At 64.3% G+C, this 230,686-nt stretch carries 175 protein-coding genes, 1 tRNA gene and 4 pseudogenes (1 of these 180 only partly in view); 102 read left to right on the top strand and 78 right to left on the bottom strand.

Annotation, left to right across the window (positions count from 1 at the left end):
- Positions 1 to 52 precede the first annotated feature (52 nt).
- The 3 genes from SPHPHY_RS0104215 to SPHPHY_RS21785 all read left to right on the top strand — a co-directional run bounded on the left by SPHPHY_RS0104215 (position 53) and on the right by SPHPHY_RS21785 (position 3,159).
- Positions 53 to 772, top strand: a complete 720-nt coding sequence (locus SPHPHY_RS0104215) for a PD-(D/E)XK nuclease family protein (RefSeq protein ID WP_022685454.1) — start codon at positions 53 to 55, stop codon at positions 770 to 772.
- Entirely contained in the window at positions 769 to 1,383 is a 615-nt protein-coding gene (locus tag SPHPHY_RS0104220; RefSeq protein WP_156025000.1) for a hypothetical protein, read from the top strand. The genes SPHPHY_RS0104215 and SPHPHY_RS0104220 overlap by 4 nt, the downstream gene beginning before the upstream one ends.
- 1,086 nt (positions 1,384 to 2,469) lie before the next feature.
- Positions 2,470 to 3,159 (top strand): hypothetical protein, encoded by a 690-nt coding sequence (locus SPHPHY_RS21785; protein ID WP_156025001.1) that lies wholly within the window; start codon positions 2,470 to 2,472, stop codon positions 3,157 to 3,159.
- A gap of 648 nt (positions 3,160 to 3,807) precedes the next feature.
- Here SPHPHY_RS21785 and SPHPHY_RS0104230 read toward each other — a convergent pair.
- The 3 genes from SPHPHY_RS0104230 to SPHPHY_RS20855 form a co-directional block, all read right to left on the bottom strand.
- Positions 3,808 to 4,167 (bottom strand): hypothetical protein, encoded by a 360-nt coding sequence (locus SPHPHY_RS0104230; RefSeq protein WP_022685457.1) that lies wholly within the window; start codon positions 4,165 to 4,167, stop codon positions 3,808 to 3,810.
- A gap of 29 nt (positions 4,168 to 4,196) precedes the next feature.
- Complete coding sequence (locus tag SPHPHY_RS0104235; protein WP_022685458.1) at positions 4,197 to 5,213, bottom strand: hypothetical protein; 1,017 nt, start codon at positions 5,211 to 5,213, stop codon at positions 4,197 to 4,199.
- A 1,897-nt stretch (positions 5,214 to 7,110) separates the two neighbouring features.
- Positions 7,111 to 7,905, bottom strand: coding sequence for an integrase core domain-containing protein (locus SPHPHY_RS20855; RefSeq protein ID WP_419554969.1), 795 nt, complete (start codon positions 7,903 to 7,905; stop codon positions 7,111 to 7,113).
- A 45-nt stretch (positions 7,906 to 7,950) separates the two neighbouring features.
- Between SPHPHY_RS20855 and SPHPHY_RS22445 the strand changes: the two are divergent.
- Positions 7,951 to 8,049, top strand: a pseudogene (locus SPHPHY_RS22445) (integrase core domain-containing protein); the annotation flags it as partial.
- 226 nt (positions 8,050 to 8,275) lie between these two features.
- On the opposite strand, the gene SPHPHY_RS21795 reads toward SPHPHY_RS22445, so the two are convergent.
- The 5 genes from SPHPHY_RS21795 to SPHPHY_RS21240 all read right to left on the bottom strand — a co-directional run bounded on the left by SPHPHY_RS21795 (position 8,276) and on the right by SPHPHY_RS21240 (position 15,303).
- The gene (locus tag SPHPHY_RS21795) at positions 8,276 to 8,767 is read right to left on the bottom strand and encodes a hypothetical protein (protein WP_156025002.1); all 492 of its coding nucleotides are present in this window, start codon (positions 8,765 to 8,767) and stop codon (positions 8,276 to 8,278) included.
- A 7-nt stretch (positions 8,768 to 8,774) separates the two neighbouring features.
- Positions 8,775 to 11,108, bottom strand: a complete 2,334-nt coding sequence (locus SPHPHY_RS21235) for an RHS repeat domain-containing protein (RefSeq protein ID WP_196802112.1) — start codon at positions 11,106 to 11,108, stop codon at positions 8,775 to 8,777.
- Between the two features lie 2,232 nt (positions 11,109 to 13,340).
- Positions 13,341 to 13,709, bottom strand: coding sequence for a hypothetical protein (locus tag SPHPHY_RS21805; protein WP_156025004.1), 369 nt, complete (start codon positions 13,707 to 13,709; stop codon positions 13,341 to 13,343).
- A 277-nt stretch (positions 13,710 to 13,986) separates the two neighbouring features.
- Entirely contained in the window at positions 13,987 to 14,322 is a 336-nt protein-coding gene (locus SPHPHY_RS21810; protein ID WP_156025005.1) for a hypothetical protein, read from the bottom strand.
- 223 nt (positions 14,323 to 14,545) lie between these two features.
- Positions 14,546 to 15,303 (bottom strand): IS5 family transposase gene (locus SPHPHY_RS21240; protein WP_156024961.1). Its coding sequence is split into 2 segments (ribosomal slippage): positions 14,546 to 14,970 and positions 14,970 to 15,303, totalling 759 coding nucleotides; the frame shifts between segments, so codons are not numbered across the junction.
- A gap of 514 nt (positions 15,304 to 15,817) precedes the next feature.
- On the opposite strand from SPHPHY_RS21240, the gene SPHPHY_RS21815 reads away from it, so the two are divergent.
- From SPHPHY_RS21815 to SPHPHY_RS21260, 15 genes are all read left to right on the top strand, one after another.
- On the top strand, positions 15,818 to 16,111 hold the full coding sequence (locus SPHPHY_RS21815) for a hypothetical protein (RefSeq protein ID WP_156025006.1): 294 nt from the start codon (positions 15,818 to 15,820) through the stop codon (positions 16,109 to 16,111).
- Between the two features lie 1,436 nt (positions 16,112 to 17,547).
- Complete coding sequence (locus SPHPHY_RS21820; RefSeq protein WP_156025007.1) at positions 17,548 to 17,877, top strand: hypothetical protein; 330 nt, start codon at positions 17,548 to 17,550, stop codon at positions 17,875 to 17,877.
- A gap of 680 nt (positions 17,878 to 18,557) precedes the next feature.
- Complete coding sequence (locus tag SPHPHY_RS0104280) at positions 18,558 to 18,875, top strand: TrbC/VirB2 family protein (protein ID WP_051148373.1); 318 nt, start codon at positions 18,558 to 18,560, stop codon at positions 18,873 to 18,875.
- Between the two features lie 3 nt (positions 18,876 to 18,878).
- Positions 18,879 to 19,163, top strand: coding sequence for a type IV secretion system protein VirB3 (locus SPHPHY_RS0104285; protein WP_022685466.1), 285 nt, complete (start codon positions 18,879 to 18,881; stop codon positions 19,161 to 19,163).
- Positions 19,142 to 21,505 carry a VirB4 family type IV secretion system protein gene (locus SPHPHY_RS0104290; protein WP_022685467.1) on the top strand — a complete coding sequence of 788 codons (2,364 nt, stop codon included), beginning with the start codon at positions 19,142 to 19,144 and terminating at the stop codon, positions 21,503 to 21,505. Before SPHPHY_RS0104285 ends, SPHPHY_RS0104290 begins: the two co-directional genes overlap by 22 nt.
- Positions 21,502 to 22,731 (top strand): type IV secretion system protein, encoded by a 1,230-nt coding sequence (locus SPHPHY_RS19230; protein WP_022685468.1) that lies wholly within the window; start codon positions 21,502 to 21,504, stop codon positions 22,729 to 22,731. The genes SPHPHY_RS0104290 and SPHPHY_RS19230 overlap by 4 nt, the downstream gene beginning before the upstream one ends.
- Positions 22,728 to 23,081 (top strand): hypothetical protein, encoded by a 354-nt coding sequence (locus SPHPHY_RS21245; RefSeq protein ID WP_022685469.1) that lies wholly within the window; start codon positions 22,728 to 22,730, stop codon positions 23,079 to 23,081. Before SPHPHY_RS19230 ends, SPHPHY_RS21245 begins: the two co-directional genes overlap by 4 nt.
- Positions 23,078 to 23,875, top strand: a complete 798-nt coding sequence (locus SPHPHY_RS19235) for a virB8 family protein (protein WP_022685470.1) — start codon at positions 23,078 to 23,080, stop codon at positions 23,873 to 23,875. The genes SPHPHY_RS21245 and SPHPHY_RS19235 overlap by 4 nt, the downstream gene beginning before the upstream one ends.
- A complete protein-coding gene (locus tag SPHPHY_RS20860; protein WP_022685471.1) occupies positions 23,872 to 24,582 on the top strand; it encodes a TrbG/VirB9 family P-type conjugative transfer protein in 711 nt (236 codons plus the stop codon). The genes SPHPHY_RS19235 and SPHPHY_RS20860 overlap by 4 nt, the downstream gene beginning before the upstream one ends.
- 560 nt (positions 24,583 to 25,142) lie before the next feature.
- A complete protein-coding gene (locus tag SPHPHY_RS21250) occupies positions 25,143 to 25,739 on the top strand; it encodes a TrbI/VirB10 family protein (RefSeq protein ID WP_231370349.1) in 597 nt (198 codons plus the stop codon).
- Positions 25,736 to 26,716: a P-type DNA transfer ATPase VirB11 gene (virB11, locus tag SPHPHY_RS0104320; RefSeq protein WP_022685473.1), complete on the top strand. Its 981-nt coding sequence runs from the start codon at positions 25,736 to 25,738 to the stop codon at positions 26,714 to 26,716. The genes SPHPHY_RS21250 and virB11 overlap by 4 nt, the downstream gene beginning before the upstream one ends.
- A complete protein-coding gene (locus SPHPHY_RS21255) occupies positions 26,713 to 27,081 on the top strand; it encodes a TrbC/VirB2 family protein (protein ID WP_196802113.1) in 369 nt (122 codons plus the stop codon). The genes virB11 and SPHPHY_RS21255 overlap by 4 nt, the downstream gene beginning before the upstream one ends.
- Before the next feature lie 32 nt (positions 27,082 to 27,113).
- Positions 27,114 to 27,437, top strand: a complete 324-nt coding sequence (locus tag SPHPHY_RS19250; RefSeq protein ID WP_022685474.1) for a hypothetical protein — start codon at positions 27,114 to 27,116, stop codon at positions 27,435 to 27,437.
- Between the two features lie 37 nt (positions 27,438 to 27,474).
- Entirely contained in the window at positions 27,475 to 27,804 is a 330-nt protein-coding gene (locus SPHPHY_RS21825; RefSeq protein WP_156025008.1) for a hypothetical protein, read from the top strand.
- 673 nt (positions 27,805 to 28,477) lie between these two features.
- Positions 28,478 to 32,281: an RHS repeat domain-containing protein gene (locus SPHPHY_RS21260; protein WP_196802114.1), complete on the top strand. Its 3,804-nt coding sequence runs from the start codon at positions 28,478 to 28,480 to the stop codon at positions 32,279 to 32,281.
- A 224-nt stretch (positions 32,282 to 32,505) separates the two neighbouring features.
- Here SPHPHY_RS21260 and SPHPHY_RS0104330 read toward each other — a convergent pair whose 3' ends face one another.
- Positions 32,506 to 32,742 (bottom strand): hypothetical protein, encoded by a 237-nt coding sequence (locus SPHPHY_RS0104330; RefSeq protein WP_022685475.1) that lies wholly within the window; start codon positions 32,740 to 32,742, stop codon positions 32,506 to 32,508.
- A gap of 68 nt (positions 32,743 to 32,810) precedes the next feature.
- On the opposite strand from SPHPHY_RS0104330, the gene SPHPHY_RS0104335 reads away from it, so the two are divergent.
- From SPHPHY_RS0104335 to SPHPHY_RS0104345, 3 genes are all read left to right on the top strand, one after another.
- Positions 32,811 to 33,527 carry an IS6 family transposase gene (locus tag SPHPHY_RS0104335; RefSeq protein ID WP_022685476.1) on the top strand — a complete coding sequence of 239 codons (717 nt, stop codon included), beginning with the start codon at positions 32,811 to 32,813 and terminating at the stop codon, positions 33,525 to 33,527.
- Positions 33,528 to 33,659: 132 nt separating this feature from the next.
- Positions 33,660 to 35,042 carry a hypothetical protein gene (locus tag SPHPHY_RS19255; protein WP_022685477.1) on the top strand — a complete coding sequence of 461 codons (1,383 nt, stop codon included), beginning with the start codon at positions 33,660 to 33,662 and terminating at the stop codon, positions 35,040 to 35,042.
- Complete coding sequence (locus tag SPHPHY_RS0104345) at positions 35,039 to 35,653, top strand: hypothetical protein (RefSeq protein ID WP_022685478.1); 615 nt, start codon at positions 35,039 to 35,041, stop codon at positions 35,651 to 35,653. The genes SPHPHY_RS19255 and SPHPHY_RS0104345 overlap by 4 nt, the downstream gene beginning before the upstream one ends.
- Positions 35,654 to 36,226: 573 nt before the next feature.
- Here SPHPHY_RS0104345 and SPHPHY_RS22700 read toward each other — a convergent pair.
- Positions 36,227 to 36,640 (bottom strand): hypothetical protein, encoded by a 414-nt coding sequence (locus SPHPHY_RS22700; protein WP_331271012.1) that lies wholly within the window; start codon positions 36,638 to 36,640, stop codon positions 36,227 to 36,229.
- Positions 36,641 to 36,651: 11 nt separating this feature from the next.
- Between SPHPHY_RS22700 and SPHPHY_RS0104360 the strand changes: the two genes are divergently transcribed.
- The 4 genes from SPHPHY_RS0104360 (at position 36,652) to SPHPHY_RS0104375 (ending at position 43,827) form a co-directional block, all read left to right on the top strand.
- Positions 36,652 to 39,789 (top strand): autotransporter outer membrane beta-barrel domain-containing protein, encoded by a 3,138-nt coding sequence (locus tag SPHPHY_RS0104360; RefSeq protein WP_022685481.1) that lies wholly within the window; start codon positions 36,652 to 36,654, stop codon positions 39,787 to 39,789.
- 140 nt (positions 39,790 to 39,929) lie between these two features.
- Positions 39,930 to 40,418, top strand: a complete 489-nt coding sequence (locus SPHPHY_RS0104365) for an RNA polymerase sigma factor (protein ID WP_028056474.1) — start codon at positions 39,930 to 39,932, stop codon at positions 40,416 to 40,418.
- Positions 40,415 to 41,344 (top strand): FecR family protein, encoded by a 930-nt coding sequence (locus tag SPHPHY_RS19260; protein WP_022685483.1) that lies wholly within the window; start codon positions 40,415 to 40,417, stop codon positions 41,342 to 41,344. Before SPHPHY_RS0104365 ends, SPHPHY_RS19260 begins: the two co-directional genes overlap by 4 nt.
- A 122-nt stretch (positions 41,345 to 41,466) precedes the next feature.
- Positions 41,467 to 43,827, top strand: coding sequence for a TonB-dependent receptor (locus tag SPHPHY_RS0104375; RefSeq protein WP_022685484.1), 2,361 nt, complete (start codon positions 41,467 to 41,469; stop codon positions 43,825 to 43,827).
- Between the two features lie 263 nt (positions 43,828 to 44,090).
- On the opposite strand, the gene SPHPHY_RS0104380 is transcribed toward SPHPHY_RS0104375, so the two are convergent.
- Together SPHPHY_RS0104380 and SPHPHY_RS0104385 are read right to left on the bottom strand one after the other, a co-directional pair.
- Positions 44,091 to 44,657, bottom strand: a complete 567-nt coding sequence (locus SPHPHY_RS0104380; protein ID WP_051148264.1) for an MAPEG family protein — start codon at positions 44,655 to 44,657, stop codon at positions 44,091 to 44,093.
- Positions 44,658 to 44,662: 5 nt separating this feature from the next.
- A complete protein-coding gene (locus SPHPHY_RS0104385; protein WP_022685486.1) occupies positions 44,663 to 45,313 on the bottom strand; it encodes a glutathione S-transferase family protein in 651 nt (216 codons plus the stop codon).
- A 95-nt stretch (positions 45,314 to 45,408) separates the two neighbouring features.
- Between SPHPHY_RS0104385 and SPHPHY_RS0104390 the strand changes: the two genes are divergently transcribed.
- Positions 45,409 to 46,374, top strand: a complete 966-nt coding sequence (locus tag SPHPHY_RS0104390) for a helix-turn-helix transcriptional regulator (protein WP_022685487.1) — start codon at positions 45,409 to 45,411, stop codon at positions 46,372 to 46,374.
- Between the two features lie 107 nt (positions 46,375 to 46,481).
- Here SPHPHY_RS0104390 and SPHPHY_RS0104395 read toward each other — a convergent pair whose 3' ends face one another.
- The gene (locus tag SPHPHY_RS0104395; RefSeq protein WP_022685488.1) at positions 46,482 to 47,378 is read right to left on the bottom strand and encodes an AraC family transcriptional regulator; all 897 of its coding nucleotides are present in this window, start codon (positions 47,376 to 47,378) and stop codon (positions 46,482 to 46,484) included.
- A gap of 152 nt (positions 47,379 to 47,530) precedes the next feature.
- Here SPHPHY_RS0104395 and SPHPHY_RS0104400 point away from each other — a divergent pair, with 152 nt between their 5' ends.
- Positions 47,531 to 48,256, top strand: coding sequence for an SDR family oxidoreductase (locus SPHPHY_RS0104400; protein WP_022685489.1), 726 nt, complete (start codon positions 47,531 to 47,533; stop codon positions 48,254 to 48,256).
- A gap of 106 nt (positions 48,257 to 48,362) precedes the next feature.
- Here SPHPHY_RS0104400 and SPHPHY_RS0104405 read toward each other — a convergent pair whose 3' ends face one another.
- The 3 genes from SPHPHY_RS0104405 to SPHPHY_RS22450 form a co-directional block, all read right to left on the bottom strand.
- Complete coding sequence (locus SPHPHY_RS0104405) at positions 48,363 to 49,253, bottom strand: NAD-dependent epimerase/dehydratase family protein (protein WP_028056476.1); 891 nt, start codon at positions 49,251 to 49,253, stop codon at positions 48,363 to 48,365.
- A gap of 99 nt (positions 49,254 to 49,352) precedes the next feature.
- The gene (locus SPHPHY_RS0104410; protein ID WP_022685491.1) at positions 49,353 to 50,261 is read right to left on the bottom strand and encodes a LysR family transcriptional regulator; all 909 of its coding nucleotides are present in this window, start codon (positions 50,259 to 50,261) and stop codon (positions 49,353 to 49,355) included.
- Between the two features lie 186 nt (positions 50,262 to 50,447).
- A complete protein-coding gene (locus tag SPHPHY_RS22450) occupies positions 50,448 to 51,023 on the bottom strand; it encodes a YdeI/OmpD-associated family protein (RefSeq protein WP_022685492.1) in 576 nt (191 codons plus the stop codon).
- A 210-nt stretch (positions 51,024 to 51,233) separates the two neighbouring features.
- Between SPHPHY_RS22450 and SPHPHY_RS0104420 the strand changes: the two genes are divergently transcribed.
- The 3 genes from SPHPHY_RS0104420 to SPHPHY_RS0104430 all read left to right on the top strand — a co-directional run bounded on the left by SPHPHY_RS0104420 (position 51,234) and on the right by SPHPHY_RS0104430 (position 52,635).
- Complete coding sequence (locus tag SPHPHY_RS0104420) at positions 51,234 to 51,707, top strand: SRPBCC domain-containing protein (RefSeq protein WP_022685493.1); 474 nt, start codon at positions 51,234 to 51,236, stop codon at positions 51,705 to 51,707.
- 1 nt (position 51,708) lies between these two features.
- A complete protein-coding gene (locus tag SPHPHY_RS0104425) occupies positions 51,709 to 52,062 on the top strand; it encodes an ArsR/SmtB family transcription factor (RefSeq protein WP_022685494.1) in 354 nt (117 codons plus the stop codon).
- 363 nt (positions 52,063 to 52,425) lie between these two features.
- Complete coding sequence (locus SPHPHY_RS0104430) at positions 52,426 to 52,635, top strand: DUF4287 domain-containing protein (protein ID WP_028056478.1); 210 nt, start codon at positions 52,426 to 52,428, stop codon at positions 52,633 to 52,635.
- 437 nt (positions 52,636 to 53,072) lie between these two features.
- Here the strand turns inward: SPHPHY_RS0104430 and SPHPHY_RS0104435 are convergent, their stop codons facing one another.
- A complete protein-coding gene (locus SPHPHY_RS0104435) occupies positions 53,073 to 54,224 on the bottom strand; it encodes an acyltransferase family protein (RefSeq protein WP_022685496.1) in 1,152 nt (383 codons plus the stop codon).
- A gap of 173 nt (positions 54,225 to 54,397) precedes the next feature.
- Between SPHPHY_RS0104435 and SPHPHY_RS0104440 the strand changes: the two genes are divergently transcribed.
- The 3 genes from SPHPHY_RS0104440 to SPHPHY_RS0104450 are packed head-to-tail and all read left to right on the top strand — an operon-like array spanning position 54,398 to position 57,154.
- Complete coding sequence (locus tag SPHPHY_RS0104440; protein WP_022685497.1) at positions 54,398 to 55,186, top strand: DeoR/GlpR family DNA-binding transcription regulator; 789 nt, start codon at positions 54,398 to 54,400, stop codon at positions 55,184 to 55,186.
- A 16-nt stretch (positions 55,187 to 55,202) separates the two neighbouring features.
- A complete protein-coding gene (locus tag SPHPHY_RS19265) occupies positions 55,203 to 56,354 on the top strand; it encodes an MFS transporter (RefSeq protein WP_022685498.1) in 1,152 nt (383 codons plus the stop codon).
- Between the two features lie 17 nt (positions 56,355 to 56,371).
- A complete protein-coding gene (locus tag SPHPHY_RS0104450) occupies positions 56,372 to 57,154 on the top strand; it encodes an inositol monophosphatase family protein (RefSeq protein ID WP_022685499.1) in 783 nt (260 codons plus the stop codon).
- 673 nt (positions 57,155 to 57,827) lie between these two features.
- On the opposite strand, the gene SPHPHY_RS0104455 is transcribed toward SPHPHY_RS0104450, so the two are convergent.
- Together SPHPHY_RS0104455 and SPHPHY_RS22230 are read right to left on the bottom strand one after the other, a co-directional pair.
- Positions 57,828 to 58,853, bottom strand: coding sequence for a c-type cytochrome (locus SPHPHY_RS0104455; protein WP_022685500.1), 1,026 nt, complete (start codon positions 58,851 to 58,853; stop codon positions 57,828 to 57,830).
- Between the two features lie 410 nt (positions 58,854 to 59,263).
- A complete protein-coding gene (locus SPHPHY_RS22230; protein WP_022685501.1) occupies positions 59,264 to 59,563 on the bottom strand; it encodes a putative quinol monooxygenase in 300 nt (99 codons plus the stop codon).
- A gap of 487 nt (positions 59,564 to 60,050) precedes the next feature.
- Between SPHPHY_RS22230 and SPHPHY_RS0104465 the strand changes: the two genes are divergently transcribed.
- Positions 60,051 to 62,993, top strand: a complete 2,943-nt coding sequence (locus SPHPHY_RS0104465; protein ID WP_231370350.1) for a TonB-dependent receptor domain-containing protein — start codon at positions 60,051 to 60,053, stop codon at positions 62,991 to 62,993.
- Positions 62,994 to 63,031: 38 nt separating this feature from the next.
- Here the strand turns inward: SPHPHY_RS0104465 and SPHPHY_RS0104470 are convergent, their stop codons facing one another.
- The 6 genes from SPHPHY_RS0104470 to SPHPHY_RS0104500 form a co-directional block, all read right to left on the bottom strand.
- Positions 63,032 to 64,123 carry a membrane dipeptidase gene (locus SPHPHY_RS0104470; RefSeq protein WP_196802115.1) on the bottom strand — a complete coding sequence of 364 codons (1,092 nt, stop codon included), beginning with the start codon at positions 64,121 to 64,123 and terminating at the stop codon, positions 63,032 to 63,034.
- A 123-nt stretch (positions 64,124 to 64,246) separates the two neighbouring features.
- A complete protein-coding gene (locus SPHPHY_RS0104475; protein ID WP_022685504.1) occupies positions 64,247 to 64,696 on the bottom strand; it encodes a divalent metal cation transporter in 450 nt (149 codons plus the stop codon).
- A 470-nt stretch (positions 64,697 to 65,166) separates the two neighbouring features.
- Positions 65,167 to 66,360 carry an IS91 family transposase gene (locus SPHPHY_RS0104480; protein ID WP_022685505.1) on the bottom strand — a complete coding sequence of 398 codons (1,194 nt, stop codon included), beginning with the start codon at positions 66,358 to 66,360 and terminating at the stop codon, positions 65,167 to 65,169.
- Between the two features lie 7 nt (positions 66,361 to 66,367).
- Positions 66,368 to 67,273 carry a tyrosine-type recombinase/integrase gene (locus tag SPHPHY_RS0104485; protein WP_022685506.1) on the bottom strand — a complete coding sequence of 302 codons (906 nt, stop codon included), beginning with the start codon at positions 67,271 to 67,273 and terminating at the stop codon, positions 66,368 to 66,370.
- 522 nt (positions 67,274 to 67,795) lie between these two features.
- Positions 67,796 to 68,980 (bottom strand): hypothetical protein, encoded by a 1,185-nt coding sequence (locus SPHPHY_RS0104495; protein WP_022685508.1) that lies wholly within the window; start codon positions 68,978 to 68,980, stop codon positions 67,796 to 67,798.
- A 615-nt stretch (positions 68,981 to 69,595) separates the two neighbouring features.
- Positions 69,596 to 69,994 carry a winged helix-turn-helix transcriptional regulator gene (locus SPHPHY_RS0104500; RefSeq protein WP_022685509.1) on the bottom strand — a complete coding sequence of 133 codons (399 nt, stop codon included), beginning with the start codon at positions 69,992 to 69,994 and terminating at the stop codon, positions 69,596 to 69,598.
- A 90-nt stretch (positions 69,995 to 70,084) separates the two neighbouring features.
- Here SPHPHY_RS0104500 and SPHPHY_RS0104505 point away from each other — a divergent pair, with 90 nt between their 5' ends.
- The 3 genes from SPHPHY_RS0104505 (at position 70,085) to SPHPHY_RS0104520 (ending at position 74,229) form a co-directional block, all read left to right on the top strand.
- Positions 70,085 to 70,807 (top strand): SDR family NAD(P)-dependent oxidoreductase, encoded by a 723-nt coding sequence (locus SPHPHY_RS0104505; RefSeq protein WP_231370351.1) that lies wholly within the window; start codon positions 70,085 to 70,087, stop codon positions 70,805 to 70,807.
- Positions 70,808 to 71,023: 216 nt separating this feature from the next.
- Positions 71,024 to 71,167, top strand: coding sequence for a hypothetical protein (locus tag SPHPHY_RS0104510; protein ID WP_156025011.1), 144 nt, complete (start codon positions 71,024 to 71,026; stop codon positions 71,165 to 71,167).
- A gap of 380 nt (positions 71,168 to 71,547) precedes the next feature.
- Positions 71,548 to 74,229, top strand: a complete 2,682-nt coding sequence (locus tag SPHPHY_RS0104520) for a hypothetical protein (protein WP_156025012.1) — start codon at positions 71,548 to 71,550, stop codon at positions 74,227 to 74,229.
- A gap of 204 nt (positions 74,230 to 74,433) precedes the next feature.
- Here the strand turns inward: SPHPHY_RS0104520 and SPHPHY_RS0104525 are convergent, their stop codons facing one another.
- Both SPHPHY_RS0104525 and SPHPHY_RS0104530 read right to left on the bottom strand, forming a co-directional pair.
- Positions 74,434 to 76,209, bottom strand: a complete 1,776-nt coding sequence (locus tag SPHPHY_RS0104525) for a methyl-accepting chemotaxis protein (protein ID WP_022685514.1) — start codon at positions 76,207 to 76,209, stop codon at positions 74,434 to 74,436.
- Position 76,210: 1 nt separating this feature from the next.
- Complete coding sequence (locus SPHPHY_RS0104530) at positions 76,211 to 76,537, bottom strand: hypothetical protein (RefSeq protein WP_022685515.1); 327 nt, start codon at positions 76,535 to 76,537, stop codon at positions 76,211 to 76,213.
- A 307-nt stretch (positions 76,538 to 76,844) separates the two neighbouring features.
- On the opposite strand from SPHPHY_RS0104530, the gene SPHPHY_RS0104535 reads away from it, so the two are divergent.
- Together SPHPHY_RS0104535 and SPHPHY_RS0104540 are read left to right on the top strand one after the other, a co-directional pair.
- The gene (locus tag SPHPHY_RS0104535; RefSeq protein WP_196802116.1) at positions 76,845 to 77,363 is read left to right on the top strand and encodes a YfiR family protein; all 519 of its coding nucleotides are present in this window, start codon (positions 76,845 to 76,847) and stop codon (positions 77,361 to 77,363) included.
- Between the two features lie 3 nt (positions 77,364 to 77,366).
- Positions 77,367 to 79,418 (top strand): TonB-dependent receptor plug domain-containing protein, encoded by a 2,052-nt coding sequence (locus SPHPHY_RS0104540; protein ID WP_081645237.1) that lies wholly within the window; start codon positions 77,367 to 77,369, stop codon positions 79,416 to 79,418.
- A 58-nt stretch (positions 79,419 to 79,476) separates the two neighbouring features.
- Here the strand turns inward: SPHPHY_RS0104540 and SPHPHY_RS22455 are convergent.
- Positions 79,477 to 79,671: pseudogene (locus tag SPHPHY_RS22455) on the bottom strand (IS481 family transposase); the annotation flags it as partial.
- Positions 79,672 to 80,076: 405 nt separating this feature from the next.
- Here SPHPHY_RS22455 and SPHPHY_RS0104545 point away from each other — a divergent pair.
- The 7 genes and pseudogenes from SPHPHY_RS0104545 (at position 80,077) to SPHPHY_RS0104585 (ending at position 88,006) form a co-directional block, all read left to right on the top strand.
- Positions 80,077 to 80,793, top strand: coding sequence for an IS6 family transposase (locus tag SPHPHY_RS0104545; protein WP_022685518.1), 717 nt, complete (start codon positions 80,077 to 80,079; stop codon positions 80,791 to 80,793).
- A 74-nt stretch (positions 80,794 to 80,867) separates the two neighbouring features.
- Positions 80,868 to 81,488: a Gfo/Idh/MocA family protein gene (locus SPHPHY_RS19280; RefSeq protein WP_081645239.1), complete on the top strand. Its 621-nt coding sequence runs from the start codon at positions 80,868 to 80,870 to the stop codon at positions 81,486 to 81,488.
- A 675-nt stretch (positions 81,489 to 82,163) separates the two neighbouring features.
- Positions 82,164 to 84,047: a glycosyl hydrolase gene (locus tag SPHPHY_RS20870; protein WP_051148267.1), complete on the top strand. Its 1,884-nt coding sequence runs from the start codon at positions 82,164 to 82,166 to the stop codon at positions 84,045 to 84,047.
- A gap of 140 nt (positions 84,048 to 84,187) precedes the next feature.
- On the top strand, positions 84,188 to 84,904 hold the full coding sequence (locus SPHPHY_RS0104565) for an IS6 family transposase (RefSeq protein ID WP_022685520.1): 717 nt from the start codon (positions 84,188 to 84,190) through the stop codon (positions 84,902 to 84,904).
- Between the two features lie 170 nt (positions 84,905 to 85,074).
- Positions 85,075 to 86,319, top strand: a pseudogene (locus SPHPHY_RS19295) (methyl-accepting chemotaxis protein); the annotation flags it as partial.
- A gap of 66 nt (positions 86,320 to 86,385) precedes the next feature.
- Positions 86,386 to 87,143 (top strand): IS5 family transposase gene (locus SPHPHY_RS21280; RefSeq protein WP_156024961.1). Its coding sequence is split into 2 segments (ribosomal slippage): positions 86,386 to 86,719 and positions 86,719 to 87,143, totalling 759 coding nucleotides; the frame shifts between segments, so codons are not numbered across the junction.
- 152 nt (positions 87,144 to 87,295) lie between these two features.
- A complete protein-coding gene (locus SPHPHY_RS0104585) occupies positions 87,296 to 88,006 on the top strand; it encodes an IS6 family transposase (protein ID WP_022685522.1) in 711 nt (236 codons plus the stop codon).
- Between the two features lie 114 nt (positions 88,007 to 88,120).
- Here the strand turns inward: SPHPHY_RS0104585 and SPHPHY_RS0104590 are convergent, their stop codons facing one another.
- Positions 88,121 to 91,039, bottom strand: a complete 2,919-nt coding sequence (locus SPHPHY_RS0104590) for a TonB-dependent receptor (RefSeq protein WP_022685523.1) — start codon at positions 91,037 to 91,039, stop codon at positions 88,121 to 88,123.
- Between the two features lie 154 nt (positions 91,040 to 91,193).
- Between SPHPHY_RS0104590 and agaR the strand changes: the two genes are divergently transcribed.
- The gene (agaR, locus tag SPHPHY_RS0104595) at positions 91,194 to 91,973 is read left to right on the top strand and encodes a transcriptional repressor AgaR (RefSeq protein WP_022685524.1); all 780 of its coding nucleotides are present in this window, start codon (positions 91,194 to 91,196) and stop codon (positions 91,971 to 91,973) included.
- A 226-nt stretch (positions 91,974 to 92,199) separates the two neighbouring features.
- Here agaR and SPHPHY_RS19300 read toward each other — a convergent pair whose 3' ends face one another.
- Complete coding sequence (locus tag SPHPHY_RS19300; RefSeq protein WP_022685525.1) at positions 92,200 to 93,333, bottom strand: amidohydrolase family protein; 1,134 nt, start codon at positions 93,331 to 93,333, stop codon at positions 92,200 to 92,202.
- 129 nt (positions 93,334 to 93,462) lie between these two features.
- Between SPHPHY_RS19300 and SPHPHY_RS0104605 the strand changes: the two genes are divergently transcribed.
- The 8 genes and pseudogenes from SPHPHY_RS0104605 to SPHPHY_RS22460 all read left to right on the top strand — a co-directional run.
- A complete protein-coding gene (locus tag SPHPHY_RS0104605; protein ID WP_022685526.1) occupies positions 93,463 to 95,556 on the top strand; it encodes a glycoside hydrolase family 36 protein in 2,094 nt (697 codons plus the stop codon).
- Positions 95,553 to 96,485 carry a DMT family transporter gene (locus SPHPHY_RS0104610; RefSeq protein WP_022685527.1) on the top strand — a complete coding sequence of 311 codons (933 nt, stop codon included), beginning with the start codon at positions 95,553 to 95,555 and terminating at the stop codon, positions 96,483 to 96,485. Before SPHPHY_RS0104605 ends, SPHPHY_RS0104610 begins: the two co-directional genes overlap by 4 nt.
- Before the next feature lie 71 nt (positions 96,486 to 96,556).
- Positions 96,557 to 97,840 carry a D-tagatose-bisphosphate aldolase, class II, non-catalytic subunit gene (locus SPHPHY_RS0104615; protein WP_022685528.1) on the top strand — a complete coding sequence of 428 codons (1,284 nt, stop codon included), beginning with the start codon at positions 96,557 to 96,559 and terminating at the stop codon, positions 97,838 to 97,840.
- Positions 97,833 to 98,972, top strand: a complete 1,140-nt coding sequence (locus tag SPHPHY_RS0104620) for an SIS domain-containing protein (protein WP_022685529.1) — start codon at positions 97,833 to 97,835, stop codon at positions 98,970 to 98,972. Before SPHPHY_RS0104615 ends, SPHPHY_RS0104620 begins: the two co-directional genes overlap by 8 nt.
- Positions 98,969 to 99,913, top strand: coding sequence for an N-acetylglucosamine kinase (locus tag SPHPHY_RS0104625; protein WP_022685530.1), 945 nt, complete (start codon positions 98,969 to 98,971; stop codon positions 99,911 to 99,913). Before SPHPHY_RS0104620 ends, SPHPHY_RS0104625 begins: the two co-directional genes overlap by 4 nt.
- Before the next feature lie 54 nt (positions 99,914 to 99,967).
- Positions 99,968 to 101,899, top strand: coding sequence for an NPCBM/NEW2 domain-containing protein (locus SPHPHY_RS19305; RefSeq protein ID WP_022685531.1), 1,932 nt, complete (start codon positions 99,968 to 99,970; stop codon positions 101,897 to 101,899).
- Between the two features lie 585 nt (positions 101,900 to 102,484).
- Positions 102,485 to 105,187: a TonB-dependent receptor gene (locus SPHPHY_RS0104635; RefSeq protein ID WP_081645241.1), complete on the top strand. Its 2,703-nt coding sequence runs from the start codon at positions 102,485 to 102,487 to the stop codon at positions 105,185 to 105,187.
- Between the two features lie 127 nt (positions 105,188 to 105,314).
- Positions 105,315 to 105,359, top strand: a pseudogene (locus SPHPHY_RS22460) (hypothetical protein); the annotation flags it as partial.
- Positions 105,360 to 105,364: 5 nt separating this feature from the next.
- Here SPHPHY_RS22460 and SPHPHY_RS22465 read toward each other — a convergent pair.
- On the bottom strand, positions 105,365 to 105,547 hold the full coding sequence (locus SPHPHY_RS22465) for a hypothetical protein (RefSeq protein WP_231370494.1): 183 nt from the start codon (positions 105,545 to 105,547) through the stop codon (positions 105,365 to 105,367).
- A 615-nt stretch (positions 105,548 to 106,162) separates the two neighbouring features.
- Here SPHPHY_RS22465 and SPHPHY_RS0104650 point away from each other — a divergent pair.
- From SPHPHY_RS0104650 to SPHPHY_RS0104660, 3 genes are all read left to right on the top strand, one after another.
- Positions 106,163 to 109,027, top strand: coding sequence for a TonB-dependent receptor (locus tag SPHPHY_RS0104650; RefSeq protein WP_022685535.1), 2,865 nt, complete (start codon positions 106,163 to 106,165; stop codon positions 109,025 to 109,027).
- A 110-nt stretch (positions 109,028 to 109,137) separates the two neighbouring features.
- Entirely contained in the window at positions 109,138 to 110,997 is a 1,860-nt protein-coding gene (locus tag SPHPHY_RS19310; protein WP_022685536.1) for a glycoside hydrolase family 36 protein, read from the top strand.
- Positions 110,994 to 111,266, top strand: coding sequence for a tetratricopeptide repeat protein (locus SPHPHY_RS0104660; protein ID WP_022685537.1), 273 nt, complete (start codon positions 110,994 to 110,996; stop codon positions 111,264 to 111,266). Before SPHPHY_RS19310 ends, SPHPHY_RS0104660 begins: the two co-directional genes overlap by 4 nt.
- Before the next feature lie 154 nt (positions 111,267 to 111,420).
- Here the strand turns inward: SPHPHY_RS0104660 and asd are convergent, their stop codons facing one another.
- Positions 111,421 to 112,293 (bottom strand): archaetidylserine decarboxylase, encoded by an 873-nt coding sequence (gene asd / locus SPHPHY_RS0104665; protein ID WP_022685538.1) that lies wholly within the window; start codon positions 112,291 to 112,293, stop codon positions 111,421 to 111,423.
- 479 nt (positions 112,294 to 112,772) lie between these two features.
- A complete protein-coding gene (locus SPHPHY_RS0104675) occupies positions 112,773 to 113,615 on the bottom strand; it encodes a TrmB family transcriptional regulator (RefSeq protein WP_022685540.1) in 843 nt (280 codons plus the stop codon).
- A gap of 155 nt (positions 113,616 to 113,770) precedes the next feature.
- Between SPHPHY_RS0104675 and SPHPHY_RS0104680 the strand changes: the two genes are divergently transcribed.
- The 3 genes from SPHPHY_RS0104680 (at position 113,771) to SPHPHY_RS0104690 (ending at position 121,878) form a co-directional block, all read left to right on the top strand.
- A complete protein-coding gene (locus SPHPHY_RS0104680) occupies positions 113,771 to 119,920 on the top strand; it encodes a M10 family metallopeptidase C-terminal domain-containing protein (RefSeq protein ID WP_022685541.1) in 6,150 nt (2,049 codons plus the stop codon).
- A 73-nt stretch (positions 119,921 to 119,993) separates the two neighbouring features.
- Positions 119,994 to 120,365, top strand: a complete 372-nt coding sequence (locus SPHPHY_RS0104685; protein WP_156025014.1) for a hypothetical protein — start codon at positions 119,994 to 119,996, stop codon at positions 120,363 to 120,365.
- 229 nt (positions 120,366 to 120,594) lie between these two features.
- Positions 120,595 to 121,878 carry a M48 family metallopeptidase gene (locus SPHPHY_RS0104690; RefSeq protein ID WP_022685543.1) on the top strand — a complete coding sequence of 428 codons (1,284 nt, stop codon included), beginning with the start codon at positions 120,595 to 120,597 and terminating at the stop codon, positions 121,876 to 121,878.
- 210 nt (positions 121,879 to 122,088) lie between these two features.
- Here the strand turns inward: SPHPHY_RS0104690 and SPHPHY_RS0104695 are convergent, their stop codons facing one another.
- The 4 genes from SPHPHY_RS0104695 to SPHPHY_RS0104710 form a co-directional block, all read right to left on the bottom strand.
- Positions 122,089 to 123,495: a M20/M25/M40 family metallo-hydrolase gene (locus SPHPHY_RS0104695; protein ID WP_022685544.1), complete on the bottom strand. Its 1,407-nt coding sequence runs from the start codon at positions 123,493 to 123,495 to the stop codon at positions 122,089 to 122,091.
- A 61-nt stretch (positions 123,496 to 123,556) separates the two neighbouring features.
- Positions 123,557 to 126,631, bottom strand: a complete 3,075-nt coding sequence (locus tag SPHPHY_RS19320) for a TonB-dependent receptor domain-containing protein (protein WP_022685545.1) — start codon at positions 126,629 to 126,631, stop codon at positions 123,557 to 123,559.
- 135 nt (positions 126,632 to 126,766) lie between these two features.
- Positions 126,767 to 128,479, bottom strand: coding sequence for a hypothetical protein (locus tag SPHPHY_RS0104705; RefSeq protein ID WP_028056486.1), 1,713 nt, complete (start codon positions 128,477 to 128,479; stop codon positions 126,767 to 126,769).
- A 40-nt stretch (positions 128,480 to 128,519) separates the two neighbouring features.
- Positions 128,520 to 129,950: a M24 family metallopeptidase gene (locus SPHPHY_RS0104710; RefSeq protein WP_022685547.1), complete on the bottom strand. Its 1,431-nt coding sequence runs from the start codon at positions 129,948 to 129,950 to the stop codon at positions 128,520 to 128,522.
- Positions 129,951 to 130,158: 208 nt separating this feature from the next.
- Between SPHPHY_RS0104710 and SPHPHY_RS22235 the strand changes: the two genes are divergently transcribed.
- The 3 genes from SPHPHY_RS22235 (at position 130,159) to SPHPHY_RS0104725 (ending at position 132,934) form a co-directional block, all read left to right on the top strand.
- Positions 130,159 to 130,632 carry a MarR family winged helix-turn-helix transcriptional regulator gene (locus tag SPHPHY_RS22235; RefSeq protein ID WP_196802118.1) on the top strand — a complete coding sequence of 158 codons (474 nt, stop codon included), beginning with the start codon at positions 130,159 to 130,161 and terminating at the stop codon, positions 130,630 to 130,632.
- 81 nt (positions 130,633 to 130,713) lie between these two features.
- Positions 130,714 to 132,027, top strand: a complete 1,314-nt coding sequence (locus SPHPHY_RS0104720; RefSeq protein WP_196802119.1) for an NAD(P)/FAD-dependent oxidoreductase — start codon at positions 130,714 to 130,716, stop codon at positions 132,025 to 132,027.
- 34 nt (positions 132,028 to 132,061) lie between these two features.
- A complete protein-coding gene (locus SPHPHY_RS0104725) occupies positions 132,062 to 132,934 on the top strand; it encodes a hypothetical protein (protein WP_196802120.1) in 873 nt (290 codons plus the stop codon).
- 578 nt (positions 132,935 to 133,512) lie between these two features.
- Here the strand turns inward: SPHPHY_RS0104725 and SPHPHY_RS21835 are convergent.
- Complete coding sequence (locus tag SPHPHY_RS21835) at positions 133,513 to 133,680, bottom strand: hypothetical protein (protein ID WP_156025015.1); 168 nt, start codon at positions 133,678 to 133,680, stop codon at positions 133,513 to 133,515.
- A gap of 125 nt (positions 133,681 to 133,805) precedes the next feature.
- A complete protein-coding gene (locus SPHPHY_RS0104735) occupies positions 133,806 to 135,116 on the bottom strand; it encodes an NADH-quinone oxidoreductase subunit D (protein ID WP_022685552.1) in 1,311 nt (436 codons plus the stop codon).
- Positions 135,117 to 135,569: 453 nt separating this feature from the next.
- Between SPHPHY_RS0104735 and SPHPHY_RS0104740 the strand changes: the two genes are divergently transcribed.
- From SPHPHY_RS0104740 to SPHPHY_RS0104755, 4 genes are all read left to right on the top strand, one after another.
- The gene (locus SPHPHY_RS0104740) at positions 135,570 to 135,809 is read left to right on the top strand and encodes a hypothetical protein (protein ID WP_022685553.1); all 240 of its coding nucleotides are present in this window, start codon (positions 135,570 to 135,572) and stop codon (positions 135,807 to 135,809) included.
- A 323-nt stretch (positions 135,810 to 136,132) separates the two neighbouring features.
- Positions 136,133 to 138,154 carry a hypothetical protein gene (locus SPHPHY_RS0104745; RefSeq protein WP_231370352.1) on the top strand — a complete coding sequence of 674 codons (2,022 nt, stop codon included), beginning with the start codon at positions 136,133 to 136,135 and terminating at the stop codon, positions 138,152 to 138,154.
- A 2-nt stretch (positions 138,155 to 138,156) separates the two neighbouring features.
- Positions 138,157 to 138,897: an SDR family oxidoreductase gene (locus SPHPHY_RS0104750; protein ID WP_022685555.1), complete on the top strand. Its 741-nt coding sequence runs from the start codon at positions 138,157 to 138,159 to the stop codon at positions 138,895 to 138,897.
- A 49-nt stretch (positions 138,898 to 138,946) separates the two neighbouring features.
- The gene (locus SPHPHY_RS0104755; protein ID WP_231370353.1) at positions 138,947 to 139,963 is read left to right on the top strand and encodes a zinc-dependent alcohol dehydrogenase; all 1,017 of its coding nucleotides are present in this window, start codon (positions 138,947 to 138,949) and stop codon (positions 139,961 to 139,963) included.
- 14 nt (positions 139,964 to 139,977) lie between these two features.
- On the opposite strand, the gene SPHPHY_RS0104760 is transcribed toward SPHPHY_RS0104755, so the two are convergent.
- The 3 genes from SPHPHY_RS0104760 to SPHPHY_RS21290 form a co-directional block, all read right to left on the bottom strand.
- The gene (locus SPHPHY_RS0104760; RefSeq protein ID WP_196802122.1) at positions 139,978 to 140,970 is read right to left on the bottom strand and encodes a lactonase family protein; all 993 of its coding nucleotides are present in this window, start codon (positions 140,968 to 140,970) and stop codon (positions 139,978 to 139,980) included.
- Positions 140,971 to 140,983: 13 nt separating this feature from the next.
- Positions 140,984 to 142,432, bottom strand: a complete 1,449-nt coding sequence (locus SPHPHY_RS19325; RefSeq protein ID WP_196802123.1) for an MFS transporter — start codon at positions 142,430 to 142,432, stop codon at positions 140,984 to 140,986.
- A 251-nt stretch (positions 142,433 to 142,683) separates the two neighbouring features.
- Positions 142,684 to 142,977 (bottom strand): hypothetical protein, encoded by a 294-nt coding sequence (locus SPHPHY_RS21290; protein ID WP_081645244.1) that lies wholly within the window; start codon positions 142,975 to 142,977, stop codon positions 142,684 to 142,686.
- Positions 142,978 to 143,086: 109 nt separating this feature from the next.
- Here SPHPHY_RS21290 and SPHPHY_RS0104770 point away from each other — a divergent pair, with 109 nt between their 5' ends.
- Complete coding sequence (locus SPHPHY_RS0104770; protein WP_022685559.1) at positions 143,087 to 145,417, top strand: FdhF/YdeP family oxidoreductase; 2,331 nt, start codon at positions 143,087 to 143,089, stop codon at positions 145,415 to 145,417.
- Positions 145,418 to 145,543: 126 nt separating this feature from the next.
- Here the strand turns inward: SPHPHY_RS0104770 and SPHPHY_RS19330 are convergent, their stop codons facing one another.
- Positions 145,544 to 146,830, bottom strand: a complete 1,287-nt coding sequence (locus SPHPHY_RS19330; RefSeq protein WP_022685560.1) for a cytochrome P450 — start codon at positions 146,828 to 146,830, stop codon at positions 145,544 to 145,546.
- Between the two features lie 124 nt (positions 146,831 to 146,954).
- Between SPHPHY_RS19330 and SPHPHY_RS19335 the strand changes: the two genes are divergently transcribed.
- Together SPHPHY_RS19335 and SPHPHY_RS0104785 are read left to right on the top strand one after the other, a co-directional pair.
- Positions 146,955 to 148,121: an SDR family oxidoreductase gene (locus SPHPHY_RS19335; protein WP_022685561.1), complete on the top strand. Its 1,167-nt coding sequence runs from the start codon at positions 146,955 to 146,957 to the stop codon at positions 148,119 to 148,121.
- A gap of 3 nt (positions 148,122 to 148,124) precedes the next feature.
- Positions 148,125 to 149,144: an SDR family NAD(P)-dependent oxidoreductase gene (locus tag SPHPHY_RS0104785; protein ID WP_022685562.1), complete on the top strand. Its 1,020-nt coding sequence runs from the start codon at positions 148,125 to 148,127 to the stop codon at positions 149,142 to 149,144.
- A 484-nt stretch (positions 149,145 to 149,628) separates the two neighbouring features.
- On the opposite strand, the gene SPHPHY_RS0104795 is transcribed toward SPHPHY_RS0104785, so the two are convergent.
- Positions 149,629 to 150,198 (bottom strand): hemerythrin domain-containing protein, encoded by a 570-nt coding sequence (locus tag SPHPHY_RS0104795; RefSeq protein ID WP_022685564.1) that lies wholly within the window; start codon positions 150,196 to 150,198, stop codon positions 149,629 to 149,631.
- Positions 150,199 to 150,566: 368 nt separating this feature from the next.
- A complete protein-coding gene (locus SPHPHY_RS0104800; RefSeq protein WP_022685565.1) occupies positions 150,567 to 151,289 on the bottom strand; it encodes a FadR/GntR family transcriptional regulator in 723 nt (240 codons plus the stop codon).
- A 180-nt stretch (positions 151,290 to 151,469) separates the two neighbouring features.
- Between SPHPHY_RS0104800 and SPHPHY_RS0104805 the strand changes: the two genes are divergently transcribed.
- The 7 genes from SPHPHY_RS0104805 to SPHPHY_RS0104835 are packed head-to-tail and all read left to right on the top strand — an operon-like array spanning position 151,470 to position 162,770.
- Positions 151,470 to 154,226: a TonB-dependent receptor gene (locus SPHPHY_RS0104805; RefSeq protein WP_081645245.1), complete on the top strand. Its 2,757-nt coding sequence runs from the start codon at positions 151,470 to 151,472 to the stop codon at positions 154,224 to 154,226.
- A 22-nt stretch (positions 154,227 to 154,248) separates the two neighbouring features.
- Positions 154,249 to 155,943, top strand: coding sequence for a GH39 family glycosyl hydrolase (locus SPHPHY_RS0104810; RefSeq protein ID WP_022685567.1), 1,695 nt, complete (start codon positions 154,249 to 154,251; stop codon positions 155,941 to 155,943).
- Positions 155,944 to 155,947: 4 nt separating this feature from the next.
- The gene (locus SPHPHY_RS0104815) at positions 155,948 to 157,207 is read left to right on the top strand and encodes an MFS transporter (protein ID WP_022685568.1); all 1,260 of its coding nucleotides are present in this window, start codon (positions 155,948 to 155,950) and stop codon (positions 157,205 to 157,207) included.
- Positions 157,204 to 158,382, top strand: a complete 1,179-nt coding sequence (locus tag SPHPHY_RS0104820) for an L-rhamnonate dehydratase (protein ID WP_022685569.1) — start codon at positions 157,204 to 157,206, stop codon at positions 158,380 to 158,382. The genes SPHPHY_RS0104815 and SPHPHY_RS0104820 overlap by 4 nt, the downstream gene beginning before the upstream one ends.
- Positions 158,379 to 159,248, top strand: a complete 870-nt coding sequence (locus SPHPHY_RS0104825) for an NAD(P)-dependent oxidoreductase (protein WP_022685570.1) — start codon at positions 158,379 to 158,381, stop codon at positions 159,246 to 159,248. The genes SPHPHY_RS0104820 and SPHPHY_RS0104825 overlap by 4 nt, the downstream gene beginning before the upstream one ends.
- Positions 159,245 to 161,494, top strand: a complete 2,250-nt coding sequence (locus SPHPHY_RS0104830) for a hypothetical protein (RefSeq protein ID WP_022685571.1) — start codon at positions 159,245 to 159,247, stop codon at positions 161,492 to 161,494. Before SPHPHY_RS0104825 ends, SPHPHY_RS0104830 begins: the two co-directional genes overlap by 4 nt.
- Positions 161,487 to 162,770: an MFS transporter gene (locus tag SPHPHY_RS0104835; RefSeq protein WP_028056493.1), complete on the top strand. Its 1,284-nt coding sequence runs from the start codon at positions 161,487 to 161,489 to the stop codon at positions 162,768 to 162,770. The genes SPHPHY_RS0104830 and SPHPHY_RS0104835 overlap by 8 nt, the downstream gene beginning before the upstream one ends.
- A gap of 589 nt (positions 162,771 to 163,359) precedes the next feature.
- Here SPHPHY_RS0104835 and SPHPHY_RS19340 read toward each other — a convergent pair.
- Entirely contained in the window at positions 163,360 to 164,415 is a 1,056-nt protein-coding gene (locus tag SPHPHY_RS19340) for a glycosyl hydrolase (RefSeq protein WP_156025016.1), read from the bottom strand.
- Positions 164,416 to 165,430: 1,015 nt separating this feature from the next.
- Here SPHPHY_RS19340 and SPHPHY_RS19350 point away from each other — a divergent pair.
- On the top strand, positions 165,431 to 168,157 hold the full coding sequence (locus tag SPHPHY_RS19350; protein WP_022685575.1) for a TonB-dependent receptor: 2,727 nt from the start codon (positions 165,431 to 165,433) through the stop codon (positions 168,155 to 168,157).
- A gap of 55 nt (positions 168,158 to 168,212) precedes the next feature.
- Here SPHPHY_RS19350 and SPHPHY_RS19355 read toward each other — a convergent pair whose 3' ends face one another.
- The 3 genes from SPHPHY_RS19355 to SPHPHY_RS0104865 form a co-directional block, all read right to left on the bottom strand.
- Entirely contained in the window at positions 168,213 to 169,598 is a 1,386-nt protein-coding gene (locus SPHPHY_RS19355) for an efflux transporter outer membrane subunit (RefSeq protein ID WP_043130583.1), read from the bottom strand.
- Positions 169,599 to 169,819: 221 nt separating this feature from the next.
- On the bottom strand, positions 169,820 to 170,989 hold the full coding sequence (locus tag SPHPHY_RS0104860; protein WP_022685577.1) for an efflux RND transporter periplasmic adaptor subunit: 1,170 nt from the start codon (positions 170,987 to 170,989) through the stop codon (positions 169,820 to 169,822).
- Complete coding sequence (locus tag SPHPHY_RS0104865) at positions 170,982 to 174,185, bottom strand: efflux RND transporter permease subunit (RefSeq protein ID WP_022685578.1); 3,204 nt, start codon at positions 174,183 to 174,185, stop codon at positions 170,982 to 170,984. The genes SPHPHY_RS0104860 and SPHPHY_RS0104865 overlap by 8 nt, the downstream gene beginning before the upstream one ends.
- A 186-nt stretch (positions 174,186 to 174,371) precedes the next feature.
- Between SPHPHY_RS0104865 and SPHPHY_RS0104870 the strand changes: the two genes are divergently transcribed.
- Positions 174,372 to 175,262 carry a LysR substrate-binding domain-containing protein gene (locus SPHPHY_RS0104870; protein WP_022685579.1) on the top strand — a complete coding sequence of 297 codons (891 nt, stop codon included), beginning with the start codon at positions 174,372 to 174,374 and terminating at the stop codon, positions 175,260 to 175,262.
- Between the two features lie 412 nt (positions 175,263 to 175,674).
- Here the strand turns inward: SPHPHY_RS0104870 and SPHPHY_RS0104875 are convergent, their stop codons facing one another.
- The gene (locus tag SPHPHY_RS0104875; RefSeq protein ID WP_022685580.1) at positions 175,675 to 176,772 is read right to left on the bottom strand and encodes a LacI family DNA-binding transcriptional regulator; all 1,098 of its coding nucleotides are present in this window, start codon (positions 176,770 to 176,772) and stop codon (positions 175,675 to 175,677) included.
- Positions 176,773 to 176,885: 113 nt separating this feature from the next.
- On the opposite strand from SPHPHY_RS0104875, the gene SPHPHY_RS0104880 reads away from it, so the two are divergent.
- The 11 genes from SPHPHY_RS0104880 (at position 176,886) to SPHPHY_RS0104930 (ending at position 193,510) form a co-directional block, all read left to right on the top strand.
- A complete protein-coding gene (locus tag SPHPHY_RS0104880; protein WP_028056495.1) occupies positions 176,886 to 178,127 on the top strand; it encodes an MFS transporter in 1,242 nt (413 codons plus the stop codon).
- The gene (locus SPHPHY_RS0104885; RefSeq protein WP_022685582.1) at positions 178,124 to 179,731 is read left to right on the top strand and encodes a glycoside hydrolase family 43 protein; all 1,608 of its coding nucleotides are present in this window, start codon (positions 178,124 to 178,126) and stop codon (positions 179,729 to 179,731) included. The genes SPHPHY_RS0104880 and SPHPHY_RS0104885 overlap by 4 nt, the downstream gene beginning before the upstream one ends.
- Positions 179,732 to 179,876: 145 nt before the next feature.
- Entirely contained in the window at positions 179,877 to 181,076 is a 1,200-nt protein-coding gene (locus SPHPHY_RS0104890; protein ID WP_051148272.1) for an alpha/beta hydrolase-fold protein, read from the top strand.
- A 456-nt stretch (positions 181,077 to 181,532) separates the two neighbouring features.
- Positions 181,533 to 184,553 carry a TonB-dependent receptor domain-containing protein gene (locus tag SPHPHY_RS0104895; RefSeq protein WP_051148379.1) on the top strand — a complete coding sequence of 1,007 codons (3,021 nt, stop codon included), beginning with the start codon at positions 181,533 to 181,535 and terminating at the stop codon, positions 184,551 to 184,553.
- 165 nt (positions 184,554 to 184,718) lie between these two features.
- A complete protein-coding gene (locus SPHPHY_RS19360; RefSeq protein WP_231370354.1) occupies positions 184,719 to 185,387 on the top strand; it encodes a GntR family transcriptional regulator in 669 nt (222 codons plus the stop codon).
- Positions 185,388 to 185,484: 97 nt separating this feature from the next.
- A complete protein-coding gene (locus SPHPHY_RS0104905) occupies positions 185,485 to 186,879 on the top strand; it encodes an amidohydrolase family protein (RefSeq protein WP_231370355.1) in 1,395 nt (464 codons plus the stop codon).
- On the top strand, positions 186,876 to 188,204 hold the full coding sequence (locus tag SPHPHY_RS0104910; RefSeq protein WP_051148380.1) for an MFS transporter: 1,329 nt from the start codon (positions 186,876 to 186,878) through the stop codon (positions 188,202 to 188,204). The genes SPHPHY_RS0104905 and SPHPHY_RS0104910 overlap by 4 nt, the downstream gene beginning before the upstream one ends.
- A gap of 17 nt (positions 188,205 to 188,221) precedes the next feature.
- A complete protein-coding gene (locus tag SPHPHY_RS0104915) occupies positions 188,222 to 189,466 on the top strand; it encodes an iron-containing alcohol dehydrogenase (RefSeq protein ID WP_022685588.1) in 1,245 nt (414 codons plus the stop codon).
- Between the two features lie 17 nt (positions 189,467 to 189,483).
- Entirely contained in the window at positions 189,484 to 190,950 is a 1,467-nt protein-coding gene (locus SPHPHY_RS0104920; protein ID WP_022685589.1) for an NAD-dependent succinate-semialdehyde dehydrogenase, read from the top strand.
- The gene (locus SPHPHY_RS0104925; protein WP_022685590.1) at positions 190,944 to 193,061 is read left to right on the top strand and encodes a PQQ-binding-like beta-propeller repeat protein; all 2,118 of its coding nucleotides are present in this window, start codon (positions 190,944 to 190,946) and stop codon (positions 193,059 to 193,061) included. The genes SPHPHY_RS0104920 and SPHPHY_RS0104925 overlap by 7 nt, the downstream gene beginning before the upstream one ends.
- Positions 193,062 to 193,063: 2 nt before the next feature.
- Positions 193,064 to 193,510, top strand: coding sequence for a c-type cytochrome (locus SPHPHY_RS0104930; protein WP_043130591.1), 447 nt, complete (start codon positions 193,064 to 193,066; stop codon positions 193,508 to 193,510).
- Positions 193,511 to 193,872: 362 nt separating this feature from the next.
- Here SPHPHY_RS0104930 and SPHPHY_RS0104935 read toward each other — a convergent pair whose 3' ends face one another.
- Positions 193,873 to 194,649, bottom strand: coding sequence for an enoyl-CoA hydratase (locus SPHPHY_RS0104935; RefSeq protein ID WP_022685592.1), 777 nt, complete (start codon positions 194,647 to 194,649; stop codon positions 193,873 to 193,875).
- Positions 194,646 to 195,833, bottom strand: coding sequence for a CaiB/BaiF CoA transferase family protein (locus tag SPHPHY_RS0104940; RefSeq protein WP_022685593.1), 1,188 nt, complete (start codon positions 195,831 to 195,833; stop codon positions 194,646 to 194,648). The genes SPHPHY_RS0104935 and SPHPHY_RS0104940 overlap by 4 nt, the downstream gene beginning before the upstream one ends.
- A gap of 156 nt (positions 195,834 to 195,989) precedes the next feature.
- Here SPHPHY_RS0104940 and SPHPHY_RS0104945 point away from each other — a divergent pair, with 156 nt between their 5' ends.
- Both SPHPHY_RS0104945 and SPHPHY_RS19365 read left to right on the top strand, forming a co-directional pair.
- Positions 195,990 to 197,912: a PQQ-binding-like beta-propeller repeat protein gene (locus SPHPHY_RS0104945; RefSeq protein WP_022685594.1), complete on the top strand. Its 1,923-nt coding sequence runs from the start codon at positions 195,990 to 195,992 to the stop codon at positions 197,910 to 197,912.
- Between the two features lie 11 nt (positions 197,913 to 197,923).
- Positions 197,924 to 198,241 carry a hypothetical protein gene (locus tag SPHPHY_RS19365; RefSeq protein WP_022685595.1) on the top strand — a complete coding sequence of 106 codons (318 nt, stop codon included), beginning with the start codon at positions 197,924 to 197,926 and terminating at the stop codon, positions 198,239 to 198,241.
- A gap of 27 nt (positions 198,242 to 198,268) precedes the next feature.
- Here SPHPHY_RS19365 and SPHPHY_RS0104955 read toward each other — a convergent pair whose 3' ends face one another.
- Genes SPHPHY_RS0104955 through SPHPHY_RS19370 form a run of 3 tightly spaced genes read right to left on the bottom strand, consistent with a single transcriptional unit; the run spans position 198,269 to position 200,603 of the window.
- The gene (locus SPHPHY_RS0104955; RefSeq protein WP_231370356.1) at positions 198,269 to 199,267 is read right to left on the bottom strand and encodes an SMP-30/gluconolactonase/LRE family protein; all 999 of its coding nucleotides are present in this window, start codon (positions 199,265 to 199,267) and stop codon (positions 198,269 to 198,271) included.
- 2 nt (positions 199,268 to 199,269) lie between these two features.
- Entirely contained in the window at positions 199,270 to 199,689 is a 420-nt protein-coding gene (locus SPHPHY_RS0104960; RefSeq protein ID WP_022685597.1) for a hypothetical protein, read from the bottom strand.
- Between the two features lie 17 nt (positions 199,690 to 199,706).
- Entirely contained in the window at positions 199,707 to 200,603 is an 897-nt protein-coding gene (locus SPHPHY_RS19370) for a cupin domain-containing protein (protein WP_043129940.1), read from the bottom strand.
- Between the two features lie 121 nt (positions 200,604 to 200,724).
- On the opposite strand from SPHPHY_RS19370, the gene SPHPHY_RS19375 reads away from it, so the two are divergent.
- Complete coding sequence (locus SPHPHY_RS19375) at positions 200,725 to 202,044, top strand: MFS transporter (protein WP_051148381.1); 1,320 nt, start codon at positions 200,725 to 200,727, stop codon at positions 202,042 to 202,044.
- Positions 202,045 to 202,070: 26 nt separating this feature from the next.
- Entirely contained in the window at positions 202,071 to 203,030 is a 960-nt protein-coding gene (locus SPHPHY_RS19380) for a cupin domain-containing protein (protein WP_022685600.1), read from the top strand.
- Positions 203,031 to 203,505: 475 nt separating this feature from the next.
- On the opposite strand, the gene SPHPHY_RS0104980 is transcribed toward SPHPHY_RS19380, so the two are convergent.
- Complete coding sequence (locus tag SPHPHY_RS0104980) at positions 203,506 to 204,213, bottom strand: tyrosine-type recombinase/integrase (RefSeq protein WP_156025017.1); 708 nt, start codon at positions 204,211 to 204,213, stop codon at positions 203,506 to 203,508.
- A 223-nt stretch (positions 204,214 to 204,436) separates the two neighbouring features.
- On the opposite strand from SPHPHY_RS0104980, the gene SPHPHY_RS21840 reads away from it, so the two are divergent.
- Positions 204,437 to 204,592 (top strand): hypothetical protein, encoded by a 156-nt coding sequence (locus tag SPHPHY_RS21840; RefSeq protein ID WP_022685602.1) that lies wholly within the window; start codon positions 204,437 to 204,439, stop codon positions 204,590 to 204,592.
- 497 nt (positions 204,593 to 205,089) lie between these two features.
- On the opposite strand, the gene SPHPHY_RS0104995 is transcribed toward SPHPHY_RS21840, so the two are convergent.
- The 11 genes from SPHPHY_RS0104995 to SPHPHY_RS20875 form a co-directional block, all read right to left on the bottom strand.
- On the bottom strand, positions 205,090 to 207,258 hold the full coding sequence (locus SPHPHY_RS0104995) for a hypothetical protein (protein WP_022685604.1): 2,169 nt from the start codon (positions 207,256 to 207,258) through the stop codon (positions 205,090 to 205,092).
- A complete protein-coding gene (locus tag SPHPHY_RS0105000) occupies positions 207,255 to 207,995 on the bottom strand; it encodes a hypothetical protein (protein ID WP_022685605.1) in 741 nt (246 codons plus the stop codon). The genes SPHPHY_RS0104995 and SPHPHY_RS0105000 overlap by 4 nt, the downstream gene beginning before the upstream one ends.
- A complete protein-coding gene (locus tag SPHPHY_RS0105005) occupies positions 207,995 to 208,921 on the bottom strand; it encodes a hypothetical protein (RefSeq protein WP_156025018.1) in 927 nt (308 codons plus the stop codon). The genes SPHPHY_RS0105000 and SPHPHY_RS0105005 overlap by 1 nt, the downstream gene beginning before the upstream one ends.
- The gene (locus SPHPHY_RS0105010; RefSeq protein WP_022685607.1) at positions 208,918 to 209,916 is read right to left on the bottom strand and encodes a hypothetical protein; all 999 of its coding nucleotides are present in this window, start codon (positions 209,914 to 209,916) and stop codon (positions 208,918 to 208,920) included. The genes SPHPHY_RS0105005 and SPHPHY_RS0105010 overlap by 4 nt, the downstream gene beginning before the upstream one ends.
- Positions 209,917 to 209,926: 10 nt before the next feature.
- The gene (locus tag SPHPHY_RS0105015) at positions 209,927 to 210,499 is read right to left on the bottom strand and encodes a hypothetical protein (protein ID WP_022685608.1); all 573 of its coding nucleotides are present in this window, start codon (positions 210,497 to 210,499) and stop codon (positions 209,927 to 209,929) included.
- On the bottom strand, positions 210,496 to 210,969 hold the full coding sequence (locus SPHPHY_RS0105020; protein WP_022685609.1) for a hypothetical protein: 474 nt from the start codon (positions 210,967 to 210,969) through the stop codon (positions 210,496 to 210,498). Before SPHPHY_RS0105020 ends, SPHPHY_RS0105015 begins: the two co-directional genes overlap by 4 nt.
- The gene (locus SPHPHY_RS0105025) at positions 210,956 to 211,306 is read right to left on the bottom strand and encodes a hypothetical protein (protein ID WP_156025019.1); all 351 of its coding nucleotides are present in this window, start codon (positions 211,304 to 211,306) and stop codon (positions 210,956 to 210,958) included. The genes SPHPHY_RS0105020 and SPHPHY_RS0105025 overlap by 14 nt, the downstream gene beginning before the upstream one ends.
- Positions 211,307 to 212,917: 1,611 nt before the next feature.
- Positions 212,918 to 213,130: a hypothetical protein gene (locus SPHPHY_RS0105035; protein WP_022685612.1), complete on the bottom strand. Its 213-nt coding sequence runs from the start codon at positions 213,128 to 213,130 to the stop codon at positions 212,918 to 212,920.
- Between the two features lie 81 nt (positions 213,131 to 213,211).
- The gene (locus SPHPHY_RS0105040; protein ID WP_022685613.1) at positions 213,212 to 213,391 is read right to left on the bottom strand and encodes a hypothetical protein; all 180 of its coding nucleotides are present in this window, start codon (positions 213,389 to 213,391) and stop codon (positions 213,212 to 213,214) included.
- A gap of 283 nt (positions 213,392 to 213,674) precedes the next feature.
- A complete protein-coding gene (locus SPHPHY_RS0105045; RefSeq protein WP_231370357.1) occupies positions 213,675 to 214,049 on the bottom strand; it encodes a response regulator in 375 nt (124 codons plus the stop codon).
- 1,065 nt (positions 214,050 to 215,114) lie between these two features.
- Positions 215,115 to 215,492, bottom strand: a complete 378-nt coding sequence (locus SPHPHY_RS20875) for a DUF6771 family protein (protein ID WP_156025020.1) — start codon at positions 215,490 to 215,492, stop codon at positions 215,115 to 215,117.
- 458 nt (positions 215,493 to 215,950) lie between these two features.
- Here SPHPHY_RS20875 and SPHPHY_RS0105060 point away from each other — a divergent pair, with 458 nt between their 5' ends.
- Entirely contained in the window at positions 215,951 to 216,541 is a 591-nt protein-coding gene (locus SPHPHY_RS0105060) for a recombinase family protein (protein ID WP_022685617.1), read from the top strand.
- A gap of 514 nt (positions 216,542 to 217,055) precedes the next feature.
- Positions 217,056 to 218,096, top strand: coding sequence for a hypothetical protein (locus SPHPHY_RS0105065; RefSeq protein ID WP_156025021.1), 1,041 nt, complete (start codon positions 217,056 to 217,058; stop codon positions 218,094 to 218,096).
- Positions 218,097 to 218,629: 533 nt separating this feature from the next.
- Here SPHPHY_RS0105065 and SPHPHY_RS0105070 read toward each other — a convergent pair.
- The gene (locus SPHPHY_RS0105070) at positions 218,630 to 219,430 is read right to left on the bottom strand and encodes a BglII/BstYI family type II restriction endonuclease (protein WP_022685619.1); all 801 of its coding nucleotides are present in this window, start codon (positions 219,428 to 219,430) and stop codon (positions 218,630 to 218,632) included.
- A 109-nt stretch (positions 219,431 to 219,539) separates the two neighbouring features.
- On the opposite strand from SPHPHY_RS0105070, the gene SPHPHY_RS0105075 reads away from it, so the two are divergent.
- Positions 219,540 to 220,157 carry a BglII/BstYI family type II restriction endonuclease gene (locus SPHPHY_RS0105075; RefSeq protein WP_022685620.1) on the top strand — a complete coding sequence of 206 codons (618 nt, stop codon included), beginning with the start codon at positions 219,540 to 219,542 and terminating at the stop codon, positions 220,155 to 220,157.
- Here the strand turns inward: SPHPHY_RS0105075 and SPHPHY_RS0105080 are convergent.
- From SPHPHY_RS0105080 to SPHPHY_RS0105125, 10 genes are all read right to left on the bottom strand, one after another.
- Positions 220,099 to 221,814, bottom strand: coding sequence for a DNA cytosine methyltransferase (locus tag SPHPHY_RS0105080; protein WP_022685621.1), 1,716 nt, complete (start codon positions 221,812 to 221,814; stop codon positions 220,099 to 220,101). The genes SPHPHY_RS0105075 and SPHPHY_RS0105080 overlap by 59 nt on opposite strands.
- Before the next feature lie 35 nt (positions 221,815 to 221,849).
- Positions 221,850 to 222,299: a very short patch repair endonuclease gene (locus tag SPHPHY_RS0105085; protein ID WP_022685622.1), complete on the bottom strand. Its 450-nt coding sequence runs from the start codon at positions 222,297 to 222,299 to the stop codon at positions 221,850 to 221,852.
- A 165-nt stretch (positions 222,300 to 222,464) separates the two neighbouring features.
- Entirely contained in the window at positions 222,465 to 224,189 is a 1,725-nt protein-coding gene (locus SPHPHY_RS0105090; protein ID WP_196802125.1) for a site-specific integrase, read from the bottom strand.
- A gap of 93 nt (positions 224,190 to 224,282) precedes the next feature.
- Positions 224,283 to 224,358: transfer RNA gene (locus SPHPHY_RS0105095), tRNA-Phe, on the bottom strand.
- A 30-nt stretch (positions 224,359 to 224,388) separates the two neighbouring features.
- The gene (locus SPHPHY_RS21305; RefSeq protein WP_022685624.1) at positions 224,389 to 224,562 is read right to left on the bottom strand and encodes a DNA gyrase inhibitor YacG; all 174 of its coding nucleotides are present in this window, start codon (positions 224,560 to 224,562) and stop codon (positions 224,389 to 224,391) included.
- Positions 224,559 to 225,485: a ribonuclease E/G gene (locus SPHPHY_RS0105105; protein ID WP_022685625.1), complete on the bottom strand. Its 927-nt coding sequence runs from the start codon at positions 225,483 to 225,485 to the stop codon at positions 224,559 to 224,561. The genes SPHPHY_RS21305 and SPHPHY_RS0105105 overlap by 4 nt, the downstream gene beginning before the upstream one ends.
- The gene (locus SPHPHY_RS0105110) at positions 225,478 to 226,050 is read right to left on the bottom strand and encodes a Maf family protein (RefSeq protein ID WP_028056504.1); all 573 of its coding nucleotides are present in this window, start codon (positions 226,048 to 226,050) and stop codon (positions 225,478 to 225,480) included. The genes SPHPHY_RS0105105 and SPHPHY_RS0105110 overlap by 8 nt, the downstream gene beginning before the upstream one ends.
- A 34-nt stretch (positions 226,051 to 226,084) precedes the next feature.
- The gene (infA, locus tag SPHPHY_RS0105115) at positions 226,085 to 226,330 is read right to left on the bottom strand and encodes a translation initiation factor IF-1 (RefSeq protein WP_022685627.1); all 246 of its coding nucleotides are present in this window, start codon (positions 226,328 to 226,330) and stop codon (positions 226,085 to 226,087) included.
- Between the two features lie 132 nt (positions 226,331 to 226,462).
- On the bottom strand, positions 226,463 to 226,837 hold the full coding sequence (locus tag SPHPHY_RS0105120) for a response regulator (protein ID WP_022685628.1): 375 nt from the start codon (positions 226,835 to 226,837) through the stop codon (positions 226,463 to 226,465).
- Positions 226,838 to 226,898: 61 nt separating this feature from the next.
- The gene (locus SPHPHY_RS0105125) at positions 226,899 to 227,906 is read right to left on the bottom strand and encodes an SDR family oxidoreductase (protein ID WP_022685629.1); all 1,008 of its coding nucleotides are present in this window, start codon (positions 227,904 to 227,906) and stop codon (positions 226,899 to 226,901) included.
- A gap of 189 nt (positions 227,907 to 228,095) precedes the next feature.
- Here SPHPHY_RS0105125 and SPHPHY_RS0105130 point away from each other — a divergent pair, with 189 nt between their 5' ends.
- Together SPHPHY_RS0105130 and SPHPHY_RS0105135 are read left to right on the top strand one after the other, a co-directional pair.
- Complete coding sequence (locus SPHPHY_RS0105130) at positions 228,096 to 229,928, top strand: M61 family metallopeptidase (protein WP_231370461.1); 1,833 nt, start codon at positions 228,096 to 228,098, stop codon at positions 229,926 to 229,928.
- A gap of 75 nt (positions 229,929 to 230,003) precedes the next feature.
- Positions 230,004 to 230,686, top strand: partial view of a type II toxin-antitoxin system ParD family antitoxin gene (locus SPHPHY_RS0105135; protein ID WP_022685631.1) — the 5' end (the start) only. Its footprint extends 2,413 nt past the window's final position; the window shows 683 of its 3,096 coding nt (coding positions 1-683); its start codon is at positions 230,004 to 230,006; its stop codon lies beyond the right edge, outside the window.

Below are 230,686 nucleotides of genomic sequence, written 5' to 3' on the forward strand. Positions count from 1 at the left end.
GGCACTGCCGGCTGGGTCGGCGCTCCCGCCATATCCTGCAGACCTCCTAGCGGTGACCCGCGGCGGATATCATTTCACCGCCCTGAGGTCTTGGGGCTACCGCATCGGCCTGGCCGCACGGGACGCCCTGACTGCATCCGAAGCGATCGAGCGCGGAGTCGGAGACCGGTCCTCGCATATCAAGGCGATCTCGAACCACTTCGGGCTAGCTGGCGAGCATCACAGCCTGCACGTCGAACCGCTCAGATGGCTCTGGCTCGGCGAGACGCAGGCCACCAAGGGCCTGCAGCACTTCCTCGCGCAGGGCGACGACCGCATCCGCCTTTTCCTGCGGGCGCTTGCACCGACGATCCCCTGGCCCTCGGACCTGGAGGAACTCTCCGTGGGGGCCGAGATCCCCTCGGGGCGTGGCCGGATCGATCTCCTCATCCACGGTAAGGCGCATGGCCGCACGTGGGGCGCGGTCATCGAGGCCAAGTTCGAAAACGGACTGAAGGGGAATCCTTTGAGCGAATACATGCGGCATGGTGCAAAGCTGAAGATGGCGCTGATGCCGGATGTCGCAGGTAAGCGAACGGGTGCGCTCATCGTGCTTGGCAAGAAGCTCTCGCGCCCCTCGAGGAAGAAAATGTCGCGCAATGCGCGCTGGCGGTTCGTGCATTGGCGCGAGGTCTTGCGGCGGTTCGACGCCGGCCTCACCGAGCCGACCGTGGACGAGGAATTCCGGCGCTTCCGCCGGACCCTGTGGGAACGCACTGGGAGTGTCAGATGACCGATGGACCTGAAATGCCCGCGACCGTCGCGGCCTACATGCGAGACCCCGCCGTGCGAACGGCGGTCGACGCTCTGCTGACCGTGGAGGCCGACACGCTGCCGCCGGGGCTTGAGTGGTCGGAACTCGACACCTACTTTCGCGCGAGGGGCGGCGCGGAGCTGACGCGCCACGACTTGGCCCACTTCCTCCGACTGCTATGGAATGCGATCTGGGGCGAGCAGATCGGCGCGTACTGGGACCCGGCGCCGCTCGCGGAGCTGGTCGACGAGGAATATGCGGTCACGCCGGACCTGATCTGGGGAGAGAAGTCCTTCACGGTCTACCATTACCAGAAGCCCTACGTGCTCTACACCCACGTCGAACTCGAGCCGCACGCGCTCAGCATCGGCTTCTCCATCGAGGACCAAGATGCGGATGTGGTGCTCATAGACGAGGATTTTCCGCCTTTCCGGTGGCGTGACGACAACGCCTGGTCGGGATGGCAGGTCCTGGAGACCAAGTGCGAGGTGCCGGGCACGCTGCCCGATCTCGCGCCGCTCCGTAAGGCGGCGGCCGACGCTTTGAGGGCCGCTGACGAAGCCGTGGCGGCGAGCCGCGCCGCGCGATAGCGGGCACATCAGAAGAAGAAGGCGCGTCGACCTCACTTTACCAGGTTGGCGGACCCGTTGCTCCAGCCGAGGGAAAGGAGGCCTAGCTCAGAATTCCCTCTAATTCGGACTCAGCCGGGATGGCTTCGCGTCAACCCGCCCCGCCTAGCGCGGTGACCAGGTGATCGACGATCGCCCGAACCTTTGCCGAAGGCTTGGGACCGGCCGGGGTCACGGCGAAGACCTCCGCCGGATGAGGCCGTATTCCTTGAGCAGGGGCACGGGCTGACCGAATGCAATTCCTCGCACGGGCTCCGCTAGACCAAATGAACCGGCTGGTAAGAAGGGCAGGGTAGGGGCGTGGCCATGTCCAGCGCTCCCAACCTGCCTACGTGGGCTGATTAGACCATCTTGGAAGCGAGTTGGAAATCTGACCGTATGCCGAGGGTTGCGGCAAGGTCGGGGGGCAACTGAGAAATATCGCCTTTCCCAAAATAGGATCGTTTTCGGGACGGCCGGCTACAACGAGCGGCAGCTATCCACATCGACGTGCCGGATAGCTGCTAGGCAAGGCAGTCCACAATTTTCGGCATTCCTGCAGCGCTGCATATTCGCCGCGGCGGATGAATGAATGTCGGAAGTTGGGAACGCGAAAGGGCGCCCGGAATGTCTGCAAGTGGGTCTCAGCTTGCTGATACCCGTACCAGATGGGTGGGGCCGGTACCGACCGGCCCCCATCAATTACTTCTTCTTTTTGTCGGGGCGCTGAGACAATGCAGATCCAGCGGCTGTCTTCGAGTCCTTGCCGGTTCGAATGTTCCGGTCAATGTAATACGTGGCCCGCCCCCAGCATGGAGGCTTGCATCGTCGTTTCGCGCCGTACGAAGAAGCAGCGCAATCGGTACTCTACTGCGCCAAGGCAGGTAGGCGGCACTATGTAGCTGGGCCGGATGGGATTAAACAATTCGCCATCGTGTGCCATGTCGCACCATGCTCTGCCTTCATCCTCACTGCCCGGCCGGCCACGGTGCACCTGACTGGGCCTCGGTATTTGCCCATGAGGGTATAAAGCTGGCGCCCGCACTCCGGGGCGCAGCAACCGCGTGGATGAAAGCACATTTCAACGGACCACCGACCCACCCCGGAGTACCCCGCACCCTTCCATCCGGTGTGCCGGCCGCTGTAATCGATCGGTTGCTGCTGCTCTGTCCGTGCCTGTTTAACCAGGTCGACACGACCCCGACCGCGCGGGCGGTTGTTCATTTCTGCGAGTTGACATTGCAGGTGCCGATAACGTCCGCCAACGTCCATCAGGCATTTCTCATCCAGCATCCCTCGGCCCCGGGCTTCAATCCCGGACCATTGCAGGAGTGCGCCCGCGGCGGAACCGTCATGGAACTGCTGTGCAGCGAGGTGCTTGCCTCCGCGGGGATCCCCGCCATGCTCACAGGCGGTGACCGGTGGCCCATCTGGCAGATGCCGGGGCATGTCCTGATGAACGAGGGGAGGATGCAGTCGCTTCAGGCCCTTGGGGACATCCTCATCCCGTGCGCACCGACCAACCTTGTGATTTCGGTCAAGAGCGAAGCCGCACGCGAGCGGCTGCTCTACTCTGCCAATTCGATCGAAGGCGTCGGGTTCGGATTTTTCAAGGAGGCCCGCGAATTCTGGACTGCTCGCGGATGTCGCTCTACAAACGGATGGGATTCTCGGCGATCTACATGCCCGACCGAACCTTCGACGAGGTCACGCAGAAGGTATCGGCGGACGCCAATGAACGTCATTCGATCAACATAAACGGCACCGCGCTCTACCGCCCACTCAGCATATTCGGTGATGACATGCTGAGGGTGGTGGGACGGTCAAGCGCGCTGCTATAGCAGTGATCCGACTTATTATGGTCAGATAAACAAAATTCGCGTTTGGGTGGCGTATGGGCGGCCGAGAACGAGCATCGTTCTGAAGTATTGTGTTGCTGTGCGATTATTCGCCAGCTTTTATCGTGTGATACACTAAACGACTCCCGTTTCCGATACTATCGGTAGCCGGCTTGCGTAAACCTGTCTCTATTGTGATGTGCCGCGATGCCCTCGGTGACATTGTGCACGAGTTGGCTCGGCCAATGCGACGGTAGCGCCGCTCCGCGCGCAGGCTGTAATCCGCGACCAGGTGACGGCTTCGGCGCCGATGCTCCGAGCAATTGCAGTTAGCGGCGACAACGCTGCCGCCACTCTGATCTGGCAGCACTTCCTTGAGTTTATCCTGCCAGCTGACATAGGACTAGCCAAAAGGTTAACAAAACTACCGCGTTGAACTGCCGACCTTTGGGTAAGCTCACGATTACAGGACTCAACCGCTTACTTTGGCCCTGCGCTCGGTGCGCCTGGCTGAAATCCGACACTGGATTGTATCTTACATTTGTTCATCGCACTTGTGGGAGTCGGATCAAAGAAATCCGAACAAAAGTACTACATGGGTTAGCGCGGTTATGGCGACCGCGACATCCTTGAGCGATTTTTCCTCTGAGCGAAGTTTCTCGAGATGCACATCCAGCTCGTCAGTCGCTTCCTTCAGGCTGGCAACATCGCCGTCATCCGGGTTCGTAAGGCCGGCAATCAAGCGCTTGGTCGCCTTGTCTTCGGTGTCCAGAGCAGCCTTATATGTTGTAGAGTAGCGCTCAAAGCCACGAAAGTCCCCGCGGTCCATCGCGTCCTGCTTGCGGCGAAATAGTTCTTCCGCAGCTGCCGTTGCTTCATCGCGTGCCCGCGTCATCTCGCGAATGGCACGCTTTAAAAGATCCGCCATCACTACCCTCCATCAGACTAAGGTTGAAGCTATTTTTGTGTTTTACCAATCGCGGCATCTAGGGCCACGGCCGCTTGGGTGAATTCGGCAAGGCCCTCGGCCAATGCGAGACGATTACTGCGCGGATCGTTATAAACAGCCGTGAGTTCATGATGAGCGTCTGCGAATGCGCGGGCGGCGCCGGCCGGATCGGCGGCAGTCACCTCGATGAACGCGATGTTCTGCGCGTCGAGACGCTCCGTTAGCTGGTCGAACAGCATCATACGTTCCGTTGTCGCCACCATTCCTTGGCCGCTCGCGCGTTGCGAGAGTCTGGGCTCGTTCAGTGTCCAATTGGCGGTATGTGCAATCGCCTGCGAAGCGCGAGCCCGCCCCATTGCAGCAGCTGCGTGCTGATAGCGGGCCGCAAGGCCGATCCGCTCCATGAGCGTCGGCATCACCAGATCCATCCTGTTGAGGAAAGTTCGGGTTGCCTCATTTCGTTTTGCGGCGATGATCCCGGAGACGGCTTGGTCGAAGACATTAACCGCGGCATGAGCCGCCCCGCCGATTTTCGTCGCGGCAAGTAGTCCCTTGCCGGCAGCGACGAGCTGCGCTCGCGCAGCGTCCGTCCTGTCAGCCGTCGCGCCGGTGGCGATGTCGGTGAGTGCAACAACATAGTCTTCAAGCCGACGGGACGTTCCTGACAGGGTGTCCGCGCCGCTGGCGGCAACGATACCACCGAAGGTTAATGGAACGGTGCCGGCGTTCTTGACCACCGGGCGCTGCGTCTCGTCGAAGCCGCATGGCTGGATGGTCGCGAAAGCACCGAAAGCGCGATCGACCGTGTTCGAGGCGTACGGGGCGCTCTGCACCGCCTGGCTGAAGCCGAGGTTTGCCTTGTCGGTTTCCCCGCGGCATCGTTCTGAAAAGGCGGCCGGCATCCCCGCCGCGACTGCGGCGCGCTGCTCTTCGATGACCTGCGCCCGCTGCGCCGTAAGGGTCTCGTTATCGGCGCCACGAAGCGCCTCACCGAATGCCAATGACGCAGACCGAAGAATTTCCACCTCGTCTCGCGCAACAATTGTTGAGCACGATGACAGCAGCAAAAAGCTGCAGCATACTACAGATCGGTAGAGCAAAACGGGCACCCCTCTCCTCGACTGTCGCGACTCGGACCAGTTTCATCGTCGAGATAGCCTATCATCGATCGTTGCATTGTACGACGCTCAGCACATACGACAGGATAAATTGTAACGATAAGTTCGTCGTTCTGCCTTCGTGCGGATAGAATGGACGCTGATGACGGCAGTGCGCGTCGATCCGTGATGCGGACGATGTAAGCGGACCAAACCCTTATTGATCTACTCCTTCAGACGTAGCGTTTTTTTTCTAATCATGCATTCAGTCGAAAGTTAAACTCCAGTCGCTATTCGCGCCCCATGCTAATTCGCTCGCAAACTTCTCCAGCTAGAGCGGCAGCTGACCGCGGTCTCACGTGTTCAAGCCGCGTGGCTGCGTAAGTCAGAGCCGACCGCCTCAGGCAGGCCCGGAGCTGTTCAGTCTGCTATAGGCGCCACTCACAGGCGCGAGTGTGATCTCCACGTCTCTGAGGCGATAGGGTCCCGGGTGAAGCTGACGGCTGCGCGCCCAAAGCCGTCCGGTCGTGGATGTTGGGCCGGCATAACGGGGAGACTACCTTCGCATCGATTTCGCGGTTTGGTGATTTGCAACTCGACGGCTTTCGGTGCTCAGGTCGCGTAAGCAGAAATTTGTTCATCTCGAGCGATCCTCCTTCTTCGCGACCAGACCGGCCCGCTGCTTCCAATGAGTGAAAATTGCCGGAAAGGCGCTCTTGCGCCCGCCCTGACGCACGCTACGATGGAGCTTGCAGAGCGTGCTGGTTCTCACGCTTGCCGGGGGCGGCGTGATCAGGATGCGGAAAATCTGGACCGGAGTCATGCTTGCGACTGCTGCTGCGTTGCACGCCGGAGAAGCTGGCGCCAGCATCTCTCAATCTGGCAAAGTCTCGAACACGATAGTGGCACGATCGGGTCGCTTCTTTTTCGATCATAATGGTACTCGGACTTCTCCACCGACATGCTCGAATTACGCTCGATGGGTCATCGATATAAGTACGGCGCAGGGGCAGGCTATGATGGCGCTCGTCCTGACGGCGCAGGCGCAGGGGAAATTCGTTGTCGTGATGGGCACTGGCGATTGCCGAGATTGGGTCGACACAGAGGCGATCGATCACGTCATCGTGCCGTAACGCATCAGTTGCTGAAACAATGGTCTGTTCTATCGTTGCATAAGTCGTCTCCGGCTCATCTTCGGTGGCTCGCTTGACAAGTCCGTTAGCGTTTGACGCCTATGAAATGGTTTGGTTCTTGCGATCTGAGTTCTTCCATCGCCGCAGCGACAAGCGGCTTTTCTTACGAATAATGGGAGGACTTTCTCGAGCGAATCTATCGAGCCGGAAAGTGATATGCCTGCTGCAACGCTCAAGGCGTACCAGGGGGCCAGGGTGAAGGGGGTGACATGTTGATGACTGCATTTCTGCTGGTTACTGGTCAGGCGCAGAGCGCGCGGCCAGACCCACCGCCGTCTGTCGTCGAAGTAAGCGGCTCAATACCGAAATGCGCCCCGGATGCCCCCGTGTTGCGTGCGCGGAGCCCTGACATCAGGCGCGAAGACGATATCGCTTCCGCTCTCGCGGCGATCCAGGCAAAATACCCGCAGACAAAGTGCGTGAAGGAGAAAGGTCAATGATATCGCGCGTTAGAGCGGGCGCAAGTCTCATTGCCCTCTACGCAACATCGCTGCCCGGGGTGGCGGATGCCTTCATCTGTCGCGCAACTCCCGCCACTTATCTAGCGGTAGATTCTTCAGGTGGTGTATTCGTCGGGGTAAACGATGTTGGTATCATGGCAGTATGCAGCTTATCGACGACAGTTGGAGGGGCTACGCCGCAGGCGTGTGCAAGCTGGTACAGCGCGATGCTAACGTTCCGCACAACAGGTAAAACTGCGTTGTTGCATTATAACGGTTCGGATGGCGCAACGGCTTGTAGTAGCTACAAAAACTGGGAAATCCATGTCCCCTATTTTGTGTTGTTTGATTGATCAGGTGTTTAGTCCCGGCATGTGGTGGATCTGGTCGACGATGAACCCGATCTGCTCTGCCGTCCAGATCTTGACGATGTATTCGTAGGATGTGAGCCGCCCTGAGCGTCATGAGCCGGCAGGCAAAGTTATAGGCGGCCATGAAGTCGGCGAGGTGCGTCCGCAGCTGGTCGCGGCTTTCGTGGTGGAAGTGTTTGGCGGTCGCTTCCTTGATAGTCCGCTTCATCCGCTTGACTCGGCCGTTCGTCCACGGGTGGTCGGGTTTGGCGAGCCGGTGCTCGATGCCGTTTGCCTCGCAGATCATGTCGAAGCGCATCTGGCGCGACCAGGCGGTGTTTCGGTTGCGCGGCTGCTCGGCGAACTGCATGCCGTTGTCCGTCAGAATGGTGTGGGTGCGGTAAGGCACGGCTTTCAGCAGATGTTCGAGGAACTTCCATGCTATCCGCCTGTCGGCCTTGCCGCCCTCGATGTCCGGGAGACGGGAGATACCATGCCGCTGCAGGCAAGGATGCAGCGCTGAGCGCGTCAGAAGCGGTATTGACGGTTGCAGGGCGCAGAGCGGGGTTGGGAGGATGAATTTTGAACCTCTTCGCTGATCGTCGCTTGCGGCCCCAGAGTTTGCAGCCAAAGGCATTTTCGACGTGCTTGCCTTTTTCAAGCGCACCGTCAGCCGCTCCTCACGATACAGCCGGCGTGGCGGACGGACTACAACACCGCGCGTCCGCACAGCAGCCTCGGCGGCATGGCACCCTCCGAGTTCACCAACCGCCCCCGCCAAGGACATGAAGACACCGAAGCAAACTTATCAGCGGCCTCAAATCGGGGAGCAGCTCATATGTTATCAGCCGCCGACTGCAATTATCTTTACTTTCTGTAGTCGATCCGTCCTGCGCAGAAAACTGCGTGTGCGTCCGCGGCACGGCTGCGATACTGCTCCCTGCACAAACAAGAGGTGGCCCTCAACCGACGACCCTCGCCTTTGCCTGACAGATCGCCAGCGAGGTTCAGTCAAGTCGTAGGTCAGCTATCAATGCTCCTGTTTGGCCATGGAGCAAGAAGGCGACTATCGCCATTATGTTTTCCTCGAGCGTAGTCCACGCTTTCAGGAAAGCTTTCTCTTTCGATAGGTTCATCCATGACGCCCCCCACCACCTGGACGACATATCTTCCTTCTTGTCCCGAGACAGGCTGCCGGCTCTGATCCACTTGTAGGGCTCATGCCCTTCTTTGGCCGCAAAATTTACCTGGAACTTCAGAGGTCCCCATTTATCGAATATGATGTTAATGTAGTACAAGTAACCATCACCTATGCGCTCAAAATATTGGCTATTAACCTGCGTACTGAGGCCCTCGGCGCATTTTTCTTTTTCATCAAAGCCAAGCGCTGCTAGCTTTGATGCTAAACTCGCTGTGCAATTCGCAATGATTTCGGTGTCGCCGGGAAAATTCTTTCTTGTCCATCTAACGACCTTGCTTTCAGCGTGAGGGGATTTCATAGCGTGCCTACCTGCAACTGGAATTTGTGTTCGTTTGACATTGCGGGATCGCCTGCGCCGCCCCGGCAGAAAGCACGCTACCTGCGTGTCCTGCTGCATTCGACACCTCCTGAGCGGTCGTTCGTGACGTCTGGAAGCTTGAGCCCATCTGACCTTGGAGGGCCCGTTGCGCTCCTGTAAGTCGGCTTGTTCCAAACTTGGCTTCGACGATTCCAACTGTTCCATTTGGCTTGCGTACTACAAAGTCTGGTACCGAACGGGCGGCACGGCCGGATACGCGGCCGGCAAGTGCTGCGACTTTGCCGGCTCTTTCTTGAGACGCAATGACCCGTTCACCACGGAGTGCGATCCCGGCACGGGTCACGGCCTCGCCCAGCTTCCCCTTGGAAGCATTTGAGAGGCTGTTGACTCCGATCCGGGCGAGGCGTGCGCCGGCCACATTGCCTACGGCTCCGAATGCTGCCGATGTCGCGATGGATGCCAGGCTGACGTTTGTTGCAGCCCGGCCGAGCGATTGTCCCTCGGCCAGATTGCCGCCGACTTGCACCGCATAGTCTATCCCTGCGCCGATCGCGGCGCCTATGCACCACGGGCATTCGCCACTGGGGTCTGTCTGATTGAATGGATCGTTGCCGACGTAAGCGTAGAGGTTTAGCTGGTCCTCATAGCCAACAGGGTCGGTTTGCAGGAACCTGCCAAGCGTCGGCGAGTAGACGCGAGCCTTATAGTGATTGAGACCCACTTCCGGTAACCAGACCTGGCCCGTATACTGAAACCGCCCTACGTTGACACCCTTTGTGATGCCATATTCGTCGTATGAATTGATGGCCTCAAGGCGCCCACTGCTATCGGCCGTGGCTACGATTGAGCCCTGATGATCTCTATGAAGCCACTTGGGTTGCCGGTCCAGAGAGTACCAAATCAGTGGGTCGTCATCATCGGGACCGTGAACGTACTGTCCAATAAGGCCTCCAGAGCCATCATATTCCGCAACAAGCTGATCGCCGTCGTAGAGGAAGCTGCTCACGCCGCGAGATGATGTAATCTGATATAAACGACCCGACGCATCGTAGACAAGAGAGCTTCCATTCGACGAAGATATGAGCCTGTTTTCGATGTCGTATGCAAACGAGACGGTCCCGTCACTAATTAGATTACCATTAACGTCGTAGGTGAACGTAGATGATCCGACGCCACTATATTGATTCAATCCGTTACTAGTGTAGGTACGGTTGACGTTATAAAGTCGATCAAAAACGTAGCTATTGTTATCGCGAGATCGCTGGGCTATTTGATCCGCGGGGTTCTGCAGGAACGATGTTGTCAGATTCCCTGTTCCTCCAACAAACGTATCAGTTTGAGTTTTCAGTCTGCCAACATCGTCATAGATCCAGTTTGTAGCGCTCCCCGAACGCTCCTGGTTAACGCCTATGAGGCCGAGCTTGTTGTATGTCCAGGTGTTCAAAGCCGACGAGCCGGGGGCATTTTCAACGATCGAGGTCAGGCGGTCCAGACCATCATACTGGTAAGTCCACGAACCATTAGGCAACGATATCACGGCCAGATTGTTGTTCGCGTCGAATTGTGAGCTAACCATCCGGTTGACACCGTTTAAAACCGTCGACGAGCTTATTATACGCCCGAATCCGTCGTAGTTCGTCAAAACGGCATCTGACCCGCTTGGTGAGTCAAAACGAGCTGCCTTCTGTAATCCTCTCAAATCGTAAGAGTAGAAAACAGGGCGCGCGCCGCCATTCGGGTAGGTCTTGGACGCCAAACGATCAAGCGGATCGAAATCATAGGCAATGACACGTCCATCACGTTTGCGTAACGCGACTTTGTTCCCGTTGTTATCGTAATCATACGCTTCGTAATCATCGGTGCTGTAAGAGCTCGCCGACGACAAGGCAGTTGCGGCGGTGGATCCGTTGAAGGCTGCCGCCCGTCCTTTTGCGGGAAAATACCAGCCTGTCTGTCGATCAAACCCGTCATAGCTAAATCGCGTACGACTCCCGAGAGCGTCGATGGTGTACTCTCGTTTACCGTTCGAGGTGTACGAGTATGTTGCGTAGGCCTGCTCCAGCGGGGTTCCGACGCCTTTTCGTATTTGAATGAGCTGCCCGGCGAGATCAAATGAGTTCCTGGTCACCCGGTCTGACCCATTTGTGCCGCCTAATTGAGGAACGCAGGCGTCAGTCTGGTTAGTCCAGCTCGTCGGATCCATACGGATAGCGGTACAAATAACATTACTCGAGTAGTCGTAGCTAAATTGCCGCACCGAATAGATGATGGAGCCGGAGTAAAGTGTCTCCGTTGTCCGTCTATCCAGAGCGTCGTACACGAAGACCCGATATCTGAAAACCTCGAATGCCGGCCAGTCAACAGGACGTATTGTATCCGGCTGCCAATTGCTTAGCTGACCCTCCTCTGAACGAACGAGGCGGCCAAGGGCATCATAGATGTTACGCTGTGCTGAAAAACGCAGGGGGCCGACTCCATCCGGGTCAGGCGATATTATCCCTGTCACACGTCTTTCCGCATCGTAGCGCGTTGCGTGGGTATAATCGGACGGAATGCTTTGAGCCTCGGCCGGTGACCCTGCCGCCGTAGCGTACGATGCGAACCATGCCACTGAGAGGCGGGCAACCGTGAGGTAGGTTTTTTTGCGTACCGTCATGCGAATTACCTTCCCAACCTTAGTAGCACGCAGCAGGCGACCGTGGTTTGGTCTCGTAAATACGATTGCCGAATCTGTCGTAACCGTAACAGTTCCTGATAGTCACGCCAGCCGCCGTTGTCGAAGAGCTTCGAACGAGAAGATTATTGCCGACAGTACCGTTATCGGGACCATAGTCGTACGTAGTGACAGTCTCGTCAGCGGCGCCGCCGGCGCATGTCTCACCCAATGTTGCTGTTGTTCGACATGTTCGCTCCTGGTAAGGAAGCCAAATCGCCGTCGACGACTGAACATAGCCTCCCGAGCTGCTGGCAAGCCAGGCTCGGCGCTGAACGTACGATCGCCTTAAAACCGAACGAATCCCGTCACGGCCCGCGGGCTCTTCCTGCCTGGTGACCCCGCCGTGTGCAGGGTCATTTACGAATGTAGTAATAGCCCCTTTGGCGTTAGTAACCGTCTCAGGTTTTGAGCACGTAGGAACTCCCATTCGGCAGAGGCCAAACTTCCACGCGAAGGTGAGAACTCTAGACCCATCCTTGCTGTATGCTCGTTGCTCGGTAACGTTGCCGTTCACATCTCTGGTCCATTCAGTCCGGGAATTTTCCGGGCTCGTAGCTGTGGTTAGCTGAGAGTCTTTGTCATATTCGAACCTTGACTCGGCTCCAAGCGCGTTGATGAACCTGCGGAGGCCCGAAACAATAGGCCCTTGCGTGATTAATGTTTGCCTTCCGCCGTCCTGTTCGATGGCGTTAATCTGAAGAAACTCTTTGCGCGCGTCGTTGTAGGGATAGCTGTAGGATGTTGTTTTGAACGGATTCGTGAATGAAGAGACGCGGTTCGTATTTCCGCCGGAACAAAGCGTCGCGCCAGGTGCGTCACACCACGTATAAATGATCTTGAACGTATACCGCGCGATCTCTCCTAAGCCGCCCTTGCTTATAGAATAATAGCCAGGAGAGTTGTTAAATGGTGCGACGCCTCTGTAAGTGGTTACCTGTCCCTCAGGCGAAGTGACTATGAAGTCACTGGTTATCGGATTCGTACTGCTGCGATTCTCATACCGGACGGTGGGCCAATTACTGGTGAGGGTGCAGGAGTCGACCTCCGGATTGCAATACTCCACCGACGTATTAACCGCGGTTGCCGACACCCTCGTCAGCCAGCCGCTGGAACCCGGAGACAGGTCAGACAGATAATTGAACCTGATCTGGTAGCCGGTATTTGTTGTAACTGCTCTTAGCCGTACGTTAGGAAAATACGCGCTTTGTACGACCTTGTAGTGAAAATGCCACTCAACGCCGTTGGAAAACCTCACCCTTGTCGCAAGGCGGTAGGAGTCGGAAGAGTAATCTCCGTAGGTCCCGTTTTGGTCCCACATAAAAAGTCCAAAATCTACGATCGACCCGTCTTGTCTTTGGAGCCGTGGGCTGTCGCCTCTCTCTACAAAGATTCCTGGCGTCGACGTATAAAGACCAAGGGAGCCACCTGAATTACCAAGCGTCGCTACCTCAGTCCAGTTGCCGTCGCTATAATTCGAAAGATGGTATGTACTGGAAAATGAGTCTCTTACGACACCCTCGCTCATGAAGCGCTCCAGCGACAATCCAAACTCATTTGCCGGACCAATCGTGAGATCTGTGAACCGGTAGGTCAAATTGCCGGTTCTAAGGTCCACGCCGTTGCTGTCGGGAGTTAACTCCTTCGGAGGAGGAGGAAGCTGAGCAAAGGCTGTTACCGATATAGCTGAATACAATGTCGCGACTGCAACCAATGTTCGAATTGTCATGGCATGATCCGATCTGGGCGCAACGGCATTCATAAGGGCAAAGTTTATGACTGACGCGTTTAGGTCAGGGGGCCGGTATGGCGCTGCCCCTTGTAATCAGAAAGGTGAATTTAAGGGTTGCTCTCGAGATGGTAGGGTTCTCTTGTGTCCCATTGCGCGAAGCTGCCGCAGCTCGTTTTCCCCGAATTGATCGGGTAAGTGGGGTTGAAGTAGAGCCATGCTGTCTTCGTGGTCGCTCTGTAGGTCAGCAATGTGCTGTACCAGCCTTTGCAGGCGTCCGGATGGATGGAACCCATCTGGGTGCCCATGCTGCAGATGCCAAGGATGCCGACGCCGTCCACATTTGTATAAACGATACCGGAGGCATTGATCGCGAGGTACAAGGCCGGATTGACCCGGCAGGAGAAGTTCTGGGCCTGAGCGTGCGCGCCGAGGCATAAGCCGGCAGCGAGTGATGCGGATCGGATTGCGCTCTTCATTTGGCCACCTTGTCGCAAGAGCGAGGTACGTGCGGTGCGTTGCGAGCAGCGTACGCCGCTGCGTCAGCATTGCTGCCGGGCACTGGCCGCCGCAGCACATCAGCCGCGGTTCCGCCGGCCGGCACAGTTTCGCAGCCGATAGACACGCTTGTTAACGGCCGCTCTCTCGCAGGTGAGGGGGGAGGAGGGTGCTGAGGGGCTTGCAGCCCCGCTAGCAGGCCGATGAAAGTGAGCGCAGTCATGCCTTGTTTCTCCGCAATCTGGATCCTGGCAGGTGCTACCGATGCAGGTTCATGTGGTAGGCAATGGCGGACGGCCCCCAGCTTGTACCTCCGCAGCCTTGTACCCAAAGGTCGACTTTGAAGCCGCCGGACAGGGCTGTCATGGCGACAGAGAGAAAGCGGCTCTTCGATTCTGCTGATGTGCTCAGGATGACGAAGTTGCCGGTTGGACAGCCAAGCGGGTTCAGCATCCCGGTGCCCTGTAAAAGCACTTGATCGCCTTCAAGAACCACATTGGTAACGGTGACTGTGCCCGCAAAGCCATTTTGGGCCGCAGCCGGTATCGCAAACAGCGATGATATGGCAACCAGCAGACAGGCTGCTTTGTGCATGGAACTCCCCCCGATTTATCAACGGCGTATCTAACCCGGTACGCGTCCCCGTTCTTTTTGTGACCGCATTTGGAGAAGCGCACAAGGTTGCAGCATCGGGAACTTGTTAATTGTAAGGAATCGACCAGCGTCATCTCTCTTGCATTTTGAACGCGCCACAGCGTACCAAAGGTTTGGGGTGTGTGATGGTCAGGGAGGAATGCCTAGGGTCAGGACTCATTGGTCATAGCCAGAAGATGACTGTGGCCGCGAGGGCGACGGCGGAGAGGAAGACCGTTGGGCATCGGTCGTAGCGTGTGGCGACGCGGCGCCAATCTTTCAGGCGGCCGAACATGATCTCGATGCGGCTGCGGCGCCGGTAGCGCCGCTTGTCGTACCTGACCGGCTCGTTGCGCGATCTACGGCCCGGGATGCAGGGCTGGATGCCCTTGGCTTCCAGGGCGTCCCTGAACCAATCCGCATCATAACCGCGATCACCAAGCAGCCATTGCGCCTTTGGCAGATCGTCGAGCAGAGCTGCCGCGCCGGTGTAGTCGCTGACCTGCCCGGCGGTCATGAAGAAGCTCAAGGGCCGCCCATCCGCATCGCTGACGGCATGCAACTTGGTGTTCATACCGCCTTTCGTGCGGCCGATCAGGCGGCCGAGATCCCCTTTTTAACCCGCAGGCTCGATGCCGTGCGGTGTGCCTTCAGGTAAGTCGCGTCGATCATGACTGTTTTCGGCACGGCCTCCGCTGACGCCAGACCCTCCATCATGCGCAGGAAAACGCCCCGTTCACCCCAGCGCTTCCACCGGTTGTACAGCGTCTTGTGCGGACCATACGCGCTCGGTGCATCACACCAGCGCAGTCCGTTGCGATTGACGAAGACGATGCCACTCAGCACCCGTCGGTCATCGACCCGCGGCTTGCCATGGCTCTTGGGGAAGTACGGCTGCAGGCGCGCCATCTGCTCATCCGTCAACCAGTACAGGTCGCTCATCCACGCTCTCCTCACGGGGCCTGAATCAGATCGCGGCGCTCACATCAATGGGTCCTGACCGTAGGCATCGGTTCAATCTTCGGGGGAGGGGAAGATGTCGGTTATGTGGAACGGCGGGGCGTCGCGCGTCATGTTCAGCGCTACAGCGGTTCTGTCTATCCGCGGTGGCCTCGTCCATCTTCTTCGGATCTCCGGCTTACGCCAGCGCGACTTATCCGAATTACATTATAGGCGATATCAAGGATATCATGTCCTTCCGGGGAGCGCTCCTGGTCCGGATTGATAATGACAAGGTACCAACCATGTGCAACGGATCAGGTTCGTCCTGGATGAGGGGCGATCAGTCCGGTACCGCGATGGTCAGTGTGATCCTGTCATATTGTCTTCAGGGAAAAAGACGCTTCGCGCTCTATACTGACGGCTGGATTTCCGGCTATTGTCCGATCGGGCAGGCGGATCCGGAAAGCTGACGCACCGGCAGTCGGTGCCTCGGGAATCAGCCTTGGGGGGATGTATGAAGAAAATCGTTCTGGGTTGCGCGCTTCTGATTGTGCCTGCCATAGCCGGTGCTCAGTCGACGACGACATACACTTATGATGCTCTTGGTCGACTCGTAGGATCGGCAACCGATCGCGGGCCAGGGGCGTCGACCACGACGATCGAGTATGATCCGGCGGGTAACCGCAAGACCTATAAGGTTTCGGGCGCTGCTAATGGCGCCGACGAAGGGGCCGGCGCGTCAGTGCCGAGCAAGCCGCGGTTTGTCGTTGTGCCGCTGAATGGCTTCACTTTGATCCCGCTCAGCTGAATTCTGGCCTGGCGGGCGCCAAACTGGTCGCGGACGGTAAGCTTTGCTGCGATGGTCCGATCGCAGGGTTTTGCCATTTTATCGGGAAGAGGCTGTTCACTTGAAGCTCATGCGGCAGCTGCGGGCTTTGACTGGCGCGATCCTGTTCTGCTCGGAGGCTGCATCTGCGGCCTTCATCTGCAAGGCAAACCCGCGAGCATATCTCGCGATCGGCGGAGACGGCGTTAATATATACAGGCATTGGCAACGGAAGCTCGGAAGCCATCGTGGCAATCTGTAGCGTCTTATCCACCAATTGGTCCGCCACCGCTCAGGCTTGCACGGCGTCGTATTCGCTATGGCTTGCCCTGCGTAGCGCCGGCGCAAAGGCTTTGCCGCACATCAATCCTGCGTGCCAGGCGATGTGGGGGCAACTGGGTGCCTATCGTTTGGCAGCTGACAGCATCACGTGCCCTGCTACATGCTTGCAGAGTAGCAGTCAGGTACCGCGTCGTTACTATTATTGCATCATTGCTGTCTTTTAGAGAAGGTAATTGTCATGGGGGTTTGGTCCGGCAAAGCGGGGGCGAGGTTTGCAATGACAGTCGCCTCAGCGGTGGCGTGTGTCACATCATCCCCGTCGTCGGCGGATGTCTATTGCGGCGGCGATGCTCCTGTCCTCCGCGTTCTCACCTATAGCGACGGCGGTGTGCTGGTTCAGACGGCGTGGCGAGGTGACTTCTTGCAGATCTGTAATCTGGAAAAGGCGTGGAAAGGCGTTTCTCCTGGGACGTGCTTCGCATGGATGTCAAAAATAGCCAGCGGAATCGCTTCTAGCAAGCGTACGGGTTTTTGGTACGGGGGGCTTACTGGTTCCGACGCTTGCAGAACCCTGCCGACGTACAGCAACGCTCCTGCGCCAGTTTATGTCGACCTCGTGCAGTGAGAATCATCGACATAAAAGGGTTTGGGAAGCGAGGGTGCCGGTGAACAGGCGAAATTGGAATCTTGCTGTCGCTGCGTGCGTGGCGCTGCTCGGTGCTCCTGAGGCACATGCCGCAGCGTACTGCCTTGCCACGCCCGGCGAGGTGCTCGTCGGAGCTGATGGCATGGTGGACGTGCTTACTCCATCACGCGGTGACTGGGTCGGAGTGTGTAACCTCCGCGCCACCTGGAAGGGCGTTGATCCATCGATCTGTGTTGGCTGGTTCGCGATGGTGGCGAATGCGGTCACTCAACATAAGGGGCTTGGATTGTATTACACGGACCTGGCCCAATCTGATTGTGCGTCCATAGACACGTATGAGAGAAGTCCTGCTCCTCGCTACGTTAGGGTCGCCGGGAGCTGAACAAGCGCTAATTGTCAATATTTTTACACCGGGGGAGAAGACTTGATGTCGTCTAAACAGGATAAAATGTCCCTGACGAGGGCGTCGCGATTCAGCACGACGTGGAAAATGCTACCGCTCGCGGCATTGTTCGTGATCGGCGTGGCTGGCTCTTCGACGCCGGCGCTAGCTTCAAATCAAGGCGGCTTGGTAACTAAAGTCGCCTTTGCTGGTCCGCGTTTACTATTTTGGGTGAGTGGCGCCCGGGGCGGCGCGCGGCCCGGTTGCGACTGCTGTAACAGGTGGGAACTCGCTGTGTCCGATCCGAACGGCCAGGCGCGGATGTCGCTGGTGCTGACGGCGTATGCGCAAGGCAAAAACATCTCGATCGCGGGAACCGGGGCTTGTGTCGCCGGGGCTAACGATACCGAAGGAGTTGATTACTTCGAGGTTTCATAAGGGTCGCCATTTTATGGGTCAGCACGTAAACTACAGCGCCCGCCTGTTTGACTTGGGCGCTTGCGGTGGTGCGCCCTTTATATAAGCCTCTTTTATAGTAGGCGAGAGGCTCATGCAGTCTTTTCTGCGCTATTATCAGCCTGAAGAATAGATGGTGCGAATAGGGCCGGGGTTCAGGTGCTGCGGCGGCGTAGCCTTAATATGCGTGTTGCGTGGCGGGGCGCCGGTTGTCGTCGCTCAGCAGCGAATAGGTTCCCTGTCCTATTTTGAAGAGCGCGGCGGGCTCCTTGTCAGGCCAGCCAATGGGGCGATTGATCGGCAAGGGTGCGCAAGAGGCGACTTTTACATGCTTCCTCGATCTCAGACCGGTTACGCCGGGACCGGTTCCCTGCTTATCGCAGCAGCTTCCTCGGGACGGGCTGTGAGCATCTCCTCTAGCGGATGCGGCGAAGGCTTCACGCACATTTCCAGTGTTGTTCTCTGGTTCTTCAGTTTCGCTCTCCTCTGATCTTATTCGAGCCCGGGCGGAGATGGGCCTCATATGGCACCCATCAACCTTCTGCGTCTCCCATGGAGGCTCCCAGCGTATGCGACGAGCGGAGATGAGAAGGGCGAGTAGCTGCTTGGAGTACTGCGTCAGAGAGGCTAGGAAGTTACAAAGCCGGGGGAGTTTGCACGTGATGGGGAACTGGTTGGGTCGCCTGTCGGCGAATGCGGCGGGGGTGTTCGCGAGCACTGCCGCGGCGGCGCAGGATTTTAGCGGAGATCCGGCGGGCTCCGGACCGATTGTCGGAGCGGTCCGCTGGCTTCAGGGGACATTGCTGGGAACGATAGCAACAGTCGTGGCGGTAATCGCTATCGCAGTGGTCGGCTTCATGATGCTGACGGGGCGGATCAACTGGCGCTATGGAGCGACCGTGATTGTGGGTTGCTTTATTCTTTTTGGTGCCGCGAGCATCGTGGCAGGTATCCAGTCGACCGCCGCACTCGGGGGCTGAGCAGTGAGCGACATTGAGCGCGATCAGCTCTTTACAGCTCTGACGCGCCCGCAGATGTTTGCGGGCGTCACCTACAGCTTTTTCACTGCGAATGCGGTGATCGCGACAGAGCTTTACCTGATCTTCCGCACCGTCTGGGTGGTGGTTGCCGCGCTGATCATTCACCTGGCAGGCGTCGTCTTGTGCGTCAGGGAGCCTCGGTTTTTTGATTTATGGCTGACGAAGGTCAGCCGCTGTCCACGCGTGCGCAATCATTCGATCTGGCGATGCAACTCCTACCGGCCCTGACCCGCGACCCGAAGGTGATTGCGCGGGAGAAGCCTGCTGGCAGTCACCTCCCGTATGCCCGTCAGGTCGATCCTCATACGCTGGAGACGCGCGACGGCCTGCTCATGCAGGTCGTCCATCTGCGCGGGCTCCTGTTTGAAACGGCTGATTCCGATGAGCTGAACTACCGGAAGCGACTGCGCGATGCGATGCTGCAGGCTGTCGGCTCATCGCAGTTCGCCATCTATCACCACATCGTGCGACGGCGGGTGGATGTAGCGCACCAGGGATCGTTCCCGGATACCTTCTCGGCCAGACTTGATGCGGCATGGCAGGCCCGACTTGCCGACAGGCGGCTGTACGTTAACGATCTCTATCTCACGATCGTGCGGCGGCCCTTGCAGGGCAAGGTTGGCGCGATCGATCGCGTTCGTCAGCTCTTCGCCGGCAGGGCAGTCGATACCAGCGCGCACGATCTGCGCCAGCTGGATACCGCGCGAGAGGCGCTTGTGGCGGCACTGGGAAGCTACGAACCACGTCTGCTCTCGACCTACGAGACCGCGGACGCTCTCTGCTCCGAGCCGTTGGAGTTCCTGTCCGACATCCTGAACGGCGAGATGCGCCCGGTGCTCCTGCCGATGCAGGACGTCGGAGACTATCTCCCTTACCGCCGCATCAGCTTCGGGCAGGAAACGGTAGAGTTGGGTGCGGCCGGCTCCGCGGAGCGGAGCTTCCTCGGCATCCTGTCCATCAAGGATTACCCGGCGCAGACCAGTGCGGGCATGTTTGACGAGTTGCTTCGCCTGCCCGTCGAGATCGTCATGTCGCAGTCGTTCGGGTTCGTTGATCGTTCTGCCGCGCTCGGACGGATGAACCTGACGCTGCGTCGCATGCGTTCGGCCGAGGATGAAGCGATCAGCCTGCGCTCCAGCCTTTCGGAGGCAAAGGACGAGGTCGCCGCAGGACGGGCCGGCTTCGGTGAACATCATATGACGATCGCGATCCGGGGCGACACCCCCGCGGCCGTCGATGGGGCGATCGCCGAGGTGCAGGCGACCCTTGCAGAGCTCGGTGTCATCGCCGTGCGTGAAGATATTGCCCTCGAGCCGGCTTTCTGGGCGCAGTTTCCCGGAAACTTCCGGTACATTGCCCGGCGGGGGCTTGTCTCGACGGCCAATTTCGCCGGACTGGCGAGTGCGCACAACTTCGCGCTCGGGCAGGCAGAGGACAATCACTGGGGCAGCGCGGTGTCGCTGCTCGAAACGACCGCAGCCGGACCATATTACTTCAATTTTCATCACGGTGATCTCGGCAACTTCACCGTGATCGGCCCATCCGGCTCGGGCAAGACGGTGGTCGTCAACTTTCTTCTTGCGCAGGCGCGCCGCGCCGATCCGAAGATCGTGTTCTTCGATAAAGATCGTGGTGCCGAGCTATTCATCCGCGCGATCGGCGGAACCTACGACGTGCTGCGTCCGGGGGAGCCATCAGGGCTCAATCCGCTGTTGCTGGAAGAGACGGCTGCCAATCGTCAGTTCCTGATCGACTGGCTGGTGCTGCTTGCCGGCGGTGACAGTCTTGAAGACGCCGAGCAGATACGTGAGGCCGTCGACGCCAACTTCCAAGCACCTGCCGACTTCAGGCGGCTCCGCTATCTCGCGGAGCTGTTCCGCGGGGGACGGCGCCCGCAGGCTGGCGACCTGTGGTCGCGCCTGCGCCCCTGGTGGGGCGATGGTGAGCGCGCCTGGCTGTTCGACAATGAACGCGACACCACCGACCTGGCGGCCCGTGCGGTCGGGTTCGACATGACGCAGATCCTCGACGACCCGGCAGTGCGGACGCCGGCGATGATGTACCTTTTCCACCGTGTGGAGGAGCGGCTCGACGGAACGCCGTCGATCATCGTCGTCGACGAGGGCTGGAAGGCGCTTGATGACGATGTGTTCGTGCGCCGGATCAAGGACTGGGAGAAGACGATCCGCAAGCGCAACGGGATCGTAGGGTTTGCCACGCAAAGCGCGCAGGATGCGTTGCAAAGCCGTATCGCCAGCGCGATCATCGAGCAGGCGGCGACGCAGATTTTCATGGCCAATCCGAAAGCGCAAGCGACTGACTACGTCGACGGGTTCGGGCTGACGACGCACGAGTTTGAACTGGTGCGCTCGCTGCCGGACAGCGCGCGCTGCTTTCTCGTCAAGCATGGCAGTGAGAGCGTGGTCGTCAGGCTCAACCTTGCTGGCGAGCAGGAGCTTCTGACGGTTCTATCCGGACGGGAGCACACGGTACGATTGCTCGACGAAATTCGCGCCGAAGTCGGTGACGATCCGGACGTCTGGCTGCCGCGCCTGCTGGAGCGGGTATGATGGCAGCTGTTTGTGCACTTACGCCAGCACCGGATCGCTTTGCGTCCGGGCTGATGCAATATCTCGACTGTCAGGCATCGTCTCTGGGCTCGCAAGGGTTCATGGCAATGGCAGCGCCGGGGTCGAGCGTATCGCTGCTGCTGTCCGCACTGCTGACGATTTTCATTGCCCTGATCGGTTACCGTCTCCTGTTCGGAGAGACGCTGAACCTGCGCGATGGTGTGCTCGCGTTCGTCAAGATCGGCATCGTGCTGGCGTTTGCGACCAGCTGGCCGGCATACCGAACCGTCGTCTTCGATGTCGTTCTCCGTGCTCCGGCAGAAGTCGCGGGTGAAATCGGCCGTCCTGCTGGCTTGCCGGGTGCGACGGGCGGGCTGACGACGCGTATGGACGCGGTTGATCGCGCGTTCCGCATACTGGCGATCTATGGCGCGGGAGTCCCGACACGCCAGCAGGTCGAGGAGGCGAATGGCGTTGCTCCGCCCCTGTTCGCCAACTTCGATGCCTTCGCGCTCGGGGCCGCTCGGGTCGTTTTTCTGGTGGGAGGGCTTGGCGCGTTTGCGCTGACCAGGATCACGGCGGGGCTGTTGCTCGCACTCGGCCCTTTGTTCATCGCGTTCCTGTTATTTTCAGTAACGCGCGGACTCGCCGAGGGATGGGTCCGCGGTCTGGCCGCAGCCACGCTCGGGAGTGCAGCCATCGCCGTCGCTCTTGGAATTGAGCTCGCGCTGCTTGAGCCCTGGCTTTACGGGCTGGCCTCGCAACGTGCCGGCGGCCTTGCCATCCCGGGGGCCCCCGCCGCTATACTGACCGCTTCCATCATATTCGCGCTGGCAATTTCAGGCCTTGTGGCGCTGGCGGGGCGCATCGCGTTCGGCCTGCGGTTACCGGTTCCCCAAAGTTTGTCGGCTATGCTGCCAAACATTGGAATTGCTACCACCGAGGCCCGGATCGTCGCTTCATCCTCCGGCCATACGATGGCGGAGAACAGGTCACGCGCCATGGCCATTGCGGACAGTATCGTTTCAGCTCAACGACGCGACGAAAGAGCGTCAGGTGGCGCATCCCGCGTGCAAACGACGGCGGGCAGTCTGGTTCGCAGCGCGGGCGCGGGAGATACTTCAGGCGGTACGCCGATTGGGCAGAGCTTCCGTCGGCGAAATGCGAGGCGCGTATCGGCCGGTGCGACTGCGCGCGACAGACAATCAGGGGGACGTGGGATATGAACAGGATGAGAAAACGCACTGCCGTGCTGGTTGCGGCTGCGGCGCTGTGCCTGAGTAGTTCACCAGCGGCGTGGGCCAGTGCGGTCACCGGCAGGGTGACAAAGGTTCAGACGCGAGCCTCGGACGGCCTTCAGCTCGTCGAGGTCGATGGTGCCCGCTCAGCCGCACCATCGTGCGCGACGCATTTGTACTTCATCATCAGGGATGAACGATCGGACGCCGGCAAAGCGCAGTACGCGATGCTGATGGCGGCGTGGCTTGCGGATAAGGTGGTTACAATCCATGGTCAGGATGTCTGCAGCCGCTGGGGCGATGGCGAGGACATACTTGCGGTCACATACGGTCGATGAGTGGCACCAAACCAGGTGATTCTGCTGCCGCTGACAAACGCAGCGGCAATCAGGCAGACAAATACTTCGCACAAGCTGGCAGCTGGGCGCAGGATGGCCGCGATGCGCTGGTACGCTCGCGCCGCAACGCCTGGCTCATCGCGACTGCGGCGACGGTGATTGCGGTCTGCGAAGCATTTGCGCTGCTGGTGCTTATGCCGCTGAAGACGGTCGTTCCCTACACCCTGCTGGTCGACAGGCAGACAGGGTTTGTGCAGGAGCTGAAGCCGCTGGATGCCCAGACGATCTCCCCCGATCGCGCACTCACGCAATCGTTCCTGGTTCAGTATGTAATCGCCCGGGAGGGTTTCGATTACACCACGGTCCAGAGCGACTACCGCAAGGTCGGATTGTGGTCGACCGGTGCAGCGCGTGCTGATTATATCGCAGCTATGCAGGCTTCCAGTCCGGACAGCCCGCTGGCGAGACTCCCGCGTTCGACCACTCTGGATGTGCAGGTGAAGAGCGTTACGGCGCTTGCAAACGGCGCTGCACTCGTGCGCTACGACAAGCGCCGTCGCGATGCGGGCGGCGTCGGACAGCCGGCTCAGCCGTGGGTCGCAGTGATCCAATATGGCTTTTCGGGCGAGCCGCTGAGCGTCGCCGACCGCTTCATCAATCCACTGGGCTTCCAGGTGCGTCGTTACCGCCGGAGCCAGGAAGCGGTGCCGGCACCCGAGCCGGCGTTCCAGCCATCGGAGGCGCGCGAACCCGGACCGGGTGGCATGACGTCGCCGCAGGTGTCGCGTCCGTGATCTGGCTGCGCTTTTCGGCTGCTGTCGCATTCGTTTTGTTCGCCTCGCCTCTCTCTGCGCAGATGCCGTGGGGTGGGGGAGATCAGCGCATCCAGACTATTGAGTATCGCAACGATCAGGTGGTCCGCGTACGCGCCTCGCCGGGCTACCAGGTGACGGTCGAGCTGGCGCCGGACGAGCGCGTCGAAAGTATCGCGCTGGGCGACAGCGGCGCATGGCAGGTGGTCGCGAACAAGGCAGGCAACCTGTTGTACGTGAAACCGATCCAGGCTGATATCTCGACCAACATGTCTGTCACCACCGACGTGCGGACCTATAATTTTGAGCTTGCCAGCGTTGCAGAAGCCTCAGGTGATTTGCCCTTTTTGATCCGCTTTCGCTACCCGGCCGTGCTGCCGCAGATGGGGATGAACGCGATGCCCGGCGCGGGACCGCCCGGGAACATGATCGCCGACTATCGCCTTCGCGGCGACAAGACTCTGTATCCGGCCTCCATCAGCGACGATGGCGCCCGGACATATATCGAGTGGCCTGCTGATGGCCCGCTTCCAGCGGTGTACAGCCGGGATGGCGGGAGCGAAATGCTGGTCAACGGCAATGTGCGAGGCAAGTTCTTCGTGATCGACAGCGTCGTACGCGAGCTGGTTTTCCGTATCGACAAGCGGCGGGCGCGTGCCGAGCGACTGCCGGCGCAGGAAAAGAAATGACGGACGCCCGCGCAGCCACGCCACAGCAGGACCCGCGCCTTCAGCCTGGGCAGGAGCCGCTGCGCGACATACGTCCGTCGGTTCAGCGGCCACGGTCGGGCCTCTCGGGCGCGGGTATCGCTGCGCTGGCCGCGGTCGGAGCTATGGGGCTCTTTGGCGTTCTTGAAGCGCGGAGGCACAACGCGACGGCACCTGCAACGCGGGCCGCGACGGGTGAAGCAAGCGGTACTGCGGCGCCGCCACCGTTGTACGTTCCCGCCGAGCCACGTCCGGTGTTTTTCGAACCAGCGCGGCCGGTGGTCGCCCCGGCTACGTCTGCTGCGGCTGTACCTCCACCTCCACCCGCGGTGCCGCCGGTACTTACACAGGCTCCGCCGTCGAACATGGAATTTTCATCCCCGATCTACGGCGCTGCGCAAGGCGGCACGGCAGCGCCACCCGCACCTTCTCCGCCGCGCAATGTGAGCGGTCCTGCTTTAATCGTTGACGCGTCGGCCGGGAGAGCTCCTGAGCAGGACAAAGAAGCAGCCGAGGGAGAGAATACCAGCGACAACAAGCGCGTGCGGCTGTCGACCACCCGCGCGCGGGCTGCCATGCTCGCAAATCGTTCGACGACCGTCCCGCAGGGCACGCTTATTCCGGCGGTTCTAGAAACCGGCTTTGACTCAACAGCGCCGGGGTTCGCTCGCGCACTCGTGCAAAAGGACGTGCACGGCTTTGACGGGACGCGCGTGCTCATCCCACGGGGGAGTCGGCTTATCGGCGAGTATGGCGCTGACACGGAGCGGGGGCAGCGCCGCGCTGTCATTCTCTGGTCGCGGCTCATCCGCCCGGACGGGGTGACGATCGCAATCGGATCGCCTGCGGCTGACCCTGTCGGCCGGGGTGGCGTGAAGGCAGACGTCAACACGCACTTTCTCGAGCGCTTCAGCGGCGCGATTCTTCAGTCTGCGCTTGATCTGGGCATCACCCTGGCTGCGCGAAGCAGTCGTTCGCCCGTGATCGTTGCGTTGCCGGGAGCTGGCAGTCGGGTGGCGTCGACAGTGCCTGCGCAATCAAACGATATATCTCCAACGTTGCGGGTACCCCCGGGCCGGAGCGTAAGCGTGTTCGTCGCACGCGATCTCGACTTCACCGAGGCGGATGGTGCGCGATGAGTGTCGACGGCTGGCGCTATCTGCACAACTATCTGGCGCCGGTCGCACACCTGCTGGCTCGCGAGGATGTCACTGATATCTATGTCAATCGGCCGCATGAGATCTGGGCCGAGACGCTGGGCGGCAAGATCGAACGCCACGATATCGCCGCGCTCGACACGCCAACGCTGGAGCGGCTGGTTCGTCAGGTCGCTGCGTTCTCGCATCAGGGCATCAACCGTGAGCACCCTGTACTCTCGGCAGTGCTGCCCGATGGCTCGCGCATTCAGGTGATTGCGCCACCAGCGACGCGTGGAGAGATGGCACTTGCGATACGTCGCCATGTTGTCGCAGACATGTCGCTCGACGACTATGCCACAGCTGGTGGCTTCGAGGAGGCGCAGCGTCGCCTCAGCAGCGCTGACGAAGGGCAACGGGACGAGTTTGCTGATCTGTATCGGCGCGGAGACTTCGTCGGAGTCCTCCGTAGCGCAGTTCAGCAACGCCGAAACATCCTTGTGTCTGGTGGTACGTCGACCGGTAAGACTACCTTCCTGAACGCGCTCATTCGCGAAATCCCGGCGGACGAGCGCTTGATCACCATAGAGGACACTCCGGAGCTGCAGGTACGGCATGCCAACGCCATCGGACTTCTTGCCGCACGCGGGCAGCTGGGCGAGGCACAGGTGAGCGCAGATGATCTCGTATCGGCGTCGCTGCGAATGCGTCCTGACCGAATCATCCTCGGTGAGTTGCGCGGCCCTGAAGCGTACGCCTTTCTGCGCGCTATCAATACGGGTCATCCGGGGTCGATGACGACGGTACATGCTGACAGCACGCATGGGGCGGTCGAGCAGATTGCTTTACTCATTCTTCAGGGGGGCACTCGTCTCAGCCGGCAGGATGTCTTGCAATATGTGCGTAACTCGATCAGCGTATATGTGCAGCTGGGCCGTGTTGCAGGACGCCGCCATATCCAGGAGGTCGTCGTCGCGTGATCGTCCCCACATCGCCCCTGACTGACCCGGACGGCACCAACACCGTTCTTGCAGCCGCAGCGTGGATCCGGGCGCTGGCGATCGGAACTCCCGCTACGATCATCGCAACGATCGCGATTGCAACTGTGGGCTTCCTGATGCTTGCCGGACGCCTGCCGCTTCGCAGAGCGGGTACGGTGCTTCTCGGATGCTTTATCATCTTTGGGGCAGGCAACATCGCGACGGCACTGATCGGGCTGGCGACCGTAAGCAGCGGCACCACATCGACTGCACCTCTCGAGCCAGCTCCGCCCGCTCAGGTAACTGCGCCGGCACAGCCTGATGTCTATGATCCTTATGCAGGTGCTTCGGTTCCGGTACGATAGTCACACAAAATCAACGGTAAAGGGGGGAGGGCATGAAGAAGCCTAGTTTTTGGTGCGGCGTGATAGCCGGACTTCTGGCCGCGGTTCCCGCCGCTGCGTGGGATGGCGAGAAGCGCGGCAAAATCGCGGGGCTCGATGTGGTGTCAGATGGCGGAAACTTCGGATTTCGCGTCTACATGAACGCGGGGCCAATGTGTCAGACATCGGAAACCTGGGCGTACATCAACAGCAACACCAATAATTATGAGGCAATGGTGTCCCTTCTGACAACCATGTACCTTGCCGGAAAAGAAGTGACGATCCTCACAACGAGGAATGGGGTCTACTGCGAGATTGGATATGTTCAGGTTCGCTGAACGCGAGCCTGCGAAGCTAAATGGGGGAAGGGACAGTATGAAGAAGTCTTTCAAGAGTGCGGCAATCGTGCTTCTGGCGATCATCGCAGGCGCAGGGCCAGTGCAAGCGGAATATAACTCCAACGTCGTCGGCACTATCACGAACGTCTTAACGTACGACGGCGGGCATTTTTTATTCACATTGTCGGCAATGCCATCTAGTCCTTGTGCTAACTATTTCATTGTGCCTAGCGATATACCTGTTGACGGGCGGCAGATGCTTCTGAGCAGGGCGCTAATGGCAAAGGCCAGCGGTGAAGCGATCAACATCGGGTATGACAATAAGACCTGCGTCAATGGGTGGTACAGGGTTCATCGAATTGGATAGCATGCGAGCTTAAGTATAAAATAACGAACGATTTTTGAGTTAGGCGGATGCGGTCAATCTATTGACTGGCGAAACCTTCGCTACGTATTGCTTCACGGATCCCGCACTTGGCCGCCTCCTTCGGGTGGGTAAAACGGGGGGGGGCGGCACCGGAGGATGGACGAGCGCGGTTGCTTGGTCAGGAACCAACAATTTCATTTGGGGGACGGAAGGCATGATTTTTGTGATAAGGGGAGCAAGGGTTTCGGCGCGAGGTACTTGCTCGCGCATGGCGCTGCTTGCCGGACTGATGCTTTCGCCGCAGCCGGCCTCCGCACAATCATCCGCTATCGAAGCTCAGCCCCAGATAATTGTTCCCGATGAAAACGGCGTCGATCTTCAGTCCGGGTCACTGGCAACGGCGTCATTTAAAACGGCCATCGGGGACAAGGATGACCCTACCTTCTTCGTGACGTCTTTACGAGCCGGATCTGCCGCCCCTACGAGCACTCCCATTCTCGGCCGAGTGGTGGGGATAACATGCAGCTACCTGACTTCAACGTACTGCAGTAGCACCCGAAGGGTTGAGTTTAACGGTTACAGCAGATGGTTCAATAGCGGGGTGAATGGCGAAGGTGACACTCTCACCTACGAAAACAATCTCATCCTTCTCACGTTGCGGGACGGTACCCGGATGAGGTTCGATCCCAGCCGCGCGCCAACACCTAATCCGAATGCAGGAGAGAATGAGGTCGGTCGCTTGATCGAACTTATCAAGCCTAACGGGGAAACTCTCACCTACTCGAATTTCAACGCCTTTGGTCCGACGATGATCGTGAGTAATCGTGGTTACACAGCGATTCTCCAAGAAACTAGCAATCTAAATCTCGGCTCGTCGAACTCGAAGCTAACATTTGTTAACTCGGCGAAAGTTTACTGCTCCAGCAGCGGGGCATGTGGCGCATCCTCGACAACATGGCCGAGTGCATCGGAATCGATCGAAACAGCTAATCGAACGACTACACAGAAGGCCACGGATGCTTTGGGCAAGGTCTCTACCCACGTCTCCACCATCGGGGCGGGGCGCGTTGATCATTCAATAGCCGACCGCGATGGCAAGGCTTACGCTTTTACGGAGACGATATTCGAGTATTTCTACGCAGGGCAATCATTTACGTTTATACCTGTGACATCAATTACAAGGAATCAGAATACAACAAATTACAAGTATACTGTAAATGCCTCGAATAACGACGGCGTTACAGCAACTTACTCGAATGGGGAGACCAAAACTGCACGTATTACGGGTAGAAGCATCTTCATTCGTGACGGTCAGGGCGGGGAAACAGAGGTTAATTACCTGCTTGCTGCTGCGCGACCGGGAGCAAACGTCGTTAAGAACCAGCCGTTGTCTTCGCGGCTCGCGTATGTTATCTATCCTGAAGGAAACAGGATTGACTATTCGTATGATGTTCGCGGCAATGTAACGAAGATCGTCACCACGCCGAAGCCGGGCTCGGGGCAGGCGGCGGTTGCAAGTAGCGCCTCGTATTCGGCTACATGCAGCAATCCGAAAGTCTGTAACAAGCCTGATTACGTGATCGACGCGCGCGGCAACCGCACAGATTTCCAATATAGCCCAGATCATGGTGGAGTGACCATGCGGACGGCCCCCGCGCGCCCAAGCGGCGTCCGTGCGCAAACGCGCTATGAGTACGCTCAGCTTAGCGCGAGACGCATGAACAGTGTCGGACAGCTTGAATCTAGCGCACCAATCTGGAAACTGGTCCGGGAGCGCACGTGCGGAGTTGCCGCGACATGCGATGGGTCTCCCGATGAGCGAGTTACCAGCTATACCTATGATGATAATCTACTGACTAAGACCGTCAGTACGTCGAACGGAAGTGGCTCTATAACAAGAACTGTTCAGAATACGTATGACGCAGTTGGAAACCTTGTGGAGATCGACGGCCCGCTTCCGGGGGCGGTTGATACCAGCAAGATGTTCTATGACGCGAATCGTAACCTTATAGCAACCTTGTCGGCAGACCCTGATGGGAGCGGGTCTCTGCCGGTACTGGCGTCGAGCTTCGAGCTGGATAATGAGGGTCGCTCGATAAATACCCGATCAGGGACCGCTATCAATCAAAGTGTTGCGGCACTTGCCGGGATGAGCACGATCCAGACTACGGCTACTTCTTACACTAATGCGGGTTTAAAGAGAGAAGAACGAATAGTCGCGGATGGCCAGGCTCAACGGATTACCCAGTTCTCCTACGATGGCAGGAGTCGCCTGCAATGTACTGCGGTTCGTATGAATCAGGCGGTCTATGACAGGTTGCCAAGCGACGCGTGCGTGCTCGGTACCACAGGCACGCTCGGCCCGGACCGGATCACGCGCACGTTCTATGATGATGGTGGCCGCACCATTCAGGTGCGCCAGGCGGTTGGGACATCTGACGAGCAGGCATTTGCGACATATGCTTATAGCGGCAACGGTATGAAGACCGATGTCGTGGACGCCAATGGGGGGCGCGCGCAATTCGCATACGACGGATTTGACAGGCTTCGGCGCTGGAGCTTTCCAGGTACGGCGCGGGCTGTTGGATTCAATCCGTTAACGCCCAGTGCAGCGTTGGCGACGGCAGGCGCATCGTCCAGCTCTGATTACGAAGCGTACGAATATGATGCCAGCGGTAATCGCCGTGCGCTACGGCGTCGCGACGGCCGGGTGTTGTCGTACGAGTATGACGCTCTGAATCGGCTTGTGTCTAAAATCGTTCCTGATGGATGCGCCCCGAACCAAGTTGGCGCCTGTCCCGTGGGGGCGGCAACTCGTGACGTCTTTTACGCGTACGACCTGCTAGGGAACGCGACGGAAGCGCGGTTCGACACGTTAGCCGGGGAGGGCGTTACCAACGTGTACGACGCACTCGGTCAGCTTAGTTCCTCGACTACCGCAATGGGTGGCGTCAGCCGTAAAGTCGATCTAAGCTATAATAGCGACGGAACCCGACGGTCGATTTCAACTCCGGGCGGTACGTGGACGTATACCTATGATAATCTAGGCCGGCTCATCGGTCTTTACGAGGGCAACAATACCGGAAATAGTCTCTCCAGTTGGTTCTACAATTCTCTGGGTCTGCCTGATCGCGTGAGTGAGCGTGGTGGAAGCGCTGTGAACTGGACCTATGATGGCCTGGGCAGGCTCATCGGGCAGTCGGACAGGTTCGCAGGCGGTTCAAATAGTTTAATGGCAACGCTGCAATATAATCCAGCGAGTCAGATTGTGTCGCGGACACGAGACAATTTGGATTTCGCATTTACGGGAGCGTACAACGTAGCGCGCGCCTATGCTGCGAACGGGCTCAATCAGTACGACACCGCGGGGGGGGCTAAGTTTAGCTATGATGCAAATGGCAACCTCGTTGGCGATGGAGTAAACACGTTCACCTACGATGCCGAAAATCGGCTCGTCGCATCGGGATCAGGCGCCTCCCTCACCTATGATCCGCTTGGACGTCTTTTTCAGCTGTCTGGCTCGCGAGGGACCACGCAGCTCCTTTATGACGGGGATCAGCTGACCGCTGAGTTCGATGGGTTGGGCGTGATGACAAATCACTTCGTTCACGGCCCCGGCGCTGATGATCCGCTAATCTGGTACAAGGGCACGGACGGAGCACGTTGGTTCCATCGTGATCATCAGGGTTCCATAGTGGCGATTGCAGGTACGGCGGGGGCTGGCGAGACAATCAACCGCTATGACGATTACGGTATTCCAAGCGCGTCTAACAGCGGCAGGTTCCAGTACACCGGGCAGGCGTGGATTCCGGAGCTGGGCATTTATCACTATAAGGCTCGGGCGTATTCGCCTACACTTGGCCGCTTCCTGCAAACTGATCCAATTGGATATGATGATCAGATCAATCTCTATAGCTATGTCGCAAACGATCCGGTCAATAAGGTCGACCACACGGGTGAGCGGATCAGCGTAGCCATACATGAGGTGGGCTTCGGACAATATCACACCAAGATTGTCGTCGTGCCGGATGACCAGAAGACATTCAGGAATGACGATCGATTTCAGTCCGATGCGAATGGAGTCCGCTTTATGACTATCGGAGGAGGTCCTGATACAAAGTTGAACGTCTTCGGGCCGCTTGTCGGCGATATCAACCGGCCAAAGGACGTATCAAAGACGCTGTCCGGTGAGAGTCTGGAGGTTGCTAGGATTGCTCCAGGCAAGGGAGACAGCGAGAACAACCTCATTAATCGGATGGTTGGAGTGGCGCAGAGCTACAAGGACGATAAACCCTACAGCTTGTTTCCGTCTGCCAAGGGAAACAATTATAATTCGAACAGCTTTGCCTATGGTGTTCTAGGTGCTGTGGGAGCAAAGAACGTGCCTATTCCCCAAGGTTATTCTGTTCCTGGAGCGGACAAGCCACTTCCTGCTGAGAACTTCTGCAAGCCGGGGATGTCGGGATGCGCGAGATGATCGGTCGTCTATATACCGTTCCGGCCGTAGCCATATCGTCGTTCGTAATCGGCATACTGGCCACAACCGTGACTGTATTCTTGGGAAGAAGTGCCGGCATCAGTTTTCTGATCATAGCTTCACTCTCTTATGCGGGCATGAACTACCTTTCGGAGAAGAGGGTCGGGGAGTCAGCAGTTGCTTTCATTTCTGTCCTACTAATTGGCGGAGTTGTGGCCGTAGTATTAGGCTATATCTTGGTTAATTACATTCTCGATATATAGCCTTCCCGCTGACGTGGGGTCGGTGGATATACCAGTGTCGATCGCCCCGACCTGTGCGCCGTCGCGCAGACCGAGGGCGTCGGTGAGGCTGGCGCGGCTGTCGGTATAGACGGCCGCGCTGGTTCTGGCCCTGCTGATCGCGACATAGACGGAGGCGGCGTCGATGGTGTTGGCGCGGAACGATTCGAGGTGTGCCATGACCCGATCGGCACCGTCAAACCAAATGCACCGTCTAGTAATCGGGTGAGGGTGGGGTAGGGCGGGCCATGTCCCGCCCACGCAAGCCAGCCTCGCCGTTCCGCTACTTCAACTCCTCGCCGGAGGTGATCCGGCTAGTGGTGCTGATGTACGTGCGCTTCCCGTTGAGCCTCCGCAACGTCGAGGACCTGCTGTTTGAGCGCGGGATCGACATCTGTCACGAGACGGTGCGGCTATGGTGGAACAGGTTCGGTCCGCTGTTCGCCGGCGACATCCGCCGGCAGCGGGTGAGCCGCATGGGTGGCTTTCGTCACTGGCGCTGGCACCTGGACGAGATGTACGTGAAGCTGAACGGCGAGATGGTCTACCTCTGGCGAGCGGTCGACCATGAAGGCGAGGTGCTTGAAAGCTACGTCACGAAGAGCCGCGATAAGGCGGCTGCACTCGCTTTCATGAAGAAGGTGCTGAAGCGCCACGGCTCGCCCGAGGCGATCACCACCGACGGTCTGCGCAGCTACGGCGCAGCGATGAACGAACTGGGCAACCGCGAGAAGCAGGAGGTGGGGCGCTGGGCGAACAACCGGGTGGAAAACAGCCATCTGCCATTCCGACGACGGGAACGAGCGATGCAGCGGTTCCGGCAGATGAAGACGCTGCAGAAGTTCGCTTCAGTTCACGCCAACGTCCACAACCACTTTAGCCTGGAACGCCACCTTATCGATCGACAGACCTACCGGGAACGACGCTCCGCCGCACTGGCGGAGTGGCAGGCACTCGTCAGCTGAACGTCGCCGGCAAAGACCGAGGTGCATCGTGTAGAGAGCGGTTCGCATTAGACTGACAGCACCCGCACGGCTGCCCTGGGTGAACTCGGGGTTACCGTCTACGTCTTCAAGGCAAGGTCGCGCGGCCAGGGCGTGAAAGAGACGAAGCAGTACCTTCAGCGCGAGTACTTCAAGAACAACATGACCGTGCTGTTCTCGCTGAACGGTCAGGTCCACGGGTCGTACACGTCCGAGTTCGTCAGCCGGGCGCTCAAGATGCCGCTGCTGAAGGACTACCTGCTTGCCCACGTCGACTGCTCCAACCTGCACATGGCGGTTCGAAACGAGCTCTTCATGGCGTCGCGCGACCGGCTGAAGGCCGGGGACAAGGCCGACGAGGTGCGCAAGCACCTGCGAGACATGCTGCTGTCCAGCGAACTCAGGGAAATCGCCAAGCGCCGTAAGTCCAGTCTCAACGTCGATAGCGGCGATGCGGGACAGATGCTCCGTGACCTGACACGCAACATGCCGATGAACGACGCGCTGACGAAGATACTGCGCCAGACGTTCGACATTCCCGACCAGCGGCCCGGCACCTCGGTCAAGAAGGAACGGGAGGAGCCGAACCGGCCTCGTAAGGAGCCTCGCGACGCTCCGCCCTTTCATCCGCAGCGCTATCCATCCGCGTTCCGCGCCAAGGGTGGCGACGGCAGCGAGGGCGGCGTGAAGGTCTACAAGCTGCCGACGGGAGGGTCCCGAACCATTTCCTTCGCGACGGATGTCGAGAACGACTTCTTCGACAGGACCGACGATCCCGGCGACATGTCGCTCGCGATCATGCGTCCGTCGAGCGCTGGCGGGGGTAGTGGCGGGGTGCCAGACCCTTCCGTTGAGGGCGACCTGCTGAACGTCGTGCGCACCAGCCCCTTGGACGGGACGATCAAGGTGGGGGTGCGCGCGACGGCGGAGATGAAGGTCGGGGATTCTGCGGAGATCAAGGCGGTGCTGACGAGTCCGCAGGGCGATCTGGTGGAGACCGTGCTCGTGCGCGTTACAGATCCGGAACCTACTCCGCCCCGGAAGGAACCTGACGTCGAACCTCCGCTCGGCATACCCGAGCTTGTCCTCTGCTCGAAGGAGGGTGGCGAGGGGCTAAAGTCATGGGAGGAGATCAACGAGGGTGGCGTCGAGATGGGATACGACGTTGTGGTCTATCCACTCGTAGAGGATGACAAGCTGTCGCGCATCTACGTCAACGTGGACAGTAAGGTGCTGAAGGACTTCAACTCGGGTGCCAAGTCGTCGGAGGCCGCCGAGATGGCCGAGCGGCGTTACATCAGCGCGGTTTACTTCCACACGCTCTTCCTGTTCGCCACGACGAAGTCGCGGAAGTACGACCTCAGACGAGGCGATGAGGGCGACAAGGATGGTTCCGAGGTTGATCTCGCCGACTATGTCTCCGATCTCTTCTCCTCCTCCTACGCGCAGTTCCTGCTGAACTTTGACACGACCGACATGCTTGAAGCGATCGCGTGAGCCAGCCGTTCGGCATACTGGTGGTTCTGCTTGCCCCGCTTACGGTGGCGATGGCGGCCTGGTTTGGCCACGTCGTGCTGCGCGGGACGCGCATCTCGGAGATGCGCCAGAAGTGGATCGATGATCAGCGTGCGGATCTGGCTACCGTCGTCTCGCGCGCTCACGTTCTGGTCGAGCTGGCCAAGGCGGGTTCCGACCTCAACGAGACGCGCGCCGAGGCCCTGGGCGAGCTCGAGGCCGCCGCCTACCGGATCAAGCTGCGGGAGAACCCGATCAAGCCGGAGTGGACGGACGTGATCGATCGGGTAGACTGGATTCGCGACCATGTCCGAAACCCGGACGAAGTTGGAACCGCACTCTCGTCGCTTTCTGGCGCTATCATCCCCTCGGCGCGGCACCGGCTCAAGCAGGAGTGGACTTTGGTTCGGGACGGAGAGACCTCATACCAGATCGCGTCGCATAGGTACTGGTGGCTGGTGGGGCTCTTCGCGATCGTAGCGCTCGCTATAATCGTACTCGGCGCGATCGCCGGCAACGAGACCAAGGCCGCGCCATTGCCGGCGCAGCTCGATGCGAAGTGCATGGCGGGATGCTATCTCCGGCTTCGGTAGACTTGGTGTTTGGCGTCTGATGGTGAAGCGCCATGTTGTCAACGAGGAGGCGGGCAACTAGCCGTCGCCGATGGAGCGCGTGGATCCCGGGTGGCGGGGACGCAAGAACGACTGGCCGCTGAGATCGTGGCGGCGGCCCTGGGGTGTTTTTGGAGGAGGGGTACAGGCGGGTGATCGCGAAGATGAACGGGCGTCAGAAAGTGAGAAGCCTAAAGACGGGTCTGAACGTCCGCTTGTGGGTCTTCACCACACGCAGGAGGGACTGGCCGGCCCTTCGTTGACGTCCGTCACGCGATACTTCGTCTTTCCCCTGGCCTGCATCGGAGAAAAGGCCGGGGTAGGGCGCCCCAAGTAGCGGCAGGGTGGCGCCGAACTGGCCGCGCTCGCTTCCGGAGGCAGTCGCTACCATTTTTCGTTTGTCTGAACGGTGCTGCGCCGTCGGCGGTTGTGGCAAGGCAATCACTAAGGAGCGGCTCTTGGCGAACGGGCTATCTGATGGGTGGCAACAACTCAGCATGAGCGATCAACCGTGAGAACCGGCGACGCGCGTTTGCGCCGCCGGCCTTAATCGGCTCAATTGCTGTCGGAGTCGTCTCCATCGTCCGCGATGATGATGATTCCCGCGATTACTGCGGCAGCGGCCACGGCAGCGACGATCGCGCCGCCGCCAGCCAACATCTCGCTAGAGCGGCCAGCGGATGAGGCGGCACGCCCGGACTTGGCGACCGACAGCGACGTCGCCGGATTGGTCGGTGCCGCGAGAGCGGGAGCGGCTGCCAGCGTCAGTGCGGCCGTGGCGCCAAGAAACTTCGTGATCATGGTCGTCTCCTTATTGGGGCGGCCGGCGATGTGCCGGACCCGAACTACCCCATCATCAGACGGAGACGTGCGGCCGACACCTTGATGCGGCAGTCGATCATTTTTCGTCAGCGGAAGACCAAGGTTTTCCAGGCGCGGCTCCGTCCTGCCCTTCGAGAACAAGATCATAGGGGCCTTCATTGCGTAGACTGCTTGCTTCCACCAGCCTGTCCACTTTGCTCGTCGCCGGCGCGGCGACGGCGCAGACCATAATCGACACGCGCCAGACCACGCCGGTGCGCACCTCCACGGTCAAGGCCGGCGCCCGCGACGACATCCGCGTCGGTGCGAACGGCGCCGTCGTGCCTACAAGCGGCGCCGCTGTGACGATCGACAGCGACAACAAGGTGACGAACGGCGGCGCTATACAGATTACCGACGCGAGCGACGCCAGCGCGATTCTGGCGCAGGACAACATTCGCGGCGAGATCGTCAACACCGGCAAGCTGATCGTCGACGAGACCTACGCGCCGACCGATACCGACAAGGATGGCGACCTCGATGGTCCCTTCGCACAGGGCGCTAGACGGTCCGGCATCCGCACCGCCGGACGCTTCACTGGCAACATCAGCAACGCCGGCGAGATCAACGTCGAGGGCAACGACTCCGCCGGGATCTTCCTCGGCGGCGCCACCACCGGCAACGTCACGCATGACGGCAAGACTACCGTCACCGGGGACCGGTCCGTCGGCGTGCGACTGGAGGCGGTTAGCGGCAGCGTGACGCTTGGCGGCACCATCACCGCGTCAGGCCAGGGCGCGATCGGCGCACGGCTCGACGGCGACGTCGGCGGCGCGCTGACCGTGCAGGGGCTCATCGGCGCGACCGGCTACCGCTACACCACGCCGCCCGCCGGTGCGTCGAAGCTCGACGCCGACGACCTGCTTCAGGGCGGACCTGCCTTGATCGTCGCAGGAAATGTCGGCGGGGGCATCGTCCTCGGCAACGCCACCGGCAAGGTCGCCGACGTGGTCAGCTTCGGCGGCGCGCCAGCCTTCCAGATCGGCGCCGCCGGGCGCACCGTCACCATCGGCGCGGTAGCCGGCAAGACGCCAGCAGCGGGTCTCGTGATCGACGGCAAAGTCACCGCGGACGGCGTCTATTCCGGGGTGGCGTCCAACGCGCTCGCGATCGGCGGCCTCGGTGGCGCGGTCACGATCGCGGGTGGCGTCGCGGTGGGCGGAAGCGTCCAGGTGGGGGCGAGCGGCAGCAACGCCACCGCGATCCGCTTCGGCGCAGGCGCGACCACGCCGGAGCTGCGCGTGACCGGGCTTGTCAACGCGGCGGCAAACGGCGGAGCGACCCAGGCGATCGCGGTGTCGATTGAAGCGGGTGCTTCGCTCCCGGCGATCCGCAATAGCGGGACAATCCGCGCCGGTGCGGGCAGCGCGGCGACCGCAATCCTCGATCGGTCGGGCACGCTGCTGCTGGTCGAGAACAGCGGCGCCATCGTTGCAAGCGGTGCGAGCGCTGCAAGCGGCAACGTCGCCATTGATCTCTCGGCTACAACCGCGGGCATTGTCGTGCGCCAGGTAGCGGGCGCGAGTGGCGCCGCCGCCCCATCGATCACCGGCGCGATCCGCTTCGGCGGCGGTGACGATCTGCTCGACCTCGGCGCTGGCACGGTCGTGGGCGATGTGACGTTTGGTGCGGGCAGCAACCGGCTGTTGATGGCAGGCGCGAGCGGCTACGCCGGCACCGCGACCTTCGGCGCGGGGGCGGACACACTATCGATCGGCGGCACTTCAAAGTTCGCCGGCGCCGCCGACTTCGGCGGAGGCGCCGATCGCCTGACGATAACGGGTACCGGCGTGTTCGCCGGGCGCCTGCTTAACGCTGGCGGCACCGCGGTGAGCGTGGCGGCGGGGGGCGGCACTTTCGCGCCCACCGGGGCCACCACCATCGCCTCGCTGGACCTAGGCGCCAAGTCGGTGCTCAGCGTCGGACTCGACCGTGCCAACCCCGCCGCGAACGTCATCCAGGTCGCCGGCGCCACGACGATCGGCACCGACGCCAAGCTCGCGCTGCGCGTGACCGGTGGCAGCGACGTGGCCGGGCGCTACGTCGTGCTCACCTCGGGCACGCTGACCGGCGCGTCCAACCTCTCGCTCACCACCGAGAACGTGCCTTTCCTCTACAAGGGCGCGCTGGTCACCACGCTGCCCAACCAGATCGCCGTGGACGTTGTGCGCAAGGCGACCGGCGAACTCGGCTTCAACCGCGCGCAGGCGAGCGCGTTCGACGCGATTGACCTTGCACTGGGTGGCGACGCCAAGGCCGCGGCGGCAATCCGCGGAATCTACGAAGGCGGCGAGTTCCGCGGCGCCGTCGATCAGATGCTGCCCAACTATGCCGGCGGCGTGTTCGAAGGGGTCACGCTCGGGTCGCGCACGGCGGCGCGCCAGCTGCTCGAGCCGAGTGGGAGCTTCACCGAGGAAGGTGACTGGGGCGCATGGCTCACTCCGCTCGGCTGGGATTCGTCCAAGGCGACGCGCGACACGCTCAGCTACGACGTCAACGGCTGGGGCGTCTCGGGCGGGCTCGAGCGCAAGGCCGGCATAGGCAACATCGGAGTGTCGCTCAGCTACCTCTCTGGGCGAGACAGCGAGGGTGAGGCGCTCAACCGCGTCGACCACAAGCAGTATGAGCTCGCCGGCCACTGGCGTGGTCACTGGGGTGGTCTGTCCGCCAGTGCACGTGCCTCGGCGGCGTGGATCTCGCTGGGCAGCGTGCGCCGCTTCGACGGCGCGATCGGTAACGAGGCGGTCAGCCGTCGGGCGACCGCCGACTGGAACGCGCAGCTCTACTCGGGCGCCGCGGCGGTCGCGTACGAGCACCTGATCGGACGCATCTCGCTGCGGCCGACGGTCGCGCTCGACTACTATCGCCTCAACGAGGACGCCTACCGTGAAAGTGGCGGCGGCACTGCGATGGACCTCGCCGTGCGCGAGCGCACGAGCGACGAGCTGGCGCTAACCGGCAGCCTCGCCGCCGGGCTGAACATCGGCGGCTCGAACCGGTACGACCAGTGGACAAGGCTCGAGATCGAGGGCGGCTGGCGCGAGCGGCTCGCCGGCACTCTCGGCAGCACCACCGCCAGCTTCGCCAACGGTAAGGCCTTCACGCTCGACCCCGAAGCACGCAACGGGGGATGGGTCGCCAAGGCGCGCGCGGTCACCGGCACCAGCGAGGTCAGGCTCAGCGGCGAGGCTGCCGCCGAGCGCCGCTTCGGCGACGTTGCGCTGTCCGCGCGCGCTGCCCTCCAGTTCGCCTTCTAGGCGAACCGCACGTGCATCCCCCTGCCACGTGCGGACTACGGGAGCTCCACTCGTCCCCCCCTAGCGGGTGGAGCTCCTTCTCTCTTCGGGCGGCGACAGCTAGAGACACGCTGTTTCCGCGACCACAAACAGTGAGACCCATGCCCCCGACCGGGCTCGAAGCCGTCTACCTCGACAACCGTGACCGGCTCGTCCGCTTCCTCGTCGCGCGCGGCGCCGGCGATGCGGCGGAGGATCTGCTGCACGATTTGTGGGTCAAGGTGTCGCAGGGCTCCGGGGGGCCGGTCGACAACCCGCTCTCCTATCTCTTCCGCGCTGCGGACACGCTGATGATCGATCGGCATCGCTCGCGTACGCAGGCTCAGGCGCGCGACACCGCCTGGAGCGAGGCGGGCGCAGGAGAAGTCGCTACAGGGGAGCGCGTCGTGGTCGGACGGCAGGAAATGGTCCGCGTGGCGCACGTACTCGCCGAGCTCGGAACCCGCCGGGAGGCGGTTTTCCGTCGAGCCCGGCTCGATGGCGTACCGCAGCGGCAGATCGCCGCCGAGCTCGGCGTCAGCCTCAGCACCGTGGAGGCCGACCTTCGCGCCGCCTGCCGCGCACTCGCTGCCTTGAAGGAAGAACTATGACCCGGCTTGACGAGGAAGCGGTGGACTGGGCTGCGCGCGTAGCCGACCGGGATTTCACCGACTGGGATGGTTTCACTGCCTGGCTCGAGGCGGATGCCGACCGGTCGGCCCGCTATGACGCCGCAGTCGTCGCGCTCGCAGACGTCGAGCGCACGGTAGCGCAGCTGCCCGCCGCTACTTCCGCCGTGGTCACGCTGTTGCGAAAGCCTGTTCCGGCCCGCCTCCATGCGGGACGCTGGCTCGGTGCGGCAGCGGCTGCGGCCGTGATCGGTGCGATAGGGGTCAACGCTTGGCAGGAGCGCGCACAGCCGTATGTCGTGGAGACGCGGGCCGGAGAGCAGCGCGTCCTAGCGCTCGCCGACGGCAGTTCAGTGATTCTCGCGGCTGGATCGCGGCTCATGCTCGACCGTGCAGATCAGCGACGTGCCACCGTCGACGCAGGCGAGGCGCTCTTCCGCGTCCGTCATGATGCTTCGCGACCTTTCCGCGTCGGCGCGGGTGGGCTCACGCTGACCGACATCGGGACTGTCTTCGACGTCAAGCGTGCCGGCGCGCTGACACGTGTCGCGGTTGCCGAGGGAGCGGTGCTCGTCGATCCCGATGGCGCGGCCCTGCGTCTAGATGCAGGCGAGACGGTCGTCGCGGACGGCGATCGCCTCGTGGCAGGCCGGGTCGCGGTGTCGGACGTCGGCGCGTGGCACGAGGGCCGGCTGGCCTATGACGGCGCCCCCCTCGGCGAGGTGGCGGCTGACCTTTCGCGCCAGCTCGGCCGACGCGTGCGGGTCTCACCCGCAGTGGCGGCCCGGCAGTTCCGAGGTACGCTGGACGTGCCCAGCCTGCGTTCGGACCCGGCGGCCCTTGGGGCACTGCTCGACGTGCGGGTGCACGCGGACGCATTGGGCTGGACTTTGGAACAACGCGAGTGAGAGAGGCTGAGGGCAGATGTTCTCGACCCTTCCTGATTGAAGCAGAAGTGCCCGCGATAGCGAGATCGCGGCGTCATCGTCGCGTTTACCTGTTCTCAGGAATACTGCTGCTTGCCCTGCCTGTGGCGCTCTGGGCGGCTCCGGCGTCGGCACAGGTCCTGGCACTCGATCTGCCTGCCGCGCCGCTTGGCCGGCAGGTCATAGCGCTCGGCCGTGCCGCGCGGATCAGCGTGGTGGTGCCGGACCGACACCTCTGGGCTCAACCGGTTCCGGCTCTGCACGGCGTGTACGACGCCGCTGCCGCCCTCGCCGCGATCGCCCGGGCGGCGGGCGGCCGCGTCCAGCCACTCGGGACAGCGAGCTGGAGGATCGTACCTGCCACGACCGCGGTGCGGATGCCACCGCGGCCGCCTGCTGACAGGGTCCCGCATGCCGACCCCGCTCCCGGCGACGTGATCGTCACCGCGAGCAAGCGCGACATTCCGCGGGAGCGCTTCGCCGGCGCCACGCACCGCTTGGACGGCGTTGACCTGGACCTCGGCGGCGCCGGCGGCACCGACCGGCTGACGACACGCCTCGCCAGCATCGCCTCCACCTATCTGGGCGCTGGACGGAACAAGCTCTTCATCCGCGGCATCGCAGATTCGAGCTTCACCGGTCCCACGCAGGCTACGGTTGGCCAGTACCTCGGCGACCTGCGTCTGAGCTACAACGCACCCGATCCTGACCTGCGGCTTGCCGATCTCGCCGCGGTAGAGGTGCTCGAGGGACCGCAGGGTACGCTCTACGGTGCCGGCTCCCTGGGCGGACTGATCCGGCTCGTTCCGAACGAGCCCGATCTAACGGCGAGCTACGGCAGCGCGACTGTCGGCGGCGCGAGCACCGCGCACGGCGCGGGCAGCGCCGACGTGCAGGCCACCCTCAATCTGCCGCTTGTCGACGACCGTTTCGGGCTCCGCGCGGTCGGGACCGCAGCGCGTGAGGGCGGCTACATCGACAAGCCAGCGATGGGACGCACTGACGTGAACGCCACGCGCATCTACGGCGGTCGCGCCGCGGCGCTGCTGCGACTGGGCGACGGCTGGAGCGCGGAGGTGATCGCGGTAGGCCAACGCATCCGCGGCGCGGACAGCCAGTATGCCGACCGGCACGCAGTGCCGCTGACGCGGGATGCCATGGTCACGGAGGGGTTCCGCGCAGACTTCGCGCAGGCCCAGCTGGTGCTCGCCGGGCAGCTCGGTGCCGTACGGCTGCGCTCCACAACGGGCGTTACCGCGCATGATCTGACGGAGCGCTACGACGCCACGCCGCCAGGCGGTCCGCCGCAGCTCTTCACTCAGGCCAACCGCACGCGGATGACTGCCAACGAGACTCGGCTGTGGCAGTCGGCGCCTGATGGCTCGGGCTGGCTTGCCGGCTTCAGCTACGTCCGCAACGACACCCGGCTTCGGCGGCTGTTCGGCGCCCCCGACGCGCTGCTTCCTACCACGGGCGTGACCAACCGGATCGACGAGACTACGCTTTACGGCGAGGCGGGAGTGCGGCTGCTGCCGGGGCTGCTCACCTCCGCGGGACTGCGCGTCACCCGGACCGAGCTCGGCGGGGCAGGCGAGGACATTCCAGAATTCGCGCTCGCGGTCACGCGCGCCACCGCGGCGAGCAGGCGCCAGACGATCGTGCTTCCAGCCGCCTCGGCGCTGGTCGACCTTGCGCCGCACACAAACCTGTTCCTACGCTATCAGCAGGGCTTCCGTCCGGGCGGCATCGCGATCGACGGCGACTACGTCCGCCGCTTCCGCGACGACCGCGTCGCCACGATCGAGATCGGCGTTCGTACGGGCCGACCGCGGCGCGATAGCGTCGATCTCGCAGTGACGGTCGCGCGCACGTCCTGGCGCGACATCCAGGCCGACTTCATCGATCCGTCGGGACTGCCTACGACGGCCAATGTCGGCGACGGGCGGCTGTGGACTATCGAGGCGACCGCCGGCGCCGTCCCGATCACCGGCCTCCGCGTCGAGGCTGCGGCAACCTTGAACGACAGCGAGATAGACGAACCCTCTGCGGATCTCGTCCGCGCGCTTGCCGACAATATCGCGTCCAACGTCGCTGACGCGCGCGCGCAGGTGCTGGCGCGGCTCCGCCAGATTCCGAACATTGCCCGGATCACGACCCGACTGGGGATCAGCTACGACGGGCAGGTCGGTGCGCGAGCGCTCAGGGTTGATGGCTGGCTGCGGTACGTCGGTCGCTCCCGGCTCGGCGTAGGTCCCGTGCTCGGCCAGGCGCAGGGGGATTACGTGGACAGTGGTCTGACCGCGCGTCTGGCACTCGGCGCAGTAGGCCTGACCGCTGGAGTGACCAACCTCGTCAATACGCGAGGGAATCGCTTTGCGCTGGGCACGCCCGTCACGACCGGACGCGATCAGGTGACCCCGCTGCGGCCGCGAACCTTGCGACTGAGCATCGATACTGCCTTCTAATGTCGACCTGTTGAACAATAGAGATGGTTCCAATGCGAAAGCCTGCTCCGCAAGATTGAACGTCCATGCAGTTGAGGATGTCGGCTCGACTAAGGGGGGGACGGCGGAGAGCGATTGATCCGAGCCGTTCAGGCGGTCACTTCGATCTGCGTACGAGCCTCGAACGTGAGATGAACGAACGGCAGCTATTGGAGAGTGGTCAGGCCTTCTGAACGACTGCCTCCGGGCCTCATTCGTCGCAGTAGTCCATCGGCATATTGTTGCTACAGCGACAGCCTCACCGTCGCGAAAACCGCAATGACCAGCCCGGCAAGGTTCGGATAGAAGGTCAACGCGAACCCGAAAGCGCGCGCCTTAGGACCCCTCGCATAGCCGATCCAGAAGAGAAGACGCCCAATCACGAAGAGCGCCGCAAGCGCCACGATCAGCGGCACCGACGACGCAACCAGCACTGCCAGCGAGACGTGAATGGGCACGGCCAGCACCACCTGCTCGAGCGTGTTCTGCAGAACAGCCTTGGCGCGCTCCACCTCCGCCGTGGCGTTTCCGGAGTCGCTGCCGGTAATGTCTTCGGCCGAGAAGAAGCGCAGCCGCGCGACGTTGCCGATCGCTGCGGCAAGCCAGCAGAGGACGAACACATCTGCCCTTGCCGTGACGATCAGGCGGTCGGCCAACGTGGTCGGGGCGGCGGCACCTCGGTACAGGCACGTTGCCGAGACCAGGACAGTGACGCACAGTGCCGCCGCCATCCTGAGCGCGACGCCGCGTTGCTCCTGCCGAAAGTTGTTCGAGGCAGCCACCCGGTTCCTTTCCCTGGCTTCGCCGGCCATTCGGCTTAGCCGGACGCAGCGTTCGCCCGTTCGTGCTCCGCCGCGAGCTTCGCGTCCATCTCCGCGACTTTCAGCGCGGTCGGGCGCTGCGTGGTTAATTCGACATAACGGACGATCGGCTCGCTTTCGGGCACGAGCTTGAACATCATGCCCCATTTAAGCGCATTGCCCCACAGGATATCGGCGGCCGAGATCGTGTCTCCGAGCAGATAGGGTTGCCGCTCGATCTCCTGGACGATCGTGGCGAGCATCGTGTCGAAGTCGCCATAGGGAGACATCGCTGGCGGCCCAGGCTCACGCTTCATCGCCTTGTCGACGAGGCCGGGTTCGTAGCAGGCGGCGTAATAGACCAGCCACCTGAGATAAGCCCCCCGCTTGGGATCATCCAGCGTCGGCGCCAAACCGGCCGCATGGAACAGATCGGCAAGGTAGAGGAAAATTGCCACCTGCTCGGTGACGAGCGTGCCGCGGTGCCTTATCGCCGGCACCTTGCCTAGCGGATTGACCGCGAGATAGTCTGGCTGGCGCTGCTCGCCGGCCTTCATGTTGACAACGTGCAACTCATACGGCGCTGCAAGTTCCTCGAGCAGAGTCAGCACGCCGGCGGAGCGCGTCTGCGGAGCGTGGAACAGCGTGATCACTTCGATGTCAGCCATGGCGATATCCTCAAGAATTTTCGGTGGCGATTGCCGACACGGCTTCTACCCCGCCATAGCTGTCATCTTCTGTCAGGTTGGATTAGCGTCCTACGATGCGTGCGAGCCGGCTGCTGACGATCCTGATGATTCTGCAGGCGCGCGGCCGGGTGACCGCGCAGGCGCTGGCGGACGAGTGCGAGGTGTCGCTGCGCACCATCTACCGCGACGTCGATGCGCTGAGCGCGTCCGGCGTGCCGGTCTACAGCGATCGCGGGTCGACGGGGGGCTACCGTCTGCTGGAGGGCTACCGCACCCGCCTGAACGGTCTCTCGCCGCGCGAGGCCGAAGCGATGTTCCTTTCCGGCCTTTCCGGACCTGCGGCGAGTTTGGGTCTGGGCGCCGCGATGGCGGCCGCACAGCTCAAGATGACAACCGCACTACCGCCCGAGATGCGCTCGGCGGCGGATCGGATGCGGACGCGCTTCCATCTCGATGCGCCAGGCTGGTTCCAAAGCGCTGAGGAGCCCGAGCACCTCCAGTCGATCGCGGCCGCGGTGTGGGAGGAACGTCTCGTCGAGATACGCTATCGCAGTTGGAAGGCAGAAAGCGAACGACGCGTCGCGCCGCTTGGCATCGTGCTCAAAAGCGGCGCCTGGTATTTGGTCGGTTCTGTGGACGGCAGCGTCCGCACCTATCGCATTGCTCGCATTCGCGCGCTGCGACGGCTTGAGGGCGGCTTCGCGCGCCCAGCCGAGTTCGATCTTGCCGCCCACTGGAGCGACAGCATTCAGCGCCTCGAAAGCGAGCTTCACCAGGATATGGCGACCATCCGCCTGTCACCGACTGGACTCCGGATGCTCGAGCCATTCTTCTCGCCGTTCGCTTTGGCCGGAATGGAGATGGGCGAGGCAGATACGGACGGGTTCAGGATCGTAACGGTGCCGGTCGGCTCTGTCTGGCACGCGTGCAGCGACATTCTCCGGTTCGGCGACGATGCCGAGGTGCTCGGCCCGCCGGAGCTTCGCGCGCGCATGCGGGCCACCGTCATGGCCTTGCAAGCGCGTTACCTCGTTGAGTGAAGCGGACAGCTAAATTTGCTGTCAAACTGACCTGAATGAACGGTAGAAGTCGGGGCGGAGCAGTGCCGCGAATGGCCGAGAGTGGGTCGGATCGGAAATAAGCGGGACTACACCGGCGTCAGCAGATTGCCGCTGCGCTGCAGCTGTTCGATGTCACGACGGGGCGGTGCGCCAAACAGGCGCGCATATTCGCGGTTGAACTGGGACGGGCTTTCGTAGCCGACGGCAAAACCCGCGCCGCTCGCAGTGGTGCCTTCCGACAGCATCAGGCGCCGTGCCTCCTGCAGGCGCAGCTGTTTCTGATACTCGAGCGGCGTCATTCTCGTAACAGCCTTGAAGTGTTCGTGCAGGGACGACGGGCTCATGCCCGCGGCAGTGGCGATGTCCCCGATACGGAGCGGCCGGTCGAACCCTGTGCGGATCGTCGCGATAGCGCGGCTGACCTGATTGAGGTGGCTGTCGGCGACCGCCATGTAGCGAAGCGCGGGCCCGTGGGGACCCTTGAGCAAACGATACAGGATCTCCCGCTCGATCAGCGGCGCGAGCGCGGCAAGGCTGTCGGGCTGGTCCAGCAAACGCACCAGCCGGCACGCCGCGTCGACCAGATCGTCGTCGCTGCGATATACCGCAAGGGCCGGCAGATCGGCCTTGGGTGCCCGGGCGCCTTCGGCCAGGATGAGGTCCGCCAGCACCGCCTGGTCGATGTCGATCTTGCAGCAAAGGTACGGAGCGTCCCGCTCGGCCTGGATGACGTGTCCGACGAGCGGCAGGTCGACCGAGACCAGCAGGTAATGCGCGGCATCGTAGAGAAGGCTTTGTCCGCCGAGCGAGACCCGTTTGGCGCCCTGCGCGATTATGCAAAGCGACGCATCGTAGACGGCGGGCAGGGGCACGGTTGGTTCGTCGGCCCGAAAAAGCGACAGCCGATCTATTGCCGTGCTCACCAAACCGGTTCGCGGAATGTGGTGTGCAGCCAGCGCGGCCAGATCTGCGATCGTGCTCATTGAGGGTCTGTGTCCGCTGTTACGGGCCTCGGCAAGCGTGGCGCACCTTGTTCCGGAGAATCGTGCAAGGATCGCGGCGGATCGGTCTTACGCCGGCCGGTGGATCGGTTCCATCTGTGCCCAGCCTTCATGGCCACAGGAGAGGACTCATCATGAACGACGTCATCGACAAGACCGTGCTGATCAGCGGCGCGTCCAGCGGTATCGGCGAGGCCACCGTGCGGGAACTGGCGGGCAGGGGCGCGCGCCTCTTCATCGGCGCGCGCAGGACCGGGCGGCTCGAGGCGCTGGCGGCAGAATTGGGCGCGAATGTCGCGTGGCACGTGCTGGACGTGACTGACGCGGCGAGCTTCGCCACCTTCGCCGACGCCGCGGAAGCGCGGTTCGGGCGTGTGGACGTGCTGATCAACAATGCCGGCGTGATGCCGTTGTCGCCGCTCGCCGCGCTGAAGCAGGACGAGTGGACGCGGATGTTCGACGTCAATGTTCACGGCGTGCTGAACGGGATCGCGGCCGTGTTGCCCCGGTTCATCGCCCAGAAGGCGGGTCACGTTGTGAACGTGGCATCGATCGCGGCGCATTTCGTGATGCCGAGCGCCGCCGTCTACTGCGCCACCAAATATGCGGTCTGGGCGATCACCGAAGGGTTGCGTCAGGAGCATGACGACATCCGCACGACGATCATATCCCCTGGGGTCGTGGCGACCGAACTGGGCAACGACATCACGGACCCGGCGATCGCCTCTGCACTGACGACGTGGCGGCAGAAGTCGCTCACCCCCGACGCGATCGCGCGGGCGATCCGCTACGCCCTGGAACAGCCGGACGGGGTGGATATCAACGAGGTCATCGTCCGCCCGACCGCAGCCGGCATGTAGCCGCGTCACGCTACCAGTCCGGGCGGACTTTCGGTCTGCTTGGACTGGTGTCGAGGTGAACGGCTGTCTGCGATCGAGACGACCCGATCATCGCAACGACGTGCGGTCAGACGGCTGGCGCGGCGTAGGAGCGCAGTTCATCGAGGATCGAATGCCGCGACGGACGCCAACCAAGCGTGCGTTCGGCGCGTTCGCCCGACACCAGCTGGTCGCACGCGATCGCATCCGCTAAGCCCCCGAGCGCCTGCCGAGCCTCTTCCAGTGGCCACTCCGCCACCCGGCCCGCGGCGCCCGCCCCCTCGCTGGCGGCGCGTGCGATGTCGATCAGCGGGATAGCGGCGCCTTGCGCGCCGTTGAAGATCGAGGCCGCCGGCGCCTTCTCGAGCGCGAGCAGATACAGATCGGCGAGATCGTCGACATGCACGCATGTCCAGCGGTTCCGCCCGTTGCCGACGTACCGCGCAGCGCCATGTTCCTGCGCCGAGCCGTACATCATCATCGTGGTCCAGGCGTGGTTGCCGTAGACCCAGGCGGGACGGATGATGATGCTGTGAACGCCATCGGCCGCGGCGCCGAGGATCTCCGCTTCGAGCGCCTGGCGAAAGCGCACCATTTCCAGCGGATTGAGCGGGCTATCCTCCGTTGCGGGCCTATCGCCGGTGGCGCCGTACAGGAAACAGCCGCTCGTATAGACAAAGCGCCTTGACGTGCCGCGCAGCGCATCGATGATCGCGCGGGTCGCCGCTTCGTCATAAGCCGCGCTGTTCTGGTCGTTCGGCGACGCGGCATGGACGACCGCATCGACGCTCTGGACAGCGTTGGCGATGCTGACCGCATCGCCCAGGTCGCCTTGGACCGCCTGATAGCCCATGTCGGTCAGCCTGACCGCGCTCGCCTCCGAACGCGCAAGCCCGACCACGTCATGCTTCGCCACCGCCAATCGACGTGCGACCGCCCCGCCGATCAATCCCGTAGCACCCGTTACCAATACACGCATGTCAGCATCCCATTGCTTCTGTGCCGCAGGTAGAGCGGAACTGGGGCGCTGCGGGAAATCGCCAAAGTTGATACGCCGTTATCAGCGAGGACGATGGCGTCAGGCCGACGCGGCGATCCCGGCAATGCAGTCGCGAAGCCAGACCGTAGCGGGATGGTCATTTACCCGCCGATGCCACATCATCGCCAGCGGCCAGTCCGGCAACGCAACCGGCGGCTCATGCACGACAATACCCAGATTGGCCGCAGCGAACCGCCGGGCGACGCGCGCGGCAAGCGTCGCGATCAGGTCGGTGTCAGCGACGACGAACGGCGCGACCAGAAACTGCGGCAAGCTCAGCACGACACGGCGTGCCAGCCCAAGTGCCGCAAGCTTGCGGTCGACCAGCCCCGCACGATCCCCCTCGGGCGATACCAGGAGATGGGGCGCCGCCGCGAACGCCGCGACGTCGGCCTCGTTCGCAAAGGCCGGATGCCCGGGCCGGGCGATGCAGACGAAACCTTCCCGAAGCAGCGGGCGTGTCAGGATGCGTGCCGAGGCGTGGACGGGAACGCTGAGTGCGAGGCTCGCCTCGCCACTGTCGAGGAGATCGACGACCTCGTCCTTCCCAAAAATGCCGCGGACCCGCACCTCGAGACGAGGCGCTTCGATGGCTAGCTTCGCCAGTAGCGTAGGCAGCAGGACGAAGGCCGCATAGTCGGTCATGGCGATCGTGACGACATGATCGGCGGTTCCCGGATCGAAGCCGTCGTCTAGCAGGACGGTCTGCATCAGACGAAGCGCAGCCGCGATCGGGCCGGCCAAATCATCAGCCCGGGGTGTCGGTTGCATTCCCGTCGACGACCGCACGAACAATTCGTCGTCGAGCACCTCGCGCAGGCGCGTGAGCGCACCGCTCATCGCCGGCTGACTCAGACCGATACGCTGGCCCGCGCGGGTGACGTGGCGTTCCGCGTAAAGGGCATCGAACGCCTTTAACAGGTTCAGGTCGAAGCCAGCTATATCCATTCGACGGGAATAGAAGGATGCGGCCGGCGGGGGAAGGAGAGCAGCGGTTCGGTAAAAGCCCGCTCCTTCCAGAGGATCGCCGAAATCTGGGCGACGACCCGCACTAAGTTGCGCTTGCTACGGCATGAACAAATGTCCAAATTGGCGAAGCGAAAACCGCTCGGGAACGTCCACAACTGGGTCATGTCAGTGGAAGCGCTCACCGCGCGCGAGTTGCGCGAGAATCTGCTGCATCCTGCGAGCTCGAGTCTCCGGCCGCTTGGCCGTCTGGAGGCGGTAGTAGATCGGGTACAGGTTCTTGCGGTCGAGAGTTCGGAAGAACGCCTCTGCCTCGGGCATGGCCGCCAGCGCTTCAAGAAAATCCCGCGGGATGACCATCGTGGCCGAGCCCTCATAGGCAGTTTCCCAACGTCCCTCTGTGCGTGCCGCCTCGACATGGGCGAGCCCAGCCGGTGTCATACGACCTTCAGCTATCAGCCGCTCGGCATGATCACGGTTCCTGGCTGACCAGTTGGATCCTGGCCGGCGTGGCGTGAGGCGCTGGAGGTACGAGCGCTCGTCCGCAGATCTTTTTAGGCCGTCGATCCAGCCGAAACGGATCGCCTCCACGACGCAGTCGGTCCACGTAACAGACCGCTGTCCAGAGCCCTCCTTGTAGATGCGCACCCATAGCTCTCCGCTTGTGGCGTGGTGCTCGGCAAGCCAGCCGGCAAGATCCTCAGGGGTCTCGAATGCGATGCTATCGGCGTGACGGAGCGACATCACCCGAATCTAACCAAGGACGAGCCCGCTGAGAAGCGGCGCGTCGCCGCCTTTCGCTGATGGGTCCATGCCACGAAGGAAAAAGTCGCACGCACCCTAGCCTGACCTACTCGGGTGACCTGATCTCTCGTTAACTCAGACTGAGGTTGATACTTGACTAAGCAAAGGCGCCTAGCATAGTGAAGCCATTACCGTAGTGAGGAGCTGAACATGACCATCCCTGCCGCCGTGCACGGCAACTTCACAATCGAGCGGCGCTACCCGGTAGCGCCCGCCAAGGTATTCGCCGCGTGCGCCGATCCCGCGATCAAGAAGAGCTGGTATGCGGAGAGTCACACGCACGAGATCAAGGCATTCGAGAGTGATTTTCGCGTCGGCGGCGCCGAGCGGCTCACCTATACGTTCGGACCGGACACACCCTTTCCCGGCGTCGAGCTGACTAACGACGGCGTCTTCCATGACATCGTGGAAGGACAGCGCATTATCATATCGTCTCGTATGGCAATCGCAGGCAGGCCGATCTCGGTCGCCTTGGAGACAATCGAGATCGCGGAGGCGGACGGCGGTACAGCCCTCACGTGCACCTTCCAGGGTGTGTTCTTCGAGGGCTCCGACGGCCCCGTTATGCGTGAGCACGGCTGGAGCGACCTGCTGGATCGGCTCGGCCGGTTTCTGGCAGACTGACGTGGCGCGGCCACGCCGGAAGGTCGACGGTGAGCCGATTGATCTGCTGCTCCATGCGCTGGGTGATCCGACACGACGTCGCATGATCGAACGGCTGGGCGAGCGCCCGCATGCCGTCTCGGCGTTAGCTGACCTGTCCGGGATCACGCTCACAGCTGTCGGCCAGCATATCCGGCTTCTCGAGGAAGCGGGGCTTGTCACCACTAGCAAGCTAGGCCGTGTCCGGTCCTGCCAGCTCCGCCATGATGGCTTAAAGATTGTTGAGCAGTGGTTGGAAGCGCGGCGATCAGTTTGGGACAGGCGGCTCGATGCGCTAGGTGCGGTTCTATCGAGCCAGCAGGAAGGCGAGGGGTAAGCTTGCGAGCTGCTGGCGTCGACCGAACACATCCTTTGACAGATTCTCGCGCTCTGGAACCACAATGGCTGGCGGCAGTGGCGAGCCCTCGCTGTGTGGGCGAAGCCATCAGCGTACCCGCGAGGTGCCGTTTCGCTATATCCGTCAGCCAGATCAACCGAACGGCTTCTCGGAAGGATCATAAGCCCCGAACTGCGGTATGAACGAGCGACCGGAGTCGAGATGCGGGGACGGCGTCCGGCACGACCTCCTCTGGGTCGCCGAGACGCCCTGACGCAATCAGCTCGAGGGCTACCTGGCTTGCACTTGCCCGTGAACAGCTTGAGGTTGCCGGAGCCTCATACGAGTTGAAGGATGACGTCGATGGCAAGTGAACCAGTGAAGGGACCCGCGTCCTACTTCCCCTCCATCGAGAAGAAGTACGGCAAGCCGATCGCCGAATGGCAGCAGATCGTCCGAGTCCGTCTGCCCGCCAAGCACATGGAGTTAGTGGCCATGCTGAAGGACGAGCACGGGATGGGACACGGCCATGCCAATGCGGTGGTGGCACACACGCTGACGGAGAAGGGCTAGCCTGCTCGGCACTCGCTTAGACGCGGCGCTACCGTCAGTCGTTGGCATGAACGAGTGGCTGGAATCGGGAAGTTGCTCGTAGTCACTGGACGTCTGGACGTGGGTCTGCCTGGCCGCGGAGCTGCCAGTTGGCTTGCGACCCATTCCCGGCCGTTCGGCAGATCGTCGTGGCATCCCGAAACCGGCCCTTCCGGCGATTTGCCGCAGTCCCGTTTCTCCATCTCCGACGAGCCATTCCGGAAAAACGCAATCGGGAACGGGTTTGGGAGACGGCCCGAGACGGAGGCATCGGAAGACCAATCCTGCCGCGGCTGTCCCGCTGGGCCTTCCTAATCGGGACGCCCGATGGCCCGTGCTTAGCATTTAATGGACGGCCTGCGGTCCAAGTGGGCGCAGCGCCTATCTGTCGCCTGAGAAGTAGCTCTGGTAACGACGACTTAACGTCGGTCGGCGTTAGCAAGATATCTCGCTGCCAGTCCACGTCTCACAGGCTCGTCGTACAGCTTCAGGCACGCGTAGGCGATCACGACTGTCGTTATGAACACGCCTATCCCCACCACTGCCCCCTGTGGGGCGGGGATCTTCCGATCGACCACCCAACCGGTGAAGATGTAAATCAGCGCGTAATGCGTGATGTAGAGCGGGTACGAGAGCACGCCGAAGAATCGTGCGAGACGGACGGAAGGGCCATCGGCCGCGCGGTCGCCTGCTCCGATAGCGACAATGAGCGGAAACAGCACGATCACGCAGCCGGCCTCGTACAGGCCGTTGAGCCACAAATGATCGGTACCGCCGAACCGCGGGAGGCATAGGGCGACAATCAGCAGAACGCTGCTCACCGCGAAGGCGTAGGGCACCCTGATCCTGCCCCCCGACCGCATCAGGAGAACGCCCGCGAAGAACGGAAACATCACGCGAGACAGGCCGATCTGGATGCCCGACGCATCTAGAGCCCAGCCGCCGATTAAGTCGCCACGGGGGCCGAAGACCACCAGGTAGATTAATGCCAGGGCGGACAGCGTCACCAGCACGCCAAGCGACCGATTGGACAGCTTGCGGACGCCCAGGGCATACAGGGCGTTGGCGACATATTCGTAGAACAGCGACCATGCCGGACCGTTCAACGGGTATATCTCGTCCCATCCGCGAACATCGGCACTTTTTGGAAGCGGGATCATCACGAAGCCCAGCGCCATCACGATCACGACGTGGAGGAAGGAGGCATTGTCGTACTTCGGGAAGATCGAAAAGTCCTGGAACACGAACAATGCCGCGCCGATCACGCTTCCCATCACGACCATCGGCTGCAGACGTATCAGGCGGCGCTTGAAGAATCCCGAAACCGACATGCGGTCCCACCGGTCGTCATAGGCGTAGGCGACGACGAAACCTGACAGTAGGAAGAAGAAATCCACGGCAAGGTAGCCGTGATTGATGATCTGCTTCTGCGGGTTGTTCCCTGCGTAGGCTTCGAACAGGTGAAAGGCGACGACGAACAGCGCGGCCACCCCGCGCAGCCCGTCGAGGATGACGTAGTGGTTCTTGCCAGGCGCGGTGGCGTTGGTTGAGATCGCAGATGTCGTGTCCATGACGCACGCTCATGCGTGATTGGTGCACGTTCGGCAATACGAACCCACAATCAAAACTTCTAAGTCGTGGGATTCGCTCCGTAACCGCCATCTTGAGGTACGGATCGCACGTTTATGCTTGTTGTTGCACGATTCAAGTTGCGGATCATGCCCGGCATAGGTAGCTGCTCAACATGGACAACGGACTTCCCCTCGCACGGCGCGATGCGATCGCATCGCGCCTTGGTGCCGGCCGGTCGGTGAGTTCGGTCGCACTCGCGACCGAGTTCAACGTGTCGGAAGACGCCATCCGGCGTGATCTGCGCGCCATGGCAGCGGCTGGTCTATGCCGGCGGGTCTACGGCGGGGCGCTGCCGCTGGTCCCGGGTACGACGCCGATGACGACGCGGGTCGCGGAGGACCCTGAACGCAAGCGAGCGTTGGCCAAGGCGGCGATGCCGCTGATCCAGCCCGGCAGCTTCGTCTTCCTCGACAACGGCAGCACCAGCGTCATCATCGCCGAGGAGCTGCCGCGCGATAGCGACCTGATCGTCGCAACGAGTTCGATTGAAATCGCGGCTACGCTGGCGGCGCGCGGCGACGTGCACATCCATATGGTCGGTGGTCAGATCGACACCGTCATTGGGGGAGCCATCGATGGCATTGCGCTGGAAGCAGTCGCTCGCCTCAACATCGATACGTGCTTCCTGGGTGTCTGCGCGCTCTCCGCGGGGGGCGGCATAAGCGCCCTCGACCCCGCTGACGCGACGTTCAAACGTGCCCTGGTGGCGCGCAGTCAGCAGACGCTCATCCTCACGACCAACGAGAAGATGAGTGCGAAGGCACCGCATCGCGTCGCTGAGCTACGCGCGGTGCATGGCATCATCGTCGAGCATGACGCGCCGGACGCGGCTGTCGAGGATTTGCGTGCCGCTGGCGCCGACATTCTCCGGGCTGAACCGAACGCCGGCTCGCAAGCCTAACAGACGGGAACCTCTAGTGACTCAACAGGAAGCCGGATCGCGTCTCGCGACCCGCATCGCCTTTTTCGTCTCCGGCTTTGGCTTGGCCTGCTGGGCACCGCTGGTGCCGTTCGCAAAAGCACGCCTTGGTGTCGGAGATGCCTCACTCGGACTGTTGCTGCTCTGCCTGGGCTTGGGTTCGGTTATCGCGATGCAGCTCGCAGGGCCACTCACCTCGAAGCTGGGGGCGAAGCCCGCCATCCTGGCGGGTGGTGTGGGAATGACCGTTGCGCTGCCGTTTCTGTCGTTCGCACCGACCGTATGGACGATGGGTGCGGTCCTTCTCGTCTTCGGAGCCTTCCTGGGGGTGATCGAGGTCGGCATGAACGTCCACGCCGTCGAGGTGGAGAAGCGGGCGGGTAAACCGCTGATGTCCGGCTTCCACGGCCTCTTCAGCGTCGGGGGATTTGTCGGATCGTCCATGATGACGCTGGCCCTGTCAGCGAAGGTCGGGGCCTTGGCAGGAACGGTCTTCGCAGCGCTGTTGATGATCGTGTCGCTGATGGTTGCGTCCTCGAGGCTGATCATCACGCCGAAGGCGGACGAGACGCCGCTGTTCGTCGTTCCTCGTGGCATCGTCGTCCTGCTGGCTCTGCTAACGGCGATCACCTTCCTCACCGAAGGCGCGATCCTGGACTGGGGTGCCCTGTTGCTGACCGGGAAGGGTCTTGTCGCGCCTGCTCAGGCGGGCCTCGGCTATAGCGTCTTCGCCGTCGCCATGACCGCCGGTCGCCTAACCGGAGACGCCGTGGTCGCACGCCTTGGCGATCGGCGGACGGTTCTGGGCGGCGGCATACTCGCCATCGTCGGCTACGTTGTTCTGCTGACGGCGCCAGTTGCGCCGCTCGCGTTCCTGGGCTTCCTCCTGATCGGGCTGGGCGCGTCAAACACCGTGCCCGTGCTGTTCCGGCAGGCTGGGGCACAGACCGCGATGCCGCCTAGTCTGGCGATCGCCTCGGTGACGACGATCGGCTATGCCGGCATTCTTGCAGGACCTGCCGGGATCGGCTTCGTGGCACAGGCGATCGGCCTGTCCGGCGCCTACTGGATGCTGGCCGGCCTCGTCTGCCTGGTGCCCCTGTGTGCCGCTGCGGCAACCCGCTCGACCAACACCGCTCGTTCCTTTTGAAGCAAGGGAACAAAGCTTTGAGCGTCATTGAAGCAAGCCTGCTCCACCGTCTTGCAGACGCTGCCGATGCGGAGACCATGCCACGCTTTCGTCAACCATTGGCCGTCGATATCAAGATCAAGGCCGGTGAGACATTCGATCCTGTGACCGAGGCCGATCGCGCGGCCGAACGCGCCATCCGGACGATCATTGCCCATGAGCATGCCGAACATGGCGTATGGGGCGAGGAATACGGTCAGACGGTGGGAGATGGTCACCATCGATGGATCCTAGATCCGGTGGACGGCACGCGCGCGTTCCTCTGCGGAATTCCGGTGTGGGCCACGTTGATCGGCTTTACCGAAGCAGGTCGAGCGACGGCGGGCATGATGAGCCAGCCCTTCACCGGTGAGCGGTTCTGGGCGAACGGTGACGGCGCCTGGCATCGACGGAACGGCGACACCCGCCGGCTGACGACTCGCACGGATCGCGACATGTCATCTGCGACCCTTCATACAACATCGCCCGTGAAGGGGCGTGGCAGTTTGGACGCCGGGTTTGAGCGCCTCGCATCTTCGGCACGACTGACACGCTATGGCGGTGAAGCGTACGCGGTAGCGATGCTGGCAGCGGGTATGATCGACCTCTGCTTCGAACCGGCGTTAGAACCGTACGACATTGTCGCCTTGATCCCCATTATCGAACAAGCTGGTGGCATTGTGTCATGCCTTGATGGAACTTGCGCTGAAACGGGCGGTGCGATCTTGATGGCTGGCTCGTCGCGCCTGCACGACGACGCCCTGCGACTGCTCAACGGCTAGGCCGAACTTGGCGGCGTCATCCTTCTTTGTGGGTGCTGCCGGCAAAAATGGATGTGGGTTGAGCGAAAAAGCCGGCCATGGCCGGCGTTCCCATTTGCCATCGTTACGGGACAGCTGGCGCGGAGCAAGCGGCAGCTTTCCGCTGCGGGGCTCCTAATAGCTGCCGGGCAGGGCACTCCCCAATGCCGGTCGTTCCGCATCTGGCTGGGCTCGCCGAAACGGTCGGTCCGCTCACATGAACGAGTGGCAGGTTTCGGTCAGCGGGATGGACCGTGTGAATGGCCGGAAATGGGTCTTTCAAGCCGCTCGCTGGCGATGACGAGCACTTGCCCGGTCACCTGGTCATCACGCTCGAGGCCCTTCTTAGTCACGATCCACTGACCGGTCAGGGTATGGCATGCGCGCTCCAAGGGTCGTAGCTGCGCTCGTAATAACACTACCGGGCGGACCGCAGGATTTCTAATTTGACCCGCTCGGCTCCGAGCCGTTCCCGCATTTCTTCCACTCGGCGGACGTGGTCGAGCTCATCGCTAGCGGCTTTGACGTAGCCATCTCCGGTCCGACGCGAAGCGGCTTCAAAGTCGAGCGTCAGATCACCAACTTGCCGCATCTGAGCCGCTGTGCGCTGCTCTCCTCACTACGGATCAGAGGGCATCACGCGAGATCAACATCTTTAAGGATCGAGCGACGCCAAATAGGCCGTGAGGTTCACGATGTCCGCATCGGTGAGCCGCGCTACCACCGGCTTCATCGCCACCGCGTTCTTGCCGTTGCGAGTGCCACTTTTGAAATCATACAGCTGGCGAGCCATAGCGGTTGGCGATCGACCCGCGATACTCGGAAATTCGGCGCCAGACCCTCTCATGTCTTGGCCGTGGCACGAGGCGCAGGGTAGTGTCCTTCCTCCGCCACCGCTCGTCGCCAGCGCCTTGCCTTTCTTGATGCTGCCAGCGGGTACATAGGCGATGAAGCCCGATGACGGATCTCGCAACAAGGTACGCTCGAAGCTTTGCGGCACTTCGATGATCCTGGTGCCGATCGGCTCCTTTGCGCCGCTCGGGTCGACCTTCTGTACGGCGTGCGCGGCGGGGTGGGTGACGGGCACGACGTCACCTTCGATTAGGTGAAGCCTCTTTACAGGCTTGATGGAGTGGAAATACTCGGAGGCTTGCCGCGCATCGTCGAGAGGCAGTGCTTTCGCGATGGCCACCATCTTGGCGAGCGGCGCACCGTTGATCGACGCGTGCCGATTGTCGTCTCTCATGTCGGCGAGCTGTTGCATCATATACTCGACCGGTAGGCCGCGAAGATCGCTGGTATCGGGCTTGCCCCCACCATCAATGAGGTGGCACTGGCCACAGGCATTATAGGCGCCCTCTCTTCCGCTGATAACAGGCGGCGGCGGTGTCGGGTGACGCTCCGGGAACCAGTCGATCGTCGCCCGCTGCCCGTTGATCTGGGTGAACGTGAACGCCTGCTTGCTCCCGGGGACGTGGAACAACTTGCCCTCTTCCTTCTCGTCGTCCGGGATGCCGCGCGGATACGGCCACGCGGGCAAGTCCGTTCGTGCCAGCGCAGGCGGGGGATCGAACGTCGCCTTCTCGGCAGCGGACGCCTGATAGGCGCGGCACGCTATGAAGCCGGAGGCGAGGGCTGCGACGACCGAGCCGTTCAGCAAAGCGGATCTGAACGAGAACATGAGATTTCGCCTTTGCTGTGTAACTGCCCGTCGAGAGCTGGAGACGCAGGGTCGCACGCCCGCGCATCAGACTAGCGATCTCGTTCCAGTGCGCATAGCCTGCCGCGCCCCTGCTGCATCGGCGCTGCAGCCCTCAATTATCCTCATCCTCGTCGTCTGGCGCATTGAGGAAGCCCTAGTCGCTCATCCAGTCGGCGAGCCGATCCGGCTAGTGCTGCGTCGACAGGCTCTCGTTGTGCACGCCTGATGTTGAGTCCGTGGCCACGGCATCATGAATCGATGACAGTTCGCCTTGTCGCGAAGCGATCTCAAGCATGGACATGAACAAACGGCCGGATTTGGCAGGAGGGCAGGCCACCTCCGGTGACCGCCTTTGAGGCTCTTCCTGGCAGTGTGACGACAGAGCCAAATCAATCTGCGACGTCGATGGCAAGCGTCTTGATGATGAGCGGTCGCGCTGCCGCGAGGTCGCGCGCGGCCAAGCCAAACGCCTTGAAGTGATCCGAAGCCATGTGGGCCGCAACGGCGGCATCATCGACATAGAGCTCATTGAAGAAGTAGCGCTGTTCGCCTTCGGTTTCGCGCCACAGGTCATAGTGCAGCACGCCAGCTTCAGCGCGTGAAGCGGCGACGCAGACCCTGGCCGCTTCGACGAAGGCGTCTTCCTGTCCCGGCTTCGCCGATACGAACGCAACTACCTTCACCGACATCGTCAATCTCCCAATCCAAGATTGCTGAGTGGACACATTCGGTGACGACATCAACCCGGCCCGATCGGTGTGAGAGCCATTTGGTGTCTGGTGGACTTGCAGCAGCATGAATGGACCACCGCTTCGGGAAAAAGCCGATGGTGCCTCGAACGACCGAAAGTGGGTCCTAACGGCTTTAAGCCACGGGCCTCGTTCGGCGATGTCCACCTGTAAGGCATGCTGACAAGCAGTTTGTTGCGGACCATTAGTTCCTTTCCGATCGACCCGCTGACCGCCATCCTTGCTGATAAAAGAAGCTGATCGTTCAGGAGAAGAGCCGGATCGAACGAGGGATTTCGTTGGATCCATGCCGTCGCTAGTGGATTGCTCGGACCGGTGTTCCCCGAAGGACAGCGGTTCCGTTAGTCGTCCACAATCATAATCAGCGATCCCTGCGCCAACCGGCATGGACGAGGTTTCCATATCCCCCTGCGATAGTAGAGATTTCTTGAGGCAGGATCGCCTTGACGGCATCATCAGCCTCACCAGGCAACAGGGATCGTGCCTGCAAACGGGGATAGGGAAGATGATGAAGTCACCATTGCGCCTGCGAGCGCGCCTGCTCGCGACTTCGCTGCTGATCGCAACCACGGCTCCGCTTACCGCCGCCGCGCAAGACGTGCGGCAGGCTAGCGGAGACGAAGCAGCGGGAGACGGGGAAGTGGTCGTCACCGGTTCGCGGATCGCGCGACCGGACCTGAGCGCCAGCACGCCGGTGCAGGTCATCTCGACCGAAGCGATCCAGCGCACTGGCGCCGCCAACATCCAGGACGTGCTGGCCGAGCTACCCGCGGTAGGACAGAACATCAGCCGCACCAGCACCAACTTCTCCACCACCGGGAACGGTGTGGCGAGCGTCAACCTGCGCAATCTCGGCTCGTCGCGCACCCTGGTTCTCGTAAACGGTCGTCGCTTCGTTGCCGGGATACCCGGCACCTCGGTCGTCGACCTGAATACCATTCCGACGGATCTCATCCGCCAGGTCGAGGTCGTGACCGGCGGCGCGTCTGCCGTGTATGGCTCGGAGGCCATCGCCGGCGTGGTAAACTTCATCCTGGACGATACGTTTGAAGGGCTGCGACTGCACGGCCAGAACACGGTTTCCGATAAGGGCGACACGCCGCGCTACCTTCTGTCGGGCGTTGCAGGCACATCGTTTGCCGGCGGCCGCGGCCACCTGGTGGTCAGCGGAAGCTTCGACGACGATCGCGGACTGCGCTCCCGCAATCGTTCGTTCTCGGCCACGGACATTCCCAACCGCAGCTCTTACGGAGCGCAAGGCCTCTTCAGCGTCGACGGGCGCTTCGCACCCGGCGCCAACAGCTTCACTTTCGATCCCGCCAATCAGCTCAAGAACTATCAGAGCGCAAACGTAGACGGCTATAACCGGAACGCGGATCGCTACCTCAGCGTGCCCGTACGGCGATATCTTGGATCGGCGATGGCGCACTTCGAGGTGTCGCAGGCTTTTGTGCCGTACGTGGAGGGTCAGTATGCCCGCACCAAGTCGAGCAACGGGCTCGAGGCGCAGGCGGTTGCAGATCCCGATCTCGCCTTTCTCGACGGCTCGCCGTTCGGCGGGATCCCGATCACCAACCCGTTTATCCCCCAGGCCATTCGCGACCGGATGATCGCAACGGGAGCTAACACGCTCGCCTTCCGCCGCCGCTCGAACGACATCTTCAATCGAAGCAACCGGAACGAGCGCGAGACCTGGCGGGTCGTCGCCGGCGCGCGCGGCGAGCTTGGTGGGGGAGTGCGCTATGACGCCTACTATACGCACGGAGAAACCTCCGACCGCACCGCCTCCGGCACGGTCTTTGGACCCAACTATGCGAACGCGCTCAACGCCGTAGCCGGACCAAATGGGCCAGTCTGCGCGATCAACGCCGACGCGATCGGAAGCAACGACGATCCGAGCTGCGCCCCGATCAACATATTCGGCTTCAACACCGTGTCGGCGGCAGCTGCGGCCTACGTCACTCGCAATGGCCAGCTGTCGACATACCAGGCGCGGGTAAAGCAGGACGTCGCCGCGGCGACGCTTTCCGGTGACCTCTTCCGGCTGCCCGGCGGACCGCTTGGGGTCGCCATTGGTGGTGAGTATCGGCGCGAGAGCAGCAACGAGGATTTTGACGAGGCGACTAATCTCGGCCAGACGCTAGGTAACCAGCTGAGCGACACCCGGGGCAAGTTCGACGTTGGAGAGGTTTACGCCGAGGTCGTCGCACCGATCCTGGCGGATCGACCGTTCTTCCATGCGCTCACCTTTGAGGGGGCGGTTCGCTACGCGAACTACTCGACCGTTGGCAGCGTCTGGAGCTGGAAGGCGGGTGGCGACTGGGCACCGATCCGAGACCTGCGCTTCCGCGGCGTCTACTCCGAAGCGACGCGCGCACCCAACATCGGCGAGCTCTTCTCTGCGCAGAGCCAGACTTTCCCCTCGGTAATCGATCCTTGCGATCAGCGGCAGGGAGAGGGTGACGGCGCCCCACTGAGCCTCGGCACGTTATCTGCCGCTTGTGCCGCTATCCCCGCGATCGCACGCGCCGCAGCATCCGGCGGCTTCGCTTACTCGACGGCGCAGCTCCAGAACATCGATGGCTTTCTGGGTGGTAATCCCGCTTTGCGCGAGGAGGTGGCAAAGACCCTTACCTTGGGCGCGGTTGCCACGCCGCGCTTCTTGCCCGGCTTCAGTCTCACGGTGGATTATTACCGCATCCGGGTGGAAAATGCGATCGGGATCATCGGGCAACAGACCTCGCTGGACGAATGCTTCACCGGCTCCGGGGACGCGATCTTCTGCGGCAACGTGACCCGTGACGCCAACGGTTTCGTCACCAGCGTCGACGCGCTCAACCTGAACACCGGTTCCTTCCTCGTTTCCGGCATCGACACCGCACTCCGCTACGGTCGCGACCTGCTCGGTGGGCGGGTCGACGTCGATGCCCGCTGGACGCATCTGCTCGACCAGGAGCAGACATCGTTCCCCGGCGGCCCAACGCAAAAGGAAGTTGGCCAGCTCGATTGCTACAGCTGCGGTCGCCTTGGCACCGGCTTCCGCGATAAGGTCAATGCCTCGGTCACGGCGGCGAGAGATCGCATCTCGCTGAACTGGCGCGTCACCTATCTCTCCCCGGTAGTCGACGACCTGACAAAGGATGTGCCGATCCGCACCAAGGCCTTCTGGTACCATGACGCGCAGCTGCGCTTCGGACTGGACGATCAGCAGCGCTCCGCCTTCTATCTCGGTGTCGACAATGTCTTCGATAAAAAGCCGCCGGTGTTCGGCGACACGAACCTCGTGACCTTCCCGGGCACGCAGACCTCGGCGAACACCTATGACCTCTACGGCCGGCTGCTCTACGCCGGTTTTGACGTGCGTTTCTAAAACTGAGGCGGGGTCGCGACCGGCGGCCCCGCCATGCTTCAACCGAGCACGTCAGTCAGCACCCGGCGCCAATTTCCGCCCATGATGCGCTCAATCTCGCCGCTACGAAAGCCGGACCGCTCGAGCGTGGCCGCAATGCGTTCCATACGGTGAATGTTGTTGAACTCCGGTATGACCACATGCTGAGGTGTCCAGGCAAAGCCGGGTACGCCGCGGCGGTCCATCGCCCTCCACCAGTCCAGGTAATTCTTCACGCCCGCCGCATTGTCGTTGCCGAGCTTCACGAGCTTGGCTTCGCCGTCCATCGGGAAGTCGTTGGCGATCCCCACCGCATCAATCCCGCCTACGTTGATGACGTGGCGCAGTTGCGCCACGTAATGCTGTGGCGTGGGAACAGGGTCGCGCGTGAGCCAGAAGCTCATCATGAAGACGCCCATCATTCCACCCCTGTTGGCGATGGCGCGGATCACCTCGTCGGGCGCAGCTCGCGGGTGATCGACAAGCGCGCGCGCTGCGCCGTGCGACAGAACGATGGGCGTGCGGCTGAGCCGGGCCGCGTCGAGCATCGTGGCGACAGAGCCGTGCGATACATCAGGCAGGAGCTTGAGGCGGTTCATCTCGCCCAGACCTTCGATGCCAAGCCGGCTAAGGCCACGCTGAGTCGGTTCAATGGCGCCGCCCGCAAACGGCGTGTTGTTATGGTGAGTGAATTGGATCACCCGCAGGCCCTTGGCATGAAAGCGTGCCAGCCTGGTCAAATCGTCACCGACCATCTCGGTGGATTGAAACTGTAGGAAGGTTGCGCAGCCTGGCCGTCGCCCGATGTCGCTTCCACGTAGCGCCAAATAGGCGACCTTGCTTGAGGCCAGTCGCGCGACAGCGGCGTCGATCGCGGGATCATTCGCCTCGAAACCCCGAAGGTAGGTAGGCTCACCTGAAGGACCCGCGACGGTCTGGATCTTCGAGATATCCACGATCATCGCGTCCAGCCCAGCAGCGGGAATCTGCGCCATGTCGTCAGGCAGAAAGCTCAAACCGTCGATCCAGGGGACGCTACGCTGCCTTGCTGGCGCAACGCTCAGCGGCACCGCAAGTGCGCCTGCCAGGAACGAACGGCGATCGGTATGCAAAGCTACTTCTCCCATGCCAGATGCACGTCGAAACAAAAATGTGGCAGCTTTTGGTCGAACTATCAGCCCTTCCTTGCATGCAGAGTTTTCGAATTAGCAAGAGCGGAGGGGCAGGCGGATCATTCACCAGGACCAGCTTACAATCAGGCACGTGGTTGCCGCGAACGTCGCGGCCGTCGTGATCCAGCCGAGTATGTTGATGATCATGCCGTTGCGCCGCTCGCCCATCATCTGGCGGTCGTTGGTCATGAGCATCATCATGAGGAGGAGAGGCGGCACGGAGAAGCCTTGGACGATCCCCGAGACGACCAACGCACGCATGGGGTTGAACCCCAGGAAGTTCGCGCCGGCGGCAACGATGGTGACGATCGGGATGACGCCGTAAAATAGCTTCGCCTCGCTGACCCTGTGGTGCAGGCTTCCCTTCTTCCCCAAGCCCTGCACCAGCGGCTCCAGTGCCTGTGCCGCTTGAGCGGCGCTATCGATCTGTGTCGCGCCCTGCGGATTGAGCGTGGTCGCTGTGGACAGGATGATGAAGTAGAGGATGATATTGGCGAAGATAATGCCGATCATCACGTCTCGCCGCGCGAGCTCAGCTCGCCCTGCGGCGCTGACGCGTGGTGACCTTGCCCTCGTCGATTTGCTCCTCGACCCGGCCGCGCGTACCCTCCCACGGCAGCTGTGCGAGGATGAACGGATGTCCTGTTTCGGGCAGCGGCTGAGGAGCTCTGAATTTCCGCTTGTGTGAAGGAAATCAGGCACCGGCAGGTGTATGATTTCCTCCAAAGCAGGAAGCCGCGGGCCACGGGCGATGACCTATGGGGTTTTCGGGTTTTGGTCCGGTGCGGGGCATGCGCGACGGTCGTCGGGACGCTCGACAGCGGGAGGCAGGACGGCTTCCACGGGCTGTATCCGGCTTTGATGCTGGTCAGGACCGGGGCATGCGATGGATGTCGGCGGGGTAGATGACACCGCCGGCGCGAGCGGCATCCTTGCCGGAAGCGCAGGTGTTGCGCGGCGGGATATGTTCGGGCCATGCCGGGTCATGGCGGGGTGGTCCCGGTCGGGTTGATACCCGGCGGTGGGGCGCGTGGCTGTCGCCAACGCTCGAAGGTTTCGATGACGAGCATGCGCCCGCCACAGCACGGGCATGGCGGACGGGTGTCTTCCGGCTCCACGGCCGGTGCCTCGACGGCGGCTGGCGCAACGCCGAGCAGTTCGCGGGCACGTTCGAGATGCGCCTTGCGGGTGGCGCCGGCGAGCAGGCCGTAGTGGCGGATGCGGTGGAAGCCCTTCGGCAGGACGTGGAGCAGAAACCGGCGGATGAACTCGTCGGCGGCAAGAGTCATGACCTGTTGCCGGTCGGCGCCGTTGCAGCGATAGTCCTTGTAGCGGAAGGTGACGCCGGTCTGGTCGAAGCGCAGGAGGCGGCTGTTCGAGATCGCGACCCGATGGGTGTAGCGCGACAGATAGGCGAGCACCGTCTCGGGTCCGGCGAACGGTGGCTTGGCGTAGACCACCCAACGCTTCTTCCTGACCGGTGCCAGGTGACGCAGGAACCCACGCCGGTCGGTGAGGTGGGTCATACCGCCGTAGAACGCGAGCCGCCCGGCCTCGTGCAGCGCCGTCAGCTTGGTCAGGAACAGGCGACGAAACAGCTTGCCGAGCACGCGCACCGGCAGCAGGAACGCCGGGCGTGACGACACCCAGCGGCTGCCGTCCGACGACAATCCCCCGCCCGGCACGATCATGTGAATGTGCGGGTGGTGGGTCATCGCCGAGCCCCAGGTATGGAGCACCGCAGTGATGCCGATGCGGGCGCCAAGGTGTTTGGGGTCCGCCGCGATGGTTGTCATCGTCTCGGACGCCGCCTGGAACAGCAGCCCGTACACCGCCGCCTTGTTCTGGAGCGCGATGGCGGCGACCTCGGCCGGCAGCGTGAAGACGACGTGAAAATAGCCGACCGGCAGCAGGTCGGCCTCGCGCTCGGCAAGCCACGTGCGCGCGGCCGCGCCCTGGCACCGCGGGCAGTGCCGGTTGCGGCAGGAGTTATACGCGACCCGCCAGTGGCCACAGTCGGTGCAGGCCTCGACATGCCCGCCCATGACGGCGGTCCGGCAATGTTCTATCGCCGACATGACCTTGAGCTGGTCCAGGCTCAGATGCCCGGCATGAGCCGTTCGGTATGCAGGGCCTGCGCTGCGGAAGATGTCGGCGACCTCGAGCGAGGAGCGCACCGTGGGGTCACCCGGCGGGCGTCTTGCCCTCCATCAGCGCCATCAACTGGTCGAGCGGACCGGTGACCGCGCGGATCGTGCGTGTCGCGACCTTGGTGTAGAGCGCGGTGGTCTCGAGCTTGCTGTGTCCGAGCAGCACCTGGATGACGCGGATGTCGACGTCCTGCTCCAGCAGATGCGTCGCGAAGCTGTGCCGCAGCGTGTGGGGGCTGACCCGCTTGCGGATGCCCGCGGCCTCGGCCGCCTCGCAGACGGCGCGGTGCAACTGCCTGGTCGAGATCGGGTCGGTGTAGCTGCGGCCGGGGAACAGCCAGCCGTGCGGCAGCAGGACGCTACGCCGCTTGCCCTCGCGCCACCACAGCCGCAGCAGCTCGAGCAGTTGCGGCGAGAGCATGGCGTTGCGGTCCTTGCGTCCTTTGCCCTCCTCGATGCGGATGAGCATGCGCCTGCTGTCGATGTCGTCAGCCTTGAGGTGCGCGACCTCGGCCACGCGCAAGCCGGCGCCATATGCCACGCCGAGCGCGGCCCGGTACTTGATGCTCGGTGCCGCCTCGAGCAGCCGTGCCACTTCCTCGACGCTCAGCACGTCGGGCAGCTTCCGGGGGCGAGGCGCCAGGACCAGCTTGCGCGACAGGTCGGGACGGTCGAGCGTCACTCCGAAGAGGAAACGCAGCGCCGACACCGTGGCGCCGATGACGGACTCCCCGACACCGTGCTCGCGCTGGTACAACTGAAAGCGCCGCACGTCCTCCGCCGTTGCGGTGTCGGGCGAACGGTCCAGAAAGGCTGCGAAGGCGCGAACGTGACGGACGTAGTCGTGCTGGGTCCGCGCCCGCATCGAGCGCATCGCCATGTCATCGAGCATCCGCTGACGCAGCGGCGTGAGGGGTCGTTTGGTCCGTAAGGTTGCCATGGGGAGTTCCTCTTGCTGAAGGAACTCCATCGTCTGCCGCCGTCGCCGGGCAGCCAAACCTCAGCACAGGCGCGCTACTTCACCGCCGGTACCACTGCCGCGCAGCGGCTTCGTGCAGTGGGTCGGTCGAGACAGCTGAGTGTCCGCCGTTGAGTCGCCCCCGCGAAGCTGACGGCAGGCTAACGCGCGATCAGGACGTTCAGATCGCCAGTCACGCACCCGCTCTGTCGCTTGCGTCCGTCGCCGGGGCGGCAGCTAGGCGTGCTTCTCACGAACCCAGCTATCGCGCTCGGCGAAGATCTTCTGCATCTCCACCATGTTGTCGGTTCCCCAGGTGCATAGGGGTTCAAGCGCCTGAGCGAGGCTCTGGCCGAGCGGCGTCAGCGGCTCTGTCAAACCAACGTACCGGCTTGCTCGAGAGCCGCGCAGGGTTGGTGATTTCGGTGGCCTGAGCTATGCACGCCACGCTGTCAGTGCTGCGGTCGCGCTTGGTATTTCCCGAGGTCGGCCCCCTTTTGCCAGCTAAGTAGCAGGCAAAAGGGCAAGAAGCTCGCCTTCAATCGGCCATGTGCAGTTGCTTTGACAGCACCGTGCGACCGACTGGCCGTTCCGCCGCAGCGTCCAAGTCCCGGCGGGTGTCGGTTCCGCATCGAGGCCGAAGTTTTCCGCCGCGCGGACCAGCCGTAGCATTGGCTCAGAGATGAATTCGTCGTCGTGATTGGAGTGTGGCCGATAGAGCCTGTCGCAGTCCAGATCGGCGAACGCGCGCATTTTGCCGAGCGTCAGCAGCGAATGGCCACCGAGCTTGGCAGCCATGCCGGCGAACCGCTGGAGGTCATCCTCGTTGTGGTTGTTCTCCGACAGGAGGGCGTGGCCATTATGCGAAAGCGCGTCGACCTGGCGGGCGGCGATGCGCTCCGCAAGCCTCATGACCACGGCGTCCCAGGATCCCTGGATGTAGCGCTGCTCGGCAATGCCGAGTTGAGCCGCGAAGCCGCTCTGAGCGAAGGGGACTACGTCTGCCTGGTAAAGGGCCTTGTTACCTCCGAGGGCGCCTTGGATCATCGCCATCGTCGCCGTGAGGACGGGAGCCGCCGATCCGAGGCCGGCGAAGAGGACGGTCGGCGCCGCCAGGACTTGCTGGGCCACGACCTGATGCCATTGACCGATCCATTCGCCGTCCATGACCTCCGTCCGGAGGACGAGCTGGTCGGGGACGCTGTTCGCGTTCCCGTGGAGTTGAACCAGCGCCGCGCGGATGGGCACCGGTTCGTTCACGGTTGCCACTGTTTCGATCTCCACACCGAGTTCGGCAGCGGCGTTCTGGACTGCGAGATCGAAGTTCAGCGATAGGACGTGGCTGATGGCGCCTTCGGCCATCAGAGACACCAGCAGCTTGTAGCCGGGATTGGGCTTGGCGAGCCGCATTCGGGTGATCGGAAAACATTGGACCAATTCGGCTTGGCTGTTGCCGCACAACTCGAAGACGAGCGTGGCCAAGGCAGCCAAATCACTTGGATCTTGGCATTGGTTCGCCTGAAGGCGGCCGTTCAGCACCAGTTGGTGCTCGACACCCCGCGACAGCTCTCCGGCGAGTGGGATACTTGTCGGGGCGCCCCTCGAACAGCCGGCACCGATGACGAGCGCGACCTGTCCGCCACCGGGGGCGGAGAGACTTTGCAGCAGTTCTGCCGGTACTGTGGCCAAGGACGATCCGGAAAGATTGGGACGACGACTTCGTAGCGTTGTCCGGCGCGGGGTGCATCCCAAATTTTGCCTAAGCCGCTTCCGCCTGTTTGCCGCCCTGATCCTCGTCTCCTCCAATCTGATCGGTGTCCGGAAACATTCCAAGGGGTAGGTCCGCCCATGGCACCGTGCTCGCAGCCGGTTGCACCGACACTCAACTGGAAATTTTGCTTTCGCGCGCGCAGCTTCCTGAACCCGATCGGGTCGTTCGGCGGCTCTTATGTCGGCTTACGTTATAAGAAGACTCTCTAGGAAATCGCAGCTGAAGATGGCAAGTAGATGGCAATGTCGGCGGCTATTGATCCCGAGTGCTCCGCAAGAGCCTTCGAGCTCGCGACAGACAAGCAATCGTCGTGCAATACTTAAATTAGTGATATACTCTATAACAGCGCATAGATTTGAATGAAAGAGTATGAATGTCGCTCGCCCAATTCGCCGGAATAACGAACGCCAGCTTCCTTTCATTTACGTATAAGCTGTCTGACTGCGAACGGGCCGGTTCCCGTTATTTGGCAGCCTCTGAACCAACGGCCGGTTGGGGTTTCGTTCAAGCCACTGCGAATGTCGCCTTCTGGGTCAACGTACTGACGAGTCCCGCGAATTGTCGTATGCGGTCACTGCCTCCGCCATCGCCTGCTCTTGATCCAGTGCCCACGAACAGAGCGCTTCGAAGGGCTCGCGAAGCGAGTGGCCTAGGGACGTAATTGTATAGACGACGCCGATTGGAGTGGTCGGAATCACAGTGCGCGTGATCAGTCCGTGACGTTCCAAGCGCTTCAGTGCATCGGCGAGCGACTTGTGGGTGATGCCGTCGAGCCGTCGCTTGATCTCGTTGAAGCGTGCTGGTTGAGGGCACAGCACCGTCAGGATCATGATCGTCCACTTGTCCGCGATCTTGTCCAGCACAGGGCGGATGCGAGGCACGTCCATCATCGCCTTGCACGACAGGGCCTCCAAGTCGGTATCGCTCGCCATATCTACGCTACTCCAAGTGCGTTCTTGATAGCAGATATGCTTCGTATATCTGGTTCGCCATATCGAACGGAAGGGCTGAAGATGGCAAGAATGGCAGGCAAGGTCGCGCTGGTGGTCGGTGGAGGCAGGGGAATTGGTCTCGCGACTGCCCGCGGGCTCGCGAAGGAAGGCGCTAATGTCCTTCTGACCGGACGTCAGTCACACGAGGTGGCTGCTGCGGCTGAAAGCATTGGTCCATCGGCGCACGGCATTGAAGCCGACGCGGCGTCCCAAAGCGATCTTGAGCGAGTCGTGGCCGAGACCAAGCGTCTGCATGGTCGCATTGACGCGTTGGTGCTGAACGCTGGATTGTCGGAGCCGGCAACGATCGTCGAGGAGACCGGCGAGCATTTCGACCGGCACTTCGCCGTCAACGTGCGCGGCGCGCTATTTGGAATTCAGGCAGCGCTGCCCGTGCTGAGCGACGGAGCCTCGGTGGTGCTGGTCGGCTCGATCGCCGACGTCATGGGCGTGACGCCGTTCAGTACCTACGGGGCAACTAAGGCGGCACTGCGCTCCTATGCGCGCAGCTGGGCGGCGGAACTCGCGCCGCGTCGCATCCGCGTCAATGTCGTTGCGCCGGGACCGACCGATACGGACATGATGGCTGCAGTTTCTGAGGAGATGCGTCAGAAGCTCATTGCTCCCATTCCGCTCGGCCGCATGGCGCGAGCCGACGAGGTTGCGTCTGCTGCCGTCTTCCTCCTCAGCGACGAGGCCAGCTTTATCACCGGCGCCGAGCTTTGCGTCGATGGAGGCATGCGACAGGTGTAGCCAGGTGAACGGGCGGCGGCTGACGCGTGGCTCGGCCAGCACGCGCAATCAGCGTCGCCCGTCTCCAGTGGCAGCGGAACGGCCGATCCGCCCGAAACGCTTAGGGAAGCACGCCTCCCGCCTCTGAACGAAAGACCGAAGTTGAGCGGCGAGGAACAAGCTACGAATGTCTGGATGTGGGTCCTCGGCACGAGAGGGGAACGGCGCAAGCGCCCTGTGCCGAAGTTACCGAGCCTCTCCGGGCGGCGAGTTCGCGCGTCGCTAGACCGCGAGGATACGACGCGCCTGAGGACGCTGGCGGGCGACGGACGCATGATCGCGGTGACCGATGGCTACCATCCCGCGCTGGCCTACATCTAACGACATCGCGACGGCTTCCGCCTGAGCTTAGTGCAGGCGCGCGAGTACGTGGGCGTTCCCCGTAGGTCAGGCCGCGTCTTAGTGGAAGCTGCGGACGATGTGCCGTGAGCGTCCTAAGGGATTGAGCGTTGCTCCGACGCCGAGGAGATGCGGCTCGGGTCGGAACTGACCGTCATTCGGCAGAGGACGATATGTTGGCTTAGGACCGTCGATGTTGGAGGAACGTGTTCGGTCCAACGGCCTCGCTGTTCGCTTAATAAACGAGTTGGATGCCGCGTAATTGGAAATCTCCACGCTCGTCTTCGGCATCGACTTCAACGATGATGACGACGGCTTTATGCTGTTCCCGAAGTAGCGCTTGGGACTGGGTGGGGGTGCCAATGCCGCAGAATCCATACATCCGCGACGAAATCGTTCTGGACGCCGGCGTGCAGGAGTTCATCCTGTCGCAGCCGGTCGATCGACCCGTTTATCTCCTCGCCCGACGCGTCACCTTCGCGAGTGGTCAGGACAGGATAAAGGCAGGCGGGCGTACGCTCGTCGTCATGGCCGACGAGTTCGACGGGACCGGCGGCGTCCTCGATGCCTCCGGAGAGAACGGCACGGCTGTGGGCGGCAGGGGAGATGATGGTCCTGCCGCGGAAACACCTTTGCCGGGGCGCCCGTGGCGGCCGAAGGCGGGTAGTCCCGGAAAGAAGGGCGGAGCCGGCCAGCCCGGGGGGGCAGGCGGCGCCGTTACGCTCTACTGCCGCCGTTCGAACAACCTCAGCGTCACGGTCGCCGGTGGCAGGGGAGCGGCGGGTGGCCCCGGCGGAAACGGCGGCCGAGGCGTAAACGGGTACGTCAGCCCTTCCGATCCGGAGAACGCCAGCCAACTCGGGTCGGCTGGAGGCGGCGGTGGACGGGGAGGCGATGGCGGGGCTGGCGGCGCTGGCGGACAGCTGAGCTACTTCGGCCTCGAGGAGCCGATCGGGCTGAGCCTCGCGGCCGGCGGCGGAGTGGGAGGGCCCGGAGGCTCTCCCGGCAACGCCGGCATAGACGGCGTCAATACGCCTCAACCCGAGGCGCCGATCGAGCTTCCGGAGGGTTGGGGCTTTGGCAAGGCCGGCGTGGACGGTGCCGGGCTGAACGCGACTTCGACGCTGCTGTCCCACGCCGACTTCGTCAAGGGTATGCGCTCCGTGCTCAACGTCTACGACGTCTACGCGAACTTCTGGGCGCCCTTCCGCCTCGAGATGGGACGTCAGTTCTACCGTCAATTCCAGCCCGGCGCCGACACCGGCGAAGGCGTCCGCGCCGCTGGCGAACTTCTCGCATGCCTCGAGTTCCAGCCCGACAACGTCGAAGGCGCGCGGCTGCTGAACCAGCTCGCCGGCGCTCCCGAGGCAGCGGCCGCTGCCGAGCCCGAGAGGCGCAGGGTCGGGGGCCTGAACGTGTTAGGCCTGCCTCGCGACTACGACATGATACCGCTCTTCGAGGAGTATCAGCGCGCCTTCACTAGTTTCGCCGCGCTCGACCTGCATTTTGTCTCGATCAGCACGGACGCCGCTCTGATGGGCGAGGCGGTGTCGATCTTCGGCGGCTTCGCCGACGAGCAGGCTCGTGCCGCCGAGGCGGCAGCGACCAACGCCTCGCGGGAGCTGGGCATCGCGACGAGCGAGGCCGCGGACGCGGTCAAGGAGGTGGAGTACCGTCAGCAGCAGGCCGACCGCGCCGCGGCGGAGATCAAGGCGGCCATGGAGGAGCTCGAGCGTCAGCGCGTCGAGCTGCAGACGGCCGGTGGATCGATCTGGGGTACGCTGGCGGGCATCGCTGGGGCGGTCGTGAGCGTTGTTGCCGCCATTCCGACCGCGGGAACGAGTCTGGTCGGCCTGGTGCCTTCGATGATCGCTCTTACGAAGACCGTGGTCGACAATGCCGAGCCAATCGGACAGGCGCTGTTCGCCGGCGAGAAGCCGGATCTGGAAGTGGTGACCAAGGCCGGCAAGGAGGTGGGCAAGGAGATCGGCGAGATCGTGAAGGCCGGTCAGGCGGTCGTGAACCTCGTGGACGTCATCCGAAAGATATCGGCGGTCTCGACCTCGGACAACGCCAAGCAAGTGGCGCTGGTCAAGGAGGGCGCGGAGGCGGCGCATGAACTTCTCCTCGCGCAGCGCAGGGCCGGCATTACCCAGCAGCGCGTCGAGGCGGTTACGGTGCAGCGGGATCAGGCTACCGCTCTGGCGGGATCCGCGGCGTCGCTGCGCGACAGTGTCGATCACAGGGAGGCCGCCGTCCGGTCTCTGGCCTACACCGCAGTCCAGATCGCCGGCGCGAAGATGGAGGTCCTGCTTACGCTGGCCTTCAAGGCCCAGCGCGCGGCCGAGATCATCACGCTTCGCGACGAGACCCGAAGCGTGCTGCTGGACGCAGGCTCGCTGGGACCCGACGTGGCGGTCCGCTACCTTGAGGGTCAGATGTCCGGGGCCGAGCTTGCAAATCGCATGGTCCGGTCTTGGAGCAAGCTGATGGAGCCGATCGAGATGGAGAGACGGTATCTCGACTTCATCTCCGATCCGAACCGCGGCAGGGACGTGCTGCGACTTTCGTTCACCGACGCCGCCTCCATAGCCGCTCTGAAGAACGATCGGCGCTTCGCGTTCCGAGTCGAAACTTTGGACTTTCCCGAAGACCGAGTGGAGACGAAGGCCCGCAACATCGCGGTGGCGTTCATCGGCGCCTCGCTCCGCAACGACGTCATCTCCTGCGACATCACGCACGGGTCGCGCTACGAGCAGATGGTCGCGTCCGATCAGCCGGTCCACGTCGCGGTGCTGCAGCCGCGCACGACGACGAGCTTGGGACGGTCGGCTCCGCTGGAAACCGCGATCGATCTGGACACGGATTTTGCGGACACCAAACCTGCTCAGCTGGCCTTCTGGGGGCGAGGTGCGGGCGGCGACTATGCCGTTGCGTTTCCGCGCGAGGAGCTGGCTCATCCGGAGGTCAGCTTCGAGAGCGTAACCGAGGTTCAGGTCTGGATCGGCTACCAATTCCTGCGCCGACCGGCGCACGTGGCCTGAAGATAGTTCGATAGCGCCTGCTCGACCCGCCGACGCCTTGTTAACCGTTCCTAGATCGAAGCGTTGATAAAGGGGTTCAGACCACTCCCCGGAACGCTCCAAGGGCTCGGGCACGGAGATGAATGAGCGACCGGAGTTGGGAGGCGGGCGGGAGGGCTTGAGTGACCGCTAATGGGTCATCATCTTCGTAAAAGCGCTCTTTAATCAACCGCCTTGCAATTCACGTGTGAACGATTGTGCATCCTTGCCAAGCAGGCTCAGCGCGCTGCCGAGCAGGTGGCTGTTCTCTCGAAAGCGATGGACCGATGCGACATTTTCCTCCGCGGCGGACGAAATCTGCTTGCTCGCCTCTGCCAGCCGGCGGCTGCGCTCGCGCACGCTTTCCAATAGTGCGTCCAGGTGGCGGACCGAGGAGGTTTGACCGCGCGTCATCCCGACGACGTTCTGCGCGACCGTATCTAGGTCGGCGATCAGGTTGTTAAGACTGTCGGTGCCATCAACGACCGCCTCGATCTGCTCCTGAACCGCGTCGATCTTCGCGCGTGCGTCGTTGGTCGAGATGCTCGTGCGGCTGGAAAGCGACTTGATCTCGGTCGCGACCACCGCGAAGCCCGCGCCGTATTGCCCCGCCCGTGCCGCCTCAATCGTGGCGTTGAGCGCGAGCAGGTTTGTCTGCTGCGCGATAGCATCGATGACGTCGACGATCTGCTCGATCGATTCCGCCTGCGCCTGGGTCTGCGCGACCGCGCTCCGCGCGTTGACCGCATGTTCATTTATCGAGCGGGCCGCCCGGCTGGTTCCTGCCACCTCCGTATCGATGCTGGTGAACGCGCATGCCATCCGCTGCGTGGCTTCGTTCGCCTCCCGCATCTCCTCGGTAAGCTGGAGCGCAATCACGTCGAGGTCCCGCGCGAGCTGTTGCTCCGTACCGGCGGACGACAACAAGATCTCGGCATGATGATCGAGATGCACCATCGCGCGCTGCGCCTCGCGGATCGCGCCTGCCACCCGGTCCTCGAAGGAACTGGCGAGCTGCGCCATGATCGCGCGTCGTTGCTGCTCCGCCTCATCCTCGGTACGGCGGATCGCCGTCGCGTTGCGCTGCTCGCGCTCCTGCGCTTGGTCGCGCAACGCCGCCGCCTGACGCTCGAGCTGCCGTGCCGTGTCACGCTGCGTCTGGAAGGTCTGCAATGCAGTGACCATCAGGCCGAACTCGTCGCGTCGCTGGTAGGAGGACAGGTCCAGATGATTCTCGCCATGCATGACCGCGCGCGTCGCGCCGGCGATGTCGGTGATCGACCGCACCGTCGACCGGCTGATGACATATGCGAAGCTCAGCCCGAGTAGGATCGCCACGGCCGACATAATAAGAATCAGCAGGATTGTGACGCGCGTTGTGAACACCGCTTCGGCGGCGCTGGCATCGGCATGTGCGACCCCCGCCTCGGACACCTGCCTGATACGTTGCTCAACCAGAGCCGCATGCGCTCGGAAGGGTGCGATCATGGCCGCGCTGCTCCCGAAATCGAGTTCGAGCATCGACGTGATGACCGCGACGGTTTCGCGATAGCGATCCAGCACCGCGACAGCGCGGTCAATCGTAACGCGATCGGTCGGGTGACCGGCCAGATAGGTGAGCAGGTCAGCGCGAACCTGCGTCAGGCCGTCTTTGATCGCCGCGGTATCGCGAGACACGTCAAACGCTGGATTTGCGGCTTTCGTGACGAGCAGACGATAGACGCGCGAGTCGTTCGCTCCGAAATTGCGCTCAATTGCGTTCAGCCGTCCTACGTCGTGCATGTCGCCGCGCACGATCCCGCTCACGTTGCGGTCCGCGACCAGCAATGCGGCCGCGCTCAGCACCGCGACCGCGACGAACAATCCCAGCATCAGTAAAGGGGTCGCCGCCACCTTGGTGGCGAGTGGACGATCCGCCAGCCGGGCGCGACGTTCTATCCAGTCTGCCAGTGCTGCGATCATGTCAGAGGTTCAGCCGCAGGCCGGTGCGGATGCGGCGATCCGCCGGGATCGGCGAGCCGGCGACCCCGCCTGCGAGCGTGAGGTTCTCCGCCGCGATATAGGCGGCGACGTGCGGAGAGAAACGGTAGCCCAGCCGCGCATCGATCCCCAGTGCATCGTTCACCCGCAACAGCGCGAGCTGCTGCGCGGCGCTCTGAATCGATCCCGATGGCGGCAGTTGGAGGAAGGAGATGACCCGCGCCGCAACGGGTACGTTGAGCTCCGCCGCCGTCGGGGCGGATAGGCTGACAATCACGATGCTGGCAGTCGCGATGAAAGAGGCGCGCACCTGTAAATTCCCGTCGTTGCGCTCACGGCGTACGGGGGGGGCCTCACCATCTGGTTAACAGGGAAGTATGTTGACCCGCGGCTCTCGCACGCCCGAGAGGTGCAAACTGACCGGTCGTCAGGTCAGCGCTAGATATGGTCGACCCGCCTTCAGTAACCGAAGAATGCCGCTGTAAGCGCCTGCACCGGCCAAGCCGCCGCACCGCGCTACGAAAGGTCAGCGATCACAGGGTTTTGTTTATGAGTGTCGATTAATCGGTTTTGAAGACGAGCACGGTGCCACGGGCTTGGAACTGATGGGAACGTCCGTGAAGCAACGTTTACTGATCACCGCCGTTTGCGTTTTATCACTGCTAGCGCCGGCCGCTTCGGCGACGCTCAACGTGCCGGTCGCGGCGCGCGTCATGTCGTTCGTACAGCCAGCTCCCTCGGGGATCATCCCGGTTGCCATCGTCTATCAAGTCGGAAATGCCGGTTCAGAGTTCGAAGCTTCCGAGATGGAGCACGCACTGGCGCGCAGTTCGGTCAGCGGTCAAGCGTCGATCCGCACGCGGCGTGTGCCGGTGTCGAACCTGTCGCAACTGTCGGGATCTCGCGCCGCCTTCGTCACCTCCGGATTGCGCAATTATCAAAGCGAACTTGCCGAGACCGCCAGCGCTCAGGCGATCCTGACGATAACGTCGGACACTGGCTGCGTCGTGGCGGGCCGATGCGTCGTGGGCATTTCCGAAGGTGCTAAGACGCAGATCGTCGTGAGTAGGGAGGCCGCGCGGCGAAGCAGGATCCGCTTTGGCTCGGCGTTCCTCATGCTCGTGAAGGAAATCTGATCCGTGCGCTCGTTCCGAATCCTGCTAGCCTCCACGCTGGCCGTCGTCGCGCCCGCCGTCGGGGTCGATGCGCAGATTGTAGACTATGCTGCCTTAAATGAAGCATTCGGCGAGCCCATCACCACCAGCGTAACAGGTAAGCCACAGCGCGCTACAGAAGCGCCTGCCTCGGTCACAATCATCACCAGTGAAGAGATCGCCCGCTCGCCCGCAAGAAACGTCCCCGATCTGTTGAAGGCGCAGGTGGGCGTCGACGTGAACCGCTGGACAGCCGGTCAAAGTGACGTGGCGATCCGCGGTGGTGTGCAAACCTATAATGCGCGCCTGCTGGTGCTCGTTGATGGCAGGCAGGTGTACCTTGACCATTACGGCATGACGAACTGGAATCTTCTGGGTGTCCAGCTCGATGAGATTCAGCAGATCGAGCTCGTACGCGGGCCGGCAAGCGCCTTATTCGGGTTCAACGCAGCGAGCGGCGTCGTCAATATCGTCACGAAGCGTTCGGGCACCGACACGCGCTTCGCTGCGCGCGCTGAGGGCGGAACGCACGGCTATGCGCGGCTGAGCGCAACGGCCGCGCTGCCGCTGACTCCCGATATCGGTTTACGCTTGTCGGCCGGGCATCAGGAGGAAGACGAACGCCGGATCCCGTCGCGCCTCTACCAGCCGCCCTTTACGCGCGGCGTCGGAGCCGACCAACTCAGCGGGACGTTGTTCGTTCAAGCCGGGGCCCGGACGTCCATAGAGCTGAATGGCGGACTTGGCGGTAACCGCCAGCTCGAGTTCCTTCCCAGTCAGATTCTCACCGAACAGCGGTTCCGCAACCAGACGTTGGGCGTGCTGGTCAATCACGACACGTCTTGGGGCAGCCTAAGCGCGCGCAGCTACACGAACTGGCTGCAGGCCGATTATGGCGTCACCACTCCGGTCACCGATCCGTATAGCGCCGTCGCGGACCTGCGCGCGCGCAACCGTATATCGGTCAGCGCGGGCTCCGCTCTGGTACGACTGGGCGCAATCGGCAGCGCCCGCGTCGGCGTAGAATATCGCGACAGTCAGCTGTCATCCGAGCGGCTGTACTCGATGCGGATTGGCTACAAGGTCGCAGCGCTCAGCGGGATGCTCGATTTGCATCCGACTGATCGGGTGGCGCTGACCGGCGCGGCACGGGTCGACAGCCTGTGGCTGAAGCAGGGCGGGGCAATCCTTGCGCCGCAGATCGACCCGACCGCGGCCTATGACCGTACCATCACGCCGGTCAGCTTCAACGTCGCAGGTTCGGTGCAGATCGGTGAGACCGGTCGCTTGCGCGTCAATGGCGGGCGCGGGTTGCAGCTCCCGTCGCTGATCGACCTTGGCCTTCACGTCGCTATTCCGGCGCCTGACGTCCCGGTACCGGTCTACCTCGTCGGCGATCCTCGCTTGTTGCCCGTGCAGGTGGACAGCCTGGAAGCAGGCTATTCGCAGGGCTTCGGCTCAGGGCTGCGCATGGATGTGACCTTGTTCTACACCCGGGTCGACCGGTTGATCGCCTCGCCCGGGGGCGCGGTCGATGTGACGCTGGCGTTTACGCCCGAGCCAGTGGCTGTCGCCCGCTTCGCCAATGTCGGTGCCTATACCAGCCAGGGTATCGAGCTGGCGGCAAGCGGGCGCGTCCAGTCCAAAATCGGCTGGTCGGCCAATTACAGTCTTACCCGGGTTGACGAGAACATCCCCGCAAACCGTGATGCTGCTTATTACGCGCTGTTCCCCAAGGCGGCGACGCCGCGCCACCGCGCTAACGTAACCGCGGATTACGCGAATGACACATGGTCCGCCGCTGTAATGACACATCTGGCGACGTCCAGCCGCCAGAGTAGCTTCCTGCCGGATACAAACCTCATTTCAATCGAGGTTCCAGCGTCGATCAGCGTCGACGCCAAGCTGACACGTGCGATGGGAACACGGGTCGAAATCTATGTGGCCGGTGAGAACCTGAGCGCGGCACGAGGTGTTTATGCCTCGCCCATCCCAGCTGATCGTCGCATACGCGTGGGCGTTAGTGCCCGGCTCTAAAGATCGCCGGGCGGTGCCAGACCGTCCTGCGGCGTGACGATCATGTCAGATACGCCTCGGACAAGGTCGTTGAACGAGGGGCCTTCGGCCCGGTCTTCAGATCCTCTACGGTTGCCCTTTTACGCCACTTCGCCACCGTCTTCGGGTTGATCCCCAACTCACGGCTCAGCGTCGCGAGCGAAGCTTGCGATCGCTGTATTGCTGCTCGGACGGCGTGCGTGGTCGTGGCGCACCCATGACGTACCTGTCCCATACGGATCCCTTCCATTCCAAAAAGAGGATCGCACCATCAAACCGTGGGATCAAACACCTAGCGAGTGACGCACCGTTTGCTTTCCATTCGAACCAGACGCCTACCGCTCGGCCAAGGTCTACATGCGCGAGATCGTCCGACCCGACCTGTTCGGACATATCGGGTGGGCCGAACTGACTAGGCGTGCAGAAGTCGGTGCTGCAGATCGCTTCACCCGCTCGCCGCTAGTGCCCCGACAAGGGCTGGTCTTCTGCCCCGCGTTAGCCATCTCGGTCAGGTGGCGTTAAACGACGGGTATGATCGAAGCCCGTATGAATCCGCGCGTCTTTTGGGGAGCGTCCGCCGTGGCATCGTCAAACCAAATGCACCTGCTGGTAATCGGGTGATGCTGGGGTAGAGCGGGCCATGCCACGCCCGCGCAAGCCAGCCAGCCCGTTTCGCTACTTCAACTCGTCGCCTGAGGTGATCCGGCTGGTGGTGCTGATGTACGTGCGCTTCCCGCTGAGCCTGCGGAACGTGGAGGACCTGCTGTTCGAGCGCGGGATCGACATCTGCCACGAGACGGTCAGATTGTGGTGGAACAGGTTCGGCCCGCTGTTCGCCGGCGACATCCGCCGGCAGCGGGTAAGCCGGATGCGCGGCTTTCGTCACTGGCGCTGGCACCTGGACGAGATGTACGTGAAGCTGAACGGCGAGATGGTCTACCTGTGGCGCGCTGTCGATCACGAGGGTGAGGTGCTGGAAAGCTACGTCACCAAAAGCCGCGACAAGGCAGCCGCACTCGCGTTCATGAAAAAGGCGTTGAAGCGGCATGGTTCGCCCGAGGCGATCACCACCGATGGCCTGCGCAGCTACCGCGCAGCGATGAACGAGCTTGGCAACGCCGATAAGCAGCAGACCGCTCGCTGGGCGAACAACCGGGTGGAAAACAGCCACCTGCCGTTCCGACGACGAGAGCGGGCAATGCAGCGGTTCCGGCAGATGAAGACGCTGCAGAAGTTCGCCTCTGTCCACGCCAACGTCCACAACCACTTCAGCCTGGAGCGCCACCTCATCGATCGACAGACCTACCGCGAACGACGCTCCGCCGCGCTGGCGGAGTGGCAGGTGCTTGCCAGCTAGGCTGCGACCTTCAAAGACCGACGTGCATCGTGTGGAGAGCGGTTCGCATTAGACTGACAGCACCCGTCGAAGCCATGAAGCTGATGAAGGCAGGGGCGGTTGGTGACATTCGGCTTGTTCGCACTGAGCAGTCCTATCGCATGGGACCGACCGGCCCAGGAGAAAACTGGCGAGCGAGCCGAGCGCTGGCAGGCGGCGGTCCGCTGGAAGATTATGGCATCTATGGGCTGCAATCTGCGCTCTACCTGATCGGCGAGATGCCGGAGAGCATCAGCGCCACCGCCTTCCGACCCGCAGGCGATCCGCGCTTTGCAGAAATCTTTGCCCATGTCGCATCACAGTGGCGGTTCCCGTCGGGGGCCGTTGCGCACCTGGCGACGTCCTACGATTCTGCCGGTACCAATTTCGCGCACGTGCGGGGCACTGATGGCGTTCTCATCATGGATCCGGCGACCGGCTACTCGGGGCATAAGATGCGCATCGAAGGTCGCAACGCCCGCGAACTCACGCCAGGCGATCCTGGCGGCCAGTTCGCGGGCCAGCTCGACCACTTCGCGGATGCGGTTCGCGACAACGCCGCCATTCGCACGCCCGGGGAGATGGGCTTACGTGATCTGCGGTTGATCGAAGCCATCTATGCCGCAGCGGCAGCAGGAAAAACGGTGATGCTTGCTCCGGACGGCACAATGCGATGATCGGGGCCGTCAGACCAAATGCACTGATTAGGAAAGGGGCTGTGGTGGGTTGGCGTGGTCTTGTCAAATCAATGTATTGACGCTTGCCAGAGCCGTGCAGGGTGGGCAGAGTCGAGCACTTAAGCTATTTCTGCTATGCCGTCGGTGCTGTGAACTGGTCATATTAGAGGTTGAAACCCGCCATCGATCAAATGTGGGGAGTTGCTTTGGCAGCACTTCGACAATCCCATCAGTCTGGGATGAACCCCAATCGATGGACATACGCAGCGTGAATCATGCGCCGCCGCGTCGGCGGAGCGGCAATCGCTCGTCAGCTGAAGGTCGCCGTTAAAGACCGAACTGGATTGTGTGGCGAGCAGTTGGAGTTAGACTGACAGCACCCTCCTGAATCATCAACCCAACGACAAGCGTTCAATTAGATGTACAGCCGTTGTCGCATGACCGGGGCGCAACCCGCGCTGGCCCCGGCTATGGGGGTAGAGGTATCTTTTCCGCCCGATCCACGATCCTGCACGCAGGCCCGGCCCTTGGCTGCAGATGCGCGCCAGATGGAAGCATACAAGCGCTCAACCGCCGCAGATATGGTTAACCTGTCTCAGGCCGCGACTATAAGGCCGGTCGTGGGGTGAGGCTTGTTATCGGGGGATAGCAGGCGCGGGAGGGAAGTGAATCAACATGTTGACGTCGATCTACAACGCTTTCAGCGTTTTCGATTACTTGGGTGATCAATCGTGGGCCGGCGGCCGGATCGACGCGGTCCAGCTTCATGGCGGCACGGCGGGCTGGAGCGACTGGCTCTCGTCGGTCAAGTGGCAGGCGGACATGTTCGCAGAGCAGGACGTGTCGATCATGTGGTCGATACCGCTGATCCCGTACGGCGCGACGCTTGGCCAGGCCGGTGCGGGCAAGTATGACGCCAAGTTCCTGGAAATGGCCAAAAAATTAGCAGCTTCTTCCGAAGGCGATAGTCAGATCTACGTCCGGTTGGGCTGGGAGTTTAACGGTAAGAATTGGAACTCCTCATCCGCGGTCGGGAATACAGACGGTTATGTTGCGGCCTTCCGTAAATTCGTCGACATTGCGCGCAGCGTTTCGGACAAGTTTGTGTTCGAGTGGTGCCCCGCGATGGACACGTGGGACATGAACCCTGAGGCCGCCTACCCCGGCGACAATTACGTCGATGTGATCGGCGTGGACATGTATTACAACACTGCCTGGCACGACAAGGATGGTGCGCGAGCATTCGACTGGATGATTGAGCAGCGATATGGTCTGCAATGGCAGCAGGATTTCGCCGCTGCCCACGGCAAGCAGACCGCGATCGGCGAATGGGGTCTGAACAGCGACAATCCGCAATTCGTGACGCTAGCCATGCAGTGGATGGCCGACCATGACATGGTCTACCAGAACTACTGGGAGTCAAACGCGGCATTCAAGGGCGACTTGAGCAGCGGGCAGTACAGGAACGCAGCCGCCGCATACCTGACGATGCTGGATAGGATATCTGCCACGATCGTCTCTGCCACTGATCGCGCACTTGGTGACAGCGACGTGGCGCTGACGCTCACCGGCGCGGCGATCCGCGGATCGGGCAACGCGCTCGACAACGTCATCACGGGCAACGCGCGCAACAATGACCTTTTCGGTGCGGCGGGCAACGACGAGATGTACGGCGGTGCAGGCGACGATCGGCTGGACGGCGGCAACGGCGCCGACGCCTTGGTGGGCGGCACCGGCAACGACACCTATGTCGTAGACGATCGCAGCGACCGCGTGATCGAGCGCGACGGTGAAGGCGTGGATACGGTCTTTGCCGAGGTTGATTATACAATAGGCGACTATGTTGAGAACTTGTTCCTGGTGACCGGGGCGAGCGAGGGCACTGGCAACGCTCTGAACAACCACCTGTACGGCACCAACTTCGGCGACACGCTGTCGGGTCTGGACGGCAACGACTTGCTGAAGGGCTGGGCTGGTGACGACAAGCTGTATGGCGGCGGGGGAAATGACCGGCTCGAGGGTGCCGAGGGCGATGACTACCTGGACGGCGGGACCGCAGCCGACACGCTGTACGGCGGCATGGGCAACGACACCTTCGTGGTCGACAATGTCGGCGACCTGGTACGCGAGTTCAACAGTGCCGGACGGGGCGGTGTGGACACAGTCTTCTCGTCGATCAACTATACGCTGGCCCGGAACGTCGAGAACCTGACCCTGACCGGATCGGCGATCAACGCTACGGGCAACGAGCTGGCCAACGTCATGCACGGCAACGCGCTGGACAACGTCATCATCGGCCGCGCTGGTAACGACATGCTGTGGGGCGACGGCGGCGCGGACGTCTTCGCGTTTGCCAAGGGTTCGGGCAAGGACGTGATCGTCGACTTCGCGTGGGGCGACAGCATCGACATCAGCTCCTGGCACTTCGACGCGGCTCCGTCACTGAGCAGCGTCAGCGGCGGCACGCTAATCGACCTTGGTCTGGGCGACACAATCCTGGTGCAAGGCGTCACCGCCGATCAACTCACGTTCTATGACGGCAGCTTCGGCTTAAACTGATCCGCCACGGGTTCCGCTAAACCAATCACAATGGCTGCAATTAGGTGATGCTGGGGTGGGGCCGGAACATGCCCCGCCCGGGCATCGTCAAACCAAATGCACCTGCTGGTAAATGGGTGATGGTGGGGTAGGGCGGGAGCATGCCCCGCCCGCGCAAGCCAGCCTCTCCGTTCCGCTACTTCAACTCGTCGCCGGAGGTGATCCGGCTGGTAGTGCTGATGTACGTGCGCTTTCCGCTAAGTTTGCGAAACGTCGAGGATCTGCTGTTCGAGCGCGGGATCGACATCTGCCATGAGACTGTGCGGTTGTGGTGGAACAGGTTCGGTCCGCTGTTTGCGGGCGACATCCGTCGGCAGCGGGTAAGCCGGATGCGCGGCTTCCGACATTGGCGCTGGCACCTGGATGAGATGTACGTGAAGCTGAACGGCGAGATGGTCTACCTGTGGCGGGCGGTGGATCACGAGGGTGAGGTGCTGGAAAGCTACGTCACCCGCACCCGCGATAAGGCAGCGGCGCTTGCCTTCATGAAGAAGGCGCTGAAGCGCCACGGCTCACCGGAGGCGATCACCACCGATGGCCTGCGCAGCTACCGCGCAGCGATGAACGAGCTTGGCAACGCCGAGAAGCAGGAGACCGCTCGCTGGGCGAACAACCGGGTGGAGAACAGCCACCTGCCGTTCCGACGACGAGAGAGGGCGATGTTGCGGTTCCGGCAGATGAAGACGCTGCAGAAGTTCGCCTCTGTCCACGCCAACGTCCACAACCACTTCAGCCTGGAGCGCCACCTCATCGATCGACAGACCTATCGGGAACGACGCTCCGCCGCACTGGCGGAGTGGCAGGCGCTCGTCAGCTGAACGCCGCCCTCAAAGACCGAATTGCATCGTGTAGAGACGGGTTCGCGTTAGACTGACAGCACCCAGCCAGAAGATAACAGTGGCATCGTGACTTAGGCCGTTCTTGACATATATCTATTACATATCATTGAGGCCGCAAAAGGTGGGCGGTTCCAGTGAGGGGCAGCAAGATGATCGCCTGGTTTCGCGACAGAGCACCGATCAGAACCAAGTTTATGGCGTTGGGGATCGCCTACACCAGCCTGGGCGGAGCGGCGCTGGCGGCGACGGGTGGCCTGGCGACAGGGTATCTTTCGGGAGCGATCGCGTTTGGGATCGTCGTGTGCGTCGTCGCGCTTATCGCGCTTGTTGCAGCCGTTTCGCGTGTGCTGGTCTGCGATCCTTATGTGAACACCGTCGTGCGGATGGAGGAACTGGCTCGTGGCGACTATACAAGCACGATCCGTTACACGCACATGAAGGATTGTGTCGGTCGCATGACCAAGGCGATGGAAGTGTTTCGCGACAACGGCCAGGCCATCGCGGCTTCAGCCGCCGCCCAGCGCATGGTGGTAGAAGCGCTTGGACAAGGGCTTGGGCTGCTCGCTGACAACGACCTTACGCACCGTATCGAGAAGCCGTTCGGCGCCGACTACGAAGCACTTCGGGAAAACTTCAACCGTGCGATGTTGGCCGTATCAGACGCGATCGGCGCAGTGGCCGCCGCAACGAACGGGATTAACAGTGGGGCGGCCGATATCCGGCAAGCCTCCGACGACCTGTCGCAACGCACCGAGCAGCAGGCGGCTTCGCTCGAGGAAACCGCTGCCGCGATGGACGAGATTACCGGCACCGTCCGCAGCACCGCAGCCGACGCACGCCGGGCCAACACTGCTGTCGGTGAGGCACGTGCCGAAGCCGAAAGCTCGGGCGAAGTCGTCAGCCGCGCGGTCGATGCCATGGGCGGGATCGAGCGTTCGTCGTCGGAAATCAGCGAGATCATCGGCGTTATCGACGGCATCGCCTTCCAGACCAACCTGCTCGCGCTCAACGCGGGCGTCGAGGCAGCACGCGCCGGCGAGGCTGGCAGGGGCTTCGCGGTCGTCGCCAGCGAAGTCCGCGCACTGGCGCAACGCTCGGCCGACGCCGCGAAGGACGTGAAGGAAAAAATCAACGCGTCCGCCAAGCAGGTCGACGCAGGTGTCGCGTTGGTCAGCGAAACCGGCAGGGCGCTACAGCGGATTATCGCGCGCATCGGCGAGATCAGCGCGCTCGTCTCGACGATCGCCACCTCTGCGGAGCATCAGGCGACCGGGCTGCAACAGGTCAACACCGCCGTCTCCGAGATGGACGGGGTGACGCAGCAGAACGCCGCGATGGTGGAAGAGGCAACCGCCGCCGCGCGCAGTCTCGCCGAAGAGGCGGATCGCCTATCCGCCTACGGTCAGGACCCATTGATGTGAGCGCCGCGATCTGATTCAGGCCCCGTGAGGAGAGCGTGGATGAGCGACCTGTACTGGTTGACGGATGAGCAGATGGCGCGCCTGCAGCCGTACTTCCCCAAGAGCCATGGCAAGCCGCGGGTCGATGACCGACGGGTGCTGAGTGGCATCGTCTTCGTCAATCGCAACGGACTGCGCTGGTGTGATGCACCGAGCGCGTATGGTCCGCACAAGACGCTGTACAACCGGTGGAAGCGCTGGGGTGAACGGGGCGTTTTCCTGCGCATGATGGAGGGTCTGGCGTCAGCGGAGGCCGTGCCGAAAACAGTCATGATCGACGCGACTTACCTGAAGGCACACCGCACGGCATCGAGCCTGCGGGTTAAAAAGGGGATCTCGGCCGCCTGATCGGCCGCACGAAAGGCGGTATGAACACCAAGTTGCATGCCGTCAGCGATGCGGATGGGCGGCCCTTGAGCTTCTTCATGACCGCCGGGCAGGTCAGCGACTACACCGGCGCGGCAGCTCTGCTCGACGATCTGCCAAAGGCGCAATGGCTGCTTGGTGATCGCGGTTATGATGCGGATTGGTTCAGGGACGCCCTGGAAGCCAAGGGCATCCAGCCCTGCATCCCGGGCCGTAGATCGCGCAACGAGCCGGTCAGGTACGACAAGCGGCGCTACCGGCGCCGCAGCCGCATCGAGATCATGTTCGGCCGCCTAAAAGATTGGCGCCGCGTCGCCACACGCTACGACCGATGCCCAACGGTCTTCCTCTCCGCCGTCGCCCTCGCGGCCACAGTCATCTTCTGGCTATGACCAATGAGTCCTGACCCTAGCGGCGAAGTCGCGGCAGCGCTTGCGGCGTTAAAAGAGCGGAAGCGTATCGGCACGCCGAAACGACGTTTGATGTCCGAGGCACCGTCAAACCAAATGCACCGGCTAGTAACTTGGGTGGGGTAGGGCGGGCCATGCCCCGTCCGCGCAAGCCAGCCTCGCCATTTCGCTGCTTCAACTCGTCGCCCGAGGTCATCCGACTGGTGGTGGTGATGTACGTGCGGTTCCCGCTGAGCCTGCGGAACGTGGAGGACCTGCTATTCGAGCGCGGGATCGACATCTGCCACGAGACGGTCAGGCTGTGGTGGAACAGGTTCGCCCCCCTGTTCGCCGGCGACATCCGCCGGCAGCGGGTAAGCCGGATGCGCGGCTTTCGTCACTGGCGCTGGCACCTGGACGAGATGTACGTGAAGCTGAACGGCGAGATGATCTACCTCTGTGCCGTCGATCACGAGGGCGAGGTGCTGGAAAGCTACGCGACCAAATTCCGCGACAAGGCAGCCGCACTCGCGTTCATGAAGAAGGCGCTGAAGCGCCACGGCTCGCCCGAGGTGATCACCACCGATGGTCTTCGCAGCTATCGCGCTGCGATGAACGAACTGGGCAACGCCAAGAAGCAGGAGGTCGGCCGGTGGGCGAACAACCGGATGGAGAACAGCCATCTGCCGCTTCGACGAGAGCGAGCGATGCCTCGCTTCCGGCAGATGGAGACGCTGCAAAAATTCGCATCCGTCCACGCCAACGTCCACAACCACTTCAGCCTGGAGCGCCACCTCATCGATCGACAAACCTACCGGGAACGACGCTTCGCCGCGCTGGCGGAGTGGCAGGCGCTCGTCAGCTGAGTGCAGCCGTCAAAGGTCGACCTGCATCGTGTGGAGAGCGGTTCGCATTAGACTGACAGCACCCACCTCGTGCACGTCAGCGCTCGATCTGCATCGCTTCTTTACTCATTTCGATCACAGCCGGCCTCGCACCCCGAAGAAGAACGCCCGGCCCGAATATTCATAGAAGTTCGGGACGTTGCGCAGGTCGTTAAAGCGCTTGACCGCTTGGCCAAGCAGGTTCGAGCCCTGCGCATAGACGGTGAGATGGCTATTGAGGTCATAGGACAGGGTCGTCGAGACCTCGTGATAAGGATCCTCCTTCACCGGCAGATAGCCGAGGTTGCCCGACTGCGCGTAGGTGAAGCGCGACTGGAAGCTGTACGACACTTGCGCGCCGATCCCATGGTTCTCGTAGAACAATTTGCCGTTGGCGGAGAAGGGGATTGCACCCGGCAGGTCGGTGGTGACATCGCCCGAGGTCGCGCGTGAGCGATTGTAGGTCAGGTTGGCCTGCACGCCCAAGCCATTGTCGAGGAAATACTGCCCGCCAAGCTCGACGCCGTAAACGTCGGCACTGTCGCCGTTGCGCACCTGATATTCGACGAAGTCGAAGTTCTGCTGCTGGTTGCTGGGCTGCGCGGTCGGCGTGACCACTACGTCGACAGGCACGGTCGAGACGAAGTTGGTGATATGCTTGTAGAAGGCGGCCGCGGTCAGCGCGAGGCGGTTGGACGGATAATATTCGAGCGAGAGGTCGAGCTGGTTGGCTTCGGTAGGCTTCAGGTTCGGATTGCCCGCGTCGTAGATGATATAGGTGCCTGACTGCGCGGAAGTGGCGTCCTTGGCCGGCGACAGCTCGGCGAAGGTCGGGCGCGAGATTGCCTGCGACGCCGCGAGCCGCACGCGCAGTCCATCGGAGAGATCATAGGCGAAGTTCGCGGCGGGCAGCAGCCGCAGATAGTCGCCGCCGCCCGTTATCGGCTCGACCGGGTTGAACGCCACCGCATTGTCCTGCGTGCCCGCGCGCGGGATGATCGTCGCGATCGAGGCGCCGTAACCCACCGACGACACCTTGGTGGCGACCAGTCGCCCGCCGATGTCGGCGCGCCAGCGCTCGCCGGCGAGGTTGAACTGGACGTAGCCCGCCCAGGTGCGCTCGCGGATGCGATAGGAGGCGGGCAGATCGTCCTGGATGATCTGGGTCGAATAGCCGGCGGGGTAGGGCGATAGCGCACAGCCCTCGACCGTCGCGCCGCTGGAGTCGAGGCAGCTGTTCGGGTTGAGCACCGCCGGGTTGGTGTCCGCACGCGGCAGCGCGGCGAGATAGGTGTCGATGTCGAAATTCGGGAAGTTGCGCGGGAAATTGCCCGGCAGCTTGTCGAGGATATTCGCCTGCCCGGGACGCACGACGTCCGCGCCGATCTGCCCGAAGGTGAACGGATATCCGCAATAGTTGCACGAGGTGGTATATTGATTGTCGACGGTGGTGACGTTCTTGCGCCGGTCTGTCCAGGCGGCGCCGAAGCTGATCGCCTTGAAGACGCCGTTGTCGACGCGATACTCGCCGTCTACTTTCGCGCTCTTGATCTCGTCCGAGACGTCCTGCCCCTGGATGCCGATATAGTGCGCGCGATAGTCGTCGTTGGTGGCCTGGTCGATCGTACGCCCGCCCGGCAGCGTGATGGCGAGATCCGGCAGGCCGTTGTCGCGCGTCGCGAAAGTCGCCGAGGCGCTGGGGACGCCGGCGACGACGAAGCGATTGCGCCCGCCGGTGGCGTTGGTCGCCTTGCCGTAATAGCCGTCGAAAGCGAGCTTGAGCTGATCGACAGGGCGCCAATCGATCCGGCCGCCGATCTGATAAGTCTGGCTCTGCCGAGGCTCGTCGGTGGTCAGCACCTCTGATACGAGGTCGTTGATCGCGAAGCCGGTGACCACGTTGTTGCGGTCGACCTGGATCGATGCCGGGTCCCAGCGCGGCGAGCCGTCGTCGCCGAGCGGGTTGAGATAGTTCGACGAGCGATAATTGTGCTGGGTGACGTCGAAGTGGCTGTAGACGCCGTCGATGGTCAGCTCGAAGCGGCTCGACGGCTTCCACTGGAAAGCGCCCGCCGCGCCGATCCGCTCGCGCTCGCCCGAGACATAGCCGACGCTGTAATAATCGGGCCAGATGTAGGCCGGGCCGGCGGCGTTCGGGTCGACCTTGCCATCGCGGTTGAAGTCGAGGCCATAGCCCGCCTCGGTCCCGTCGGTGATCGAATATTCGCCGAGATTGTCGGTGCGGAACTTGTACTTGTTGTAGCTGGCACCGACCAGCAACCCCATCGTGTCGTCGGCGAAGGTGGTGCTGACGACACCGCTGGCCCTGTAGCCGCCTTTGTCGACCAGATCGTTATACTGGCCCTCGAGCGCGGCCGAGGCGTGGAAGCCGGGACGGTCGAGCGGGCGCGCGGTGCGCAGGTCGACGTTGCCGCCGATGCTGCCCTCCAGTTCGGACGCGCGCACCGCCTTCTTCACCTCGGCACCCGATATGATCTCCGAGGGCAGCACGTCGAACTGGAACGAGCGGTCGGTGCCGTCAGTCGGCAGGATGCGGCCGTTGAGGGTTGTAATCGCGAAGTTGGAGCCGAGCCCGCGCACGGTGATGTCGCGCCCCTCGCCGCGGCCGTCGCGACCGACGGTTACGCCTGGAATGTTGGCGAGCGCCTCGGCGACGTTGCGGTTAGGGAATTTTCCGAGCTCCTCGGAAGAGATGGCGTCGACGATTGTGTCGGCGTTGCGCTTCGCCTGGATCGAGCGGAGCAGGCTGCCGCGGACGCCGCGCACGACGATGTCGCCGCCGGTCGTCAGGGGTCCGTCGGGCTGGCCAGTCTCGCCGGGCTGCTGCGACGGGTCGGACAGCACCGCCTGCGGGTCGGGCGAAGCGGTGGAGGACTGCTGCGTGCCGTCGATCGGGGCGGTCGCGTCCTGCGCCGCGGCCTGCCCGGCGACGAGGAGGGCGACCAGGCTCGCCCCGACCAGAATCTTGCCGCGCCCGTGCTGCAGCTGCCTCATCGCCACTCTCCCTCTTGTCGCACGCAGTGCGAAACGTTGCGACTTGCTATCGTGAGCGTAGCAACACTGTCAAACAGAAAAGAAACGAAACATCGGCGGAGCATTGTAGCCGCCGGATGTGGCTGGTAAGCCGGCGCGTGAGCGGGAGGATTCAATGTCCACGGTACGGGACACCAGCGGCAGACGGCAGCAAATCAGCGCGATGGTCCGCGAGCGCGGCAGCGTGCAGGTCGCGCCGCTTGCCGAGCGTTTCGGCGTTTCGATGCAGACGATCCGCAAGGACCTGCATTTCCTCGCCAAGCGCGGCGTTGCCGAGCGATCTTACGGCGGTGCGATCGTGGCAGACGCGGTCAACGTGATCGCCGAACCGGCGGTGGAAGCGAAACGCGCGGCGCACGTCGACGAGAAAGCGCGGATTGGCGCGTTGGCGGCGGCGATGGTGCGGCCGGGTGAATCGGTGGTGCTCGACTCGGGCACCACCACGCTGCAGATCGCGCACCATCTGCCCGACGACGAGGACATCACCGTCCTCACCAACGACCTCGACATCCTCTGCGCGCTGGCACGCAAGGAGCGCATTCGCGTGGTGATGCTGGGTGGCGCACTGCGCCGGCGCAACCGCGCCTTCTACGGCGCGCAGACCGAGGCCGCGCTCGACGACCTGCACGTCGACAAGCTTTTCCTCGGGGTCGACGGCTTCGATCTCGAGCGCGGCATCACCACGCACTACGAGCCCGAGGCGATGCTAAATCGAAAGATGGTGCGCGCGGCGCAGCAGGTGATCGCGGTGACCGACCAGTCGAAGTTCAGCCGCGTGTGTCTCCACCGCATCCTCAGCGTCGCCGAAATCGACGACCTCGTCACCGACGCGAGCGCGCCCGAGGGGCTGCGGGCCGCGGCCGAGCGGCTGGGGTTTCGCCTGCACGTCGCGTGAGGGGCGGCCGGAGCCATCTCGAACCGCTGACCACACCGGCGGGCGCCGGGCGGCATGCCGGCGGTAAGCATCGGCCGCCCCGCCGCTCCGCAGTCTCAACCCGCCGGAGCAGTTTCCCATCATGTTGCGCCATCGGCACGGAGGGGATTTCGATCCGTCGAAAGGCGCAAGGAGGTCGCGATGCTTTGGCATCGTAACCGAGGAGCAACGCCGCGGCGGGGCGAAATCACCCCGCCGCGTAGCGGGCGCCCAGACGGTGGTGCGACGTGGTCGGAACCCGCTCTAGCTGGAAGAACCGCCGCGCGTTGCCCCAGTAGATCTTGTCGATCACCGCGCGCGGCAGGTTGAGCCCCCTGGCGTCGGTGCCGATCGCTTCGACGCGCTGCGGCAGCGGCGTCGCGAGATAGCGCCAGTCGGCACGCCAGACGCGGTCGGCCTCCTTGGGGAAGTCGCTGGTGGCGGGCGGATTCTGCGCGCGCGCGGCGGGGTCGGGCGGGCTGTCGGTGAGGTCGGTGCCGTAGAGGATGCGATCCTGGTACTTGATGAAGAAGGCGCGCACCTTCTCGATGTCGGCGTTGGACTGGACCTGCAGGTTGGACAGCCGAGCGGCGAGATCGACCACCGTGTTGGGATAGCGGTCGAAGAAGTGCGCCAGCTCGTCGACGCTCCACTCCAGGCTGGCCATGTGCGCGCCGTCGAAGGCGAGCTTGGGATGGCGCGCGACGAAGCGGTCGCGGGCCGCCATCAGCGCCTCGTAGCTCGGCTCCTCCGGGTGGAGGTACATGTAATACTCCGGGTGCGCCTTGAAATAGTCGCGGTCGTTGTCGGTCGTCATCTTGTCGAGCGGGAGCCAGCAGTTCTTGGGCTCCGCCTGATGCGCGATCAGCGGGATATGGCGCTGCTCCAGATGCGCCATCACGCCATCGAGCCGCGGATCGTCGAGGAATACGCGTTTGCCGCTTGTGTCCTTGGCGACCATCCCGATGTTCTTCCACACCTTCACCGCGATCGCGCCGCGCGCGAAGGCTCGATCGAGTTGCGCGATCGTCCGCTCGGTCCAGCCTGGCGTGCCGAATCCCGACATCGAGAAGGTGGTGGCATAACGGAAATCTGCCGGGTCGGCGGCGCGCATGGCACGGGCGATCCGCGCTTGGTCCGAAAGTGCGGGGAAATCGGGATAGTCGACGTTGATCGACAGGACCTTGAAGTGATCGCGCTTCGCCAGCTCGAGGAAACGCGGGTCTTCGACGTTGGCGTGAAAATGCGAGTCGAACTTGGCGACGCGCGCGAAGTCGGCCTCGGTATAATGCGTTGCGGACGTCGCCGCGCTGGCGATCAGCAAGGCTGCGGTTAAGCTCATCGTCTCTCTCCCATTCGCGCGTAACGAAAGAAAACGCGCCTTGATGTTGCGGTTTTCGTTTGCGCGTCGCCCTACGTTGGTGCAAGCTCTTTCTCATCGGCCACCGAGCCGCACAGGAGAGAGTAAGCGATGCCGTTCACCTCCGTCACGCGCCGATCGTTGCTCGGCCGCCTGTTCGTGGGCGGTGCGACGGTGGCGCTGCCTGATTTCGGCGGCGTGGTCTGGGCGGCTGCGCCCGCGGGCGTGCGGCTGAGTGATGGCACGCTGACGATTGACTATGATCGCGCGATGCGCGCCATGGTCTCCTATCGCGACCGGGCGATCACGCCGCGCGCGCAGCCAGAGGCATTGTTCCTCGCGGGCACGACGCCGCTCGGCAACTTCCTGCTGCTCGATCATCGCGAGGAGGCCGTCTCTGCCGCGCACGGGAAGGGGCGGCGCCACCTGCTGCGCGCCACCGCGGGCGGCCAGATCGAGCAGCAGGTAGTGGTGACGTTCCTCGACGCTTATCCCGGCCTTGCGCTCTACGAGGTGCGCTACCGCAACACGGGCGCGGCGCCGCTGGCGATCGCCGGCTGGCGCATCGCGACGCACGACCTGACCGCGCACGCGGACGGCGCCTGGACCTTCGCGGGCGCATCCTATCCCGACCGACGCGACTGGGTGCAGAAGGTCGCGCCTGGGTTCGAGCAGCGCAACTTCATGGGGATGAACGCCTCCGACTATGGCGGCGGCACGCCCGTGGCGGCGGTGTGGCGGCGCGACGTCGGGCTCGCGGTGGGGCATCTCGAGACCAGCCCACGCCAAGTTGCGCTGCCGGTCGCGGCGCAGCCCGGTGCCACCCGGATCGGGCTGAGCGGCGACCAGGCCGCACTGCTCGCGCCGGGCGCGACGCTGACGCTGCCGACCGCCTTCCTGATGGCGCATACCGGCGACCATTTCCGCCCGCTCGACGCCTATCGCCGGCTGATGGCCGAGCGCGGTGTGGCGGCGCCCGCGATCCCCGAGTCGAGCTACGGGCCGATCTGGTGCGCCTGGGGCTATGAGCGCGACTTCACGCTTGACCAGGTCTACGGCACGCTGCCCAAGGCCAAGGCGCTGGGCTTCGAATGGGCGGTGCTCGACGACGGCTGGCAGACCGCGGAGGGCGACTGGAAGCTCAACCCTGCCAAATTCCCGCGCGGCGACGCTGACATGCGCGCCTTCACCGACCGCATCAAGGCAGACGGCATGCGCCCGCGGCTGTGGCTCGCGCCGCTCGCCGTCGATCCCGGCACCGACCTGCTGCGCGACCATCCCGACATGCTGCTGCTCGATCGCGACGGCTCTGCGCAGAACGTCAGCTTCTGGAACGCTTTCACGCTCTGCCCTGCGTATCAGCCGACCGTCGACTATTTTCGCGCGCTGGTGCGCCGGATCATCACCGATTGGGGCTATGACGGGCTCAAGCTCGACGGCCAGCATCTCAACGGCGTCGCGCCCTGCTACAATCCCGCACACCGCCACGCGCATCCGGAGGAATCGAGCGAGAAGCTGCAGGATTTCTGGAAGGCGATTCACGACGAGGCGGTCGCCGCCAACCCGGAAGCGATACTCGAGCTTTGCCCGTGCGGCGACAGTTTCGCTTTCCACAATCTGCCCGCGACCAACAACACGCCCGCGTCCGACCCGCTGTCTTCCTGGCAGATCCGGCTGAAGGGCAAGACCTTCAAGGCGCTGATGGGCCCGTCCGCGCCTTATTCGGGCGACCATGTCGAGCTCAGCGACGGCGGCGACGACTTCGCTTCGGCCTATGGCATCGGCGCGATTCCCTCGACCAAGTTCACCTGGCCCGAGGACACACCCAAGCCGATGGAGAAGCTGCCGCCTGGCGGCTTTGTGCTGACCCCTGCAAAGGAAGCTTTGTGGGGCAAATGGGTCGCGCTGTACCGCGAGCATATGCTACCCAAGGGGCGCTATCTCGGCGGGCTGTACGACATCGGCTTCGACAAGCCCGAGGCGCACGCGATCGAGAAGGACGGCGTGCTTCACTACGCTTTTTACGCGGATACCTGGTCCGGTCCGATCGCGCTGCGCGGGCTCGGCGACGGCAGCTACGCGCTGGTCGACGGCTTTACCGGCCGCTCGCTCGGGACCGCCTCGCGCGCCAAGCCGACGCTCGCGGCGACGTTCGAGCGCGCGCTGCTGGTGCGCGCCACGCCGATCGCGCGAGGCGGGGCGTGAGCGGGGCGACGCCGGCGCGGCGCGGCTGGCTCGTCAACGCGCTCGTCACCGTGGTGCTGTGGGGCGTGTGGGGCGCCTTCTCGGGCTTGTCGCCGCAGCGCGGCTTCCCTGAAACCTTGGTCTATGTCGTCTGGGCGCTGACGATGGTGCCGCCCGCGTTGGTCGTGCTGAAGCAGGCGGGCTGGAGGCTGGACCGCTCGCCGCGCGCGATCGGCTACGGCCTGGCGGTCGGGCTGCTCGGCGCGGGCGGGCAGATGCTGCTGTTCTACGCGGTGGCGCGCGGGCCGGCTTATCTGATCTTTCCGATCATCTCGCTGTCGCCGGTGGTAACGATCGCGATGTCCTCCCTGCTGCTGGGCGAGCGCACCGGCAAATTGGGCGCGCTGGGCATCCTGCTCGCGCTGTTGGCGCTGCCCACCTTCGACTTCGCACCGGGCGCAGGCGGCGCGGGGGCATCGGGGGCGTGGCTGCTGCCAGCGGTGGCGGTGATGCTGTGCTGGGGCGTCCAGGCCTATTTCATGAAGGCGGCCAACCAGGTCACCTCGGCCGAGAGCATCTTCGTCTACATGACCTTGTCGGGCCTCGCCCTCGCGCCGATGGCCTGGGCGATGACCGATACCGGCCGCGCGATCAATTGGGGGCTCGACGGGCCCGGGCTCGCCGCGGCGATCCAATTGCTCAATGCGATCGGCGCGCTGACCCTGGTGTTCGCCTTCCGCTACGGCAAGGCGATCATTGTCGCGCCGCTCGCCAACGCGGGAGCGCCGCTCGCCACCGCGCTGATCTCGCTCGCGGTGCTCCATGTTTTGCCGGGGCCGATCAAGACGGTAGGGATCGTGCTCGCGCTCACCGCTTCTTTGCTGCTCGCAATCGAGCCGGACGCGGCCGATCCCGAGGGAGTTGCCGAGCCAGAAGTCGCGACAAATTAGTTTCGCTAAGTTTCGCTTTCTTGTGTTCCGCTTCGGCTGACGCTATGCAAGTCGCGTAAAGGGAGACGCACGTGCAGATACTTCTCGAGCTGGCGAACCGGCATAAGGCGGGGGAACGCGTCGGCGTGACCTCGGTGTGCTCGGCGCATCCGTTGGTAATCGAGGCGGCGCTGCGCCACGCGCTGGCGCACGGCGCGCCGTTCGCGCTGGTGGAGGCGACGTCCAACCAGGTGAACCAGGACGGCGGCTATACCGGCATGGTCCCGGCCGACTTCCGCGCCTTCGTGGAGCGCATCGCGGAGCGGGTTGCCTACCCGCTTGAGCGGCTGGTACTGGGCGGCGACCATCTCGGCCCCAACGCCTGGAGCTCGCTTCCGGCGGCCGAGGCGATGGACAAGGCCGAGGTGATGGTCGCCGACTATGTCCGCGCCGGCTTCGCCAAGATCCACCTCGACTGCTCGATGAGCTGCGCCGACGATCCCGTGCCGCTGCCCGAACGGACAATCGCCGAGCGCGCCGCGCGCCTGTGCCGCGCCGCGGAGGACGCCTATGAAGGTGACCCCGCCGCCGCCCCGGTCTATGTCATCGGGACCGAAGTGCCGGTTCCCGGCGGTGCCGCGGAGGATCTGGACGAGCTGGCGGTTACCGATCACGACGCGGCGATCGCCACCGTCGACATGCACCGCGACCTGTTCCGCGCTGCTGGCCTCTCCGATGCGTGGGAGCGCGTGATCGCCACCGTCGTCCAGCCCGGTGTCGAGTTCGATCATGACAAGGTGGTCGACTATCGGCCCGAGCGCGCGGTGGCGCTGAGCCGCGCGATCGAGCCGGTGCCGCATCTCGTCTACGAGGCGCACTCGACCGACTATCAAACTCCTCAAGCGCTCGCCGCGCTGGTGCGCGACCATTTTGCGATCCTCAAGGTCGGCCCCGGCGTCACCTTCGCGCTGCGCGAGGCGCTCTGGGCGCTCGACGCGATCGAGCGCGAGACGATCGCCGATCACGCGCGCGCTAATCTAAGGGCGGTCACGCTCGAGCGGCTGCGCGCCGAGCCTAAGAACTGGGCCAAATACTACCACGCCACCGGTGCCGCGCTCGACCTGCAATTGCAGTACAGCCTGTCGGACCGCATCCGCTACTACTGGCCCGACGCGACGATCGTGGCGGCGCAGGAGCGGCTGTTCGCCAACCTGCGCGAGACCCCGCCCGCGCTGCCGCTGCTCAGCCAGTATCTGCCCGCAGCCTATGCCGCCGTACGTGCCGGTCGCGCCGGCCTGGACCCCGCCGAGCTCGTGATGGCCCAGGTCGGCGCTACGCTCGACGCCTATCATGGAGCCTGTTTTCCTCATGACTGATACGCTGATCGCCGCCGCCGCGGAGCCCGGCGACACCTCGTGGACGCGCCGCGAAATCGCGCAGCAACCGGTGACGCTGCGCGCCACCCAGGCGCTGCTGCGTGATGCGCGCGCCGAGATCGAGGCCTTCCTCGCGCCGCTGCTGGCACGGCCCGAACTGCGCATCGTGCTCACCGGCGCGGGCACCTCGGCCTTCATCGGCGAGTGCCTCGCGCCCTGGCTGTCGCGCGTGCTCGGCCGCGCGGTCGAGGCGATCGCCACCACCGACATCGTTGGCGCGCCAGATTTGTACCTGCGCGCCGACGCGCCGACACTGCTGGTGTCGTTCGGCCGCTCGGGAAGCAGCCCGGAGAGCGTCGCAGCGGTCGAGCTGGTTGACCGCCGCGTCGCCGAGGCGAACCATCTGATCGTGACCTGCAACGCCGACGGCGAGCTGGCGCGGCGCGGCGGCGAGCGCACGCATGTGATCGTGCTGCCCGAGGCGACGCACGACCGCAGCTTCGCGATGACTTCGAGCTTCACCGCGATGACGCTGGCGGCGCTGTCCGCGCTCGGTGGAATCGATGCGCTGGACGATCGGATCGAGGCGATCGCGGCGGGCGTCGCCGACATGCTGGCGCACGCCGAGCCGGTCGCCGCGGCACTCGCAGGCCGCGGCTTCGACCGCGTCGTCTATCTCGGCAGCGGCGTGTTCACCGGGCTGGCGCGCGAGGCGGCGCTCAAGCTGATGGAGCTGAGCGACGGCGCGGTCGTCACCGCGTTCGACAGCGCGCTCGGCTTCCGTCACGGTCCCAAGACGATCGTGACCGATCGTACTTTGGTGGTGGTGTTCGTCGCCAACGACCCGCTGACGCGTCGCTACGATCTGGACATCGTCGCCGAGCTGCGTGCCGACGCGCGGGCGGGCGACGTGGTGGTGGTCGCGGCACGGCCTGACCCGGCCGCGACGATCGCGCTCGCCGCGATGGAAAGCGCGCCCGACGCCGACTTGTTGTTCCCCTTCATCGTGCCGGCGCAGCTGTTCGCGCTCCACGTCTCGCTCGCGCTCGGGCTGACGCCCGACCAGCCCAATGCGAGCGGCACCGTCAACCGCGTAGTGCAGGGCGTGAGAATCCACGCCAGGGAGGCATGAGCGTCAGCCGCTACCTCGGCGTCGACGGCGGCGGGACCAAGACCGAGTTCGTCTGCATCGACGCCGCGGGCGCGGTGATCGCGCGCGCGGTGACCGGCACGACCTATCATCTCGAGGTCGGCGAGGACGAGGCGGTACGCCGGATTGCCGAGGGAGTGAGCGCAATCTGCACCCAGATCGGCGCAACGCCGGAGAACCTCGATCAGGTCTTCCTCGGGCTGCCTGCCTATGGTGAGGACAGAAGCGTCGACCCGCGGCTCGACGCTGCGGTGGGCGCGCTGCTGGGTCACGCGCGCTATCGCTGCGACAATGACATGGTATGCGGCTGGGCGGGATCGCTGGCGTGCGCTGACGGAATCAACGTCGTCGCGGGCACCGGCTCGATCGCTTATGGCGAACGCGGCGGCTGCGGGGCGCGTGCGGGGGGCTGGGGCGAGGTTTTCGGTGACGAGGGCTCGGCCTATTGGATCGCGCGCGCTGGCTTCGCGGCTTTCTCGCGGATGAGCGACGGGCGCGTCGCGATCGGACCGCTGCACGCGCTGCTGCGCGAGGCGCTGGCGCTCGACGACGACCTGGCGCTGTGCGAGCGCGTGATGGGCGAGCGCGGCATGGCACGTGGCGAGGTCGCTGCGCTCGCCACTGTCATATCGCGCGCGGCGGACGCGGGTGACGTCGCCGCTTGCACGATCCTTAGCAAGGCGGGGCACGAACTGGTGCTTCTCGCGACCGCACTGCGCGACCGGCTGAGCTTCGATCCAGAGGAGCGCGTGCCGGTATCCTGGTCGGGCGGCGTGCTCGCCAACGTGCCGGCGGTGCGCGCCGCCTTCGCTGCGGGGTTGGAGGCGGCAGGCTGTACACCGGTCGAGCCGCTCCACCCGCCCGGCTTTGGCGCCGCGCTCTACGCTCGCCACCTCGCCACCTCCCGATCCTCGCTCCTGTAGCGCCGCCGGCTCGGGCCGATCATGATCCACTCGCTCCCGTCGAGGTCCCGTTCGATGCATCTGCCGACCCTGTCTCTCTCCGTGCTTGCCCTCGCGCTGGCCAACCCGGCTGCGGCCGCTCCAGACCCGCTCGCGCCGACCGGGCGCTGGTCGCCGCCCGAGCATGCCGCTGCGCGCACGCCGCCGATGGGGTGGAGCTCGTGGAACGCCTTCCGCACCGAGGTCGACGAGGCAAAGGTGCTCGGCGCCGCGCAGAAGCTGGTCGACAGCGGACTGGCGAAGCTCGGCTATCGCTACGTCAACGTCGACGACGGCTGGTGGCTCAAACGCCGCAGTAGCGACGGCAAACTGATGATCCGCACGCGCATCTTCCCTTCGGCCGCGATCGCCGGCGGCGACAGCAGCTTTCGTCCCTTTACCGATCGGCTTCACGCGATGGGGCTCAAGGCCGGTCTATACAGCGACATCGGGCGCAACGCGTGCTCGCAGGCCTATGACCTTCACTCTCCCAACCTGCCCGAGGGGACAACGGCGGAGCGTGAGGTCGGGCTGTACGGCCATGTCGATCAGGACACCGCGCTCTATTTCCGCGACTGGGGTTTCGACTATCTGAAGGTCGATGCCTGCGGGATCAACGTCTACGCACCCGGTGCACCCGTGGTGCTTCAGAACGGCTATCGCCCGTTCCCGCCACTGATCGACCAGGCCTCGATCAACCGCACCGACGTGGCGCAGGTGCGCTCGCTCTATGCCACGGTCGCGGCGGCGGTCCGGCGCTACCGGCCCGACGGCGATGCGATCCTGGCGCTTTGCACCTGGGGCAGCGCCGACGTGCGTCGCTGGGGCAAGGACGTCGGCCAGATGTGGCGCACCAGCCAGGACATAACGCCGCACTGGACGCGCATGCTCCACTCGTTCGACAGCGCGTCGACCCGCGCGCTCTACGCGAGGCCTGGGGCGTGGAACGATCCCGACATGCTTTTCATCGGGCAGGGCGACTTCGATGCGCAGCACCTCACCGAGGCGCGCACGCATTTTGCGCTCTGGGCGATCATCAACGCACCCTTGTTCATCGGCTACGACCTGCGCCAGGCACCCGACAGCCTGATGAAGATCTGGGGCAATGCGGATATCGTGCGCGTCAACCAGGATCCAGGCGGCCACCAGGGCGTGATCGCTTATGCCTCGGACGACGTGCAGACGATCGTGAAGACGTTGAGCAACGGCCACAAGGCGGTCGTCCTGCTCAATCGCGGCATGGCGCCGGCGGCGATCAATCTCACCGCAGCGCAGCTGAAGTTCGCGCCCGATGCACCGATCACGCTCCGCGACCTGTGGAGCGGGCGAACGCTGTCTCCCTTCAACCGCGAAACCGCCTTCACGCTGGCGCCGCGTGAGAGCCGCGTCTTCGAGGTCGGCGGTACGCGCCGGCTGAGTGACGGCATGTACCTCTCCGAGGTGCCTGGCGACGTCAACGTTGCAGCTGACGGCGTCGTGGCGCCGGAGCCGGATCCGGTCGTGCATCGCATGATAGGGCAGTGGAGCGGGACGCGCGACACCGGCGAGCGCCCCACCTACGCCGGGTGGGGCGGCGCGCAGGCCGACGCCACACCCTTCGACCAGACACTGCAGGTCGCCGGGCGCGCTTACGACACCGGCCTCGGGGTGCTGGCGCAGTCGCGGCTGGAGGTGCGCGCGCGCGGCGCCGAGCGGTTCGAGGCCTTGGTCGGCGTCGACGATTCGACCCGAGACACGTACGACGCGGTCGAGTTCCTGGTCTATGGCGACGGGCGGCTGCTCGGGCGTTCGGGCACGATGCGCTTCGGCATGGCGGCGCGCCCGCTGCGTGTCGAACTGCGCGGCGCACGCGTGATCGAGTTGGTCACGCGCAAGGTCGGGCGCGTCACCGATCTGCCCCTCGTCACTACCTGGGCGGAAGCCGCGCTGCGCGGCGGTGCAGCGTCGATCACCGGGAGTGGTAGCTGACCGGCGTTCGGCAGGAAGCCGCCGTCGTTACCCCCGCCCGCGTCGTAGCGACGGTCCAGCGCCCGCCAGGCTCGACGGCGACGGTCCGGGCGACCGGCCTTTAAACTCCGTTCCTCCGCCACGGCAGCGGTCGCGCGCGCCATCCGCGAGACGGCTTGCTCATGTCATCGCCGCCTTGCAACCTCCTGTCCGGCACCCGTTGGCCCCGACGGCGCGAACGACGTCGAAGCACGTTTGTTGCGCGTGATTTACGCAAAGTCACGCCTTCGAACTTAGCGCTGTAAGTTTCGCTTCTTTTCTATTTGACTGTTATGTTGCGTTCAAGTTATCAAGGCGAAACAAAGCGATACAGGAACAGGAGTCGGTGATCGACGGTGAAGCAGGGCAGGCACGGGCGCCCGCGCGCCGAAGGCGTACCCGCTTCACCAACCACTCGCGGACGGGCGTGGGCCGATATTCGGTCAGCGCTTGGTAGCCAGAACGGGCGAAGCTTGGGCGCCACTCAACATCGAACCGAATGATCATTCGCGGCATCGCGCGCGGGCATCCAGATCTACAAATAAAGACATAACAAAAGGGGCTGTCATGACAAGCTGTGCATATCGTCGATTGCGTCAAACCCTCCTCGTCGGCACTGCTATCCTGTCAGTAGGGGCTGGTGCGCAAGCACAGACGATCGGCGCAAATGCACCAGTCGATAGCACCGAAGTCGCGCCGTCGCAGGCGGAGGGTGCTGACGTTGTGGTCACCGGTCTGCGCGCCGGCATCGAGCGTTCGCTGGCAGACAAGCGTAGCTCGATCTCGGTCGTCGACGTGATTTCCGCGCAGGATATCGGCAAGTTCCCGGACAACAATCTGGCGGAGTCGCTCCAGCGCGTTCCCGGAATCACGATCGACCGCTCGGTCAACGGCGAAGGGCAGACGATCAATCTGCGCGGTCTCGGTCCGCAGTTCACGCGCAGTGAGATCAACGGCGGTACGGCACTCAACGGTTTCGACTTCAGCGTGCTCGCGCCGGAGCTGTTCGCCAAGGTCACCGTCGAGAAGTCGCCCACCGCCAGCACCGTCGAGGGGGGTCTGGCCGGTACGATCCTGCAGGAGACGCCCAAGCCCTTCGACATACCGGGGCTTCGCGTCACCGCCACGGGCGGCGTCACAATCGGGCAAAAGGGCAAGGCCATGCCGCGCCTGTTCGGGCTGGTCAGCCAGAACTGGGACGATCGCTACGGCATCACCGTGGCCGCGGCGTATTCGAAGACCGACTTCCGCACCAACGAGGTCGATTTCGGCCCGTGGGTGGCGTTCCGTAATATCGCCTCGGCGAACGTGCTGGCGACCGCGCCTGCCACGTTGCTGGACGCCGCGACGCCGCGCACCACCGCCTTCTACAGTTATCAGCAGAAGCGGGAGAATCTGGGCGTCGCCGTCGCCGGGCAGGCGCGCCCGACCGAGCGGCTCGAACTCACCGCCGATTTCCTCTACGCGCGGCGCAAGGGAACCCAGATTGACGATCGTCCCGACGCGCCGATCGAGGGCACCAGCTTCTTCGCTGACGGCACCAGTTCACCGGGTAATCAGGCTCCGACCGACTATGTGATCGAGAACGGTGCCGTCACGCAGGCGACGTTCCGCAACATCCAGAACCGCGTCGGGTATAGCTACCAGCCGCAGGAGAACATGGTCTATCAGGGGACGTTGCGCGCCAAGTGGGAGGCGGCCGATAATCTGACGGTGACCCCCGGCTTCAGTTACGCGCATCAGCGTTCCAGCAATGAACTGAATCTCTATTCCTTCGCTGCGCCCGGCGCCGACGTGACCTACCGCGTCAACGGCGACGTGCCGCAATTCTCGTCCACCGCGACCGACTTCAGCAGCAATCCGGACCGCTTCGGCTACAACGTTTTCATCTTCAACCGCGCCGTCAACACCATCGACGAGTATGTCGGCCGCCTCGACGCCACCCGCGAGTTCGAGGGCGTGCCCGGGCTCACCAGTGTGCAGGCGGGTGCGCGCTATACGCATCGGACCTCGCGTCAGCAGGCCCGCAACGTCGGGCTGTACAATGGGGCCGAACTGCTCGGCGCCACACCGCTAGGCCTCGGCGCCTTCGCGGCAACCTTGCCCTTCAGCGTGCGCAACGCCACCACGCCGGATCGCATCCTCTCGGTCGATCGCGCCAAGTTGATCGACACGATCTATCCCGGGCTCGACCCCTTCAACTCGGACCAGTTCGCGACCGACCCGCAGGGCGACCAGCTCAACTCCTTCGAGGTGGTGGAGCAGACCTACGGCGGTTACCTGCAGGGCAACTTCACCATGGGTGCGTTGTCGGTTAATGCCGGGCTTCGCGTGATCGTTACGGAGACATCGTCCGATGGCTTCGGCCTGATCGGCACGGAGTTGACGCCGAGCAACGTCGACGCGCGCTACACCAACTTCTTGCCCGCCATCAACGCACGCTGGGAAGTAGCGCCCAACATGCTGATCCGCGGGACCTATTCGCGCGCGATGACGCGACCGACGCTCGACCAGCTGAGCCCGGCGACCACGATCAACTCCGGCCCGCGCACGGGCAATCGCGGCAATCCCAATCTTCGTCCCTATCTCGCCGACCAGGAAGACCTCGGCTTCGAGTGGTATTTTCATCCCGGCGCATTGCTGACGATCAACGGCTTCGCCAAGCAGATCGGCTCGCTGATCTCGCAGACGACCGTGTCGGAACTGGCCAGCTTTCCCGATCAGGAAACCGGGCTACCGACCAGCGGCATCGTCGCTTTCACGCAGCCGACCAACGGCGATAGCGCGACGATCCACGGAGTCGAGGCGGGGCTGCAGTCGCCGTTCTTCTTCCTGCCCGGCGGCTTGAGCTATTTCGGGGCCATTCTCAACTTCACCTATGCCGATAGCAAGGCCAGTGTGCGCCGCGCCGACGGCGTCTCACGCACGACCCCGCTGCCGGGATTGTCCAAGAAGAGTGCCAACGCGGTGCTGTATTACGATCATGCCGGGATCGATGCGCGGCTCGCCTATGCCTGGCGCAGCGCTTATCTACGTGACGACAACGTGGGCCGCCAGTTCGGCGCCGAGCGCTACGTCCGCGATTACGGTCAGCTCGATTTGTCGATGAACGCTTTCGTCACTCGTAACGTCCAGGTAGGCTTCAACGTCAACAACCTGCTCGATACGCAGCGTAAGGAATATATCATGATCGGAAGCGGTGCAGAGTTGCCTGCCAGCTTCCTTGAACAAGAGCGTCGTTTCGTACTGACCGCGCGGCTGATCATGTAGCGGCGAGGAGTGCGAGGCTCGTGCCGCTGTTCGCCGGAGAGATCCGCGGGCAGCGGGTAAGTCGAGTGCGAAGCTTTTGCTACCGGCGCTGGCCTTAGACGAAATGTACGTGAAGCTTAACGGCGAGATGGTCTACCTCTGGCGGGCCGTCGATTACGAGGGCCAGGTGATGGAAAGCTACCTTACCCGCACTTGCGACAAGGTGGCGGCGCTTGCGTTCACGAAGAAGACGCCCAAGGGTTCGATCCAATTTACATATCCCGACGGCGTGCCCCGGATCAGGCGAAGGTCGATGAGTTGGAGCTCGCGCAAAAAGACAGCGCGGGTGATGACATGGTTGAACACGGCGAGGATCGCCAAGCTCTGCTGGCATCGAGCAAACGGAGGATGCTGAGATCTCCCGGTTCGTCGTCACACAGGCTGCCGCTCCGTTTTGCCTTGGGGGGAGCAATGCCTGGCAGCCGATCCATGCGCCGGGCGCGCCGGTCACATCACCGCCGGCGATCGTGCTGCGCGACAATCGTGATATATTTTGGCGATGGCGATCGCGGCGATGTTGCAGCGAAAGCTGCGCACGCCGTTCAAAACCTTGTCTGGCGATGCAGCGCTACGCGAAGTCGAAACGCTCGCTTGACATAACCCTACGAGCACGCGGCTCGTTCTCCCCGTTCGAGGTTGATCCCCGCCAGACCGCACCGGCCATTTCTTCCGAAGGCCACACCTGAACGAAGGGTTGGCCTCTACTCGCGTGGATGCCGCCGTGATTGTCGCATTTTCGGTCCTCTCTGCCGGGAAGGAAGGGTGAGAGCCATGTGCAGCGCGGTAGACGACCGGACGATAGGGTCGTGTTCGTGGATGGATCGCGAGAAATTATTTCCATTTGAGCAAAAACGCCATTGCCTAAGTAACTTGGCACCTCGTAGCCTATCATAATACCAATGCCGTAAAAGCGGCTGCAAAAGGGGAGGTTTGTATATGCGGACGTCGTTCAAGGCTGCTTTGCTGGCGGGCTGTCTGATTCTGGCAATCGACGCGCAGGCGCAGGATCTCTCCGGATCGGCGACAGCACCGGCCGCGGGTGCTCCGGCAGCCTCTGTAGATGGCGTGCCGCAGGAGCCGACACCCGTTTCAGCTCAAGTTGGTTCCGGTGCTGCCGACGACATCGTTGTCACTGGTATTCGCGGCAGCCTGGCCTCGTCCGCGCGGATCAAGCGCGACTCCCAGCAGATCGTTGACACCATCTCGGCAGAGGACGTCGGCAAATTTCCGGATGCGAACATCGCGGAGTCACTCCAGCGGATCACCGGCGTCGCCATCGACCGCTCGGGTGGCGAGGGACAATTCATTACCGTCCGCGGGCTCGGGCCGGAGTTCAACACCGTGCTGGTCAACGGTCGCGTAATGGCGACCGACAATCCCGGCCGCGAGTTCTCATTCGACGTGCTGTCTTCAAACATGATCCAGCGCACCGACGTTTTCAAGTCGAGCGTGCCCGAGCTGCAGGAAGGCGGTATCGGCGCCACCGTCAACATCATCACCGCGCGGCCACTCGATGGACGCAGCGGGTTCCACATTGCTGCGTCTGCAGGAGGGATCTACGACACGCTCCGCGAGAAGCTGAGCCCGGACTTCTCTGCGGTGACGTCGCTGACGAATGAGGCCAAGACGCTCGGGATCGTCCTGTCCGGCTCCTATACTGACCGCCGCAGCCAGCTCGACTACGTCCAGACCGACGGCTGGCTTTTCGGATCGCAGAACGTGGTCAACGGCAGCGCGACGTCCACCGGCCTGACGACCGCGGCGCTTGGTAACACCGGCGCGACCGTCAACGTGCCGCAGAACCTAGCCTTCGCCCGGCAGGCGGACCGACGGCGCCGCATCAACCTCGCCGGAGCGGTGCAGGCGCAACTCAACGAGCAACTGCTGCTGACCGTCGATGGCATCTATTCCAAATTCGACGTGTTCAGCTCGCGTAACGTCTTCGCAAACTTCTACTCGGCGCCGTACATCGGGCTCGAGGTTGACGATACCGGCTCGGCGATCGGCTTCAACCGGCCAGGCCAGCAGTTCCTCGCTGCGAATCCGGCGCTGAACGGCAGCGTCTCGCTCTCGCAGAACGACAATATCGTCGACAACAACAACCGCCTGACGCAGACCTATCAGATCGGCGGTAATCTGAAGTGGAACCCGGCCGAGGACGTCGAGGTGCGTTTCGACGCGTCGACGTCGCGCGCGAAGCAGCGCAATCCGACGCAGTTCGTCGTCGTCGGCTCGCTGGCGCAGACCAGCCCCCGCTTCGATCTCAACAAGGGTGAGGATCTGCCGACCGCGTCCAACTTCGGCAACATTACCGATCCGTCGCTAATGCGCGCGCACTTTACGGGCGTGAACAACAACCGGGTGAGCGACCGCAGCTCCGAATATCACCTCGACACCGACTACAAGATCCATGACAGCATCCTGAAGTCGGTGCGGATCGGCATGGCCTATTCGGATCGTACCAAGGAGCGGCGCTTCTTCGGCAACAACGACGGGGGCTGTGCTTATTGCGGTTACGACATCCCGGTAGATACGTCGCTGCTGTCGCCCTTCAAACTGAACAACTTCCTGCCAGGCGTTTCGGGCAGCGAGAACGTCCCGCAGCAGTTCTTCACGTACGACGCCAACGCGGTGATCGCTTTCCTGTCGAACCCAGCCAATCTGGCGCGCGCGCGCCAGGGCCGCACTGCAGCCGAGCAGGCAGCCGAGGCGGCACGGCTCCTGGCGCTGCCGGGCGGCCCTTACGGTGTACGCGAAAACCCAGGCAGCCTGCTCAACGTCAACGAACGTCTACTCGCCGCCTATGTCGCGATGTCGTTCGGGGGCGAAAACTGGAGCGCCAACGCCGGCGTGCGCGTGGTGCGCACGCAGACGATCTCGCGCGGGTTCGAGCAGCCGGTCATCGACATCACGAACACGCGTGGCGACGACACGCTGGTCTTCACCTATGGCGCCACGACGCCTGTTTCTGTGCGCAACAGCTACGTCAACGCGCTGCCCTCAGCAAACATCAAGGTGAACGTCACCGAGAAACTGATCACGCGTGCCGCCTTCTCGCAGACGGTCACCCGCCCGACCCTAACCGATCTCGGCGTCGACAATTCCTTCGGTGGCCGTATCTCGGTGCCGCAATCGAGCGGCGGCAATCCAACGCTGGAGCCATTCAAGTCGACCAACTACGATCTTTCGATTGAATATTATCTGAATTCGATCAGCTACGTCAGTGCTGGCGCCTTCTACAAAACGCTCGACAACTTTCTCGAACTGCAGACGTTGCCGGTGCAGCGTTTCGGGCGGACCTTCCAGGACACGCGGACCCGCAACGGACAGACCGGCTACATCCGCGGCATCGAGGTGGGCGGCCAATATACGTTCGACTGGTTGCCGAGCGTGCTGTCGGGTTTCGGCGTGGCCGGCAATTACACGTATGTCGAGAGCAAGGCCGAGCGTGATTCGTCGCTCGCCGATTACGAATGCGGCTATAACGGCTTGTCGCCGCACTCTGCGAACGGCAGCGTCTTCTTCGAAAAGTATGGCCTGTCCGCGCGCGGATCGTACAATTGGCGCTCGGAGTATCTGCGCGCGTGCCGCTCCGATCAGGGGCGTCCGCGCAACCGCTCGAGCTACGGGCAGTTCGACTTCAACGTTGGCTACGACATCACACCGAACTTCCAGGTCTACGTTCAGGGTGTGAACGTCACCAACCAGCGCATCCATGAGTGGTCCGCGATCGAGGAGCGCTTCCTGCTGCTCCAGGAAACCGGCGCCCGCTATAACTTTGGCGCACGCGTGAAGTTCTGATGTCCTCCCCCTGGCCCGGCGTCTCGTGCGTCGGGCTTTTTTTGGGGGCACGTGGCTGGCGACCGCTCGGCGGGGCCGCGCGGAAGCAACGCCGCTAATGGAGAGCTTGAATGAAAAGCTGGGCTCTTGTGGCGCTCTACGCCTGCCTCGGATCCGCGAGCGCGTCGGCGCAGGTCAGTCCGCCGGCTCGGACGGAGATACGCCGCAGCGTCACCATCGCCGGACTCGATCTGGTTATCACGGGTGCGCTCGACGGCTTCTCGCTCGACGTAAGCGCCAAAACTATCGCACCCGGCGTGGCCAGTGTGGTGCTGACACTGACCCGCGCCACGCCCGCGCCGCCGCCGCGGCTCACAATCGGCTGGTCGCAGCCCTCAGTCGACATGGCGGGAATGTGGACGCCCGACGCGGGGCTTGGCCGGACGATCGTGCCTGATTTCGCATCGACGCGACTGCGTTCGACCCTCACCGCCGCCGCGCCGGTGCTGACTCTGTACGGTCGCGGCGAGCAGAACCGGCTGACCGTCGCCGCCGAGGACGCGGTGAATCCCGTGCTGCTCGCCGCAAAACTGCGCGAGGAGGACGTGCGCGTGTACGGCAGCGTGGAGCTGTTCAGCGAGCGCCACGCGCCGCTCACGCGCTATACCACGAGCCTCCGCTTCGACACGCGCGCGATACCTTTCTCAGCCGCGCTCGGCGATGTCGCAGCCTGGTGGTCGCATCAGCCGGGCAAGGAGCCCTTGCCTGCACCAGCCAGCGCACGCGAGCCGCTTGATTCGACATGGGTAAGCTATCACCAAAACATACCCGAGGCGGTTGTTCTTGCGGAAGCTGATGCGGCCGCACGGCATGGCTTGAAGGTGATGATTGTCGATGACGGCTGGCAGACCGGGGACAGCAGCCGCGGCTACGCTCATGCCGGCGACTGGCAGCCCGAGCGGCTTCGCCGGATGCGGGTCGTCACCGACGCGCTGCACGCACGCGGGATGAAGGGTATGCTGTGGTTCTCGGTGCCGCTGGTCGGTGACGAAGCCGCGGTGCTGCCGCGCTTTCGCGACAAAATCCTGCGGCGCTGGGCAGACCAGCGCACCAACGTACTCGACCCGCGCTACCCTGAGGTGCGTGCGTATTTGATCGAGACCTTTCGTCGCGCGGTGCGCGACTGGGGCTGGGACGGGCTGAAGCTCGACTTCATCGACATGTTCAGCAGCGACGAGACTACCGTGCTCGACCGCGGGGACGGACGCGACATCGCCTCGGTCTATGAGGCGGTAAATCGCTTGATGGTCGACGTGATGGCGGCGCTGCGCGCTGTCCGTCCCGATGTGATGATCGAGTTCCGCCAGCCTTATAGCGGCCCGGTGATCCGCACCTTCGGCAACATGCTGCGGGCATCGGATACGCCCAACGCCTCGATCCTTAACCGCCAGCGCATCGTCGATTTGCGGCTGCTTGCTGGCGCCACCCCGGTCCATGCCGACCCGATCGTGTGGCACGCGGACGAGCCAAGTGACAAGGCAGCCCTGCAACTGCTCGACACGCTCTTCGCCGTCCCGCAGGTTTCGATGCGGCTCGACATGCTCAGCGCGGCGCATACCGCGATGCTGACGCACTATCTTGCGTATTGGCGTGCCAACCGCGAGGTTTTGCTCGACGGGCAGTTCAGGCCCGAAGGAATCAACGCACAATATGATCTCGTCCGCGCCCGGACGCCAAACAAGCAGATCGTCGCCGCTTATGCCGATCGTGCGATCGTGCTGGACGATCCTACGCGGGCGATCGATCTCGTCAACGGCACTGCCTCGCCGCGGCTGGTCGTGGAGGCGACGCACGATCTTGGCCGTTACGAGACGCGAGCAATCGACGCAGAGGGGCGGGAGGTTTCGCGTTCGCCGCTTGACCTGACGCGCGGCGCGCATGTCCTCGCGGTGCCGCGGGCGGGCATCATCGCGCTGCTACGACGTCCGTGAGCGGCGTGACGCTCGTCCGTTTACTGCTCAATCAGGTAACCCGCCTGGAGAAAGCCGCCCGCGGCCAACGGGCGCTGCTGCCTTATAGCCGACTAACGTCGATCGCGCCCGACTATCCGCATCACTGGTGGGAGCGCGCCCGACTCGAGCTTGCCGACGACAATGTTGCGGCCGCACGCGATAGCCTCACCGTGATGCTCGAGATGACGCGCGAGCCAGTCCTACGGGCACGGGTGAACAACACCTTGGGCGCACTCTCCGCATGGTAGGCAAAACGGACTTCGTTGCCGCCTTACTTCTGGTTTCGGTGACCAGATGAAGATCGAACCGGAAAATCTGCAAAGCCGGCGCGCTGAACAAACGGCAGAAGTCGCGGGACTGGAAAGCTGCCGTGAAGGACGCAAGTGGGCCTTCGTGCCGGGGCTATTGCGTACACGAAGAGCTCAGTTTTGCACGATGGCCCATCATCTCGCCCAAGCGCACCTTCCGTTCTGGTGTCCAGTCTTCGTTGAAAGTGACCACTCCCTGCCTGAACAACAGCAGAATCGTGGAGCCGAGAAGGAAGCGACCCATCTCGTCGCCCTTCTTCAACACGACTTCCTGGTCTGCATAGATCCATTCAGACGTCCTGTTGGTGCGCCTTGGATTGACCACCCCGTGCCAAACGGTCGCTATGCTTCCGACGATGGTCGCGCCGACCAGCACCATGACGAACGGCCCGTGCTCCACTGACTCAAAGACGCAAACCACACGCTCGTTGCACGCAAAGAGGTTCGGCACGCCGCGCGCCGTGACAGGGTTTACCGAGAAGAGCTTCCCCGGCACGTAAATCATGCGCGTGAGCTTGCCGTCGCAAGGCATGTGCAGGCGGTGATAATCCTTGGGGGACAGGTACAGGTTGGCGAAGCTGCCGTGGCGAAACAGAGCGGCCAGGGCGGCGTCGCCGCCGACCAGTTGCGTTGTGGTGAACCGATGCCCTTTCGCTTGCAGCATGTGATGGTCATCGATGGCGCCGAACTGGCTGATCGCGCCGTCGACCGGAGAGACGAAATCGGCGGCGGCAATCGGGCGTAAGCCCGCTTTGAGCGGCCGGGTGAAGAAGTCGTTGAAGCTCTTGTAATTGCGAATGTCCCCATCTGCGGCTTCGCTCATGTCAACGGCGTACCTGCCGACGAACCAGCCGATCAGCCGCGTTGTAAACACGCCTCCTTCCGCCCTGGCGATGCGACCGGCGAACTCGGTCAGGCGCTGCTTGGGCAGCATGTACTGGAGCAGGACCTTCAGGCGATCGGACATCAGAACCTCGAAGCATCGACACCGTCCTTGTAGGATCATGAACCGGCAGGTCGACCGTTAAAAGGCACGTTCAACGACGAGGCATGTTGATGCGACGACGATCAGGCCGCCAGAACAACGCCGCGCTCCAACATGAGTGAGCGCCCGGAGTCTGGAAGCTACCGAGCGGCCGGGAATGTCCGCCTGTGGAAGTGAGGCGCTGCGCGAACGACCGAGGCGAGAACTCGCACCTGCCGTTCCGACGACGGGAGCGGGCGATGCAGCGGTTCCGGCAAATGAAGACCATACAGAAGTGCGCCTCCGTCCAAGCCAACGTCCCCGATCACTTCAGCCTGGAACGCCATTTCATCGGCCGGCAGGCCCACCGGGAGCGACGCTCCGCCACAGTGGCGGAGTGGCAGTCGCTCGTAAGGTGAGGGTCGCCGTCGAAGATCCAGGTGCATCGTGTATCGACGGGTTCGCATCAGACCGACGGCCGGTTACTCCGCTGTATGGTTCAGCAGCTGTTGAAGACCCGGCGGCGTAGATCCCTGTAGAGACAGCACGCGCAGCGGGTCGGATGGATCCTGGCGTAACGCGACGAGACGGATATCGGCAGCCAGCGCGCTGTGGAAGGTGCAGCTGAGGAAGACGCTGTCCGTCCAGACGGCGTTCAACACCCGATCCATGTCTTTCGAGATCTGCGCGATCAACTGCTCGCAGCCATCGGCGACCAGCAGCAGCCCCAGCCCGGGCCATCGCGATCCGACCAGTTCAGCCGACTCGGGATTGAACGGCACGAGCGGGCCGGTGTGCCGTTCTTCATAGGCGATACCGGCGACCGTCACGCCGCGGGCGCGGGCGGCGTCCACTTCCTCGCGTAGCAAGTCGTAGATCTGCGGGAAAAAGTCGAAAAGCAGGATGCTTTTTGCGCCGGCGAGCATTGCGCGAGCGCGCTCCAGCACCTGCGGTACGCTGTTGATTGTATAAACCCGCTCGTCGCTGACAGGCTTGTGGACCTGTTCCAGCGCCTGGATCGCGCCACGCGAGCGACGTTCGAACGAATGGTGCAGCACGGCCATCAGCTCGCGCGGCGGTAATGGATTGTAGGTGCGTTTCTCGTTCAGGTCATCGCTGACGAGGACGGCGCCCTTCTGTGTCAGGGTGCCGAGCGTCTGGTAGATGTTAGCCGGCGCTTTCCCGAGCCGCTGGGAAAGCCGGTAACCCGACGCTGAGCCGTTGCGGAGCAGGTCGCAGTACACACGCGACTCCAGTTCGGTAAAACCGAGCGATGTCAAAGCGATCTCCGGGGCGACCGGCTCCTGGTCAGTACCGTGGTGCATCCACCCGGCGTGCCTCGCCGCAGCGGCTTTGTCAAAGTACCGTCGAACAATAAGCTATCAAGCCTATAGTGTGCAGCCTGCACAACTAATAGCTTTACAATGGCTCGGGAGCATGATCTGATTGGTTAAGATGGATTAAAGGAAAGAGCGCGAACATGGTCACCGCATCGATCAAGCCGTCGTACGAGCAGGCGCTGTCGAATGGTTATGCCGGGATGGCATGCGGTTGTTCCGGGTGCGCCGGCGCGGCTCCCGGCACGTTGGCCTCGCTTGCGCTGGCCGCAGCCGACGGCACCCATGGCGACGTGCGGGGCGCCGAACTGCTCAGGCAAACCGCTAATGGCGACGGCAGCTATTCGTTCAGCGGCGAACGCAACATTGATGCGGTGCTGATCGGCTCGCGCTGGACGGGGAGTTCGCTGACCTTCACCTTTCCCGAGACCGGCAACTACGGGCCGGCCGGTTTCGCGGCCGAACAGATGCCGTTCAACGAGGCGCAGAAGGCGGCGGCCCGCGCTGCGTTCGACCTGGTCGAAGGATACACCGGCCTGACCATCACCGAGGTGGCGCCGGACACCGCGCAGGAGCCGACCTTCCGGCTGTCGCAGACGATGTCGCGCGATGTGCCGTCGGCGCAGGGCGGCTTCCCCGGCTATCTCGGCGGCGAAGGCGGGCAGATCTGGTTTGGTCGAACCGAGCAACCTTACTACGAGAATCCGGCGAAGGGGAATTGGGGCAACGCCACGATGATGCACGAGATCGGGCATACGCTCGGGCTCAAGCACGGCATGGACGATTATTCGACCGAGAACATGGCGTCGTTCCTGCTCGACGGCACCGGCGTCCTCTACGGCACGCGCGCGATCGAATATGACAAGGACGGACAGGCGTGGTCGCTGATGACCTACACTCCTGCGCCGAACGGCGTGCCGGGCTTCGAGGGTGAGGGTGCGAACCAGCCGCAAAGCTACATGCAGCTGGATATCGCCGCGTTGCAATATCTCTACGGCGCCAACTTCAACACGAACGCCGGCAATACGGTATATCGCTGGGACGCGGCGACCGGCGAAAAGTCCATCAACGGCGTCGGGCAAGGCGCGCCGACCGGCAACAAGGTGTTCGAGACGATCTGGGACGGCGGCGGCGTCGATACCTACGATTTCAGCAACTATGGCGGTGGCGTGGTCGTCGACCTGCGACCCGGCGCTTTCTCCACGCCGTCCGGCGAGCAGCTCGTCAACAGCAATGCGGCCAGCGGCGGCGACCTGCCCGCGGCGGGCAGCGTCGGCAATGCGCTGCTGTACAAGGGAGATGTCCGTTCGCTGATCGAAAACGCGATCGGCGGGGCGGGTGACGACCGGATCACCGGCAACCAGGCGGACAACGTGCTGATCGGCCTTGGCGGCGATGACGTGCTGGCCGGCGGTGCTGGCAGCGACACGCTGGTCGGCGGAGCGGGGAACGACGTGGCCGATTTCGCCGGCTCCACCGCCGGCATCATGGTGGCGCTGAACGGCGGCGCGCGCGACATTCGCGTCGCCAACGGCGTCGATGTCGATACGCTGAGCGGAATCGAAGGGATCGTCGGCACCGCGTTCGACGACCGGCTGACCGGCGATGCCGGCGATAACATGCTGTCCGGCGGTGCAGGCGGGCGTGATGTGCTGATCGGCGGAGCGGGCAACGACACGCTGGTCGGCGGCGGATACACGCTGGCCTATGCCGACCGGCCGGACGTCGTGCGCGATGCGGCGGGCACCAACAAGTCGCAGGCGACCGCGATCGACCTGAGGGGGGCGTTCGACCTGGTGCCACGTGCGACCCAGTCGACCGCGGTCGATTTCCCGGGCGTCGTCCTGCCGCATGCGACGGTCGTCGCCGCCGCCTCCGGCCAGGCCGGCAACGACTGGTATCGGATCGACGCGATTGCCGGGTCGCGCGCGCTGTTCGACATCGACGCGACCAACAATTTCAGCGGCATCGAGATCGTCGATGCCGCTGGTCGCGTAATCGCCGCAAACTATCGGGAGGCGACCAGCGACGACGGCAGCCGCCGCGGGACGGATGCGCGGCTGGCGCATACCTTCGCGGAAAGCGGCGCCTATTACATCCGCATCACCGGCAGCTCATTCGATGCCGCGCCGCAGCCGCTCGGCGCGGGGCAGTTCTACACTCTGCATGTCGCGCTGGAGAATGCGCCGATCGCGACGCCCGTGCTCCGCTCTACCGGGTCGGGCACCTTCGACGGTGGAACGGGCGACGACACGATCGTGGCGAGCGCGGGCGACGATGTGATCGATGGCGGTGCGGGCACGGACACGCTGTCGTATCGCAACCATTATCAGGGCGTGACGGTAGCGCTGGGCGTCGGTGGCGCGCAGGCGACGGGCGCCGGGCGCGACACGATCGCGGGGATCGAGAACCTGACCGGTTCGATACATGCCGATCGCCTGACCGGCGATACCGGCGACAATGTGATCGATGGCGGCGGCGGCAGCGACGTCGTCGCGGGTGGCGCCGGCACCGACACCTTGTCGTTCGCGTCGCAGGCGTCCGGCGTTGCGGTGACACTGGGGCTGCAAGGGACGCGTCAGGGCTATCGCGCCGGGCAGACGGTCGAGGCGTCCGGGTTCGAGAACCTGACCGGCACCGCATTCGCCGATACGCTGACCGGGGACGGCAACGCCAACGTGCTGCGCGGCGGCGCGGGGGACGACATGCTGGCGGGCGGCCTGCCGGCACGCGTTGGCGTCGTTGACATATTGGACGGCGGAACGGGAAGCGACACCGCCAGCTTCGCCGCCTTCACGCGCGACGTGCGCGCGGTGCTGGGCGCCAGCGGGCGGCCCGGCGAGGCGGCACTGGACGGCACCCGGATCGCGATCCTGTCGGATATCGAGAATCTCGCCGGCGGGCGCGGCAACGACGCGCTGTGGGGGAACGACCAGGCCAACCGGCTGGCAGGTGACGCTGGCAACGACACGCTCGACGGCGGTGCGGGTGACGACACGCTGGACGGCGGCGCGGGTGACGACCTGCTGCGCGGCGGCGCGGGGATCGATACCGCGATCTATGCCGACGCGGTTGCGGCGACCGTCGATCTGTCGCTGACCGGCGCACAGGACACCGGCTACGGCCGCGACACGCTGTCGGGCATCGAGAATGTGCGCGGGGGCCGCGGCAACGACGTGTTCGCCGGCGACGGCGCCAGCAACACCTTCTTCGATGCGGGTGGCGACGACCGCTACGATGGCCGCGCGGGCAGCGACACGGTGGATTACAGCGACGCCCGCCAGCGCGTGATCGTCGACCTCGGCCGGTCGGGTGCGCAGGCGACCGGCGGCGGCGGGAACGACACGTTGGTCGCGATCGAGAACGTGCGTGGCGGCGCGGGTGGCAATTACCTCACCGGATCGGCCGGCGACAACGTGCTGACCGGCAACGCCGCGGCCGACCTGTTGATCGGCGGTGCCGGTCGCGACACGCTGAGCGGCGGGGACGGCGACGACCTGCTGACCGGCGACGGCTTCGCGCTCGCTCCGGGCGCCGACGCGGCCGACATGCGCGACGTGCTGATCGGCGGGGCCGGGCGCGATACGTTGATCGGTGGGGCCGGCGACGACGAACTGTCCGGCGGCGACGACGACGACTTCCTGTCGAACGGCACCTTCTCCACCGAAGTCTTCGCCGACACCTGGTCGCGCGGTCGATTGCTGAAGGCGGACGGCGGCAATGATGTGATCGATGGCGGGAAGGGCAGCGACTTCGCGGTGCTCGCCTACTTCGGGCGAACGGACGCCATCCGCGTCGACATCCGCAACGCCGACGCTACCAACATCATCTACTCGGGCGGCGTGGCGGCCGGTTCGATCACCAGCGTCGAGAAACTCGGGTTCGAAGGCGGTAATGGCGACGATGTGGTCTATGCCGGCGCCGGATACGATTTCCTCGGCGGACGCGGCGGCAACGACGTGATCGATGCCGGCGCGGGCAACGACGTCGTCTATTACGACGCCGGCAACGACGTGCTGAGCGGCGGCGAGGGCTATGACGCGATCAGCTTCCAGAACGCCACGCAAGGTGTGGTCATCGATCTGACATTGACGGGCGCGCAGGCGACGGCGCTGGGCGTCGTGACGATCGACGGCTTCGAGGCGGCGGTCGCCTCCGCGTTCGGCGACACGCTGTACCTGACCGACCGGCGTGACGAACTGACTGACGAAGGGACGGGCGACGACCGTTTCTACGGTCGTGGCGGTGATGACTATTTTTCGATCACCCGCACGACCGGCGCGGCGTCGTCGGTGCTGCTCGACGGCGGCGCTGGCGATGATCGACTGCAATTCCAGGCCGGGCGCTATGTCGACGGCGTGTTGCAGATGGTGGACAGCATCACGGTAAACGGCGGCGCGGGCCGTGACTTCATCAGCATCAACGGCGCGGCGCAGGCGATCGTCGATGCCGGGGCGGACGACGATTTCGTAGTGGTAGGCCTGACGGGCGGTTCGGACCGGACCGGCTTCGCGCTGACGCTCGGCGCCGGCAGGGACGTCGTCTCGTTGTACGTCGATGATATGTCGACGACGACGCAGCGCACCGGCACGATCGTTACCGACTTTTCGGTGCGCGACGGCGACCGTCTCGATCTCACGTACCTCGTCACCGGATATACCAACCCCGACGGGTCCACGACGCCGACGACGCTCAACTACAATCTGGGCGAGGATCCGTTCGCGACCGGTACCCTGCGCGTGATCCAGAGCGGCGACGACACGCTGGTGCAGGCGGACAGGGACGGCGTGCTGGGCGCCGGTTTCGGCTTCGTCACCGTGCTGACGCTCAAGGACGTGGCGACCGCCAGCCTGACCGCCGCCAATTTCTCGATCGCGCCGTTCGAGCTCGGCCTTGATGTACCAGCGGATCCGAGCCTCTCGTCAGTGCCGGCCACGCTGGGCAGCGACGGCGCCGACACGCTGAACGGGACCGCCGGGCGAAACCGGATCCTCGGGCTCGGCGGCGACGACCGGCTGTTCGGATTTGCCGGGAACGACGTGCTGATCGGCGCGGCCGGCAACGACGTCCTCGACGGCGGCACGGGTGCCGATATGATGATCGGCGGGACCGGCGATGATCTCTACCGGATCGACAATGTGGGCGACCGGGTGTTCGAGGCCGACAGCGGCGGCACCGACACGGTCGAGACCGCCGTTGGCTGGACGATGGGCATAGGCATCGAGAACGTCCGCGTGCTGAACGACGCGCGCGTCACCATCGTGGGCAATTACCTCAACAACGTCATGCGCGCAGGTGCGGGTTCCGTCATCTTCGACGGCGGCCTCGGCAACGATACGCTGACCGGCGGCGCGGCGCGCGACAACCTGAGCGGTGGCGGGGGCGACGACCGGATCGATGGCGGCGCGGGGATGGACGTGATGACCGGCGGTGCCGGGGACGACCTCTACGTCGTCGATGCGAACGGCGATCTCGTGGTGGAGGCCGCGAACGGCGGCACTGACACGGTGCGGTCCGGAACCGACTACACGCTGACCGCCAATGTCGAGAACCTGTACCTTATCGGTGCGGCACGGACCGGCACGGGCAATACGCTCGACAACGGCCTGTACGGGACCGCGGGCAACGACACATTGTCCGGCCTCGCAGGCAATGATGTGCTGAAGGGCTGGGCGGGCGACGACCGGCTGTTCGGCGGCGCTGGCGGCGACACGCTGTACGGTGCGGAGGGCAACGACCGCCTCGACGGCGGCGCCGGTGCGGACAGGATGCAGGGCGACGGCGGCGACGACATCTACTTCGTCGACGATGGCGGCGACCAGGTGATCGAATTCTGGCAGAACGGGCAGGGCGGGATCGACAGCGTCTATGCCTCGGTAAACTGGACGCTCGGGGCGCATCTCGAGAACCTGTACATGACCGGTTCGGCAGCAGTGAACGGCGCCGGGAACGCGCTCGACAATGTCGTGCGGGGCAGCGCCGGCGACAACGTCCTGCGCGGCGGTGGCGGCAACGACACGATCGTCGGGCAGGGCGGCAGCGACATGCTGTGGGGCGATGCGGGCGCAGACACCTTCGTGTTCGGCACCGGATCCGGGCGCGACACGATCGCCGATTTCGGTAGCGGCGACACGATCGACCTCTCGGGCTATCGGTTCGACGGCGCACCGACCGTTACCGATCTGGGCGCGGACACGCTGATCGATCTGGGCGATGGCAATGCCATCCTGATGGTCGGCATCGATCCCGGCCAGCTTACCTTCACTGGCAACGCGTTCGGATTTGCGGGATGAGCGCGGTGCCGGTCGCGCTTGATCCGGAGGGACCGGCGGGCGATCATGCCCGATCGAGGATGGATTGTGACAGGTGGGCTCCGGCATGTGGGCGGTGCTGATGGCGATGGTGCAGCTTGCCGACGGAGGGGGGTGCACGCGCGCATGCATTGCTTGGGGAGATCGGCCGCACTGGAGCATCCACGACGAACATGGTCGATGGTCGCTCCACGTCGACGGGCGGCCGGCGACCGCGCTCGCGCCCGGCACGTGGCAGGACACGCCGGCGGGTCGCCGCCTGACCGGAACCATGGGCGGCGGAAAGTTTACGATGCTTGCTACCTTCGGCGCGTGCGGCGGCACACGCGAGCATACGCCAGGGCGCAGCAGTCATTTCGCGACGCTGACGTTGCCCGATGGCGTCGTACTCCGCGGATGCCTCGGCGAGGCACGCGTCGCGTACTAAGGCCAAATGGCGGAAGTAAGCAGCTGCTAGCAAGCTCGACGGCTTAGGAAAGTCGAATGGACCGGCCGGTGGGTCTGGCGGGATGTGGGAGGCGAAAGCGCTGATTGGTGCGAGCCAACTAGCTTCCCCACTACTTCAACGCGACGCTCTATTTTTCGGACGCGACGCAATCTTGATTGTGAACGCACCACCGATCGCGTGTATACTGGCTTGGGGGAGTGTGCTGGCCATGCAGAGTACCATTCAGCGGACGGGTGTAAGATGCATCGCTCTTCTGTCCGTCTTTATGCCGGTCGCGGCGATGGCGCAGCAGTTTGACGTCGAGCGAGCCACGCGCGCTTACCTTGATCTGCTTCAAGGGCCCGCCCGATCACAGTCGGACGCCTACTTCGAGGGCGGATACTGGCTGATCCTGTGGAGCACGCTTGTCACCTGCCTCGCCTACTGGCTTGTCCTGGCTACTGGCTTTTCGGCTTGGCTGCGCACCTGGGCTACAGGACGAACGCGGCGCCCTGCGCTCGCGACGATGCTGTATGCGCTTGGCCTCACACTGGTCACGACAATTATCACGCTACCCTGGACGATTTACACCGGGTTCGTCCGTGAGGCTCAATATGGTCTCATGAGCCAGAGCTTCGCCCTTTGGTCCTTCGATCAGTTGAAGGCACTGGTCATTGCGCTGATCGTCACGCCGCTGGCATTTGCGTCGATCTATGCTGCGATACGGCGGACGCCCCGTTTCTGGTGGGCATGGGGTGCCGGACTGACCTGGGGCTTTGTGTTGCTCGCCAGCGCCGTGCTGCCCGTATTGATCGCACCGTTGTTCTTCACGATGAGCGAATTGCCAGCAGGCCCGCTTCGCGAGCGCGTCGTAAAGATGGCAAGGGCCCACGAGATCCCGGCGGAGCATATCTACGTCGCCGACCTGTCTCGCCAGACCAAGCGCATCTCGGCAAACGTGTCCGGCTTGGGTCCGACGGTTCAGATCACCCTTGCCGACAACCTTATCTCACGGACGAGTTCCGACGAGGTGGCTGCGGTGATGGGCCATGAGATGGGGCATTATGTGCTCGGGCATGTCTGGCGGAACGCTGCATGGTACGCAGTCCTGTTCCTGATAATGTTTCTGGCTGTCGCAAGGGTGACGCCGGCTATTATTGCACGCCATCCACGCTGGCGCATCGAGGGCGTCTACGACGTCGCTTCGGCTCCCGCGCTGCTGCTGGTTGCAACGCTTGTCATGGCTCTCGCAACGCCGTTCGAGAATGCGATCGTTCGGTCCGCGGAGACGGAAGCGGACGCATTTGGCCTCGACGTGGCGCGCCAGCCTGATGCTTTTGCCCTGATAGCAATCCGGCTCTCGGAATACCGGAAGCTCGAGCCTGGACACTTTGAGGAAATGTTGTTCTTCGATCATCCGTCTGGTGAAACTCGTATCCGACGCGCGATGCAGTGGAAGAAGGACCATGTTCCCGGCGCGACCATGATCAAGCCAGTCCTGCCATCATCTTGATTCGACTTCATCCCGCTATGCGGTTCGGCTGAATGCGGATTTGGCCTTTTGCGCACTGATGGGTGTCGGGCAATTCAATTCCGTGCTTCAGGCCGGCCGTCGGCTGAGATGAATGCGTCATTGTTTGAGCGGGGACAACAAACAGGTCCCGAGCGACTGCATCTGGGTCTTCGGCGCGCTGTCGCTTCCGCGAGCTCGAGCAAAGGCGCGCTATTTGATGTGCGTCAGAACCTCCTGCCAATAATCGAGTTCGCGCCCGAAGGCACGAAGCGGTATTCGCTCATCGGTACCGTGCGCGCGGCTGTCTTCAGGCAGCACCAGGCCAAGGCTGCCAGCACCCCAGGTGGGAATGCCCGCGCGGCGATATTCCCGCCCCTCCGTACCGCCGGATGACATGGTCGGGTGGAGCGTCGCACCGGGATAAGTGGTCGACAGGCCGGCCTGCAGCAGCGCGGTAACCTCCGCACGCGGCTCGGATACCGGGCTCTCCACGGCCTCACCAACGAGCGTTATGGCCGTGTCCGGTCCCGCCGCGCCCGCCAGCTCCTGCCGCACTGATTCGACGGCGACGCCGGGCAGGATACGACAGTTCACGGTGGCGGTCGCGTTCTGCGGCAGTGCGTTTGGCGCATTGCCCGCCTCCAGCATCGTTGCGACGCAGGTGGTCCACAAGATGTTTGATACGTCGGGATAGCGGCGTACGACTGCCAGCGCCTTGGCGTCACTCGGCGCGGTCGTCAGCCGCGTCAGCGCTTCGCCTAGCGCCCCGCCGCGCTCGGCGGCGACACGGGCGACCATTGCCCGGGTCACGCTGTTGAGCTGGACGGGAAAGCGCGTGCTTTCGATCCGCGTCAACGCATGCGCGAGTTGATAGATCGCATTGTCGTCGCGCGGCACCGAACTATGGCCGCCACGGTTCTTGACCTTCACGGCGAAGGTGGCGTTTGTCTTCTCCGCGGCCTGCATCCCGAACGCGATCGGGCGCCCCTCCGCCGTCACCGACCCGCCCCCCGCGTCCGAATTAAGCGCATAAGCCGCGCGCGCCACCCAGGGATGCGCGATGACCGCGCGGGTGGATTGCATCCCCGTCTCCTCGTCTCCGGAAAATGCGAGCAGCAGATCGCGGCCCGGGCGCCAGCCGTCGCGGCGCAGGCGCACGAACGTCTCGACCAGCACCGCGACGCCGAATTTGTTGTCCTGTGTGCCGCGCCCATAGAGGTAACCGTCCTTCTCAACGGGGTTGTACGGCTCGGTCGCCCAATTGCCGGCGACCGCATCGACCACGTCCATGTGTGCCAGCAGCGCCACCGGAGGCAGCGACGGATCGCGGCCTGCGTAGCGTACGATCAGCCCCATCGTCTGCTCGCCATCGATCGTGACCGGCCGCCGTACGATATCCTCGGGCGCGAAGCCGGCGGTCTTCAGCCGTACCGCTATCACATCGACCAGTTCGGGGACGCGACCGCGTCCCTTGGCGGTTGGAATGGCGACCAGTTGCTTCAATAGGGCAATCGCCTGGGCGCGATCGGCCTCGCTGGGCGCGGGAACCTTGCCGGTCGCTGCTGCGGCCGGAACCGGTACCGCCGCCAGGGAGAGAATAAGCGCAATCCGCAGCATCGAGGTCTCGTCCTATTTGCCGTCGGGCGAGGCAGGTGGCGCCTCGCCCGATCAAGTGACATTAGAAGCGCAGCGAGGCGCTGGTGAACAGATAACGTCCGGTGGCGTCGTAAAATTGCGGGTAGGTGTTGCCGTTGCCGCCATCCTCGATCGCGGAGGTGGTCGTCAGCGGCGGCTGCTTGTCGAGCAGGTTGTTCATGCCCAGCGTAAAGCGGATGTTCTCCTTGGCATCGAAGGTGAAGGCCAGATCGAAATAGCTGCGGCTGTTCAGCTGCTTGTTGAGGGTGGCGTAGCTGCCCGCGAGCGCGGGCTGGTCGCTGGTCTGCGCAATCTTCACCGCGGAGATGTAGCGCCACGTCAGGTTCACGCCGACGCCGCCCGGCGTGTTCCAGGTCGTCAGCATGCGATGCCGCCACTCGGGCCGCGGCCGTCCGCACAGACCGCCGTACAGGCCCTTGCAGTCGTACACGTCCGAACCGGGCGAGCCGGGTAGCGGCACCGTCTCATATTCCGCCAGGTAGGTACCCGCCAGATTGAACGCGAAGCTGCCGAGCCGTCCGCTCGGAATGCGATAGTCGAGCGCGACGTCGATCCCGCGCGTGCTGAGCGAGCCCGTGTTGACGTTGAAGCGGCGGAAGTAGCCGGTGTCGTTGAGGAAAAGCGTCCCACCCGCGCCGCGATTGATGAGGCCGCAGAAGAACGGATCGCCCGTACCGAGGCAGTTGGTGAGCGCCAGATTGGGGTTTACGCTGCCGACCAGATTCTTCACGCGAATGTCGAAATAGTCGACCGAGAGGGATAGGCGTGGCACGAAAGTGGGCTCGAACACGACGCCCGCCGACCAGGTATCGGCCTTTTCGGGGTCGAGATCGCGGTTGCCGCCGATCAGCGAGTTGAACTGGCCCGCCGGATTGTCGATGACCCGTCCGTACTGGGCGGCGGTCACGCCCGTGCGGGCGCACTGCTCGGCGGTGGCGAAGGGGGTTTCGCCGGCGCAGGGATCGTAGAGGCCGTTCGCAAGCTCGGTCAGCTCGACCTCAAATAACGACTGGGAGGCGAAAAGCTCGACCACGTTGGGCGCGCGCACCGCGCGCTGGTAGCTGCCGCGGAGCCGTGCGGAGCGCACCGGTGCCCAGTTCAGCCCGAGCTTGTAGGTGTGCGTCTTGAAGCCCGTGTCATAGTCCGAATAGCGATATGCGCCTTCGAACGAAAGCAGGTGGAAGAATGGCCGTGACTCCACGAACGGCACGTTCAGCTCGCCGAACACCTCCTTGGCGGTGGTCGAGCCGCTGACCGGAAATTCGGGAGAAACCGAATTCTGATACACTTCGTCTGGCAGCAGCTCGAGCGTGTTCTTGCGGTATTCGACGCCCACCGCAACGCCGATGCCGCTGTCGGCCCAAGGCAGGATCGCGCCGTATTTGCCCAGGTCGCCGTTGAGCGAGGCGACGATGTTGATCAGCCCGGTGTCGCCGACGATGCTCTTGGCCTCGGCGATATAGCCGACTGCGGCGGCGCTCGCCGGCCTCCCGCTGAAGTAATCAAGCGGCGCGCAGTTAGGATCGTCGTTGGCCGATACCGCGTCGGCGTTGATGGCGCACACCGCCTGACCGAAGCTCGCCGAGCCGGAGCGGCGGTCGACCACCGCATTCAGCGCGTTGGCCACGCGCTGAACATTGGCGTCCCCGGTGAAGCGGCTGCGATAGTCGACGCGCGCGTAGCTGGCGTAGACGTCATAGCTGAACGCGCGATCGAGCTGGCCGCGCACGCCGCCGACTATGCGGAAGGTGGAATGTCGAATGTCGTCCTGGCGCGCGCCGCCTTCCACGTTGCGACGGCTGATCAGGATGCCCGGCGCGATTGCCGCCGGCCCCACGTAGGCGCCGGCCCCGTTATAGTTGCTGGCGGTCGACAGGCCGGCCGCGCCGCAGACGAACTGGACCTGCTGGGCACTGAGCAGCGGATTGTCGCAGTTGAGGCCGCCCCCGCTGCCCAGCACGCCGCCCGAAACCGTTCCGGGCGCGATTTGCGCGGTCGAACGGTCGTTCATGTAGCTCAGCTCGAAATAGGGGATTACCCGCTCGCTCAGCTCGATGTGGCCGATCGCACCCAGCGTGTAGCGCTCGTCGGGACGCTGGTAGTAGTTGGCGGGGGCGAAGTTGTACGTGCGCCGACCGGCAACGAATTGACCGTTGTCGACCCGGAACTGCGTCGGCACGTTCGCGACCGCACCGGTGTTGGCGATGTTGGCGGGATCGTTGAAGCCGGAGCCGCTGCATGCGTAGGTGTCCCCGCCATTGCCGGCCGTTCCCAATGCGCATGCGCTATAGTCGTAGTCCGCTTGCAGGATCGGTCGGATCTTGCGGTAGGTGGCGTAGGCGGTGATGTTGCCCCGCCCGTCGGCCATGTTGGTGCCCATGACCGCCGAGTAATCCTGCGTGAAGCCGTTCCACACCGACTTGTCGGGCTTCGGATACGCGCCCGGGATTTGGCGATCGTTCGCATCCAGCAAGTCGCGGAGCCCGCGATTGCCGTTGCTATGTTGGTAGATGCTGAGCCCGGCGTTGAGCTTCACGCCCTCGAAATTGTCGATCAGGTTGAAGTTGACGACGCCGGCGATGGCATCAGAGCCGTACACCGCCGAGGCACCGCCGGTGAGCACCTCGACGTTGCGCACCAGCGCGGCAGGCACCTGGTTGAGATCGGACGGTACCGCCTTCGGGCTTCCGTATGGCAGCCGCCTTCCGTTGACGAGCACGAGCGTGCGAACCGGCGTCAGCCCGCGCAGGTCGACTTGCGCGGTACCGGTTGCCTCGTTGGAATTGGCGGAACCCTGCGCCGCGAACACCTGCGGCAACTGGTTGACCAGATCCTCGCTGCGGGTCGCGCCGCGGGTCACGAACTCCTCGCCCGTCACCTGGATTACGGGGCTGATGCTGGTGGCGTTGGCGGAGCGTATGCGCGATCCGGTGACGACAATCGTGGCGCCTTCCCCTTCGGGGTCCCCAAGCGCCGGATCGGCGGCGGGAGCCGCGACCGCAAGCGTGGAGGGTGCCTCTTGCGCCGCCGCGGGGACGGCGATCACGCCCCACATGATGGTGGTGGCCAGCAGGGTCGAGCGATGCTTTCTATCCATGTCCCTAATCTCCCTCTTGGGCGGGCACCGCCGCGTGGGCGGCGAGCACGCGTTATCCGTGACGCGCCGCCCCGCGCGGGCGGGCGCCTGTTCCTCCGGTAATCGCGGCCGTTGTTGGCCGTCGTGTGTGGGTCTTCAGTACCGCCAGCTGGTGAGATCGGCGCCCTTGGGGGCGGTGGCCTCGATACGCTTCAGGATCTTCGGCAAGTAGAAACTGTTGTAGCGTAGCCGGCCGATTGCGTTCGACGTGCCATGGTCGCCACTCCAGCAATGTTCGCGGCGGTCGCCATAATCCACTTCGCCGCCATAGGCCGGCTTGGCCGTCTTAAGAAAATCCTCCATGAGATAGACGGCATTGTTGAGGTAGAAATTGTCCATGTCGCCGACATAGATGTGGATCTTGCCTCGAAGCTTGGGGGCCAGCGTTTTCCAGTCGCGTTGCAGGATGTGGCGAAGGTCATAGTTTTCGCGCCAATAGGCAGCCACATTCTTGTCGATCACCCCGGTGCGCTTGTCCCAGATCCGTTTCGGATAGCCGTCGGCACCCTGCGGTGAGTAAACGGCTTCCCAGATGTCCCACTGGCCACCCGAGCGCGACCGATCGCCGAGCACCAGCTCGAGCCGGTTCTCCTGCTCGATCGTGTAAGGCACATGGTCCAACCAGTCGCGTTTGCCCGGATGCTCGACGCTGCCGAACGGGCCATCGTAGCGATAGGCGTTGGCGTCGTCGTAAATGTTGACCGTCATGGTCTGACGGAAGTCGATCGGGTCGGGGCAGGCGGCAAAGGCGCCGTTATACTGGTCGGGATACTTGATCTGGACACCCAGCGCCTCCCAGCCGCCCGTCGAGCCGCCATAAAGAAAGCGCGACCAGCCCGCCCCGAGCCCGCGGTAGCGCCGCTCCAGCTCCGGGATGAAGTCATAGGTGATAGCGTCGCCATACGGCCCGAGATTGGCCGAGTTCACCGCATAGCTGTCGTCGTAATATGGATTGGAATGGTCGATCTCGACAACCAGATAGCGCGGGAACTTGTCGGAAACCCACTTGCGATATAAATCGTATGCTTCCTGCTGCTCGTCGCGATTGTAGCAGGGCAGACCGAAGCGTTCGCTGGGCTCGCAAGTCAGGTTCGGGTCGGGAGGGGTGGTACGGAAACCGCCGAAGTCATCCGGGAAATGCCCGTGGAAGATCATCAGCGGATAGCGTGCCTCCGGATGCTTGTCGAAGTCCCGCGGTACCAGCACATGCCCACGGATATAGATATCGCGACCCCAGAATTTGGATAACCGCTCATTTCGCACCTTGAAATGGCGGACGAACTCCGTGTCCTTGGGTTCGGCGATCGGCGGGTTTACCTGATCCAGCTCGAGCGGGATGGTCGTGCGGCCGGCAGGGTCGAAGTCGATCTGGCGCGGCGTGCCGACGAAATTGCCGGGTTCCAGCCGCCAGTTCTGGCCCGCACCGCGCGGGGCGGGCAGCTTTACCGTGCGGCCGTTCGACAGCTTGTAGGTGTCGTAACGGTGCAGCACGGGCTGTGCCCAATAGCGGCCTTTGGGCACCTGCGTCGTGCTGAGCGCCGGAAAGCCGAGGACGTCCGCTCCAACGGTCGCGGATTGTCCGCGGCGCAGCCCGTCCACGGTTACGCCGAACACCTGCGCGCCGAAGTAATCGGGGCGGACCTGAAAGCGTGGTTCAGTCGCCTTCTCCTTGGTCAGGATCACCAGCACGCGGCCATCGACCCCATCTGCTGCCGCAGTCGCGGGTAATGTCACCCGGAAATCGTCCGCCAGCACGGGCGTCGCTGCCACCAGCGCCGCCGTCATGCCTGCCGCCCACCGTTTCGCCATGCACAATCCCCCTATGATAAAGGCGCCCCGTGTCCGTCCGTCACTCGGACGGGATAGGAGTGATCTCGATCTGCCGCCCGTCCAGAAAGCGCACCCGCCGCCCATCGTAGAAGGCATTTTCCTCGGCGCGGAACTGCACCTCCTGGCCGCCCCATTCCGGCACCGGCGCATAGGCGGCCAGCTCGATCGACCATGCGGTGTCGGCGTGGATCGGGTACTCGCCCCGCTCGTCGCCGCTCTGCTTGTCCCAGAAGCCGATCGCGGTGCCGGCGGCGTGGCCGTGGTAGCCAAGCGGGTGGGTGTAGATCGTCGGCTTCAACCCGGCCGCGATCGCCTTGGCGCGCGCCGCCGCCAGCACCTGATTGCCGCTCTTGCCGACTTCGAATGAGGAAAGCAGCGCATCTTGCACCCCGTTGGCCGCTTTCAGGCCCGCCGCCAGTCCGGCCGGGACCGCGCGCTCGCCGGGCTTGAGCACATAGGCAAGATGCTGCGTGTCGGTGTTGAGCCGGAGATAGGTGATGCCGAAGTCGGTCCACAGCAGATCACCCGGCTGGATCACCGTGTCGCCTTCCAGCATGACCGACGCGCCGCGCCGGATGATGCCGACCGAGGGCTGGAACCATGTGGCCAGCCCCAGATCCGACACGCGCTGGCGATACCACCAGACCACGTCGTCGCTGGTGGTTCGACCGGGCGTGATGACCTTGCGGGAGAACGCCTCTCCGATGATGCCATGCGCCAGCCGGACGATGCCCGGATAGATCCGCATCTCGGCCGGAATGCGGGTTTCCAGCCAACCAATCGCCAGCCGGTCGCCGGGAACGATTCGGCTGCGCACGTCGGGCGAAAGCGCAGCGGTCATCTCATTATACTGACTCAGCGTCATTCCGTCGGCGAAGGCCGAGACGGCGGAGGTGTTGATCGCGATCTTTCGCGGGTTGCGCGCCGCGACCAGAGCAGCAACCGCCTTCCACTGGTCGGGCTGCTTGTCCGGGTCCCACGACGGGCTGAACAGGCCACCAAGCCCGTAGCGGCTTACCGTCAGGCGCTCGATCGGCTTGCCGGCGCCGGGATCGAAGAAGATCAGGATCGTGCGTCGACGCGCGTGCAGGCTCTCCGAGTTGAGCATGCTGGCGACGACCGGTTCCTCGAAATACTCGCGCGCCATCAATATCCACATGTCGACGCCCTGCGCTCGCATCAGCTTCGGCAACACCGTGTCGAGCCGCTCGGCCAGGATCGCGTTCTGCAGCTGGGCGCGCTCGCGGATCGACAGGACGCGGGGCAGCGCCGATGCGGGCTGTTCGATTTCGCTCATCGGCAGGATCGGGGCCGATACCGGGGCCTGCGCCATGCGCTGCCCCATCTGCGCACGCGACGGCCCCTGGGCGGTCGCCACCCCAACTAGCGCCGACGCCCCCATCAACGCCGCCGCATATCGCACCGCGACGGAACATTTGCTCCACGCCATCGCCCGAACCCCCGTTTATATCTGTTGCGTGAAAATGAACGTAACCTTATGCAACTGTCAAGTCACCTTATTTGCGGTCGCGCATAGGGGCGGCCGATTGCTGTGGCGGCGTGCGCGGAACATGGATGGACCGGCCCGTTTCAATCGGCCGGACGGGATGACGCGGCGGGCGGCGTCGCAGAGAGGATGCCAAGTGACCGGGAACCGGATGTTCGATCCGACCAGCGAGGCGTTCCGCCTGGCTACGTCGCCCTTCTACCTGATCGCGCACGCTGATTACATGTACCACCGCAACATGGATGCGGTGCTCGCGGCCCACGGCGCGAACAAGGCGATGTACCGGATCATGACCGTGCTGCGCGATCATCAGCCCTGCCGCATGACCGATCTGGCCGATATGGCGCTGATCAAGCGGCCGACCGTAAGCCGAATCGTCGAGCGCATGGTCGAGCTGGGCCTTGTCCATGCTGCGCAAAGCGAGGTGGACAGCCGCGCCACCGACGTGCGTATGTCGCGCGAGGGGCGTGCATTGCTTGACACGCTTACTCCGCTCGTCGCGCCCTTGTTCGTGGAGGCGACCGCCGGGCTCAGTCACGACGAACTGCAGCGGTTCGTGGCGACACTGCAGATCATCGGCAGCAATCTGGCCCGCGCCGGCGACCAGAAGACGCCGGAAAGTTGACTCTGCTCGCGCTAGTGGCGGATACGTTCATTTGAACGCGAACCGGGGGCGCGGCATGAACATACGATGGGATCGGGGTCGGTGAGCCGCACGCATCGCGGTGGCGCGCCGGGAGGTGCTGTCGACGCAGTATCCTTTTGGCAGAAGCACGCTGATGAAGCGGCGTCGCACCCGCCGCTGCGCGACCGCGAGGACACCGAGTTTGCAATCGTGGGGGCAGGTATCGCCGGCCTGTCACTCGCGCTTCAGCTTGCGGAAGCGGGACGCGAGGTGGTGGTGGTGGAGGAGAGCGTGCCGGGCGCGGGCGCATTGGGCGCCTCGGCAGGTATCGTCGCGCCGCAGCTCGTGCGAACCACGCCGCAGCGCGTCCTCGCCAGCCTCGGCCGCGACGTCGGGGGCGGATGGCTCCGGTTGATCGGGGAGAGCGGCGGCCATCTGTTCGGCCTCATCCGCGAACACGGCATCGAATGCGACGCCCGGCCGCATGGCTTCGTCGCCCCCGCCCGGGGGGTGGACGCGCTACGACGCCTGACGGCGGTGGTCGAGGAATGGCGGCCCTTTCGGAGGGATCTTACGGTTTTGGACACCGCTGGCGTCGCCGCACTCACCGGAACAGTGGGCTATACCGCTGCCGTGCTCGACGCGAGCGGGGGCGGCATCGATCCGGTGCGGCTCGCACACGGGCTGGCCGATCGGCTTGTGGCAGCGGGCGGCCGGCTTTTTCATCAAAGCCCGGCGACCGCCTTGACTCGGGAGCAGGACGCCTGGCGTCTTACGACGGCCGGCGGATCGGTGCGCGCGGCGCAAGTCACATTGTGCGCCAATGGCGGCAACCACCGCCTCCATCCGCTGCTACGCGAAACGGTGTTGCCGATGCGGATTCACGAGCTGGTCACGCGCCCGCTATCGGCGGCGATGCGAGCGGCGGTGTTGCCGCAGGGGCAGGCGCTCACCGACCTCGAACACGACATCTTCTCGATCCGTTGGATCGCCGGCGCTCGAATGCTGACCTATTATCCGGTCGCCGCGCACACCACTGCCGCGGCCGTTGAGGCGGCGGTGAACAAGCGGCTGCGTGACATGCTGCGCTACCACGAACCGGTCGAGATCGCGCATTTGTGGCAAGGGGTGGCGTGGATGAACAGCAGTCTGCTCCCCCGCGTCGTACGGCTCGACGAGCGCCTGCTGGCGGTGCAGGCGTGCAACGGCCGGGGCATAGCCACCAACGCCATCGTGGGGCGCGAAGTCGCGCGGATGCTGCTTGCGCCGATGAGCTACCATCCGCAGATCGCGTTGGACGTGCCGCGCCGGGTGCGCGGTTTTGCGCTTGCCCGGCACCTGCCAACCGTGCTGTTGCATGGCGCGCGGGCGATGGCGCGATGGTCGCGGCGTTAGGGTCCGTACTCGATCCAGCCAGGGGCGGGAACGAATGGTTGAGACTGTCATGTTGCCGGCGGTGCTGGCGCTCGCGATGCTGGGCGCAGGTCTCGACATCGATCTGCGCCGCTTGCCGAGCGGCCATATCGCCGCGCGCACGATGATCGCTGGCCTGGTCGTGACGGCGATCCTGTTGCCGCTCGTGGGACTGGCGATCGCCTCCTGCTTCCATGAAGAGCCAGCGATCGCCTTCGGGCTGGCGCTGCTCGCCGTCTCGCCGGCGGGTCTGTTGGCTGGGCCGATGGCCAGCGCGGCCGGGGGCGCCGCGGGTACGGCAGTCGCGCTGACGGCCTCGTCCAGCCTGCTTTATCTCGCAGTGGCACCGCGTCTTATTCCGGCGCTGGCGATCTGGTTCGACGTCCCCGGCGGCATGGTGGACCTGCCCGGTCGCGACATCCTGACGAGCATTTCTGGCATCTGCGTAATGCCGCTGGTTGTCGGCGCTTTCATCCGACTGGTCGCGCCGCGCCACGCCCCCGCCGCCGAGCGGATCATCGCATCGCTGATCCGGCCGCTGCTGGGGTGCGTGCTGACGTACATCCTGCTTGCGAACGTCGACGCCCTGTGGCGCTGTTCGGTCAGCCTGTTCGGCGCGACATTTCTCCTGAACCTGCTGGCGGTACTGCTCGCGGGCGGGGTGGCGGCCGTCGCGGCGTGCCGTCCGGCCGACCGTCTCGCGATCGAGGGCGCCTGCCTGATCCGGCAGGAAGGCACCGGCATTTTCGTCGCCGCTGTCGTCTTCGACGACACCACGGCCGCGCTGCCCTTGATCGTCAACAGCATGATGGCGCTGATCGTAGCGCACCTGCTGCGATCCTATCGCCGGCTCGGTCGGTCCGCGTTCGTCAAGCGAGCTGTCGTCTGATCGGACGAAGAAGCTACGAAAGCTAAAGTTGGAATCTATGGTTCGCTCTCCTTCTGTCAGACTGAGCAGAGCGGCTGTTAAGCGCCATATTCGTGCCTTTCGGGCCGGCGACCCTGACGTCCGATATCCGTTGATCAGCGGAATGAGCCGATGTCGGAATTTGGGAGGCCGGCGGGCGCTCGTAGGACGCTTGTGGGTAAGTGTGCTGCAGGGCTCCGTCAAACCAAACGCGCTGGGTGGTTATCGTGTAAGGTTGTGCCATGCCGTCCGCGCAAGTGAATCACCGTTCCGTTGCTTCAACTCGTCACCTGAGGTGATCCGGCTGGTCGTGTTGATGTACGTGTGCTTCGCGCCGGCATATGAAGACGCTGCAGAAATCCGCTTCAGTCCACGCAAAAGGCTAAAACCACTTCAGCCTGGAACGAAATCCCATCGATCGACAGACTACCGGGAACAAGGTTCGGCCGCGCTGGCACAGTAGCAGTCGCTCGTCAGCTGAACGTCGCCGTCAAAGACCGGATTGCAGTGTAAAGAGCGGTTCGCACTAGACGACAGCACCTTGCGACGCGGCAGAAGCGTCAAGGTTGGCGGGGAACGCCGCCGCCAGTTCGCTGCTGCTCCGCTTTGATCCTGGAATGGCTGATGTTTTCGCCCACGAAGACGATAACCCATATGGCGGCAACGAAGATGGCCAGGATAAACAGGACGCGGATCGCACGTGGGCCGGGCATTTTCGGATCTGACATCTGTTTGCTCCATCGTTGAGTGAACTGCCGTTCGTGTCCACCGGCGGATTTGCGCCGCACGCTTCAGCCTCCCCAATCCATCTCCCGCTGGCCCGCGGCCGCGATGGACGCTGGCAGGCGAAGCCTCAGCGATCCACCTCACCGAACACGATGTCGATCGAACCCAGGATCGCCGTAATATCGGGGAGCATGTGCCCGCGTGACATGAAGTCCATAGCCTGAAGGTGGCTGAAACCCGTGGGCCGGATCTTGCAGCGATAGGGTCGATTGCTGCCGTCGCTGACGAGATAGACGCCGAACTCCCCCTTCGGCGCCTCGGTAGCGACGTAGACCGCGCCTGCCGGAACGTGGAAGCCCTCGGTGTAGAGTTTGAAGTGGTGGATCAACGCCTCCATCGACCGCTTCATTTCCGCGCGATGCGGCGGCTTCACCTTCCGGTCGTCGCTCGCCACCGGCCCGTCGGGCATGTCTCGCAAACATTGGCGCATGATCCGCGCCGACTGGCGCACCTCTTCGACCCGCACCATGAAGCGGTCGTAACAATCGCCGCGCGTGCCCACGGGCACATCGAAATCCATCTCGGCATAGGCATCATAAGGCTGCGACTTGCGCAGGTCCCAAGGGATGCCGGAGGCGCGGATGCACGGACCCGAGAAGCCCCAGGCGATCGCATCATCGCGCGACACGACGCCGATGTCGACGTTGCGCTGCTTGAAGATACGATTGTCGGCAACGAGGCTGATCGAGTCCTCGAACAGGCGCGGCAACCGTTCGTCGAGCCAGTCTGCCATGTCGGTGAGCAGCTTGAGCGGCACGTCCTGGCGCACGCCGCCGGGTCTGAAGTAATTGGCGTGCATCCGGGCGCCGCTGGCGCGCTCGTAGAAGTTCATCGTGTCCTCGCGGAGCTCGAACAGCCACAGGTTCGGCGTCATCGCGCCGACGTCCATGATGTGGCTGCCGAGGTTGAGCAGGTGGTTCATGATCCGCGTCAGCTCGGCGAAAAGTACCCGCAGATATTGTCCGCGGCGCGGCACCTCCAGATCCATCAGCTTCTCGATCGCGAGCACGTAGCTGTGCTCCATGCACATCGGCGAACAATAATCGAGACGGTCGAAATAGGGGATCGTCTGAAGATACGGCTTCGTCTCGAGGAACTTCTCGGTGCCGCGGTGGAGCAAGCCGACGTGCGGATCGACCCGTTCGACGATTTCGCCGTCCAGCTCCAGCACCAGCCGCAGCACGCCGTGGGCGGCAGGATGCTGCGGCCCGAAGTTGATCGTATAGTTGCGGATGTTGACGTCGTGCTCGCCGACGCCTTCCAGTGCCGGGTCGAGCGTATCGATCGCGCGCTCCGCGTCCGTGCGATTGTCGGCGGTCCCGTTCGGCCGCTCGGTGCGGCGCCCGCTCGGCGGCACGGCATCATCGGCATTGCTCATCGTCTGCTCCCGGTACTGTGCGCCAAAGGTATCCGGTTTGAACCGGCATGACTTTTAAATGGCTCAAGAACCAGCGTCTATGATGTGAACGCCTTCATAAAAGCAGGAGGCAAGTGGCGTCGGGCGCCCGCTGGCATCGCTCGCCGATATCACCGGATCTATCGCGATGCGGAAACTGGAACAGCGGCCGTCGATAAAGGTCAAAGACATAGTTTTGATATACGTACTTTATCTCCATCAATCAGTTTACGCGCATCGCGGAAGAAACCTGGCCTGCATCGAGCAGTTATGAAGAAGGAGATGGCGGAGCAGTGAAGCAGGCGATGGCGGATGCAGGCTACAGATCGTCGATGCGTAAGAGCGCTGCTGACGACATCGCGCACGATCCGATGGCCAGGGAAGCCAAATTGCCGATGCCTGCGATGCAGGGTCCCCACACGAGGAGGATAGTCGATGTCCGCAACCAACGACGAAACCGCCCGGCCAGGGCCCGCCGATGGCTCCGGCGTACTGGTCCGGGTGCTCGCGGGTGCGATCGCAGGCCTCCTGGTCTACCTGGTCAAGCTGGCGGTGGCGCCCGCCGCGCCGCCGGAGAACGTGCTCGTCTTCGTACTGGGCGGCGCCCTGCTCGGTCTTGCAACGGCAATGGTACGGGTGCGGCGGCGCCAGCGGCACAGGTCGCGCTCCGACTGAGGGCCGCTGGCGGCGTAGCCTGGCGCTGCCCGGCTAGATGGTCAGACCAGCCGGGCATAACCCGTCATGTCGGGGGCGGTGTTGCTGGCCGCCGACAACATCGATCGATGAGAGAGTATTGAACAGGGTCAGGAATGGCAACCAAATCGAAAAATCCTGTTGTCAGCCCCTATCTGCTGACCTTGCGCGATGGCTTCAAGGCAGCTGGCGCTGCGCTCGTTCGGTTCAAGGTAGGCCAACTCACTGTCGAAGTGACGGAAACGCCGGACTCGATCTTTGCAATCGTCAGGCGGCCCGGATCAGGCGGCGTTGCTCTGCGTGCCGTGTTCCTGGCAGCGCCGTTCGAGTGCAAGCTGGTGGAGGCTGACGCCGGCGAAGCCGCGCGCATCGTCATAAGCAGTGCGATTGGCGAATATCTCGTCACCTTCAATACACTTCATGAGGCGCTCGAGCGGCTACGGATCACCGTCCGGCTCACCCCCGCACGCTCCGTGGCGTTGCCGTTCGCGCCGCGCGATCTCTACCCGCTCGACGACAACGATGATCCGCTCGGCGCGTCGGGCAACGTCGAGGCATCGCAGCGCGGTTTCAATACCGGCGTCGTCTATTTCCGTGTCGACGAACCGGCGTTCGGAAACGTGCTCTATCTTCAGAACCTGACCGCGCTGAACGATTATTACCGGTTTACCGGCACCAAGCCGGACGGCGTGGTGGGCGGCGAGTGGCCGGAGCTCGGCTACCTCCTCCCCACGCCACCGCGAGATGCGGATCCGCTGTCGAGCGCGCTTCAGCCGGGCGTGCAGACGACCCTGTCCGACACGATCCTGGTGTTTCGCCATCATGCCCCGTCCGAGGAACGCGACTCCGCAAGGCAGTTCATGCAAATGCTGGGGGCGGCCTACAAGATGCTCGAGTTGCCGCCGGTCGAGTATCGTGACTGGGTGGATCGCGCCGAGCGGACCGCTCGTGATCTGGCCGAGGCGCCCGAAGCCACCATCCGGCATTATGGGCATCGCTACGTCCATCCCTACACAGCGGCCGAATATCCCGACATCATGGTGCAGATGTCGGTCATCACGGCGCTGCACGACTGGGGCAAGTGGCGTGGCGAAGCACTGCCGCTGGAGGCGGAGCTGAAGGCCGGGCTGCGCAAGTTTTTCGATCCCGAGCTCGGCACCCTCCGGCGCTACCTGCCCAATGTCGGCGCCGACAAGGACGCCGACGCGGTCGATAGCTGGTACTTGTACCATCCGCTGCTGAACCTCGGCATCCTTGCCCTCGATGGCGATGAGCAAGCCCGCGAACTATTTCTCGGCTCGATCGAATTCGCGGTCCGTGCCGCGCACCACTTCGAGTACAAGTGGCCGATCCAGTACAAGGTGACCGACTTCACGGTCATCGAAGAAAGCGCTCCCGCTGACGGCCGCGGTCAAACCGACGTCGGCGGTATCTATGCCTGGGTGATGTTGCAGGCCTTCGAGCTGACGGACGACAAGCGGTTCCTGGATGAGGCGCGGGCCGCGATCGATGCGGCCATGGGGCTGCGCTTCAACGTCAATTATCAGGCCAACCTGACGGCGTGGGGTGCATCCGCCTGCATGCGGCTCTGGCGCATCACCAATCGCGACGTCTACCTCGAACAGAGCTACGTCTATCTCGCCAGCTTCTTCCACAATAGCGTGATTTGGGACAGCCAGATCGATCACGCCGCGAAGTACGAGACCTTCATGGCGGTCACGTGCCTGCAGGACGCGCCGTATATGGCGGTTTACGAATGCTTCGACAGCTTCGTTGCGTTCGAGCGCTACCTCAATGATAGTGGGCCAGACCTCGATCCGGAAGCGCGACTGCTCGTCAACGAATATTGCAAATACGCGCTCTCGCGCGCGTGGTATTACTATCCCGACGCGCTTCCGCCGGACGCTGTCTCGGACACGCAGCGCGAGACGAACGGCCATATCGATCCGAAGCTCTCCTTTCCGGTCGAGGATCTTTACCCCGATGGCCAGCAGGCTGGCCAGGTAGGCCAGGAGGTCTATGGCGCCGGTGCAGCCTTCGTCTTCGCGTCGCGCGCCGTCCATCGGATCGAGGGCGCGCCGTTCCGCCTCTACTGCGACTATCTGGTTCGGGCTCTGGAGCGCACGGGCGACAAGGCGCTGACCGTCACCCTGGATGGCGGCGAGAGTTGCACCGCAAACCTGCGCCTCGTCCGGAGCGGGAGGGCGGCGTTGCCGAAGAGCACCGTCGTCACCGACGGAGACACGCTGCGCCCGTATGCCCGGGCGAAGGACCGGATCGACTATCACGTGCCGGCGAACGGTCGGCTGGTGCTCACCTGGGAGTAGTCATGGCAATCGGACATACCGCGCTCCGCGGCAAGCGGATCTTGCTGACGGGCGGCACCACTGGCATCGGTCGTGCCACCTTGCAGCTGCTGGCAGGAGAAGGAGCGCGCCTCCTGACCTTCGGTCGGCATCAGGAGCAGCTGAACGATGCGCTCGCGAGCTTGAAAGACGGCGGCGAGGTGGTCGGGATAACCGCCGATGCGGCCACCGCTGAAGGGATCGAGGCCGTCTACGCCGCCGTCGACGAGAAGCTTGGCGGTATCGACATGCTCGTTGCCTGCGCGGCACTGGGCGCCGAGCCGATCCATGAGATGGCGGATCAGGACTGGCGCTATGTCATCGATACCAACCTCGTCGGGTATCTCGCCTGTGCCAAGGCCGCGATCGAGCGGATGGAGCGTCAGGGCGGCGGCCACCTCCTGTTCGTGGGTTCCATCAGCACCGAGATCAAGGCGGAGGGCGAGAGCGTCTACTCCGCCACCAAGGCCGGGATCCAGGCCTTTGCCGAGACGCTGAGGAAGGAGGTCGCGGACAAGAACATCAAGGTCAGCGTCGTGCAGCCCGGCTCGGTAGACACCGACATGCAGGAATGTAGCGCGGATGAGAAGCATAGGGCGGTGGCAGCGCAGCAAATGCTGCAAGCTGACGAGGTCGCCGAGGCGATCCACTTCATCCTGACCCGGTCCCCGTCCTGCGACGTCGTCAATCTCCGGATCGAACCCCGCATTCAGAAGACGAGCTGAGGCTGAACCGATGAAGGCTGCGCTAAAGACCGCGGACGGTACGTTCGACGTGACGGAGGCCGAACGGCCGATCATTCCTGCACCCCATTTCGTGCTGGCCCGTGTGCGGGTGGCGGGGATTTGCGGCACCGACCTGCGTCACTGGAAGAAGCACGAGCCGGAGCTTGAATGCCATATAATGGGCCATGAACTCGCGGGTGAGGTGGTCGAGGTCGGGGAGGCCGTCACCAACGTGAAGCCGGGCGACCGGGTGGTCATCGAAACGGTCATGGGCGACGGGGTTTGCGAATATTGCCGGGTACAGCGCTATAATATCTGCGAGCATCTGTATGATGTCCGGACCAGATACGTCTCGCGCGCCTATGCCGAATATGTCGCCGGGCCGGCCGACAAATTCTACAAGCTTCCCGACCATGTCAGCTTCGAGGAAGCGTCGCTGATCGACACTCTCTCGGTATGCCTTCACGCCCAGCACCTCTCCGGGCTCGGCATCAACGACAAGGTCGCGATCATCGGCGCAGGGCCGATCGGATTGGGGCAGTTGATGCTGGCCAAGGCAAGCGGGGCGGACGTCATCATCTGCGACACGGTGCCGAGTGCGCTGGACCTTGCGACGAGGCTGGGCGCGGATGCCGTCGTGCACAGCGGCGCCGAAGATGCTGTGGCGCGCGTCAAGGCGTTCAGCGGCGGCCTGGGTGCCGACATCGTGTTCGAATGCGCTGGTGGGGAATCGATGCCGGAGACGCTGCCGCAGGCAACCCGGATGGTGCGCCGCGCGGGCAAGGTCGTGGTCGTCGGTGGCTTCGACGCGGGGGAAACATCCATCCCGCTGGAGTGGCAGCGGATCCAGATGAGCGAGATCCGGCTGGTGCTCAGCGCCAGCTTTGCCATGCACCACATCTACCGCGAGCAGGGCATGGTGCTCGATCTGATCGCAAAAGGGCGCATCGACGTGAAACCGCTCATCACTCACCGCTTCCCGCTGGACCGGATCAACGAAGCGTTCGATGTGGCGGATCGGAAACTGGAAACCGGGGCAGTCTTCGTTGCGATCACCATGGATTGAAGGCGGACATCCGATCAGCGCGCCTCGATCAGAAACGCGGCGCCGGGTACGATGATCGTGGCATGGGCAACGAGCGTACCATCGTCCGCGACGTGAAACTGCCGAACGGTGCCGCCTTCCTCATTGGCGACGAGAAGGCGCCGTTCGGCCTCGAGAAGGAGCATGAAACGCGGCGACGCGCCCCCGCTCCGAACATGCTCGATCATCCGCAGTTCGGCACCGTCGACGGCGAAGACCGCGATGCTGTCATGGCCGCGGTTCGTGACATAGAGCCGGTTCGCGGCCTGGTTGAGCAGGATATGCCCGCCCAGGTTCTTGGTGACGCCGAACGGTGACGTCGATTGGCTGGCGAGCGTATGCAGGCTGCCGTCCGCGTCGACGGCAAGGCAGGTGACGGTAGACGCGAGTTCGCTGACGAGGAACGCGAGCGGCTCGCGCGGGTGAAAGGCGAGATGGCGCGGCCCGGAACCGGGCGGTGCGCGGAACGCCGGTGTCGGCGCGGTCGCACCGCGGTCGAAGCGCCAGATCGTGTCGGATCCGAGATCCACGCAATAATAGTGGTCGCTGCCGGTAGCACGGCCGACCCAATGAGCGTGCGGACCGGCCTGCCGCTCCTCGTCCGGGCCGCTGCCCGTGAGCCGGAGCAGGGTCGACTGCCCAGGGCCGTCGGGGTGGATCGCAATGGTCGTGATGCTGCCACTCTCGTAGTTCGCGGCGAGGAGCTGCGATCCGTCGTCGTCGAGCGCGAGGTGACAGGGAGCCGCGCCGCTGGTCCGGGCGTCCCAAAGCCGGTGAAGCACGCCACCGCGTGGCTGCAAAGCGTGGACCCGCCCTTCGGTGTCTTCGCCCACGACATAGAGCATGCTTCGGTCTTGGCGCCACAGCCCAAACGACGCATCGGTCACGTCGCACATCGTTGGACCAGCCATCAGGGACCCTGCTGTTGACACAAGCGAGCGGATACCGGCACCGCCGTTCCGCGCATAGGTGCCGACGAGCAGCTCCACCTTGTCGTCTGCTTCATGCATCGCGGTGGCTCCTCGATCGGCGTTGCGTGCGGTGCCACCGCACCCGGAGGTTTGCGTCCCGTATGAGCGACGCCGGAAGGTCGGTGGCGGCGCGCAGCCCGGCGACGCTGGACATGTTGCGCAGGCCCCGCCACGTCTCGCCGATGACCTGATTGACCATCTCGCGGCGGTCGATCTCGCCATGCTCCTGAACGAGCGAGAGGCGATGGATCGCATAGATGCCGAGCAGGCCTGCGATCAGGAAGTAGAAGTCCCAACTGGTCAGCGTCAGCGGGAGGTTGAGCGCCCGATCCGGGCTGTCCCACCGCACGACCAGTTCCAGGCTGCGGCGGGCGAAGAAGTCGGCAAGTGCACCCCCGACCAGAGGAGCGACGCCCGCTGCCACCGCGGTGACGATCGCGCTCGCCGCCACATAGGCGGTCGCGGTGCCCTTGGGCGACAGCTTCAGCGCGATGTTGGTCGACGTGAGCGTCACCCCGGCCACCGATGCGCCCATCAGCAGATGAAGGAGGACAAGCCATCCCGCCGCCAGCGTCCGGTCGCCGATCTGTGAGGCGCCGATCATGGCGACGATCGCCAGGATGTAGACGGGGGCGCAGACCGCAAGTACCGACTTGTTCGCATGGCGGTCGCTGAGCGAACCCCATAGCCGAAGGGCCAGGAGGTTGGCGATCTGGCTGGCCACGCTCAATATCATGACAAAGCTGACGCTGAAGCCGAGCTGACGCACGATGAAGACGGTGAAGAACGGAGTGGCGAGGTTCACCGCGAACTGCCAGCTGCCGATGAACACGAGCAAGCGGCTGAAGTTGCGATCGCGGAGCGGCCGCCGGAGCAATGCGCGCAGCTGTAACGGGCCGGTCTCGGGCGGCATCATCGGTTCGGGCATGCGCGCCACGACCTGGGCGCTTATCATGCCAGTGACGCACCCGACCGCGAACATGCACGCGAACACCAGGCTGCGCGATGCCGAGTGTTCGGGTGTCAGTTCGAGTGCCAGCGCCGCAGCCAGGCCAAGGACCAGGCTGACGCCGGTCAGCCACAGCGTCCGCCTTGCGAACACCCGGCCCAGCTGATCCTCGGGCGCGAGATCCCGTAGCCAGGCATTCCAGGCGCAGCTCCCGATCGCGCCCGCGCCGCACAACATATATTGCGCTGCCAGGAACAGCCACACAGCGACCGGATCGCCGACGAGCGCAGCCAGCGCCATCAGCCCGAGCATCGATCTACCAAGGATACTTGCGGCGACGGCGATCCGCTTGCGGGTGCGCAGCCGCTCTACCAGCAGAATTGCGGGGAGCTGCAGGAGCTGGGTCAGAAAGGGCGCGCTCGCGAGCACGCCGATCATGATGTTGGAGGCGCCAAGGTGCAAGGCGAATGCGGTCAGGATAACGCCGGTGGTAAGCGCTGCCGCCCCGCCCGAGAAAGCAGCCTCGATCACCAGCAAGCGTAGACCGCGTTCACGGTCCTCGATGCTTATGCCGCTTTGCGGAAGAAGGGACTGTGGCATGATCAAACCGAACCCACCGGCCGCCAGGACGGTTTATAATTGCGTAGAAAGCTTCGCCAACTGGCATGCGCGAGGGGGTAGGCGGGTGATCGCAACGGTATGAAGAGCGATCGCTCGCGTATCATCGTACGTGCAAGACAAGCCGTTTCTCCGCAGAGCCAAAGAAAACTGAGTGCGGTTGATCAAGCGTCCTCAGCTCGCTCTCTATTTGAGCCATGATCGCTCACGGCACGATATGCAGGACGCTTCACACCGGCTTTGCGAAATAACAGATAGGCCGAGAGCGAAGCCAGACCTGCCATGCCCGTCAGCAGCCCCGACGTTGGGATGCCGGAACGTGCCGATGTGCGATCCAGCGCGACCTCTACCCCTCCAAGGGCGTTCACGGCAGCAGGAACAAGCTTCGTGTCCAGGAAAAGCTTCGACGCGGACGGGCCACTTGGCTGCTTCAGCATGTAATCGCGATCGACGACCATCGTAATCTCCGCTGCCAGATCGAGTCCGAACTATTCGCTACCCGGCCTGTTCCGACGCAACCTGATCGCCTGACCAGGGTTTTTGCCACTAGAGCAGGGAGTTAGGCCGTTGAAAAAGCCCGAGTACAAGCCGTATGAGCTCCCCGCAGGCGGCTGGGGCTCCGCTCGTTCGGTCGGCAATATCCTTCGCCGCGAAGGCGTGCTCGCCAGCGCGCCGGTCGCCCTGACCCGCCACAACAAGGTTGATGGTTATCAGTGTAACAGCTGCGCCTGGGTCAAACCAGCCAACCCCCTGCCGCTTGAATATTGCGAAAACGGCGTCAAGGCCGTGGCGTGGGAGCTTACGGCCCATCGCTGCACGCCCGAATTTTTCGCCAAACACACCGTCACCGAACTACGTGAGCGCGACGATTACAACCTTGAACAGCCCGGTCGGCTCACTCACCCGCTGCGCTATGATGCAAGTATCGACAAATATGTTCCGGTGTCGTGGGGGCAGGCAGTAGAGGAAATCTCCCGTGAGTTGCGGGCAGTGGAGGACAAGCAGCGGGGTACCGTCTTCTACAGCTCTGGTCGTTTGTCCAATGAAGCGAGCTACCTTTACCAGCTGTTCGCCCGGGCGTACGGCAACAACAATCTGCCTGACAGCTCGAACATGTGTCATGAAACTACCTCGGTGGCACTTCCGCTAAGCATCGGCCAGGCAGTCGGGTCGGTGGATCTGGGGGACTTCGCCAAAACCGACTGCATCATGTTCTTCGGGCAAAATCCTGGCAGCAATTCGCCGCGGATGCTGCACCCGCTTCAGGAGGCCAGCCGCCGGGGTGTGCCCATCATAACCTACAATCCGCTGCGTGAACGTGGGCTGGAGCGTTTCCTCAACCCGCAGTCTCCGACCGAGATGGTCACCGGCAAGGCGACGCGGATCAGCTCGCAATATCACCAGGTCAAGGCGGGCGGTGATCTCGCCGCGCTGACGGGCATCTGCAAGGCGGTGCTGACGATGCACGACGAGGCGGTCGCCGCCGGCGGCGAGGCCGTCCTCGACGAAGCGTTCATCGCCGAACATACGCATGGCTTCGATCAATTCGCCGACTGGGCACGCGGGCAGGACTGGGATGAACTGGAGCGCCGCTCCGGTCTCCACCGCGCGGACATGGAAGCGACTGCGCTGGTCTATGCGCGGTCCAGGGCGGCCATCGCCGTCTATGGCATGGGGCTGACGCAGCATCGGGCCGGCGTCGAGACGATCAGACTTCTCCTCAACCTCCTGCTGATGCGCGGCAACATCGGGCGGGAAGGTGCAGGTATCTGCCCGGTGCGGGGCCATTCCAACGTTCAGGGCCAAAGGACGATGGGAGTGACGGAAAAGCCCGAGCTGTTCCCGCTCGACCGGCTCGGACAGCAATTCGGGTTTCAGCCGCCGCGCGAACCGGGCTACAATACGGTCGAAACATGCGAGGCGGTACTTAGGGGCGACGTGAAGGCGTTCGTCATGCTGGGCGGAAACTTCGCTCGCGCCATCCCCGATCACAGCCAGATGGAGCCTGCCTGGCGCAAGTTGCGGTTGACGGTGAACGTCATCACGAAGCTCAATCGCAGTGCCCTGCTGCCGGGCGAGATCAGTTACATCCTCCCCGTCATCGGCCGCCTGGAGACAGATGAGACCACGGCCGGGCCGCAGGTGCTCTCGATGGAGGATACCTCGGGCTGCATACACGGCAATCGCGGGTTGCGCACGCCGGCATCGCCACACCTGATCAGCGAAATACGGCTGATATGCGAATTGGCGCAGCGAGTGCTCGCTCCCAATCCACGGATGCGGTGGGATGCCTACATGAACGATTATGCCGAAATCCGGCGGGAGATAGGCGAGACGCTCCCCGACACGTTCTGGGACTATGAGCGTCGCATGTGGGAACCTGGCGGCTTTCAACGGCCATTGCCGGCCAAGAAGCGCGAGTGGCATACCGATACGGGCAAAGCCAACTTCGTGACACCGACGGCGCTAGAGGAAGATCTGGATATGCCCGCCGTCGGTCACGACGTGCTGCGGTTGATGACGCTGCGAAGCAACGACCAGTTCAACACGACCGTCTACGGCTATGACGATCGCTTCCGTGGCATCAACAACACTCGCAAGGTGGTACTGATGAACCGCTTCGACATCGATCGGCGCGGCTTGAAGGTCGGGCAGGCGGTGACATTGAGAACGGTCGCCGACGACGGTGTTGATCGTCATCTGTCCGGCATGATCGTTGTTGCCTACGATATCCCGATCGGGTGCATCGGCGGATATTACCCTGAATGCAACGTGCTGATGCCGGTCTGGCACTATGCTGCGGGCAGCAAGACTCCGGCGGCCAAGTCGATCCCGGTCACCGTGCACTCGGACGGGCCGGAGGTTCTTGAGCCGCAACTCGAACTGGGCACGGTGTGAGGGCAGGGGAGTAGCGCGAAGGGCGCGACGCAGGGAAGTCGCCCGTCAGGTGAACGTCGCTATCGCAGACCGTGGTGCGTTTTGTGGGAAGCGTCCCCTTTCGGCGAATAGCACCACGGCCGGTCGCTAATCCGGGCGCCAAAGAACAGACGGCATAAACGGATCGAGCGTTGCCGGCAGGCGGTCGACATCCAGCGCAGCGTCGGGGGATAGCGTCGGGCGACGATCACGCACCAACGTGTAGAGCGCCGTACCTCCCATCATCAGCACGAGGTGCTTCGCGGGGCATTGTCCCGGGCCACCGCTGAACGGCACCAGCGTATCGCGCTGCGCAGTGCCGTCCAGCCAGATGTCGGGTACGAAGCGGTCGGCATAGGTCAGCCGCTCGGCGTCCCGGTGCAGGAAGGGCACATGCACCACGAAGCCGGTACCAGCGGCGATCGTCGCGCCATGCCAGGTCGTCACCGTGTCGCTCTCGCGCAGGATCACCGGCGTCGTCGGCCACAGCCGCACCGATTCGAGGATACAGGCGCGCAGAAACGGACGCCCGGGATCGTCGTCCGCACGGACCCGGCGCAATGCTTCCGGAGTGGCCGCAAGCAGCATCAGCGTACGGAACGTCGCGATGCAAGCCGCATCGAACGCGAACAGCCATTGGCCGACCTGATCTTCCGGTCGTGTTCCCTGCTCCCCCATCTCGGCGAGCCGCGCCGCGAGGCTGTCGGCAGCGGGTCGATGCAGATAGCTGGCGACGTGCGACAGAAACCGGGCGCGCAGCACGCGACGCTTCGGCTTCAGGAACGCCCAGTTCGCATCGGCCCGGAGCTGGAAAAGCGACCGCGTCAATGCGACATCGTCGCGCGCAACATCGCCGAACAGGCAGCGACGCACCATTCTGAACCACGTGTCGCGAAATTCCTCGAACCGCACAGCGTCCTTGGCGGCAAGCGGTGCGATCTCCTCGGCGACGATCCCGTCGAAGCGCGCCCCGAGCGAGTGACGGGGACGCGCGCTTTCCAGCACCCGGTCGTTGAGTGATCGCCGCGCCTGACGCGCCGGGCCGCGCGAGATCAGCGATCCCGCCGGCTCGAAATGTGCGAGCGTCGCATGCTTTTCGCGGGTGTCCGGTGAGAACGGCACGGGAGTTTCGTCGAGAAGGCGCCGCACGTCGTCCGGCGCCACGAGCACGGCTTCGTCATGAACTCCGAGTTTCAGGATCGCCGGCCCCGAACCATGACGCGCGCGCACGCGCTGCAGCGCCGCGACACCCAGTCGCTCCAGCCCGCTCGCCTGTAGCCAGCGCACGATCGTCGGACGGCGCAGGATGATGCCCTTGGCGAACAATGGACCGCCTGCCTGCAGCAACGTCGCGACGCTCTCGATCCATGATAACCGGCTGACCTTTTGCGCCATCTGCGATCCATCCTTATCGAAAAAAGCTGTTCCGGCATGAACCCGCCAGCGTCGAAGTCGTTGAGGAAGGCGAGAAAAAAGACAGCAATTTCATGATGTTGAAAACACAGATTAGGAATTGACCATGCCGCTCACCCTGAAGCCGCTGAACGAACAGACGATCGTCATCACTGGTGCGAGCAGTGGCATCGGGCTGGTCACGGCGCGAATGGCCGCAAAGGCCGGTGCCGCGGTCGTGCTCGCCGCGCGGAACGAGGCAGCGCTGCGCGATCTGGCCGAAGAGATCACCACGGCCGGCGGCCGCGCACTGGTCGTGCCGTGCGACGTCGGCATGCAAGAGGACGTGCAGCGCGTCGCCGATGAGGCCGTGCGGGCATTCGGCGGCTTCGACACGTGGGTCAACAACGCCGGCATCTCGATCTTCGGCAAGACGTGGGATGTGCCGATGGCGGATTGGCGGCGCATGTTCGACACAGTTTATTGGGGCACGGTGTACGGGTCGCTCGTGGCGCGGCGCCACTTGCGCGTGGCGGACAAGCCGGGGGCGATCGTCAACGTCGGCAGTTTCTTCGGCGATCGCGCACCGGCCGTGCAGAGCACCTATGCATCGGCCAAGTTCGCGGTTCACGGTTTCACGGGGGCGTTCCGCGAGGAAATCGAACATGACGGGCTGCCGATCTCGGTATCGCTCGTCCATCCCGGCCGGATCGACACGCCCTATAACGAGCATGCGGGCAATTACATGCCGATGCAGCCCGTCCACCGCGGCATGATCTATCCGCCCGAAGCGGTGGCGGAGGCGATCCTGTGGTGCGCCGCACACCCCAGGCGCGACATGTTCGTCGGCGCGCAGGCAAAGGCAGCGGCGGTGCTTGGCCTCGTCGCGCCGCGGCTGACCGACAAGGTGATGTCGATATGGTCGTTCACCTCGCATCAGTCGCGCGAGCGGGTGTCGAACGGCGATCACAGCCGCGCGCTGTTCGAGGCGGGTTATGGCGGGCACGAGCGCGGCACGCACGAGCCGCATCTGCTCCGCTCGCGAAGCTATTACGTCAAGGCGACGAAGCGCCCGGCGCTGACCGCGGCAGCGATGCTGGGGGGTGGCGCGCTGGCGCTGGCATTGGCGCGCGGCAGGCGGAAGGGCGAAGCCGCGGCGACGATCGAGCGTGGTCACGACGGTGGCGGCGTCGCCGGGCGGGGTGACGGCGGCGATGCCGAGATCGTGATCGAGGAGGTCGTGGTGGAGACGACGCCGGCCGAGCGCCCGCACGCCGACTTCGTGGTCGCCTGAGCAATGCGGCGGCTCGGCCCGGCGGCGGCGCTCTGCCTGACAGCGGCGTCGCTTTCGGGGTGCGCGACCTCCACGCACCTCGGCCGCTCGGAACTGAGCCGGGTCGCCGGACGCACCTACGTCGTGGTCGGCGCCTCCAGTGGCTTCGGTCAGGGTGTCGCGCTGCGGCTCGGCCAGTTGCGCGCCAATGTCGTGCTGGCTGCCCGCCGGACCGACCTGCTTGAGGAGGTCGCCGCCGGGGTTCGTGCCGGCGGCGGGCAGGCATTGGTCGTCACCACCGATGTCGCGGACGCCGATCAGGTCGAACGCCTCGCCGATGCCGCAGCCCGGCGCTTCGGACGAATCGACGTCTGGATGAACATCGCCGGGGTCGGCGCCGTCGGCCGCTTCTGGGACGTGCCGGTCGCCGATTATTCGCGGATCGTCGATGTGAATTTGAAGGGCGTGATCTATGGCAGCCACGCTGCCTTGCGCCGCTTTCTCGCGCAGGGCAGCGGCACGCTGGTCAACATGGGGTCGGTGGAGAGCGAGGTGCCGCTCGCCTATCATGCCACCTACGCCGCGACGAAGGCCGGCGTGCTCAGCCTTGGCAGGTCGCTCAATGAAGAAATCCGTCATGCCGGCCACCGCCGGACCGTGCGCGTTGCGACGGTAATGCCCTGGGCGGTGGATACGCCCTTTTTCCGGCATACCGCCAATTACAGCGGCCACGCGGATCGCATGGCGCTGATGGATGGTCCGGAAAAGGTCGTTCAGGCATTGGTGTGGGTGTCGCTGCACCCGCGCGAGGAACTGCCGGTGGGCTGGAAGGCGCAAATGGCATCGACGGCCCACCACCTGTTCCCCGACATGACCGAGGCGATCTCCGCCAATATCCATCGCGCGCAACTGAAGAAGGGGACGCCGCAGCCGGCCACGGCGGGATCGGTGCACCGGCCGATGGCCGAAGGTCGCACGGCGGACGGCGGCATTCGGGCGCGAATGAAGGCAGAGGATGCAGCGGCGCGCGAGCGGACGCCATAACCCGATGAGGTGTTTAACGGCTGGCCAGGCTGGATCGATAGGCGAGGGCTGATCGATGCAGGCTTTTGCCCTCGCGCCTGCTGGTTAGTCGGGAGAGGGGAACCAAGCTCGAAACATACCATACAACTTCGCGGCGGTGACAGCACGACCGGTGTATCTTGCCTGTCAGCCAGCACCAAACCCCCACATCCCGGTTCGCCGCCAGTCCCGTCGTCTGACCGCAACTCTCGAAAGTGCATGTGTTTGTCTAGCCGAAGTCGACTTGTCCGGGATGTCGATCTTGACGGTATGGGACGGGCGTAGCTGCCAGCGGCCCCACACTGCATGATCGACGATGTGCCGGCTACTGATAACCGGCGTTTTCCTCGCGTTCCTCTGCCGCGTCTTCCTGCACCTTCTCCATCTCCTCAGCTTCGTCATTATCCCGCGTGCTATCAGGATCGATCATGATGGCTCTCCTTTATGGACGGTCTTCCGTATTATATCAGGCGAGCTTCAGGCCTTCCTTGTTCATCGCCGCCGTGATGTGCTTGTTTTGATCGGCACTGAGCTTGCTTCGCAATTTGGGGAACAATTCATCTTCCTCTTCGCGCATGTGGCTTTCGATAAGATCGCGAAATTCCTTCAGTTTCGGCAGCCAGGCGGGGTCGTCCTTTGTCATCTCGGTCAGATCGAAGAAATATTGCTTCACATAGCCGTGTTCGTGGTTGAGGTGATCTGCCGCGTCGGCCAGCCCCTGATCCCGCATTATCGCGTAGACGACGTTCTCCTCCTGAAATGCATGCTTGCTGATGGCATGCTTCAGCTGCATCAACAGGAACGATCGCCGCGCGGTAGCACTGTCGCCGGTCGCTTCGAGCAAATCGAATATTTTCAGCGCCGCGGCATGTTCCGCCGCTAACGCCGCGTCCCACTGGCCCGCGAACACCGTTGGTGCCTGTACGGCGGCTTTCCGCACGAGATTGATCAACAGGCCCGCCGCCACCCCTGCCGCTGCACCGATCGCGATTGTGCGCCCGGTCGATCCCGCATCTGCCTCGTGTTCGGTTGTCATGATGCTTCTCCCAAATCGGAGTCGGCAACGGATCGGACTAAACGACTGTTCCGATTGCGATTTATTCTCGAGTAGGCGGCACTGCGCCTTATCGTGCGGGGGGCGGGGCGGATCGACATTCATCCGGATTCCCTCGAAGCGCCCTCATTGCGAGCGCAGCGAAGCAATCCAGCGTTCCGCACGGCGCCGTGGATTTTTTCGCTACGCAACGACTGTTGGGGAGGGCAGGTCTGCCCGATCGTGGGAGCGTGGTTTGCCCGGACCGATCAATGATCTTCGGCGGCGATCAGTCCGGCACCCCTGAGTCGCCGAATGTCGATCCCACCTGAACATCTCTGCCCCGCGACCGGGGCAGAAAAGGAGTTATGCTAAAGTGCCGTGTCCGCGTCGGTCAGGGCATTGTCGATCAGCGTTTCCATCGCGCGACGTGCGGCATCGCCGTCACCAGCGACAAGCGCGCTGAACACCGCGTGATGGTCGGGCATCGGATCGCGCATTTGCCGACGCTGATCGCGCGAGAAGCGCGTGGTCCACTCGACGGCCGCTGCAATCGAATTCGACAGCGTCAACAGCGGTTCGTTGCGCGTGGCATCGAGCACCGCGAGGTGGAACGCCTGATCTGCCGCACGTCCCTCTGCGGTAAGCAGGCCGTGGCGTTCCATCTCCTGCAACGAATGGCCCATGCGCGCGAGCTGGCGCTCGTCGCGGCGGCGCGCCGCCAGGGCGGCGGCGGAAGGTTCCACGATCCGGCGTAGTTCGAAGATGCCGTCGATGAACGCCCGCGTCGCCCCGCCTTCGAACATCCAGCCCAGCACCTCGATGTCGAGCATGCTCCACTTGGCGCGCTCGTTGACGCGCGTCGCGCTTTTCAGACGTTGATGCACCAGGCCCTTGGCGGCGAGCACCTTCAACGCCTCTCGATAGGCACCGCGCGACACGTTGTTCTCTGCGCTGAACCGCTCCTCGCTCATCAGGGCGGTGCCGGGCGCGAGCTGGCCAGTCACGATCGCCACCCCCAGGTCGTGCGCGATCCCGCCGCGAAGGTCGTCGGGCCGCTGTCCGGCCGGGGATGATGGGGCGCGCAAGATCATCACCCTATCATGCTCGACCCACCCCGAGAGCGTCAACCCTCGGCTATTTGGCCTTGTCCTACCAGAAAGGTATTAAGACTCCTCTCGGCTGGTCGTCCGCAAGAAGCCCTTGCCAATCTGGTAGTACCAGATTAAAGCGGCTCAATAAGCGGCGATGTCGCAGAAAACAGGGAGAGGATCATGGCGGGATTTCCGTATCGACCGGCGGGATGCGCATCCGCAGTGGGGCTGGTGCTGGCGTCGCTGTCTCCGGCCGCCGCGCAGCAGGCGTCCGATGCCACTGCCGGCGTTCCGGCCACCGAGATACGACAGGGTGGCCAGACGGGCGGCGTGCCCGATCCCTCGGGAGCCAGCGCTGTGGCGCAGGAGGACATTGTCATCACCGGCGTGCGTGCCAGCCTGTCGTCGGCGCAAACGATCAAGCGGAATGCCAAGCAGATCGTCGATTCCGTCGTGGCCGAGGATATCGGCAAGCTGCCCGACAACAACGTCGTGGAAGCGTTGCAGCGCGTGCCCGGCGTGCAGGTGTCGCCACGTGCGCGTGGTGAATCGGCGACCGTCCTGATCCGCGGGCTGCCCGATGTCGTCACGGTGGTGAACGGCCGCAACATCTTCTCGACCACCGGCCGCTCGCTGTCGCTGGCCGACGTGCCCGCGGACCTCGTGTCGGGGGTCGACGTCTACAAGTCGCGCGCCGCCGACCAGATCGAGGGCGGGATCGCCGGGCTCATCAACGTGCGCACACGGCGGCCGTTCGACTTCAAGGGCGCGCAGCTCGCGATCGCCGCTCGGCAGGTCTATAGCGAGCAGCCCGACACGATCGATCCTTATGCCAGCTTGTTGCTGAGCGATCGGTGGGATACCGGTATCGGCGAGTTCGGCGCGCTCGCCAGCGTGTCGTTCCACCAGACGCGTTATCGTGACGAGACGATCTACGGCGGCGGCTTCTTCGGCTACAACCTCGACAACAGCCGCGCGCCCTATACGCCGGGCGTTCCGCTCGATCCACGTGGTACGAACCCCGCCGAGCCACGCGTCTTTCGCACCGACGTGATCGGCGCGATCGACCGGATCGGCACGCGGCAACGGCCGGCCGTGAACGCGTCGCTGCAATGGCGCCCCGATCCGCGGCTGACGATCACGGCGGACGGCCTGTTCTACGGCTTCCGCGATCGCGGCAACAGCAACCAGAACTTCACCTCGCTGGAAGGCAGGCTGGCCGCGCCGCTGACGTTTCAGGGCGATACCAAGCTGGTCGATCGCGTGAGCACGCTGGGCAGCCGGGTGGCGGTGTTCGGCGCGGTGAACGACAATGTCGCCGACCGCTATCAGGGTGCGCTCTCGGCTGAATGGCTGGCGGACGGGTGGCGCGTCTATACCGAGGGGTCGTACACCCGCTCGGTGGCGACCGACCGCGTGGCGTCGGTCGACGTGGATTTTATCGCGCGGCAGACCAACGGCTTCTTCAACTTCGAGGGCAGCGGCACGCCGCGCTTCGAATTGCCGTCCGACGACATCGCCGATCCCTCGCGCTATTTCCTGTCGCGGCTCAACACGCAGCGTACCGAGGGGAAGGGCGAGGAACTCACCTTCCGCAGCGACATCGCCTACACCGAGCCGCTCGGCGTCTTCACGGAGATCGCGGCGGGCGCGCGCATCAACCGTCGCAACGCGGGGTCGCAGGCGTTCAACCAGATCCTCAACTGCTCCGCGACGGGCGCGCTGCGCTGCTACACGGCGCGCGCGGTCGACATACCCGGCCTGATGACGACCACGCCCGGCGGCTTCTATGAGGGCGTCCGGCCGTTCGTCCGGCAATGGGCCTCGCCGTCGACGCAGGGTGTGCTCGACAACGTCGGTTTGCTACGCCAGCGGTTCGGCGTGGCGGCGGGCGATCCGGGGTTCCAGCAGACGCTCGGCTTCGACATCGTCGAGAAAAGCTACGCCGGCTATGTGCAGGCCAGCTTCGAGCTGGGGCGGCTCGACGGGCAGATGGGCGTGCGCGTCGTCAAGAACGACATCACGTCCAACGCGTCGCGCGCGCTGCGCGGGGTGGTGACGCCGATCACGATCAGCAGTGACGGCGTCGACGTGCTACCGAGCATCACCGCACGCTACAAATTGCGCGACAATGTGTTCCTGCGCGCGTCCGCAAGCAGCACGATCACGCGCCCCAGCTTCGCGCAATTGAACCCGGCGCTGACCCTGACCCCGCCCGTTCCCGGTCAGCAGCCGTTCGGGCGCGGCACCAGCGGCAACGCGGAACTGCAGCCGGTACGCTCGACGAACTTCGACGTCGCGGCGGAATGGTACATCGATCGCTCCAGCTCGATCACCGCGACGCTGTTCCGCCGCTCGGTCACCGGGTTCATCCAGTCCGTCACCAGCAATGTGCAGATCGACTATCTCGGGTCGGACAACGGCACCTATCAGGTGGTCAGCCCGCAGAATTCCGGCTCGGGCAAGCTGACCGGGGTCGAGGGTGGTTTCACCTACTTCGCGAAATTCCTGGATGGCTTTGGCATCAGCGCGAATGGCACGTACATCGACGGAGTGAACCGCGCCTTCTCGCCGCTGCCGGGGCGCACCGGCTTCATCGAGATCCCGTTCGAGAACGTGTCGAAATTCTCCGCCACCGCCACGCTGATCTACGAGAAGAACGGCCTGTCCACGCGCGCTTCCTACGTCTGGCGTGACTCGTACAATGCGGGGTTGCACTTCACCGGGGTGAATCCCAACGGCATCACGAACGGTGCGATCAACAATCTGGACGTGTCGATCGCCTATGACATCAACCGCAACTTCACCGTGGTCTTCGACGCGAACAATATCCTGCGCGACTTGTACCAGACATCGTTCACCGATCCCTCGCTCTATCCGCGCGACACGGTGCTCTACTCCCGTATGTTCGCGGTCGGCATCCGCGCCCGCCTGTAACCAATCGATCGAGAGGATCTCCATGCGACCCCTTCGCCACCTCCTGACCTCTGCCCTGCTTGCCGCGCCGCTTGCCGCGCTTCCGGCCGCGGCGCAGGACGCCGCCGCGCCTCGCCCGGTGCGGATCACCGTCGACGCTGCACGCACCGAGGGGAAGCTGCCGCCGATCTGGCGCTTTTTCGGCGCGGACGAGCCGAACTACGCCACGATGAAGGACGGGAAGAAGCTGCTGGTGGAGCTGGGCAAGCTGCGGCGCGGCGAGGTGTATTTCCGCGCGCATAACCTGCTCAACACCGGGGACGGAACCGCTGCGTTCAAATGGGGCAGCACCGACATCTACAACGAGACGAAAGACGGCAAGCCGATCTACAACTGGACCAACGTCGACCGGATCATCGACACTTATCGGGCGCAGGGTATCCACCCTTACCTCCAGATCGGCTTCATGCCCGAGGCGCTGTCCTCCGCACCGCCGGGCACGCCGTACCGGCACGACTGGCGCCCGGGGTTCGATTACAAGCGGATCATGTCCGGCTGGGCCTACCCGCCCAAAGATTACGACAAGTGGCGTGAACTGATCTTCCAATGGACGAAGCACAACGTCGAGCGCTACGGCAAGGCCGAGGTCGAACGCTGGTACTTCGAAGTCTGGAATGAGGCGAATGGCTGGTACTGGAAAGCCAGCCACGACGAATTCTACAAGACGCACGACTATGCGGTCGACGGGATCCGCCGTGCCTTGCCGGGCGCGCGCGTCGGTGGTCCCGATGCCGCCGGTCCCGGCGGCGAGTTCATGGACAAGTTCCTGAAGCACGTCAGTTCGGGGCGCAACTACGCCACCGGCCAGGTCGGCACGCCGACCGACTTCCTCGCCTTCCATGCCAAAGGCCGTCCGACGTTCGTCGACGGGCACGTCCGCATGGGAATCGCCAACCAGTTGAAGGAGGTGGACGGCGGCTTCACCAAGGCGTTGTCGATCCCGTCGCTGGCGAGCAAACCGATCGTGATCGGCGAGAGCGACCCCGAGGGATGCGCTGCGTGCCCCGGACCGGCGAACGCCTATCGCAACGGCACCATGTACTCCAGCTACACCGCAGCCAGCTTCGCGCGGATCTGGGAACTGGCGGCACGACGCAAGGTCAACCTCGACGGCGCGCTGACCTGGGCGTTCGAGTTCGAAGACCAGCCGTGGTTCGCCGGTTACCGGCAATTGTCGTCGAACGGCGTCGACCTGCCGGTGCTCAACGTCTTCCGGATGTTCGCGCAGCTCGGGCCGGACCGGCTGGTGGCGGCCAGCGACGCGCAACTCCCGCTCGACCGCGTGATGGCCGATGGCGTCCGCGGGCCGGCGGACGTCGGCACGATCGCGACGCGTACCGCCGACGGCAAGGTCGCGGTGCTGGTGTGGCACTATCATGACGACGACGTGCCCGGGCCGAGCGCGGCGGTGACGCTGGCCGTGCGTGGACTGAAGGGGCGGGCGCCGGCGCGCGCGACGCTGTGGCGCGTCGACGGCGACAACGCCAATGCCTTCGCGACGTGGAAAAAGATGGGCTCGCCGATCGCTCCCGACGACGCGGCCTACCTGGCGCTGGAGAAGGCATCGGCGATGCAGCCGCAACCGCTCACGTTGACCGGCGGCGCGGCCGGAACCGCCACCGCCACGCTTGACCTCCCGCGGCAGGGCGTCGCGCTGGTCGTGGTTGATGCCAGGTAAGGCGATGCCGGCGACGGCACCGTCGGCGCCGCGCGGCGGCTGGGGCGTCGCCTTCGTCGTCGCGGTCGCCATCGCGATCAGCTATCTCGATCGCCAGACGCTGCCGTGGGCAATCGCCAGCATCCAGCGTGATATCCCGATCGGAAACCAGACCAAGGCTCTCCTCGATTCAGCGTTCCTTGCGACGTACGGGCTGATGTATCTGGGGGGCGGCTGGCTGCTGGACCGGATCGGGACACGGCGCGGTTTCGTCACGATCATGGCATTCTGGTCGCTGGCCTGCGCCAGTCACGGGCTGGCTGGCGGGGTGGCGGCGCTGATCGTCAGCCGGCTGTTGCTGGGCATGGGCGAAGGCGGCGGCTTTCCGGCTGCGACGCGGGCGGTGGCTGAGCGGTTCGCCCCCGAACGCCGCGCGACCGCCCTCGGGATCATCAACGCCGGCACGTCGGTTGGCGCGGTGATCGCCCCGCCGCTGATCGCGCTGCTGCTCGCGCGGGCGGACTGGCTGGGCCTGGCGAGCTGGCGCTGGGTGTTCTTCGTCACGGGTGCGCTGGGACTCGCCTGGGCGCTGTGGTGGGCGGTGATCTATCGCGATCCACCGGTCGCCTCCGCGGCGTCCGCGACGCCGGTTCCGGCGCCGAGCGTGCGCGCGCTTCTTGCCCGGCGCGAAGTGCTGGGCGTCGTCGGGGCCAAGTTCCTGAGCGACGGCGCCTGGTACTTCTACCTCTTCTGGCTACCCAAGTATCTGTTCGAGGCGCATTCCTTCGACCTGAAGCAGGCTGCGACGATCGGCTGGATTCCCTATGCCGCGGCCGGAGTCGGAAGCGTCGCGGCAGGCAGCTTTTCGAGCTGGCTGCTGGCACGGGGTCTGTCCGTGAACGCCGCGCGCAAACTCGCGCTGGGCGTGTGCGCCGCCTGCATGCCGTGGGTGATGCTGGTGCCCGGTGCGACCTCGATCGGCTGGGTGATTGCGCTCTTCAGTCTCGCCTTCTTCGGGCAACAGGGTTGGTCGACGCTGGTGATGACGCTGCCCACCGACATGATCCCGCGTGCCGCGCTCGGCCGACTGGCGGGTCTCGTCGGGATGGGTGGCGCGTTCGGCGGGATCGTCATGGGGCAGGCCGCCGGCTGGGCGCTCGACCACGGCCTCGGATACGCCCCGGTGCTTGCCGCCGCCGCCTCGCTCCATCTGCTCGCCTTCGGGCTCATCTGCCTCGCGGTTCCGCGCATCGTGCGCCTCGATTTCAAGGGAGTTACGCCGTGAAGATCACTGAAGTCCGTACCCGTGTCGTGCAATGGAAAGGGCAGATCCAGCCGTTGCCGCCACACTTCTGCACCAACCCCATGGACGCCGTGGCGCCGATGCTGTCGCTCAGGACGATGGGCACGTTTACGTTCCACGGCTGGTTGATCGTCGAGGTCTTCGCCGACAACGGGCTGGTCGGCATCGGCAATGCCGCTTTGGCGCCGATGATGGCGAAGCAGCTGATCGACACGCATCTCGCCCCGCTACTGATCGGGCATGACGCCTGGGACACCGAGTTCCTGTGGCAGCACATGTATCGCAAGACGATGGCGTTCGGGCGCAAGGGGGTGGTGATGGCCGCGATATCCGCGGTCGACATCGCGCTGTGGGACCTGATGGGCAAGGATGCGCGGCAACCGTGCTTCCGCCTGATGGGCGGGCGTACCCGGCCACGCATCCCGGTGTACGCGAGCCGGCTCTATTCGGTGCCTCTCGACGAACTGGCGACCGAAGCGGCGCGGTACAAGGAACAGGGCTTCGGCGCGATGAAGCTGCGCTTCGGCTGGGGACCGGACGACGGTGCCGCGGGCATGGCCCGCAACGTCGAACTGGTGCGCACCGTGCGTGAAACGGTCGGCGACGAGATCGACGTGATGGCCGACGCCTACATGGGCTGGAGCCTGGACTATGCCAAGCGGATGATGCGTCTGATCGAGCCGTTCAATCTGCGCTGGCTGGAGGAGGCGATCATCCCCGACGACATTCACGGCTATCACGAACTGCGTCGTTTCGGCTCCACCCCGATCGCGGCCGGGGAGCATGAGTTCACAAGCTACGGCTTTCGCCAGCTGATCGAGGCGCGCGCGCTCGACTATATCCAATTCGACACGAACCGCGTCGGCGGGCTCACCGCCGCGCGCAAGATCCAGGCGCTGGCCGAGGCGCACGGCATTCCCGTGGTCCCGCACGCCGGGCAGATGCACAATTACCATGTCGTGATGGCAAGCCTGAATTCTCCGCTCGCGGAATATTTTCCGAAGGTTGACGTGGAGGTGGGCAACGAGCTGTTCTGGTACGTCTTCAAGGGCGAGCCGGTTGCGGAAAACGGCTATGTCTCGCTCAGCGACGATGTGCCGGGGCTGGGCCTGGAGATCGACGAAGCGGCGCTCGCACAATTCGAGGTGACGGAATGACGATACGCAAGGTCGCGGTTCTTGGGCTGGGCACCATGGGTGCAGGGATGGCGCACCGTTTGCTGGCGGGCGGCTTCGACGTCGCGGTGTGGAACCGCTCGCCCGGCAAGGCTGTGCCGCTCGGCGCCGCCGGTGCGCGCGTCGCGACCAGCCCGGCGGCGGCGGCGGAGGACGCAGACGTGGTCGTCGCGATGCTCGCCGACGACGCAGCGTCGCGCCGCGCCTGGCAGGATGCCGACGGTGCGCTGGCGGCGATGCGCGCCGGCGCGGTGGCGATCGAATCGAGCACGGTGACGGTCGAATGGGTTCGCACGCTGTCAGCCGCGGCGACTGCCCGCGGCGTCGACCTGCTGGATGCGCCCGTGACCGGTAGCCGGCAGCAGGCCGAAGAGGGCAGTCTGCGCTTCCTGGTCGGCGGCGATCCCGGCGTGCTGGCGCGGGCGCGTGTCGTGCTGGACGCGATGGGCAGCGAGGCGGTGCATATAGGGCCGGGCGGCAGCGGCGCGCTGTTCAAGCTCGTGAACAACTTCCTGTGCGGCGTGCAGGTCGCCAGTCTGGCGGAGGCGGTTGCGATGATCGAGCGCAGCGGGATGGACGCCGCGCGCATCATCCCGCTCCTGACCGCGGGCGCTCCGGGCAGCCCGATCGCCAAGCTCACCGGCACGCGCATGGTCGAGCGCGACTTCGACCCCCGCTTCTACCTGCCGCTGATGGCAAAGGATCTCGCCTATGCGCAGGCCGCCTTCGCGGAGCAGGGGCTGGACCTGCCCAGCGCCGCGGCGGCGCGTGCCCGGTTCGAGGCAGCGGCGGCCGATCACGCCGATCTCGACATGTCGGCGGTGGTAGAGGGGATCCGCCACTCATGAACGTGGCGATACGGCGCGGCACGTGGTGGCTCGCCGCGGCCGTTGCGCTGTCGCCGGGCGCGGCGATCGCGGTTCCGGTCCGTGTCGGGACTCTGCCCGGCGGTATGCAGGTTGCATTGGTCGAGCGCGCTGGCGGCTACGGCATCGACGTCACCGGGCGCGGTCGCGTGATAGTGGCGGCGCGCGAGCGCCCGGTTCGCGTCGAAATCTTCCGGAGCGAGCGCGACATCGCAACCGTGGACCTCGCCTATGCGCAGGTCGCGCGCGAGGGTACGGGCGTGATGGCGCGCGTCAGCCTGGTCGAGGGTGGCGCCACGCTGCAGATCGAGGATCGGTACCGAGTGGCGGCGGGGGTGCTGCACATCGCGCGCGCCGTGCGTGTCGAGGGCAACGCGCCCGGTCGCGGCTTCACATCCGGGTGGATGCTAGCCGCGCCGGCTGCGCGTTTCGCCAATGCGGCCTTCTTTGCGCCCGGGATGCTGTACAACGGACCGGGCCGCAACAATGCCGCGGGCGCGGCGGGCGGTGCGGCGTTCGCGGCCGGCAGGGTGGCGATGCGCGACGATGCGATGCCCGCGCCGCTGTTGGGGATACGGCTTGCCGACGGTCGCTCGCTGGCGCTGCTTGCCAGCGCGCCGAAGGGCGACACGATCGAGGAGGATACACGCGCCAATGCGGCCAGCGTGCTGATCGACGAGCGGTTCCGCTTCGGAGCGCTGGGCGCAGCGGAGGAGCGGGGTGGGATCGCGTTCGGCTATTGGCTTCCCGGCAGCATCGCCGCGCCGGCGCTCGCGAACGGGCCTGCCCGGCGCCGCTACGCGCCGTTGCGATCAGGGGTGCGGCACGATTATGCCCTGGCGCTGCGGGCGGCGCGCGCGGATGCGATGCCCGACTTCATGCGCGCGACGTGGCGTTGGGCCTATGCGACGCTGGCACCCCGTCCGGCGACGATCGACCTGCCGGTTGTCCGCCGGGTCGTGACCGATCAACTCGCAAGCCGCGCCATGACCGTCGATGGTCGCACGGGGGTCCCGTGGATCCACCAGGCGACCAACGGTCAGCTCTGGCATCGCCCCGATGACACGCGCGCTGCGCTGGGCTTCGTCGGCAAGAACCTCGAGGTTGCCAGCCTGCTGCTGATCGAGGCCGATCGCGACGCGACGCCGCGTGGCGCGAAGCTGCGCCGCACCGCGCTGGCGATCATCGAGACGTTCGTCACCGGGCTCTCGATGGCGCCGCCCTCCGGCGAGGCGATCGACCTGGCGACCGGGCGACCCACGGTATCCTTTCCGCCCTCCACGTGGCGCGGCAATGCGGATGCCGGATCGCGCATCTTCGTTCGCGCGCTGTCGGAGGATCTGCGCAAGCTGACCGAAGCCTATCTGCGTGAGAAGGCGCACGGGCGCGATCATCCCGCATGGCTGCGCTGGGCCACGGACTTTGCCGACTGGCTGTTGCCGCAGCAGCGGGCGGACGGTTCCTTCCCGCGAGCGTGGGAGCAGTCCAGCCATGCGGTCGTGGAGCCGTCGTCCAGTGCCTCCTATGCACCGGTGCCGATGCTGGCGGTGCTCGCGCAGGCGCACGGCGATGCAGGTGCGCGCTTCCGCACCGCTGCATTGCGCGCCGCTGAATACGTCTGGCGCACGCAAGGGAGGGACGCGGTGTTCGCGGGCGCCGTGCTCGACTTCCCGGACGTGATCGACAAGGAAGCGGGGATGCTCTCGCTGGAAGCGTTTCTGGCTGCCTACGACCTGACCGGCGATCGCGCCTGGGTGGCGCGCGCCGCGGTGGCAGCCGATTTCACCGAAACGTGGATGTATGTGTGGGACGTGCCGATGGCCGTCGACGCGATCGACGCCGAGCTGCACTGGAAGCGCGACGTGCCGACGACCGGCGTCAACGTCGTCGTGATCGGCGGGCGCGGGCTGGTCGACCAATATCTCGATTGGTCCACCGCCAGCTACGCCCGGTTGTGGCAGCTGACCGGCGATCCGCATTACCGCGACGTCGCGCGGATCCTGTTGCGCAGTACCAAGGCGATGCTGGCACTGCCCGGTCGTCAGTACGATCTGGTCGCGCCGGGGTGGCAGCAGGAAAATTTCGACCTGTCGCTGCGGCGCGGTTACGGCGGCCACCGCGCATGGCTGCCATGGGTGTCGGTGCACCATTTGTGGAGCATCGCAGGGCTCGATACGCTCGACCCCAAAGCGCGCCGCGAGCTTACCGGGCCGCACGGCAATGACTGACCCGGTGCCGGCGGACGAAGCGCGGATCATCCGCACCGTCACCGTGCGGCTGCTGCCGTTGCTCATCATCTTGTACACGGTCGCCTATGTCGACCGGTCGGTGGTGGGCTTCGCCAAGCTCCAGCTCGCCGCCGACATCGTCCTCGGCGATACCGCTTACGGGTTCGGGGCCGGGTTGTTCTTTATCGGGTATTTCCTGTTCGAGCTGCCCAGTAACATCCTGCTCACCCGCGTCGGTGCGCGGCGCTGGTTTGCGCGGATCCTCGTTACCTGGGGGCTGGTGACCGTGTCTATGGCGACCATCCGCACGCCGCTGGCCTTCTATGTCCTGCGGTTCCTGCTCGGTGCGGCGGAGGCCGGCCTATATCCCGGCATCGTCTTCTATCTGACCCGCTGGTATCCGCAGCGTCACCTCGGGCGCATCCTCGGGCTGTTCCTGATGGCGCAGCCCTTCGCGCTGATCCTGACCGGGCCGCTGTCGGCCTGGCTGCTCGGACTTGATGGCACCTGGGGCCTTCGCGGCTGGCAGTGGCTCTTCGTGGTCAGCGGCGTGCCCGCGGTGCTGCTGGCAGTGCCGACGCTTTTGCTACTGCCCGACGATCCCGTGGCGGCGCGCTGGTTGACGCCCGCGGATCGTGACTGGCTGAAGAGCGCGGTCGCGCGCGCGGCACCTGCGGCGCACGCAGCGTCGGATGGTTGGCGCAGCGTGCTCCGGGATGGTCGGGTGCTGCGGCTCGCCTTCGCCTTCATGCCCTTTCCGCTCGCGGTGTACGGCTTCACCTTGTGGTTGCCGACGCTCCTTGCGGCCGGCGGTCGCGACCTGCCGACGGCAGGCTTTCTCTTCGCGGTCCCCTACGTATTTGCGGCGGCAGCGCTCTGGATCGTGCCGCGCCTGTCGGATCGATCGGGCAAACGGCATCGCTACATCATCGTGAACGCGATCCTGGCCGCTGCGGGGCTGATCTTGTCGGCGGCACTTCCCGGTACGGCGTTGCCTTTTGCCGGCCTGTGTGTGGCGGTGTTCGGCCTGTATGCGAGCCAGAGCATCTTCTGGACCTTGCCGTCGGCAATGCTCAGCGGCGCGGCGGCGGCGGCGGGGATCGCGATCATCAATTCGGTGGGCAATCTCGGTGGTTATCTCGGGCCGTTCGTCATGGGGTTCATCAAGGACCAGACGGGACGGACAACCGACGGTCTGTATGTGCTCGCCGCATCGCTTGCCCTGACGGTCGCCATCATGGCCTACGAGTTTCGCCTGGCACAGCGCTCCCGCTAAAGGTCATGTGTCCTGTCGGCGGGTCGAACGTTCGCCAGACCTGCCGGGAACGACGCTCCGCCGCGCTGGCGGAGTGGCAGTCGCCCGTCGGGTGGACGTCGCCGTCAGAGACCGACGTGGGTCGGGTAGAGAATGGATCGCTTTAGACCGACAGCACCGACGAGAGCTTGCGGCATACGGTACCATTCGACAAAGCCGTCCCGCTCGCTGCGCCGTACCCGTCTCAGCTTATGGCAGTGGATCGCTGACGATAGTGTTTGGCACGGTACAACGCCGGTGCGGAACGGCTATGTTCACCAATCATCCGCTCTGCATTCAGGGCCAAGGTAAGTTTCGCGCGAAAACCGCGCGAAACAGGCTGCACCTGCCCGTTGGTAGTCAGAGGCGGGGCTTCAAAGCAACCCGGGTGGACGACTTGCCCTCTCGTTTGGAGCCCTGATGCATTAACTGATAACCCTCTTCTTCCGGTAGGTGCCGTGGCCGATCACGAACGTAATCTCGCCGATGGTGCAGCCGCTTCGTCCACCATACGCCATCGCCGCAGGGGGCATTTGCGGCCTCCACGCCCCCGCCGATCTGTCGGCAGCCGCTACTTCAGCACGAACTTGCGATAAGCCTTGCTGACGGCGGGGTACTGGTTGGCGCTCAGCTTGCCGCGGTAGGCGGCGTTCGAGTTCCAATATGATGCGTATACGATGTTGTGCCGATCGAACCACTGTGCGGCCGCCTGGACATAAGCCGCATCGCTGTCGCGGCTGACCCCCCATTCGGCATAAGCGGTCGCTTTCTTGTGCCGCTTGGCGAACGCCTGATGCCAGGCAAGCCCATATTTCTCGTCGCGCTTCCATGCAAAAGCCTTCGCCCCGTCGGCGGAATCCCATTGATGATTGTAGTAGAAATCCATTCCGATGATGTTGACCACGTCATCACCTGGATAAGCATTCTCCGGATTCATCCCAAGATCACCGATGTTGGGGGTCCACTCAAACACGAAGCGCGACGAAACAGATCGGAAGCTTGCAACAAACTGCCGATAGGCACCACGATATGCGGCTTCCTTTCCGCGCGCAGCCCACGGCTGCCAGTCGCCGTTGAACTCCCAGCCCGTCCTGATGTAGATCTTCTGCGTGTTTGGAAATGAGTACGCCAGGTCGCGGGCGGCTTCCACATAGTAAGCGTTGTATTTGCCGCGGCTGGCTTCCTCCAGCGAAGTGCCTTGCGGAATAAGCGGGATCGTCCAGAAAATCGTCCGATTTACGCCGGACCACAATCCGATCAGCCATTCCAGCGATGTCGACCAATCCGTCCAATTGGCACGGCCGCTGTGAAGTTGAACGCCGTCACCTCGCTTGCCCGACCAAAGTTCGTACGCTGTATAGTCGATCGGATAGTTTCCGACGTACACCGATCGTTGATAAGCCGGAGCAATGGTGGCCGCGTCGGCGACCGGTATTACAGGCGATGAGGCCTGTTCTTCCGATAAGTTGTCGGGGGCAAATGGTCCCGAGGAAGGCGTTGACGCCGGAGCACTGACAACAACGATCTCATCGGTCGCAGCGTTAAAGTTGTCGTTCGAAGTAGAGATGGCAGCCGACGCTATTCCCGCGGCCGCAATGGTTGCGACCGCAAAGGTCTTTCTTAACATGAAAACCCCACCCGATTTCTTTAAGTCATCGCTGCATGTCAGGTTCTGCTGGCGATGCAATCGGGCGAATGAGGGTGCCGCTGAATTCTGCGACAGGCTGCCGTCGCAGCCAGTCGAGTCGCAAGAAGTGCCTCATTTTTGGATGAGTATCGCTATTAGACAAGTGGCGTGGGGCAGTGTTGCTGGCTGATGCACTTTGTCCGACTTGTTGCGGTCGTTGATCCACTCGGCGCGTGCGCTTACGCCCGTGAAGAAAACGGGTTCTCCTCGCCTGGCCTGATTGCCGCTCGGTCTGGCGTTTCATGCGCTGGCGATCGCGTGCGTATGGTGGCGCGCCTCGCGGTGATTGAGCGGCCGAGCTGTGCACGCGCGGAGTCGCGCGAAACCGATCCCCGAGGGCGCACCCATGTCGAACCACCTCAAGCTGATGCGCGCCGCGGGGCTGGTTGAGACGACGCGGGCGGTGCTCGACATGATCAACACACTGCGACGGCCGAACTAGATCGGCGCTTTCCGGTCTGCTCGACGTGGTGCTGGCCATTCAGTCTGCCTGACGCATTTCGTGGCATGCCTCGCCATGCATAACCTCGGCAGCGAGACTCCGACCGGTTGGACTTTGGAGCCGCTAGGCGAGCCGGCTTGATATCTCGAGCGGCGGCGACCCCCACGTTGGTACGATCGTCTCGCGGTTCGAAGCACTAATACGAGAGCGTCCGCTTCCCCGTGGCGTGGTGCCGTCACAGGAACTGCTCAAAGTCGATCGACCGAAGAGTTCCTTACCCTTCCGCACAATCGAATCAGGGCGGTGACGCCATGAGCAGGAGAGCCTCAGCCGCTCGAAGATTCGGCCTCGGGGGGCGGTCGGTGCGGCGGCTGTCCATCGGCGACCACCCACATGACGATGTCGGCATTTGTAGTATCTTTTAACCTGTTGTTAACACAGGAAAGTGGCGCGAACGGGCGATGCATGTAGGGGCATGCGTCAGAAATTGCATGATCCCGCAGGGAGGATGACGTGAAAAAGTGGCTGATCTCGACGGTGTCGGCAGGGGCTTTGTTCGCCGCGACGAATGTGGCTGCACAAACCGAGGCGCCGAAGCCCACGACTGCGGCTGACACCGTCGCCAACCCCGCGACGATCGCCGATGCGACACAGGACGACGCGCAGACCGACGACATCGTGGTCACGGGCCTGCGCCGCAGCCTGCAATCGGCGCAGAACATCAAGCGCAATGCCGAAGGTATCGTCGATTCGATCGTAGCCGAAGATATTGGCAAGCTGCCCGACGTCACTGCCTCCGCCGCGCTGGCGCGCGTGACCGGCGTGCAGGTGACCCGTGCCGCGGGCGAGGCGGCCGGCGTGCAGATCCGCGGCCTGCCGGACATTTCCACGACCTACAACGGGCGGGAAATTTTCACGGCCGAGAACCGCTTCGTCGCGATCCAGGATTTCCCGGCCGGCGCGGTTCAGGCGCTTGAGGTCTACAAGTCATCGACGGCGAACCTGATCGAGGGCGGGATCGGCGGGCAAGTGAACGTCCGATCGCGGCGCCCGTTCGACTTCGACGGCTTTCAGCTTTCCGGCTCGCTGAACGGCGTGCATTGGGAACAGAGCCAGCGGCTGGATTATAACGGCAACCTGCTGGTTACCGATCGCTGGGACACAGGCATTGGCGAGATCGGCGTGCTGGTCAATGCTGCGATCTCGAACATCGACTTCCTCGACGCCACGCGCGAGGTCGACCGCTTCGTCACCCCGGAGCCAGGGGCGCCCGCCGACGCAGCCGGGTTCACGCGACCGAACGGGCAGGGCATCTTCTACGGCAGCGGCAATCGTTGGCGTCCCTCGGTCAACGCGGCGGTACAATGGCGCCCCGCCAGCAACCTCGAATTCTATATCGACGGCCTGTTCCAGGGCTACCGTGCCGAGGATCGTAACCACTGGCTGTTCGTACCGACGTTCGGCGACGGTGCGCAATACAGCAATGTGGTGCTGCGGAACGGCAGCAACTCGGTGCAGAGCATGACAGTCACCGGGGCATCGACGCCCGATGGCTATGATGCGTTCACCAGGGCGCGCACCGATACGTATCAGCTGGCGGGCGGCGCGATCTGGACTGCGGGGCGGCTCAAGCTGACCGGCGACGTCGCGTACACCGACAGCACGTATACGCAGCAAAGCGCGAACATCGACTACGCCTTCACCAGATCACCGACCCGCAACGTCGATTTCGACATCGCACGCGGGAAGGGTGGCGGCGTGTTCGACTTCGTGGACTTTGACGCGTCCGATCCCAACAATTATGCGCTGCGCGGACTGTTCGACGCCAATTTCCGCGCCACGGGCAAGGATTGGCAGGCGCGGTTGGACGCCGAATACGACATGGGTCTGGACTTCCTGCCGACGCTGCAGGCCGGCGTCCGTTTCAACACGCGCGACGCCGCACGGTATAATGGCCAGCGGTATGCCGGACTGATCCAGACCGGGCTGACCTACCCCGACCTACCCGTACAGATCGGGCCGATCACGCGTGGTTTCCGGTTCGACAACGACCAGCCGGTAACCGTCTTCCCCGGCGCGACCTTCGACAGCGTGTTCGACAATCGCGATCCGCTCCGCGCCATTGCGGGCTTTGGGTCGGGCAACCCGGCATTCAACGATCAGGAGACGTTCACCGCGTCCGAACGCTCGTGGGCGGGCTATGCGCAGGCCAAATACGCCTTCGACGTTGGCCTCCCGATCGAGGGCAATCTGGGCGTGCGCGTCATCAACACGCGTACCCAGGTGCAAGGCAATTCATACGACGCGACCACCGATACGTTCACGCCCGTCGCACAGACGAACAGGTATACCGACTATCTGCCGAACGCGAACCTGAGGGCGACGCTCGCGAGGGACCTGCAGCTGCGGATCGCCTTCACGCAGACGCGGACGCGGCCGAATTTCATCGACCTGAACCCGTCCAGCAACGTCGGGACTGTGCCGACCGCATGCTCGACCGAGGGCATCGACACGGTCAATTGCTTCGTTCCGGTCACGTCCGGCAACCCGAACCTGAACCCGCTGCGCTCGAATAACTACGACCTGTCGCTCGAATATTATTATGCGCCGGCCGGGTCGCTGACCGCGGGCGTGTTTCGCCGCGACGTCAGCAACTTCATCTTCCGCAGCACCACCAACATCACGATTGCCGGGGCGCCGGATCGCCGTGTCAACTCGCCGAGCAACGGCGGCAATGGGCGGGTGCAGGGTGCGGAGGTGGCGTTCACCGGCTTCCTCGACATCGCCAGTCTGCCAGAATGGGCGCGTGGCTTCGGCGTGCAGGCCAATTACACCTATCTCGACGCATCGACCGAACTGGCGCCGGAGTTCCGCGACCGGCTGGCGGGGCAGCAGCCGTTTCCCGGCGTGTCCAAGCATTCGTTCAACCTGGTTGGCCTGTATGAGCGTCCGGTGTTCTCGGCGCGGCTGGCGTACAACTGGCGGTCCCGCTTCGCGACTGAGTATCAGGACCTTCAGGCGGGGTTCCTCGCGCCGTTGTACCAGAAATCGCTGGGTGTCATGGATTTCTCCACGACCGTCACGCCCGTGCCAAACGTGACGATCGCCTTCGATCTGCTGAACGTGCTGGGCACGCCGGTCCGCAACGAGCGCGCCTATAATGCGGCAGGAGATAGCTATCCGTTCCAGGTCCGCTACATTGAGCGTACCTACTCGCTCGGTGTGCGCTTCCGCTTCTGATGCGGTGACCGTGGTGACCGTGGTGACAGTGGTGACAGTGGTGACAGTGGTGACGTTATTCCGTGCTCACTACGTCACCACTACCACCCAGCGCGCGGATCAGGTCGGTCGCGGTCTGTAATTGTTGGCTGCGTACGGTCAGTAGCGCTCGCTCGGCGTCGAGTGCTGCGGTCTGCGCGACGACGACCTCGAGATAATCGGCGGCGCCGTCGCGGTAGCGGATCAGCGCCAGCTCGCGCGTGTGCTCCGCCGCCTCGGCGGCGCTGCGCTGGTCGCGCTCCTGCGCCGCGAGCAGCCGCTGGCTGGCCAACGCGTCCTCCACTTCGCGGAAGGCTGTTAGGACGGTCTGGCGATAGGAGGCCGCCGCCTCGTCATATTCCCCCCGCGCGCGCTGCACGTCCGCGCGACGGCGCCCGCCATCGAAGATCGCCAGCGCAGCGGAGAGCGGGCCGAGCGCCCAGAAGCCGTTGGAGGCGGTCAGCAGCGAGCCACGCGCCGCCTCGAACCCGCCGGCCGCGCCGAGCGTGACGCTGGGGAACAGCGCCGAGCGCGCCACGCCGATCCGCGCATTTGCGGCGGCGACGCGGCGTTCGGCGGCGGCGATGTCCGGCCGACGCTCCAGCAGCGTCGAGGGCAGACCGGCGGGGATGGCGGGCGGCGCGAGCTGCCGGTCGTCGACCGCAATCGCGAAGCCGGCGGGCGCTTCGCCGAGCAGCGCCGCAATCGCATGCTCGTCGCGCTGGCGTGCGATCGCGACCGCCGACAACTCGGCGCGCGCACTCGCCACCAGGTTCTGCGCCCGGCTGACGTCGATGCCCGAGGCGATGCCGCCTTCGTGACGCGTGTCGGTGAGCTGATAGGCGCGCTCGTTGGCCTCGACGGTCTGGCGCAGCAGCACGATCCGGGCATCGAGCCCGCGCATGTCGAAATAGATGCTGGCAAGCTGCGCCTGTACGCCGAGCGTCACCGCCGCGACGTCGGCTTCGCTCGCCACGGCCTCGGCGCGGCTGGCGCGGATCGAATCGCGCACCCGGCCGAACAGATCGACCTCATAGGCCAGCGACGCGCCCACCGTGCCGACACTATAAGGCGCCGCGGTACCGAGCGCGAGCGGACGGCCGGTGGAGACGCGGTTGCGGCTCACGTCGCCGGAGACGCCGATCTCGGGAAAGCGGTCCGCGCGCGCCTGCCGTGCTACGGCGCGCGCCTGATCGTAGCGTGCGACCGCGGCGGCGAGGTCCTGGTTGCCGGTAGCGACACGCTCCTCCAGGCCGGTGAGGACCGGGTCCGCGAACAACTCCCACCAGCGGCCGCGCGGCGCGACGTTGGTCTGCGCCGGCTGCCAGCCCTCGACCTCCTTGTAGGCTGCTGCCGTCGGGGTTGTCGGGCGCACGTAGTCGGGCGCAGTGGAGCAGGCGGCGGTGGCGAGTAGCGCGACAATGGTCGCGACCCGGGCAGCGCCGAACCGGGTCGCCGGGCCGCTCCGAGGTGGTGGGAGATCAAGCGAACGGGTCGGGGTGTCGCCGCGCGTCTCTCCCGCGCCGCGCTCCTCGCCCCGCAAGCTGGTGCCATGCTGGGCCGACGGCGCGCCGCACCCAACGCGCGATCGCCGGCACTGCGCGACCTGCCGCATCCTTTGTCGTGCGGCGCCCGCGCGACCGGTCACTGCTTCACCGCCGTCTTCTGCACCTGAACCGCGTCGCCCTCGGCAAGCGAGTCGGGCGGGTTGTCGATGACGCGATCGGCAGCGCTCACGCCGGCGCTCACCTCTACCATGTTGCCGTTGTCCTGCCCGATGCGGATCGTGTGCAGGTGCGCCTTGCCGTCGTTGCCGACCACCGCCACCTGCGTCCCCTTCTCGCCGACGATCAGCGCGCTTGCCGGCAGCGCCATCGCGCCGCTGGCGCCCGCCACCGGGAAGCTCGCCTGCGCGTACGCGCCGGGCTTGAGCGCGCGGTCGGGGTTCGGCGCCTCGACCTGGACCAGCACCGTGCCCGACGATGGCTCCACCGCGCCCGCCGTGCGGGTCAGCGTGGCGTCGAAGGCGCGGCCGGGATATTCGGGGAGTGTCAGCGTCACGTGCATGCCGGGATGGATCTGCGCCGAGTAATTCTGCGGCACGCGGATATAGGCGCGCATCCGCCGTACGTCGGACACGGTGAACAGCGGCGTCGAAGCGGCGGTGCCGGCCGTGACGAGCGCGCCGATATCGGTCGAGCGGCTGGTGACGATGCCGCCGAATGGTGCGACCAGCCGCGTGAAGCCCTGCGTGTAGGTCAGCCGCGAGACGTTGGCGCGCGCGGCGTTGGTCACCGCGGTCTTGGCGGCTAGGTCGCCGACCTTCTCGTCCGTCTCCTGCTTCGACACCGCGTCCTTGGCCAGCATGTTGCGCCAGCGCGTCGCGGTGGAGGCGGCCAGTTGCTGGTTGGCGCGCGCGGTCTCCAGGTCGGCGCGCGCGGCGACCAGTTGCTGATCGATCTCTGGCGCGTCGAGCACCGCCAGCGTCTGGCCGGCACGCACGGGGTCGCCGATGTCGACATACCATTTCCGTACGTACCCGCTGGTCCGCGCGAAGATCGGCGCGCTGTTGAACGCCTGCAGGTTGGCCGGCAGCGTCAGCGCACCCGTCGCTGCGGCGGGCGTCGCCTTGATTACCGCCACCGTCGGGGTGGACTGCGCCGCGGTCCGCTCGGCCAGTCGGCTCTCGGTGCGCGAGCGGGTGGCGATCCCCGCGCCCACCACGCCGACCGCGATCACCGCAGCTGCGAGGCCGGCGGTGCGCAGCGCGCGCGACGGCGCTGCGCGGGACGTTTCGGTCGACGCCTCAGACATGGACTTCCTCCAGTTGAGTGGCCTCGCGCGGCGGCGCGGTCGTGCCGCGGCGACGGTGGACGAGGCTGAAGATGACGGGGACGAACAACAGGGTGGCGAAGGTGGCGACCAGCAAGCCGCCGATCACCGCGCGGCCGAGCGGCGCGTTCTGCTCGCCGCCTTCGCCCAGTCCGAGCGCCATCGGCAGCATGCCGATGATCATCGCCAGCGCGGTCATCAGCACCGGGCGGAAGCGGGTGAGCCCCGCCTCCAGTGCGGCGGCGGTGGCGTCGCCGAGCTCGGCGAGCCGCTCGCGCGCGAAGCTCACCACCAGGATCGCGTTGGCGGTGGCCACGCCCATGCACATGATCGCGCCGGTGAGCGCGGGCACCGACAGCGTCGTGCCGGTGATGAACAGTATCCAGATGATACCGGCCAGCGCGCCGGGCAGCGCGGTGACGATCACGAACGGATCGAGCCAGCTCTGAAAGTTCACGACGATCAGCAGGTAGATCAGCACGATCGCGCCGAGCAGCCCGTAACCCAGCCCCGAGAAGGCGTTGTTCATCGTGGCATATTGTCCGCGCAGCGTGACGGTTGCGCCCTTGGGGGCCTCGGCCTTCAACTCGTCGAGCACCTGGCGGATGTCGCTCGCCACCGCTCCCAGGTCGCGCCCCGCCGGGGTGGCGAAGATGTCGATCACAGGCGCGATGTTGTAGTGCGACACGACCGCCGGCGCGTTGGTGCGGACGATCGTGCCAAGCCCGCCCAGCACCTGCGAGCGCCCGTCGCTGCCGGTCACCGGAATGCTCGACAGGTCGCTCATCGAGCCGATGCGATATTCGGGTGCCTGTGCGACCACCGGGTACGACACGCCGTTCTCCGGGTTGAGGAAGAACACCGGCGCGGTCTGTGCCGTGCCGGCCAGCGAGCTCGCCAGGCTGGTGGTCACGTCGCGCTCGGTAAGCCCGTACTGGCCGATGCGGCTGCGATCGATCGCGACGTTGAGTTGCGGATAGCGGGCCGATTGCTGGATACGCGCGTCGGCCAGCCCCGGAATGCGCGTGATCCGGCGCATGATCTTCTGCGCATAGGCGGCGTTCGCGGACGCGTCCTTGCCGGTGACCTGGATGTCGATAGGGGCGGGCGCGCCGAAGTTGAGGATCTGGCTGGTGATATCCGCCGGCAGGAAGGAGAAGGTCGAACCGGGGAAGTCGCGCGGCAGCTGCTCGCGCAGCTGGCGGACGTATTCCTCGGTCGGGCGATGGCCTTCGGACAGCTGGATCAGCACGTCGCCGTCTTGCGGGCCGACCGTCCCGGAGTTGTTGTAGGTGGTGTTGATCGAGCTGACCGGCAGCCCGATGTTGTCGACCACCGAAACCAGCTCGTCCGCCGGGATGATCTGGCGGATGCGGCGCTGGATGCGGTCGAACTCGGCAGAGGTTTCCTCGATCCGGCTGCCGACTGGCGCGCGAACGTGCATCGCGATCTGCCCCGCGTCGACCGAGGGGAAGAAATTCTGCCCCAGGAATGGCACCAGCCCGAACGACAGCAGCACGACCGCGAGGAAGCCGATCACGAACCCTTTCGGCGCGGCGAGCACGCGCTCGAGCAGCCCGCCATAGCCGGCGCGGATCCGCTCGAACCGAACCTCGAACCCGCGCTGGAACCGCACCAGCGGGTTGCGCGAGCCGGGCGCCCCGGCGCTGTGCTCGTCATGGTCGCCGCTCGCACCGTGCGGCTTGAGCAGATACATCGCCATCGTCGGGACAAGCGTGCGCGACAGGACGAACGAGGCGATCATCGCGAACACCACCGCGAGCGCGAGCGGCACGAAGAGAAAACCCGCGACGCCTGGCAGAAAGAACATCGGCACGAACACGATACAGATGCACAGCAGCGACACGAAAGCCGGCGTCACGATCTGCGCCGCGCCGTCCAGGATCGCGCGGTGCACCGGCTTGCCCTGTTCCAGGTGCCAGTTGATGTTCTCGATCGTCACCGTCGCGTCGTCGACCAGAATGCCGACCGCCAGGCTCAGTCCGCCCAGCGTCATCGTGTTGAGCGTGTTGCCTGTTACCGCCAGCCCGATGATCGCCGAGAGAATGGCGAGCGGGATCGAGATCGCGATGATGACGGTGGAGCGCCACGAACCGAGGAAAAGCAGGATCATCAGGCTGGTCAACGCCGCCGCGATCGCGCCCTCCTTCACCACGCCTTCCACCGCCGCGCGGACGAACAGCGACTGGTCGCCGATCGGTACGATCTTGAGCGTCTTCGGCAGCGTCTCCTGGATCTTGGGCAGCGCGTCCTTGATTCCCTGCACGATCGCCAGCGTCGAGGTGGCGCCGTTCTTGAGCACGGTCATGATCACCGATCGCGCGCCATCGACGTGAACGACGTTGGTCTGCGGCGCCGAGCCGTCGCGGACGTGCGCGACGTCGCGCATGTAGATCGTCGCGCCGCCCACGACCTTGACCGGGATGCTGTTGAGCTCCTCGATCGAACCCGGCGCGTTATTCAGCCGGACGCTGTACTGGAAGCCGCCGATCTTCGCGAAACCCGCCGGATTGATCTGGTTCTGCGCCGCGATCGCGTTGCCGACGTCCTGCGCCGACAAGCCCTTGGACTGGAGCGCGTCCGGATCGAGGTCGATCTGGATCTGGCGCTGCCGCCCGCCCGACGGGTAAGGGATCGCCGCACCCGGCACAGTCACCAGCCCGGGACGGACCTGATTGCTGGCAAGATCAAACATCTGCCCTTCGGACAGCCCTTTGCCCGACAGCGCGAGCTGGACGATCGGTACTGTCGAGGCGCTGTAGTTGAGCACCAGCGGCGGGGTGATCCCGGGCGGCAGTTGCTTGAGCACGGTCTGCGACACCGAGGTGACCTGCGCGGTGGCGGTGCGGATGTCCGCACCCGGCTGGAAATAGATCTTCACCACGCCGATGCCGGGCAGCGACTGGCTTTCGATATGGTCGATGTCGTTGACCGTGGTCGTCAGCACGCGTTCGAACGGCGTGATGATCCGACCCGACATTTCGTCGGGCGACAGGCCGGCATATTGCCAGGCGGTAGCGATGACCGGCACCTTGATGTCGGGAAAGATGTCGACCGGGGTGCGGATCGCCGCGAGCACGCCGACCACCGCGATCAGGATTGCCATGACGATGAATGTCAGCGGTCGCGCCAGCGCTATCCGTACGATGCCGATCATGGGCACAGCTTTCGTTAGTGGCGACCTCCCCGGTGAGCGACGTCGCCCGCCCGCCCGGCACGAGCAGCGACCGACGACCAGGAAGGACGACGGCGCATGGAGCGGCCGTAAACGCGGCCTTCTGCCCTGATTGCCGCTTTGTCTAATATTGTTTCCATGTCGATTGAGACGTAAAGGCTATCGATCATGGAGTTACGCCAATTCCGCTATTTCGTTCAGGTCGCCGAAGACCTGCATTTCGGACGGGCGGCGGCACGGCTCGGCATCTCGCAACCACCGCTTAGTCAGCAGATTCGTCAGCTCGAGGACGGACTTGGCGTACGGCTGCTCGATCGCACCAGTCGCCGTGTTGCCCTGACGCAGGCGGGTTCGGCATTCCTCGACGCGGCGCGGCGCACGCTGGCGGAGGCGGACAACGCGGCGCTCGTCGCCCGTCGCGCCGGGCGCGGCGAATTGGGTGAGCTGCACGTTGGGTTCAATGCCTCGGCGCCCTTCATCCCGCAGGTCGCCGCCGCGATCAACGCGTTCCGATTACGTTACCCCGAGGTGAAGCTCGCGCTGTCGGAGGTCGCGGGGGCGGCGCAGGTTGGAGCGATCCTCGCTGACGCGCTCGACATCGGCTTCCTGCGCAGCGCCGCGCCGCCCGCCCTGCCGCCCGATCTCGCCGCGACGCGCATCCTGGGCGAGCGGCTGGTAGTCGCCACCCATCCCGACCATCCGCTTGCCGGGCGTCCGGACCTGCGGCTGGCGGACGCAGCCGCGTACCCGCTCGTGGTCTACGCCAGCGATCGCAGCGGCGGCTTCACCGAGGAGTTGTTCGCGCTCATGCGCGCCGGCGGTGTCGAGCCGAGTGTCGCACAGGCCGTGCGCGAGGTATCGACGCTGCTCGGGCTCGTCGCGGCGGGGGTAGGCATCACGGTCGTGGCGCAGTCGCTGTGTGCGCTCCAGTCGACCGGACTCGTTTACACGCCGCTGGCAGATTCAGGTGCCGTAAGCGCCGTATGGCTGGTGCACGCGACCGCTTGCTCGCGGATCGCGACCAACTTCGTGGAGATCGTGCAGGCTGGATCGCGGTAAGCGGAAGCGCGGGGGCGACCGGCTGTGGTGACGGCGGCGAAATGGCTTCGGGGAGCAGATGACGGCGCTTGCAGGGAAGGCGGTAGAACGTCGGTCGGTCCTGGAGCCGGCGGCGTGAGGAGCTGCGTCACGGCGGCCGCGTTGTTCACCAACGCAACGCCCGCTGGTGTCTCGATCAGCCGGAGATCACCTGCGACGGCGTCGACATCTGGTCACACGCAGAACCTTCCGACAGGGCTCCTTCGGGCGTCGACCGTGAACCCGGAGGTCGCGGCGCCTTGCAGAACACCTGGTCGTCTCGACAACTGGCGGCGTACCCGGCCCATCGGCCTGCTCGCAAGCCTGTGGTGAGGTAATCAGGTGGAAGCGGCGACATCGGCAGGGCGCCGCCGACACAAACCATCGACTTGGGCTAATTCTCGCGCACCCGCGGTGCTGCCGCGGATTCGCGTTCCACAAGCGTGTGCTCCAACATCCGTGTGATGCAGCGAGCGCCCTTGCCCTGGGCGGCGCGCATTTCATCGATCAGGAGCCGGAGCGCTTCGCCGGCCAGTTCCTGCACGGGTTGCCGGATGGTCGTCAGTGGTGGCCAAAGCGTCGTCGCGGCGATGCTGTCGTCGATGCCGGCGACGCTGAGGTCGCGCGGCACGTCGAGGTGCCGCCGATGCGCGACCGAGACCACCGCCGCCGCCATGTCGTCATTGCTCGCGAGGATCGCGGTGGGGGGCGCCGGATCGTCCAGCAATCGTTCTCCGGCAACGAGCCCTGAGGCGTAGCTGAAATCACCCTGCGCGATGCAGGTTTCGACACCCGCCTCGTGCGCCGCAGCGGTAAAGCCCGCGAGCCGCTCGGCACTGGCGCTTTGGTCGGGGTTGCCGACGATGAAGCCGAGGCGGCGGTGGCCGAGCGCAATCAGGTGACGCGTCATGTCATGCGCCGCGCGGCGGTCATCGATCCCCACCGATATCGCATCCGACACCCGCCCGGCCACCACCGCCAGCGGCAATCCGGCCGCGCGCAGGATCTGCCGTACCTCAGCCGACTCGCCCAGCGGCGGCGTAAGGATCACGCCGCCGATTCCCGAACTGATCAGCTGCTCGATCTCGGCATGTGTCGGCACGCCGCCCTGTTTGCCTTTTAGCAGGATCAGCTGCGCCGCGCGCGCCGACGCTTCCTCGAACACGCCGGCGAGGAACCCGCTCATGAAGGCGGCGCTGGGGTTGGCGTAGATCACGCCGATCCGCAGTTCCCGTGAGGTGACCAGGCTTCGTGCTGAGAGATTCGGGGTGTAGTTGAGCGTCCGGATCGTCGCATTGACGAGCTCGCGTGTCTCGTCACGGACGCCCGGGTCACCGTTGATGACGCGCGACACCGTCATCGGCGACACACCGGCCTGTTTGGCAACGTCGATGATCGTCACCCCGCGGCGACGTCCTTTCGGCTGGGGCACAATCATCCCATCGTTGCGCCGCCGACCATCGCCGGCGCCTTTGAGCGGACCGGTCTGCATCGCGGCAAGACGCCCCGTCAATGTCGGATCGTGTGCTGGAATGCGCAGAGGCGCTTGTCATCGACGGCATCGCGCGGGTACGACGGTCTGGTAACGTTACCGTGGGAGGCGGGATGGCGCGATTTCCATATGTGCGCTGGACGATCATTGCGCTGTTCGTCGGCGCGATGGTCATCAATTATCTGGCACGCAGCGTGCTGGGCGTTGCCGCTCCCGCGATCATGGCGGAGCAGGCGATTTCGTCCGAGCAATATTCCTGGATCACCGGCGCGTTCCAGCTTGGGATCATGTTCCAGCCGGTCGCGGGTTATCTGCTCGACGTGATCGGCCTGAAGATCGGCTTCACGTTGTTCGTCGCAATATGGTCGCTGATTACGATAGGGCATGGGCTTGCGAGCGGCTGGATGGGGTTTGCGGGTCTCCGCGGTGCGCTCGGACTCGTCGAAGGTTCTGCGCAGCCAGCCGGCATGAAGGTGGTGGCGGAGTGGTTTCCGGCGCGCGAACGCGGCGTGGCGGGCGGCATCTACCAGATCGGTGCGTCGTTCGGCGCGGTGTTCGCGCCGCCGTTGGTCGCGTGGGCGATCCTCTACGACAGCTGGCGCGTGGCCTTCTTCGTGGCGGGTGGGCTGGGGATCGCGTGGGTGCTCGCGTGGCTGCTGTGGTATGCGCCACCCGCACGGCACCGCTCGATCTCGTCCGAAGAACGGCAGCTGATCGCGGACGGGCAGGAGGTCGCACTGGCGAGCCGTCGCGGTCGCCCGCCGCTCGGCGAGTTGCTCCGCCGCCGTAATCTGTGGACGATTGCGGGTGCGCGCTTCCTCGCCGATCCGGTGTGGGGCATGCTGTCGCTGTGGATGCCGCTGTACCTCGTGCAGGTGCGGCATTTCGACCTGAAGCAGATCGCGCTATTCGCGTGGCTGCCGTTCCTCGCCGCCGATCTCGGCTGCCTGTTCGGCCCGGCGGTGGTGGCATGGTTGCAACGCCGCGGAATCGGACTGATCGACGCGCGACGGTGGGCATTCACGCTCGGCGCGGTGCTGATGACGGGGATGATCTTCGTCGGCACCGTGACCAGTCCGGTCGCCGCGGTCGCGCTGCTGTGCCTCGGCGGCTTCGCGCACCAGACATTGTCGGTGACGGTGATCACGATGGTCTCCGACCTTTTCCCGCAGGATCAGGTCGCGACCGCGACCGGCGTGTCGGGCACCGCCGCCAATCTGGGCGTCCTGATCTTCACGCTGGTGCTGGGATCGCTGGTCGACCAGGTCGGTTACCAGCCCTTCTTCATCTTGCTCGGCCTGCTCGATCTGGCGGGCGCCGCGCTGCTCTGGACGAACATCCGAAAGCCGTCATGACCATTCGCAATCCCATCCTGCGCGGGTTCAACCCGGACCCGTCGATCGTGCGCGTCGGGAACGATTATTACCTCGCCACCTCCACGTTCGAGTGGTTTCCCGGCGTGCAGATCCATCACTCGCGCGATCTGAGCGACTGGCAACTCGCGGCGCGGCCGCTGCGTCGGCCAAGCCAGATCGATCTGCGCGGCGACCCCGATTCCTGCGGCGTGTGGGCGGCGGATCTCAGCCATGCCGACGGGCGCTTCCACCTCGTCTACACCGACGTGAAGCGTTACGGTCGAACCACGGTCGACGGCGCGGTGGGCGTGTCGCTGCGCGACTTCCATAACTATTGGGTCTGGTGCGATCGCATCGACGGCGAATGGTCCGATCCCGTTCACCTGAACAGCAGCGGCTTCGACCCGGCGCTGTTCCACGACGATGACGGGCGAAGCTGGTTGCTCAACATGTTGTGGGACCATCGACCGGGGCGGCCGCGCTTCGCCGGCATCGTCGCGCAGGAACTGGATATTGCCGCCAAGCGCCTGATCGGCGAGCGCCGCGTCATCTTCAGAGGCACCGCGCTCGGCTTCACCGAGGGGCCGCACCTCTACAAGCGCGACGGCTGGTATCACCTGCTGGTCGCAGAGGGCGGAACGGACCGTAATCACGCCGTCGTTATGGCGCGATCCCGCGACCTGTTCGGCCCTTATGAAGTGCATCCCGACGGGCCGGTGCTCACGGCGCGAGGGCGTCCGGATGCCCCGTTGCAGCGCGCCGGACACGGCGACCTCGTCGAGGCAAGCGATGGAACGACGTGGCTGTTCCATCTCTGCGGGCGGCCGCTGCCCACCAGCGACCGCTGCGTGCTGGGCCGCGAAACCGCCATCCAGCCGGTCCGATGGGGAGACGACGGCTGGCTGCGCACATTGGACGGAACGGCGGCGCCGATGCTTGACGTACCGCATGGCCTTAAGGCGCCGCCGTCCACGCCAATGCGCAGCCTTGCGGATTTCACCGGCCCCGAGCTGCCGTCCGCGTTCCAATGGCTGCGGACGCCCTATCCGGACGATATCTTTAGCTTGTCGGCGCGACCGGGCTGGCTTCGGCTGCACGGTCGCGAGACGATCGGCAGCCATTTCACGCAAGCACTTGTCGCGCGGCGACAGCAGGCGTTCCGATACAGCGCGGAGACGCTGATGGATTACCGCCCCGATACCTTCCAGCAGGCGGCGGGACTGGTCTGTTATTACAACGCGACCAAATTCCATTATCTTCACGTCGCTGGAGACGACGAGGGTGGCCGAACGCTCCAGGTGCTGTCGGCGCTGCCGATCGGTGACGGCGCGAGCGCGACCACCGAGCAGGTTCCGATCGGCGAAGGGCTGGTCGCCTTGCGGGTCGAGGTGGATCACGAGGTGCTGCGGTTCGGGTACCGTGTGGGCGATGCAATCGGGTGGACATGGCTGGACACTATCTTCGCCGCAGACCTGCTGTCGGACGAAGCCACGATCGCGGGCCTGCCCAATTTCACGGGGACCTTCGTCGGGATGGCTTGTCAGGACGTGTCAGGTGCCGGGAAAGCCGCTGACTTCAGCTATTTTCATTATGAGGAGGCATAGTGTCCCGTCGCGCGGGTGCGTGCCGTGGCTGACATCTAATGCACGCGAACATGGCGGGTTGCGACCTGCTTTCAATGCTGTAAAACATATCAGATAGGATTCGCCGACCCGGCAACAGGGATCGGGAGCCAGGAGAGAGGGGCCGATGAGACTTGCTCTAGTCACCGCAATGGCGTGTTCATTGGCGGCACCGCCTGCCTTCGCGCAGGTCGCCACACCGGGAGCCGCGCCCGCTGCTGCGGCGCCGGTCGTGGAGGATTTCAAACCGTCATCGCTGAACCAGCCGGGCCAGTCGTTTCCGCAGGTGAACTCGCAAGGCTATGTCCGCTTTCGCGTGCTCGCCCCCGAAGCGAAGAGCGTGCGGGTGAGCCTCGGGCTGGGCGGCCGCGGCGGTACCGTGCTGAACAAGGGCACCGATAGCGCGTGGACGGCCACTTCGGAAGGGCCGCTCGACGAAGGCTTCCATTACTATCATCTCACGGTCGATGGCGGGACTTTCAACGATCCCGGCACGCTCAACTTCTATGGTTCGACCCGTTGGGAAAGCGGGATCGAGATCCCGGCCCGCGATGCAGACTTCTACGCGGTGAAGGATGTGCCGCATGGCCGCGTCGAACAGGTGCTGTTCGCGTCGCCGAGTACGGGTTCGCATCGCCGCGCCTTCGTCTACACGCCGCCGGGCTATGACGCGACGGGCGGCACACGGTATCCGGTGCTTTATCTTCAGCATGGCTGGGGCGAGGACGAGACCGCGTGGTCGAACCAGGGCCATGCCAATCTGATCATGGACAATCTCATCGCGGCGCGGAAGGCGCGCCCGTTCATCATCGTCATGACTTATGGGATGACGAACGATGTGCGTCCCGGCAGCCCGGGCGGGCTCGCCAGCTTCGATATCACGCCGTTCCGTACCGTGCTGGTCGACGAACTCATCCCGTATGTGGACAGGCATTTCCGCACGCTTGCGGACCAGCGGCATCGTGGCATGGCCGGGTTGTCGATGGGCGGGTTCGAAACCAAGCTGATCGCGCCCAAGAATCTGGATACCTTCGGCTACATCGGCCTGTTGAGCGGCGGCACCATGTCGCCGCAAGATGTCGCGGAAGTGCCGGGGTACAAGGACAAGGTGCGGCTGACCTTCGTCAGCTATGGCGGTCGCGAGTTGGAGAACGGACAGACGCGCGGGTCGCCGGCCCGGCCGAGTACCGATCCCGCGGCCAACGCCGCGGCGCTTAAACGCGCCGGACTCAACAGCGTCTTCTACGTGTCGCCCGGAACCGGGCACGAATTCCAGTCATGGCGGCGAAGCCTGCGGGAAATGGCCCCGCTGCTTTTCCGCGATTGATCCCGAGCGCGGCCGCCACGCTGTAGTGTGGTGGCGGATCGCTTGTTCGTTTGAGCGCGCCGGTTTCGACTTGAGAGGGCGCGGGCAGCGGGAAGCCTAAGAATTCCCACGGCAAAGAGTTGACACCCGAGTGCTTAAGTATAGATTCGAATGGTAACGTTACCTTGGCGCCGGTAAGAGCGAATCGGAGTGATTTTGTTGCAAACGGGAGGGAGAAAGGCTGCGCCTGAAAGGTGCGGTGACGGATGGTCGTGAAAAAGTTGGCCGCCGTGATGCGTATCGGCTGCGAAGATTGGTGCGATATCCAGGTGTGATGTTTTGGTGCCTGAGGCTGGATTTGTCGTGACGGTGTGACGAACTGGCCGAGCCGAACAACAACGTTCGGCGAGATTTCGGCGAGGCGGCAAACGCTCGCCCGCGAAGAAGTGACAAAAACAACGGAGCTAGGGGATGATGATGAAAGCGTTGATCGAGGGGCGTCGCGCCCGCATGCGGACCGGCGTCGCCGTGATCGCACTGATCGCCGCCGGTGGCGCGCCATCGCTGGCACAGGCGCAATCAGCGCCGGCAGGGCAAGAAGCCGGCGCCGCGACGACACCGCCGGAGGTTCCCGCGCAGCTTCAAACCACCGCCGGCTCGACCGCGCGACCCGACCAGGCGAGCCCGGCAGCGGATGAAGGCGGTGCGCAGGACGTCATCGTCACCGGCTCGCGCATCACGACCGGCGGCTTCACGGCACCGACCCCGACGACGGTGATCGATGCCGGCGCGATCGCCGCCAACGCACAACCCAACGTCTTCACGACCATTTCGCAGCTGCCGTCGCTGCAGGGATCGACGGGTACGAGCGTCAACACCTTCAGCACCTCCAGCGGGGCACAGGGGCTCAGTTCGTTCTCGCTGCGCGGTGTCGGCGCGATCCGCACGCTGACGCTGATTGACGGCCAGCGCGTCGTCGGCGCGAACGTGACCGGCGTTCCCGATGTCAGCCAGTTCCCGCAATTGCTGATCAAGCGGGTCGACGTGGTAAATGGTGGCGCGTCCGCCTCCTACGGCTCGGACGCGGTCGGCGGCGTGGTGAACTTCATCACCGACACCCGCTTCAAAGGCGTGAAGGGCAACATCCAGGGCGGCATCACCGATTACGGCGATAACGAACAGGTACTCGTCCAGCTTGCTGCGGGCACAAGCCTGCTGGAAGACCGGCTTCATATCGTCGGCAGCACGGAATACGCGCGCGACGAAGGCGTCGGCGGCGGAGAGTTCGGCATCGGGCTGGCCGGCGGCCGCGACTGGTTCAAGCAGACCACGTTGGTCAATCGCAACGTCACCAACGACGGATCGCCGCAATATGTGCTGCGTGATCTGGCGCAGTCGATCACGTTCTCGAAGTACGGCCTTATCACCGCAGGCCCATTGCAGGGCATCGCCTTCGATCGTGCGGGAGCCCCGTTCCAGTTCCAGTACGGCTCGAACGGCGTTCCGTCGCGGCAGTCGTCGGGGGCGGTGATTGGATGTTTTGCCGGTTTCTGCCAGGGCGGCGACTTGTCGGGCAACGTCGATGCGGGGCGTTCGCTGCTGTCGGGGCTCGAGCGGCTCAACAGTTATGGTCGGATCGGCTTTGATTTCGCGCCGAATAACGAGATCTACTTCACCTCCAACATCGCGCAGGTGAAGTCCAACAACCAGCCGGTCGGCGGCCAGAACCGCCCGGCGCTGACGATCCAGTGCGCCAATCCGTTCGTTCCGGCACAGATAAAGTCGGCATGCGCGACCGCCGGTATCACGCAATTCCAGTTTGGCACCAGTAATGCCGCGCTCGGTAACACGCAGGTGCACACCGACCGCCGCCAGTACCGCTTCGTGGTGGGCGCCAAAGGCCGGCAGCCGGTGCTCGGATCGGACTGGAGCTACGACATCTACGTCGAGCACGGCACCAACCGGACCAAGATCGACGTCGACAACATCCTGCTCTCCAACCGCTTCAACCAGGCGATCAACGCGACGACGATCGACGGTGCGATCGTCTGCGCCAACCCGGTCGCCCGCGCGGCCGGTTGCCAACCGCTCAACGTGTTCGGCGACAGCCCGTCGCAGCAGTCGCTGGACTATGTCATGCCGGCGAACGGCCCGCGCCAGCGCACCCGCCAGACGCAGGACGTCGCCAGCCTCAACTTCTCCGGATCGCCGTTCAGTTCGTGGGCCGGCCCGGTGTCGGTGGCGTTCGGCGGCGAATTCCGTCACGAATATTACCGCGTGACCGCCGATCCGTATGGCGCCGGCATCGAAAATTCCTCGTACAACGACATCTATCCGTTCGATCCCGTCCAGCTGCCGGCGGGCAACAACTGGTATGCCGGCAATTACAAGAACGGCAGCGGCGCCTACAGCGTCAAGGAAGCGTTCGTGGAACTCGACGTGCCGCTGCTCAACGGCGACTCGGTGGGCCGCGCGAGCGTCAACGGCGCCGCGCGCGTCACCGACTACAGCACGTCGGGCACGGTATGGGCGTGGAAGGTCGGCGGCACCTGGGACCTGCCGATCGACGGACTTCGCCTGCGCGGCGTGACGTCGCGCGACGTGCGTGCGCCCAACCTGTCCGAGCTGTTCGCCGCGCCGGTGACGACGACGCAGCCGAACTTCTTCGATCCGTTCCGCAACGTGAACGTGCTGGCGATCCAAAACACGATCGGCAACCCGGCGCTCACCCCCGAAATCGCGCGCAACACCACCGCCGGGATCGCCTTCTCGGGATCGAGCCTGCTTCCGGGGCTGAGCCTGTCGTTCGATTACTACAAGCTCAAGATCACCGACGTCATCTCCAGCCTCGGCGCGGGCGACATCGTCGACCTGTGTTTCCGCGGCGTGCTGCCGGAGACGTGCAGCGCGTTCAACCTGAACAACCCGGCCGGCCCGAATTTCATCAACGTGCAGGCGTTCAACCTGGCGTCGATCGATACGTCCGGGTTCGACATCGAGGCAAGCTACCGCTGGCAGCGTCCGCTCGGCCTGCCGGGTCGCCTGACCGTGCGCGCACTGGCGACGCATATCAGCAAGTTCGTCACCGACACCGGGCTGAACGGGACCATCCCCAACGACACCGCCGGCGTGAACACCGGCAACACGCCCGACTGGAAGTGGCTTGCGGTGCAGACGTACGAGGGGGATAATTTCTCGCTGCTGCTGCAGGAGCGCTGGTTCAGCGACGGCGTGCTGGGCAACCAGTATGTGCGCTGCGATCCGGGCACGTGCCCGGTGTCGACCAACCAGCACCCGACGATCGACCAGAACTTCATGCCCGGCGCCTTCTACATGGATGTCGGCGGGACCTACGACCTGAGCGAGGCGGCCACCGCCTATTTCAAGGTCGACAACCTCTTCAACCGCGACCCGGCGAAGTCGCCGTTCTTCGTCAATCCGGCGTTGTACGACGTGCTGGGCCGCACCTATCGCCTGGGGGTGCGCTTCAGCTTCTGAGCCCGGTGAGGGGCCTGCGCATCTGGTCGGCGCAGGCCCCCGACCGCGGCATCTTACGTCGGTCGTACAAACCATATATGATCGGGTCGCTACTTTCTCACAGACCGGCGACCCGACTTGCGGCATTTCGACACCAAGGCTCATCTTCCCGCCACTTCGCGCGCCGTGCGATCCGCCCCCGGGCCGACCATGGTCGAGCGGGCCTATGACCATCTGCTCGACATGCTGATGAGCCTGAAGATCGCGCCCGGTGAGCGGATCGCGATCGACACGGTGGCGCGTCAGCTCGGCATCTCGCAGACGCCGGTGCGCGAGGCGATGAGCCAGCTCGAGGCGGAGAAGCTGGTCTACAAGATGCCGAACGTCGGCTACCGCGCCAGTCCGCAGATGAGCCGCGACGAAGTGCGCGACCTCTACACGCTACGACAGCTGATCGAGCCATATGCCGCAGCGCGCGCCGCCGAAGCCATGACCGACACGGCGATCGCGGCGCTTCGCGCGATCGACTGCGACATGTCGGGCGTAGCGGACGGTGATACGCGCGCCTATTCGCGCTTCGCCGAGGCCGACGCCGCGCTCCACCGCTTGATCGCGACCGGGAGCGGCAACCGGCTGATCGCCGAAACCGTCGAACGCCTCCATGCGCACCTGCATATCTTCCGCGCGCTCTACGCGACCAACGCCCCGCACGAGGCCGCGCGCGAGCACCGCGCGATCATCGATGCGCTGGTGGCGCACGATGCCGGTGCCGCGGAGCGGGCAGTTCGTCACCACCTCGAATGTTCGCAGCAACGCATGGATGACGTGCTTGCGAGGAGCGCAGCAAGCAACTGACATCGTTTGCCGTTTATTGCGCATCTTGCTTGACAGGCGCAGCCGCAGGACCATAGTCAGATCATATAGGATATGACTTGGAGAGGAAGCGATGCGGGTGACTCGCCCAGATCGCGTGCGGGCGATCATTCGTGCCGGCGTTGCGGCGGCGGCCATGTGCTTCGGCCTGCCGGTGGCGGCCGAGACGGTGGTGCTCGATCACGTGACCTTGTTCGACGGCACCGGCAGCGCCCCGCAGCGCGATCAGGCGCTGGTGATGACCGACGGGCGCATCACCTGGGTCGGACCGGCGAAGCGGCGACCGGCCACGCAGGGCGCGTCGGTCGAGGATCTTCGCGGGAAGTTCCTGATGCCCGGCCTGATCGACAGCCATGTTCATCTGGGGCTGGTCAACGGGGTCGATCAGAGCTTCACCAAATATTACGACCGCGCGAACATCGACGCGCAGCTGCGACTGTACGCCGCCTATGGCGTCACGTCGGTCTACACGCTCGGCACCGACGGTGACCTGATCCATCAGGTGATCGCGGACCAGCGCCGCGCCGGGCGGATCGACATGGCGCGTGCCTATACTGCCGGGCGCGGCGTCGTCTTCAAGGACAGCTACGGCGGGGTGCCGGGGCTGGACCAGTCGGTGAGCACGCCGGCCGAGGCGACCGCGATGGTGCGGCGCGAAACCGCCAAGGGCGACGATTTCGTCAAGCTCTGGATGGACGACGAGTTCGGGACGGTCGCCAAGCGGATGCCGTATCCGGTCAGCCGCGAAGTGATCGCCGCCGCCCATGCCGCCGGCAAGCCGGCCGCGGCGCACATCTTCTACTACGACAACGCCGCCGAACTGACCCGACAGGGTGTCGACGTGTTCATGCATCAGGTGCGTGACCGGGTCGCCGATCCGGCGCTGATCGGGGCGATGAAGGCGAGCGGCGCCTGGCAACTCGCGTCGACGCTGAGCCGGGAGGCAAGCTTCACCTACACGCTGCTGCCGTTCGTCGACGACCCCTTCTTCTCGCGCGGCGTCGCGCCGTCGACGATCGCCACGCTGAAGAGCGCGGAGCGGCGGCAGAAGCTGGCGGCTTCGCCGCTGTTCGCGAAATATCCGCCGGTGCTGCGCAACGCGATGGCGAGCCTTGCGGCCGAGGTGAAGGGCGGCGTGCGCTACGGCATGGGCACGGACAGCGGACCCACCGCGCGCTTCCCCGGCTATTTCGCGCATTGGGAGCTTGAGCTGATGGTCAAGGCCGGCCTCACGCCGCTTCAGGCGTTGACGGCAGCGACGGGCACCAACGCGAGTTTCCTGTCCGCCAACGAAAGCGGCGTGCTGCGCCCCGGCAAATGGGCCGACCTGCTGGTGCTCGACCGCGATCCGACGCGCGACATCCGCAACACGCGCGCGATCCGCGCCGTCTATGTCGGTGGCCGCAAGGTGCCGACGATCTGGCAGACCTGCGTCGGCCGCGCCGCGCAGGCGTGTGGTGCGGGGCGTCCGTGAGCGCCACGCGCGCGCTGCGCGAGCCGGTGGCGGCCGCGGCCGCGGCTGAGGGCGCCGTGCGGCCCACGCGGGTACGCCATGCCGTCTTGTGGCTGACCGTGCTGGCATATCTGATCACGTATATGGACCGGGTGGTGATCGCGACCGCGGCGCCGTCGATCCAGAAGGAATATGGCTTCTCGCTCGTCACGATGGGCTGGATCTTCGCGGCGTTCCAGTTCGCCTATGCGCTGTTCCAGATTCCCGGCGGCTGGCTTGGCGACCGCTTCGGCCCGCGTCGGGCGCTGACCGGCGTCGTCATCTGGTGGTCGACGTTCACCGCCGCAACGGCGCTGACCTGGTCGGCGGGCTCGATGATGGTGTGCCGCTTCCTTTTCGGCCTTGGTGAGGCGGGCGCTTTTCCGATCGCCACCCGCTCGCTGTCGCGATGGATGCTGCCTGCCGAGCGTGGATGGGCGCAGGGTCTCACCCATGCCGGTGCGCGGCTGGGCGGTGCGGTGACCCCGGTGTTCGTGGCGCTGCTGATCGTCGATTTCGGATGGCGCATGCCGTTCCTGCTGTTCGCCGGAGCCGGGCTCGCCTGGGCATTGCTGTGGTTCGTCTATTATCGCGACACGCCGCGCGAGCATCGCGGCGTCAATGCAGAGGAGCGCGCGCTGATCGAAGGCGCGCTTGGCGCCGGACCGGCCCGTGCCAAGGTGCCGTGGCGCCGGCTGCTCGCGCAGCCGCAGCTGTGGACGCTGTCGGCGATGTATTTCTGCTACGCCTATTGCATCAACATCTTCCTGACGTGGTTCCCGAAGTACCTGCACGACGCGCGCGGCTACGATCTTGCGGTCATGGGCCTGTTCGCGAGCCTGCCGTTGATGGCCGGCGTGGTCGGCGACCTGGCGGGCGGCTGGACATCGGACCTGCTGATCAAGCGCGGTGCCGGGCTGAAGCTGGGCCGGCGGATCGTCGCGGTCGTCGGCTTCGTCATCGCGGCCGTCATGATCCCGCTCGCGGCCGCGATCGACGCACCGATCCCGAGCATCGTCTGTTTCTGCGTCGCGCTGTTCGGTCTCGAACTGACGGTGGGCGTCTCGTGGGCAGTGACGCTCGACATCGGCGGCGAGTTCGCCGGCTCGGTGTCGGCGGTGATGAACACGCTCGGAAATCTCGGTGCGGCGATCGCCGCGGCGGTGACGGGCTATATCGTGACGATGGGCGGCTGGTTCCCGGCCTTCCTCGTCCTGGCGGTGCTCTGCGCCGTCGCGGCGCTGCTCTTCCTGCGGATCGACGCCTCTCGGCAGCTGACCACCGCCGACGAGATCGTGGCTGCATGACTTCCGGAGATACACGCATGACGTCCGACCCTACCGCTTCCGCCCTGTTCGGCGCCGCACGCCTGCCGCGCAGCATCCTGTTCGGACGCGGTCAGCGTGCCGCGCTCGGTTCGGCGAGCGCGCGGCTCGGCCGCCGCGCACTGATCTGCACCGACGAGCGGCAGGCGGCACAGCCCGAATTCGCCGCGATGCTCGCCGATCTGGCGGCGCACGACGTGGCGACGCGCGTGTTCGACGGGACCGTTCCCGACCTGCCGTTGCGTTCCATCGATGCGTGCGTGGCCGCCGTGTCCGGCTTCGATGCCGATGTGGTGATCGGGATCGGCGGCGGCAGCTCGCTCGACCTCGCGAAGGTCGCGGCGGTCCTGCTGACGCACGGCGGCAGCGTCCGCGATTACTACGGCGAGTTCGCGGTGCCCGGTCCGGTCATGCCGCTGGTCGCGGTGCCGACCACGTCCGGCACCGGCTCGGAGGCGACGCCGGTCGCCGTCGTCGCCGACGAGGAGCGCGGCGCCAAGGTCGGCATCGCCAGCCCGCACCTGATCGCGCAGGTAGCGATCTGTGACCCGGAACTGACCGTCACCTGCCCGCCGGCGCTCACCGCCTTTTCGGGCGCGGACGCGCTGACCCACGCGATCGAGGCGTATACGACGCTGGCGCGACCGATCGATGCGATGCTGACCGAGCAGCACGTCTTCGTCGGCAAGAACGTGCTTTCCGACCATTTCGCCACGCTCGCGGTGACCAACGTGTTCCGTTACCTGGAGCGCGCCGTGGTCGACGGAAGCGACATGGAAGCGCGCGAAGGCGTGATGCTCGCTTCCCTGGCGGCGGGGTGTGCGTTCGGTACGGCCGGCACCGCGGCGGCGCATGCGCTGCAATATCCGGTCGGCAACCTCACCCACACCGCGCACGGGCAGGGCGTCGCCACGCTGCTGCCGTACGTCATGCAGTTCAACCGCCCGGCGTGCGTCGACGGCTTCGCCGAGCTGGCGGACCTGGTCGGGATCGCCGGTGCGACACCCGCCGCACGCGCGCAGGCGTTCATCGAGGCGGTGGCGGCATTGTTCGAGCGGATCGGCATCCCCTTGTCGCTGGCGGCACTGGGGCTGCGCGCCGACCAGCAGGATCATGTCGCGGAATATTCGCTGAACGCCGCGAGGCTGATCAAGAACAACCCGCGGCCGCTCGACCTTGCCGCGATGCAGACCATCACGCGCGCCGCCTTCGCCGGCGACCGCGCGACGCTTCTCAACGCCTGATTCATGAGACTTGCCCGATGACCAGCTATTCCCCGCCCGGCGACGGTCCCTTCGCCATCCCCACCGGCCTGCTGATCGGCGCGCAGTGGACCGCCGCGGCGAGCGGCGCGACCATCGCGGTCGACAATCCCGCCACCGGCGCGGTCCTGACCCATGTGGCGGACGGTGACGCCGCCGCGGGGATCGCCGCCGTCGACGCCGCCGCCGCCGCCGCCGCCGCGTGGGCCGCGACACCGCCGCGCAAGCGCGCGGAGGTGCTGCTCGCCTGTTTCCACGCGATGATGGCCGAGCACGAGTGGCTCGCGCAGCTCATCTCGCTGGAGAACGGCAAGGCGCTGCCCGACGCGCGCGGCGAGGTCGCCTATGCCGCGGAGTTCTTCCGCTGGTATGCCGAGGAGGCGGTGCGGATTCCGGGCGAACTGGCCGGTTCGCCGGCGGGCGGCAACCGCATCATGGTGCAATATCAGCCGATCGGCGTCGCGCTGTTGATCACGCCGTGGAATTTCCCGGCGGCGATGGCGACCCGCAAGATCGCGCCGGCGCTGGCGGCAGGCTGTACGTGCATCCTGAAGCCGGCAAGCGAAACACCGCTCACCGCGCTCGCGATCGCCGAGATCATGCGTCGTGCCGGCGTGCCCGCCGGCGTGGTCAACGTCGTCACCACCAGCACGCCGGGTCCGGTGTGCAGCGCGATCCTCCACGACCCGCGCGTGCGCAAGCTGTCGTTCACCGGTTCGACGCAGGTCGGGCGCGTGCTGCTGCGCGAGGCGGCGGACCAGGTGATCAGCTCGTCGATGGAGCTGGGCGGCAATGCGCCGTTCGTCGTCTTCGACGATGCCGATCTCGACGCCGCGATCGACGGGGCGATGATCGCCAAGATGCGCAACGCCGGAGAGGCATGCACCGCCGCCAACCGCTTCTACGTCCAGCGCGGTATCCACGACGCCTTCGTCGCGCGGCTGGTCGAGCGGATGGGCGCGCTGACCGTGGGTGCGGGCACCGACCCGGCGACGCAGTGCGGTGCGATGATCAACCGCAAGGCGGTCGACAAGATCGAGCGGCTCGTCGCCGATGCGGTGGCGCTCGGTGCGGAGGTCAGGCTGGGCGGAAAGGCGCCGGCCGGCGAAGGCTATTTCTACCCGCCGTCGGTGATCGCGGGGGTGCAGCCCGGATCGGAGATCCTGCGCGAGGAGGTGTTCGGCCCGGTCGCCGCAGTGGTCGCGTTCGACACCGCGGACGAGGCGGTCGCGCTTGCCAACGATACCGAGTACGGGCTCGCCGCCTACGTCTATTCGACCGATCTCGGCCGTGCGCTGGCGATCGCCGAGCGGATCGAGTGCGGGATGGTCGCGGTCAATCGTGGACTCGTCTCGGACGCCGCGGCACCGTTCGGCGGCATGAAGCAGAGCGGGCTGGGACGCGAGGGATCGCACCACGGCCTGATCGAATATTGCGAGGCCAAGTATATCGCGGTGACATGGTGAGCGCGCCCGGCCTTACCCGGCGCCACCTGCTGGGTGGCAGTGCCGCCGCGGCGCTGATCTTCGCGATCGACCGCGCGGCGCTGGCGATGCCCGCGCCGGCGCAGGACGCAGACGCGCCGGCGCCGGATACCGAGTGGCGCAGCTACGCCGCCGACAAGGCCAACACGCGCTACTCGCCACTGGACGAGATCAACGCCGATAATTTCAACGACCTGGAGGTCGCCTGGAGCGTCAAGACCGACGTGTTCGGCGCCCGCAAGGAATATCAGTTCGAACCGACGCCGTTGTTGGTGAAGGGCCGGCTGTTCCTGCCGGCGGGATCGCGCCGCGACTGCATCGCGCTCGATGCCGGCACGGGCGAGCTACTGTGGATGCACCGGGTGGACGAAGGGCAGCGCGCGCTCAATTCGCCGCGTCAGCTTTCGGGGCATGGCGTGTCCTACTGGACGGACGGCACGATCGAGCGCGTCCTCTACGTCACAATCGGCTATCAGCTCGTGTCGCTGGATGCCGCGACCGGTATCCCAGATCCGGCGTTCGGCAACAACGGCATCGTCGACCTCAAGAAGGATTTCGACCAGGAGCTGGACGTGGAGACCGCCGATGTCGGCCTGCACGCCACCCCGATGGTGGCGCGCGATACGGTGGTCGTCGGCGCGGCGCATACTGCGGGCGATGTGCCGGCGCTCCGCAAGAACGTGAAGGGCTATGTCCGCGGGTTCGACGTGCGCACCGGCAAGCGCAAGTGGATCTTCCACACGATCCCACGCAAGGGCGAGTACGGCTACGACAGCTGGCTCAAGGGCGACGCCGACGAAGCCGGCAACGCGGGCGTGTGGGCCGAAATGTCGGCCGACGAGGAGCTGGGACTGGTCTATGTCCCGGTCGAGCTGCCGACCGGTGACGAGATGGGCATGTTCCGCCGCGGCAACGCGCTGTTCGGCGAATCGCTGGTGGCGCTCGATCTGGAGACCGGCCAGCGCCGCTGGCATTACCAGCTGGTCCATCACGGACTGTGGGACCGCGACATCCCCTGTGCGCCGATCCTGTGCGACATTCCGGTCGGCGGCCGCACCGTCAAGGCGCTGGCGCAACCGACGAAGCAGGCGTTCCTCTACGTGCTCGACCGCGAGACGGGCAAGCCGATCTGGCCGATCGTCGAGCGCAAGGTGGAGCGCGGCGACGTCCCGGGCGAATGGTACAGCCCGACGCAGCCGTTCCCGAGCAAACCGCCGGCCTATGACGTGCAAGGCGTGACGACCGACGACCTGATCGACTTCACGCCCGAATTGCGCGCGAAGGCGATCGAGTTCGTCAAAGCCTATAAGATCGGCCCGCTCTACACCCCGCCGGTGGTGAGCAAGCCAGGGCGGTGGGGAACGATCACCAACCCCGGTATCCAGGGCGGCACCAACTGGCCCGGCGGCTGCTACGATCCCGAGACGCACATCGTCTATGTCTATTCCAAGACGCAGCCGTCGTTGATCGGAATCGTCCCCAACACCGACAAGTCGGTCTCCGAATTTCCGCAGGTTCACGGCGTCGCCGGGTCGGAGGCCAGAGCGATGCCGGCGATGGGCGCCTCGCGACCGGGTATGCGCAACATGGAAGGTCCGCCCGCCGCGCCACCGCCGGGCGGTGCACCCGGCGGCGCGAAGGGACCTCCGCCGGGCTTCCTGGCGATCGACGGCCTGCCGCTGCTGAAGCCGCCTTACGGGCGGATCACGGCGATCGACCTGAGCAAGGGCGACCTCGCCTGGCAGGTGGCGCACGGCGAGACGCCGGACAACATCCGCAATCATCCGCAGTTGAAGGGAAAGAAAATCCCGCGGACCGGCCGCGCCGGCAATCTCGGCCCGCTGGTGACCAAGACGCTGGTGATCTGCGGCGAGGCGGGTTTCTACACCAACGAATACGGTATCCGCGGCGCGATGCTGCGTGCCTATGACAAGGGCACCGGCGAGGAGAAGGGTGCGGTCTACATGACCGCGCCACAGAGCGGATCGCCGATGACCTATCGATTGAAGGGGCGCCAATACATCGTGGTGGCGACCGGCGGCGGCAACGCCAGCGCGGAACTGGTCGCCTATCGACTTCCGGGAGCAGCATGATGATGGACGGTATGATCAGGCACGGCCTGTGGATCTTCGGCGCCGCGGCACTCGCGCTCGGCGGCGCGGTGGTGGTGCGCGCGCAGACGAGCGAGCGCAGCGTGTGGAGCGGCGTCTATACCGCGGAGCAGGCCGAGCGCGGCAAGGTGGCCTATGCCGAGAATTGCGCGGCGTGCCACGGCGATACGCTGGCCGGCATCGATGTGGCGCCGGCGCTGGTCGGCGGCGGGTTCCTGAACAACTGGAACAACACGTCGGCGGGCGACCTGTTCTCGCGCATCAAGACGACGATGCCGCTCAGCGCGCCCGGCAGCCTGAGCGGGCGCACCGTGGCGGATATCGAAGCCTATGTATTCCAGGCCAACGCCTTCCCCGCGGGCACGCTGCCGTTGCCGCCGAGCCAGCCGATGGCGGCCGGCATCAAGATCGTGCCGAAGCCGGCGGGGTAAGCGACGCTATCGACCTTCACCCCGAGCCGTTCCGCTTTGCGCAGGGGAGGCTTGATCCGGAGTCCCTTCCTGACGTCGACGGGAGCGGGACCGCGGATCAAGTCCGGGGTGACGGGAGGCCTCGGCGATAATCGCGTGGCGTCCGGCGTGGCACCGGCCGTGCGGCGGGTGATGCGTCCGTAGTCCGAGGACCTGTCATTGCGAGCATAGCGAGGCAATCCGGGGCGTTCTGGTCCGGCACTGGATTGCTTCGCTGCGCCCGCAATGACGAACATACGCTTCTACCTGACGCCTGACGCCTGACGGCCGGCACCGGGCGCTCTACGCCGGGTGCGCGGGTGCCGCGCCGAACGGCGCGTGGCTCACTCGCCCGACCAGTCCGGCACCTGCCTGGTCCTGGCGAGGAAATCGGCCACCCCGCGGCGAAAGTCCGCGCTGCCGTAGACGCGGTCGATCAGCGGCTCGATGTCGGGCAGGCCGTCGAAGGTCATGCGCCGCAGCGTCTCCTTCGTGGCGCGCGTCGTCAGCGGCGCGTTCTCGGCTGCGCGCGCGCACAGCGCCGCCACCTCGGCGTCCAGCGCTTCTCGCTCGACGATCGCCAGCAGGAACCCGCTCGCGCGCAATTCCTCCGCGCCGATGATCTCGCCGAGCAGCACCATGCGCCGCGCCATCGCCGCGCCGATCGCCGCACCGATCCGCGCGACGCTTGCCGACGACAGGCAGTTGCCGATCGTACGGCCGATCGGCGAGCCGAACCGCGCGTCGGGCGTGGCCAGGCGGAAGTCGCACGCGGAACTTATGTTGAGCCCGCCGCCGACCGCCCAACCCTCGACGACTGCCACGGTGGCGCAGGGGATCGCGTCGATCGCCGCCATGCACGCGTCGATGTCGCGTTCATAGGCGACGCCCTGCGCGCCGGTGGTGAAGTCGGCGAACTTGGCGATGTCGGTGCCCGAGATGAACGCCTTCCCGCCGGTGCCGCGGAACGTGACGACGCGCACGGAGGTGTCGTCCGCCAGCTCGAGCGCAATGTCACGCAAGGCGTTCCACATCGCGCCGGTCAGGGCATTGTGCGCGGCCGGATTGTCGAAGCGGACGTGCGCTGCGGGCCCGTCGCGCGTGACGACCACGCCGCTCATGCCAGCGCCCCGGTGGCCGACGGCAGCAGCCCCCGCTCCACCAGTTCGCGGCGGATCTCCGCGTCATGCTCGTTCAGCAGCGGCGGCGGCAACCGCACCTCCTGCGGCGTGCCGCGCATCTTGACCGGGAAGCCGAGCGCCTTGAACTCGCCCTCGACCGGGTGCGGCACCTGCATCACCATCTCGCGCGCGACCGCCTGTTCGCTGACGACCGCCTCGCCGTAGTCGAGGATCGGTGCGGCCGGTACGCCGGCGGCGAGCAGCGCATCGATCCACTCCTGGCTGGTCCGCGTGAGGAAGGTGGGGGCGAGGTCGTCGATCAGCGACTGCCGGTTCGCGACCCGCGCCGCGTTGGTGGCGTAACGCGCGTCCTCCTGCAGTTCGGGACGCGCGACGACCTTCAGGAAGGTGAGCCACAATCCCTGATTCGCGGCACCGATCACGAACCAGTCGTCGGAGGCGCGTACCGCCTGATAGGGCGCGGACATTCGATTGGCCGAACCGATCGGGGCAGGGGCGTGGCCGGTGCCCCAATATTCGGTCGTCTCCCAGATCGACAGCCCGAGCGCCGCCTCGAGCAGCGAGGCGTCGATATACTGGCCGCGTCCCGAGGACTGCCGGCCGATCACTGCGCTGAGGATGCCGTAGACCGAGAAGAGGCCGGCGCCGAGATCGGCCACCGCGATCGAATTCTTCGCGGGCTCCATGCCGGGGAAGCCGTTCGAACTGAGCACGCCCGACATCGCCTGCGCGATCAGGTCGAAGCCGGGACGTTGCGCCCACGGACCGGTCTGGCCGAACCCCGAAATGCTGGCATAGATCAGCCGCGGATTGAGCGCGGCGAGCGTCTCGTAATCGATCCCGAGCCGCCCCGCGACACCGGGACGCGCATTCTCGACCACGATGTCGGCGGTCTTCACCAGCGCGTAGAGCACGGCGCGGTCCGCCTCGTCCTTGAGGTCCAGCGTAATGCTGCGTTTGTTGCGGTTGAGCGCCAGGAAGCCCGGACTGTCCTCCCCCTTGAGCCGGAACCCCATCGAGTGCCGCGTCGAATCGCCGGTGCGTGGCGGCTCGATCTTGATGACGTCCGCGCCCATGTCGCCCAGCAGCATGCAACAGAATGGCCCCGCCATCACCTGCGAGATATCAAGAACCCGCAGCCCCTTCAGCGGCAAGTCAGCCATTGGACTTCTCCTCTCCCTTGTTGCCGACCATGGTCAGGCCCGATCGACACGGATCATATTGTATAGGATCGTGCGGCTTGCTAGCACCGTTGAAATGACAGGACAACGTCGGGCTCACCTGGTGAGACTCGTCGTATGGAACCCAGGAGAGAAAACGTGGCCAGCAAGAACGGGCGCCGCTTGCGGCGTAGTGCGCATGCGACGACGATGCTGGCTGCATCGCTTCTGGCAGGGGCCGCCGCGCCGTTGCTGGCGCAGGGCAAGGGCGACTGGCAGGGCTATGGCCGCGACGAAAGCCACGCGCGCCACTCGCCGCTGACCGAGATCACGCCCGCCAACGTGACGCGGCTGCGGCAGGTCTGGAGCTATCACATGCGCCCCGCGGGCACGTCGGGCGAGACGATCCCGATGCCCGACAGCGTGCCGGCCAAGTTCCGGTCCGGCTTCTCCGCATCCGAGGCGACGCCGCTGGTGGTGAAGGGCGTGATGTACCTGGCGACGCCCTATCGCCGCGTCGTCGCGCTCGATGCCGCCACCGGCAAGGAGCGGTGGGTGTTCCAGTTGCCGGGCAACGACCAGCCGTCGACGCGCGGCGTCGCCTATTGGCCGGGCGGAAAGGGGGCGGGCGCGCGCATCGTCTTCGGCGGCCGCAGCGGCAAATTGTTCGCGCTCGATGCCGCCACCGGGCAGCCGGCGGCCGGCTTCGGCACGGCCGGCGTGGTCGATATGAAGACGCCGGAGGTGATGAACGGCACCCGCGGGCCGCTGGGCATGAGCAGCCCGCCGGCGATCTACCGCGACCTCATCATCACCGGCTCGCGCGTGCAGGAGATGCCCGTGAAGGGCGCGGCCGGCGACGTGCGCGGCTGGGACGCGCGCACCGGCAAGCTGGTGTGGACCTTCCATACGATCCCGCAGCCGGGCGAGCCGAATTTCGGCACGTGGGAGGGCGACAGCTGGCAGAAAAGATCGGGGGTCAACGTGTGGACCTTCGTGCTCGTCGACGACAAGCGCGGCATCGCCTACCTGCCGGTCGGCGCACCGACCTTCGATCGCTGGGGCGGCGACCGCAAGGGCAAGAACCTGTACGGCAACTCGATCGTCGCGGTGGAGGCGGCGACCGGCAAGTATCTGTGGCATTTCCAGACCGTCCACCACGACATCTGGGACGTCGACCTGCCGAGTGCGACGCTGATCGAGGTGCGGCGCGGCGGCCGGACGATCCCCGCGATTGCCCTGATGAACAAGACCGCGATGATGTTCATCCTCGACCGCGTCACCGGCAAGCCGCTCTACGACGTGCGCGAGGTGCCGGTGCCGACCGAAACCGATGTGCCGGGCGAGCAGCCGTGGCCGACCCAGCCGATGCCGGTCACGCCGCCGCCGCTCGCGCGGACCAGCTATGCGGCGAGCGATCTGGTCGACGGTCCGCCGGCCCATCGCGCGAAATGCGAGAAGCTGGTCGCCGATCTCTCCGTCGCACCAAGCAAGACGTTCCAGCCGCTGCGCGCCGATTCCGCGGTCAACTTCTTCCCGGGCAGCCTCGGCGGCGTGGATTGGGGCGGGGGCGCGTTCGACCCGCACACCGGCCTGTACGTGATCAACGTCAACAACCTCGCCAGCCCGCAGCAGCTGGCGCGCCAGCCCGACGGCACGTGGGGGATGAAGGCGGGCTATGCCTATTTCCTCGATCCGGAGAGCGGCCTGCCGTGCCAGAAGGGGCCGTGGGGCGAACTGGTCGCGGTGAACGTCGACAATGGCACGATCGCGTGGCGCAAGGTGCTGGGCAAGAACGACGATCCCGCCTTCGCCGACGCTGGCGTGATCAGCGCCGGTGGGCCGATCACCACGGCCAGCGGGCTGACCTTCATCGGTGCGACCCGCGATGCCACGATCCGCGCATTCGATACCCGTAGCGGCGCGCTGCTGTGGTCGTCGGCGCTGCCCGCCTCGAACTACGGCACCCCGATGACCTACCAGGCCGCCGACGGTCGCCAGATGCTCGCGACCGTGGCGACCGGCGGATTCGCCTTCCAACCCGCGACCAGCGACGAAGTGGTCGCTTTCGCCGTGCGCTGAGGATTACCGCCATGTTGCGTTTCAACTTACTCGCTCGCCTGGTCGCCTCCGCCGGGGCGCTGCTCGGCGCCGCGGCGATCACTGCACAGCAACCGGCCACACCAGTGCCGGGAGCGGGGCTCGACCTCATCAACGAACGATGCGGTTCCTGCCACACGACAAACCAGGTGTTCGCGGCCAACAAGACCGCGGCGGAGTGGCCGGGGCTGGTGCAGGCGATGATCGATCGCGGAGCGGAACTGTCGCCGGAAGAGCAGAAGGTGGTGAGCGACTATGTCGTCGCCCATGTCGCGAGCGACCGGAAGGATGCGGGCGGCGCCGGGCATTGAGCCCGGCGACCGCCACGTCGCGCGTCGTTACCGCGTGTAACGCGGCAGGATTCCGGCCACCGCGGTTCTCAGGCGGTACACGCTGGTCGATGCCGTGATGTAAAGCGTGTGCCCGTCGTCCGCGAAGGCGAGGTTGGCCGCGACCTCCGGCAGCACGATCCGGCCCAGCACCTTGCCCGCGGGAGAGATGATGCGGATTCCGCCCGGTCCGGTCGCCCAGACGTTCCCGCGACGATCGACCTTCAGCCCGTCCGCGCCACCCGGCCCGCCGGCCGGGAATCGGATAAGCACCCGCCGTGCCGACACGACACCGCCACGTCCGACGCGATAGGCATAGATCGTCCCCGGTGGCCCGTAGTCGGTGACGTACAAGGTGCGCCCGTCGGGAGAGAAGCCGATCCCGTTCGGAAGCTTCAGGTCCGTGATCACCGGGGTAAGGACACCGCGCGCATAGCGGAACACCGCGTTGAACGGCAGTTGCTTGGCGGGATCGCGGTCCATGCCGTTGAACAGCCCGAACGGTGGGTCCGTGAACCACAGCGCGCCGTCGGCGGCGTACGCAAGATCGTTGGGGCTGTTCAGCCGCTTCCCGCGATAGTCCGCGAGTAGTGGCATGACGCGTTGGTCGCGGCCGACACGCACGATCCGGCGCGCCCCCATCTGCGCCATCAACACGCTGCCGTCGCGGTCGGGGACAAGCCCGTTCGGCCCGATGCTCTTGCCGGGTGGCGGGTCCGTGAGCCCGCCGGCATTCGCGATCAGCTCCTGCACCCGCCCGGATGCGTCGACCGCGCGCAGCGTATCGCCGGTTACGTCGGAGAACCACAGGCGACCGTCATGCCACAGCGGTCCTTCGGTAAAGCCGAAGCCGGTGGCGACGCGTTCGATCGCGGCGCCCGGCGCGATCAGCGCGTCCAGTGCCGGGGTGAGCCGTTCGATGCGCGCCTCGCTCTGTTGTGCGGGCGCGGCGGCGTGAACGGCGAGCGGCGCGATCAGCGCCGCGGTCAGGAGGAAAGCACGCCGCATCGTCATACCGCGTCGGTCAGCAGGACGAGATAGTCGCGGTTGAGCACCGTGCGCTCGATCAGCGGCCAGTTACGCTGGTGCACGTCGGAGCGGATCCACTGCTGCCGCTGTTCCTCGCTTTCATAGGTAAGCTGGAAGCGGTAATTGACTCCGGCCGGCGGCGCGGGCTGACCCTGAATGACGGTGCGCAGCTTGAGCATCTTCAAATCCACGAAGCCACGCCCGCGAAAGCTTTGCGCGGCCGGGAGGAAATGACGATGGAAGGCGTCGAGCATTTCGTGCTCGCGCGCGGGATCGACCGCGAGATCGCAATAGAGCACGATCGGCTTGCGGGTCGCGGCAGTGGCGGCCTGCGCGGTGCCGCGCAGCGCCAAGCCGCTACCGGCGGCCGCGATCAGTTGCAGGAGCGAACGGCGTTGCATTCTTTATCCTTTCCAGTTCAGCGCGGGGGAAGCGTGGCGGCGTAGGCCGCCTTGGTGGCGAGATCGCGCGCGACCCCGATCACCATCAGTTCGAGCGGCGCATCGCCCGTGGCGCGCAGCGAACGGCGCACGCCGACCTCGACCGGCAGCGCATCTCCGGCGCGCAGCGACGCGCGTTCGCCAGCGACCGTCGCTTCGCCGGCGCCGGCGACGACGTAGATGATCTCGCTGATGCCGGCGGGAGCGGCACCCTCCTGCGCCGCGCCAGGCGACACCAGCACATGGTCGACGAACGTCCAGGGCGTGGTGAACACCTCCGGCCCGAGCAGTCGGCGCGATCGGACCGGTCCGTCAGAGGTGAGCCTGGCGCGGTCCAGCCGTATCGCGGCGAATTGCGGGATCGGATCGAGCGCGACGCCCTCGCGCGGATCGCCGAGATCGAGATTGTCGTAGCGCTTCGTCTGGCCGACGTTGATGTTCAGCCACTGCACCGGGCGGTCGGAGGCGTTGTACAGCGCATGCGCGTGCCCCATCCGGTCCGGCACCGCGGCGGGGCCGACGAGCGTGGCGGTCCGCCCGTCGACGGTGAACTGCGCCTCCCCGTCGAGGATGACGAACATCTCCTCGCATTGGTGGTGGAAGTGCTGACCGATCCCGCTGTGCGGTGCGATCACGCCGCGATGCACGAAGATAAGGTTGGTGGAGAGCGCATCGGATCCAAGCAGCGGAGCGAACGCCATCGTGCCGGCCCCGTCGTGCACCTTGGCGAGTTGCCGGTAGCGCGATGGATCGGTGTGCCCGATGCGTTCGGCCAGCGGCCGCGCCGCCTTGCTCGGTGGCGGCCCGGGCTGCTGCGCGACGGCGGCGTGGCCCAGCATCAGCAAGGCGGCGCCGCACGCACCTGGTCGTATCATCTGCTGTACCCTCTCACTGCCGTTCGCCCGTATTCTCCGGGCTTTACGCACGCTTACAACGCCTCTACACCGAATCATATAGGATATAATGCGGTCGAGCCGCTGGTCCGGGAGGGGTATGATGGCGGCCGACGCACGGCGAACGAATGTCCGGGTACGATTGGTCGCGATGCTGTTCGTGATCAGCGCGATCGCGTTTCTCGACCGCACGAACATCTCGGTCGCCGGCGTGCAGATGCGGCAGGAATATGCGATCGACCAGATCCATCTCGGCTGGATCTTCAGCGCTTTCCTGATCGGTTACGCCGCGTTCCAGGTGCCCGCCGGCTGGCTTGCGGCGCGCATCGGCCCTCGTCGCTTGCTGACCTTCGCGCTAATATGGTGGGGCGTGTTCAGCGTCGCGACCGCGTGGGTGCAACCCGGCGGCGCGCATGCGATCACGCTGCTGATCCTGGTCCGTTTCGGGCTCGGCATCGGCGAGGCGGCCGTCTACCCGTCGGGCAACCAGTTCGTCTCGCGCTGGGTGCCTTCGCAGGAGCGCGGACGCGCCAACGGGCTGATCTTCGCCGGCGTGGGTGCCGGTTCGGGGCTGACGCCGCCGCTGATCAGTGCGGTCATCGCATACGGCGGCTGGCGCGCCTCGTTCTACGTCTGCGCGGTGATCGGGCTGGTCGCGGCGGCGGTGTGGTACGCGGTGGCGCGCGACCGGCCGCAGGACCATCCGGCGGTGAACGCGGCCGAGCGCGCGCATATCGAGGCGGGATTGCCCGCGGTCGTAGCGACAGCGGCCGGGCCGATCCCGTGGCGCGCCATCCTGACAAGTCGGGCGGTGTGGGGCCTGTTCCTCAGCTACTTCGCCTTCGGCTATGTGATCTGGATCTTCTTCAGCTGGTTCTTCATCTATCTGACGGAGGCCCGCGGGCTCGACCTCAAGGCGAGCGCGCTGTTCGGCATGGCCCCGTTCCTGGCGATGACGGTCGGGTGTCTGGCAGGTGGCGTGATCAACGATGCGGTATCGCGCCGGCATGGCCTTTATTGGGGGCGCTCGGGACTGGCGATGATCTCCTTTGCGCTGACGGCGGTGTTTCTGCTGGTTGGCTCGCAGGTCGACAACGTGCCGCTGGCGGTGCTCACGCTCGCGTTGGGCGGCGGCGCGATCTACCTCTCGCAAAGCTCTTTCTGGTCGGTCACCGCCGATATCGCGGGACGCCACACAGGGGTTGTGTCGGGGTTGATGAACGTCGGCTGCCAGCTCGGCGGGGCGCTCACCGCGTCGCTGACCCCGTGGCTCGCCGCCCGCTACGGCTGGGCGGCGGCGTTCGGCACCGGCGCGGGGGTGGTGGTGCTCGGCATCGCGGCCTGGGCCGCCGTCGACCCGCGTCGCCTGATCGGTGCCGGGCGCGTGCCTGCGTCCGCGGCAGCCGTGGCGGTGACACAATGATTGCAGGGCACGGAAGGAAACGATCGATGACGAACGGCTGGCGCGCGCGCGCGCGCATCGCCGCGCTGGCGCTCACCGCGCTGACGCTGACCGCGCAGGCCCCGCGTCCCGCGCCGCCCCCCCCGGTCGAGATGTGGGTGCCGAAGCGAACGCCCTACGCCGCCTATGACGCGCCCAATCGCTCATGGTGGAAGCTGGCGGACGTGCTCGCGCTGCACAAGGGCGCCGCCGACTGGTCGCAGCCGATCGTCCGCAGCCGCGATCTCGTCGCGGACTGGCACCAGCAGGCGGCCGGCAAGCGTACGACAGAGGTCGCCTATGCCGACAATCGTACCGTCATTATCGTCTGGCGCGGCGAGGTGCGCGTCGCCATTGCCGGCCACCCGCCGTTCGTCGCGGGCAAGGGGTTCGAGATCGACGTGCCGTTGCGCGTGCCGTTCACGCTGGAGACGGTCGGCGACGCGCCCGCCTTGTGGTTCGAGATTCACGCCGCCAGCGACTTGCCGCTCTACCCGGTCGCCAGCACTGGCGAGCGGCCGCGGGACGTTGCCGGCTTTCGCTACGACCGGCGGCTGGTGTCCGGCGGGTCGGGCGTCCCGGATGCCACCAACCCGCTCTACCTCGATTATTACAAGGACGTGGTGCAGGGCGGTGCGCGCGCCACCGCCTTCGTCGCTGCGCAACATCTGTTCGTGAACAACATCCGCGGACGCGCGACGCCGACCCCGCCCGCGTCGAACCTCGGCCATTTCCACGTCGGTTATGACGAGTTCTGGTTCGTGATGGAGGGCAATGTCGACCTTCAGGTCGAAGGCGAGCCGCTCATCAAGGCCGCCCAGCCCGGCGACGTGCTGACCGCCAAGCAGGGGCGCTGGCATCGTGCGAGCTTCGGCGGCCCGGAGGGGCAGATGGGAACGCGCGTCGCGATCAATCCGTACCCGCTCGGATTGCACGGCTACAGCGTCACGTCGGGCGGTCGGCAATAGGTTGGGGGGCCAGGCGACCGAGAAGGGTCGAGGTCGGGGCGGGTCCCCGGCATCGACCACGCGACTGGCTAGTCGGCGATGCAGAGTAAGTGCTTCGGAGCCTGCGGCCGGCGGGTTTGCCGCTCCGTGCCGTCAACCGGCGCATGCTGCCTACGAACCATATGAATCGCGGGGCGGGGGGGGGGGGCGGGTCGCGCCGGGCCGACGGCGGCGATGGATGCTTCCTTGCGGACCCGATCAGGGGCGTTGCCTTGTCCGTGTCTTGCCGCCTTGTACCGGATCCTGACAAGGACGCGACGCTGCACGACGTCTTTGGCCTGTTCGGCCGTGGCCAGGAAGGGAATGGTGCCCAAGGGCGGGAAGGGCACGAGGCCCCAGAAGTCCGCAGAAATTCGTTGTTTCCATTACTCTCGAGCGCGGGAGATTGTACCAACTATCGTACCGGATCGGAGCTCGGAAGCAAGCGGCTGCTGGGCTACGAACGGCCCTCATACGGGAGGACGTGGCGAGCCTCGAAGAACCTAACGTGCCTCAGCTTCGCCCGCCGACATGCTCGCTCCCAGAGCAACCGGATGTTTGCCACCGGCATGGAGAAGACTCTCGGGCTCGTCTTGGCCAACGAACGCATCGCCTCCACGGCCGCGTCGCTCAGCGGGGCGCTCCGGACGATCGGTCCCGTACTGCGCTGCCGGATATGTATGACCGAACGGTCCAACTCGACGTCTCGCCATTGAGCGGACGTCAGGGCACCGCGAGGAAGGCCGGTTTCGGCCGCCACCGTCACCAAGGCCTTCATGATAGGCGCCTTCTCCAAAGCCGCTTGAAGGGCCGCCAACTCCCCCCGTGTCAGCTTGCGGTCCTTCTCGGCCAGCTCGACGTCCAAGGCCGGGTTTGCTGGGAGACTGAGTCCGTAGGTCCGGCGTACCGCTTCGTAGGAAAGGCGGACGATCCGAAGGTCGTTCTGCACTGTCGCGACGCAAACCTGATCTAGTCGCCTATCGCTCCACTTCTGAAGGTCCGACGTCGAGAGCTTTGCGACCCGGATGCGTCCTAATGGCGAGGCTTTGATGAGGGCCGCGCCTCGTCGCCGCCACTCGGGGGCATCGCTCTCACAGAGATAGTGATCGATAGCCGCCGCTCCGGTAAGTCTCTTCAGCTCCGACGTAGAAGGTTCGTTGCGCATGATGGTCCCCTTTCGAGGGCTACGTGCGCAGAACCGACAACACGTGCAAGTGCAACAAGAGTCCTGAAAATGGACGTTAAAGTATCCTCCACAGATCGATAAGTTCGCCAAGTGTGGAGCATCAACGAATTTGCTTGCGGTAACCTTTGGTTAACTCTAGGCATCTAGCGTCGGTTCCGCGCATGACAGCGTAAACGACTTCTACTTGGGACGGGGCAACGGAATGAAGATCGACGAGGGGACGATGGGCCTGGTGGACGGAGAGGCGACCATCATGGGGGACGGAGTGGCTGTCGTTGTGCAGCGAGACGATAAGGGCTGCGTCCACAACGTCGTATTGCAACGGGCAGATCTTGAAGCACTTTTAGCGGCGCTCTGACGCCACAAGACCTAATCGGGCCGTCGAGGGACCAGGCGGCCCGCATAGACCCTGAAGACCACGGCGAGCTGCAACTAGGCCGGGGCTATGGGAAAGACGGGCGGACGGACCCCGCATCGTCGACAGAGAGGGCTCCGGGCTGCAACCGGGGCCCTTTTCGCGTGACTGCCTAGAGAGCTGAGCATCGATCCGCCCGTCTCGCGCGTTCGTGTCGAGATTGGAAACTCACATGTACGAAGACCCGAAGTTCTGCCGCGAGCGGGCCAGCCGAGAGCGCCTCGCCGCCGCCGACACCAGTCTCATGCAGGCAAAGGGACGTCACCTTCATGCGGCCGTGTCGTGGGATCGGATGGCGGAACGAGGAGAGGCCCACTTGCGGTCGAAGGCGCGTCGGCTGTTGGTCGAGGCGCAAGTCGCTGAAGCGGGAGTGGCTGCGGCATAGACGAGAAAAAAGCCCCTCGGGCCGCAAAGGGCTCAAGGGGCAGGGGGCATGGCGATCAGTAGTCTCGTTCGTCCTCGTAAGGCTCGTGTTGGCCTGACGGGAACTCACCGGGCTCTTCGCCCTTCACGTTCATAGCGGCACCCTTCGTCCCGAAGACGCCCATGCGGTGCAGCCGGTCCGCAAAGTCCCGATCGCGCTGGGCGACCTCCGAAACGTCGTTGACGAACGCACGCAGCCGCTCAGGGTTTTCCTCTGTCACGAAGCGGGCCACCTGGTCCTTCATGGACTGACGGCGCCCTCGGGTAACGCCTGTCTGCACGAGGTTGGCCGCACGTGCCACCATGGCCGAGGGGGTGACAGGCGGGATCGGAAGGGCTCCAAGCGTCTGGTCCATGTCGGCGTCGAACTGCTGACGATCAGCGGTGCGAGAGTTGCCGTAGGCTTCTCGCCAGAGGATGTTGCTCTGATGCTCAGCCTCAAGGCGATCTTGAAGCCCAGAGACCGCGTCTGGTCGATCCGGCATCATCTGCTGGATAGCCGTTTGCTTCTGGTCTGGGCCCAGCATCCGCCGCACGTTACCGGCCACGTCGCCAGTCGGGTGCGCCGAGCCAAACTCGCTTGCCCGGTCGCCCAAAGCCGTTCGGGCGCCGATCGCCCATGCTTCGCGAGCATTGTCTTGCGGCATCTGGCGGGCTTGAGCGGCGATGTCAGGACCAGTGAGTTTGTCGACAACCTGTCCGTTCTGGAAGGCGTCGCGCATCCCCATCTCGTCGGCGTACATCTCGGTCACGTCGCGATAGGCGCCGTTCTGGTTTGCAAGCTCGTCACGGAGGTCGCCGGCTCGGGCGTTGATGTGGACCGAGTCCGTGGTGTTGGTCGGTCGGCCGCCGGGGAACGATGCGGGGCGCATACGGTCCTGGGCGTTGTCGCGCATGGCACGGATGACCTGGTCGAAACCCTCGGTCGAAAGAGACTGATAGGCCTCTGGATCGAGCATCCCGTCGTTCCGCATCACGAAGCCGATGGCCTCGGGGTTGCGTTGGGCGTTGCGGATGTTGCGGACCGCATGGGGCACGGCGGCCTGGAAGGCCGGCGTTTGCATGATGCCGCTAATCTCAGGCGTGAGGACCATCGGCTGCGCGTAGGCCTCAGCGTACATCGGGCCTGCCTCTCGGCGGGCTCGTTCGCCGTAGCCTTGATACTGTCCAACTGGATCAGGCGAGAGGTCCCCCATCGTGTCAGCGATATGCTGGCGGATGCGAGTTGCCTCCTGGGCCTTACGGGCATCGAGCCGCTCTCGGACCATCGTCTGACCTGGTCCCATGCCGCGCGACGCCCAGCCCGTGGTGGCCCTCATGGGCTCGCTGACGTCGCCCAGCATTGCAGGGACGCCAAGGGCACGGCGGCGCTCCACCTCGGCCAGAAGGGTCTCAGGGGTTGCGGAGGCGCCCTGTTGTCCGAAGCCAGCGGCGACATGGCCTTCGTTCATGCGGGTGTCCATGAACCGGGCTGCTAAGCGCCGCTGAGCGTCCTCCGGGGTGCGCAGCGGATGCCGCATAACCGCGCGAGGCACGTTGGCGAGGCGCCGCACTGCCCCATCCACGCCTGGAAGGGCTTGGCGGGCAATTCGACCCACACGGACCGCGCCGGCCGCCACCGGGGACATAGCGCCCCCAAGGACGCCACCCGCTGCCATGCCCTTCGCTGCGTTGGTCGCCCGGTCTCCCAGGCTGTCACCTTCGCCGGCACCGGCTACGGCACCGTACCCAGCGCCCACAGCGGCCCCGTGGAGCACCTTAGTTGCCATCCCGGCCCCAGAGGCCACGCGGCCCGCTGGAAGCGCCAGAGAGGCCCCAGCGCCCGTCAGAGTGGACCCCCACGCGAGGTAGGGGTGCTCCTTGTCGTACTGGGCCTGATTGCGACGAAATTCCCGGCGGCCCTTGTTCCAGGCCTCGCCGATCGGCTGGCCCCTTACGGCCGCCTTCGCGGCATCGGGTATCGCGGCAATCTCATCGCCGAAGTTCGGGACGAAGTTGTCGATGGCGTCGCCGAGGAAGTCGCCGGCCGTCTGCCAACCGGATCGCGGTTTGCGTCCTGCTTCCTCTGCGGATGAACCTTGGCGCTGCTGCCATATCTTTCGAGCGGTGGCGGCGGCGGCCTTCGGGTCGCTGGTTTGGATGTCGACTTCGCTGCCGTCCGGGAGCCTGATGGTCGTCGTGCTCATCGGACCGGGTTCCCGTTGACGTCATAGACCGCACGGCCCGGAGCGGCGCGTCTGGTCACCGACTGGGGCGGGGTACGAAGGGCCGGCTTCTTGACCCCTTGTCGGTAATCCATGGCCTCGTTGACCGTCTTCTCTTGCCGCGTCGCTACCTGCTCATACGAGAGACCGTGAGGACCTGGGGCCGAGATGCTACCGAAGCGATTGATCCACTGCGCCTTCAGGCTAGCCCGGTGTTCCTCTATGGCGCCCTGACGAGCGGCGTCGTCGAGGATGCGGAGGTTTTCCTTGCGACCCTTGTAGTCACTGACGCCGGACATGCGCATGAGGGCGGTGTCTTTGTCGGACGACGAGCCCTTCATCTGCTGTGAGCCGGCAAGGGCAACTTGAGCGCTGACGGTTTTCAGCCGATCACGAGCATCCATGGTCTTGTTCGACACGAACGCCCGGAGGGGCGTGCCGAGGAACCCCCCGACCTTGTCGAGAAAGTCGCCGTCCTGCTCGGGCGTGATTGCATCGAGGTAGCCGGCCTTAGATGGGCTGGTTCCCATATCCTCTACGGCCTGACGAGTGGCCGCGTAATCCCGCCGTGCCCTACGTTCGGTTTCCGCCTTGGCCGTGGAGTCCCGGAGCATCATCATATCCTGCTGCGTCGTCTTGGCGCGAGCTGGTACGGTAGCGGCCTTGGCCGATGCGGCGGTCGCGAATGGAAGCGCGGACCACCAGTTGTCGTCTGCCATTATGGCTTGATCCTTATAGAGCCGTCTGGGGCTACGATTTTGGCGCCGCTCGGAAGGGCGTCGAACTCCGCTCGCGACTTAGGTGCGTTGATGCCTTTGCGGGCGCTTGGGGGAGCCTGACGGAGGCGCTGGGCGCCCTGAGCTACCCTCGCGGCCCCCTGAGCCACACGGGCATCGCCCTGCGAAACTCGCTGGCTGCCCTGTGTTTCGGTCACGCGCTTATGGCGCATGTCCTCTTCGAGCTTGGCGTCGTCGCGCTTCTGGTTGAGCGCCTGGTTGACGTCGAGGCCCATCATGCCCCCGAGAGTGCCGTAGGTCTCATCCCACTCCGTCGGCATCCCGGTCGTGTCCAAGCCGTACGCCGTGGCGTTCGCGAAGAGGGATCGGTAAGCGGCGGGCCGATCACGTGGCGGGAGCTGGGCGACAGAGGCCAAGGCCCGAGCGCGCATGTCCTGTGTGGTCTTGAAGTCCGGCCGGTTCTTGGCGGCGGAGTCGCGCTCGGCGGCCTGTCGGAACACAGGAACCTCGCGAACCGTCCGCTCGCCCGTGCGGCGATCGGTCCGTATCTCGAAGCGGTCGCCAGGGCCCCCATAGGTGATGTCGGGGCGCTGCTCCTCGCGGAGCTGCTTGGTTCGCCCTGCGATTGTTTGGGCCGCTGCGCCTAGACCGTCGCCGAAGTTCTGGCCCGCGAAGAAGCCTGCACCGATGCCAGCCAGGGTCTCGGAAATGTGTTCCTTGTCCCAGATCGTCGACTTCTTTCGCGGTGGCGGCGTGGGGAGTGACTGGGCAAGCGGTGCGGCCGGCGTTGTCGGGAGGAGCGCTGGAGCACTGAAGGTCGACGACATGGCGGCGGGTGGTGCCATGCGGGGTGGTTGGTACTGGAAGCCCGACAAGGGTGATCCAGAAGGGATGGTGGGGTCGATCAAGATTTGCTGCCTTTCGGGGCGCTGAGGCCCGTGTAGATGGACGCTCCCGTCGCCGCGAGGCCGGCGAGCTGGCCTAGGATCGACTGGGACTGCGTGCTCTTGGAGGTGCCTGAGCTGGTGCCCGACTGTCCCCACTGGTTGCCGGCGACGAGCTTGGCGTAGCGGTCCAGAAGGTCCGTCGCGCGAGTGTCCTCGCCCTGCCACTTGGAGAAGTCGGCGGTGAGCTGGCCCTGTCGATCGGCCTGGTCGGCCTGGTTCGCGCCGCTGATGGCGTCGTAGGCGCCGTAGGCCGCCGCATCGGACTTGCCGAGCGCATCGACCCCGAAGGACGCAAGGTTCCCGTAGGAGCTGGCGGCCTGGCCCATGGCGGACAGGTTCATGGACCGATCGCCCTGAGCGAGCGATAGGCCCCGGTCGTAGGCGTCGCCTCGGATTTGGGCCGAGATGTCGCCGATACGATCCGCCGCGCCTCGCTGCGCGACGCCGGAAGCAACGCCAGCTCGCGAGGAGTTGATGTTGCCGGACGCGGAGGCCGCCCGGTCGATGCCGGGGAGGACGTTCTCGGACAGGTTGCGGGTCACGTCGCGAGCGTTCGCGTCGATCATCCCGGAGATTGCCGGATTGTTCGCGTAGGCCGTCGCAGCGGCGATGTTCGCCTCGGTCGGGTCCTGTCCTGCCATCGTCGCGAACTGGTCGAGCGTCGAGCCCGCCTTCGCGCCGTAGCCGGCCATCTGGGACCCAAGGTTCCCCAAGGTCGTGGCGGTGTTGAGGCCCTGCCCGGACGCATAGGCCTTCAGCTTCGCGAGGGCGTCCTTGGCCTCCGAGCTCATCCCGGCGTAGGTGTTGCCCTGGTAGTAAGGGCTGTCCTTCGAGGAGGCGTAGATGCCCTTCGCGGCGCCGAAAGCGTCGTTTAGGTAGGGCGCTTGGAAGCTACTGGGGCCCGTGTCGAACTTCTCGTTCGTTTTGGTCGAAGTGGAGCCGGAGAAAAGGCCCATCTGAGTATTCCTATTTACGCTTGGCGCGGCGATCGGCGGCGACCTGTGCATGCTCATCCGCAATCATGGCCTTGCGATCGGCTTCGATCCGTTCCGGCGTGGGAACGAATGGCTTGGCGTGATCGTCGTCGTCCAACTCAGGAAGGCCAACGGTTTCAGGGTTCCGCTTCCGGCCGGGATTGGCGCGGGCAAGATCATCCCACGCTTCGTAGGCCATCCACGAGGCCTTCGGTCGAACTGGCAGCGTACCATCTGCACACATCGTCAGTGCAGGACGCCCGAAGCCGAGCCGGTCGACCTGTTTGCGGACCCAACCGTCTACCATTTGGTTCGCGGGCCTTCGCAAAAGCGTTGCGATCGTCAAGGCGCCGAGGGTCGACACAATGGTCAGCCGCTCGGATATACCGTCCGTACGGAAGATGTGGAGCCGGAGATGCTGGCGGTCGAAGCACGAGAGGTGCCGCTTGTTGGTGAGGGCTCTCTGGGAGGCGTAAAGGTCCTTGGCGACCCACCAGACCTCGCCGTCTATGATGACGACGCGGATTGGCTTCTTGCCGAAGAGTAGAGTTTGTTCTGTGGTCATGTTTGTTCACGGTGAGAGGATGCGGCCCGCTCGGCCCAAAGGCGCTTTTCGTCCGCCACGGGGCCGCCATTGGTCGTAAGTCGCCCCACCGCCGCAACGTCGGCGAAGAGCGATCCGGGCGCGTCGGGAGGTGCGGTTCGGAGCCTCTTGTCCTGCTGAAGCAGCCAGCCGCGCAGCTTCCGGTTAGGCCAGCACGTCATGCGTTCTTCGGCGAGCGCACGGGCCGCAAGGGCCGAGATGACATGCGAGAGGTCGTCATCAGCGTCGAAGGGGAAACGGTGGGCGCCGACGTGAGCCGGAGTGAAGATCGCGCAGGCTACCGGATCGAACCGGGCGATTATGAAGTGCTGAATGTGAGCCGTGGAAAACCAAGGCTTCCCGTCAAGAACGGCGATCGGGACTGGCTGGCCGTCGAGAGTGGCCGTTGGGTAGCTGACGGTTGCGAAGTCGACTTCTTCAATCTCGATCATGACGTCGAACGAGATGTGCAGCTTCGCGGTTCAGGAAGGAGCGGACGAGCGGGCTGTTCGGCTTCTTGTAGCGCTTCGTGAGCGCGTAGGCGCCGGGGACTGAGATGACGAGGGATCGTTGCGGGCCCTTCACGGACTGGACGTTCCGGAAGGCTTTGTCGGTGTCAGGCGTCTTCGCCAGCCATCGTCCGGGATTGCGGGCAACGTCGAGGTTCATGATCGAGAGGAAGTCCCGCGCGACAAGCCATGCGGACCCATCTTCGTCGAGGAGGTAACGGACACTGAAGCCTTGAAATGGTAAGAGGCCAGCGCCGGGCGGCGTGGGCGTGTGTGTCATAAATGCCTTGATGTCGTTGAGGTGTGCGGCGTCGGTTCGGACGCGCGGCGGCAGATGCCGGCAAAATCGACCACGTAACCGGACGGGGTCGTCCTAAAGTCAGCACTAATGGCGAACATCGCCAATCGTGGAGGACTTCCTCAAGTCAGTACTAATGCGGGAGTGGCTGTTCTCCGCCACTTCTGCCGCATCCAATAGGGTGGCTCCCCGGATGGTTGAGGCGTCGCGTGGGTGAGAGCTTGACGGGGTCGTGCATCGAGCGGCGCTAATACCTCTCGGTACTCATCGGCACGCAGTGGAGGGGCGAGGCTTCAGTGATGTCGCCGAGGGGCTCCGCAACGAGCTCCAGACCGTCATGTCCGCATGCGATTGATCTCGGTCAACATACTGAAAAGACTCGCGAATCATCTTGTCGATCCTGATTTTGCTCTGCATCCTTTGCTCGTCGAAAGACGAACGGGGGAAATAGATGAGACTGAAGACGATCGCGGTCGCGGCGTTGTGCCTGCTTACCGCCACAAACGCCTTTGCGCAGGGCTCGCATAGAGTGCGTGGTTACACTCGCCAGGATGGAACCTATGTAGCGCCTCACGTGCGGACAAATCCGAACAGCACTCGTACAGACAATTGGTCGACACGCGGGAATGTAAATCCCTACACGGGGCGGGAGGGCACGAAGAGTGCCTATGAACCTTATAGTTCCGCCCGCACGCGGCCAAATAAGACGCCGGACACAACCTACCAGAGCCCTTACTGATGCTGCGGGTTCACGGATCGACGCTTCTGGCGATTGCTGCGCTTCTAAGTACCGGAGCCGCGGAAGCTAGAGGAAGACTAAGCGACGCGCAGGTCAAGCAGCGCATCATACGACAATCAGTCGGTGACTACCCTGGCAACTGTGCCTGCCCCTACAACTCGGCCAGTAATGGTTCGAGTTGCGGGAGGAGAAGCGCATGGAGCCGGGGAGGTGGCTACTCGCCCATGTGCTACGTTGGCGATATCTCGAAGCGCGACGTGAGCGCGTGGAGAGCTGCGCACTGATGTCACGAGGCTGCCAACGCGGCCTAATTTCGACAACGCCAGTCGATCGTCGAGGTCCATCAGGGCCTAGTCGATCGCGGCCGTCGCGAACGATGCTTCCATCGTTATCTCCTGACGAGCACGAGCCTAGGAGCATCTGATGGTCCCATGCGGGTCCCTCCGTCACAAAACGGGGCCGGGGGTTCCTAGCGGCAGGAATATAGGTCCGGGATGGAACCTAAAGGGGCTGGATGGGACCCGCATCAGTTGATCCCTCGCCTTACCCTTCATCAATCACATAACCGCTGTCCTACATGTTCCTGATGTGTTCTCAGGGCTCGCCATGTCCCCGAAGCACCAGCGTGTCCTCACCGATCTATGCCTTCAGGTCCTCCACGAGGCCGTGGGACTGCCAGGGCATACTGAGGGACAGATGGCTGCGGTCAGGCTGGCGTTGCGCTGCCTCATGCCCTCGTGTCCCGACACGTCTCTGCTGACCCGCTACTGGACCGCACTGACGGCTGAGGTGGACATTGGCAGGGATCACGGGCTCTCGTCGGCCTTGGAGGCCCTTACGATCGCCGTAGGTCCTCAGCGGCCTTGAGGCGTGTCGTCGGTCGCCATGGAAGCGCCGCTCAATGCGTGGACCAACTCATAGACGAGGTTCAAGGTCTCGGCGCACGTCAGGGTGTGCGAGCCGGCGCCGAGCGGTCCTTGGATGTCGAGCAGCACCTTGCCCGCCTCGTGGGTTACAGCGAAGCGCGTCCGCTCTTCCTCGGGCGTCTGCTCAATATCGCTGTCCATCCTTCCGGTAGGCCTCCGATTACGTTGCAAGATCATGGGCTTCAAGCTCGCACAGCGGGAGCCCCAACGCATTCGCCGATCCTACCGCGACCTCACGATCTTGGGATCGAACCGGAGGGGCTTGCCGACCTCTACGACCGCTTCGAGGAGCTTCTGGACCAAGTCGAGGGCCTCGCCCGTCTCCAGGGTCAAGCAGCACGCCTCGGGACGCTTCAGGTCCACAAGGATCACGCCGCCGCTCGCCGTAACTTCGGCCTCCATTGTGACCTCCTTCGATCGTGGGAAAACTAAACGGCTCGTCCAGGCCCGTTGATCCGCTGGCTTATCCTCGCTCAGTCTTTTTAGAGGTGTCGCGATGTACCGCACGCGTCTCGACGGGGGCGCAAGCCAGCGTGAGGTTTAACGGTTGCAGCTGCCTGCGGGCACGGAAAGGACCCGCCGAGGCTGCCGGAGGGGAAGACGACAGCGTCCGCGGAAAGGTAGAGGCCCAGAGGGGCTGTCCGTTGCTACCGGGGCGTCACTCAGGCCCGACCAATTGAGACGACTACACAGCTCGTGTCAGTGGCTCAGGCTTCTTCCCGTCCGGCAGGGTCTCGCGAAGATGATCGAGCACCATCTGGGCGCTGAATGGCTTGCTGAGGAACGTCGCGTTCTCCGGCATGTCGCCCGCCGTCGGTTTGACCTGGCCACTGGCTATCACGATCTCAATCCACGGATAAACCTCGGCGACATGACGAGCCAAGGCGAAACCGTCGGTGTCTCCAGGCATCTCGACGTCCGAGAACAACAACGTGATGTTCTCAGCGTGGCTCGGGAGCATCGCCTTGGCCGCCTCCCCGTGATCCGCCTCGTAGCATCTGAAGCCGGCGTTGGTCAGAATGTCCCCAAGGTTCATGAGGATGATCGCGTTGTCATCCACGATCAGGGCGTAAGGGACTGTAGATGCTGCCATAAATGCGGAAACTTCCAACTTCCCGCAACGATCCAACTGACATAGGCATCAGTAACGACCTGCAATCGCAACCTCGATCGAGATTGGCGGCAAGGCGCTCATCGGCGACCCCCAGGAGTCCTTTGGGTCCCTCGGTCCACGAACGGCGCCGGGCGACAGAGTAAGGCTGGTACGGTGTCTATCTGGACCGGCTAGGGCTCATGGGACCCGGATGGGACCCGTGAACATTGGTCCATAATTCCAAGTCGGCATGCTCTTGGCGAGGCGGGCGGGCTGAGAGGTCTAGTCGTCCTTCGCAGGGCGTTGGGTGCTGGAAGAGCTGAGCGGGGCGGGATGACACTGGTGTCGGGGAGGTGTCGTATCCATCCGCGTCGGCAACAGTCTGTCCGCGAAGGCCCGCCCTGAGCGTCGGCGGTATCTCTCGGCGCTGCTGTCGATCGCCAGCACTGCGGCGAACGAGGTGAGCAGCTTCGTGGCGCTTTCGCCACAGCAACAACGGGAAAGATGCTTAACGAATTTCCTTCGATCAGGACCGCCTGTTACCTCATGTTTGCATGAAGGTCACCTACTGTCGGCACAGCCCCAAGGCGTTCATCTGCGAGAGAGAGGAGCAAGTCATGCCTGAAGTTGGCGCGTTTATTCATCTTCAGGGCGGTCGGTACTTAATACACCACGCTGAGCGGGTATCGCGCGAAGCGCTAGTCTATGTTCAACCAGCGTTTTAGCGCTGACTGAGAGACGGGCCTGGATAGAGGCGGAGTCCGAGCGGCAGCAGTGGTGCCGCAGCGAACCCGTCGATCACGAATTGGACCCGGCCGATCGCCGCTGGGACCACGCCGCGCCCCGGAGGGGACCCGTGAGCATTGGTCCATTTCCTCAATCACCTCCGGCACTTATCCATCGCCGAGGTAGACGAGGCCAGGCCGTCCCTCGTGGTGGCGTGTGGTGCTGGTAGGGCTGAGCGTGGCGCGGGGACATTGGCATTGGCCGGGTGTTGTGCCGTCCGCGCTGGCGACATTTAGGCCCGCTCGATCAAGCTTCGAGCGGCAAGGCCATTTGGTTCGTGGTCGTCTCCGCACCATCAGTTGCGTCCAGTCCCTCCCAGACCCAACGGCCTAGCGTCTCGGCCGCTGCGTCCCTCATGCTCTCGGTCGGTGCTGTGAGGCCCACGCGCGCCCAGCCAGGCGCTTCGGTGATGAGCTGGGCGATGAGGTGTGGCGTGATGGTCTCTGGCATGGTTCGACTCCGTCCTTGCAGGTAGAGTAGAACAAACCAGGAACATCGCGCAAGCGAGAAGGTGGGCTTTAAGTCCTCATCGCCCTCCAGGTCCGCAGCGCCCTCCGGGGTTAAGGCTAGGCGCTCCAAGGCCCGCGTGGCCCCGACACGCTGCTTCCCGTCCTTGCCGGTCATCAGGTTCGTGTGGCCCTGCATGCCCGCTCGGCCACTTGCGGGCGTGGCGATGGCGACGAGCGTCTCTCGGCCCTCGGGGGCGATCCTACGATGGGACGGGCGAGCCAATCAAAGCCTCGACCTAAACCTTTGGCCTGCCATGGGCGCCTACAAGAGGTGGAACACGTCCCGCGCGATGACATGGACGACGCCGATCACGACAATAGACCATGCGATCACCTTCTCCGCAGGGTGCGGTGGTGGTTCATCCTTCGGCGAGCGCGATGTCATGCCTGGACCGCTATCTTCCTCCGCGTTGATGTTGCGTTAAGCGCAGGCACGTTCCCCGGGGTTGGCGCAGCTGTACCGAATTCGACCGTTTGCGGGCCACCTCGCCGATATGTACCGAAAAGTAGCTTGACGGACCTTCCGGTACACCCCATATTCCGGGACAGGATTTCGGAACAGGTGGGGCAATCGTGGCTCGAGCATTCTCTTATTGCCGCGTCAGCACGGCGGATCAGACAACGGACAACCAGGTGCGTGAGATTGAGGCGGCCGGCTTCGCGGTCGATGCCAAGCGGATCGTGACCGAGACAGTCTCTGGGTCGACACCGGCAATGGAGCGCAAGGGCTTCGCCAAGCTGGTCGACCGACTGGAGGCAGGCGACGTGCTAGTCGTCACGAAGCTGGATCGCCTAGGCCGCAACGCCATGGACGTCCGTGCGACAGTGGACACGCTCGCCGCCGGAGGTGTTCGAGTGCATTGCTTGGCCCTTGGTGGCGTGGACCTGACAAGCGCGGCAGGGAAGATGACCATGGCCGTTATCAGCGCCGTGGCGGAGTTCGAGCGCGACCTGCTGATTGAACGCACTCAGTCGGGATTGAGCCGCGCGAAGGCTGAGGGGAAGACCCTCGGGCGCCCCTCCGCGCTCACAGCGGCGCAGCAACAAGACGTACTTAGGAGCCGGTCGCAGGGTGTGTCCCTCGGAGCGTTGGCGAAGCGCTACGGGGTTGCCCGCTCCTCCATTCAACGGGTGGAGCAGCGCCATTCCTCAGCTGACAAATAATCGGGTGCACGTACCCGCGAAAGGTAAGGATTTCTGCCACGTTAAGGTCCGATACGGTCTAATTGTTGATGGTGTGGAACGCTGTAGTGGGGTGTGAGGGATGCCGATCGCGAGGGACAAGGAGGGACTTAGCGACGATAAGCGTGGACCCCGCCCGTTGGCGGATGCAAACGCATTGATGGTCTTGTCCTCGGACCCGCCATCTCCCAGTCGAGGCTCTGTGAAGGCGTCCCTATCCACCGCGATCGAGCCCAGCGAAGTGGCGACGAACGGAAGGGACAGGTTCGGCTATTCCAAAGCGGATCGGCGTGGTGCGAGCAATGACGCGAGGGTCATGGGCTTGCGGGGCCGTGCAGTCTCCTTGGAGGCACGTAGGGCTGCGAGCGCACTCATGGACGGCATAGTGCCTCCAGTCCGCCCGACCTCCCGTCCAGGCCTTCTAGTCGCCGTCGAGGCCACCATCTCGGACCTTCTAGTCGCCGCTCGCGCCGGACAGTGGACCCGCCGATCCCTCATGGCCTCTTCGTTCACCGGAGAAGCCGTCACCCGCCGGATGTTCAAGAAGGTGCAGGAGAGCTTCGAGGACAGCCAGTTCATCGAGACCATTCCAGGCCATTATGAGCGGGGAGGACTTGTCGCTTCTGGGCGTCAAACGCTCTTCCGGCCGACTGTGGCGCTTCTGGAGCTGGCGGCCTCCTATGGGGTCACGCTCGACACCCTCCCGGAGCATTTCTCGATCGAGAGGCCTGTTCCACCACCATCAACGGACCTTCTCGTCCTCAGGGCCTCCAAGCCGCTCAAGGTCGATGGCCGGCGCCGTGCGGCTGCGGAGCTGAGCATCGCTCCCAACGACCCTGGGGCTCTTCGGCTCGTCGAGGAGCTGGAGGGCATCAATGCCTTCCTGTCCTCCATCCCGATCGAGGGCTTTGCCTTCTCAGGCCTCCGGCGCATCTTCAACAACGGGGATCAGCCCGAGTTCGCTTGGCAGCGGGGCGGACGCTTCTACTCGCTGCCAGGTGGTGACGACTACATGCGCTGGAAGGGTGGCAAAGCGGCCCGCGCAGATGCCATTCGCCTCCAGGGCGAGAAGGTCGGAGAGGTCGACTTGTCCGCCAGCCACCTTACGGTCCTCTACGGCCTCCTCGGGGAGGCCTTCGACCACACGGCCGACCCATACGCTATTCCCGGCCAAGCTCGCACGAAGGTGAAGCGGTGGCTGACGTATGCGCTCGGAACGGGCACCACGGAGCCAAGGGAAGGCAATTGGTACGTCAAGGTTCGAGAAGCCGTCCTTGAGTGCCATCCAGTCCTCCAGCGGCTCCACGAGCACCAGGTCTCCACGCTGGACCTCCAGTTCCATGAGGCCGAGGTGATCGCTTGGGCCATGCGCGACCTGAGGGAGCTGGACGACGTAGCATCGCTGCCGGTCTTCGATAGCTTGGTCGTGCCGCTGTCGAAGGTTGAGCTTGCCCGAGAGCGGCTTCGCGATGCCTTCACGCGGCACTTCGCGGCTTTAAGGCCAGGCGGGCCGCTGATTGTGCCTCGGGTCCATTGAGGACCTGAGATGGCTATGGATGGTGATTGATGATGACCATCAAGGCAGGCCTGAGAGCCTGAGGTAGCGTACAGTACCTTACAGCATACTAGAACCAAATCTCGATGACGTCGGCCTCTCCTCGCCCTGCGTCTCCTTTCGGGACCGGGAGTGCGATTGCGCCGGGGTCGGAAGGCGCACAGGGTAGGTTCGGGTCACTACGGATGACCTCGCCCCGCTTCTCGGCAACTGTCGGGAGCGGGGCGACTTTGCCTCGTGGTGGCCACACGATCTTCACGATTGAGGGCTAGAGGCAGCGTTGAGGCGGAAGCGCCTCACCAGGACGCCCTGCTTCTTTTGTCACTACGGGGCAGGGCGTCTTGGCCTGATTGGCGCCTCGTCTGTTCCCGCGCTGATCGCCTTGCGACGCTGCCTCTACTCGGGCCTGAGGGCGTCCACAGACACCTCGCGGCCCACTCGCGGCCTAAAACCTCTCGCGTCCTCTGAGCGTGGGCGAGGCGCTGAGCGCCCATGGCGGGCCTGCTTCCCTCGAATCAATCCTCTGCCACAGCCGCCTCAGCATCTGCGGCTGCTACTTCGGCGAGCGCTGCCCGACCTTCGTCGAAGGTGATCACGCTGTCTGGCAGGCCGATGAGGATGAGTGGGCACGGATTGCCAACCCCACGGCTGACGCGATCCTCCAACTTCCGCCAATGTGTCGTCGCCTCACCGAATTTGTCGGCGACGAAAGACTCCGTAAACGCGTCGTTGAAAGTTTGCCCACGCCTTTTAATCCGATCCAGGATTGCCGTCTTCTGGCGGGCAGTGGGAAGATACCGCCAATCACTGAGCTGCTCGAAGGAGCTGATCTGGCGCTCGTCGAGGAAGCGGCGGACGAGTCTTCTCATGCCCTCGTGCAAGGATCGTCCCCGTGTGACGATGACCCCGACTGAGATCGCCCCGTCCGCGTGCAGACGCTTATAGTTCTCGAGGTCGCGGTCGTAGAATGGGTCCTTGTTGTTCCACTCGATCTCCAGCGCGATCCGACTTCCGTCTGCAAATTCCCGCACATGATCCACTTCATGGGACTGGCTCTCGCGGGGCACTCCGTTGATCCGCTTCTCCACGACAAACTTGGTTTTATGCCAACCCTGCTCCACCAGCGCCCTGCGCAGGCGTTGAGTGCTCCTGGCTTCGCCCCCGCCGCCGCCGATTATTTCCTCAATGGGAATGCGGGTCTCTAGAAGAGCGGCTTCAAGCTCGTCCACAACGACCGGAAAATCCACGCTCACGATAGCTGCAGCGTGTGAAAGAAACTGAACCTCGTAACCGCGAGCGACAAGCTGCTCGAACATCCATCGCTCCGACTCGACTCATGACTGGACCGACCGTAACAGCCAGAGTGCTAGATGGCGCAACCCATATGAGCTCAGGGGGAAGCCGTAGCTGGGAGAGGGGGCTCGCTTGAAGATCGCCGAAGTGTACTCGCATCTGAACGGCCTGGAGTATTTGGAAGCCCGGAAGCCCCACCTGTGGAAGGAAATTCAATCCGTGATCGCGGGGGTCAACGCGAACCTCTGCTTCACGAAGACGTCCCAAGAGGCTCGAAAGCTCGGGCGAATGCTCTGCTCGCCGACGGCGCTGAATGAGGCATTCCGAAGGGGCTTCGCCAAGTGCACCCCGCCTTGGGAATCGCTTCTCGTCAACTACCTAGTCTGCTCTGACCCTGACGTGAACAGAAAGATCGCCGACGTACCCATGGCGGAGCAGAAGCTGGCCATTGAGGCTGCCGGCTTGATCCCCCGGCGAACCTCTAATGAGGTTGACTTCGTCAAGGAGGGGGTCGCCGTAGAGGTGCAATTTGGCAAGTATTCGTTTGTTGCTCACGACCTATTCGTTAAGCACATGACGTTTTTCTCGATGGGTCGCATCAAGTGTGGAATTGAAATCCTCCCTATGAAGACGCTCCAGGAGCATATGTCTTCCGGTCCCACCTTCTACGAAAAGGACTTGAACAACCTTGTCAGGCAGGGACGGGGAACACCTGCAGTGCCTCTTGTGGTGATCGGGCTCGAGATTTGAAAAGTTGCTTGTCCAGCTGATGCCAATCCAGCGTGTTGAACCAATCGCCCACGATCATGCCAGCTAGTACCCAACTTGAGTACTTGCGGAGCTTGGACGCGCTCACGAGGGGCTTGTCGACAGAGGCCGCCGCCGCAATCGCGAGAATATAATTCTCCACTTCGATTGCCACCTTTTCATCATCGCCTATTGCCTCTTCGATCAGTGTATGAACTGTCGCCGCAAGTTCACCTAGCTCATCCACGAGGGCGAACGGACCGCGCCCTTCTGACTTCCGGGCCCAAATGGACTGCAGGGCCTGCGGTGTGGTGGCCCTTAGATCACGCTCCATTGACTGCATGTCGGCGGCGGCGCACCTCAAGGCACCACCGATCAGGACATTACCGTGCAGGTCTTCGATGGTGGAGCCGTCGAGATCAACCTCTCTGATGTCTTTCGATGATCCGAAGAAAAATCGCACACGCCATGCGGCAGACGGTCGGGAGGTGTCGTTCGACAGGTCGAACCGCATGCCACTCTTGAAGCGGAGGTTAGGCAACGCAGCGCGAAAGCCGCGGCTCAGCGGGTAGGTTCGTCCCTCCTGGTCGGGGGGTGTGATCGGAGCCAGCTTTTCAGGAAGGCTCAACGTAAGACCGACTGCATCGAGGCCTTCGAATTCTTCCAGCGTGACGCCCTTCGCCGCCAGCGATAGGAGATAGGTGAAGGTTGGTGGGATAGCGTTCCCGATCATCTTCGCCTTCTCGGCGAACGACCTTCCGTAGAACTGGTAGGTGATAGGGAAGCCCTGCAAGCAGCCGCGCTCCCGCACCGTCAGACGCCGGAAACTGCCCGCGACCTTCGGATCGGCGAGGACGATACTCTCACGGGACACCCGCGTGCAGGTGGCGGTCACGGTGCGGGACGGTGCGTCAAGAAGGTCGGGGAACGCCATGTTGTTGTAGACCGAATGGTAAACCTTAGCGTCCCTGTTCATCCTCAGCTCTTCCGGTCCGAGCGGCACTTCAGTCTCCATCTCCGTCAGCTTCGCCGCAGGCAGTGAAACGCCCCAAACCGGGTCAACAATGGTCTCCTCTGCCGCGAGGGCGGAGATAACGTCGCCAAGGGTCTTCGGCTTCAGCTTCGACTCGAGTGCCCTAATGGCTTCGAAGGGGATGTTGGTCGCGATGCAGCGCCGACGTGCTTGAGGGGCACCGAATTCCGAAAAGTCCACCACCTCGATCCGCGCGCCCAGGTGCCTGAAGCGATATAGCGGGTGCTTTCGGTTGGCGAAACCGGCCTCAAGCACGTCGGCGACCCTCGGGACATTCTCCATCGCCCAGAAGCGCGGCTTCAGGTGGGCCACGACCTCGAAAAACTTGACTAGGTCCTTCATACCCTCGGCCAAGTCGCCGCTACCACCACGGTTCGCGTACGAGAACTCCGTGCAGGGCGGACTGCCTACGACGAGATCGATGTCGCAGGGGAGGTCATCCAGCGACAGCTTTCGGATATCCACCGGGCCCACACTGCCGCCATGATTTCCATTATGGGTGTCGATGGCAGGCTGCCACCATTCATACGAGGCAACCACCTCGATGCCTGCCAATCGCAGCCCAAGGCTCCAGCCGCCGATGCCAGCATACAGGTCCACCGCTCGCAAGAACTCATTCCACTTCATCGATATTCAGGAGCCAATATAACGCGCACGCCACCTCAGACAAGATCCAACTTTTCGTCCTGCCGCAGCACACGCGTCGGCCCAACGAATTCCACTAGCTGTGCTTGCAATCCCGGCCCGTCTACGATCTCGCACTCCCACAGTACCAGAGCCTCCCATCCCTCCGCCGCCGCGAGAGCAAGGTTGCGTGCGTCGCGCTCCTCGTTCCGGGCGAACTTCGCTGCCCAGAACTCAGGGCGTGTCGTCGGCACGCGAGCGTGTCGGCATCCCGGATGTTGGTGCCAGAAGCAGCCGTGAATAAAGATGATTTTTCGTCGCCCAGGGAAGGCTACGTCCGGCCGGCCCGGAGCCGCCTTCCACTGGAGGCGAAATCGATAGCCGAGCCGATGGAGAAGCCGACGCACCACCATTTCAGGTTTGGTGTCAGCTCGCCGAATTTTGCCCATGAGGGCGCTGCGTTGCGTGGTGCTGATGCGATCCGCCATCGTTCTACAACGAAGCAGGGCAGGCTGCGTGCCGCGACGACCCTTCCAAGCAGCCGGCGATGTGGAAATAGCCTTCGCCCCAATCTAGAGCCTCTTGCGGACTCTTCGCGCCTTATTCTGAGAGGAGCGCCGTGTCATAGCTTCTGAACCGATCGCGAGTAGGCCTCAGGCGGCATCATCTTGGCGTAGATGGTTCAGCTCGATCGCCTTGTAGGTCACCAGTTCCAGGGCCTCGACCCGATCGCGGACCGTGAAGCCGTCCCCGTAGTTCCCCTCCGAGCCCGAATCCTTCCGGCCAGCCAACCGCAGACCGATAGGGGTCCCATGCAGCTTCGCGGCCCTTAGTCGATCCTCGAAATTATGTCGGAAGCTGTGGAAGCCAAGCTTGGTGCCCTCCAGCCCTTTGCGGCGTAGATGAGCCACGAACCACTCGCTGAGCTTGGCGCCCCATTGGCGCCGGACGTTCGCCTTAGCGTCCGGAAAGGTCAGTGCGTCTGGCTGTGCGTCCTTCCGGCGGGCTTCGATGAAGCTGAGAAAGCCTAGCTGCACCAACGCGGAATGGACTGGCACCTCGCGACGGCTCTCAGAGTTCTTCAGAGAGCGGCCCTCGTAGGGACGAACGTTGAAGACCGAAACGCCGTCATGGTCCCCTATGTCCATGAGGCGCAATCCGGCTATCTCGCCGAGGCGCATACCCGTGAACAGGGCGATGAGGGGGACCCAGAACCTTCCTGGGCGCTTGTCATTGTGCGGGAGCGGACGGTCCCACGGCGCCGCCGAGAACAGCGTGGCGAGTTGGTCCATGGAGAACGGATCGCGCTTGTCACGGTCCTCCACCGGATCATGCACAGCCAGTCCCTTGAACGGGTTCTTGTCCGCCCACTCCTCCTTCTCGGCCCATCCGAACAGGGCCGACATGTGGGCGAGATACCCGAGGTTCACCGTGCCGGGTGAGATGGTCGATAAGCCGAGCTGGCGTCCCTTCTCGATCGCGGCTGGCACCGAAAGGTCCTTCAGCTCGGCCTTACGCCCCAAGCCGGCCGGGAGCTGACGCACCAAGTCCATCAAGCCCCTAGCGTCCTCTCGGGTGATTGACCCTATCTCCCGGTCCGCGATCGTATCCGTCAGTAGTCGAAAGACTGGCGCCACGGCGGTCCGGCTGGATTGGCTCCATCCATCCCACTTGGCCGCCTTATAGGCAACGATGAGAGCTGCGACGTCACGCGAGGTCGTCTTGATCGGCGCGGGTGAGGGGCGGGCTGGGGCCTGGGGCGTCGGCACGTCCTCGCCGTCCAAGCGGCGCAAGATAATCCTTAGGGCTTCCACCTCGGCATCGTTGAGGGCCCTGAGGTACGCGTGGAACTCGGGGGCTTGCTTGTCGATGGCGACGCCCTGATGACCCGCATGTTCAATCGCGATGTCGCCGGACCGCTCCGCGATGGCATCAAGGTCCCCGAGCGCCCTAAGCTCCAACGCGAGCGCGAGGTCCGCTTCTGCCTCGGCCTTGATGACCGCGCGGGCCTGCTGCTTCCGTTCCCGAGTGCGTGGTAACCAGCGGACCTCGTCGTCGATCGACAGTAACTCCGCTTTCCAGTCGGCCACGAGATGGGCGATCATGTCGGCGGTAAGGCGGTCCGCGACGCCGGCTGTCTGCTTCTCCTCCAGCTCGCGAGCGGCACGGGCCCTTTGCACATCCCGATCGAACTTGCGCTTCGCGGCGCTGTACGCCCGCCACGCCTCATCCGTCATGCCCGAGCGGACACCCAGCGGAACCTTGAGCTCTCGCTGTCCAGCCTTCGGGAGGTACGGACGCAGATTTTCGGGGTAGGTGCGGCGATAGATTAGTCGCCCGCTCGCTTCTTCGCGGACCCAATCGAGCTTCTTTGCCACAGGCTGTTTCGTACCCAAGTTTGTACCGGGTTCAAGAGTAGAGGCTACGGCTTTCCGAGGTTTTCGCATCATTTCCAGCACTTAGCGGGGAAATGGTGCCCAAGGGCGGGATCGAACCACCGACACTACGATTTTCAGTCGTATGCTCTACCAACTGAGCTACTTGGGCGCGTCGCTTTTCAGCGGCGAGGCGCGTCCCCTAATCGGTGTCGGAGCGGCTGTCCAGCGATTCCGTGTCGATCATCGCACCGGGCAGGCGATAGCCTTCGCCCAGCCATTGCAGGAGGTCGCGATCCTTGCAGCCGCGGCTGCAGAAGGGCTTGTGCGCGGGCGCAGCCGGTGCGGCGCAAATCGGGCAGCGATCGTTGTTCATCGATCGAACATAGCGGCGCGGCCGGTCCGGCGCACCACCGCAGCGCACCAGTCCTCGTGTGATTCGATCCGCTCGCGCACGCTCGTCGGCAGGCGGAAGCGGTTGGGCGCGCCGGGCGGAGTGCGTTCGATCAGGCGCAGCGCGGCGCGGGCGGCGGCACCGACGGCATCGTCGCGGACGCGCTCGGGCAACGAAGCGCGCGGGCGCGGGCGGACGATCTGGAGGAAGCCGAAGCCGTTTACCGCGGTCCGCTCGAATGGAGCAGGCAAGGCAGCGTCGAGTGCCGCGGCGACCTCCTGACGCAACGCCTTGCCGGTGACGGTCGGAAAGTCGACGCCGATCGATCCGCCGATCGCGTGGCGGCGGATCGCCGCGGCGACGGCGGTCGCAGCGCGCAACGCCAGCACGTCGATCGCGCCCTCGCCATCGACGTCGAACAGCGTCATCGCCGGCGTCGGCGTCATGCGCAACACGCCACCAGCGAAAGCGATCTCTCCGGTGCGTGCCTCCTCCAGGACCTCGGACCAGCCTGCGGCCTCCAGCAGGTCAGGCTCGTGCGCGCGCAGCGTGCGCACCGGATGTGGGGAGGCCGCGATGCGGGCCAGCAGGTCGGGGCCGGGGGCGGGGGGCGCCTCGGTACTCCGGGCGCGCGCGCGCTTGCTGCGGCCGGGTTCGGGGATCGCCTCGCGAACGATCTCGACCATGAACGCCGCGCCGAGCGTGACGCCGTTCGGCGCGCGATCGAGCATGACCTCGCGTCCGTCGTCGAGCGTCGCGACGAGCTTCTCGGTCAGCCGTGCACGCGCGACCGTGCCGACGCGAAGCGTATCGGGTAACTCGATGCGGGCCGCGATAATGCGATCGTTCTCGACAAGCGCCGCGCGCGCCTCGCCGATCCCATCCTCATAAAGCCATTCAGGCAAAGGCGATGCCGCTTGCCGCCAGCAAAGCGCGCGTTTCGAACAACGGCAACCCGACGACGCCGGAATGGCTGCCATGCAGGAAGCGCACGAACGCCTCGGCGCGGCCCTGGATGGCATAGCCGCCGGCCTTGCCCAGCCCCTCGCCGCACGCGACATAGGCGTTGATCTCGGCCGCAGACAGCGGCTTGAAGGCGACGATCGTGTCGGCCAGACGCGTGCGCGCGGTGCCGTCGGGCGCGATCGCGCAGACCGCGGACAGCGCATGATGACGCCGTCCCGAAAGTGCGCGGAGCAATTCCCGCTGGATGTCCTCGGTGAGGGCGGGTGGCAGGATCCGACGGCCGAGCGCGATCGTCGTGTCGCCGGCCAGTACCGCCTCATCCGCAGCGCGCGGCACTGCACGCGCCTTCTCCTCCGCCAACCGCAACGCATAGGCGCGCGGCAGCTCGCGCATGCGCGGTGCCTCATCGATGTCAGGCGACACGATACGAGCGGGCTCGACGCCAATCCGCGCGAGCAAGTCGCGACGGCGTGGCGAAGAGGAGGCCAGAACGAGGCGGGTCATCGCAATATGCCCGTCGGCGGGCGCCGACCGGTCGTCAGGACGGCCCGGGGCCGCCGCGACCCGGCATGAAGCGGTAGGTGATCCGCCCCTTCGTGAGGTCGTACGGGGTCAGTTCCACCAGTACCTCATCGCCAACCAGCACGCGGATGCGATTCTTGCGCATCTTGCCGGCGGTGTGGCCGAGGATTTCGTGATCGTTCTCAAGCCGGACGCGGAACATCGCATTAGGCAGCAATTCCACTACCTGCCCGCGCATCTCGAGGAGTTCTTCTTTCGCCAAACGGGGTCTCTTTCGCGTTAAGTGCGCGCGGCCTTAGCCGAGAGGACGAAAAAAGGAAAGGCGCGCGAGGCCGGGCGCCGATGCGGCACCTTGACCCGCAGGAGATAGGCGCCGCGACCGAGTGGCGCAAGGTCAGTGCTGCGACAGGAGCGTATCGAGTTCGCGCGACAGGCTTTCGAAACGATAGGGCTTCGCGAGGAAACGGCCGTCGTCCGGTATGGCGTCGCTGCTCGGGTGGGTGTCGCCGGAGGTCAGCAGGATACGGATGAGCGGCCAGCGCCGATGGACCACGCCCGCCAGTTGCAGGCCGTCCATCGATCCGGGCATGCGGATGTCGGTGAACAACACCTGCACATCGCGCTCGTGCTCCAGTAATGTCAGCGCCTCGTCGGCCGAGCCGGCCTCGATCACGCAATAGCCGGCTTCTTCGAGTGCGTCGGCACCGATCATGCGGACGAACGCTTCATCCTCGACGATCAGGACCGTGGGGGCGGGGGGCGCGATCATCGTACCGACATCCTTTGCGCGGCAAGTGATGCCAGACGCAGGGATGGCCGTCCATCGTCCATCAGGAATCATCCCGGCGAGGGCGGAGCCACGCCAATGTGGCGAGGCCGAGCGTAGCACCCGCCAGCGTCGCGGCGGCCACGCGGTGACGACCGGCGGACTCGTAGACGCTGAGCCGTCGACCATGCTGGTCGCGTGACCGTTCCTGCCCGCCGCCGACCGGCGCGGCGAGATTGTCGTGTGCGCTGCCGCGCCGCGTTCGATCGTGGAGCTTCGGCAGCAGCAGCGGCCCGAGCCGGTCGAGCAGCGCGGGGAAGTGCAGTGCGCCCAGCACCTGCAATCGTCCGGTGCCGCCGACCGTCACATCACGGCGCGGGTGTTGCGCGGCATCGAGGATCGCCTCGGCGACCAGCTCCGGCGCATAGACCGGCGGCGGGAGCAGCGCGGCGCCGTCCATATGGTTGGCGGCGTGATCGGCGATCGGCGTGTCGATCCCAGCCGGCTTGATGAGCGTCACCGCAATCGGCAGGCGATCGGCGACGATCTCGATCCGCAGCGAATCGACATAGCCCTTCACCGCATGCTTGCTCGCGGCATAGGCGCCCATTCCCGGCGAGGGGATGTCGGACACGATCGAGCCGACCGTGACGATCGCCCCGCCCTCGCGCTGGAGATGCTCCACGGCCGTGAGACAGCCGTGGACCGCGCCGAAATAATTGGTGCGCAGCAATCGCTCGTGCTCCGCCATCGGCGTGTCGAGCAACTTGCCGTAGATCGCGACGCCGGCATCATTGACCCATGTATCGATGCGCCCGAAGCGCTCGATCGTCTTGGTGGCGGCGCGCTGGACGTCGCGGAGATCGCCGACGTCGGCGGTGGCGAAATCCGCCACGCCCCCCGCTGCCTCGATCTCGCGGACGATCCGCGCCAGCGTATCGCTGTCACGCGACACCAGCATGACGCGCGCGCCGCGGCCCGCGGCGAGGCGAGCAGTCACCAATCCGATCCCGGAACTTGCGCCCGTGATGAGAATAACCTGGTCGGCCAATGGCTTAAGCTGTGGCTTCATCGCGACATCCCCGAAGAATGAAGGCTATCGCGCAAATGATCCATCTTAGGTTAGCCCAATGTTCGTCAATATGATTCTTACAACCCGCCGCGTACGGTTCGGTTCATATGACCTCGGCGATTTGGCAATCTCCGGCGATTGGCGGCGCGGCGTGCCCGTGCGCGATGTACCGTATCGAAGGGCGTGGCGATGTGGGTGGGCGGCAGGACGATCGGCACGGCGAGCATGGCAGGATGGCTGGCGCTGGCCGCTCCCGCGACCGCACGGGACGCCCGGCAGGTTCGTTACGACCTGTCGTTTCCCGATGCCGGGCATCATCAGGCGCGGATCGTCGCGACATGGCGCGGGGTGCCGGCGGGGCCATTGCGGGTGCAGATGGCGCGGTCCTCGCCCGGACGGTACGCGCTGCACGAATTCGGCAAGAACGTCTTCGCGGTCAGCGCTGCGGATGCCGCAGGGCGCCCGCTGTCGCTGATCCGCACCGATCCGTATGGCTGGAGCGTCGCCGGGCACGACGGCACGGTGGTGGTCAGCTACACGCTGTTCGGCAATCGCGGCGATGGCACCTATGCACAGGTCGATGCCACGCACGCGCATCTCAACCCGCCGGCGACGTTGATGTGGGCGAGCGGCTATGACGCTGCGTCCGTGACGCTGCGGATCGTGCCGCCGGAGCCCGGCTGGGCGATCGCGACGCAGCTGCCGCCGGTCGCGGGCGCACCGAACACGTACAGCGCGCCAGACCTGCAATATCTGATGGACAGCCCGATGGAGGTCGGTCGGCACGATCTGCGCGAGTGGCAGGTCGGCGAGGGCGAACGTCGCTATACGATCCGGCTGGCGGTGCATCACCCCGGCAGCGCGGTGCAGGTCGATGAGTTCGCTGCGCAGGTCAAGCGATTGATCCCGCAGCACCGAAAATTGTTCGGCGAATGGCCGCGCTTCGACCATGGCAGCTACACGTTCCTGGCGGATTACATGCCGCAGGCGTCAGGTGACGGGATGGAGCACCGCAACTCGACCGTGGTGACCGGACCGACCCCGCTCGACGGCACCAACGAGGAGCAGCTCGATACGATCGCGCACGAATTCTTTCATGCGTGGAACGTGGAGCGGCTGCGTCCGCGCGGGCTGGAGCCGTTCGACTTCACGCGCATCAATCCGACGCCGTCACTATGGTTCGCGGAGGGGTTCACCAGTTATTACGCGCCGCTGCTGACGCGACGCGCCGGGCTGATCGATACCGATCAATGGCTGAAGGCGACCAGCGAGGCGCTCAACACGGTGCTGCTGTCGCCGGCGCGGCGCAACGGCGGGCCTGCCGAGATGAGCATCCGCGCCGCGTTCGCCGATGCCGCGACCGCGGTCGATCCGATCGGGCCGAATATCTTCCTGTCCTATTATCCCTATGGCCAGATCGTCGCGTTGGCGCTTGACCTGGCGATCCGGCAGAAGTTCCCGAAGCTCTCGCTTGACGATTACATGCGCCGGTTATGGCAGACCAACGGGCGGACGGAGCGGCCCTATGCGCCCGACGACCTGCGGCGCGCGCTGGCCGATGTCACTGGCGACGCGGCGTTCGCCGATGCGTTCTTCGCAGCGTCGATAAACAGCAGCGCGCTGCCCGATTTCGCGCCGTTGCTGGCGCAGGCCGGCTTCGTGGTGCGGCCGATCGCGCCGAACCGCGGCTGGATCGGCATCACCCAGCTCGGCGGCGGCGCGACGCTGACCCAGGCGCCGGCACCGGGATCGCCGCTCGACGGCGCGGGGCTCGACAGGGGCGACCGGGTCGTGGCGCTTGGCCGAACGCCGGTCACCGATGCGGCGACGTGGACGGCGGCGCTCGACGGGCTGGCACCCGGCGCCACGGTCACGATCCGCTACACCCGCATGGGGGCCGAACAGCAGCGTGTCGTTCGCGTCGCCGCCGATCCGGCAGTCGAAGTCGTGCGGGTCGAGGCCGATGGGGGGAAGCTCAGCGCACGCCAGCGAGCGTTCCGCAGCAAATGGCTTGACGAATAATTAACCTTGCCAGTTTACCCCTCTGTAACTGTGTCACTTGTTGACACAGCTGACGACGAGGCAGAAATCCACTTTATGGCCGACCGTCAATCGCGCAACGTCTCGCTCACGCCCGAGCTGGAAGCGTTCATCACCAATAGCCTGACGACGGGCGATTACGGCAACGCCAGCGAGGTGGTGCGCACCGCGTTGAAGCTGCTGCGCGATCGCCCGGCCGCAAGCGAGCCGTTGCGGGCCTGGCCGGTGGGCGGCGGGGAGACCGGCGGGCTGATCCGGACGGCGGACTGGACGCGACATCCGCTTGGCCCCGTCGAGCAATGGTCTCCCGCGTTGCGCGTGACGGTGGCGAACGTCGTGAACTCGCCGGTGCCCAAGGTGCTGATGTGGGGTCGCGAGGGCGTGTTGCTCTACAACGATTCCTATCGCGCGATCGTCGGCGCGCACCACCCGGCTGCGCTCGGCAAGACCGCCGCGGCGGTGTTTCCCGAGATCTGGGACTGGAACCGTGCCGTCCTCGATCGTGGTTTCGCCGGCGAAGTCGTCAGTTACCGCGACCAGCCGTTGACGCTGATCCGCGACGGCGAGCCCGCGGAGCATTATCTGGACCTGTTCTATACGCCGGTCTTCGAAGCGGACGGATCGGTCGGTGGTGTGCTGTGCACCCTCATCGACAACACCGCGCGCCTGACGCTCGAGCGGCAGGTGGCGGCGAGCGAAGCGGAGCTGCGCATCGTCACGGACGCGCTGCCGTTGCTGGT

The sequence above is a fragment of the Sphingomonas phyllosphaerae 5.2 genome (assembly GCF_000419605.1).
Taxonomy (GTDB): domain Bacteria; phylum Pseudomonadota; class Alphaproteobacteria; order Sphingomonadales; family Sphingomonadaceae; genus Sphingomonas; species Sphingomonas phyllosphaerae_B.

Bases quoted from the DNA above. Each gene is read 5' to 3' on its own strand.
- SPHPHY_RS0104220 (WP_156025000.1), top strand. From the start codon at position 769: ATGACCGATGGACCTGAAATGCCCGCGACCGTCGCGGCCTACATGCGA.
- SPHPHY_RS21785 (WP_156025001.1), top strand. From the start codon at position 2,470: ATGAAAGCACATTTCAACGGACCACCGACCCACCCCGGAGTACCCCGC.
- SPHPHY_RS0104230 (WP_022685457.1), bottom strand. From the start codon at position 4,167: ATGGCGGATCTTTTAAAGCGTGCCATTCGCGAGATGACGCGGGCACGC.
- SPHPHY_RS20855 (WP_419554969.1), bottom strand. From the start codon at position 7,905: ATGCCTTTGGCTGCAAACTCTGGGGCCGCAAGCGACGATCAGCGAAGA.
- SPHPHY_RS21795 (WP_156025002.1), bottom strand. From the start codon at position 8,767: ATGAAATCCCCTCACGCTGAAAGCAAGGTCGTTAGATGGACAAGAAAG.
- SPHPHY_RS21805 (WP_156025004.1), bottom strand. From the start codon at position 13,709: ATGAAGAGCGCAATCCGATCCGCATCACTCGCTGCCGGCTTATGCCTC.
- SPHPHY_RS21810 (WP_156025005.1), bottom strand. From the start codon at position 14,322: ATGCACAAAGCAGCCTGTCTGCTGGTTGCCATATCATCGCTGTTTGCG.
- SPHPHY_RS21815 (WP_156025006.1), top strand. From the start codon at position 15,818: ATGAAGAAAATCGTTCTGGGTTGCGCGCTTCTGATTGTGCCTGCCATA.
- SPHPHY_RS21820 (WP_156025007.1), top strand. From the start codon at position 17,548: ATGCTACCGCTCGCGGCATTGTTCGTGATCGGCGTGGCTGGCTCTTCG.
- SPHPHY_RS0104280 (WP_051148373.1), top strand. From the start codon at position 18,558: ATGGGGAACTGGTTGGGTCGCCTGTCGGCGAATGCGGCGGGGGTGTTC.
- SPHPHY_RS0104290 (WP_022685467.1), top strand. From the start codon at position 19,142: ATGCAACTCCTACCGGCCCTGACCCGCGACCCGAAGGTGATTGCGCGG.
- SPHPHY_RS19230 (WP_022685468.1), top strand. From the start codon at position 21,502: ATGATGGCAGCTGTTTGTGCACTTACGCCAGCACCGGATCGCTTTGCG.
- SPHPHY_RS21245 (WP_022685469.1), top strand. From the start codon at position 22,728: ATGAACAGGATGAGAAAACGCACTGCCGTGCTGGTTGCGGCTGCGGCG.
- SPHPHY_RS19235 (WP_022685470.1), top strand. From the start codon at position 23,078: ATGAGTGGCACCAAACCAGGTGATTCTGCTGCCGCTGACAAACGCAGC.
- virB11 (WP_022685473.1), top strand. From the start codon at position 25,736: ATGAGTGTCGACGGCTGGCGCTATCTGCACAACTATCTGGCGCCGGTC.
- SPHPHY_RS19250 (WP_022685474.1), top strand. From the start codon at position 27,114: ATGAAGAAGCCTAGTTTTTGGTGCGGCGTGATAGCCGGACTTCTGGCC.
- SPHPHY_RS21825 (WP_156025008.1), top strand. From the start codon at position 27,475: ATGAAGAAGTCTTTCAAGAGTGCGGCAATCGTGCTTCTGGCGATCATC.
- SPHPHY_RS21260 (WP_196802114.1), top strand. From the start codon at position 28,478: ATGAGGTTCGATCCCAGCCGCGCGCCAACACCTAATCCGAATGCAGGA.
- SPHPHY_RS0104330 (WP_022685475.1), bottom strand. From the start codon at position 32,742: ATGGCACACCTCGAATCGTTCCGCGCCAACACCATCGACGCCGCCTCC.
- SPHPHY_RS0104335 (WP_022685476.1), top strand. From the start codon at position 32,811: ATGTCCCGCCCACGCAAGCCAGCCTCGCCGTTCCGCTACTTCAACTCC.
- SPHPHY_RS22700 (WP_331271012.1), bottom strand. From the start codon at position 36,640: ATGATCTTGTTCTCGAAGGGCAGGACGGAGCCGCGCCTGGAAAACCTT.
- SPHPHY_RS0104365 (WP_028056474.1), top strand. From the start codon at position 39,930: ATGCCCCCGACCGGGCTCGAAGCCGTCTACCTCGACAACCGTGACCGG.
- SPHPHY_RS19260 (WP_022685483.1), top strand. From the start codon at position 40,415: ATGACCCGGCTTGACGAGGAAGCGGTGGACTGGGCTGCGCGCGTAGCC.
- SPHPHY_RS0104380 (WP_051148264.1), bottom strand. From the start codon at position 44,657: ATGGCCGGCGAAGCCAGGGAAAGGAACCGGGTGGCTGCCTCGAACAAC.
- SPHPHY_RS0104385 (WP_022685486.1), bottom strand. From the start codon at position 45,313: ATGGCTGACATCGAAGTGATCACGCTGTTCCACGCTCCGCAGACGCGC.
- SPHPHY_RS0104390 (WP_022685487.1), top strand. From the start codon at position 45,409: ATGCGTGCGAGCCGGCTGCTGACGATCCTGATGATTCTGCAGGCGCGC.
- SPHPHY_RS0104395 (WP_022685488.1), bottom strand. From the start codon at position 47,378: ATGAGCACGATCGCAGATCTGGCCGCGCTGGCTGCACACCACATTCCG.
- SPHPHY_RS0104400 (WP_022685489.1), top strand. From the start codon at position 47,531: ATGAACGACGTCATCGACAAGACCGTGCTGATCAGCGGCGCGTCCAGC.
- SPHPHY_RS0104405 (WP_028056476.1), bottom strand. From the start codon at position 49,253: ATGCGTGTATTGGTAACGGGTGCTACGGGATTGATCGGCGGGGCGGTC.
- SPHPHY_RS0104410 (WP_022685491.1), bottom strand. From the start codon at position 50,261: ATGGATATAGCTGGCTTCGACCTGAACCTGTTAAAGGCGTTCGATGCC.
- SPHPHY_RS22450 (WP_022685492.1), bottom strand. From the start codon at position 51,023: ATGTCGCTCCGTCACGCCGATAGCATCGCATTCGAGACCCCTGAGGAT.
- SPHPHY_RS0104420 (WP_022685493.1), top strand. From the start codon at position 51,234: ATGACCATCCCTGCCGCCGTGCACGGCAACTTCACAATCGAGCGGCGC.
- SPHPHY_RS0104430 (WP_028056478.1), top strand. From the start codon at position 52,426: ATGGCAAGTGAACCAGTGAAGGGACCCGCGTCCTACTTCCCCTCCATC.
- SPHPHY_RS0104435 (WP_022685496.1), bottom strand. From the start codon at position 54,224: ATGGACACGACATCTGCGATCTCAACCAACGCCACCGCGCCTGGCAAG.
- SPHPHY_RS0104440 (WP_022685497.1), top strand. From the start codon at position 54,398: ATGGACAACGGACTTCCCCTCGCACGGCGCGATGCGATCGCATCGCGC.
- SPHPHY_RS0104455 (WP_022685500.1), bottom strand. From the start codon at position 58,853: ATGTTCTCGTTCAGATCCGCTTTGCTGAACGGCTCGGTCGTCGCAGCC.
- SPHPHY_RS22230 (WP_022685501.1), bottom strand. From the start codon at position 59,563: ATGTCGGTGAAGGTAGTTGCGTTCGTATCGGCGAAGCCGGGACAGGAA.
- SPHPHY_RS0104475 (WP_022685504.1), bottom strand. From the start codon at position 64,696: ATGATCGGCATTATCTTCGCCAATATCATCCTCTACTTCATCATCCTG.
- SPHPHY_RS0104485 (WP_022685506.1), bottom strand. From the start codon at position 67,273: ATGGCAACCTTACGGACCAAACGACCCCTCACGCCGCTGCGTCAGCGG.
- SPHPHY_RS0104500 (WP_022685509.1), bottom strand. From the start codon at position 69,994: ATGGCGAGCGATACCGACTTGGAGGCCCTGTCGTGCAAGGCGATGATG.
- SPHPHY_RS0104505 (WP_231370351.1), top strand. From the start codon at position 70,085: ATGGCAGGCAAGGTCGCGCTGGTGGTCGGTGGAGGCAGGGGAATTGGT.
- SPHPHY_RS0104520 (WP_156025012.1), top strand. From the start codon at position 71,548: ATGCCGCAGAATCCATACATCCGCGACGAAATCGTTCTGGACGCCGGC.
- SPHPHY_RS0104525 (WP_022685514.1), bottom strand. From the start codon at position 76,209: ATGATCGCAGCACTGGCAGACTGGATAGAACGTCGCGCCCGGCTGGCG.
- SPHPHY_RS0104545 (WP_022685518.1), top strand. From the start codon at position 80,077: ATGCCACGCCCGCGCAAGCCAGCCAGCCCGTTTCGCTACTTCAACTCG.
- SPHPHY_RS19280 (WP_081645239.1), top strand. From the start codon at position 80,868: ATGAAGCTGATGAAGGCAGGGGCGGTTGGTGACATTCGGCTTGTTCGC.
- SPHPHY_RS20870 (WP_051148267.1), top strand. From the start codon at position 82,164: ATGTTGACGTCGATCTACAACGCTTTCAGCGTTTTCGATTACTTGGGT.
- SPHPHY_RS0104565 (WP_022685520.1), top strand. From the start codon at position 84,188: ATGCCCCGCCCGCGCAAGCCAGCCTCTCCGTTCCGCTACTTCAACTCG.
- SPHPHY_RS0104585 (WP_022685522.1), top strand. From the start codon at position 87,296: ATGCCCCGTCCGCGCAAGCCAGCCTCGCCATTTCGCTGCTTCAACTCG.
- SPHPHY_RS0104590 (WP_022685523.1), bottom strand. From the start codon at position 91,039: ATGAGGCAGCTGCAGCACGGGCGCGGCAAGATTCTGGTCGGGGCGAGC.
- agaR (WP_022685524.1), top strand. From the start codon at position 91,194: ATGTCCACGGTACGGGACACCAGCGGCAGACGGCAGCAAATCAGCGCG.
- SPHPHY_RS19300 (WP_022685525.1), bottom strand. From the start codon at position 93,333: ATGAGCTTAACCGCAGCCTTGCTGATCGCCAGCGCGGCGACGTCCGCA.
- SPHPHY_RS0104605 (WP_022685526.1), top strand. From the start codon at position 93,463: ATGCCGTTCACCTCCGTCACGCGCCGATCGTTGCTCGGCCGCCTGTTC.
- SPHPHY_RS0104620 (WP_022685529.1), top strand. From the start codon at position 97,833: ATGACTGATACGCTGATCGCCGCCGCCGCGGAGCCCGGCGACACCTCG.
- SPHPHY_RS0104625 (WP_022685530.1), top strand. From the start codon at position 98,969: ATGAGCGTCAGCCGCTACCTCGGCGTCGACGGCGGCGGGACCAAGACC.
- SPHPHY_RS19305 (WP_022685531.1), top strand. From the start codon at position 99,968: ATGCATCTGCCGACCCTGTCTCTCTCCGTGCTTGCCCTCGCGCTGGCC.
- SPHPHY_RS0104635 (WP_081645241.1), top strand. From the start codon at position 102,485: ATGACAAGCTGTGCATATCGTCGATTGCGTCAAACCCTCCTCGTCGGC.
- SPHPHY_RS0104650 (WP_022685535.1), top strand. From the start codon at position 106,163: ATGCGGACGTCGTTCAAGGCTGCTTTGCTGGCGGGCTGTCTGATTCTG.
- SPHPHY_RS19310 (WP_022685536.1), top strand. From the start codon at position 109,138: ATGAAAAGCTGGGCTCTTGTGGCGCTCTACGCCTGCCTCGGATCCGCG.
- asd (WP_022685538.1), bottom strand. From the start codon at position 112,293: ATGTCCGATCGCCTGAAGGTCCTGCTCCAGTACATGCTGCCCAAGCAG.
- SPHPHY_RS0104675 (WP_022685540.1), bottom strand. From the start codon at position 113,615: ATGCACCACGGTACTGACCAGGAGCCGGTCGCCCCGGAGATCGCTTTG.
- SPHPHY_RS0104680 (WP_022685541.1), top strand. From the start codon at position 113,771: ATGGTCACCGCATCGATCAAGCCGTCGTACGAGCAGGCGCTGTCGAAT.
- SPHPHY_RS0104690 (WP_022685543.1), top strand. From the start codon at position 120,595: ATGCAGAGTACCATTCAGCGGACGGGTGTAAGATGCATCGCTCTTCTG.
- SPHPHY_RS0104695 (WP_022685544.1), bottom strand. From the start codon at position 123,495: ATGCTGCGGATTGCGCTTATTCTCTCCCTGGCGGCGGTACCGGTTCCG.
- SPHPHY_RS19320 (WP_022685545.1), bottom strand. From the start codon at position 126,631: ATGGATAGAAAGCATCGCTCGACCCTGCTGGCCACCACCATCATGTGG.
- SPHPHY_RS0104705 (WP_028056486.1), bottom strand. From the start codon at position 128,479: ATGGCGAAACGGTGGGCGGCAGGCATGACGGCGGCGCTGGTGGCAGCG.
- SPHPHY_RS0104710 (WP_022685547.1), bottom strand. From the start codon at position 129,950: ATGGCGTGGAGCAAATGTTCCGTCGCGGTGCGATATGCGGCGGCGTTG.
- SPHPHY_RS22235 (WP_196802118.1), top strand. From the start codon at position 130,159: ATGTTCGATCCGACCAGCGAGGCGTTCCGCCTGGCTACGTCGCCCTTC.
- SPHPHY_RS0104725 (WP_196802120.1), top strand. From the start codon at position 132,062: ATGGTTGAGACTGTCATGTTGCCGGCGGTGCTGGCGCTCGCGATGCTG.
- SPHPHY_RS21835 (WP_156025015.1), bottom strand. From the start codon at position 133,680: ATGTCAGATCCGAAAATGCCCGGCCCACGTGCGATCCGCGTCCTGTTT.
- SPHPHY_RS0104735 (WP_022685552.1), bottom strand. From the start codon at position 135,116: ATGAGCAATGCCGATGATGCCGTGCCGCCGAGCGGGCGCCGCACCGAG.
- SPHPHY_RS0104740 (WP_022685553.1), top strand. From the start codon at position 135,570: ATGTCCGCAACCAACGACGAAACCGCCCGGCCAGGGCCCGCCGATGGC.
- SPHPHY_RS0104750 (WP_022685555.1), top strand. From the start codon at position 138,157: ATGGCAATCGGACATACCGCGCTCCGCGGCAAGCGGATCTTGCTGACG.
- SPHPHY_RS21290 (WP_081645244.1), bottom strand. From the start codon at position 142,977: ATGGTCGTCGATCGCGATTACATGCTGAAGCAGCCAAGTGGCCCGTCC.
- SPHPHY_RS19330 (WP_022685560.1), bottom strand. From the start codon at position 146,830: ATGGCGCAAAAGGTCAGCCGGTTATCATGGATCGAGAGCGTCGCGACG.
- SPHPHY_RS19335 (WP_022685561.1), top strand. From the start codon at position 146,955: ATGCCGCTCACCCTGAAGCCGCTGAACGAACAGACGATCGTCATCACT.
- SPHPHY_RS0104785 (WP_022685562.1), top strand. From the start codon at position 148,125: ATGCGGCGGCTCGGCCCGGCGGCGGCGCTCTGCCTGACAGCGGCGTCG.
- SPHPHY_RS0104795 (WP_022685564.1), bottom strand. From the start codon at position 150,198: ATGACAACCGAACACGAGGCAGATGCGGGATCGACCGGGCGCACAATC.
- SPHPHY_RS0104800 (WP_022685565.1), bottom strand. From the start codon at position 151,289: ATGATCTTGCGCGCCCCATCATCCCCGGCCGGACAGCGGCCCGACGAC.
- SPHPHY_RS0104805 (WP_081645245.1), top strand. From the start codon at position 151,470: ATGGCGGGATTTCCGTATCGACCGGCGGGATGCGCATCCGCAGTGGGG.
- SPHPHY_RS0104810 (WP_022685567.1), top strand. From the start codon at position 154,249: ATGCGACCCCTTCGCCACCTCCTGACCTCTGCCCTGCTTGCCGCGCCG.
- SPHPHY_RS0104815 (WP_022685568.1), top strand. From the start codon at position 155,948: ATGCCGGCGACGGCACCGTCGGCGCCGCGCGGCGGCTGGGGCGTCGCC.
- SPHPHY_RS0104825 (WP_022685570.1), top strand. From the start codon at position 158,379: ATGACGATACGCAAGGTCGCGGTTCTTGGGCTGGGCACCATGGGTGCA.
- SPHPHY_RS0104830 (WP_022685571.1), top strand. From the start codon at position 159,245: ATGAACGTGGCGATACGGCGCGGCACGTGGTGGCTCGCCGCGGCCGTT.
- SPHPHY_RS0104835 (WP_028056493.1), top strand. From the start codon at position 161,487: ATGACTGACCCGGTGCCGGCGGACGAAGCGCGGATCATCCGCACCGTC.
- SPHPHY_RS19340 (WP_156025016.1), bottom strand. From the start codon at position 164,415: ATGTTAAGAAAGACCTTTGCGGTCGCAACCATTGCGGCCGCGGGAATA.
- SPHPHY_RS0104860 (WP_022685577.1), bottom strand. From the start codon at position 170,989: ATGTCTGAGGCGTCGACCGAAACGTCCCGCGCAGCGCCGTCGCGCGCG.
- SPHPHY_RS0104865 (WP_022685578.1), bottom strand. From the start codon at position 174,185: ATGATCGGCATCGTACGGATAGCGCTGGCGCGACCGCTGACATTCATC.
- SPHPHY_RS0104870 (WP_022685579.1), top strand. From the start codon at position 174,372: ATGGAGTTACGCCAATTCCGCTATTTCGTTCAGGTCGCCGAAGACCTG.
- SPHPHY_RS0104875 (WP_022685580.1), bottom strand. From the start codon at position 176,772: ATGCAGACCGGTCCGCTCAAAGGCGCCGGCGATGGTCGGCGGCGCAAC.
- SPHPHY_RS0104880 (WP_028056495.1), top strand. From the start codon at position 176,886: ATGGCGCGATTTCCATATGTGCGCTGGACGATCATTGCGCTGTTCGTC.
- SPHPHY_RS0104885 (WP_022685582.1), top strand. From the start codon at position 178,124: ATGACCATTCGCAATCCCATCCTGCGCGGGTTCAACCCGGACCCGTCG.
- SPHPHY_RS0104890 (WP_051148272.1), top strand. From the start codon at position 179,877: ATGAGACTTGCTCTAGTCACCGCAATGGCGTGTTCATTGGCGGCACCG.
- SPHPHY_RS0104895 (WP_051148379.1), top strand. From the start codon at position 181,533: ATGAAAGCGTTGATCGAGGGGCGTCGCGCCCGCATGCGGACCGGCGTC.
- SPHPHY_RS0104915 (WP_022685588.1), top strand. From the start codon at position 188,222: ATGACGTCCGACCCTACCGCTTCCGCCCTGTTCGGCGCCGCACGCCTG.
- SPHPHY_RS0104920 (WP_022685589.1), top strand. From the start codon at position 189,484: ATGACCAGCTATTCCCCGCCCGGCGACGGTCCCTTCGCCATCCCCACC.
- SPHPHY_RS0104925 (WP_022685590.1), top strand. From the start codon at position 190,944: ATGGTGAGCGCGCCCGGCCTTACCCGGCGCCACCTGCTGGGTGGCAGT.
- SPHPHY_RS0104930 (WP_043130591.1), top strand. From the start codon at position 193,064: ATGGACGGTATGATCAGGCACGGCCTGTGGATCTTCGGCGCCGCGGCA.
- SPHPHY_RS0104935 (WP_022685592.1), bottom strand. From the start codon at position 194,649: ATGAGCGGCGTGGTCGTCACGCGCGACGGGCCCGCAGCGCACGTCCGC.
- SPHPHY_RS0104940 (WP_022685593.1), bottom strand. From the start codon at position 195,833: ATGGCTGACTTGCCGCTGAAGGGGCTGCGGGTTCTTGATATCTCGCAG.
- SPHPHY_RS19365 (WP_022685595.1), top strand. From the start codon at position 197,924: ATGTTGCGTTTCAACTTACTCGCTCGCCTGGTCGCCTCCGCCGGGGCG.
- SPHPHY_RS0104955 (WP_231370356.1), bottom strand. From the start codon at position 199,267: ATGCGGCGTGCTTTCCTCCTGACCGCGGCGCTGATCGCGCCGCTCGCC.
- SPHPHY_RS0104960 (WP_022685597.1), bottom strand. From the start codon at position 199,689: ATGCAACGCCGTTCGCTCCTGCAACTGATCGCGGCCGCCGGTAGCGGC.
- SPHPHY_RS19370 (WP_043129940.1), bottom strand. From the start codon at position 200,603: ATGATACGACCAGGTGCGTGCGGCGCCGCCTTGCTGATGCTGGGCCAC.
- SPHPHY_RS19375 (WP_051148381.1), top strand. From the start codon at position 200,725: ATGGCGGCCGACGCACGGCGAACGAATGTCCGGGTACGATTGGTCGCG.
- SPHPHY_RS19380 (WP_022685600.1), top strand. From the start codon at position 202,071: ATGACGAACGGCTGGCGCGCGCGCGCGCGCATCGCCGCGCTGGCGCTC.
- SPHPHY_RS0104980 (WP_156025017.1), bottom strand. From the start codon at position 204,213: ATGCGCAACGAACCTTCTACGTCGGAGCTGAAGAGACTTACCGGAGCG.
- SPHPHY_RS21840 (WP_022685602.1), top strand. From the start codon at position 204,437: ATGAAGATCGACGAGGGGACGATGGGCCTGGTGGACGGAGAGGCGACC.
- SPHPHY_RS0104995 (WP_022685604.1), bottom strand. From the start codon at position 207,258: ATGAGCACGACGACCATCAGGCTCCCGGACGGCAGCGAAGTCGACATC.
- SPHPHY_RS0105000 (WP_022685605.1), bottom strand. From the start codon at position 207,995: ATGGCAGACGACAACTGGTGGTCCGCGCTTCCATTCGCGACCGCCGCA.
- SPHPHY_RS0105010 (WP_022685607.1), bottom strand. From the start codon at position 209,916: ATGGGCCTTTTCTCCGGCTCCACTTCGACCAAAACGAACGAGAAGTTC.
- SPHPHY_RS0105015 (WP_022685608.1), bottom strand. From the start codon at position 210,499: ATGACCACAGAACAAACTCTACTCTTCGGCAAGAAGCCAATCCGCGTC.
- SPHPHY_RS0105020 (WP_022685609.1), bottom strand. From the start codon at position 210,969: ATGATCGAGATTGAAGAAGTCGACTTCGCAACCGTCAGCTACCCAACG.
- SPHPHY_RS0105025 (WP_156025019.1), bottom strand. From the start codon at position 211,306: ATGACACACACGCCCACGCCGCCCGGCGCTGGCCTCTTACCATTTCAA.
- SPHPHY_RS0105035 (WP_022685612.1), bottom strand. From the start codon at position 213,130: ATGGACAGCGATATTGAGCAGACGCCCGAGGAAGAGCGGACGCGCTTC.
- SPHPHY_RS0105040 (WP_022685613.1), bottom strand. From the start codon at position 213,391: ATGGAGGCCGAAGTTACGGCGAGCGGCGGCGTGATCCTTGTGGACCTG.
- SPHPHY_RS20875 (WP_156025020.1), bottom strand. From the start codon at position 215,492: ATGACCGGCAAGGACGGGAAGCAGCGTGTCGGGGCCACGCGGGCCTTG.
- SPHPHY_RS0105065 (WP_156025021.1), top strand. From the start codon at position 217,056: ATGGCCTCTTCGTTCACCGGAGAAGCCGTCACCCGCCGGATGTTCAAG.
- SPHPHY_RS0105070 (WP_022685619.1), bottom strand. From the start codon at position 219,430: ATGTTCGAGCAGCTTGTCGCTCGCGGTTACGAGGTTCAGTTTCTTTCA.
- SPHPHY_RS0105080 (WP_022685621.1), bottom strand. From the start codon at position 221,814: ATGAAGTGGAATGAGTTCTTGCGAGCGGTGGACCTGTATGCTGGCATC.
- SPHPHY_RS0105085 (WP_022685622.1), bottom strand. From the start codon at position 222,299: ATGGCGGATCGCATCAGCACCACGCAACGCAGCGCCCTCATGGGCAAA.
- SPHPHY_RS21305 (WP_022685624.1), bottom strand. From the start codon at position 224,562: ATGAACAACGATCGCTGCCCGATTTGCGCCGCACCGGCTGCGCCCGCG.
- SPHPHY_RS0105110 (WP_028056504.1), bottom strand. From the start codon at position 226,050: ATGACCCGCCTCGTTCTGGCCTCCTCTTCGCCACGCCGTCGCGACTTG.
- SPHPHY_RS0105120 (WP_022685628.1), bottom strand. From the start codon at position 226,837: ATGATCGCGCCCCCCGCCCCCACGGTCCTGATCGTCGAGGATGAAGCG.
- SPHPHY_RS0105125 (WP_022685629.1), bottom strand. From the start codon at position 227,906: ATGAAGCCACAGCTTAAGCCATTGGCCGACCAGGTTATTCTCATCACG.
- SPHPHY_RS0105130 (WP_231370461.1), top strand. From the start codon at position 228,096: ATGTGGGTGGGCGGCAGGACGATCGGCACGGCGAGCATGGCAGGATGG.